Raw genomic sequence first — 177,697 nt, 5'->3', positions numbered from 1 at the left:
AAATACTCCTCAAAGTTCTGAAGGCTAACGAGCAGCCATAGCATTGCAATAAATATTGCCATTGAATTGACCTAGGTAGCAAGGAAGAGATTACCCTAGTGATTTCACATTCTTGATATGTATCGCTCGACTGACTTTGCCCTTAAGAAAGTGCAGATAAAAAGGAGATTATACTCAGCCTCCGTCAAAAAAACAGAGTTATCCACAGCTGATTGGAAAAAATTTTAGCCAAGTACAGCATTAACAAGCGAGTAAAAGTCTGATGAGGATAGCTTAAACTTGTGAACGAATGGAAGAATAACATCTATAAAAGTTGCTCATTAAAATGGGATTAGCCGCACATCTTGAGTAAAAGAGCTAAGTTAGCCTTTGGTTTCACCCAAGCAAAAACAGGTTTATAAACATGAATTTTTAGAGATAACTATATGTTTTTAAATTGTTTTAATGAATTAATAACAGAAATTCCATCCCTATATAATAAGAACAGATCATAAAAATATTATTCTTTTATGTTAATTACAGCGACAGCGGATTTCGGGGCTGGCTTCCAATCGAACAACTTAGGCCATTTTTTGAACCAGTGTTTCTCAGAGCAGGAAATTGAACTGTGGATGAATGCTGTGGACAAGAACAAGATATTTGGAGAATTTACTGCAAATAAAATGCCATTTAGAATTCATTCACTGTATTTATACTCGCAACCCCACTATTTATCAGCTAGAGGATAACAAGAAGTAAAACCGATAACTTATTGATTTACATGATATTACAAATGTAATCCACAGGCGCTGGCTTGCTAATAATAAACAACAAATTAATTTTTCAATTTTTTTATTATAATTATGGGCAGAAACATTGCCCGCTAAAACCATTGAAGCGTTTGACAGAGGGTGTAAAGTTTTCTATCATTGCCAACCTTAATTTTTAATTAACAACAGGTTCATCATGAAACGCACATTCCAACCTAGTAACTTGAAGCGCAAACGCGATCATGGTTTTCGTCAGCGTATGGCAACTCGCGGTGGCCGTTTGGTTTTAAAGCGACGTCGCGCTAAAGGCCGTAAACGTTTATCTGCCTAAGTGACGTGTTTTGACAAGACACGTCGATTGCTTAAAAAAAGTGATTATGAGTACGTGTTTGCTCAAGCTAAAAAAGTGGCTACCTCAGAGTTTATTTTCCTATATCGCGCAAATTCTCTGGGGTATGCCAGACTAGGGTTGGCATTGTCCAAGAAAGCCATAGCAAAGGCGCATGATCGCAATCGATTAAAGCGCTTATTGCGCGAAACATTCCGCATCAAACAATTACCTGCCATTGATGTGGTAGTCTTGGCAAGGCCAGGCGTAGCAAAGGTAGAAAATAAGACTATAATTGCCAAATTAGGTAAAACATGGGACAAATTAATCGATTCATCCGCAATTTGATTTGCTTGCCTATCGTTTTATACCAGTGGTTGCTACGACCCATTATGAAACCTTGTTGCCGATATTACCCCAGTTGTTCTCAGTATGCCCTTATGGCGATTAAGCATTTTGGCGTTTTGAAGGGAGGATGGTTAGCCTCTCGTCGCTTATTACGCTGTCATCCTTGGGCGGCTGGTGGTTATGATCCCGTTCTACCTAACGAAGAGAAGCCTTAATGGATATACGACGTGTCATTCTATATGCAGCGCTTGCGCTGGTTGTTTACTCCCTGTGGATGAATTGGCAGAAGGATTATCCGCCAATTGCACAGACATCATTAAGCAGTCAAAATGCCGTTGCGACTAAACATGGTACTTTGCTGCCGGCTGTTAACCCTAAAAATCAACAGTCCTCCCAACCGCAAAATCTGGTTGAGCAAGAAGATAATACTAAATCCCCATCACAAGCCATTCAGGTTAAAACGGATGTGCTTAATCTGGCAATCAACACAGCAGATGGCGATATTGTCGGTGCTCAGTTGTTGGATTATCCAGTTAGCGTGGAACAAAAAGATAAAGCCATTACCATTTTGCAGGATGAAGGCAATCAACGTTATGTAGCTAATAGCAGCTTATTTGTGCCCGAGGGAAATTCAGTCAAGAATCTTGATTTCAATTTCACGAGCCCACAGCAAAAATATGAGTTGGCTGAGGGGGCAAACGATCTGACTGTAACGCTCAATGGGCGCACAGCAGATGGGCTTGACGTCAAAAAAGAGTTTCATTTTACTCGCGGCAGCTATCTGATTCAGGTGAAGTATTTCATCAAAAATGAAAGTTCCCAGGAATGGACTGGTTACATGAATACCCAGCTTCTGCGAAGTTCACCGCAAGAAGACAAGTCCAGCATATTCCATGTTGGTTCTTATACAGGCGCCTCATACTCTCAGCCAGGCCAGCATCGCTACCAAAAAGTGCCATTTTCCAACATGGCCAAATCCAATTTGGATGTAAATGCCAAGGGAGGCTGGATAGCCATGCAACAACATTATTTTCTGACTGCCTGGGTGCCTAATTCAGACAGCGAAAATATGTTCTACACCAGAGCATTGAATAATGACTACACCATTGGTGCGGTAAGCCAACCGATTAAAGTAGCACCCGGTGAACAAAAAACGGTTGGCTCTAAATTATACGTAGGCCCTGAAATCACCAGTGATCTTAAAGCCATTGCTCCAGGTCTTGATCTAACGGTTGATTATGGATGGCTATGGTTTTTATCCTCATTGCTGTTTTCCATCATGAAAGCCATTTATTTAGTCGTTGGCAACTGGGGTTGGGCTATTGTTTTGGTTACGGTATTAATTAAATTGGCCTTTTACCGCCTGTCAGCCAGCAGTTACAAATCCATGGCTGGTATGCGCAAGCTCCAACCAAAGCTGCAGGCTTTACGTGAACGTTATGGCGATGACAAGGCTAAATTAAGCCAGGCCACAATGGAATTATATCGTCAGGAAAAAGTGAACCCTTTGGGTGGCTGTTTACCAATATTGATCCAAATTCCAGTTTTTATTGCTTTGTATTGGGTTTTACTGGAAAGCGTTGAGCTAAGGCAAGCGCCTTTTATTTTGTGGATAAAAGATTTGGCAGTTGCTGATCCCTATCATGTCTTGCCTATCATCATGGGAGCTACCATGTTGATTCAGCAAAAGCTGAACCCAGCACCACCTGATCCCATGCAAGCTAAACTGATGATGTTTTTGCCCATAGTCTTTACCGCCTTATTTTGGAATTTCCCAGCAGGTTTGGTGCTGTACTGGATTGTGAACAATACCTTGTCCATCTTGCAACAATGGTATATCACTCGCAAATACAGTGACGATAAACCAAATAAAACCCTGGTGACCGCAAAGTAATGTCTAGCGAAACAATTGCGGCGATTGCCACTCCTCCCGGCCGTGGGGGAGTAGGCATCGTGCGTCTCTCAGGTCCTTTGGCCTATAACATTGCCTTGCAACTCAATGCCCACAAAAATCTTACTCCACGCGTTGCTACATTTTGTACTTTTCAAAATCAGCAAAATGAGGTTATCGACCACGGTCTCGCCCTTTTCTTCAAAGCTCCGCATTCATTTACCGGCGAGGATGTGGTTGAGTTTCAAGTTCATGGTTCCCCAATGGTTTTGGATAATCTGCTGGCTGAGTGCTTGCTGTTAGGGGCACGTTTGGCGCGGCCTGGCGAATTTTCAGAACGCGCCTTTTTAAACGATAAAATGGATCTAACCCAGGCTGAAGCCATCGCTGATTTAATTCAAGCCAGTTCACAAACCGCTGCGCGTTTGGCTATTCGCTCTTTGCAGGGGGATTTCTCCAAAAAAATCCATGCATTGAATGAAGAAATTATCAATCTGAGACTGTTTGTGGAAGCAGCCATTGATTTTCCTGAGGAAGAAATTGATTTCTTAAGCGATGGAAAAGTTGCTTCACAGCTGGCAGCAATTCTTGAGCAGCTGCTGGCCATTCGCAGCAGCGCTTCGCAGGGGGCCATTTTGCGTGAAGGCTTGACCATTGTATTGGCGGGCCGGCCCAATGCTGGAAAATCGACCTTAATTAATGCACTGGCTGGACGAGATGTGGCGATAGTCACCGATGTTGCCGGAACAACACGTGATGTCATGCGTGAAAATATTTTGCTGGATGATATTCCTCTTCATGTAGTTGATACCGCTGGCTTGCGCGAGAGTGACGATGTCGTTGAGCGCGAAGGGATTAAAAGAGCTTGGCACGAAGTCAGCCGGGCAGACTGCGTCATCATGGTTATGGATTTAAATGATGCCAAAGCCTCTTTCGATTTAAATGAGGAAATTCGTAAAGCCTTGCCAGAGGGAGTAGCCATTATTCCCGTTTATAATAAAATCGATTCCCTGAATCAGCCCGCTAAAATGGAAGGCCAAGCCGTTTATTTATCCGCAAAATCAGGTGAAGGTCTTAAGCTTCTGAAAGAGAGGATAAAACAAGTGGTTGGTTATCAACCCAATGAGGGCCAGTTTTTAGCCCGTCGGCGACATTTGCAAGCCTTGGATACCGCCAAGGATCTGCTGCTGGCTGGCCAAAGGCAATTACAAGAACAACGAGCCGGGGAATTATTGGCTGAAGATTTAAGATTAGCCCATCAGGCTTTATGTGAAATTACGGGGGAATTCAGTTCTGATGACCTACTGGGAAGAATATTTTCAAGCTTTTGCATAGGCAAATGATTGATTAAATATTAGTCGGTACGCTTTTCACTGAATCACTAAAGTCATCAATCCAATCTTGCTCCGAATCCGTCTCCTTATGGTGTTCAACGGAAAGACCAGCAATAGGTGCAGCAGATGATTGTAATGAGCGGGTTTCCAATAAGCCATTCTGTGCAAAAATGGATTGCACATTGCTCCCTTTTGGTAGGTCATCCTTGTCAGATTCTTTGGGTTTTTGGTCATTGTTTGTAGTTTTAGAGGATTTAGAACCATCAGTAAAAACCCTCTTCAGTGCGTCGATGGGTGAGCTTAGAGCTTGAAATACTAAAGACGGTGCTTTAAATAATCCTTGAATTCCCAGAGAAAAAAGTAACAAACCGCTTCGGATGTATTGGGTGACTGCATGGGTTGGTGCCCAATTGATCAGAAGATTTTTAAAAAAGTTAGCACTTTCTGCAATAATGTTTAATAACAAGACGGGCGTGCGCCTTACGACATTGATAAGAGGGATGGCAATGAAGGCTAAACTAATAAAATACAGTATTTTCAAAGCCGTGCTTTCTTTGGGCCAACCGAAAAAATAGTTGGCAATTGTTAATGTTTTTCGCTCTTCAGGGCTGGTAAAAGGCATCATAGATTCAGCCCAGGCTTTGCTCATGAACTCTTTAAAACTGACGCGGACCTTTTCTTGATACTGTTTTTCCTTGTTTAAAATTCCTGCGATTTCATGCACAGGATTGGCTGTTCTGCTTAATATCGTGTCCCGGCTTACTTCTTCCCCTGCCGCAATGATTTTCCGGCAAGTCAGAATGTTGGCAACGTTGTGGTAGCCACAAGAAACGCCGTCAAAGTAGGATTGCGTACCTAAACTATGGTAATGAACCGTTGTGCTGGCATCGCCATCAAGAACAACATCATTGTTTGAAAAGGGGACAAGCGAGCGGAACAGTCCTGAAAAAGCAGCGCCCAACCAACTTCCTGAATTGGCAAAAAAACGTTCTGGATTGCTGCTTTTGGGATCAAAGACATCAATGGCTTTTTGGCCATTCTCGCTTCGGATGTAAGCGGTGGCTATATGTTGCTCAGTCGCTCCATGGCCAACGATTCCCATTAAAATTCGAGAGGGATGGCCACTGATTTGCTGGAAAAAATGTTCTAGATGTGGAAGTAGATAAGCAAAGTCTGCCGCAAAGATGGGAGTGAGAATAATAAATAAATTATGTTCTTGATCATAGTGATATTGAAAAGGGTTGAATAACACGTCTTGATGCACTGCGGCATTGAATTGTTCAACGCTCACCCGTTCAACAGCTGTTAAGCGCTGGGATAGCAAGTATTCTGTTTCAACATTGCTTAAGAGTGCATAGCCTGTCATTTCAACACCTCGGTTATTTCACAAGGAAATTATAACTTCTGCACATTAACTAAATATTACGCAATGTGTTTTGAAATAATTTTTTTTCATTGCTGTCCGTAATCGTCAGGATTTGGCAAACTGTTAAAAAAATAAAACAAAGGCTTGTTTGCCCTCTGGGAGAGTGGTAAGTTTGCATTTTTACCTTTCTGCACATTTTTTTGATGGACTAAAATCATGAGTCATTCTCGCTACCTCAATCAATATCAGGCTTTTCTCAGCGACAAAAATTCATTTTTTGTTGGGGTCAAAGCAGCCGATTCAAAAGATGACTATGTGTTGCAACGAGCAAGAGAACATGACTATGGTTTTATTGCCACTAACCGTTTACTAATTGAACAGGAATTTCGCCAATTATTCGCAGTGTTGCAGCAAAGAGCTGGAACAAGCGAGGAATTCTATTTCTATTGCGGCTACTGTTGCATAATGCTTAAGCACTGCTATGAAATTTATGGGCAGCCTGAAGAAGCTTTGCAATATGAGCAACTATTCAATACCCTAAAGGCTCTGCAAAAGGATAGGATGACGCCAGCCAAAATGGCTGTTCGGCAAAGCTATTTTGCTCACTTAAAAGAAAAAATAGCGGAAGGTATGGCCGATTTGATTGATTCGCCAAAAAAACTGTCAAAATTAAGGGCTAAATTAGGCGCGGCTAATCTCAACCGAATTTACTGGTTTTTCTGCAGAACAACCGTAAAAAATTCCTTGTTATTGGCACGTGATTTAAAATGGCTGGAGAAACTGGGCAATATACTGTCTAAAGAAATTGATATTGACAGCAGCATTGCCATTCTTGAAAAACCAAATAATATTTTGCGCTTTTTAAGCGTGGGATTTTTTGCGGTCCGCTTCATCATGAATGCCGCCATGCTCTTCAAACACACTTGTTGTCCCAACGAAAGTGAAGAGAAGTTGAGTATAGGAAAACGGTTTACTAATGAAATTTATAAACGCCATGCCACATTTTTAAATGATTTAGTTTGGGGAACCGTTAACTGCATAACCAATTACAATGAATTTTTTGGCATTTCTGCACCCGTGGCCGGATGGATTGTCGCTGGATTTTTATTGTTTGATTTGAGTCTCCTTCTTTGGCGCCACCATTTGGCTGAGAGAGAATACCTAACCAAACGTTCTCAATACATGAAGGAGTTGGCAGAACTCGCTGGCGCTGAGGGGGATGAACGTCATCGCATTTTAAATGAGCAAATAAAGCAGCTGGATTTAAACTGGCAGAAAGAGGGCAGCACATTATTGTTCGACGCAGCCGCTGCTTTCCTTCTCATGGCAGGTTTTTCAGTGTCCATGTTGCTGACCACGCCAGTCCTCATCCTCGGATGTTATGCCGTTTGCACCTTGGGTGCTGCCATGTATCTATCTGAAGGCGCTTATAAAGAGTACAAGGAAAAAAGCTTATTGCTGAAGCATGCAGAATTAAGCGGTGAAAATGAGGAAAAGGCCCTTGAGCAATACAATGCGGCCCGGAATGAATTTGCTTTTACCCTGGCAAAGAACGTCATTGTGCCCGCTTTGCTTATCGGCACGCTTGCAGTTTGCTGGCAGGCTGCTTTGGCACTGGCCACTGTTTATGTGGCTTGCGAACTATATCGTTCCTACAGTAAGCATCAGCAAACGCAGGCTGAGAGCACAAACCCAAGGCTAGGTTTTGCCTAATAAGGATGGCAGTAGGCTAATAGCCACTGAGCAGTCGAATTAGCAGCAATTTTTCTATGTTTTCCTTAGTTCTTAGGCTAGGATTAAGGATTAACTTCCCTGTTATCAGAAAAATGAATGCCAATTTTGACGCCTTAGTGATTGGCGGCGGACCAGCAGGAGCGACTACGGCTGCTCTTTTAGCGCATTCAGGCTGGTCCGTTGCCCTCATCGAAAAAAAAAGCTTCCCTCGTGTAAAGGTTTGCGGTGAATTTCTATCTGCCGCCACATACCCCTTACTGGCAGAACTTGGAATAGCGGAGTTGTTTTCAGAACAAGCAGGTCCCCCTGTTAAACGGGTCGGGTGGTTTGTTGCCAATCAAATGCTTACGGCAGACATGCCGGTGATGCATAATTCAATCAAATGGGGAAGGGCATTAGGACGTGAGCACTTAGACACAGCCCTCCTGAATGTTGCCAGAGAACGTGGGGTTGAAATTTGGCAGCCCTGGACTGCACTTAGTATCATCACAGAAAAGAATTACTTCATTTGCCAACTTGAGTCGAAAGAAAAAGAAAAGACGTTAGAGCTCACTGCGCCGGTGTTGATCATGGCTCAGGGATCTTGGGAGAAACCGGTCATTAAAAGAAATCCTATAGTGCATAAGCCTTCTGATCTCCTGGCGTTTAAAACCCATTTTAGCCACTCCAATTTGGACAGGGATTTAATGTCTTTAATTTCCTTTCCTGACGGCTATGGAGGGCTTGTTCATAGTAATGATGAGCGAATGACTTTATCTTGCTGCATTCGGCGTGAACGCCTGCAAAAGCTCCGATCGCACTATACTGGATTGTCAGCAGGAGATGCGGTACTTAGATACATTCGTGCAAATTGTCTAGGTGTTGATACCTCTCTTTCCTCGGCCGAGCAACAAGACCAGTGGCTTGCAGTGGGACCTATATCACCAGGGATAAGATCTTGCTATCAAAATGATATTTTTTACGTCGGCAATGTAGCTGCGGAGGCACATCCCATCATAGCGGAAGGCATTAGTATGGCCATGCAATCAGCTTGCTTATTGGCCAAATGCTTCATTAAGCATGGAAAAAAATTGGATAAGGAGCACTTGAACCGTGTGGGAATTGATTATCAAAAACAATGGCATCATCAATTTGTGGGAAGAATTCGCGCAGCCGCTCTTTTTGCCCACTTAACCATGCGTCCGCATTTATCCTCCTCGTTACTGCCCATCATCCGGCGTTTTCCAGGTATATTGAGTTTTAGTGCCGCATTAAGTGGAAAGGTTAAAGAGCTTAAGATTTAAAATCTGATGCTTCAATTTTTTCTCAAAATAATTTGCCAACGAAAAGGCCAGCACCATTTTATTTGGTATTGCTTAATATTGGCTTTTGCAAACAGCCTTTGCCATTCCTTGCGAGTAAAACCACGCTGAATCGAGATTAAACCATCGTGAGTGATTAAGCGATTGGCAAACAAAAAAGGACTTAACCAGGCATAGGAGTGGTAAGAGAGGACATGTCGCTGTACGTCATTGATTAGTACCAAGCGATTGGCATTCTCATAAGCGTTTTGCAAAAACTCGATCAGCTCCTCATCGCTCAAGTGATGACATACCAGTGTTGCAAGAATGGCGTCATAGCGGGATTGAATAAAAACTTCTGCAGCAGACTGCGATGCAAAAGACAAGTTTAAAGCGGCTCCTTCCTTTTTCCAACGGTCCAATTCCGCTTGCGCCAAAGTAATGGCATCAGGGTTAATATCTATACCGAGCATGCCTATTTGTGGAAATCGCTTTTGCAGATGAAGGAGAAACAAACCCCCGCCGCAGCCAATATCAATCAATGTGGACACTTCAGGAAATTGTTTTAAAACTTTCTTTGTGCTGCTAAGGAAGCCAAAAAGCCGGTTGATTTGAAAGAGCTTCTGTAAAGCATCTTGATACTCATCCTGAGTGTAAAAATCAGGACCAAGATCGAGAAGCTCTTTTTGCTGGGATCGGTTGGTAATCACAAGAATGATCTACTATTAAGTTAAGCCTCAGGATACATAGCCTTTATTGCCGCAATGTCTTTTTCACTTAAACGCTCTCTTTGGCCAATTTGCACTCCTTCGGCCAAGGGAATAATCGTTCTTTCACCATTTTTTGAAAAGGCATAAGGGCCATAATGCATGATTGATTGATAATCGTATTCACCAAAATCACTGCCATCTGTTAAATGCTGATCAAAATTATACTGATGATCTTCTTCAATATTCTCCCAGAGAATACGAATATAGTTGCTGCGATCGGCACGTGATTGTTCATGCCATAATCCCAAGGCGTGACCAATCTCATGGACTGTATTCATCGTATTGCAGCGAGGAGAGAGATTAATTTCTTGCTTTCCGCCCTGTTTGCCCACGTAAGAAGAGCAAGTTGTACCAGGTGCAGGAATGAATGAAATGTAATCGGAATATTGATGACGATTCTTACTGGTTAGTTCCACGAATCGGATGGCTGTTTTATCTTGCCAATGGGCAATTGCTTGTAAAATTGCCAATTTATTCATAAAAGGCAAATCCTCTGAAATTTCATAAGGCACAAGTGCATTTGTCCAGCGGCCTCCTCCCATATTCAAAGTAATAACTATCGCTGATCGGCGGGACAGCTCGGCTACCTTGGCAAGAATAATGTCGCCTTCACTCACCGCAAAGCCATTTTGTTCTTCATAAAGGACCGGGCGTTTACCCCAGACAGGATCGGCAATCAGGACTTGTTTTAAGGTTTGAGCAGAGCCGACTGTATGGAATAAACTCAGCAGGAAAAACGCAAAGAGTCGCTTTGGCATGATGAAGTCCGTTAGAAACGAATAAAAATATTCTATCTGAAGGGAATTCAAATTAAAAAGGCTAAGTGTATATTTTATCAAAAGAAATGATAAAGCTGTGCTCCCTAGTATTTGTCGAGTAATGTTTTGTATGATGAGAGATTAAGCCAGGAGGGCTATATGACTGAATTAGATGCACACCAAAAAGCCAGGGAACATTTCAGCAACTGGCAACAACAACTGAGAACCAATATCTTATTGGAAGACAGCTCTTTAATGCACAGCTATCGCTGCTATTTTGCAAGTGAGCCAGAGTTTCTTCAGGAACTTCAAAAATTTTCCATCCGTGTCGTTACCGAACTGGAACCTTTAGTGATGGAAAATAATCTGGATGCCAATCTGCCTAAACTGGATCAGTATGATGCCTTGGGACATCGGCAAGATAAAGTCATTCATCACCCCTCCTATCAAGCCGCCGGTGATGTGATTTACGGTTCTGGTCTTATGCATTATTTACTAAAGCCTGGGCAAATGCGCAAAACCTTGAGCCTGTTTCTTTTATCTTCACATGCCGGAGAAGCTGGCCATAATTGTCCCATTGCTTGTTCAGCAGGGATTATCCGTGTGCTAAATCATCATCAAAATAAGGCGGACTCGTCTTTGTACTTACAAAAGTTAAGCGAACCTTCTTTTAGAGAAAATTTTACCGGTGCGCAATTCCTAACTGAAATTCAGGGTGGCTCGGATGTGGGCACTAATGCAAGTTATGCTTATCAGGACGATGAGCAACAATGGCGGATTGTGGGTGAGAAATGGTTTTGTTCAAATGCCAATGCCGAACTCATTCTTATGACAGCTCGCTTCGACAAGCAAAAGGAAGGCACAAAAGGACTGGGCTTATTTCTGGTCCCTAGTCGTTTAGCAAATGGCGAGCAGAACCATTACCGCATCAGACGCTTGAAACAAAAGATTGGCACTCGCTCAATGGCAACCGGTGAAATTGATTTTGAAGGGGCTTACGCGTTTCCTATTGAGCCAATCCACGAAGGCATTCATCTGGTCATGGAGAATGTTTTGCATTTGTCGCGTATGTTTAATGCCTTTTCAGTGCTTGGCATGGCCAGAAGAGCTTATCAAATAGCTTATTATTACGCTATGAATCGGGTGGCCTTTAATCATTACATCATTGATTATCCTTTGGTAAAAGAAACTTTGGCTGAGATTAAAGCGGATAATTTGGCGATGCTGGCCAGTATCTTCCACATGGCTTATCTTCAGGATGATTTGGATAAGAAGCCAGCAAGTGAACAGGATAAAGAAAGGCAACTTCTAATGCGTACCCTGGCTAATTTAAATAAATATTTTACCGCCAAACACTCTGTGGAAAATATTCATCATTGCATTGATATTCTGGCCGGTAATGGCACCATTGAAAGTTTTTCCTCTTTACCGCGCTTACTTCGAGATTGCATCGTTTGTGAAAACTGGGAGGGGACGCATTTTACCTTATGGATGCAACTATTAAGAGACATCCACAAATTCCATGTGGATGAAATCATCATGCAACATCTTTGGCAATTACTGGAACAACAGCCTGAAAACTTTGAATACAAAAACATGCTAAAAGAAAAAATAGAGGCTTTGAGGGACGAACTCTCTGAGTTGAAGAAACTTTCTACTGAAGAGCAGAATTTAAACATAAAAGGGATTGTTGAACAGCTGGCCACGTTAAATTGTGCTTTGACCTTGGCTTTGGAGTTGAAGATCGACCAACCGCCTGCGGCCAAAAAAGCATCATTAAAATTGTTCCTGCAAAAGCATTTAGCTTGTAAGCACACTAAGGATAAGCACTATTTAATGCTTTTAAATGAGGTGTTGGGTTAAGTTTGTAGGTGAGGATGAACTCTAAACAGAGGCCTTTTCGGTGTTTAACTACAACTCACAATAGGAGGTTTCAACTCTTTGCCATTAGGACATGGGTTAAACCTTGAGGTCAACTCTACTTATACTAAGATGTTCTGTCACTATTTGACTAAAAAACGTGCTTTTTGGCCAAATAGAATGATTTAAATTCTTAGTTTACTTCTACTTATGGGGCAGACAAGTTGTGTAGTGAAATTGATTCTGAAGCCATAAGGCAAGCTTATGGTATCCACACGAGTGGCCTTGCCTCCTTTGATTAATAAATGAGAACGAAAATGAAATCCCGTATTAATTGAGTTCTTGATCCAAATCGCTTTTTAAAAACGCCGCCATTCAATTTTTTATGCCCTGAGGTTCCCTCAAATTTGGTAAGCGGCATTAACCACAGCATTGGCCATGCATTTCCTGAATAATGCATTTGAAAAGCTCAATTATTTGTCTTTCATGTCGCCATAGTCCCTGCTGAGAGTGTCTTTATGGATGAGCGATACACAAAGTGCTAAATGCTGGCCACAGGATACGAATTTTCTAAAAGATTTTAGTGTTGCTATTTATGGCATAAATTTTCAGGGCATGATTGCTTGATACGGGAGAACTAATTCAAATGCGACAATAATTTGAATTTAATTGAAAATTGCCATTGGGGAACATTGCAAGTTAAACTTGTATGTGCTTATTCTTACTAAAAGATAAATCATTATCTTTTGGAGTAATTGATTTGGGAGAGTAGTAGCAATACTACATGTTTATGGAAAGTAAGTAAGGAGAAACAAGTGAGTACTCCAAAGTTGCACCAAAGGTTAAAAGAGCTATTTCTGTTCTTAGGCTCTGCTGCAGTCATGCTATTTATGGGCGAAGCAGTGGCAGGCAGCTCCCCCAGCTTAGGAAATATGGCCAGTAGTGTTACCGGATCATTCACGAGCGTGGCCAAGTTAATAACCGCAGGTTCCTACCTCGCTGGCTTGGCGTTTGCTATTGGTGCCATTATGAAGTTTAAGCAGCATAAGGATAATCCTACCCAAGTGCCCATTGGTACGCCAATTGCCCTGGTTTTTATTGCCGCGGCCCTACTGTTTTTGCCAAGTATTCTCGGTGTGTCTGGCTCAACCATGTTTGGCGGCTCAGGCAGCGTTGCAGGACCCTCTGGTTCTACTCCCGGTGTAGCTGGCTAATAACTTTAATGAGTTCCGCGGTACTCCGCGGAATTCATCGCCTGTTTTTGACGATAAGCCAACACTCTCTTGTTCATAACAGCAAACCAAAAGCTCGGTATCAGAGCCAATAGCATCATGCCCAAATATCCAGAAGGCAGTTGTGGGCTTTCTTCGACATGCTCCAATATTTGGTAGGGGTTGGCTCCATGGATGTGATGATCAGAATGCCTTTGCAAATGAAACAGAAGCATATTGCTGAGCCAATGATTTGCATTCCAAGCGTGTTGTGCAGATACTCGCTCGTATTGGCCATTGGCTAATTTTTTTCGTTCAAGACCATAATGCTCAACGTAGTTCACAATCTCAAGAATCGTAAATGCAACAATGGCTTGCCCCAGGAAAAAAAACAAAGCCGACCAGCCGCCGTAAAGAAAAGAGAGTACAGCTAAAACAATGGGTGCGAAAATAATCCACCACAATTGATTGTGGTAACTGAGGAAAGAAATGTTCTTTTGCGCCAAGCGCCTTTTTTCCAAGTTGAACGAGGATTTCATAGAACCAAAAATGGTTCGTGGTAAAAAATGATAAACGCTTTCGCCAAAGCGGGCAGAAGAAGGGTCTTCAGGAGTAGCAACCCGGACGTGATGTCCCCGGACATGATCAATGTAAAATTGCCCATAGCAAACGGTAGAGAGTAAAATTTTACTCATTAATTGCTGTACAGAGTTATTTTTATGCATCAATTCATGAGCTAAATTGATCCCGCCACCCCCTGTAAGCATGCCTACTGAAATGGTAAAACCCAGCCATTCATACCAGCTTAAGTCGGTTTTACTGACCAAAATGACCCCAGCAACTAATAAGATCACTTGAACAGGGACAAACAAGAGGACAATGTTGCTGAAGTACTGGTCTTTTATCAGGTTTTTTTTCGTTTCTTCACTGGGATTTTCGGAGTCCTGCAGGAAATAGTCGATAGCAGGAACAATTAAAAATAAAAGACCGATGGTTAGAAAATTATAAAATCCTCCTGCCCAAAAACCAATGAAGGGTAAAGGGATGAGCGCATAGATAAGTAAAAAACTTAACTTCTTAGGCCAAGGCATAGGTAACCCCTTAAACTTATATAAATAATATAGTTTATTTTCCTTATGAACTTTAATCCTAAAATAAAGAGCGGTGAGGGGCAATGCTTAATGGAGTGGGCTTTATTTAAACTTTAATTCCTGCTCAAGGCGAAGAGCAAGCTTATAAACCTCGTTTTTATTCGCTTTGGTAATTTGAGAGGTTAATTTAACGGCTTGTTTTAAGGGTACTTCTTTAAGCAAAAGAGATAAAATTTCCTCCTCATGCTTTCGGTCATTGACGGAAGGTTTAGCCGGGAGAATCAAAACAAACTCCCCTTTGACATGGGCCTCGTCTTCATCGAGCCAAGAAATGATTTCTGCGCTGTTCCCATGAATAAAGCGCTCATAAGCTTTAGTCAGTTCTTTGGCCAGAACAAAACAGTAATCCGCCCCGAATGCTTCCGCAATATCCTTTAGGCAGTCTAATATGCGGTGAGTGGATTCATAGAGGACGACCGTGTGTTCAAGTTGTCTTAGTTCATTCAGTTTATCTTTACGAGCCTTCGATTTTGCTGGTAAAAAACCTGAAAAAATAAAACTGTCACAGGGAACTCCCGCGGCGCTTAATGCCGTGATTAAGGCACAAGGACCAGGGATGGGGATGACTTCGATGTTTTTTTCCCGAGCCAGGCGAACCAGGGTGAAACCAGGATCACTAATTAATGGTGTTCCAGCATCACTGATTAGAGCAAAGGATTTACCATTCTGTAAGGCATCAATGATTTGTTGGCTTTTTTCGGCCTCATTATGAGCATGCAAGGAAATTAACGGTTTTTGCAGACCAAGGCTGGTTAATAACTGCAAGGAATGGCGAGTGTCTTCAGCGAGAATGGAGTCGACTGCGCTTAGGGTATTTAAAGCACGAATGCTAATATCCTCGCGATTACCAATTGGCGTGGCAACAATATAAAGAGTACCGTAAGAGGTTGCTGAACTTTTTACCATAGTTTATTCTATTGCGTTGCCCGCATCTAGGACCTATCTTTCATGTTAGCAAAATCATTTTTAAAAATTTTGTCCTTGTGTATCTGCGTGATACTTCTTTCTCAATGCACCAAGATTGCTGAAAATCAAGCGCAAGCTCGACGCAGTAATCAGCAGGCGAGTACACCTTATACTATGCCAGCATCCGCCTATCTTGCATTGGCAAAAAATCAAAGCGGGGAAGCACAGCAAAACCTCATGCTCATGGCAGCAGGCCGCCAAATTTATGATGGTCAATGGCGCGAAGGTTTAGACAATTTGTCGCAAATGGGTGACGATTTGCCTTACGTTCAGGCTGCTGAAAAAGCAATTCTACTGGCAAAAATTGATGTAACACGCCAACAAGCACGAGCAGCCATAGCCAAGCTGTCTATGGTTCGAGACCTTAGCAGCTTACCTGATTTTTATCAAGTTCAATATCATGACATTCTGGCCAGTGCTTATGAATCCGTTGGTAATACGACCGAGTCAGTTCATGAGCGCATTAAGTTGGAACGGATCATCCCGAATGAAGAAGAGCGGCTTGCAAACAGCAAAGTGCTCTGGCTTACGCTAACCAAGCTCCCCATTGAAGAGCTTAACACTTTGGCCGTTGAAGCCAAAGACGGTTCCGATGTTCAGGGCTGGATGAAATTGGCCTTAATAGCCAGAGATCACCAAGGGAGCATGAGTTCCAATTTAGGGCAAGTTGAAGAATGGCGGCAGCAGTATCCTAATCATCCGGCCAATGTCATTTTGCCTCCGTCTCTTTCAGAAGTGAAGCCTTCTTTAACTCACCGGCCTCGGCAAATGGCACTACTCCTGCCTTTAACAGGCCCTCTGGCAGGTCCAGGCGAAGCCGTAAGGGATGGTTTCATGGCCGCTGCCAATGCTGAAGGGAATTCAACAGGAATTCGACTGTATGATACGGCCAAGGGAAATGTTACTGAACTTTATCAACAAGCTTTGGCAGAAGGCGCAGACTACATTGTCGGTCCTCTTAGCAAGCCTGATGTTGCAGCAATAGCGGATATGAATCATCCTGTTCCCACACTGTTGTTAAATGATATCGAAACCAATTTAAGCAGTAACGCCTACCGCTTTGGTCTTTCCCCGGTGAATGAAGCAAAACAAGTGGCCCTTAAAGCGGGTAAAAACGGTCATCGAAGGGCATTGGTGATTGCACCAGCTGGCGCATGGGGTGAGGAAATTGCTAATGGCTTTGGTGCACAATGGCAAACTATGGGGGGAGTCATTGTTGATAAATTAAGTTATGCAAATAATAGCGATCTTAATTTAGCCATCAAGTCTTTGCTAAAAGTCACCGACAGCCAAGAGCGAGAGAAAAAAATCAAACAATTGTTGGGTCATCGAGTTCAGGTTGCACAAACCCGCCGGCAGGATTTTGACATGATATTTCTATTGGCCTATCCCTCTAAAGCCAGGCAAATTATGCCTCTTCTTAAATATTACTACGCCGGTGACATACCCGTTTATGCGACCTCCTCTGTGTATAGCGGGAGTGTCAATGCGATGAAAGACAAGGATTTGGATGGCATTATTTTCTGCGACATGCCTTTTGTCTTTAAACATCAAATGGGCAGCAGAAATTGGCCTGAGCAGTTAAACAGCTACAATCGATTATACGCCCTGGGCATGGACAGTTTTGCTTTAGCGAATCAATTGAACCAATTACAGGTATTTCCGACAATGGGTATTCATGATAAAAGCGGCGTACTGTATCTCAATCAGGCGCAACAAGTAGCAAGAGTTCCTGCTTGGGCGCAGTTTAAGCAGGGTGTGGCTGTCCAAATGACGGAGAGCACCTAAACGATTCGACAGCCATTTGATCATGAAGTCACTTGTACAAGGAAAACATGTCAAGACAACTTGGGACTGCAGCGGAGCAGCGGGCAAAAAATTATCTTCTTGCCCAAGGTTTAAAATGGATTGGCAGCAATTACCGGTGTAGATGGGGTGAAATTGATTTGATCATGAGCGAGGGAAGCTGCCTAATATTTGTAGAGGTTCGAAGCCGCTCATCATTGTCTTTTGGCGGAGCGGCGGCCAGTATTGGCTGGGCAAAAAAGCAAAAATTACTCAAGGCCGCCTCACACTATTTGTTAGTTCACCCAAATCATAGTAAGCAACCAAGCCGTTTTGATGTGTTGAGCTTGGATGGAAGTGAAACCATTAACTGGATAAGAAATGCCTTCGGGCTCGATTTTTAATGCACTCTATTTTAACTGGGCTGGAATAGACATATGACACAAATGGAAGAAAGAGTCAGGCAGCTTTTTGGCGCGAGCATAGAAAGCCAAATTGCTGTAGCTGATGCTTTAACCACTCAAGTAGCCAAAGCGGGTCAGCGATTGGCTAATTGTTTATTGAACGATGGGAAAATACTGTTGTGTGGCAATGGTGGTTCGGCAGCCAATTGCCTCCATTTTTCAGCGGCAATGATGAGCCATTTTGAGGTGGAAAGGCCTTCTTTGCCTGCAATTGCTTTAACAAGTGACGTCTCTGCAATGACTTCGGTGGCCAATAACAGCCACTATGATCAGGTTTTTGCAAGGCAAATTCATGCTTTGGGCCAGGAAGAAGACGTCCTCATTGTTTTATCGACGTCGGGTAACGCCGACAACATTTTGCAAGCAGTTAATGCTGCGAATGACCGAGGAATGGACAGCATTGCCTTAACAGGTCGCGATGGCGGACTTTTAGCGAATCATCTCGGTCCAGAAGATATTGAACTAAGAGTCATTAATGATAATGCTGCACGCATTCGTGAAATTCATCTGTTTATTTTGCATTGTTTTTGCGATTTAATTGATCAATCTTTGTTTGGCCAAATGATGGGATAAATATGAAGTTGCGCACTATTGTTTATTTACTTATCAGTTCATTGCTTTGCAGTTGTGTTGCTGTTGTAGTGGCTGGGGCTGCTGCAGGACTGGTTGTTTATGATCGAAGAAGCATCACCACGTTAGAAAGCGATACCCGCATTTTTCATGTGATCCATAATCAACTGGTCAGCAACCCTGCTTTTGCTGATTCCAGGGTGATTGTAAGCAGTTTTAACCAGGTGGTTCTATTGGTGGGACAAGTTCCCAATATGGGCTTGCGCAGCATGGCGGAAAAAATTGCGCGAAATACGCCCAACGTGCGACGTGTGTATAATGAAATCACCGTTGCTTTCCCAATCCCTTTAAGCCAGAGAACCAAAGACACTTGGATTACCAGTCAGGTCCGCAGTTTAATGCTGACGAAAAAAGGACTTGAATCCGGCTCAATTCGCATTGTAACCGAAAATGCGGTGGTTTATTTAATGGGTATCGCAACGCATGAACAAGCCGACCTGGCAGTCAGTGTGGCAAGACAAGTTGATGGTGTGCAAAAGGTTGTAAAAGTGTTTCAATACATCGTTTGACCAGAATAGGGCAATATGAGAAAGCAAGGATGTGTAATTTTAGCCCTGAGTTTAGGCTGCAGTCTTCTTACATCTTGCCTCAGTAATGTTTGGACTGGGGCAATGTTGGTTTACGATCGCCACAATATTTATAAAAAAGTAAGTGATTACGAATTATCAGCCAATGTTCATCACCTGCTGTACGAAGGTACATTATTTAATCAGCGAAATGTGGCTATTGATGTGGCTGTTTTTAACGGTGATATATTGTTGGCAGGGCACCTACCCAATTTGCAGATGCGAGAGGAGGCCTTAAGACGCGTAAAAAGAGTTTCCGGTTATCGCCGTTTGTTTAATGAATTGGATATTAGTAATACACCTGGTAACGCCGTTCAGGACAGTTGGATTACCACGAAAATACGCAGTAGAATTTTTGCCGATTCGTCCATTGATCCCAATATTTTCAAAATTGTCACCGCCGATTGCATCGTTTATCTCATGGGAGATGTTCCTGTTGAACAAGCGAACCGCGTCATTGAAATTGCCAGAACAACCCAAGGAGTGCTCCGAGTGGTTACTTTGCTGCGATTGTATGTGCTGAAAACCACTTAAGACCGGATAGCCTTGAGGAAATGTGGTCTGAGAAAACTCAGACCACGCCGTGCTGCTCCCAACCAGGAAGTGGCTAACCTGGAGGATTACATTACTTTATCAATGGAAGCGACCTTTATCCAGTCGTTTACGCATTTTTCTTAATTTAAACGCGCGAATTAATCCCGTTGAGCTATTTAATTCCAGATCTTTCGTTTCATGATTCAATTGTGCCGGATGAGAACGGCAGTGTTTTCGGTAGGGGTGGTGATTTTTATTGTGCTTATGGTGAGAGTCATCGCCGTAACGGCTTAGCATTTTTTGCCGCATGCTCGCTGCGGTGCGTTGTTGCTTTTCAGACATGATAACTTCCTTCTGTTACAAACTGGAAAGATAGGGTAAAAACAAACACCCTATGTTAAAAATATATACAATCATTGGCCTGAATGGCAAATTATTGGCAAATGCCAAGCATGAATTACTTAGCAATATTTGTAAGAATTCCCAGGTATTGCACAATTGTGGTAAAATTCAAATGGATTGTGGACGGCTTGCCGCATCGTTAGAATGCGCAATCAATCTCAAAAATTAGTATTCCATCTAGAAGATAGAATTTTCACTCAGGTATAAAAATGAACTATGTAGTTGCTGCTTTTTACGAATTCACCCCTTTTCCTGACTATACCTCCATGAAGGAGCCGATATTAACTTTTATGAAGGAAAAAGGGATTAAGGGCACAATTATTCTTGCATCTGAAGGCATCAACGGCACAATTTGTGGCGAGCAAGAAAATTTAACTTGTTTCATCGAGCATCTTAAGCAATACCCTGGGCTTGAACAGTTAAGCTTTAAATTCAGCCAAAGCCCGTTCAATCCCTTTGATAAATCCAAAGTGAAACTACGCAAGGAAATCGTCACACTTGGCGTGGATAACGTCGACCCACATCAAATTTCCGGAACGCATGTGGAACCCGAGGAGTGGAATCAACTGATTTCAGATCCAGAAGTGCTGGTGATTGACACCCGAAATGATTATGAAGTTAAACTTGGCACATTCAAGGGTGCTATCAACCCCAAAACAGAAAACTTCAGAGATTTCCCTGACTACGTCGAAAAAAATCTGACCCAACATAAAAATAAAAAAATCGCCATGTTTTGCACGGGCGGTATACGTTGTGAAAAATCTACCGTGTATTTAAAAAATCTGGGCTTTGAAGAGGTTTATCAATTAAATGGTGGTATTTTGAACTATATTGAAAAAATGCCAAAAGAAAAATCTCTTTGGGAAGGGACCTGCTTTGTGTTTGATAATCGCGTCGCGGTTGATGATAACTTAAATGGCCTGGAAGTGGGCAGCATCGATCTTGAGTGGAAAAACAAGAACCGCAAAGCGAATACGGACCAAGACTTATAAATCTCAATAATGTTATTCTGAACACTCGAGCGCAGATTCCTCGCAACACGCTTGTGTTTTGAGGAATCCTGCGAAGACTTCTATCTGCACAGCCCGTTTACATTCTTCCCCGAGCTTGCTCGGAAGTGTTTTTTACCTCTCTGGATATAGACATGAGGCTGTTTTCAAAAATGGCAAAGCTTTTTTGCATATAATCCAAAGCCTTGTGTCCGTTTTCGACAAACACATTCATTTGTTTTTCAAACAGTTCTTCTGGTTTTCGAATTTGTTGCAAGTCTTCAGGTTTTAAATAGCTTAAATTTTGCAGGGTGCGTGCATTCAATTCCATCATATCCTGTAAAGGCTTTTGCACACGATGCATCATTGAAGACCAGTTTCCCATATAATCTTGTTGCATGATAATCTCCCTATTATGTTGCGCTGCACAATAGAAATTTAGAATACATTCTGCCTATTGTCAAGAAAGGGGCAGATTACCCCTGGCAAGGGATTAATCAGTTTGCGGATCATGGATGAGATTGCCATGCACAACTTGATGAATTTTATTTTCCAAGGAATTAATGAACTGCGTGACTTGCTGCCTTTGCTGTTCTTGCTGCCTTTGGCAAGTGATTAATTCATGGCTGACATGCAAAGCGGCTAACAATAGCGTTTGAAAATCATCCAGTGATTTGAATTTCTTTTTATTGTGCATGAGATGCTGATTTAACTTTTCAGCAGCCTGTTGAAGATTGTCCATCTCACTGTCGGGACATTTAATTTCATAAATTTTATTCATTAATTTAATTGAACATGATTTTGAGGTAGTCATTTCCTTAGCCTATACAGTGTGACAGTGCTTTATCAAATGGTAGCAATTTTGGCTTGCTCCGGCAAATCAGTTATGATTGATTATTTTCTGATAATGAGTTTATTATGCCTATCGAAAGCCAGGGTTTACATCTTCCAACCTATCAAACTTTTTTTGATGATTTGAGCGTTTTGACACTGCCTATTTCAATCAGTGAATTGCATGGCGTAATGTGCGGTTATCTTTGCGCAGGAGCCCCCGCCGAGGGCGAAGCTTACCTGCGGGCTTTAACCTTAAAGCACAACAAGGATGAGGCCACTCGCGCTGCGGCCTTGGCTATGTTTGACGTTTATGCCATCAGCCAACAACAGTTGGCTAATTTTGATTTTGAATTTCAGCTTTTGCTTCCTGATGAAGAGGAACCTTTAATCGCTCGCGCTCAAGCCTTTAGCGAATGGTGTGATGGCTTTATCCAGGGCATGACTTTAGCAGGGATTGGTTATGAGCAGCTGCAAGAAGAAGACTCTCAGGAGGCCTTGCAGCACATGCTTGAATTTGCCCAGCTGGATTATGAATCTTTGGAAGTCGATGAAGAAGATGAAAAAGCGCTCATGGAAGTGAGTGAATACGCTCGGATGGCTGTGTTACGTATCTATGGTGACATCCTGGGTGATGGCAATAAGGCCTCTACGAATACCACTCATTAATGGCACGCGCAGCAATAGGCAAGGGACAAAAATGATTACAAAAGAAGAGTATCAAGCCAGACGCAAGAAATTGGCCAAGCAACTTCATGCAAATGCAGTGGCCATTATTCCGGCCGCCAGTGAAGCCCTTCGAAGCGGGGATAGTCATTACCGTTTCCGCCAGGATAGTGATTTTTATTATCTCACCGGCTTCAATGAACCTGAGGCCATGCTGGTTATATTTTCCGGCCCTGAAGGTGAAAGTTATCTGTTTAACCGTCCTCATGATGCGGCTCAAGAGCAATGGACTGGAAGACGTTTGGGGCAAGAGGCAGCCTGTGAAGTACTGGGCGTTAACGCAGCCTTTTCCATTCACGAGCTGGAAACCCGATTAGGCGACTTATTGGCGGGTAAATCTGCGCTGTATTATGCCTTGGGGCGCTATCCCGCCTATGAGGATAAAATTTTAAATACTTTGCAGAGGGTTAAAGGGTTCATAAGGCGAGGAATTAAAGCCCCTGAGGCGGTTTATGACCTCGAACCGGTGTTGAGTGAAATGCGCTTATTCAAGAGCGAAGCTGAAATTGCTTTGATGCGCAAAGCGGCGGAAATTTCAGTGCTCGCCCATAAGCGCGCCATGCGTGCCTGCCGGGATGCACACAATGAATATCAGCTAGAAGCCGAATTGATTTATGAATTTAGCCGCGGGGGTTGCCGCAGCGTAGCTTATGACCCCATTGTTGCAAGTGGTGCCAACAGCTGCATACTTCATTACACTGAAAACAACCAAAACTTGCATTCAGGCGATTTGCTGTTGATCGACGCAGGCGGTGAGTACGCCAATTACGCAGCCGATATCACCCGGACATTCCCCATCAATGGCCGGTTCAATGCAGAGCAACGCGCCATTTACGAATTGGTTTTAAAAGCGCAGCGAGCCGGGATTGCTGCTGTAAAACCTGGTTTGCGCTGGAATGAAGTTCAACGAATCATTGTGAGAGTTTTAACAGAAGGATTGTGTGAGCTCGGTATTTTAAAAGGGGATATTGACCGCCTGATTTCCGGGGAAGCCTATAAACCCTTTTACATGCATAACTCAGGACATTGGTTAGGCCTTGATGTTCATGATGCCGGGCGTTACAAAATTGACGGTGAATGGCGCTCACTTGAGCCAGGAATGGTGCTTACGGTAGAGCCAGGTATATACATCACTGCCAATATGGCAGGGGTTGATGAGCGCTGGTGGAATATTGGTGTGCGGATTGAGGACGATATTTTAGTTTGCCAGGATGGTCATGAGAATTTAACAGCCGCATTGCCCGTTGATGTTGAAGAAATAGAGGCTTTAGTGCGTGGTTGAAAAAGAACTTGATATTTTAATTGTTGGTGGCGGGCTCACTGGGGCGGCCTTGCTGCTTGCTTTGGCAGGAAAAGGTTTTCGTGTTTTATTGATCGATAATAAACCGCTTAGCGAGAAAGCAGACATTAACTTCGACGCACGTAGTCTGGCTTTATCTCCGGCTAGTATCCGTATTTTAGAAAAGCTCAACATCTGGCCTTTGCTGGAAAATAAGGCAACGAGTATTCGCCAAATTCACGTTTCCGAGCAAAGGCAGTTTGCTGCCACACGTTTGCAAGCCAAGCCTGGAAAGGCATTAGGTTATGTAGTTGAAATGCCTTATATTAACCAAGCGCTTCAGCAACTTTTAAATAAAGATGATGTGTTAGCGCCTGCCCAATTAAGCCAATTAGACGAGGCAAGCGGAATTGCCCTGGTGACCACGCCTAATGGCCAGCAATTTAAAATTTCGGCGAAACTGGTGGTAGCAGCCGATGGCACTCATTCAGCTGTGCGCCAATTACTGAATTTGAAAACCAAAACCCATGATTACCATCAGCAAGCCATTGTTGCCAATATTGGCTTGGCTCGCACGCATGATCATGTAGCCTATGAGCGGTTTACTCCCTCAGGCCCCTTGGCAATGCTCCCGCTAACCGATAATAGAGCATCGCTGGTTTGGGCTTTGCCGCCTCAGCAGGCACAGCAGCTCATGATCGTTTCCGAAAAAGAATTTTTAAAAGCCTTGCAACAAGCCTTTGGCTATCGCTTAGGCCGTTTTTGTCGGGCCGGGGAGCGCATGCTCTTCCCTTTAAAACAAGTTCTCATGCCAACTGCCGTAAAATGGCCCTTTGTATTTGTTGGAAATGCCGTGCACACCTTGCATCCGGTAGCCGGGCAGGGATTTAACCTGGGCCTTCGCGACGTGGCCGCTTTGGCGCAATGCATTATGAATGACGGGTTAAATGAAGCCATGCTTGCTAATTACTCCTCGATGAGACGGCATGATCAACGAGCCATTGTAACATTAACCGATGGCCTCATTAAAATTTTCACCAGCCGCTTGCCTGGTATGGCGCTTGCCCGTAATGCGGGCTTAATGGCCATGGAGCATTTCACTGTTTTGAAAAAGCTGTTACGCCATTATACACAAGGTTTTGGGGGCATTACGCCCGATTTGGTCTGTGGGATTGATCTGGAGGATGGTCAATGAATCACCAGTTTGACGTCGTTGTAGTTGGAGGGGGCATCGTCGGTTTGACTGCGGCTTTGGCTATGGCCAAACGCGACTTCACAGTGGCTGTAATAGACGGTACTTCATTAATCATCGACAGCAACCGCTTTGACCCGCGCGTTTATGCAATTAATTTGGCTTCCCAGGAATTGTTTGAGCAGCTCAATGTTTGGCAACAAATAAAGCAAGAGCGGCTGTCGCCTTATCAGCGCATGCATGTCTGGGATGCCGGCAATCGTGCTCACATCGATTTTGATTCAAGAGAGGTCAAAGCCAGTGCATTGGGGCATATTCTTGAAGAAACTGTATTAAAAGAAGCCTTGTTAAAGGAAATTGCACATTGGCAAAAAGTTCATTTATTTGCTGACAGTAAAATAGAGTGCATTGAGCAGGCAAATGACCGCATCACCGTGTCTGCCGCCAATAGCAGTTGGGAAGCAAAGTTATTGATGATCGCCGATGGCGCCAATTCTCTCTGCCGGAAACTACTGAATGTAGGACTCACCTCTTGGTCTTACCATCAAGATGCCATTGTGGCTCTGGTAAAAACAGAAAAACCCCACCAAAAAACGGCTTATCAGGTATTCAATTCAGATGGGCCTCTCGCTTTTCTTCCCTTGGCGGATGAACACCTATGTTCCATCGTTTGGTCGACTACGCCAGCACATGCAAAAAAGCTTATGGCCCTTTCAGCAGAAGATTTCAATCATGAGCTGGAAAAGGCTTTTGCCAGTAAGCTGGGCAAGGTCGAAGTTCAAGGTGCCCGCTATGGTTTTCCATTGACCATGCGTCATGCCAAACAGTACAGCGGACAAAACTGGATACTCATGGGTGATGCTGCTCATACCATTCACCCATTGGCAGGCTTAGGTTTAAATGTTGGGCTTGCCGATGTGGATTGCTGGTTGCAAGCACTTGATGGTTCAAGCAACCGCATCAATCTTAAGTTGTTGGGTTTCTATCAGAGACAAAGACGATATGCCGTGTGGCAGATCATTGCCATGATGGAGGGCTTAAAAGCTGTCTTTTTAAATCCCTTAAGGGTAGTGAGCCGTTTACGGGCTTTCGGATTGTCGTTTTGTAATCGTTTGCCTCCGTTAAAAAAATTGTTCATTCAACAAGCTGCGGGCAAAAGCCTGGAGCTTTAATAACGCTCTGTTGGCCGCCTCGTAAGCTCGTAAGAAAGCTGTTTTGCCATTGAAACTCTTCTGTCGGCAGCAAATATATGGTTTAATTTTAAACATGAGTTTGCAACAAGTATTTTTAAGGTTGGTTCTCCTCCAATGAATTTGCCCCGCATGCGATGGCTTGCTGTCGTTTTTGGCATTGGCTTCGCTCTGAAACTGATAGCCGCCCCCGACAATGTTGATGGCAAAGATGCTGCCACTTATTCCTGGATGAATGCGCCGACGGAAGAAGCATCGCGTGTGTTGGCGGCGGAAGAGCGCTTGCAACAAGCTATTAATAACCCTGAGTATCTGATTAATAATTGGGTTGACTTGCCTACGGCACCGGATGCAAGCAATAAAAAACCTAAACGCCTTAGTTTGCGCGAAGCGATTCTTTTGGCGCTCCGCTACAATCCGAACATTCAAAATGCCGAACTGGATCGCATCATTCAACGATATCAAATACGTCTTGCCCATAATGAATTTGAGTTGCAATATGCCTTAGCCGGTTCGGCCGTGGCTCAAAGAACCCGATTCAGTGGCGTTGGCTCGACCAATAGCAGCAGCGCCTTGGCCACTCCTGAGCTGAATCTGAAAACTAAACTGGGTACACAACTCTCTTTAAACCTCGATAATAATGTTTCCAATTACAACAGTTTCACGCCAGTGCTTAATTTATCAATCACCCAACCTTTGCTGAGGGGATTTGGTAAAGAAGTGAATGAGGCCGGACTGCTAAATGCTTTGGACAATGAATGGCTGAACAAGCTCAATTTACAGCAATCAGTGAGTGATCAAATCACTCAGGTCATTATGGCATACCGAGCTTTAATTCTGAGCGGGAACAATTTGGAAAATCAAAGGTTGCAGCTTAAAGAAGCCCGCAGAACCTATGGGATTAATGAGAAGAAAATCAAGGCAGGGCAACTGGAACCAACGGCCAACATTCAACAATCCTACCAAATAGAATCTTTAAAGTTATTGGTTGAGCAGGCCGAGAACGATTTTCAAACGGCTGCACAGGATTTGCTGCAAACCATTGGCCTTGACCCCAAAATGCGTCTGTCGGTGCCCAGTGATGTGGCTTTGGAAAAAATAGTTATTCCTAACTTACAACAATCGATTGATTTGGCGTTAAACCACAATACCCAATTTTTGGCTCTCAAAATGCTCATCAGAGCGGATGAGCGAGCCTATAAGTTGGCTAAAAATCAGCAATTATGGCAGCTTGATGTGGGTGCTAATGTGCAAAGTGGTAATGTGACCGATGTGAACAGCGTTACCTCCAATGGTTTTCGCAATATTTACAATGGCCAGAATATAACTGAAGCCGCTCGTGTGTCATTAACGATTCCCATCCATGATTTAAATCGGCGAAGTCAATTAATCAATGCCAAGGTTAAACTGGAAAAGGACCGCTTAAATCTCATTGCGGCCAAGCGTGCATTGGAAACGAACATCACCAATATCATCAACAACATTAATAGCTTGGCAAAACGTTACCAATTAGCGCAAAAACAAGTAAAATTAGCCGCACAATCCTATGCTTTGGAAAAGAAACGATTGGAAGCGGGCATTGCAACCTCTTTGGATGTCAATAACACTCAAAATCAACTCATCCAGGCTCAAGCTGGTTTGATTAGTGCAAAAATTGCTTATCTGAATCAGTTATCCGCTTTACAACTGCTTTTGGGAACTACCCTGGAGTCCTGGCAAATTAAACTTAGGTATGGCAAATGAATCGAGTATTAAACGTTTTTATAATTGTTTTTCTGGCAAGCTGGCTTATTGCTTGTGGCAATCCGCAAAATCAGCAGAAAAAAGAGTTGCACACCTACGTCGTTAAGCCAGAACCGGTTCATAAAACCTTATTTTTCACAGGCACCATTGAACCTTTGCATGAAAGTGCAATTACTACCCCGGTGGAGGGAATCATTGAAACCATGCATCATCACTACGGACAATTTGTTAAAAAAGGTGAAGTTGTGGTGACTTTGAATTCGAATGAATTACAGAAACAATACAATGAAACCCTGACTGAATACCTTAAATCCAAGGATAATTACAGCATCGCCAAAGCAAAATTCGTCGGCACACAGGAACTTTGGGATTCTGGTCTAATGTCAAAAAACAACTACCTGAGTGAAAAATCAAGTTTAGATACAGCACGAATGACGCTTATGCAGGCTACCCGAAAATTAAGTGAAATGCTGGAAAGGATGGATGATGGTTCAACTAAAAACCTGTCCTCCTTAAGCATTGCCGAATTCGATAAGGTCAGACAGGCTTTAAGCAGCAATCATAACCGGATTCGCTTGAAAGCCCCCGCGGATGGTATTTTGCTTTACCCGCCTAAAACCAATGGTGATGACAAGTCTAATAAACTCAATGTGGGGACGCTGGTCAAATCCAATCAAGTTATTGCGCTGGTGGGTGACTTGAGCGGGGTAAGTGTAGAAATTGACGTTCCTGAAATTGATATCGATAAAATCCACTCAGGTATGCCTGCAACGATCACCGGTGTGGCTTTGGGCAAACAGACGTTGCAAGGTCAATTGGTTGCGGTTAATGTTCAGGCAAGCAATACCGGCAATGGTTCTTTGCCGTCTTTCAGTGCCGTAGTCGAAGTCAAAAACCTCACGCCTGAGCAGCGGGCATGGGTAAAAGTAGGCATGAGCGCAGCCATTGCGATTAATATTGATTCAAATAACCAGCTGCAAGTTCCCATCAGTGCGGTGAAGCAGGAAAAGGGCAGTAGCATGGTCAAAGTGCAGGCCAGTGATGGTTCTTTTTATTCCCGACCCGTGACCACAGGCGCTGCTCAGGCCAATAAAGTCATCATTGCTTCCGGTCTTAAGTCTGGAGATGTTGTGGCCTATGACTAAGGTCTTGATTGATTTAAACAGGATAAGTAAAACCTATTACCTTGAGGGTTTTAGTTCTAAAGTGTTGAAAGAGGTGTCACTAGAAGTCAAAGAGGGTGAATTGCTGGCCATTGTTGGTGCTTCAGGTTCAGGCAAATCCACATTGATGAATATAATTGGTTTGCTGGACAAGGCTGATGGTGGTGAATATCGGTTAAGAGGACAAAATGTGGCTGGCTTAAATGAAGATGATTTGGCCCAACTCCGCAACCACAGCATCGGCTTTGTCTTTCAACAATTTAATTTACTCCCAAGATTTAGCGCCGAGCAAAATGTAGCATTACCATTGACTTATCGTTCCGTTTCATCAGCTGAGATCAAAGAGCGGGTGCTTGATGCCTTAAATCAGGTGGGAATGGCTTCTTTTGCCCATCATCGGCCCACCCAATTGTCTGGTGGCCAGCAACAGCGCGTGGCCATTGCCAGAGCATTGGTGGCCGAACCGCAAGTCATTTTAGCGGATGAGCCAACGGGAGCCCTGGATTCGCGGACGGGCAGCGAAGTGATGAAACTGTTTCACAAGCTTCATGCCCAAGGGCGAAGCATCATCATGGTGACCCATGATGATCAAGTAGCCGCCCAGTGTAACCGGAGAATCACTCTTGCGGATGGTGAAATAGTTGCGGAGCATTATCAATGAATTGGCTTCGCTATCTTTCCCAGGCGATCATCAACTTGAGTGCTGCCAAATTGCGCTCTCTACTGGCCGTGTTGGGTATTCTTGTAGGAACGGCTGCGGTGGTGGCTTTAATCAGCTGTGGTGAGCTTGCCACCCAAAAAGCCTTGGAGCAGTTTAAAGCTTTGGGAACCGATTTGCTTGCGGTCTCTGTTTTTCAACAGGCACCCGGAAAATCAAGCAGCGGTGAAGATCAGCTTTCACTGGAGCTTTGGCGGCAAATTCCAGAACGGATTTCAACGGTAAAAAAAATTGCTCCCTATGGTACGTCTTATCAATCGATGAGTTTTCAAGGCAAAACCCTGCAAGGGGCAATTATTGGTGCAGATGAGTCTTTGGCAGACATCGTTCATATTGAATTGGCGCGCGGCCATTTTGTCTCTTTTCTACAATCGTTTGAGCACTATTGTGTGATTGGGGATGGCTTGGCCAGGCAACTGCAAGAGATCACTTTGGATGACCCAATTGGCAAGCAAATCCGTATTGGTCAGGCTTTATATAGCATTATTGGTGTGGCTAAGCCCTGGAAGGAAAATGGTTTTTTTAATGAAGACGTCAATCAAGCAGTAATCATCCCCATTGCTGGTTTGCCGCTGGTGGCTAAGGACAGCAAAATTGCCAATGCCGTTTTGAAGCTGCAAGAGGATGGCCCAATCGATGGCAGCATCGATCAGATAAAGCAAATCATCAATGCTCAAAATCCAAAATTAAATGTTTTTGCCCGCAGCGCAAAGCAAATCATATCCAGCATGGAAAGCCAAGGCCATATTTTTACCTTACTGCTGGCCGTGATCGGTGGCATTTCTCTGCTGGTGGGCGGTATCGGCGTGATGAACGTCATGCTGGTTTCAGTCAGTGAACGAAAAAAAGAAATTGGCATTCGCAAAGCCGTAGGCGCCAAAAATCGTGAAATTCAGGCTCTGTTCCTGATGGAGTCGATTATGCTGGCACTTTTGGGGGGTATTTTGGGGGTGATCCTGGGATTAATCTTCACCTGGATTGTGGCTTATTTTAGCCACTGGACGTTCAGCCTGTTGCTACTACCACCTCTGGCGGGATTTGCTGTTTCTGTGGCTACTGGTGTTTTCTTTGGTTTTTACCCGGCAAGGCGAGCTGCCAAACTGGAACCTGTGGTTTCACTAAGAAGTGAATAAAACCTGAATTATTTTGACGATGAAAAGTCAACTGAACTATAGTTAAACTCTATTTTTGCCGAAAGTAAGGGAGATTTACAATGGCGGTTCAACACTACGATGCGATCATTTTAGGGGGAGGCAAGGGAGGTAAAACACTGGCGATGGATCTGGCCAAAAGAGGCCAAAAAATAGCCATGGTTGAAGACAACCAAATTGGTGGAACTTGCATTAATGTGGCTTGCATTCCCACAAAAGCCCTCGTGCAATCCGCAAAAATTGCCCACTACTGCCGCCAAGCTTCAGACTATGGTTTGCAAGCCAGTCTGGATAAGGTGGATTTCAAAGCCGTACGCGCTCGTAAAGACAAGATAGTAAAAGGCATGCGGGAAGCCAATTTAAAGCAGTTCATCGACTCTGGGATGGATTTGATTCTTGGGCGGGCTCACTTTATTGAGCACAAAACCCTTGAAGTTGAATTGAGTAGCCCAAGAGAAGGGCTACAGCAACTGCACATCAGCGCTGAGAAAATTTTTATCAATACTGGCGCTTTGCCATTTATTCCCGCCATTCCAGGTATTGAGGAGGTCAATTACCTGTGCAATGACAGCCTAATGAATTTAGACCGCGTCCCAGAGCACTTGCTCATTATTGGCGGCGGCTACATTGGCCTTGAGTTTGCCCAAATATTTCGCCGATTTGGTGCAGAGGTAACGGTCATTGAAGCCGCTCCTCAGTTTCTTAGCCGCGAAGACAAGGATATTGCCGAAGAAGTGCTTGAGCTTTTGCAGAAGGAAGGCATAGGCTTTGCCATCAACAGCAGCATTAAACGCGTATACCAGAAAGGCCAAGGCATAGCCATTGAGGTAACCCAGCATGGGCAAACCAAAATCATAGAGGGCAGCCACGTATTAGTTGCGGTCGGACGTGTTCCCAATACCAGGGGATTGAACTTGGATAAAACTGACGTGGAGATGGATGAGCGTGGGTTTGTTAAAGTAAATGAATTTCTTGAAACAACGGCAGAAGGCATTTGGGCTATCGGAGATGTCAAAGCCGGACCACAATTTACACATTTGTCTTTGGATGATTATCGTTTGTTAAAACACAATTTAGACCATCCAAACCACAAACTCTCCTCAGAAGGCCGATTGGTACCCTATACTGTGTTCCTTGATCCGGAACTGGCGCGCATTGGTATAACTGAGGCTCAGGCGCGTGCCCAGGGTCGTCCGATAAAAGTTGCCAAAATTCCAGCGGCGGTGATTCCCCGGGCCAAAACTCAGGGGGAAACAGCCGGTTTGTTAAAAGCGGTGATTGATGCCAAAACGGATCAAATCCTTGGTGTGTCAATTCTTTGTGCCGAAGCCGGTGAAATTTTGGCTGTAATTCAATTGGCCATGGAGTTGGATATACCTTACCAAAAATTAAGGGATCTGATGTTCGCCCACCCAACTTTAGTTGAAGGGATAAATCAGTGGTTTGCCAATGTTTATGAAGTTGAACCACAATAATGGATTTCAAAGCCCCTTGCTTTCGGCAGGGGCAAACCAACTTTTACCTTTAAGCAGGCGTGCAACCATCATACTGCTCACGGCATCGCCGGTTACATTGAGCATGGTGGCCAATGGGTCAATTAAGATGCTTATCGTGGCCACAGCCAGTAAAACACTGGGCGGGAAACCGTAGACGCTGAGGATTAACAGTTCGCCAAGCATGCCTCCACTTGGAATGGCGCCCATTACGGTGCCGACCAGCAAAGAAATGAGCACAGCCGTCAATATGACCGAAACCCCACTAAAATCAAGATGAAACAAGCCAAACAAAAAAGCAATCTTAACGACAGCGCCAAGAACTGAACCGTCTTTATGAATCATGGCGCCCATGGGAATTACCGTTTCATAAACTTCAGGAGAAACCCGCATGCTGCGAGTAGCAGCCAAATTAGCGGGGATACTCGCAGCACTGCTGCATGTTGCAATGGACGTTGCCAGCGGAAGAAACACATTCCGCCAGAACAATTTAACCCCTTTTGCTTGCGCAGCCAAATAGGCATAGACAGTAAATGCTGCAACAAAATAAATGATAGCTGCTGCATAGTAGATTAGAAAAATTCGCAAATAACTTTCAATAAGTTTTGGCCCAATGTCGCTGAGCATCACTGCAAAATAGGCAAAAAAACCAATGGGGGCATACCACATGATGAGGGAAAAAAAACGCATGAAAATGGCTTCACCAGCCTGCAGGAAATTAGCAAAAGGCCGCCCTTTTTCACCTACCCCCAAAATGGAAAGCCCAAGCAGAATAGAAAAAATAATCAGAGGCAGGATATGTTCCGGTGACAGCAATTGGCTCAGATCAGAGACGGAAAAAATCCCAACAATTTGCTCACTTAAATGATTGGGTGCAAGATTAGCCGGTTTTGCAAGCAACACACTGACCTTCTGTGCAGGAGGAAAAAGTTCAACAACGACAAGCATGTAAAATGCGGCAATGATTCCGGTAAACAGAAATACCGACATCATATAAAATAGCATTTTTCCAAGTTTTGAAAGAGTCCCTGTCCTAACAATGGCCGAGGAGACGCTGAAAAAAATTAAAGGTACAATGGCCGTAAAAATTAAATTAATAAAAATATCGCCTAATGGTTTTAACCCTTTGGCTTGTTCACCAAAGAAATAACCCATACAGCCACCCAAAATAATCGCGGCCAATAAGAGACCCGGAAATACATAAGGCTTTAATTTTTGATATACGGAACTCACAGGCTAAATTTCCTCGTGATTGGTTGGCAAGCTCTGGAGGCTCGAACGCGGCTTGAGCAAAATTATCAACCAAATAAAATTGCGGCACCAGATTAACAAGAAATTTTTTTCATCAGTAATATCTTTGCCCGTAGTTACTTATTTTTTAATTCTTGCCATCGGAAACAGCAAGTTAAGTGGTCATTCACCATTCCGGCAGCTTGCATCAAGGCATAGCAAGTGGTGGGGCCGAGGAAGGAGAAACCATCTTTTTTCAACTGCTTGGCCATTTGGATGGATTCAGGGGTAATAGCAGGAACTTCCGATAAACTATGCCATTTGTTTTCAATGGTTTTACCTTCAGTAAATTGCCACAGGTAGTCCACGACATTTTCGCGTTCGGCAATCTTCAAAAAACACTGGGCATTATTCCGCAAGGATTGCAATTTTAAGCGATTGCGAATTATCCCTTCATGATTCAACCATTGTTTAAGATGTTCGTCCGTTAGCCTTGCCAGCTTTTCAGGGGAGAAATTAAAAAAAGCCTGGCGCATCGCTTCTCTTTTTTTCAAAACAGTAAACCAGTTAAGCCCGGCCTGCATGGCTTCAAGAATAATCATTTCAAACAATTTGCCTGGGTCGCGAAGCGGTACTCCCCATTCCTGATCGTGGTAGAGCACATAGAGAGGATCGCGGTTAGCCCACTGACAGCGTTGCATCATAACCTCATTGGAAATTGGGAGGGATCCCTCCCAAATGGTTAAGCTTTTTTAGTAAAATACTTATGAAGTTTGTAGGGTAGAGGCATGCGATCCGATTGCAGAGCCACAGCAAAATGTTCATTGTCCAGCTCGTATAAGCAAACCCAAAAATCTTCATCAGGTTCGGAAATTGGATTGCCGGATAGATAACGAAGGGCTTTATTTCCTACTTCCAAAGCATCTTCTGCAGATTGTCCTTCAAAGGGACCCACGGCAAAAACCCAATTGAGTTCAGTATTGTACTGATGGATTTCATAATCGATGTAAAGGTGATCAATCAATTGTTGAGCCTGGGAAACGCCCTGGGCTTTAATCGCACTTACGCTGGGGCACACAGGAGGTGCTTTAAATGCCGCAAAGGATGATCCTGCTAAAAGCAGGGCGCCAGTAAAAGCAATAAACTTGGCTTTAAACTTCATGTATATACTCCCTGTTAGAACGGTTTAAGTCTGGCAGCCTAGCAAGGCTCGGTAATTCTTGCAAGGATAATTTCAGGGTTATAAGTGAGCCTTAGAATGACAACCCTAGAGCGAATCAAAGGTCCATTTTCCGAGGATAAATACCACATTTCCTGCTCCTTTTGCTCCAGGTATATAGGTTCCTAGCAGACTTAAATGACCATAGTTAAATGACAACCAGGGGAGCAAACCTGGAAAGGGGATGCCATGAAAGATATCGGGACGCTGGGTGACTAAAACGGTGTAACCGGCACCTAAGCGCGTGTTTTGACCTAGGTGGGCAACCTTAAGGAAGGCATAGCCGACAGCTGGTTCAATATTCTTATGGGAATCTAGAAAAGCAATGGCAAAAACTCCATGCCAATCCCCATCCTCATCATAAAATCCCTTGCCTAAGCCTCCACCAAAAGCCAGTTCATTATAGCTGTCCAGTTTATGTTTGGGGTAGGTGTAGCGATTGTGCCAAGCATAGCCAGTCACATACAGTTCATTATTCCCCTCATTCCAAATCTGATGGGAACGACGGCAAATGCCTTGAAACCAGGAAGGCCATTTTGAACAGCTCTCTGAATATTGCCCAGCCCCTGCAGAATGCAGGCCAAGCAGGAAAATTAAATAAATAAAAAATGTTTTCATCAGTGATAGATTGCTGAAAAAAGCCTGGCATGTTTCATGCAGAAATAAGGCTTAATAGGTCTTTTTACTAACGATGATAAGGCTAGCACTTAGACTAATTCATCTATTTTGAGAGCATACTATCATGGACTTGTTTCGCAAAAAAGCCGTGGCTGAGATGCAAGCAATAAATCCTGATTTATTACAAGTTCTCTCTGCGCTGGACTTAATTTTTTTAGGTGTGGGAGCCATCATTGGAGCAGGGATTTTCGTCCTGACCGGTATTGTCGCTGCCACTCAGGCAGGTCCTGCCATCATCCTGTCTTACGTCATCGCAGGTTTTGCCTGCGCGTTCGCTGCCTTATCTTATGCCGAGTTGGCTGCTGCGGTAGGCGGTTGTGGTAGTGCTTATGGATACGCCTATGTTGGCTTTGGTGAAATCATTGCCTGGATTGTCGGATGGGATTTGCTTTTAGAATACTCTATTTCTGTTTCTGCAGTTTCAGTAGGCTGGAGTGGTTACTTTAATGATTTTTTAAAAGCCATTCATCTTGGTTTACCCAAAGATTTTATATTTGGCCCTGGAAACGGGGGTATATTCAATTTAGCGGCTTTTACGATCATTGTGCTGCTGGGGATTCTTTTAAGTTTAGGGGTTAAATTCAGTTCCCGCTTTAATAACCTCATGGTCATAATCAAACTTCTTGTCATTGTGTTATTTATCGTGGTCGCCATTACCGACGTTAAACCGGAAAATTGGTTTCCGTTTATGCCCTTTGGCTGGCAAGGCGTCGTGGAAGGCGCCTCACTCATCTTTTTTGCCTACATAGGCTTTGATGCGGTGTCGACAACCGCTGAAGAGGCCATTAATCCACAACGAGATTTACCCATTGGCATAATTGGTTCCCTGCTAATTTGCACGGTGTTATACATCATTGTTTCTGGCTTACTAACGGGCATTGCTCACTATTCAAGTTTGAATGTGGCTTCACCCATCAGCCATACGCTTCTCATGCTAGGACATCGCTTTGTTGCCGGTCTGATAGGAGTGGGTGCTGTTGCCGGCTTAACGACGGTGATGCTGGTGCTTTATTACGGTTTAACGCGTGTGTTTCTGGCCATGGCGCGAGACGGTTTGCTTCCTCCATTTTTTTTCGTAACCAACTCCTACACACGCACTCCCATCCGTATTATTGTACTGTGTGGCATTGTCATGTCTTTAACGGCAGGATTGGTCCCAATCGATGAGCTTGCGCAGTTGGTGAATGTGGGTACATTGTTTGCCTTCATCGTGGTTTGTCTAGGCGTACTGATCCTACGTTATACCCGCCCTGACATTGAACGTCCTTTTAAAACCCCCTTAATGCCTATCGTGCCTATCTTGGGCGTTTTAAGTTGCGCTTATTTATTGTTCAATTTACCGTGGGTGACAATGTTGCGCTTCGGGATTTGGATGGCTTTCGGTTTGATAATTTACTGGGTTTACAGTCGATATTACAGCCATCTTAATTTAAAAAAAGAAAGATAGGCCAGCTCATCAATTCAATAAGCCGGCTCAATCTCAAATCAATTTTCTATTGAGGGTTAGTTTTTCCAAGACTGCCCTTATTGTCTGGAACACTAGGTTTGTCCTCAGTTGCCCTGGCTAAAATCCCCCACTTGCTAAGGCTTTGGGCAAACTGAGTATATGGCTTCTGGGGAATGGGCCTAATTGGGAGCATTGTCCGGTCAGTTGGACTTGGGGTCACCGCTTCATCACTGCGTTGAATCAGGTGGTTCACAACCTCCCTCTGTTGGCCCGCATAATGGGGTGCTTGCTCTTTACTTGTTTTTTGCCCGGCAATGCTTTGGATTAAACCCGCGATTGCGATTTTTTGCTGCGCAATTTGCAATTCTGAAGCCTCTATTTTTGTATTCAGTTGCTCAATGCACTGCTTTAAGCGGACGATTTCATTCCTTTGCCCATCGATGTGATAGTCTGAAGCTTCCATTCTTGCTTGTTGTTCTGTGGCAATTTTCCACAAGGCTTGGATGTCTAATTTAAGCCGGACAATTTCGAGATTCACATCGGAACTCGGCAGGTTTGTATGTTGCATAGGGGGAGACTGGGTCGCGGCCTCGCCATACCATGTGCTCAAATCGGCTTCTGCAACTGGAGCATTATTGTTGTTCAGAAGATTATTTATATTGCCATAAGAGATTTTTGATGTTGCAGGGGACTGTTTTTCTGTACTCAGCCTGCTGTCATTGACCAAGGTTACAGAAGGGGTGCTCTCAATGGCAATCCGTTTTAGAGGGGTTACTGGGTTGTTGGTATTATTGACTGCATTAAGTTCGGATTCTCGGCGTTTGCTTCCTTGGTTTTTAATCAGGCAAACTTTTAAATTCTTGGTCAAATCCATATACTGCTCTAAGGGCAAAAGATCATTTTCTATGCCGAAGTCAGACAACATATTTTGCGCATTTTTTTGCGCGAAATTGTAGAATGCTTGTAAATCTACAATACGAAAGGAAATATAATTATTGTCTTGGGTATTGGCTTTCCTGATTAAACCCTGCCCTTCTAGTAAGCGAAGCCGCGCTTCAAAGCATTTTCTTTTATTTGCCCTGAACCGGTTTTCTTCGCAAGACGTTTTATCGGGGAAAATTTTGGTCTGCAAAACAATTTCCGGTAATATCTCCACACTGAAATTGAAAAAATCCTTTAAGGGAAGATAAATCTCTCCAAGAGTATCTTTTTGCAGCTTTTCCTTTGCCAGCATTTTGAAGGCAATATAAGCTATGACTGGCAGGAATTTGTAGGTGTTTTCAGTCGCTAATAAATTATTGATGACGTATGTTTTTCTTTCAGAAAGCATAAATGGAATTAAAAATGTTTAAACTCTTTGCATTCTATAATCCTCATCAATTTCCTTGAATGGGTAGTATTACCCAACTTTGTTTTAGTGAAGATGATTTTTTCTCAATAGCTTGGTCGGTGAAGTAAGAATGAGAGTTTTATACGGTGCACCAGCCTCTGTTTTTGTACGCAAAGTGGCAATTTTACTGGAAGAAAAAGGGGTTGGTTTTGTGGTTGACCCGGTTAATCCGATGCTTGAGACTTCTGCAGAGTTTAAAAGCATCAGCCCCCTTGGCAAAATTCCAGTATTTAGAGACGGTGATTTCACCGTGGCGGATTCTTCAGCCATTTGCAGCTATATCGAAGCGAAGTATCCTGCCCCCCCTTTTTATCCCAAAACAGCTGAGGAGTTGGCAAAAGCCCTTTGGTATGAAGAGTTTGCAGATACAGCCCTATTTCAAGCCATAGCACCTTGCTATTATCAAGCCGTTTTAGTGCCTCTCTACCGAAACCGGGTTCCGGACGAGCAATCCATTCAGCGGGCATTAATGCAGCAATTACCCCCAGTTGCGGATTATTTGGAAAGGCAGCTCATTGATAAGCGGCATCTTGTAGGCCATGAATTTAGTATTGCGGATGTGGCCGTGGTTTCAATTTTTTTGAACATGCATGCAGCCGGGTTCTCTTTGCCTGAAGGAAAATGGCCCTGCTTATCCAGCTACCTTAAGCTGCATTTCCAAAGACCAAGTGTCCTTTTTTGCACGCAGGACCTGCACAAAGAAGTACAAAGGGCTGAGGCTAGGAAAGCTCAGGGGTTTGAGGATTCCCAGCTTGCTTCACCAGCCCAATAGGATGTTCTGAAGTTCGCTACTGATTGGGGCAACCGGCTTGGTGGTAGAGCACTAAAGCATTATAAATGGCCGAATAATTCTCAAATGAATTGATGTTGGCTTTAATGTGATCGAACACGGCATTGGTGCGGACGCAATTTCCTGGTTCTGAAATGTTGGAGTGGTCACCGGTTTGTTTTTTGTAAGAGATAAATGATGTTCCACAATGCAAATGCGGTCGTTTAGCCCCGGCATTGCCCAGAAAATCTTCATTGCCGCAAAATGTTTTTTTAAAATTTAAATTGGCATGTAAGCCAGCAGAAGCCATTACAGGTAATGCCATCAACAAAGCAATAAGTTTAGGTTTCATATCAATCACTTAAGGGAATAAAGCTGCGGAAATTAGCACATAAAAATTTAATTTGAAACGGTTTAAAACGGATTTTTTACTAGAGAGTCAATAGAGCATCAATAGCTTGTTGGCTGTCGTTTTCATGCGCAATAAATGGGATTGCTACTGCAAAGCCAAGGTGTTCCGCTGCCTTTAGGAAGGATTCTGCATGCAGGATGGTTTTAATTGATTGCTCGATACGAGAAAGGGCTATCTCATCGGTATACTTTAAATTCCAGTTGTTATGTCTTAGCATTTGTTTAAGGCTTAAGTGCAAAGCATATTTTAAAATATACAGACTATCTGGTTTTTCCTGTCTCCAATAAGCTAAATCAAGCTGTTGCTTGTCCCGGTAAAGCTGCGTAAATTGGTAGTATTCTTCACTAAAATCGTCATCGAGGATGGCTGCCTCCCCAAGTGCGCACTCGCAACGGAAAAACACAAGGCTTTGCTTCTCCTGCGAAGCAGTAGCAAGGTGAAAGCAACCCTGGAAAATACTGGGACTGTCCCAAATTGCCACTAAGATTAATGTTTCAATGATTACTGGTTCTTCAGTTGCTGCAGTCATGATTTGGCTTAAAAAAACCTCGGTTCTTTGGATACGCCAAACTCCAAACCCAGATATTTTTTATCGTTTAGGCTTGAGCACAGCAGATCAAAAGAAGCTGAGTAATCATCACTCTTTGGAATGATGATGTGAGCCATTTTTCTACTGGCATTGATTTGCTCATTTAAGGGTTTAAGGATGGTTTCGTACAACTTAATTGTAGCCGTCGCATCATCGTCTTTTTTTCTTTTCATTAAATTGATAAGGCAAGTCTCAGGATCCGTTTCAAAGAAAATTTTGATTTTAAATTCATGGCCAGATAAGTGTTCAAGCCGGTCGTTAAGGAACAAGCGATGGCCGACCAGTAAAACCAAACCTTCTGCACGTGCAAGATCAGCAAGTATTTCCGCGTGGCTCTCAGGTGAATCTTGCTCATAAATCATGGTTACGGGAAGCGAAATTCGTTTCCGTAACTCAAGGGCAAACTGTTTTACATTTGATTCTAAGGGACCGCAAATGGCAACCACAAACATAAATAATCCTTAGCAAATTAAGTGCGCGGATTTTAATCAGGGAGTAGATGGGAAGTCAAAAGATTTGCAATTGCTATCAGGAGTGGAGGAATCGCAACTCTTGCAATCTCTGCCTCAAGAAGTTATTCGCTAAGTTGTTCTATTTGAAGTCAAATTGATTTATTCAAGGCTTTTCTGTAAGATATGCATTTTTCGTTACGCGTGACTTCTCCGACGGGCCGCCCTTACCCGATAACAACAATAACAACTCGGTTGTGTCAGCAATCACTACGAGGCTGTCATGAAAGCAAAAATGTTATTGTTAAGTCTGTGTTGTTATTTGCATTACAAGTATCTGAGAGCAACACGCCGCCAAGACAATGATACCATCCGTATTAATCTCCAAGAAATGACTCTGAATGCTGAAATCCCTGCGAGCCAAACCTTGCATTAAATTGCAGACAGCTGTGATTTGATCCATTTGCTCGGGCTTAGTTTCGGCCTTAGCTCACTGCCGTTTTTTGCTGACCTAGAGCTTAATTGCTTCAACCAATGTACAGGTCAGCACTGAAATGGAGAGTGTACTTCGTCTTCTAAATAACTGCAGGGGGTACCTCTTTGGGAAATTAGCTGGGGGATAGACTGCCTATAACAGTTTGTTGGGACCTAGTTAAAGGTTTTTCCATATGCAGGAAGCTTTGTTTAATCAGCATCGATTCTTCTGACAGAATTATTTAGAGAAGAGCATATATCACCGGTGTTTATATGCTCTAAAATAATTAGGCAGCAGTTTTTTGTACAATGGGTCTTGCAAAATGCGGATGAGTTGAATTAGAGGTGGGCGATAATGTATTGAGATTCATTTTTCCAATTAACCCGCGATGAATACCTTCAACCACTGCTTCGACCAGTGTACTGCAATTAAAAGTTTCTCGAATGTTCTTTAAGTATTTTTCCACTGTATAAGGACTGATTTTAAGCATTTGCGCGATTTGTTTTCCTGTATTTCCTTGAGCGGCGAGCCATAAGCATTCTCGTTCACGCATGGAAATTGAACTTTGATCAGAATATCCACGTTTGATGATTGCATGTCGAAAATGTTTGTTAGTTAATATGAAGGAATATTTGTATTTAGGATTACAAAATTCAATTAATTCTAAGAATGCATCAACAAATGAGGTGCAAAAATTTTCAAAAGAACGTACCGTCTTGTCATAAAAAGATTGGCTGTCTTCAGTAGGAACGCCTCGTATAGCACTAAAAACAAAAGTACATTCCGCACAACGCCTAACAAGGTTATAAACAGGGTAAATCTTATATTCTTCTGCAAGCATCGCTCTCAATCTAGGCGAAATGCACTCCCCTTTATTAGTTAACAGATAACCCTCGCCCGCATGCTCAATCATTTGAGGTGTGTAATTATAATCCTCTTTGTAGAGTTCATCCCGATAATAAGCTTGGGTCACAGGATAAACATTTGACAAAATAAAAGGAGTACCATCGTTAAAAATCACATACATTACAAAATGCTTAAGGCCTATGCTTGCAAGGGGTTTACAAACATCATCAATTTGTTTTTTGTAGGCGAGACTAAGAATGTAGGGTACGTCGTTCATGATAAATCCATTTCTCCTTTAAATAATTCTTTCTAAATTAATCCTATAGGAATCTAGCTCACGTTGAATTCGGTCTTAGATAATAGCCAGCATTCAACGAGGTTTATTTCAGCAGAATTATTAATTTCCATAAACAACTATAAATACAGCTTTTAAAAAAATAAAATAAAAAAATATAAATTTATGGATTTTTTATTAGGCAGAATGATTTAAGTAAAGAAGACATGCAAACTCGTCAAGAATTCGGCTTCTGGACATAATCCAGATGGATTATTGTGGACTACCCTATAACTTTCGAATACATTAAGCCTCTAACCTGAGGCATCTAATGGATGCCGGTGAGAAGAGGACGAGCTGCATCTCTTGATCTTAAATATTTTTTAAGACTACACAGCATCAGATTCGGACGACAGTATAAAGAGGGGTTAAATGAGAAAAGGAATTTTGAGTTGGTATAGAAAATATCTTGCGATTCCTCGATGTTCATTATTGCTGCTGCCTATTATTGTTGTAAGCTCCTTAATTACCGCTTCATGCATGTGCATAGCCTTATATTTAACCAAAGTTAAACATTTTTCTATTCTTGATATAGGTGAAACGGTCTCTATTTATTATACGGGTTGTTTTATAGGTTCGTTTATAGGAGGGGCTTTAACAACTAAATATTCATCAATTAATCTTTCATGCATTTCTAGTCTTTTATTAGGAATAATATTCATTAGCTTACTGACAGTTGATGATTTGTTAAACATAAAAATATGTATGCTTTTCGTAGGAATATTAGTTTATGTTTTAACGATAAGTAATCTGAAGAACTTTCTTAAACCTGCTAACGATAAAAATACAAAGCTAAAGCTAATAAGTGTCGAATTAATAGTATTTAACATAAGTTATTCTGTTAGCACTTCTGTTTTATTGGTTCTCTCTATTCATCAAATCAAGTTAGTTCTAATTGCAATGGGACTCTCACTGATTGCTATAGGAGGATTAACTTTTAAGATTTTAGCATCTAATTCTCTTTTCATTGTGAATAAACACCACGAAAAGAAGCCAATGTTCATTCTAGCCAATTACAAAATTCTGTTAATGACATTAGCTAATGTAGCTTTAATAGGATTAATCTTTTCAAGTATAAAAGTTATCTATACTCCAACGATTCAACAAAGATTCGGTGGGAGTGGAGTGGCCGTAATTATTGCATCAATAAATCCATGGCTTATATTCCTAATTCAACCAATAGTGATAGAAAAAGTTAAAAACATAAATAATACTTTAATGATGGGATTAGGAGGCTTGGGTGTTGGTGTGGGCTACTGCTTTTTTGGTTTCTCTGCTGTATTTTTAACTTCCGCAATGGGTTTAATCATAATGACAATAGGAGAGATTTTGTTTTCCCCACTATCAAAATCGTTAATTATTTCTCAATTTAATTCAAATAGTGATGGGTTGGCACTTGGCATTTGGAGGAGTGTTTTTATGGGCAGTGGTTTTGTTGGACCTGTTATGTCTGGTTATTTAGCCGAGCAATACGGAAATATGGTAGTTTGGAAGTTATGTGGTATTCTTGGATTAATTTGTTTCTTATTGTCTATTTCTATTCATAGAGGCGAAAGGTTAGCCCAAGCATTATCACCAAAAAACGCTTTTTAAGAGAATATGGAGAATGTATGCAGTTAATATCAATATTAGAAATGTTAGCTGAGAATAATCAAGTTAATAATGAGGTAATTCAAAGTTATCTAATTTCAAATAGTTTAAAAAATTCTGAACAGATTCGAAAAATATTAAATCAAGAGTTAGGTATGTCTACTCCCATGGAATATTTTGCATGTGAAACTCATGTAGCATTCTAGACTATTGAGATTCCTTTGAAACGATTAACAATAGCAGGGACAGGAATAAAATTCCTGGCTCACCTAACTACTGAGGTAAAGGGGATTATCAAGTCTAGCTCATGTGTGCTTTATCTTTTAAATGAACCGGCAATGAAGCACTGGGTTTTAAATAATTCTAAAATTTCCTTTTCACTGGATGAAATTTATTACTCTTGCGAAAAGAGAATAGATGCATATGAAAAAATTGTACAAGTTGTTCTCTCCTACGCTGGTAAATATAATGACTTAGTTTTGTTAATATATGGTCATCCCCTTGTATTCTCTTCAGTTGCAATGAAATTAATTGAGCAATGCTCAAACAGCGAAATGCAATTATCGGTACTGCCTGGAATATCTGCTTTGGATTGTTTACTTGCAGATCTGAGGATAGATCCCGCAGGAGCAGGGTTGCAATGTTATGATGCCACTCTTTTTATAAATAAAAATGTGGAATATTCCTCTAGTGCGCATTTGATACTATGGCAAATTGCCATAGTAAACGAAATTAAAATTATTAAGGGTGAAATTAATAAAGTTACTCAAAAAACTGGGCTAAGCTATTTAAAAAAAATTTTATTAAATAAATATTCAGCTAATCATCCATTAATCCTTTACGTAGCTGCATTATATGCTGGAGTTTCATCTGAGATCATTGAGCTTGAGCTTGATTCATTAGAAGAGATTGAGATCCCACGTTTAGCAACTTTATATATTCCACCCTTATGTAGTTGAGCACATCTTAATACATCCTCTTAAAAATTTGCCTTCGTGACAAAATCTTAGACTTAGTGTTTCCAGAGAGCTGTATAAGAATCTGTCATCAAAGGTTGGGAGTAAAGCGGAATTTAATATGAAATTGCTACCACATGGTACATTATGAAAATACTCAAATTTTACAAGTCTTGCCATCTCCTCGAGAGTTGTTCCGCTTAGCATATTATTAGGAAAATGCAGTGCATCAATAAAAGAAGGAAGTATATAGTCCAGAAACTTGAGTTCTGAATTTGCACTGGTTCTATCATTTCTTTTAATTAAAGAGCTTGGCATGGTTGGATGTTGGAGCGAATAATAAACAGGAGTTTTATCAATTTCATATTTAAATTTGTATGGGATCATGAATGTTGGATGGCTATCTAATTCGTAGTACTTAGTAAAAGCATTTTGTAATTCTCTTAAGGGCAATGATCGATGATCTGTGGCAGGTATGTACCCCGGCACTTCACCCAAACAAATTTTCATTAAATGAATAGCTGTATTGGTTATGTAGGAATTAGATGTAATCAAGTTGTTATTTTTTTGCGTTTGAGAAAAGAATAGTTCATAAAACGTGCTATTCGATTCAAATTGGTGTGAAATTCTATCGTGATCCATAATAAAAGATTTAAGTTCAATCCAGGCGAGATCCTGCGAAATTGAATTTATCCATTTTTCAGAAAAATAAAGTAAACAAACGCGCCAATCTGACTTAATTACTTCACTGTTAACGATAGTTTTAAAAACGTTAGAATGCTCCGACAGCTTTTTTGGTGCATTGATTTTTTGCTTAATTGAATTGCTTAATTTAACAATATTACTGTAGTTACTGATACTTGGAATCAAAAATGCAGTTTTTGAACCTGAAGAAGCTTTTAAAATACCATTGGGGGAGTAGTTGCGTGTAGATTTTCTATTAAGAAGAATAGATTTATTAAAAATAAAGCCCGGACTAGCAATATCATACGGGAAAATTTCATGATCAGTTTCAATGAAGTATTCAATCTCATTTTCTAAAATCATCCCCAGGGGGGAGGTATACTTACCATATCCTAAATCATTAACAATTTGCTTAGGTAAATTTGCATCCGTTAGCTTACAGAAACCTCCATCCATCATTGGAAGATAAGAACTTTGTGTATCACCTTTTAACATACCATAAGGTAAGTAGAGTAGATACAACGGGTAATCTTTGCCAGGAGAGAGTTTGTTAACCAATTTAGCAAATTCAGGACATGCAATTTCAACGCGTTTATGAATATCTTCCCAAAGAACTCTAACAACGCCATTTCTTAAATCAATTTCCGTATACATATAACATTGCTTATAGTGAGGATTTTTAAGTCGTAAATTTATTCTCTTGAATTGAAAAGAATTTTTTATTGTACAATTGCAACCTTGCTATGGAAACATTTATGATAACACATATGCCCACTCCCGCCCACAGCTAGTCTAACCCCCGAAATATACAGTTAAAACAATAAGCTGCGATTTAATTTTTCCATGCAGTATTAAACAAAATTGTTTTGGATAAACAGGCAAAGGTACTTGATATTGGTTGTGGTGGTGGCGAAATCACGCGGGAAATGGCTCTGAGGGTTAGCCATGGTCAGGTACTTGGGACGGATGTATCTCCGCAGATGGTCAATTTGCCTTCAATAAATTGGCCCATCAAAGCAATTTGGGGTTTTTGCAGATGGATGCAATGGATAATGGATTTAGTGATGAATTTGATGTGGTAACTTCCTTCAATTGCCTGCATGGGGTAGGCGACCAGCGAAAAGCCTTGCGCGGCATTTGTCAGTCGGCAAAGCGTGGCGCTCAAATTATTCTTCTTTTCCCATAAAAAATCAGAGTACCACCATGTGCTTGAGTCTTTATGTGCCCAAGAGAAATGGAGCGGTTATTTCATGGATTTTACGGAACCCAAGTTCGGAAAACTTTGGTCTTAAAATGGCCATTCACTCCTCAAACGATTCAAAATCATCTTCCAGAAGAGCGTCATAATCCCCTTTCTTTTCCTTCTTTTCCTCAATTTTTGTATCCAGATCCCGAAATAAAGCGTCCACGTCTTCAACGGGTTGATCTTCATTGCGTTCTTGCCGCTCTCTTTTTATTTTTTGCAAGGCATCTTTGGATAAAATAGTCATAACTCCCTCGTAATACCAAGCCCTTTCTAAAAAGGATAGCATGTAAGCAGGATTTATACTTTTATCCGGGCAGTATTCAAGCTAACATTGCTTTCTAATTGTCTTGATAGAAGATGGTATGCGCAAATCAAGTCTCTTTGAACAAGTTTTGGCTGAAATCGATGGCGCTCTACGCACTCTATTACCGCCAAATCCACGCATTAGTAAGCGGCTGACCCCTGGAAATGCGGTTGCTGACGTTAAACTTGGGGTTGATGAACAATCACATGTTGCCGGACTGATGCGGGTGAACCATGCTGGTGAAGTTTGTGCGCAAGCTTTATACCGCGGCCAAGCTTTGACGGCAAAACTGCCTGAGGTAAGGGAGCAAATGGCCAATGCGGCAGAGGAGGAGGTTGATCATTTGGCGTGGTGTGAGCAAAGGTTGCAAGAGCTTGGCAGTCAGCCCAGTGTGCTCAATCCATTGTGGTATATGGGCTCTTTGATGCTTGGTATTGCTGCCGGTGTTGCAGGGGATCGCTGGAGCCTTGGTTTTCTTGCGGAGACCGAATTGCAAGTATCCAAGCATTTGCAAAGCCATTTGGAGCGCTTACCGCCAAAAGACAATAAAACCAAAGTTGTTTTGGAGCATATGCATGAGGATGAAGCACATCATGCGGACATGGCCATTAAAGCAGGGGCTGCCGAGCTGCCTCCGTTCATTAAGCAGCTGATGCAGTGGGCGTCGAAAATCATGACTCGTACCAGTTATTACTTCTAAGATGATTACTTTATTACTAATCCTGGCTGGTTTGGCACTGGTTTTATTAAACGCCTTTTTCGTGGCCGCTGAATTTGGCATGGTGAAATTGCGACAAACGCGCGTTGCCATCATTGAGGAGCAATATCCATGGCGTGGAAGTATCCTTGCCAAGGTGCATCGAAATTTGGATGCTTATTTATCCGCTTGCCAATTGGGGATTACTTTAGCTTCACTGGGCTTGGGGTGGATTGGTGAGCCGGCCTTTACGCGCTTGCTTTCCCCGGGGTTTGCCTGGTTAGGCTTGGAAAACCCGGCTTTGAATGAATTCATTAGCTTTATTCTGGCTTTTTCCCTGCTTTCTTTTTTACATATTGTGGTCGGTGAGCTTATGCCAAAATCTTTGGCCATTCGTCAGAGTGAAGCGATTTCCCTGTGGACCGCTGCCCCTTTATATGCTTTCTACTGGCTTATGTATCCTGTCATTTGGCTTCTTAATAATTGTTCAAATTTTCTTTTAAGGCAGCTAGGCCTGGACGTCGTGCACGAAGGAGAGCAATTTCACTCCAGTGAAGAGATTAAAATGATTTTGCAATCCAGTGAGGTTCACGGCGAATTAAGCAAGCAGGAAAGTTCCATTTTGTCGCAGACCCTTGAATTAGGTGACTTGCAAGCCATGGATGTCATGCGCTCGGTTGAAGACATGGTCACACTGGAGACCCCCATTAGCAGCAGCCGATTAATAGAAATACTCAATGAATATCGCTATAGCCGCTACCCTGTTTATGATAGGGCAAAAAAACAAATTATCGGGATTTTGCATGTAAAGGATTTACAACCTTTGTTGCAAGAAGCAACAAGCAAAGCCGAGTTATCATTAAGAGAAATTACAAGGCCTGTGCCGAAAATTTCCTATCGCTTGCCCGCATTGACTTTGTTGCGCCAATTTCAAGCAGGGATGCCTCATTTTGCCTTGGTTTACGGCCGGCGTGGCGCCATAGTAGGTTTCTTGACTTTAGATAACTTATTGCATTTGGTTATTGGTGTTATCAAAGATGAATTTCATAACACCCAGGACGAATGGACTATCCATGAGGATGGCAGCATTACCGTAAAAGGAGATTGCCCTATTTATACGCTCGAAAGAGCCTTGCAGCGCGACTTGATACTGGAAGCGGAAGATGAGGAGCAAATGGCCACCATAGCAGGCCTAATTATTCACAAATTGGGGCGGGCGCCAAAAGAGGGCGAGACGATTACTTTCCCTGATTTTGTGGTTACTATAGAACAGGCGCAGGGCGCTAGAATAAATCAGGTAAGAGTCAGACCTGTTGTGAAAAAGGTGGAATAACTTTCAAGGAAACCAGTCGCACTTTGACTCATCGCAGCACTACTAAGGATAAAAATGGCGTCAAGTACTTTGTTTATCTTATCTGTAGTATTAATTGCCTTTCTCTTTGACTTCATAAATGGTTTTCATGACGCAGCCAATTCCATTGCAACCATCGTCACCACGGGGGTTTTGTCGCCTCGACAGGCGGTACTTTGGGCGGCATTCTTTAATTTTATCGCTTTTTTGATTTTTAACCTTACGGTTGCCAACACCATCGGCAGCGGTTTAATTGATGGCAGCATTGTTAATGTGCAATTGATTTTTTGCGCGCTTATTGGTGCTATTTTTTGGAATATCGTTACTTGGTACTATGGTTTGCCCTCAAGTTCTTCCCATGCCCTGATTGGCGGGTTAGCCGGTGCGGCGCTGGCGAAAGCCGGAATCGGTTCACTGCAATTCGCTGGTTTCATGAAAGTGCTCGCCGGCATCTTCTTCTCACCCGCTCTGGGCATAGTAATGGGGTTTTTATTTTCTTTCTTCTTTTCCTATCTTTCAACAAATTACAATGAGCAGAGGTTGAATAAACTATTTAGGGGATTCCAATTGGCTTCCTCTGCTTTTTTGAGCCTCACTCATGGCGGAAATGATGCGCAAAAAACCATGGGAATTATTGCGGTCCTTCTTTTTTCCTCGGGTTGGCTTGAGGGGCAGTTTTACATTCCATTCTGGATTGTTGTTTCCTGCCATTTTGTCATCAGCCTGGGAACTTTAACGGGGGGCTGGCGAATCGTTAACACCCTGGGTAACAAAATCACCCATTTGAACAGCATGCGCGGTTGCGCGGCAGAAACTGGGGCCGCAATTATAATTTTTATTGCGACGGAGGGTGGTATTCCAGTTTCCACAACGCATACCGTAACTGGATCAATTGCCGGCGTAGGATTAATCAACGGCCTTAAGGAAACTTACTGGCCCATTCTCAGACGCATTTTTTTATCCTGGTTACTGACTATTCCTGCAGCAGCTATGGTTTCAGCAGCCATCATGCTTGGCATTCAGTAGCTATAAGGGCAATTTCAGCACCCTGTCTTAATTTGCGCTATGCTAAATACATGCCATAGTCAGAGGTTTATGATCATGAAAAAACCAGTTGCGCAACGCGAAAAAAGCAAAAAGCTTTCAAAGCAGGATTTAAGCAAAGCCTCTGGCGGTAATAGAAATTCCCCCCCACCGCCAAGGAATAGGGTTCCTATTGAGTTGGATGATCGTTTTCCCAAGATGAAAGAGTAGTGAAAGGGTTACAGGCACACATTAGCATTTAAGCAGAAGTGGAATCGCTTTGTTTAATAATGCTTAATTTCTGCGTTTTCTGCGTTTTAAGTTGTCCGTTACTAAATGTTTTTTCAGCGAAAACTATTTCTTCTTGGCTAAACAATAGGATGCTTGATGCATTAGTACCATAGGCAAATGTGGGTAAGTCAAGAAAAATGGAGCTTAAGCCTATTTCCAACTCATGGTTCCCGGGATTGTTTAATTGATCATTGGGCGCCTGCATGCGGTCTGAAAGGATGGGAAACAACAGTGAAATAAGTCCTTCTGCCTCAGTTTGTTTAAGGAGCAAAGGATTGATTGTTTCATACAATTCCTTTGCACGATTTACTTTAAACCAATTGCTATTGAGGAAGTGATTGCTAAGGCCATAAACACCCGAGGTTAATTTGAGCAGCTGCTGGTTGAAGTTATTGTAGTAGTAAATTTCATTTAAATTGCCGGCGATTAAATTAAAGCGATTGTATTGCTTGGCCACAGGTTTAAGTTGTTCAAAAAACTGTCTTGGCGAATCAGTTTTGCTGAGTAAAAAGTCTTTGACAAGCCAACCGCGAGATCGTTTTGAACTTTGCTGTTCCCCAGGCATGCGGAAATTGGTGACCAGTCCAAAATGGGCTTGCCTGTTCACCCCCAGCCAAGTTCCATTCTGCAGCAAATCCCGGCCAGAGAAAACATCAGGATCTTCTGACCAGAAATCGGCTGCTGAACTTGCCCGATGATAAAATTCATCCCGATTCGATAAGATTATCAGTGGAAATAAGGGATGTTGCTCTATAGCAATCAGTGCTAAACACATAAATTTTTAACTCTCATACCCAGAATAGGGGCGAATTTATTTCCTTACATTGCTAGCATAGTTCATCATCAACAATTAGGTATGGCGACCTGGGACGCTGAGACTTTATGAAGCAGTTTGTAACGCTGTTTACCGGCGAAGATGGCAATTCATATTTCAAAGATGAGACTTTAGATATTGAATCCGAGCAACCATTGGGTTCCTATTCTCAAAAAATTGCCACCAAGGCCATGATGTTTCGCCAGTTTAAGCCGGGCGCTCATTTCGATTGGCATAATGCACCACAACCGCAATACATTATTTATCTTGAAGGCGAAGTCGAAGTGCAGGCCAGCGGAGGTGAAGTTCGGATCTTCAGGGCGGGGGATGTGTTGTTTGCCAAAGATTTAACAGGCAAGGGGCACATAACTAAAACACTTACTGAGGGTTCATCAATAATTGTGACTACAAGGGACTAACAGGCAGTCTGATTGAAACTCAAGCCTGGAAACAGAAGCTATAATTAGACGTATTGGAAAAAAACCAGAAAAATTATGGCGCTTGGGCAATTAAATAATAAGCAATTAGGAATAATTTCTTCGCTGATTTCTTTATTGTTTTTAATTGCGATAGTTGTCATGTGGTTAATCATTAAATACCATCAATACCCAACATTCCCCAATAGAGTCGATTCCCTGGAGCAGCTTGGCCAAAAAATCAATGAATACAATCAGCTTTTTTCCGGGCATAAGCAAAAACCCACCTACATACCCACAGGCCTATTCATTCAATCAATGGAGTTTGATAATGCCAATACTGTTTTGGTCAGTGGTTACGTTTGGCAAAAATATCCCAACAACCTGCTGCCCCCTGAAGAGGGGGTTGTTTTTCCAGAGTCAAAGGTAAGAATATGGTGGGCTAGCGCCTATCAACTTAGATTCGATGATTATCAAGTTCGCGGCTGGCAATTTGGGGGAGTCCCAATATTTCAGGATTTTGATTATTCAAATTATCCTTTTGATATTCAAGTCATTTGGCTGCGCCTATGGTCTCGCGAATTTTACAAGAACATCATCCTTGTTCCTGATTTGAATGCCTATCAATCAACCAAGCAAAAGCTCCTGGGGCTTGAAAAGAATATTGTCGAAGTCGGGCTTAAATTTGAAGAAAGCTTTTTCAGTATGGAAAAGCTGAATATGGACAGTAATTTTGGCATTAAGAATTATCGCTATACGGAAAACTATCCCGAACTGTATTACAACATCATCGTTAGCCGCTATTTCATTGATGCCTTTATTCATTATTTATTGCCGGTCATAGTGATATGGAGCATTTTATTTTCCCTGGTAATGATGACGAGAACCAAAGCTGAGGAACGCCAAAAACTGGGCTTATCAACCATTGGGATTATATCGGCCTTGGGTGCGGCCTTTTTTTCAATATTAGTGATAAATGCCAACTTAAGAAGCCAATTTCCAGGCCAGCCGATACTCTATATTGAATTGTTCTACGCAGTGACTTACCTGGTTATTAGTCTGATAGCAATCAATGCGTTTATAGTAACCGGCCAAGATAAAATACCAGCCTGTTTGAAATGGCGGGATAATCTACTTCCCAAGCTGCTATTTTGGCCAGTTATTTTAGGCTCTTTAGCGCTATTAACGTTCTTTAGATTTTTTATGTGAAAGCAAACGCCCAAATATGGGCTTGTTGAAAACATCCTTCTTACTAAGCCCTGCCTCATGAATTTCGCCCGCAGCAAGCCAATCATCCAGGCTATGCTTGCTCAAGAGACTGAAAAAAATATAACAATTCAGGATTGGTTTGATGAGTAACTACACCACTCCATGCTTATATTGGCTTTCAAGGCGTTCATCCGCCTTTAGTTTTGCAGCAGAAACGATGTTAAAGAAGGTAAGGCATTGATTTTGATGGGCCCAGACCAGCTCTTTCATTTCCTTAGTGGTTAAATAAACTTTAGATTCCCTGTTTATTAATTGCCTTAAATCATCCCGATATTTCTCAATTGCACACTTCAAATCATTATTATGAAAAATGATTTGCAGTTCTAATCGTTTCGCCTTGCATTCATTGATTAAATTAATGAGACCGATCACAAAAGCCTCCCGATAAGCTTTACTAGTGTGGGCAAGGTCAGCTAAATGGGAAAGATTAAGGACTCCTAGATTAGAAGGCAAAAAATGGGCAATATTTGCAAGCTCATCGCTGCTCATCACGCAACCTTCTAAAGAAAGTACGGACAATTGCTTACTCTGGCTTAAGCTATTCTTCATCTTAGTAAAAAGCTCGGGCTTGGTGCCTGCCCATCTAAAATGAGTGAGGGTTTGGTTTTTTTCCAGCATCGAATTCAAATGATGCTCCGCTGCCTTTGAAATTTCGGAGAAGCCGACCAGCTCTAAGGCCTGCACAGAATTATTGGCGATTACTGATTCAAAGCCTTCGGCCTCATCCAAAGGATTACCAGCCATGACCTTGAAAATGCAGCTTAACCATTGCAAATCAGCGGGGTACAGTAGCCCAGAAAGGAATTCAAAACTTAATTGTGAAATGCTTTTGTTCTTCTGGAGGGCTTGAGCTAAGGGTAAAAAATTTAATTCCTCCTTAAAGGCCAGCCTAAGTTTTGCAATTGCGCATTGCGGTTCAGTTAACAGTTCGGCTATTAGTGCAACATGTTCATCTTCAAACCATCCAGCAACCTCCAATCCAATGATATTAGGATTTCCCTCGATTGTCCTCAGAATATCATTGAGAAAAATAGGCTCCACATTCCAGATTAGAATGGATGTTTTATATTTACGCCCACTCACTATCTTTTGCAATGATGCAAGGTAAATAGCCTTATCTTCTGGCTTATCAGGGAATGGGGTAATAATTACAGTAGCCGGGGCGGGGTCGAGCATGAAGCTTTGTGCATCAGCCTCGAAAGAGCGCCGATAATTAATAGCATTAATCAAATAATAATCCATAGAAGCCTCCTTTAATAAAAGGTGCATTATAAGTCGTTATTAATACATATTTTCATTCCACAGTTGCCTACACCCAATGGTCAAGAATTGCAGAACTGGCTTCAGTTACTTAATTCCACATGGTCACCCATAATTAATGATGATAGGATTTAATTGGCCATAACTTAGGAGCTGTCTTTTTATTGAGGTGGCTTGAACAACTAATCAGATTGTATCAGCTACCCTGGGAGCAACGACCCTTATGTAGCAAGAAGCAATTTTGATTTAATTGCCAAAAATCTATCTGCTAGAAAAATTATAATTTCTAATGGAGGCATTTAAACTCATTCCCTCAGTTACTAAGGCAATTAAAATCCTTGCTAAGAATAGATCATGACCAACTTATGTAGTTTTCTTGGCATCCTTGGTTGGGGCATTTCATGATGTTTAATGAAAATATTTTTGATTTTAACTAAATCACTAAAAGCGCCTGTTTAGCAGAGTAACCAATGTCAGCCTCCTCAATGTTGCTAACCACATCGCCTACGTTAAGCTTAAATAAGGCATGAATATTGGCTGCCTGTTTAGTGGCGCTAGCCTCATGGGGTTTAATTTCAACCGAGAAAGGCGCGTGATTTGTGTCGCATCCTCCATTTAAACATCCTTCACAGGCCAAACCTGCTGATGACCCAGTGGCTTTTCTCCAAAACATTAATTGATAACTGCTAAAGCCATCATCCTTCCCAAGGCTAGCTATGTCTAATTTCTGGGGGGATTTTTTGATGGTCACATTCAATTCCTCAATATCCATATGCTCTTTTGCTAAGTAATTGCCGAGGCTCTGCTCTTTGCCATTTTTCAGCCTGCCCACCAAGCTAAGTGCTTCTACATGACTTTGGCCGGCGGCCAGGCGAGAAATGCCATGCACCAAAGCGATGAGGGGTGAAAATGCAATGGTGGTAACCACACTAATAGCTACGCGCGCAATGAAAAGTGGAATATTAATTAAAGCAACAGGTAGCAATAACACAGTGGCCAGAAAGTTCCTATGAGCATTTTCAAAACACCATAGCATTAAAAACAATAAACCTGCCGCTGCATATAAAGTCAGATAATCGAAGATTCCTGAATGAGGTTTTCGCGACAGAATGGGTGCCTTTCCTGCGAACGCATTGTAGGTATCCCAAAGTTTTTGCAGAAAAGATGTGCGCAGAGTCCGGGCATGAGGAAAGGTTCTGCTTTCAAATAATTCTGTTAAGGGAAAATGCGGATCATAAGCCATAGTCAAAAATTAGGGGGCAGGAAAAACGCAATTTTATATGATTTATAATTGAACAGCAATGTGGATTTTGTAAGTGTGAGAGCAAACGCCATGCTAATTTGGTGCTTTGTACTAAGTGGATTGCTAATCTTGGACGCTGCTTCTGGAAGCAACTTCCGGGACAGGGCTCACCCTATGGCCTTATAGTTCCATTTCTCTTTTTAATGTGATTCTCTTTTAGCACGTTCGCTCAAAAAGAGTTTAGCCTATGGTCTCGTGATTCCTAACAAGGTTTGGTAAATGGCTGTCAAGACGACAAGGGCTGATGCACCAATTAAGTGCTTTTAAAAGAAGCAGCTTATTTTAATTTGTATTCGCGAAAACGACCATATTCTTTATATCCTAACTGTCGATAGAGCGGATAGCCTTCGCTAGATGCCTGTAAAACAGCGATGTGGTAGCCGAGATCTTTTGCTCGTTTTAAGCGATATTCCTGCATCGCTCTACCATAACCTTTCCGGCGTGCGAAAGGGGCCGTTGATAACCAATGTAATCCAGCAACTTGAGCAAAATAGCAGGATAAACCCCGCACTACAGGCTTTCCATCCACATAGCCCACATAATATTCAATTGGATCATCGTCCGTTAGAATCGAGGCTATCCATGAAAAATAGGTTTTGAAAGCCGCCTCATCGTTAGCAAGGACTCGTGCAAAATCGCGTAAGGTCTTTTCTTCTGTTGCGCGAACAATAGTTAGTTCCGGCATTGAAAGCAGGTCACCATCCCATGCATCTAAATCAAAATACATGGCGCAATTATTTTCTGTATTCTCATAACCTTTGTTTTCTAAGTGGCTTGATAGATCATCAGGCTTATCATTAGGACTAATCCACCAGGAAAATGGGCTATTTTTTTGATGGAAGTAATCCGTTACTTCTGAAATCTTTTCATCTGCATTGGCTGATGAAAAATCAGCATCCAGTGCATAATTAAAGGTGTCGTCTGCTAACGTTGAATTCACTAAAGTAAAACCTGGCACTCTGAGCAGTTCAACCTGACTTAAATATTGAGCAAAATGGGTCATATGGACATTTAAGTTGGCTTCCATTGCTTTTACCAGCTTTTCATGGGTCCAGTCTTTAGCCCTAGCGCCGGTGTTTTGTGGTAAGTAATCTCTTTTTCTCCCCTCCCATAACTTTGCTTTGGCATCAATCTCTTGAACCAATTTGTCTTTTCCGGAAACATAAGAATAGATATCCTCCGCAAACTGGGAAGCTAACTGAATTTTAAGCTGTGCATAGCTATGAGCCACATGAGGATGTTGGCTGACGTAATCTCTGAAGTTTACATGGCGCTGAATTTGAGGACTGCCTCTTTCATGTAAATGCAGATGAAAACGAATTACTGAGCCCTGTCGCTTTGTAAAAAAGCTCACGTGAGGAATAATTTGCCGCCGAAGGTGATCATAATTCAAGCGGGTCAGTTGTTCTGATATAAAATGAATATCATCTGCGTTTTCAAGCACCAGCAGTATATCAATGACCGGCTTTGCCGGCATGTTATGAATACTGGTACTGCCGATGTGGTATATTTCCTTAAGGCATTCACCCAAAGCTTTTTGAATTCGATTGGCTTCATCTTTAAATAGATGAGGCCACTGTTTGTCATATGGAACAACTTCCACCTTGTCTCGACTGGCGACCTTTCCTGCGCTTTGACTCATGACCATTTTCCCATGCATGTATAGCTGCTAGCTTATAATTTGATTGCCCGAGTTGCTATCATTGCTGGCAGAAATTTTTCAAGTAGGGTGTGGTGATGGGTGCTCATCTTCATAAAACCCGGATAACAGAAATCCCGCTTCTAATTGCCCGCTGATTTGGCTGGATAGACTGTGACCAAAAACAAGGGCTTCTTATGTTCTATTTTGTCATTAAGTGTCTCTTGAGAAAGATCTTTAATATCCGCATAGGGTAGAGATACTGGGGTCTTAATAAACCTTGTGCTTCCCATTCTTTTTATCAAAAACAAAAAGCACAGGAGTATAAAAACTGGCCAACAATACTCCTTTGCTCCGTAACACCCTGTAGCATTCTTACCAGACTGGTTTAACATTGGATGCGTATAAATTGGATATTGGTGTGAACAATGCATTCAAAAGAAGAATCGCTAATCCCTTTTAGTTCACACATATCGCCCTGAATGGTTTTCAGTGATAAATCATTTCGTTTTACGACGTAGAGATCTTATTCTAATTGTTTTTCAGAACAATCAAAAACGGTGACATTGGCGCCTGCTGCGGCCAATATGGGTGCCTGTTGCCCGCCAGCAGAGGCTAAACACAATATGTCTTTACCTCGGATATTTTTTGGAAGCCAGCTTTCGGGAATCGGTTTTTTGGTAATATGAACATCCTATTTTCCTTTTTTTGCAGCTTCAATTAGCTCTGAAGAAACAGGTTTAGACCAATCATGTTGTAATAAAGCTTGCTGATCCCAAGCTGCTTCGTTATGGGAAAGGATGTTAATTAGCTTGAGTTTGGTTTTGCATCTGACATGTAGCCTGCGTCAAAGGCGCTTAGAGAGGGGGAATGAAGAAACTGGATTTGGCTCCCCGGACAGGACTCGAACCTGTGACCTAATGATTAACAGTCAAATAATATTCAATTTCAAACTATATCAATTAATTTCATTTTATATCATAATTTATTGATATTTATTTATTTTTAACAAATATCTATTTCAAATATTTACATTGAATATCATCCCAGCACATAATTAAGTGTACCCCGAGGTGTACCCTATTCGACCTGATGATATGAGATTTTGATGAAAAATTTTACAGATACTTATATTAGAAATTTAAAGGCTAAAGAAAAGCGTTATGAAGAATTTGAAGGTGGTGGATTTGGTATCCGAATCACACCAAACAACGTCAAAACATGGATCTATCGTTACAAAATCAATGGTGTGACTACAAAGTTTACCTTAGGGCATTACCCTGCGATGAGTTTGTCGAATGCCAAAAGACGATTCCTTGAATTGTCACAAATGCGCAGAGAAGGAGTTGATCCTAAAACGGTGATACAAGCTCAAGAAGAACAGGACAATAATACAGTCGATAAATTGGCGCTGAACTGGTATACAAATTACATCGAAAAACATGTAAAGCGTCCTTTGGTAATCAAACGCCAAATTGATAATGATATCATTCCCTTGTTAGGCAAGAAAAAACTGGATGACGTGCAAACCAAAGATATTAGCGAAGCATTGGATACCATCGTCAAGCGAGGCGCAAGAATACTTGCCAATCGCACCTTAAGTTCCATTAAGCAAATGTTTAACTATGCAGTTAGCCGAGGGTATACGCAGTTCAATCCTGCTAGTAATATTCGTTCACGAGATATTGGCGGCATTGAAAAACCTAAAGAGCGGGTACTAACGCTTGAAGAAATCAAAGCTTTGTGGCTGTTTTTAGACAGTAATGTATCGCATATGTCTAGGCAAACTCGCATAGCAATTAAGCTCTTACTCCTCACTGGTGTGAGAACAGTTGAGTTGCGTCTTGCCAGTTGGCATGAAATTGATTTTGAGGCCTCTTTATGGACGATCCCCGCTTCGCACTCTAAAGGCAGCATCATTCACAAAGTCCACTTGAGCCAGTTGGCTAAATCACTCTTTTTGCAACTCAAGCCCTTAAGCCATTCCGATTACATACTCACTGGTGTTGATGGATTTCATCCGATAACGGAGAATGCTCTTCCAAGAGCGATAAAACGTATTCAAGAAAAGCTTGGCATACCAGATTGGACTGCCCACGACTTACGTCGTACTTTTGCTACCCAGCTTGGAGAAACCCTGCAAATTGATCCTGTGGTGATAGAAAAATGCCTTGGGCATAAAATGCCACGGATTATGGCGACTTATAACCGCAATGAAATGTTACCTCAGAGACAAGAGGCTCTTGATCGTTGGTCGGCATGTATTAATAATTTAATAACGAATAACATTGTATATTTAAACATAAAAAACATATAGTTGATGATTTTATTTACATGCGATATTTGGTAAATAAAAAAACACATCCATTGAAATGGAATTATGATGAATAAATTAATAAACATATATTGTGATGAAAGTTGCCATTTAGAGTCTTCAGTACTAACTACTGAAAATCGATATATGGTATTGGGGGCAATAGCGTGCCCAGATGAGGTTAAAAAAGAAATATTTCATAAAATTAAAGTCATTAAAAGTGAAAATAGCCTTAAAGAATACTCAGAAATAAAATGGACTAAAGTTACTCGTAATAAAATCACAGCGTATGAAGCATTAATAAATTACTTTTTTAGCTGTGAAAAGCTTTCATTTAGAGCAGTTATTATTGATAAAAATCAACTCCAGCATAATCGATTTAACCATACTCACGATCAATTTTATTACAAAATGTATTGGCAGATGCTTGAGTGGTTCATTGATCCTGAAAACTCTTATCATATTTATCTTGACATTAAAGATACCCATGGTTATTTAAAAGTCGAAAAATTGCATGAGGTTCTTTGTAATTCTCACCATGATTTTAATAAAAAAGTGGTTGCAAGAATACAAGAAGTGCGTTCACATGAAAATGTATTAATTCAGTTAGCTGATTTATTAATTGGCTCTATATCATACGCTAATCGATATCCTGAGGGTGGGCAAAGCTATGCAAAACAACAGATTGTAGATCTGGTAAAAGCCCATACAGGTCTATCTTTGATTCGTAGTACTTCTCTTGGTGCGCGTAAGTTTAATTTATTTAATTGGGAGGGGCGTTTGTGAGTCTGTACCCATTGCCTGATTTAATATTGTTTGAGAGTTTTGGTGGCAATTGGGATAGCTATCAAAATACCCTATACCAACTGTTTTTAAATAATATTGATCGTAAATTATCCTTTCTTGGCTTACCAATTCGATGTCGTTATTTTGAACCAATTTCAAATATGCATAGAAGTTTTTGGCATCTAGTTACTTCTGGCCCTCTTGATGATGAAGAAAGAATTATAGATTTCCGACGTTGTGAGAGGATTAATTGGATTCCACATCTAATTCAACGTAGCAATTGTTCTGAAATTTTATGCTGGGAGAACAAAAGAGGCTCAAATACAAACACTGTACTTTGGCTTCCTCCAGAACGATATATGATTGTACTTTCCAATCGCAAAGATTACTATTTGCTAACTACTGCTTATGTGCATGATGAAAGAAAAGGCAAAACGAATCAGAAAGAATCTGGCTTACATAGAGACCCCAGAAAAAGCTGAGGCCGCCTAGGCGACCTCGAATGCTCCTTCTACACTAAAGGTAGATGAGTTATCATAATTATAGCAGATTATACACTCTACATGTCAAATAATTTAGGAATGTCATGGATCTTAATGAATTGAAAAGCAAAGCGCTACAAAATCAAGAAGTTTTAGACGCTTATGAAGAACTCGAGTCCGAATTTGACGCCATTGATACTGCTTTAAAGCAAGAAAGCATGCCACTAAAGAAAAATGATAATGGATATAAAACGAATGCCATAGATTAATCTTATCAAGCGAAAATATATTCTTATTATCATTTGATATCATTCACTATCAACCTTATAAAACCTGTTGACACTATAAAATACCCACTTAAAATGAAAATGCCGCTTGGTTTTTAAGGATAATTTTTTGAATTTTTTATTCGCCAATGCTCATGAATTAGCAGCATTACTGGAGCTCCCCTACATACAAAGAGTAGTTTACCTGATGGGAATCCGCCCATACATGGACAGGCAAAGTTGTATCGTAGGCATCAAGCGCAGGATCAGTTATCAATCGTTGCGTGAAACGCTTTATGTCGGACCGATTGCAGGTGTTAAAACGGGCAGTCCAAGCCTCCAGCAAATGAAACGGGCTGTTAAATCATTAGAGCGTGCCGGACTTATTGAGATTCAGTCTACTGAAAGGCACTTGATATTGAAGTGTATTTATGCTGAATTGGATAACCCTGCTCCAAAGAAGGCCGTACCGAAGCCGAACCATAATCCCGACACAAACCCGACACAGGGAAATGTTGTAGAAATAGGGAAATCATGTGCATTAAGACAAAAACCCGACATAGCCAATAACCCTGAGGCCGACCCACCTCAGAAGTCAGAAGATAATAATTATATATATGTGTGTAGCAAATTTGAAAAATTTTGGAAAAGTTATCCACATCCCGTTGATAGGGAAGCAGCTTTTTATCAATTTAAAGAGCTTAATCCTAATGATAAGTTATTTGAAAAAATTATGACGGGACTATATGAGCAAATTGAAAGTTATAATCTTCAGGTAATGATAGGTGAATGGGTGCCGAAATGGAAATATCCATCTAACTGGCTAGCCAAAAAATGTTGGCAAACAGATCCGTACGTGTTTGAGCAATCATTACCAATTGTACATGACTTGGAAAATCAACAGATAGGCATTCAAGAGGACAGCAATCTAGATCATACTTAATTTCAGAGATGAGGGAAGCTCGATAAGTAATGCTTTGCACTTTGAGAAAGAATAATAACTTTTCTATCGTCTATTGTTTTCTGCGTCACTGCAATTTTCCAGCAGTGACGCAGAAAAATCACTTTAATATCCCCTAGTAAAATCAAGGTATTTCGCTATTTTGTCCGATCCCGCCTATCGGGATTGGACATATTGCGTTAATCGGGAGTAAGTATATGACTGGGTAGAAGTATCTGGTTTACTTGCGAAGGGTAAAAAGATTACATAAACTTTAAAATTGATAAATAACTCTAACAAAATATACTTTGACTAAAGATTATTTTAAAAAAATAAAAGAATATTACAGGAAGTTAACTCTCTTTTATTCTAATCAAGGTAAAAATGAGCGTGAGCGAATCAGTGTTGAGGTGTTTCTCAGCCTTCTAGGTATAAATTATTCAAAGGTAGATGTGATTTCAATTGAGGAACAAAATAATCCTGTTGATGTTCAATATAAAGAGTGTAGGTTCCAAATTAAAGAAATCCCGGATGATGTCAAAAGACATAGAGATATAAAACAAACTTATGAGGCATTAGAAAAAGCTGACAAAGACAAAATTGACTGGCCGATATCTGTTTATGATAAGTCTCCTTATCAAACGGCATGGAAAAGAGTTACAAATAAACTAGAACAAATAGAAAAAAGTTACTCTAATGAAGTAAAAAATGGGTTGGACCTGCTATTTTATATTACCAATACATCAACTGAATTATTCAATATTAACGATTTTTCCAGAGTTAGAGAATTAGAAAAGTATGGATTTCGGTCAGTATCAGCAGTGATTTGTGATAGGCAAGCAGTTATCTTATTTGTGACAGATCATTCACCTCCTGAGTTAAAAACTCACTTTGGAAAACTATATTTTTCTTCGTAAACTCTGCGTCACTGCAATTTAATGTGCAGTGACGCAGGAAAATCACCCTGATTAGGCTCAATAAAATCAAGGTATCTAGAGATTTTGTCCTGACGCCTGTCTGGCGCCAGGACAAAATTTTTATCTTTAACTGATTGTTTAGCACCTATCTATTTGCTATTTTTGAAATGAAGCATAACTGATGAGCCGCACAGGCGAAACGTCATTGACGTCTTATGCAAAGCCACTTTAACCCTTAACTTGTGGCTGGACGTTTAGTAGGGTAAGTAAAGGTAATAATTTTTAATAATTGTTTGATCAATTTAAAAAATATAGGAGGTAACTAATTAAAAAATAGCTGTAAACACGCGAGACCGTTTGCCTTATAACGGTTGATTTGCCCCCTATTTCGAGCAATATGGCATTGCCGGGTTTCAACTTTGAGTGAACCGCTCGACCAACACTAAACTCAGAACAGGGCAAATACGACTTTAAGACTGCATAATTTAAAATAATTGGTATATGGATAAATTTTAAAAGGAAGCCCTTAATGAGCGTTAATGCAAAACAATGGCTAATTCCACTCATTGTATTCATTATCTGTTTTATTGTGGTGATTTTATCTATAAACCAAATTATCAAATTGGCGCAACCTCATACAGGCTTAAGTACTAAAATACAAAGTACTAAATTCGATGAAGAAATTACAAATCTTATTAATAACCCTACAGTTTTAAATTACCAAATCCTTGAGAATAATCTACCCTCAAGTTTTCAGGGTGAATCGAACATAAAGGCACAATTTAATCTATTGCCCCAAATAAAAAACCTGCCCCCCATTGATCAAGATACAATTATTAGAGTTAAATTAGTTGAGTGGAAGGTTAAGCAACTTCAAGCTCAATTTAACACATTCGTAGTTCGTAATAATGAGCCGATTTTTTTCAAAACTTTCTTCTGGATATGGGGGTTTTTAATTTGGATAGGTTCTATTATTGGAGGAAAAATGTTAAATTTTCTTACTGACAAATATATTATTAATAGGTATTGGGGATAATTATTCAAATGCTAATATCTATTTCCTATAAGTGTTTTCTCAGTAACTATACTGCCCCTGCTAATTATAAAGCTTATGATCCGGATCAAACCAAACAATGAAGAAGATGTTGTCTATAAAGAAACCATGAACTCGGCCATGTTCATTCGCGCTAATTTCAAACTGATACGGTAGAATTTGTTGTAGTTGTTGATTTAATTGTGAAAACCCTCTAGGTTCGGTTGTATCGCTCCAGTTAATTTGATGAGCACGTAAAGATTTGGAGCGATTGTTAATAATTTCTTTTTGTGTCATTAAGCAAATACCTTTTAATCTTTCAAGCATCTTCTCAAAATATTTACTTTTTTTTCCATTTATGGAAAATTTTTGGTTATTTATATCAAGATATTTAAAAGAAAAATGAACTGAACTATCAGAAATCGATTCTTTTAATCCCTCTCTTATGGAGCCACTATTTTTTGATGGTTTGCTGTCATAAATTCTTTTGCTCATTTTCAGCTACTTTTTCTAGAAAATATTCTTTCATATCAATTTGACTTATTTCTGCACTTGAAGCCTCATCTATTGGCAAATTCCCTCGAGCTTTTTTCCATGGAGTGGTTTGATGGGTTAAATGCTCTAATTCAAAAGCACTATAGCTACCATAAACATCAATAACTTCATCTAAATGAGAGCGAATCTTTGGAGATAAATTGGGGAAGGATGGTTTTTCATCAATCAATCCATAGCCATATTGTTTAAATGAGTGATAAGCTGCTGGAATTACGGGGCCATGAACCCACGCTTCAATTTTGTCATCAAATAAGGGTTTATTATATAAAGCAAGATACCAACCTTGGGCGTAATACAATAGCTTTTGTAATTTTAAATTTGTTAGAGGCTCTCCATGCTCCTGAAAATATGAAATAATATAGTCAGCGATTTTTCTATATGAGGAAATCGACTCTTTATTCATTTGTCACCCGTTTCTATAAAGCAGGATAATTGGCTTTATTAATTATAGCAGAACCGATAATTCAGGGGGCAACTATAAAAACGTATAAAAAGGTGTACCCCAAAGTGTACCCGAGAATTTTTATAAGATATTTGAATTTCGCCAAAACCCAGACTGGATTTGGCTCCCCGGACAGGACTCGAACCTGTGACCTAATGATTAACAGTCATCCGCTCTACCGACTGAGCTACCGGGGAATGAGGGGGCATCTTAAATCTATTTTACTTAAGGATCAAGTGTAAAATTAAAATTTTTATTATTTTAGACCTTGAGAAGACCACTACAAGGCTTAATCGTCATTAAATATTCTAACGTCATTGAAAAACAGGCCAAATTTTCAATTGCTGCCTCTTCACAAGCTTTGTCAAAAGGCGGCTCAAACGAATGGCTATGAAGCCATTCGCCCATCAGTCATTTACGATTACTTACAAAAACGTTCCAAACGATCCATGGCATCCCGCAGAATGTCCATACTGGTGGCAAAAGACAGACGTATGCAACCTTCATTACCAAAAGCTGAGCCAGGGACCAATGCTAAACCAACTTCATTGAGCAGTTGATCGGCAAATTCGATGTCGTTTTTAAAGCCCCGTCTTGCAATGATTTCAGTCACGCTTGGGAAACTGTAAAATGTCCCATCCGCGGGAATCACTTCAACGCCAGGAATGTTGTGTAAGCGCTCGACAATGAAATCATGGCGTTGTTGAAAAGCAGCGACCATTTCCTGGACCGTTTCATCTCCACCGTTTAAAGCGGCCACAGAGGCTTTCTGGGCAATTGAACAGGGATTGGAAGTCGATTGCGACTGGATAGTCGTCATTGCACTTATGAGCGGGGCTGGTCCTGCCGCATAACCAATGCGCCAGCCGGTCATTGCATAGGCTTTGGAAACACCATTTAAAACGATGGTTCTTGAATAAAGGGCTGGGCAGGCGTTTAACACGTTGGCGAATGGTTGTGTCCATAGAATGTGTTCATACATATCATCGGTGGCAACAAACACATGGGGGTGCTTCAGCAGTACATCGGTCAAGGCTTTTAATTCATCCAGAGAATAGGCGACGCCAGATGGATTGGAAGGGCTATTTAAAAACAACAGCTTGGTTTTAGGCGTAATGGCCTTCTCCAACTGCTCGGGGCTAATTTTATAACGTTCAGCAGGAGTGGTTGGGATAATAACAGGTGTTGCCCCAGCCAATAAGGCAATATCTGGGTAAGAGACCCAATAGGGACCGGGGATAATGACCTCATCGCCTTCGTCTAATAACGCTTGGCAAAGATTGTAAACGCTTTGCTTGCCGCCAACAGAGACTAATATTTGATTGGCTTGATATTCAAGGCCATTGTCACGTTTGAATTTATTAATGATGGCTTGTTTCAGTTCAGGGATGCCATCTACGGCGGTGTATTTTGTAAAACCAGCCTCAATGGCTGCAATGGCTGCATTCTTAATGTGCTGGGGAGTATCAAAATCAGGCTCGCCGGTACCTAAGTTAATAATGTCCATGCCTTCAGCGCGCATACGCGAGGCTTTTGCTGCGACTGAAAGGGTGGGGGAGGGTTTTACAGCTTGCAGGCGTTTAGCCAATGCGATATCCATCATGTAACTCCTGTGATATATTTCTGAGCAATTTTAAGGAAATTGTCATAAAATTCCATTGATCAGTTATAGTTTATGATATGAAAAACGTATTTAAAATTTATTCCAGCTACCAACCCGCAGGTGATCAGCCAACTGCAATTGCTTCGCTAATTGACGGACTTAAGTCCGGGCTGGCTCGGCAAATACTGCTTGGTGTTACAGGCTCAGGAAAAACCTTTACGATTGCCCACGTCATTCAGGAAATGAAAAAACCAACCCTTATCATGGCGCCCAATAAAACGTTGGCCGCACAATTGTATGGGGAGTTTAAAACGTTTTTTCCTGATAACGCTGTGGAGTATTTCGTCTCTTATTACGATTATTATCAGCCAGAAGCTTATGTGCCAGCATCGGATACCTTTATCGAAAAGGACGCCTCCATCAATGAACATATCGAACAAATGCGCTTGTCAGCCACCAAAGCCTTAATCGAACGCAGGGACGCCATCATTGTGGCGACTGTTTCAGCAATTTATGGCCTGGGTGATCCTGATTCATACCTGCGTATGTTATTACATCTCTCCCGAGGAGAACAATCCGATCAGCGTAAAATTCTAAGACGACTTGCTGAAATGCAGTACATCCGTAGCCAACAATCTTTAGAACGAGGGCAATTTCGCGTCCATGGAGATGTGATTGACGTATTTCCTGCAGACTCCGAAAAAGAAGCCATTCGCATTGAGTTATTCGATGACGAAATAGAAAACCTCTCCCGTTTTGACCCCTTAACTGGAGAAGTGTTACAGCGCCTGCCCCGGGTAACGATTTTTCCAAAAACCCACTACGTCACACCCAGGGAAAGAATTTTGCAAACCGTGGATTTGGTCAAGGAAGAATTAAAAGAAAGGCTTGAGGAATTCAATGGGCAGGATAAATTGCTTGAAGCGCAGCGTCTGCAGCAGCGAACCGGTTTTGACATCGAAATGATGCTTGAATTGGGTTATTGCTCTGGCATCGAAAATTATTCACGTTATTTGTCGGGCCGCAAGCAGGGGGAGCCGCCGCCAACCTTATTTGACTATTTGCCTCCAGATGCCTTGTTGGTCATTGATGAATCCCACGTAACCGTCCCCCAAATTGGTGGCATGTATCGAGGAGACAGGGCGCGTAAAGAAACTTTGGTGGAATATGGTTTCAGATTGCCCTCAGCTTTGGACAATCGGCCCCTTCGCTTCGAAGAGTTTGATGCACGCTCACCCCAAACCATTTATGTTTCGGCAACGCCTGGACCTTATGAGAAAGAACACGCGGATAACATTGCCGAACAGTTGGTACGCCCAACGGGTTTGGTCGACCCACAGGTTATTGTCCGACCGGTTAAAAACCAGGTGGATGATTTATTGTCCGAAATAAGGCAAGTGACGCAACAGGGGGAGCGGGTTTTAGTTACCACTCTGACCAAACGAATGGCTGAAGATTTAACCGACTACCTTCATGAGCATGCTGTGAAAGTTCGCTATTTGCATGCAGACATTGATACTGTTGAGCGCGTGGAAATCATTAGGGACTTAAGATTGGGTGAATTTGATGTGCTGGTCGGCATTAACTTGTTGCGGGAAGGCCTTGATATGCCAGAGGTAGCCTTAGTGGCCATACTTGATGCGGATAAAGAAGGCTTCCTTCGTTCTGATCGCTCCCTGATTCAGACCATTGGCCGCGCCGCCCGCAATGTGAATGGCCGTGCGATTCTTTATGCCGACTACATTACTGGCTCCATGCAACGTGCTTTGGATGAAACAGAGCGTCGACGCAATAAACAAATCGAGTTTAATCAACAGCATGGCATTATACCTAAAGGGATCCGGAAATCAGTGGAAGACATCATGGAAGCCGCTTACAGCAGCAAAAGAAAATCTCAGGTTGCAGAAAAACAGCCCCTATACTCTGCTCTTCCTCCAGAACAACTGGCCAAAGAAATTAAAAATCTGGAAAAACAAATGCATATCCATGCGAAAAACATGGAATTTGAACTCGCGGCCAAAGTGCGGGATCAGTTGCTGGCTCTAAAAGAACAGTTAAAAACCAGCTAGTTTTTTTTTAAAAACATTTGCACTTCTTAAATTCAATGTTAAGTTAAAGACACTTGGTCGATTCTAAAGCTTTTGTAGCAAAAGTTGCTCTAGCGGGTTAAGAATTTCAGGGAGTGGAAATGAAGATCAAAGAACTTAAAAAAATACTTGAGGACTTGAGTGAGTCCATCAAAAATTATGAGTCAGAGTTTAATGAAGATTTATTACTGCTGCTGACTGATTTTGATCCGGATGACGAGGTGCCTTCTCTTTTGTCAAAAAAAATATTCGTCGAACTGGATGGATTTTGGGCTTCTGTACGGTTGAATGCGGGAGCGCCGCCTCGTTATCGGGCTGAAGTTTTGGATATTTGGTTAAATTTTCAGCAGAACTTGGTGGCTGGTGGTTTTAAAGAAGCCGCCAATCCGCAACAATACCATGAGCTAGCGGCACAATTTACCAAGGGCTTCCAGCTGGACTTGGACCACTTCCTCAAATTAATCATTAATTGCTGCCGTATGCTTGGCTATGCCGACCCAGATGAGTTGGCCAGTTATCCCTTGGGGAAATTAGCTGCCCACATCAGCGAGAGGAGGCATCTGGGGCATGAGTTTGAAAAACTTAAAAGCATCGTGACGATTTTGGCCATGCTATATAAGCTGGTTGATAATTATTGCACAGCTGAGCAAATTGAATTATTACCAAAATTATTGCGTGTGCGCTTAGGGACTACGGATGAAGAAATACGCTCAGAACAGGCCCTTTTTTTCTGTCTAACAGAAAGAAAATTGCACTGCCTCAATTTTTTCTCCCGCCATCAGGATTTTCTTTCTTTACGAGAAATCCGTTTAAACCATGAGTTGCAAGCTTTAAAAGCCTATATGCCTAATAATGAGGCCGCTTTGCGCGCGCAAGTGAAAAAACCCAATTGGACCAAAGTGTTTCTTTCTGGGATGAAACAATACAAATCCGGTGAAATTGGTTTGCGCGGGTGGGCTGAGGAGTTGGAAGAGTATTTTTTAAATTGGCATGATAAAACCTATCTGGCTTCCTTTGAGTTCGCCCAAGCTGTAAAGAAAGAGGTCAGTACTAAGCAAGTAGATGCTGAATTCACCCATGCTATTCTCTATATATTTTGTTTATTGCGTTATAACGCGGCCAGACGAAAAGAGGGGGCAGGCGGTTTCTTCTCATTTTCAGAAGAAACAAAATGCAATACGGCATTGAAGAAGATCGCCAATTTAGTCGGCGAAGCCCCAGAGCTTGGTTGGAAACACATGATGGCTTTGAAACAAGGGCGGTTGAAAGAGCTGTCTTCGGAATTTGAGGGTGCAAAAAACTGCTTGATAAGCTAGTGAGAAAGAGGAGCCCGACAGTCTAGATTTTGAACCCTGAGGTTCAAGTGGGTGGCAGATGAGTCGGTTCAGGCTTCCCACTTAAAGTGGGCTTGCTCAACGCCGGCTACAGGACGCCTCCCTGATTGCGAGTATTGGTTCAAAAAATCACTCGCTGTCGGGTTAGGTCTATTATAACAGTCTGACGTAAGAGATCACTATTTTTTCTCTCTGTTTACATTTTTTTTTCAATCTTCTGCGAATTTCATGAATTCTTAGTCTATAGTTATTGGACTATCGATGTGTGGGAATCTAGAGATTAGGCGGGAGCTCAAAAAATTCGCAAGTGATATAGAAAACGAGAGCCGACAAAAAGAGCCTGATAAAGGACGCAACAATCATTTTTCACGCTACGGCGTTGCTTATCCAGATTGATTACTTTATAATCCGCGCGTTGAAAGATGGGTGAAACTTGTGAAAGATAAGCGTGGAGTTAGAGGTGCTAGGCATCTGCTGCTAGCTCAGTTGGCTATTTGCCTGGCGGTAGCCTTCTGCTTATTGCTATTTTTTGGCAAAAAAGAAGCTATATCAGCGTTTTTAGGGGGAGTAGTGTTTATCATACCCTCGGCGCTGTTTGCGGGAACACTTTTTCGCTACCAGGGTGCAAGGGCGGCACGCAAAATAGTAAAAAGCTTCTATGTAGGGGAAGCTTTAAAACTGTTGTCGACCATAGCATTATTTACACTGGTATTTATGTCATTCAAAATAGCCCCGCTCGCGTTTTTTTTCACCTACATTGTGGTGCTAATGACGCATTGGTTCGCACCATTGTTTTTTGCTAACAAACAGAATAGGCCCGAAAGTGACTGAAATGGTATCAAGCACAGAATACATCAAACATCACCTGACTTACCTCTCATACAACCTGAAAACGATGAGTTTCGGGTCTGGTGGGTTTTGGACAATTAACCTGGATACTGTATTTTTTTCAGTTGTTCTGGGTATTTTAATACTTGGCTTTCTTTATTTCGGCGCAAGAAGAGTAACCACCGGAATTCCAGGGAAATTGCAAAATTTTGCGGAAATCATGCTGGAGTTTGCCGACAATCAGGTGAAAGATTGCTTCCATGGCAAAAACAAGTTGATTGGCCCTTTAGCCCTGACTATTTTTGTTTGGGTGTTTTTAATGAATTTCATGGATATTGTACCTGTGGACGTTCTGCCTTTGGCCGCTTCCTCAGTCGGTGTTCATTATCTGAAAGTGGTGCCCACCAATGATTTAAACCTGACTTTTGGTTTATCCCTGTCCGTGTTTATGTTAATCCTGTTCTACAGCATTAAAATTAAAGGTGTGAAGGGCTTTGTAAAAGAATTAACCTTACAGCCGTTTAATCACCCTGGCTTTATTCCTTTTAACTTATTGCTGGAATTGGTGGGTCTGTTGGCCAAGCCGATTTCTCTCGCACTTCGTCTATTTGGAAATTTATACGCTGGCGAATTGATTTTTATTCTGATAGCCTTGCTAACCTTAAACGCTACATTCACTTCCGTAGCTGGAACAGCTACTTTGGGGATTGCGCAATTTTTATTGGCGCTGGCTTGGTCTATTTTCCATATTTTGGTAATCACGTTGCAAGCGTTTATTTTTATGGTTCTGACGATTGTTTACCTTAGTCTGGCCCATGAAGAACACTAAAACTTTACTTTTTTAATTTAAACTTTGTCCATTAAGGGGATTTATATGCAAGCTGCAAGTTTAATAGCACAAGTTCAAGGTATGACTGTTATCGCAGTCGCATTGCTGATTGGCTTAGGTGCTTTGGGAACTGCGATTGGGTTTGGTTTATTAGGCGGAAAATTCCTTGAAGGTTCTGCTCGTCAGCCTGAAATGGTTCCAATGCTTCAAGTAAAAATGTTCATTGTTGCTGGTCTTCTTGACGCGGTAACCATGATTGGTGTGGGTATTGCTCTGTTCTTTACATTCGCTAACCCCTTCCTCAGCAGCTTGGGTTCTTGATAACAGCTAATGGGGCGTCGTAGGCGCCCTCAAAATGTTACAGGAGAGATTACCTTGGATATAAATTTAACTTTGGTCGTGCAAATGCTTGTGTTTGCAGCATTTGTTTGGTTCACCATGAAATTTGTTTGGCCACCTTTGGCTAAAGCAATGGAAGAGCGTCAAGGCAAAATTGCCGATGGTTTGGCGGCTGCTGAACGCGGGCGAAAAGAGTTGGAATTGGCTCAACACCGCGTTAAAGATGAGTTGAAGCATGCCAAAGCGCAAGCTTCGGAAATCATTGAAAAAGCCAATCGTCGCGCTGTTCAGCTTATCGAGGAAGCTAAAGAAGAAGCTAAACGAGAAGCTCAAAAGCAAGCCAAAATTGCTCAAGAACAATTGCAGCAAGAGTTCAATCGTGCACGAGATGATTTGCGTAAAGAAGTCGCGCAGTTGGCAGTGGCTGGAGCGCAAAAAATTCTTATGCGGGAAATTGATGAAAAGGCAAACAGCGCTCTGCTGGATAATCTAATTAAAGAGATTTGATATGCCAGATATTACTACCATCGCCAGACCCTACGCCAAGGCCGTTTTTGAACATGCTCTGGACGTAAACCAATTGAGTCAATGGTCTGAAGTACTAAACATATTGGCTATGTCTGTAATGAATAGCGAAGTAAAGCAATTCATTAGCAATCCGGCAACTACCCAAGAAGAGCAAGCCGATTTACTAATGGCGCCTTTTGCCAAATGGCAAGAACAGGAAAAACAAAGCATCCGCAATTTGGTTTCCTTATTGGCTAGCAATAAGAGACTCCTGGCTTTACCTGAAATTAAGGCGTTGTTTGAAGAATTACGTGCTGAGCAGGAAAAGACTCTTGTGGTAAAAGTTCGTAGTTTTTCGAAGTTGTCTCCATCGCAAGAGGAAAAACTGAAAGAGTCATTGCGTCAACGCCTGAGGCGTGAGGTAACACTTCAAGTGAGTGTAGATGACTCATTGTTGGGTGGAGCGGTTATACAGGCTGGCGATTTGGTAATTGATGGTTCGGTCCGTGGAAAAATAACTAAACTGCGCACCGAATTAGCCGCATAATAGAGAGGATAGATTTCATGTCACAAATAGCGTTAAACCCATCTGAAATCAGTGAATTACTCAGACAAAAAATTGAACAGTTTCATGTGGTCTCTGAGGCCAGAAACGAAGGGACTATCGTCAGTTTAAAAGATGGTATTGTCCGGCTACATGGTCTGGCAGACGTCATGCAAGGCGAAATGATTGAATTCCCCGGCGGCGTTTATGGTTTGGCACTTAACCTTGAGCGTGATTCAGTAGGTGCGGTAATTCTTGGTGACTACTCAAATCTTTCTGAGGGTCAAAAAGGAAAATGCACAGGCCGAATCCTGCAGGTTCCTGTAGGTGAAAAATTATTAGGCCGCGTGGTAGACGCATTGGGTAACCCCCTGGACGGCAAAGGGCCCATTGACGCAGCCAAAATGTCTCCTATTGAGAAAGTGGCTCCTGGGGTTATTGCTCGTCAATCCGTTGATCAACCTGTACAAACTGGCTTGAAAGCCGTTGATGCCATGATTCCAGTGGGCCGCGGTCAGCGTGAATTAATCATTGGCGACCGCCAAACTGGTAAATCCGCCATTGCCATTGATGCCATCATCAATCAAAAAGGCACTGGTATTAAATGTATTTATGTTGCCATCGGACAAAAAGCCTCTTCCGTGGCTTCAATAGTTCGCAAATTGGAAGAACACGGTGCCATGGAGCATACCATTGTCGTGGTTGCTGGAGCTTCTGATTCTGCAGCCCTGCAATTCATCGCCCCTTACTCAGGTTGTGCCATGGGTGAATACTTCATGGAACGCGGTGAAGATGCATTGATCGTTTACGATGATTTAACCAAGCAAGCTTGGGCTTATCGTCAAATTTCCCTGCTGCTGCGTCGTCCACCAGGCCGTGAAGCTTATCCTGGGGATATTTTCTATTTGCATTCTCGTTTGCTCGAGCGTGCAGCTCGTATCAATGCTGCGGAAGTTGAAAAGTTAACTAATGGTGAAGTCAAAGGTAAAACAGGCTCATTAACCGCCTTGCCAATTATCGAGACTCAAGCGGGTGACGTATCGGCATTCGTTCCCACCAACGTTATCTCGATCACAGACGGACAGATTTTCCTGGATGTCGATTTATTCAACTCTGGCGTGCGTCCAGCCATTAACTCAGGATTGTCTGTTTCCCGGGTAGGTGGTGCTGCGCAAACGAAGATTATGAAAAAATTAGGTGGTGGTACGCGTCTGGCTTTAGCACAATATCGTGAACTTGAGGCATTTTCTCAATTTGCCTCAGATTTGGATGATGCTACGCGCAAACAATTAGAGCGCGGCCAGCGTATTACCGAACTGATGAAGCAGAAACAATATTCTCCATTGTCGGTAGCTGACATGGCAGTATCCTTATTTGTCGTGGAAAAAGGCTATTTGGATGATATTCCTGTTTCTGAGGTGGGTGCGTTCGAAGCAGCATTGCATAGCTACATGGCTGCCTCACATGCCTCTCTTCTGCAAAAAATCAATGAGACTGGCGCTTATGACAATGACATCGAAGCCCAATTAAAGTCCATTGTTGAAGAATTTAAACGCACTGGTAGTTGGTAATGAGAAGGCTGCTTGCAAAGCAGCCTGATTTTGATCGCGCAGCATAAAGCTGATGGTGCTGCGAGCTGTTAATAAAGGCGAAGCAAGATATGGCTGGAGCGAAAGAGATCCGTTCAAAAATTGCGAGTATTAAAAACACGCAAAAAATTACTCGAGCAATGGAAATGGTTGCAGCAAGTAAGATGCGCAAAACGCAAGACAGAATGCGTGCATCGAAACCCTATGCAAGCAAAATATATAATGTGGTCAAGCACATCGCTCGAGCGACGTCTGAGTACCGTCATCCCTTCATGACCCAGCGTGATGTTAAACGGGTAGGGATGATTGTCGTCACCACTGACCGTGGATTATGCGGCGGTTTAAATGCCAACTTATTGCGCGAGTCGGTACGTGTTATGCGCCAGTGGCATCATGAAGGCAAAGAAGTTGACCTTTGCGTGATTGGCCGAAAAGGCCAAGCCTTTTTCCGCCGTGTGGGTGGTCGCGTGCTCGCAGCGAAAGACCATATTGGTGATAAACCCGGCATTAAAGACTTAATTGGTGTCGTGAAAGTCATGCTGGATGCTTTTTACAACGGTGAAATTGATGCCTTGCACATTGTGTATAACGAATTTGTTAATACCATGACGCAAAAGCCCACCATGAAGCAATTATTGCCGTTGCCCGTAGCTGAGGAAGACAGCAAGGAACTTGGCCATCATTGGGATTATATATATGAGCCTGATGCTAAGGAATTGCTGGATGGTTTGTTGGAGCGCTACATTGAGCTGCAAACCTATCAAGGCGTTGTTGAAAACATTGCCTGCGAACAAGCTGCAAAAATGATTGCAATGAAAAGTGCCACCGATAATGCTGGTGAGTTGATTAAAGAATTTCAATTGGCTTATAACAAAGCCCGGCAAGCTGCTATTACGCAAGAATTAGCTGAGATTGTCGGCGGTGCAGAAGCCTTATAAGAGGGTATAAGATGAGTCTAAGTCTAGGAACAGTGGTTGAAGTAATTGGTGCGGTTGTAGACGTTCAGTTTCCCCGCGAGAATGTTCCCAAAGTAAACGATGCGCTTAAGCTCGTTGAGGGAGATTTGACTTTTGAAGTCCAGCAACAGTTAGGTGACGGCGTTGTCCGTACCATCGCCATGGGTACCACCGATGGTTTAAAGCGTGGTGTTAAAGCCCAAAATACCGGGAAACCAATTGAAGTTCCCGTTGGCAAGGTAACACTGGGACGCATCATGGACGTTTTGGGACGTCCTGTTGATGAAGCCGGCCCAATTGAAGCCGATGAATATTGGGCTATTCACCGCCAGGCGCCAAGCTATGAAGAACAAGCGGGTAGCCAGGAATTATTAGAAACCGGTATCAAAGTAATTGATTTGCTCTGCCCATTTGCCAAGGGTGGTAAGGTCGGCCTGTTTGGTGGCGCCGGGGTAGGTAAAACCGTTAACATGATGGAGTTAATCCGAAACATCGCTATTGAGCACAGCGGTTACTCTGTATTTGCCGGGGTTGGTGAGCGTACCCGTGAAGGTAATGACTTCTATCATGAGATGAAAGACTCTAACGTTCTGGATAAAGTGTCCCTGGTTTACGGACAAATGAACGAGCCACCTGGAAACCGTCTGCGCGTTGCACTGACCGGATTGACCATGGCAGAGAAATTCCGTGATGAAGGCCGTGATGTGTTGCTGTTTATTGATAACATTTACCGTTATACCTTGGCAGGGGTTGAAGTATCCGCATTGCTGGGTCGTATGCCTTCTGCAGTAGGTTATCAGCCCACCCTAGCGGAAGAGATGGGTATGTTGCAGGAGCGAATCACCTCAACCAAGACAGGCTCTATTACCTCAATCCAAGCGGTTTATGTGCCTGCAGATGATTTGACAGACCCATCGCCAGCAACAACGTTTGCTCACTTGGATGCAACGGTTGTATTGTCCCGTCAAATTGCGGAACTGGGTATTTATCCTGCTGTGGATCCTCTGGATTCAACTTCCCGGCAATTGGATCCATTAGTGGTTGGCCAGGAACATTACGATACCGCACGTCGAGTTCAACAAACGCTGCAACGCTACAAGGAACTGAAAGACATCATTGCCATTCTCGGTATGGATGAATTGTCTGAGGAAGATAAGCGCGTTGTATCTCGAGCTCGTAAAATTCAACGCTTTTTATCGCAGCCATTTTTCGTTGCTGAAGTGTTCACTGGTTCACCTGGTAAATACGTTTCATTGAAAGACACCATCAAAGGATTCCAGGGAATTCTGGCTGGTGAGTACGATGATTTACCTGAGCAGGCGTTTTACATGGTTGGTAGCATCGAGGAAGCTGTTGCTAAAGCTAAAACTCTATGAGGCAATCTAACATGGCTATAACAACGCACTTGGATATCGTCAGTGCAGAGGATGAAATATTCTCTGGCGTGGTTGAGATGGTGGTTGCAACTGGAGAACTCGGGGAAGTTGGTATTGTCCCTGGACATGCTCCCTTGCTCACCATCTTAAAACCTGGAGAAATCCGCATTACCCTTCCAGGGGGCACTCAGGAAATTTATTACGTTTCCGGTGGTATGCTCGAAGTACAGCCATATTATGTGACTGTTTTAGCTGATGCCGTTGAACGGGCTGAAAACATTGACGAAGCAGCGGCTCTTGAAGCAAAAGCAAGAGCCGAAGAAGCAATGGCTGATAAAAATGCTGACATTGATTATTCCAAAGCGGCTGCAGAATTAGCACGCGCAGTGGCTCAAATTCGCGCAGTACAAAAACTTCGTAAGCAACTGAAGTAATTTCTTTAAATTCATTCTCCTCCAAAACCATTCCACAGGTTGAAATGGTTTTGGAAATCGCAATTTAGCATCAGCTCATGGCAATTGTGGATTGCATGAATATTATTGCTTCTGAGAGAATCTGAACTGATTTGGCCAGCACAAATTTGAGCTTATCCATCTGCGAAAGCAAGCCTCAAAGGTTGTTTTTTTGCTTTTTAACAAAGGCTTAACTAAAATATTCACTGTTATATACACAAAGTTATCCACAGGATCAAGATTTGTGAACCCATAAAAATTAATAAATTATCCTTTAAAAACAGTCAGTTATGTTTTTTAAACTATCCACACATTCAGCTAAATTTAAAGTTATTCACATTCTGTTTAAATTAGCTGCAAAGCTTTTGTAGAATTATTTATTGAAATTCACTAGGATAAAGACCGTCAATTCCAGAATGACCAACACTATGAACGACATCATTGAGCGGAAACCAATTACCGAGTTTACAGAAAAAGCCTATCTCGACTACTCCATGTATGTCATTTTAGATAGAGCCCTACCTCATATTGCCGACGGCCTTAAGCCCGTTCAGCGACGTATTGTCTATGCGATGTCAGAGCTGGGGCTTAAAGCAACAGCCAAGTATAAAAAATCGGCAAGAACCGTTGGGGATGTCTTAGGTAAATTCCATCCGCATGGCGATTCGGCCTGCTATGAAGCGATGGTGCTTATGGCGCAACCTTTTTCCTATCGCTATCCTTTTGTTGATGGCCAAGGCAACTGGGGTTCGCCTGATGATCCCAAATCATTTGCGGCCATGCGCTATACTGAAGCCCGTCTCTCCCCTTACGCTGATTTGCTGCTTTCAGAATTACAGCAGGGCACGGTAGATTGGGTTGATAACTTTGATGGCACCTTGCAGGAGCCAGCCTTACTGCCTGCAAGATTACCCAATGTTTTGTTAAATGGGGCTACCGGAATTGCCGTTGGCATGGCATCGGACATTCTTCCTCATAATTTAAGCGAGGTAGCTGACGCTTGCATTCACCTATTAGATAATCCTGAAGCCAGACTGGATGAAATTTGCACTTTTGTAAAAGGACCCGATTTCCCCACTGAGGCTGAAATCATCACCCCACAAGCAGCCATTCGTAGCCTGTATGAGAGCGGCAATGGCTCAATTAAAATGCGGGCTGTATATCGGCAAGAAAAGCATGATGTGGTCATTACTGCCCTACCCTATCAGGTTTCAGGTGCCAAAATCCTTGAACAAATTGCTGCACAAATGCAGCAAAAAAAATTACCCATGGTGGAAGATTTACGCGATGAATCGGATCATGAGCATCCTACGCGCCTGGTGATAGTGCCCAAATCCAATCGCATTGATGTTGAAGGCTTAATGTCACATCTTTTTGCCACGACCGATTTGGAAAAAAGCTATCGTGTAAATTTCAATATGATTGGTCTGGATGGCAAACCCAGGGTGAAAGGTTTGCTCACGATTCTTAATGAATGGCTAAGCTATCGTTTGGCTACAGTTAAAAAACGACTACAGCACCGATTGGAAAAAGTCCTTGATCGCATCCATGTTCTTGAGGGTTTAATTACCGCCTATTTGAATATTGATGAAGTCATTGCCATCATTCGCGAGCATGACAACCCGAAAGAAGGCCTTATCGCACGTTTTAATTTAAGTGAGCGTCAGGCCGAAGCCATTCTTGAAATGAAGCTGCGGCATTTGGCAAAGCTTGAAGAAATTAAGTTACAGGCTGAACTGGCTGAGCTTGCCGAGGAGCGCGACAACTTGCAAGCCATTTTAGCAAGCGAAAAACGATTGAAATTGCTGGTTAAACAGGAAATTACTGCAGATAAAAAACAATTTGGCGATGCGCGCCGTTCGCCATTGGTACAGCGTCAAGAATCCCAAGCGTTAAAAGAAGAAGACATTTTACCCAACGAACCGATAACTGTTATTTTGTCTCAGAAAGGATGGGTGCGGGCAGCGAAGGGCTATGATATAGATGGCCGGGAACTAAGTTATAAGGCGGGTGATGAGTTCAAAGCACAAAGCAATGCAAGAACCAACCAGCTGATTCTATTTCTTGATAGTGAAGGAAAGGTTTACACGCTCCCAGGACACAGTTTGCCTTCTGCTCGCGGGCAGGGTGAGCCGTTAACCGGAAAGCTAAACCCAGCTGAAGGCATGCTGTTTGAGGCTTTAAGCGGAGGGGAAGCCGAGCAGTGGCTGCTTTTGGCCAGTGACGCAGGCTATGGTTTTGTAACCCAAATGAAAGACTTATATGTAAAAAACCGTAATGGAAAAACTTGCCTGAAATTACCGGAAAACAGCAGAGTTTTGCCTCCGAGATTAATTGCATCAAAAGAAGAGCAATACATTGCATGTGTCAGCAACATCGGCCGGCTTTTAATTTTCCCAGTTAACGAATTACCTGTCTTAAGTCGTGGGAAAGGCAACAAATTAATAAATATTCCTGCCAGCAAGTCCCAAGCGCGCGAGGAATTTATTGTTGATCTGCAGACATTATTTTTAAAAGATGCCTTGACCGTTCATGCAGGCAAACGTCATTACACCTTAAAGGCAGGGGACTTGGAACATTACATTGGGGAAAGAGGGCGACGCGGTAACTGCCTGCCACGCGGCCTGCAAAATGTGACCTCTTTGGAAGTTTGTATTCAGAGTGAAAAGTAGTGGCTTAATCCATCGCTAAGAGCTCATTACGATTGCATCAACTTTTGAGCTCAATAGCTGTTATAATCCCGCGTTTTCAAAGCCAATTTAACATTCAAATGCAACAACAAGGCACAGATTCTAAACCAACTTACATGAACTTCACTGCTATCTTGCTCGTGTTGGCATTGGTTTTCTTTGAATGGCTTGATTTTAGCCTTTACCTTTATTTGGCAAAATCAACCTTTGCTAAGGAATTTTTTCCAGCATCCAGTTACAGTCTCATGCTGTCCTTTGCTCTCTTTGCAGCGGCCTATTTGGTACGTCCTATTGGTGGATGGATTTTTGGCGGCAAGGCCGATCGGAGTGGGCGGCGTGCACCCATGATTTATTCAGCCATCTTGATGGGTTTAGCCACTCTTGGCATATGCCTCTTACCAACCTATAACCAAGTAGGATTATGGGCAACTTGGGGGTTATTATTGTTACGTATGGCGCAGGCCCTGGCTTTGGGCGGTGAGATAAATACTTCTGCTATGTTTCTCGTGGAACATCATGCTAATCAGCCTTTGTTAGCTGGAAGTTTTACGGCTGCAAGTGCGGCCTTAGGTATGTTCACAGGTGGTATGCTGGCCACGGTTTTGCAAGTGAGCCATGCACAGGGATGTTGGCGGTGGATTTTTGCATCCGTGGCTTTATTGTCATTAGGACTTTGTGTACTGCGAAAAAAGTTATTTGAATCACCTGAATTTGAAAGCAACAGGTTGCGGGTCGGGTTTACATGGTCTAAGAATTGGCGAGGAATCATCAATATTGCAGTACTGGGCACTTACGTGAGTGTTATGGTTTACATATGCAATGTCTTTTGGGTTTCATTTGCCATTGATGCAGGGATATGGGGAGCCGTGCAATGCAGTTGGATTGGCTCATTGGCCCAGTTGGCTTCTGCTTTCGCTGCCATTCCAATTGCCTATTATTCTCGTCCATCACAAGCCAGTCGATTATTGCAAACCAGTATGTTAATCCTTATGATGGCCGCTCCTTTACTATTCTATTTTACCATTCAACAGCAAAAAGCAGCCGTGTTGCTGTGTTTAGCGGGCTATGTGTTCTCCAATGGCTTTCTTTGCGCCGCCTTGTATTACTATCTGTATCTGCAGTTGCCAACGAGTTGCCGTTGCCGCGGGGTGTCAACGAGTTGGGCTTTGGCCGCGAGCTTGGGTGCTATAAGTTTGCCTATTGCTGAGCAAGCCAAGATAGTCGGTTTATTGTGGCTGCCGGGTTTGATAGTCAGTGCCACTGCTTTTATGGCTTTTGTTTTAATTGCTATGCCCCGCTCAACTCCAGCCCTGGATACACAGCTGGGCATAAACTAATTGGGTTGAAGGGCGATGAGCCGTAACATTAGCCATTGCGAGGATGCTTCGCCTGATTTTAGTGGAGAGTTTCATCACGGCATTTATTTTAAACTACACTTAAAAGGTCTTTCTTGTTTAAGGGTATTAAAATGAAACGTGGGGTAAAACGTCCTGGTAAAGACCAAAGCATTTCCAAGTCTAACCTGAAAAAGGTTTCCGGTGGCCAAAAACGCAAGGTAGAAGTCATCAAGGAACCTATTGTCTTTACACCTGTGCCGCCTGGTGGGAATGAGCCAACAAAACCTTTTGAGGTGAATAGACTGGATTTTAAAGACAAGAAATAATTGTATTTAATGATTGGTTTGCCATGGAAGGTATTTATTGGTACCGGTTTTGGCTTGGGCAGATAATATTCTTCTTGAAAATTATATACACAATTTACTTGTGTAAAATTCGGCAAATTGTTCATTGAAGTTACAAGATTATTTTTGTCGATGCATTATTGTCTATTAAAATACTATTGAACTGATAAACGTTTTCTGATTAATATGAAGTCTCAATGATGGAAAAATAAGGAATGAGCCATGCCACTGCCAGTGAAGGCGATACGATATGGCCAATTAAAACCGAAAACTGCGGGACTTGCGGTACCGACTTCGGGACATGAGGTCATAAAGGTAGAGTTTGAAGATACTGACGGACAGATTAAAACAGGATTTTACAAGGAATTAGTCCCGGAGGGAAAAGGGGATGGCAGCTACCCTGAAATCCTTGCCAAATACGTCGTTGCTGCAAGCGTTTTATTCAGATTAGCCTTGGGTGATCGTGCGGCTGAGGATCGCCTGGTTTTTGATTCAGAAGGTCGAATAAAGGGCACCTTGTCTGTTGCTGCAGAAAACTATAAACCCCTTCATTGTTCCGGGCAATCTCTCCCCGCTGATCCTCAGGAACGAGAATTAGTCTGCCCTTCGGTGGAAACCTTACTCAAGTATAATGTAGCTGAACTGTTTGCCAGCATTTGGGGGCGAATGTTTTGTGATGACCGACATCCTGGCAATTTCAGCCTAAACGTTCTCATCGATTGGGATATGACGTTGTACCAATATACTTCATTCATGAAAGGCAAACGAGTCGTTGATGGGCTTATCAAAGAGCTGCCACAAAAATCAATGAAACTGATGTCCAAGCAATTGAATGATTTCCCCATTGTTGAGGGCAGAACTCATTATCCGACCAATGCAATTCCTGAAAATGGCAATATTCTTAAGCGATTTCAGTCCTATGCCGAGTTTCAAAAATTGGCCGCAAATCCCGCCATCCAGACTGAAAACGGCAGCATCTGCTTTCAGGAGCAGCTATTTTCAGCGTTATTGAAAGAATTAATCACGTTTGATCCGGAGATGCTAAGAGAACGATTAAAAGAATACATCGGAGAAGAATTAACTTTAGATTATACCTCTCTTCCCCAGGAAAAAAGCGAAGGCTTAGCGCAAGCTTATCCACATTTGTTTAATAAGGATACCGATAAAAAGCCTTTTCTTGATCACATCATGGATGTGTTCCAACTTGAATACAATGAATTCTATAAAACGGTCGTTCTTTACCCTGGCTGCCCCAAGAACAAAAGTGGGGTTGCAGTCCCGGGTTTTAATCGATTTTTAAGGAATAAGCCTTCAGCCTTCACCAAAGCTATCGAATGGGCTTTAGCCATGAATGCGCGAATGGAAAAAGCCTGGGCTGATTTTTGTAAGTACAAACAGGAAGAGGAGCCTTTATTGGCTGCCCTGGATGTTTATGCTATTCCTCCTGAAGGGCGTTACAATCTTAAAAAAATGCAACAACGCTATCATCAAGTATGGCGGGATTCGCATACACCAACGATCAGGGCCATTATTGCTGACGGGCACAATCTTATTCATGAACTGGCCTGCAGCTTAGGCTCACAGTCCATCAACCTAAATACTAATCAAGAAGTGGATAACGATGGACTTGGTCTGTTGTCTGAGTCATTTCAATTGCTTGGTGAGCCTGAGCTGTTGACTGAATCCTCTGATATTGATAGCAACAGCTCGGAAGGTTTAAAACAGGGCCTTAAAGCTTTGGAGGAACTTTTCTTTAGTTTTCAAAATAATACCAAGCAGTATTTTCTGGTAAAAAGAGATGAATTAAGTCCTGAAAACAATCAGGCTTATTGTGATGCAATATCCGATTTGATACGTGAGGCGCAAAACAAAATCCTGCCTTATTTTATTGGCACAGGATGGGCGAGAAAGTTTGGTTACTGCATTAAAAACATGGAAAAATTTTATCAAGGCTTACATTTTCAGCGTCATTTAATTTCCACAGACGCCCCTCTCAGTGAAGGAGCTGCTCATGATTATTCGGCTTTACTGACGCGCCTGCATACGGATGAAGAAGTGGTGAATTCCTGTTTAAAAACATTGTTTTCCTGGGTCAACACCATCCCTCGAGAAACCTTTAATAACATGATCTTAGGCATTATCCAGGAATATCAGCCGCCTTTTTATGCCCTATGGGCTCAACGATACCGCGGCCCAGTTGTTGAAGCTTATCTAAAAAGCAGCAAGCAAGATTGTGCCAACCGCCTGGCATGGATTTTAAGTGATGGCGGAACAGAGATAACGTCCTTAAATACCCACATTATGAAAGCCTTGATTCCTATCATGCTTGATGCGACACAAGCACAGCTTGAAATCGATTTACTCAGTGTCAGGAATGCTGTGGAGCATGATGCCTTTAACGGAAAGTATTATGCAGAACGGGCACAAACTTTTGTTAAAAAGGATAAGGCGTTTGAAATCACGGTTTCCGAAAAGCGAATCGATTCATTTTGTGAATTATTATTTTCCTGGGCGGCTAAGCAGCCATCTCCGCACATACGTCAAATTGTTAAGGACGCGCTGAAAGCTTATACGCCATCCTCACTCAACTTTTTTAGTGGTAAAAATCGCCAGTCGGAAATTGAAGCTTACCTTAAGGAAGTTCCTCGTCCGGATAATGCCAAATTGCTTGCTTTAATTTTCAAGAAAGGCAAACATCAGGCGAGTTCTTTAAATGTTATTTTATTGGATTTATTGATTAAAAAGATGAAAGACAGTCTGAGCTCTACAAAGGTAAGAGAAGAATTAGGAATTTCCAATACTCATATATTGAGCGACATTCTACCCAAGCATTATTCGCAATACAGTGAGCACTTACAGCGCTATGCCAGCCATTTAAAATACGATGAATCTTCCGAGCATAGCGCAGTCATTCATTGATTGAGCACTCGTAGTTCAACCACCTTGCATTGAACTACAAGTGTTCTTTAAGCCTTCATCTCGAAAATGTGCTCTTCCTGAAGTTCTTGTCTGAAGTTTATTAGATTTTCATATAATTCCTGTAATTTGGCATTTGGGAAACGCCCTTGTTTCCTCTCGTTCATCAAAGCACTGTAATCCTCTAGCAAGGCGTCTAATACCTCAATGGCATAGGGATCATTGGATTCATTAACCTGATTTTGTAACACACTGATGAGATCGGCTGTTTTTACCTGCAACGCCTTAAACCCAGATTTATCCCCTTTGTGAATGAGCTTCTGTGGACTGGGGGCATACAGTCCTTTCAAAGCCAGGAAAGCTACAGGCAGTAAAATAATCAAACCAATTAGCAGATGTGCCGAAACATTGTTGAATGAATTTGAAGCAGGGCTTTGCTCACTTGAGTGCTCCGGCAATATAGGGCATCCCGATTCATGTGAGCACAACATTTGCGCCTCAGGGGCTGAATAGGTGGATGACCAAAATTGAAAAGAGGGTGTAAGCCGGTTGGCTGTAGAGGTTTGCTCTTTGTTCACCATTCGGTAATCGCCCCTGGAAGTGCGAATGACTTCGCTGTTGTTTTTCTTCTCGCACTCTCTTTTTTCGTCTGGCGCAGCCAGTTTTCTAAACTCAGGTTTTTTAGGCAGAGGCAGCCCTTTTAATTGATGCTGCCGCTTCATCCAGGCATGCATTGAGTCAATTAATTGTTCGACCAGATTTCGGGTTGAACTCATCAATTGAAGTTGTTTACTTTCAGCCGCTTGCTGCTCAAGATGAGTGATTACTTGCTTAATTTGCTTAAATAATTTTTTGCTGGCTAGTAGTAAATTGCTTTGCGTGACATCAAAACGCGCTAAATTATCCTGATTGTTAATAAAAGAATCAATTTTGTGTTGACGTTGAGTCATTAATTTTTCCCACCAGGATAAATTTTGTTTATCTTGTATAAATTGTTGGTAAAGAATGGCGTTCATTTCGATAACGTGCATGATATTTTGATGTGAACGTTGAATGAATTGTTCAATGTTTAGCAGCAAGGCTTGCATCTGCTCTCGAAATTGCACGATTGTAAATACTTCCCCAGCTTTATCAAAAAGCTGTAACAGTTGGTCAACAATTCCTTCAAATCGCAATATTTCCTGGAGGTCAACGAGGCTGTCACTGTAAGCTTGTTGAACGTCTTCAGGCAAATTGCTGACAAATTTGAAATCCCTGCAGTCGCTTAATGTTTTTGGCGAAAGCTCAAGCTCAATAACCTGCGAAGATTTCGCGGGGTTTTCCGCCCTTTCACTGAGCTCATCGACATTGCGTTGAGCACAATTCTTTGCTGCTAAAGTAGGAAACTCCACTTGTGAAGCCATGTTTTGAGGCTGTGAAGCAAAATGCTCCCAATAAGGATGGGGATTTACTTCTTGCTCGCTCAGAGCAAAATGAAGAATGGTATGTCTTAATTCGCCAATGCGGTTGAGTTCTTGCTGAATTTGATGGATTTGCGTTTTTAGTTGGCGAGATTGAATGTGATTTTCGATGCTTGCTTGGTGATTCTCCATACTTTGCCGACAGTCTGTTAAGAAAAGACGATCACTGCCTTTCACCGGTGAGGTATGAATTTCTACAGCCCGTAGATAATTTTGCAGGAATTGCAGCTGCTGCTTAACGTAATCGGCATTTTCACTCATGCTCAAGCGCCGAAGGATTTGGGTGACATCGAGCAGGACGTAATTCATGGGTTGATTAAGATGCTGAGCCTCAAGATTCGCATTGCGAAGCAGTAAATAGTCTCCAATCACCCGCGTCATTGTTCCAAGCTCTGGCCATTGTAGACGATTACTGTCTATTAAGTTAATGTGAAAATCATCCCTGGATAATGCATGACGGGGGCGAAATTCCGCATTAAGTACCCAGGAGTGCTCATTGACATTGATAAAGGCAGCCTCATCACTGGCAAACCAGCTGTTATCGGTTTGCAGCAAATCCGCATCCAGGCCTGAGTTCGCTCTTAAGTTTAGGATCTTTATTCTGAACTGCAATTCATCCGTGGTATAACAAGATTCATCATGGAAGAAGCCAAAGACATAGCCAAAACGAGACTGTGCAGGCATTGAACGATAATTAACGCGATGATAGTCACTGCGCATAAAACCTCCCTGTCATAGAAGACTTAAAGGAACAGCCATCCTGGCTGTCATTAACGGCAATTTTGAAAAAATTGCAGCCAAAACAAAAAACGGTTTTAGGCAAGCTATTTTTAATCTGCCATATAATGAGCTTTCTTTACAACGTCTGTGTTAATCAAAAGCTATAAGTGAGTTCCCAAACGGACTGTTCCTCTTCATTCTTTTTATCGAGAGGAAAAATTTCGAAACTCTTATATTGTTCCTCAAAACTTGGAATGGGCAGGCTTTGATTATGGATTTGTTTTAATTGCCAAGCCAATCCCTTGAAGTGTTCATGGATGTCGCGATATTCCTGGTGAAGCTCAAGCAAATATTTTTTAATGGCCTCTTTTTGTGCTTGTGAAAAATGACCTTCTTCGTAATTTTTTTTGATCACTTCCCTAATCTGCATAAAATAACCATCGGCTATGGCCATACTATTTTGCAATGAAGCTCTTAACAGAGGGTGATCAACATTGGGCTTTTCGTTGATTAAATAGTTAAAGAGCTTATTGACAAAAGGGTGTATGGTTTGCTGTCTTTTTTGATTTAATTCTTTAATAAAATTCTGAAATTGCAGTTCATTCATTAATTTCTCTTAAGTCAGTATTATCGAGTGGTCGGCATTTTAGCACGACAGCAAAAAATAACCATTCTGATTTTAAAAAAATCATGATGGCGATTATAATTTCATGAGTTGTTCAATTTTGTTCCTATTCTTGCAAGTGAATATGACAACCTGCAGGTTTCAGGCTATGATTTTGCGAACTAAATAATTCTGCTAAAGATATGTTTAATGATCATTTAAAAACTTTGCCGCAATACTTCCTTCCCAAGCAAGCTTTAACCCGTTTGGCGGGGTTGCTTGCCAATGTGCGTGCGCCAGCCGTAAAAAACTTGTTGATTCGCCGTTTTGTCCAGCAATATCAAGTCAATATGAATGAGGCCTGTGAACAAAATATTGAAAATTACCCTTGTTTCAATGATTTTTTTATTCGCATGCTTAAACCAGGAACTAGGCCAATCGCTGATGCTGAGATTGTTTCCCCTGTGGATGGAATTGTGAGCGAGCTAGGTTCCATTAAGAAAGGTCAAATTCTGCAAGCCAAAGGCCGCTATTACACGGTAGAACAGTTATTAGCTTGCAATAACAGCCTCAGTGAGCAATTCATCAACGGTCGCTTTGCAACCTTGTACTTGTCCCCCAAAGACTATCATCGAGTCCACATGCCCATGGATGCCGTGTTAAAGGAAATGGTTTATGTCCCCGGGAAGCTATTTTCTGTCCAACCCACAACTGCTCGCGTTATTCCTCACTTGTTTGCCCGCAATGAGCGATTAGTGTCTTTGTTCGACACCAAGGCTGGGTTAATGGCCATGGTTTTGGTGGGTGCAACCATTGTGGGTGCAATAGGGACACGCTGGCAAGGTGAGCTTAAGCGCTCCAGGCGCAAGCAATATTTCAATTATACGGGACCTGAACAAATCAATACCCAGGTTCACCAAGGTGAGGAAATGGGTTATTTCAAATTAGGTTCGACGGTGGTGCTGTTGTTTGCCGATGGTGAACGAGTGCATTGGTTAAATCATTTGATGCCCGGATTAGGCATTCGCTATGGCCAGGCCTTTGGTCGAATCACAACAAAAGAAGGATAGTGATGAAAAGGATTTTGACTTGTGTTTTATTGAGCAGTGCAATGATTAGCCAGGCAAAGTCCATCCTATGCAAACCAGCAGGAGTTGAGCAATTAATTAACATTGAAGTGCCACAAAAAATGGGAGATTTGCCCGATATCGATTTTCCCTATGAGACTAACACGATTATTTTCAGTTTCAGAGACAACAATCTACTGCTGGTGGCTATGGATGCCGAGGATAAGTCCAGACCTAGGCTTTTTATTTCTGCCCAAGCTCAAAAAAATCACTCCAATTATCAAGGGCAATTCATGGCGGATTTCGGCGGGAACCAGATTCAACTGGAGAACGGTGCTGTTCTTTGCCAATTAAAATGATCCGAAACCTTTAAAAAAAGATCCGCTTTTAAAACAAATTGTCTGTTTAATGGTCTAGAATGAAAAGGCATAAGGCTAAGGAAATAAGCCTCTAAGCCAAGGAGGGAGTATGACCATTAATTTCACAGAAATTTTAAACGAAAAGGGCTGTCCGCTCGAGAAGCAAAAGTTTACCTGGAAGGAATTGGCCGGCAAGCCAATCAGCAAACTGGATGACGATGCATTTACACGAGTGCGAATCATTTTAATGAATGGCTTAGAATTGGATGCTCTAAGGACAAAACATTTTTTAGCTCGATTCGACAAAGCCTTACAATTGCCACTGGCGCAAATCCGACGGGTTGAGCAGCATCAAGCCACGTTAATTAACTGGCTGTTGTCCGCGGATCATTCTCCTCTTGAAACAACCATTGCTTATGAGCAAGTAGCCATTGAAGTCACTGCTGCAGTGGCTCAGAGTGAACCGGATCCGTACCAGGCGCAAACCTATCGTTTTGGCTTACTGGAGGATTTCGATCATCTGTACCGCTACTCTGCCATGTTAGACAGGTTGGAAGGGAAGGACGCCAACAATATTCTTCAAGGTTATACCGACATTGTCCCTGGGAGGCCTACTACTGATCACCATCGTGCCCCAAAGGATGATCTGCGGGATTCCTATAAAAAAAATGAAGCCGATTTAATTACTAAAATTCACGCGGTGATGATAACTGGGGCTGAGTATCAGACGCATGATTACTATATGAATATTGGTCCCAGCTTCGCTGATCCCATTGCGAGACAGCTGTATGCTGAAATTGCTTCGGTTGAAGAGCAACACGTGACGCAATACGGTTCTTTGATGGATCCTGAAGAAAGTTTGATGGAGAAATGGTTATTGCATGAAGCCACAGAAATTTATAATTACATGAGCTGTGTTGAGCAAGAATCTAATCCTCGAATCAAAGCAATCTGGGAACGTTTTCTAGATTATGAATTGGGCCATTTGCAAATGGCTTGTGAATTGTTTAAACAACTTGAAAAACGGGATCCAGCCGAAATCATACAAGGCACGGTCCCTAAAATGGTTGAGTTTAAGAGCCAAAGAGAATTCGTGCGCAAGGTATTAAGGAATGAAGTGGATCTTAGAGCCAACGGTGCGGATTACATTCCCAGGAATGAAGAAAGCTCAGCGACTTTGAAATATCGCGAGCAACTCAATTCCGAAGGTGTACCTGCTGAAATTGTCTCCGCCGGTTATCAATGGACACCTGGAACTGAGCTCAACCAACAACGGATTTAAGGGGGCATACTATGGCTACTAATTCAAAATTAGGGAAAAATTATACAGGAGGCGATACTGCCCCTGAAAACATCAAATTGATGTTGGACGCTTGCAAGAAATTTCCACCCGACATTGCCGGTGATGAACATAAGCTTGAAAATGCAAGAATCAAATTAAACCGCGAAGCCAATCCCATTGGCTCCGTCCCTTTACCCATGTCGGTTAAAGGAATGGTAAAGGCTTCCTTCAATAAGTTGATTGGAAATCACCCGGAGCTATTTTTGGATAAATTAGGGGAGAGGCTGGCTTTTGAGCGTTCAGGAGTCAGATTGTATGAAGCAGCCATAGCCAAAATGCTCGCTTTGAATGAATCAAGGCGAATGTTGCAGCAATTGGAGCACATTCGCCGAGAAGAAGCGGAGCATATGGAAATTCTGGTTTTGGCTATTAAAAAGCTGGGTGCCGATCCAACCGCAATGACTCCAGGGGCAGACGTCACCGGAGTTTTAGGAATGGGATTAATCCAGGTTCTGACTGATCCAAGAACGGATGCTCCGCAGGCATTGACGGCTCTGCTTAATGCCGAGTTGATCGATAATGCCGCATGGGAGCTACTCATCGAGTTGGCCATGGGCAATGGCCAGGATGAAATGGTGGAGCAATTTGAGAAAGCCCTCGCCCAAGAGGAAGAGCACTTGTCCATCATTAAAGTGCTGTTGAAAGATTACCTGGACATCAAAGAAGATTTGCACGCCCAAAAGGCCAGCGTTAAGGAAGATTGCTATCACGTTATGCCCAGTCCAAGCGGGGGTTGGGATGTAAAGCGTGAAAACGCTACTCGGGTTAGCCGACATTTTAGCAACAAAAAAGATGCGGTTTCCTTAGGGCGTGAAATGAGCAAAAAGGCAGGGGTAAAACTGCAAATTCATCAACAAGAAATCAGGCACTAACCTCTGAATCAACTTGCTCATGTCAAAAGACTGGGCAAGTTGTTCTATTCTTTGCGTGATGGCAAACAATATAGACTAAGATAGCTCAGCAACTGAAAACCACCCTGAACCATGTGATTTTCTTCAAGATCAAATTTCATCACCAATTGATCCGCCAAAAAGAAAGCAAGCCAGAACATTAGAGACAGAATAAACGCCAGATCGGCACGTCTCATCCAAACGTTTGCGGAGCGATTTAGTGCGAGACAGGCCCAGATAAAGGCTATCGTGGACAAAAGCGACCAGAGGATAATCCCGGTAAATAACACACTCGGTATCCATTGGGGTAAAGGATACATGGCTAAAGATTGCAGCAGAAATGGGAAATTATTGTCGACTGCCCAGCTTGCTCGAAGTAAGCCAAGGTGTGCAAGCCCCCCGACGACATCAGTCCATAAGGCGATAAGCCACCACAGAGCCCAAAAGACAATCAGTATTTTTTTAAAATATTCTTTATGGTTCAGCATAACAAGCTCCTGCATTAGGCAAACTGCTTTAGAATTGGGAGCAAATGAAAAAGTTCGTCGAATTAACGAAGCAAATACAAAGAATGGTACCGAGAAGAGGACTCGAACCTCCACGGGGTTGCCCCCACTAGCACCTGAAGCTAGCGTGTCTACCAATTCCACCACCTCGGCATGGTTGGCTAAAAATACTCAAGAATAGCCAGACTGTCAATGTTTTATTAAAAAAATTGATTTGGCGGAGTATTGCTGGGCAATAAAAAAAAAAAAAATTATGGATATAGTATAGAGGAGGGCAATAAGACCTCTAGGAATTTTTGTAAAAAAAGCCCAGAATCTTAAAATGGCTCCGTTTACTGTTTCCTTATGACCTTTCTTGATATCTTACAAAAGGCAGTTGATTATTGCTTTGCCTTAATGCCTCGCAAAAGACCTGATTTATCCAAGGCGAATCTGATTGCGCATCGTGGGGTACATGACAACAAACAAGTCATGGAAAATACGGAGGAAGCATTTGAGCTGGCTTTGAAAGCAGGTTGCTGGGGCATTGAGTTGGATGTCCAGGAAACAGCTGATCATGTTTTGGTGGTTAATCATGATCCAACGTTGAAACGATTATGGGGCAAAGAGCTTGTTATTTCAAAGCTGAGTTTTGAGGAAATTCGAAATCTCGTACCCAACATAATGAGTCTTGCTGAAGTAGTAAATAAATACGGCAAGCGAATGCATTTGTTTATTGAACTTAAGGCTCCGTTTCATGCCGAAGAAGAGTTAGCCAGGATAGTATCGTCTTTAAGCCCTTGCAAGGATTATCATCTGCTCAGTCTCGATGAAAGCATTTTTGCGACACTCAACACATTTCCCAAGCAGGCATTGCTGCTGGTGGCGGGTCCTTACAATGTTAAGAAATTTTGCGAGCTGAGCTTGCAAAAGCAATATGGCGGCGTGCTTGGTCATTATCTGCTGCTCAATAAGAATAGAATTCGACATCTTCAGACGGATGAAAAACAAATGATTGGAGTGGGTTTTATTGATTCGCGCTTTGGCTTGTACCGAGAGTTGAATCGGGGAGTCTATTGGTTGTTTAGCAACAACATACCTTGTTTGCTCCGCGCCTTAAAACAATACAAAAATTCAACTTCATAAATTTAGGGCTTGAAGACCTAAACATTTCCTGTTAATCCTAAACATCTTAATTACAGTGTTCAGGGATGAAAACATGAAATGGCTTCGAAATACTCTAGGTCCGCTTTTTCTTATTCTCGTTTGCCCACCATTTGCCATTCTTATGTGGTATACCAACAGTCATTTACAGGGTTCTTTGCAGCAGCTTGGCCTTTTTCTTAAGCAAGAAGGTATATTCCGAGGAATTTATGAGATATGGCAGCCGCTGTTTTTTGGCTCACCTACCGCATGGACTATCATTGCAGTATTTATTTTCTTTGAGTTTTTGCTCGCCAAGTATTTAAGAGGTAAACCATTTAAAGGGCCTATCACTCCCAAGGGAAATGTCCCTTTATATAAGGCGAATGGGGTTGCGGCTTTTTTGCTGACGGTTTTTAGTTTTTGTTTTTGCAGTTTTTATTTAAACCTCTTTCCTGCAACCATTATATATGATGAATTTGGAGCCATTATCGGGGCTTTAAATTGCCTCAGTTTGCTCCTTTGCTTAGCCTTCTATTTTAAGGGGAAATTTTGGCCCTCTTCCACGGATTCAGGGACCACAGGGAACTTCATTTTTGATTATTATTGGGGCACTGAACTTTACCCCACCTTTGCTGGCATCAATCTTAAAATGTTTATCAATTGTCGACTGGGCATGATGAGTTGGGGACTCATATTGTTGTCTTATGCTGCAAAACAAGAAATGCTTTTTGGTTTAAGTAATGCGATGTTGGTGGCGGTGGCTTTGCAGTTCATTTACATAGGCAAATTTTTTCTTTGGGAAACCGGTTACCTCGCTTCACTTGACATCATGCACGATCGAGCAGGCTTTTACATCTGCTGGGGTTGTTTAGTATGGGTCCCTTGTATTTATACTTCACCAAGCATGTATCTGGTTTTGCACCCCCATCACTTAAGCCCGTTTTGGGCGGTGGCAATTTTTACGGCGGGAGCTTCGGCCATCCTGATTAATTACCTGGCTGATAGGCAAAGGCAACGGATCCGTGCAACGGCTGGGCAGTGCAAAATTTGGGGTAAAACGCCTCGCTTGACCTTGGCAACTTACTACACAGAAACAGGAGAGCAGAAGCAAAATTTACTGCTAAGTTCCGGATGGTGGGGAATTTCCAGGCATTTTCATTATTTGCCCGAAATTGCCGCGGCATTTTTCTGGTCTGTGCCCGCGTTGTTCAATCATTTTGCGCCTTATTTTTACGTTTGTTTTTTAACCGTTTTGCTTTTGGATAGGGCGTTTCGCGATGATGAGCGTTGCTTAAAAAAATATGGTGGGTATTGGAAAATGTATTGTGAACAGGTTCCTTATAAAATTATTCCCTATGTGTTGTAAGTTGAAAAATTTCCGCGGCATGGCCGCGGAAATGAATTGAGGCAAATTGTAGTCCTAGCCAGGATAGATCATCTTCTTCGGATTCACGTATTCTTTAAATTGTGCTTCAGTCAAAAAGCCTAATTTAACGGCGGCTTCCATTAAAGAACTGTTATCATGGAATGCCGTTTTTGCAATTTTAGCGGCTTTGTCATAACCAATGTGTTGATTTAAAGCAGTGACAAGCATTAAAGAATTGTCTACATAATAGGCAATTTTGTCGCGATTGGCTTCTAATCCTTCTACGCAAAAGACTTGGAATGAATGGCAACTGTCTGCTAACAAATTTAAAGAATGAAGCACATTAAAAATGATCATCGGTTTAAATACATTCAATTCAAAATTTCCCTGACTTGCGGCCACAGCTACGGCAGTGTCGTTGCCAATGACCTGGGCACATACCATGGTCATGGCTTCGCATTGCGTCGGATTGACCTTACCAGGCATAATGGAGGAGCCTGGTTCATTCTCTGGCAGGTGCAATTCACCAAGGCCGCAACGGGGGCCTGAACCTAACCAGCGCACATCATTGGCGATTTTCATTAAAGCACAAGCCAAAGCCTTAAGGCTGCTGTGAGCCATTACCATAGCTTCATGTGAGGCAAGGGCTGCAAATTTGTTGGGTGCTGAAATAAAAGGCAAGTTGGTCAGCTTGGCAATGTGTTTGGCTGCGGCTTCTGCAAATTTAGGATGCGTATTCAATCCGGTACCGACGGCGGTGCCTCCAAGGGCTAGCTCATACAACTCGGGCAGCATGCGTTCTATGCGATGAATGCAAGCATCCAATTGCGCCACATAGCCGGAAAATTCCTGCCCTAAAGTCAAGGGGACGGCATCTTGCAAATGAGTGCGACCTATTTTGACGATGTCTTTGAATTCGTCCATTTTGGCAGCCAGGGCATCGCGCAAGTTGCGCACAGCCGGTAAGAGTTTTTCATGAAATGCAAGAGCTGCCGCAATGTGCATGGCGGTTGGAAACGTGTCATTAGAGGATTGCGACATGTTCACGTGATCATTCGGATGAATGGGGGTTTTACTGGCAAGTTTGCCGCCCGCTATTTCAATCGCGCGATTTGAAATCACTTCATTGCTGTTCATATTGGACTGGGTGCCGCTTCCTGTTTGCCACACGTGTAAGGGGAAGTGTTCATCCAGTTTGCCTGCCGCTACCTCTTCGGCCGCTTTTATAATCAAATCGGCTTTGTCCTGTGGCAACTTACCCAATTCCAGATTGGTGAGTGCGGCGGCTTTTTTCAAAATACCAAAGGCATGAGTCACTTCCCGAGGCATAATGTCATGACCAATATTAAAATGATGCAATGAGCGTTCGGTTTGTGCACCCCAATACTTATCTGCAGCGACAGCAATCTCTCCCATGCTATCGGTTTCAATGCGTGTATCCGCCATCTTTTATCCTCTTTGTGAAAAGCTCAAAGTTTAGCATAGGCAATGTTGATAATTAACTTTAAAAACAGATGGCGTATACTTCATCACATGATTGGTAAGCCTGTTGAGGAAGTGGTGAGAGAAGTTCGTATATATCAGCCCGGGAACTATGGCAGCGGTCAAACTCTGGAATTATCATCGGCTCAAGGACAACATGTTTCTGTCGTCTTGCGCATGCAAGCCGGAGAAAAAATAACCCTGTTCTCAGGGGATAATCGTGAATGGGAAGCCGTCATCGTTTCTGCACATAAGAAAAAGGTGGAAGTTTCCATCATTAATGAAAAACGATTGAGTCGAGAATCACCCAAGCGCATTCACCTTGTGCAAGCAATTTCCAAGGGAGAGCGCATGGAGTTTGTCATGCAAAAGGCCGTAGAGCTAGGTGTGGCCTCCATTACGCCCGTATTATCCGAGCGCTCTGTTGTGCGCCTTGATGAGGAGCGGATGGAGAAAAAATGGTCGCAATGGCAAGCGATTGCGATTGCCGCTTGTGAACAGTCAGGGCGCAACCAAATTCCCCAAATTGAAAAAATCCGCCATTTGAAAGAGGTTTTGCAAGCCCAATGGGATGCTTGCAAGCTGGTGTTGCATCCAGGTACAGAGAAAACCTGGCGGGATTATCGCTTTAGCGAAGCCAATATTGTATTGTTGGTTGGCCCCGAGGGTGGGTTTAGCGAGCAAGAAATAAATCTCATTCTGGCTTATAATTTCCATAGCCTGGCTTTAGGTCCGCGTATTTTACGAACGGAAACCGCAGCCATTGCCGCATTAACTGTGTTGCAAGCAGTTTGCGGTGATTTATAATCTCTGTCAGACTGAAATCAAATTTCATAACCAAAAGGTGATTCATGAGCGCAAATATTAAAACAATAACGGATGCCAGCTTTGAACAAGACGTGTTAAATTCTGCCAAACCCGTATTAGTGGATTTCTGGGCCGAATGGTGTGGCCCCTGCCGTGCCTTGGCTCCCATTTTTGAAGAAGTGGCTGCCTCTCACAGTCAAGACATCGTCTTTGCAAAAATTAACATCGATGAGAACCCCCAGACTCCTTCCAAATATGGCGTAATGAGCATCCCGACCCTGATTCTTTTTAAAAATGGCCAGGTTGAAGCCATAAAAATGGGACTACTCAATAAATCTCAACTGAGTGCATTTGTCGAAAGCAACCTTTAAACTTTGTATATTCTTAGGCATTTCATTGTGCTGAGAATAAAAAAATAGTAGTGGATCTCCTTGAGAGACTATGTTAAGCTGGTCTCTCAAGTGTGGCCGTTCCTCAGGCTGCCACTCTCTTTACTCAATTCACAACTGTATTCTTATCCTAATTAACTCTTGCGGTTGTGCTAAAATGAGTATTGATACTGGCGAACTTAGGGAATTGCCTCTAGGCAGCAGCTTCCCAGCTGTCCTTCCAATAAATTATCTCGGAAAAATCCATTTCGTTTAACCAACACATCAAGTGAGAAGTATGAATCTTAGTGAACTTAAGCAATTACCCATTGCCGATCTAGTCAATATCGCACAGGAAATGGGGGCTGAAAATACGTCCCGCATGCGCAAGCAAGAAGTTCTTTTTGCCATTTTAAAAGCGCACTCCCACAAAGGTGAAGATATTCTTGGCGGTGGTGTTTTGGAGGTATTATCCGACGGCTTTGGTTTTTTGCGTTCTGAGGACGGTTCTTACCAGGCAGGCCCTGACGACATTTATGTATCCCCCAGTCAAATTCGACGTTTTGGCTTGCGCACAGGTGATACCATAACCGGCAAGATTCGGCCTCCTAAAGACAACGAGCGCTACTTTGCCTTGTTGAAAGTTGATCAAATCAATTACGATTCCCCGGAAAGCGCCAAGCGCAAAATTTTATTTGAAAACCTGACTCCCTTGTTTGCTACAGAACGCCTTGTTATGGAACAAGGCAATGGCAGTACTGAAGACTTGACCGCCCGAGTGGTTGATTTATGCGCTCCTTTCGGCCGTGGCCAACGTGGTCTTATCGTTTCCCCACCCAAGGCAGGTAAGACATTAATGCTGCAAAACATTGCTCATTCCATTGAGAAAAATTACCCCGAATGTTATCTCATCGTCCTGCTGATTGATGAACGGCCTGAAGAAGTAACCGAAATGCAGCGTTCAGTGAAGGGTGAGGTAGTAGCCAGTACTTTTGATGAGCCTGCGCAACGCCATGTGCAAGTGGCTGAAATGGTCATTGAAAAGGCAAAACGTCTGGTAGAACACAAGCGTGATGTTGTGGTTCTGCTTGATTCCATTACTCGTTTGGCTCGCGCCTACAACACGGTTGTGCCATCCTCAGGCAAAGTGTTAACTGGGGGTGTTGATGCCAACGCTTTACAAAGACCCAAGCGCCTTTATGGTGCCGCTCGTAACATCGAAGAGGGTGGAAGCCTAACCATTATTGCTACGGCTTTGGTTGATACCGGTTCTAAAATGGACGAAGTGATTTATGAAGAGTTTAAGGGTACCGGTAATATGGAGATTCACTTAAGCCGAAACATTGCTGAACGACGGGTCTTCCCAGCGATTAACATCAATCGCTCTGGTACCCGCCGTGAAGATCTCTTGTTAAGCCCTGAAGAACTCCACCGCACCTGGATTCTGCGTAAAATTCTGCAATCCATGGATGAATGCGATGCGATTGAGTTCTTGCTGGAGCGCATGAAGAATCATAAAACCAATGCCGAATTTTTTGAGGCCATGAAACGTCAAGAGTAGTATTAAGTATCCTCTCTGGAGCTGAGTGCTAATCTTGCTTTCTGAAGTTTGGCACTCGCTTGAAATAGGCTTTAAGGCTGAAAAGCATGCACAATGGATGGTCATTCAAGCAGCATCCTTCGTGTTCTTCCTTCTGGTACAAACATTCCAAAATTCTTAAGGCTGGAATACAGCCCTGATGCATTTGCGTTCATCCCTCAAACCTCCTGATGTAAAAAAACAGCATGGCTGTGTTGCAGTGAGCGGTGGTAGTCGGCTAAACGCTATGCGATAATCAGCAGAATTTATCTGAGTAGCACCCTTATGAAATACGCCGATCTTCGTGATTTTATTGCCCAATTGGAGAGCCGCGGTTTACTAAAGCGCATTTCCTATCCTGTTTCTCCTCAACTTGAAATGACTGCCGTGAGCGATAAGGTATTGCGTTCAGGGGGGCCTGCACTTCTTTTTAGCCATCCGAAGGGCAGTAATATTCCTGTATTAAGCAATTTATTCGGTACTGTGGAACGGGTTGCATTGGGCATGGGTGAGGAGGACATCAGTGCCTTAAGGGAAGTGGGTAAATTATTGGCAGCACTCAAAGAACCCGAACCGCCAAAGGGTTTTAAAGACGCGTTCACTAAGTTGCCATTGCTGAAACAAGCCTTAAATATGGCACCGAAATACGTCAGCAATGCGCCTTGTCAACAATACGTCTGGGAAGGGGACGAAGTGGATCTTAATCTCTTGCCCATTCAAACCTGTTGGCCTGAAGATGCAGCGCCGCTCATCACCTGGGGGCTGGTGACTACCAAAGGGCCTCATCAAGAGCGCGAAAATATAGGCATTTATCGCCAACAAGTGATTGGCAAAAACCAACTCATTATGCGCTGGTTGTCGCACCGGGGGGGTGCTCTCGATTATCAGGCCTGGCAGGAAGTTTATCCAAATGAGCGCTTCCCGGTTGTGGTCACTTTGGGAGCCGATCCGGCTACTTTACTGGCTGCAGTGACGCCAATTCCTGACAGTTTGTCTGAATACGCCTTTGCTGGATTGCTGCGGGGGCAGCGCACACAACTCGTTTCCTGCATCGGTAATCGTTTGCATGTGCCGGCCAGTGCTGAAATTATTCTCGAAGGCTATATTGAACCGGGTGCTTTGGCGAATGAAGGCCCTTATGGCGATCACACGGGCTATTACAATGAGGTGCAAAAATTCCCCATTTTTACGGTAGAACGCCTTACTCATCGGGAAAAACCAATCTATCACAGCACTTATACAGGACGTCCACCTGATGAGCCAGCGATTTTGGGCTTGGCTTTAAATGAACTGTTTATACCTCTATTGCAAAAGCAATTCCCGGAAATCGTCGATTTTTATTTGCCTCCTGAAGGTTGCTCGTATCGTTTGGCAGTGGTGACGATCAAAAAGCAATACCCAGGGCACGCCAAACGCATCATGATGGCAGTTTGGTCTTTCCTAAGGCAATTTATGTACACAAAATTTGTCATCGTCTGCGACGATGATGTGGATGCGCGCAATTGGCAGGACGTCATTTGGGCGATGACCACTCGCGTTGATCCGCTGCGGGACACGGTGATGGTAGACAATACACCCATTGATTATCTAGATTTTGCCTCCCCCATATCAGGACTTGGTTCTAAGATGGGGCTTGATGCGACCAACAAATGGCCAGGGGAAACTCAGCGGGAGTGGGGGAAACCCATTGTGATGGCTAAGGAAGTCATTGAAAGAGTGGAAGCTTTTTGGCCGGAGCTGGGGTTAGGGGAATGACAAAATTGATTACGGCTGACGTGGAGCAAATCAATCCTTTAACGGACAGCATTTTGCAAGTTTACTTAAGACCATCTAAATACATTGAATATGAAGCAGGACAATATTTGCAAGTCATTACTCCAGATGGGGAATTGAGTTATTCCATTGCGAATGCTCCTTTAGGTTCGCACCAATATGAGTTGCATATTCGCCACAGTCAAGAGAACAGCAGCAATCAAAAACTTCTTAATGAAATCAAAAGTAAAGGGAAGGTTCAAATCCATCTGCCACTGGGAAATTGCTATTTAAATCGATTGGAAGCTGACAAGCCCATTTTGTTTATTGCAGGCGGAACCGGTTTTGCACCCATTAAAGCCATGATTGAACAATTGTTGGCAACAGGAGATAAGCGTTCTTTTGAATTATTTTGGGGTGCACGTTCACAAAGTGATTTGTATCTTGACGATAAGGTGCGGCAATGGCAGGCTCACGTGGCGCGCTTTCACTATTTTTCTTCTTTGTCCCAAAGCAGCAGGGAGACATTGGCTTCAGTTATTCTGGACCATCATGCTAAAGATTTGAAAGAGTGGCAAGTGGTGATTGCAGGCCCATTTGATATGGTTTTTGCCATTCGTGATGTTTTGCTGCTCTATGGGGTCAAAAAAGAGCAGTTATTTTCAGATGCATTTGATTTTGAAGAGAAGGAAAGCAATTAATGGAAACATTGTATCAAATTTTAGGCATTCTTGGTGCAGCTTTGATTATTTGGGTCTTGTATCGAGCCATTAAGGGACGGCCTGATCAGTTCAGCCGTGAAAAACTCGCTAAAAGTTTTTCAACCCTGGGAATTTTGGCTCTCATTTTAATTGCTTTTGTTGCTTTCCTGGTATTTCTCCTTAGACAAACCTAAGGGATAAACCATCCAACAAGATTAATGCTGGATTCTATTACTGTGATATTTTCCATGGCTCTCATGGAGATAAGTTTCAAGATTGGGGTTATTAATTTTAAGCGAGCTGGGATCGGGCTTAAGGAAACATTCTTCCACATAAGTGATCTGACTGCTCTCATCCACTAAAAGCCTATACCAGGGATTGCGCGTGGCAAATTCGCGTTTCATGGCTTGCGGATTATAACGCCCTGAAGCTTGAAAATAAGGATCAGCATCAATGATAACCGCACGATAGCCATGTTGTTTATGAATGACTCGCTCACCGACGTTAAATTTTGCCGATTTATTCATCATTCTCTCCCCGTTTTAGTCATTTCTTGCCTTTTGCTTCTAATATCGGTTAGCCTCGCTAGATCTTGAATTGCATGACACTGGAATGAAACGAAATTGGTTAAACGATAAAACTCATGGCCTAACAATTTTATTGATCTTCAGTTATAGCTTCATGCATCTGAAGTTAACAGGCCAGTACACGGCCGCGACTTTGGATAAACTCGTCCAGTTCAACGCTCCTTTGCCCTATGGGCAGAGATTGCTTGTTCCGGCAATTGCCCATTTTTTTTCTTTATTCCTGCCTTTGGAAACTTACCAGATCTTTTTTTTATTGGAATTGTTAATTAACAGTGCATTGTTTCTGGTTTTGGTTAAATTATTGATGGAAGAATTTAAGCCCAAGCAAGCACAGCTGTTAAGTTGGCTCTTCATTTTGCTACTGCCTTTGATAACGGTGGTCAATTACCGTTTCAATATGAATGGGGGAGCAGCCTTTTTTTACCCCTATGACAGCGCTTCTCTGCTATTCCTGACTGCGGGATTCTGGCTTTGCCTGCGTTCTCAATGGCTTTATTATGTCATTTTGCTCATGGTTGCCACTCTGAACCGCGAAACCAGTCTGTTACTCGTTCTGATGATTCCAGCCTTGCATTGGCAAAATCTTAGGGCGGTAATAAAACCCATGTTTGCAGCTGCTCTGGCTTACCTATTGGTGCGCCTATGCGTATATCTTTTAGTTCATCACCAAGCCGGTGAATTCTTTGAGCTCTACTTTCGCTATCCCTATTACACGCATTATGAAGTGAATTTAATTTGGCTTTGGCAAGAGGAACATATCTTTTTATTCCTGTTTTGTTTTGCGGGTTTACCCCTATTTTGGTTTATCTTCTTCGATTTTATTCCTCTGCAATACCGTCCTTTACGCTATCCCATGCTTTTTTATTTTCTATGCTTATTATTTTTTGGTCAGCTAATGGAGTCCCGTCTTTATATGGAAATTGCGGCCTTATTGTATTTGCCAGTATGTGTAGCAATCAAGAACTGGCTCCAGGAGCAAAAGCCTCTTCCCGCGCCTAAAGCAGGATTGTTGAGTTCCATTAATGATTATGCCGTTCTTGTGATTCTCGCGGCCGCACTGCTTTTAGGAAAAATACTTAATCCGTTGATTGTTTATTGGGGTAGTTTTTATCATTGATTTTTGGTTGTACACAGCCTGCGAGCACGATGCCCAATTCATACAACAGGCAAAGTGGAACTGCCAATATGATTTGCGAGAACACATCAGGCGGGGTTAGCAGCATGCCAATGACAAAGGCTGCCACGATGACGTAAGGACGAATTGTTTTTAATAGAGTTATATCAATCCATTCTAACTGGACCAGGGTCAGGCAGAGTAAAGGCACCTGAAAACATAAACCAAACAGCAGCAGCATCCGCGTAATAAAATCCAGGGCATTGGCCATGTCAGGCAATAACTTCACGCCTGAAGGGACTGCCTTGGCAAAAAAATGAAACATAAAAGGCAGGACAATGTAGAAACCAAATAATAATCCTAACAAGAATAAAGCAAAGCTCATGATCATTGCCGCCCGCAAATGCTGCCTTTCCTGCCGATATAATCCTGGGGCAATAAATTGCCAAATTTGTAAGAGTGCAAAGGGGGCTGTGCACAGCATGGCGGCATTGGCGGCTAATTTGATTGGTGTGAAAACGGGTGAGGTTATCTGTGTGGCGATTAGTGATTCATTTGCGCTTAAAGCATTTAGCAGGGGTTTAATCAGGGCGGAAAATAGGTCATTTGCAAAAAAGAAAAACACTAAAAAAAATAGAGCGAAGAACATTATTACATGCAGAGCTCTTCGTCTTAGTTCCAGTAAATAATCAAGCATTTTTTTTAGAATTCTCCAAGCCATATGAAGATTAAAAGTAGCATGATTTAATTCAAAATGAACAGTTTTTTCTATCTCATATAAGAGACAGAAGGCCAGTTTCGCCTGATCGTTATTGCTGTGAATAAAGCAGTCGTTTAAAACAAAATAAATAATCAATTGTAAAAATTTTTGATATAATTTGTCTTTGATTTTGAGGTAAGATAAGTGAAACATAATCCACGCAAGCGCTTTGGCCAGAACTTTCTACAAGATCGCCAAATTATTAACCAAATTTTAAGCGCAGCGAACTTAAAACCAGAGGATAAGGTTGTCGAAATTGGCCCGGGTTTGGGTGCATTAACCAAGCCCTTGCTAAGACAATTGAACCACCTTAACGCGATTGAAATTGATCAGGATTTACTTGAGCATTTAAGGCAGTTGCCAGAGGCAGAAGAGAAGCTAACGCTGTTGTCCGCTGATGCGCTAACCGTGGATTACAGCCAATGGGGCAAGCATCTGCGGATCCTTGGTAATTTGCCTTATAACATTTCAACGCCTTTGCTGCTTCACTTAGTCAATTACGCGCCATTTATAGATGACATGCATTTCATGTTGCAAAAGGAAGTCGTCCTTCGTATTGCCGCAGAACCAGGCACAAAAGCCTATGGCCGTTTAACGATTATGCTGCAATATTTTTGTGATGTGACTTATTTATTTGATGTTCCACCTGAAGCCTTTTATCCAAAGCCTAAGGTTGATTCCGCGATTGTTCGTTTAAAGCCTTATCGGCAATCGCCTTTTCCTGCAGTTAATGTAGCCAGACTTGAACATTTGGTGGCGCAGGCTTTTTCAATGAGACGAAAGACCGTGGCGAACAATCTGAAACCATTTTTAAATGCTGCGCAGCTAAATGATTTAGGCATTGATGCCAGTCTGCGACCTGAGCAGCTTTCAATTGCAGAATATGTTCGATTGGCGAAATTTATGGACAATTAGTGTAAAATATATAGTAATCTAAATTTTGGAGATTGATTTTGTTTCATCGTTATGGAAAGAAAACCAAGTCACTAAAGGCTAAGTCTTTAAGCGATTTAATACGCATTATTCAGGCTCCAGTCATAATGGCAGAAGAAAAGCGCAAAGCTTTACTAATGCAAATTAGAGATGCGAGCACCCTGGAGGAGCCGCGATTCGACAGTCTCTGCTTGAGTTTAATCCATAACTTTGTTAATCACTGCCAAAACCTTCCAGAAACAGCCAACAGTTATTACTCGCAACCGGGCGGCTTGTTGGATCATGCTTTAAACAGGACGGAAGCCGCGCTTTCCTTGTTTAAGCAATACGTCATTAAAGAGGGTATTCAGGAATTATCAGAAGAGCAAAAATTATGGCAATATGCTCTTTTTTCGGCTGCCATGTTGCAAGGGATCGGTAAATTACAAATCGATTTTAGCATCACCCTTTATGACAATAATGGCCAATTCCTTAAACAATGGAACCCATTACTCGAAAATTTGGCTGCAATGGGCAGTCACTACAGCTATGAATTTTTAAAAGAATCGGACGAGGACCTTCGACGCCGGCTTAATTTGTTGCTAGCCCGCATGCTTATGCCCATCAGCGGTTTCAGCTGGATTGCTTCCAATCCGCAAGTATTGGCCGTATGGCTGGCTTTGCTTAATGAAGATTTGCAAGGGGCAGGCACATTAGGTGCGATTCTAATCCGTGCGAATGCCATTGCCCTACAGCGTTATTTTAATCAGTTTTTAGTGAGGCATTATGGTTCGCGTGGTGGCCGTTATGCACGAGTCAGTACGTTTGCTGGTGGAACGCCAGAATCCATCAATGAGATTGAGCAACAAATAGGTATTGAATTCATTCAATGGCTAAGCAAATCACTCGATGCTGGTCGCATCATGGTCAATAAAGCTCCTTTGTTTATGGTGCCCGGAGGAATGTTGATGTCTGCTGATATGTTTAAGCTGTTCGTAAGAGAGCATCCGGAATTTAAAAACTGGCAAGCGGTTCAAAATGCCTTTTTGTCTTTGGGTTTGCACCGTGTAAGCCCCGATGGCAATATCCAGTCTCGCTTTGAACAAGCGAATAACCAGCAAATGCACACAGGAGTGGTTTTCTCCGAATACGCTGTAGCCTTACCCAATGAGGTGCAGGTATATAATTTAAATACTGGTAAAAGCAACAGTATGTCAGCCACTGAATTGATTCACCAGTCGCAATTTAATCACCATTTCACCCGCCAGCAAGTGAATTATGCTAGCAATCCACTGCTGCATTTGAATGCAGCAGGTCAATGGCAACAACCCGCTAACACGGCATCTTTGCAGGTTAGGCTACAGCCGGGAGTGACCAACGGTGCCTGATTATGCAATTGGTGATGTGCAGGGATGTTATGAACCTTTGCAACGCTTGCTAGAGCACATTGATTTTGACGAGAAGCGAGATAGGTTATGGTTCGTGGGCGATTTGGTAAATCGAGGCCCACAATCTCTTGAAGTATTGCGTTTTGTAAAACAATTACCGCTTAAACCTCATATTACTTTGGGCAATCACGACCTCCACTTATTAAATAGGTTGTTTGGCAATCATCCACATGTCAATTCTGATGACAGCCTGCATGCGATTTTGGTCGCCGAAGATCGCGAAGAGTTAGGCCATTGGTTGCGCCAACAATCTATTTTACACCATGACCAAGACTTGAATGTAGTTATGTGCCATGCTGGTATTCCACCCGTTTGGGATTTGGCTGAAGCCAAAGAACATGCAGTAGAACTGGAATCGGCATTAAGAGGAGAACATTACCAAAATTTTTTTAGTCATATGTATGGCAATAAGCCGGCTTGTTGGTCTGAAGATTTAAGTGGTTTAACGAGATTGCGTGTCATTACCAATTATTTTACACGCATGCGGTTTTGTGACAACAATGGTTGTTTACTTCTGGGATATAAAGGTACCCTTGCCGATTCCCCTTCTGATCATATTCCCTGGTATGCTGTCCCTTCGCGCAAAGCCATTGCCGTTGATATTGTATTTGGACACTGGGCTGCTTTAGAAGGAAAGACCCCCGGGACTGGCATTTTTGCCATCGATACCGGCTGTTTGTGGGGAGGACATTTAACTGCCTTAAGATTGCAAGACCGACAGCGTTTGGCGGTAGAAGGGCTAAAAAAATAAACTAACCCTGATTTTTGAGCATTTCAAACCAATACTAATCCCGTGCTATGCTGAATGATATTGCTGTTACGAATTTTTGGATCAAATTCAAAGGCATTCTTGGATTATGAAGAAATTGCTGCTTTTGGCGCTAAGCACTTTGCTGTTTCTTGCAGCCTGGATTGGTTTTGGTTTTTGGCCAAGGAAGGCCATTGAAGTAGTCCATCCAATCATCGGAACGGCCGTCCAAGCTGCCTATGCCACAGGGACAGTAGAACCCACCGTAATGATGCCCATTTCCTCACAAGTCACTGCCCGTCTAATTCAGCTGAATGTCGACGAAGGAAGTGATGTAAAAAAAGGGCAAGTCCTTGCCCAATTGGAAGACATTGATCTACAAGAAACCTTAAATGAGCAAAAAGAGCGGGAAGAATTGGCAAAAAAGCGTTTTGAACGCAATGCTGAGCTCATTAAAAAAGGAATGGTTTCCAAAGATGAGTATGATCGCACGGTTTCAGAATGGAAAGCTGCCATTGCTCAAGTCAAAGCCACTGAGGCCAAAATAAGCTATCTCAAGCTGATTGCCCCTGCTGACGGTAAAATCATTCGCCGCGACGGTGAAATTGGCCAATTAATTCCCGCGAATCAGGCTGTATTTTGGTTATCTTGCTGCGCCCCTTTAAGAATCTCCACCGAAGTGGATGAAGAAGACATTGCCGATGTCCGCGTAGGCCAAAAAGTATTAATTCAAGCCGATGCTTTCCCAAACAAAATGTTCTACGGTCAAGTACAAAGCATTACTCCGAAAGGGGATCCCATAGCGCGCAGTTATCGAGTGCGAATTAGGCTTTCGCAGCAAACCCCTTTACTGATTGGTATGACTGCGGAAACGAATATCATTTTTCATGAGAAGACGAATGCTTTGTTATTGCCATTAAGCACTCTGGTGAAGAATGAAGTTTGGAAGGTTGAACATGGCCGCCTTAGAAAGGCTTCAGTCGTAGTCGGCACGAAGGGCTTGCAAAAAATAGAGATTATAAAAGGAGCCAGCACAAAGGATTTGGTTGTTTTGCATCCGAGTGCAGATTTGAAAGAAGGAATGCGTGTACGTCCGGTGCTGCTTGACCAGGAAAAGGAATGAAACTGTTTATCCTGATCGCCATTAAACATTTACTTGCCAGAAAACGCCAAAGTCTGGTTTCTTTAATGGGTATTGTGTTAGGGGTGGCATTCTTTCTCAGTATTTCTTCGCTGATGCAAGGTTCAGAAAAAGATTTTATTAAACGTTTAATTGATAATTCGCCGCACATCACCATTGTTGATGAATATCGCAATCCTCGCCGCCAACCTGTTGAAAAAATTTACAAGCATGGCGTCATTGAATTAAGACGTGTTAAGCCTTTGACGGAGACCAGAGGGGTCCGTGGTTATGAGCAAATCATTAAATACCTGCAAAATATACCGGGCTTGATTGTTTCCCCCGTGCTTGTGGGGGAGGGTCTCGTCAGTTATGCCGGAAAAGATGTGGCCATCACGTTAAATGGTATGGTCCCTGAGGAAATTAAAAAAGTTTCAACCATTGAAAATTATATGCTAACAGGGACGGTTGATAATTTAATTGTGAATCGGGATGGAATAATCATTGGTAACGAACTGGCGCATAAATTATCTCTAAACATGGGGGATAATATCAACGTTACAGCTCCGACAGCGCAAGTAAAAACGTTTAAAATCCTTGGGATTTTCCGCACAGGCCGCTCTGATTTTGATAACAGCCAGACTTTTGTGGACATCAAACGCACACAAGCTTTGCTTAATCGGGCCAATCGTGCCAATAACATCATGATTAAATTGGCTAATCCTTATCAGGCTTACACCCTTGCTGCTGAAATTGAAAAACAAGTGGGTTACAAGAGCGTTTCATGGCAGGAGAAGTCGGAAGATTTATTGAATACTTTAGTGATCCGCAACATCATCATGTACAGTGTAGTCAGTGCTGTTTTAATTGTTGCGGCATTTGGAATTTATAATGTAATTTCCACAGTCGTTATGGAAAAACACCGGGATATTGCCATTTTAAAATCGATAGGCTTTCACAAGAAAGACATTTTGCTAATTTTTATCATCCAGGGTTTTATATTAGGCTTAATTGGTTGTTTGCTTGGATTGCCCTTGGGCAGTCTATTGATGTATAGCCTAATGCAAGTCAGCTTTAAGCCACCTGGTAGTTCCGAAATCATTCACATGCCACTGGATTGGAGTTACGTGCAATTTCTTATTGCAGGCGGCTTTGCTTTGACGGCAGCAATGGTTGCAGCATTTTTGCCTGCAAGAAAAGCTGCATCGGTGCAGCCTGTGGATATTTTGCGAGGTGGGATGTAATGGACACGGTGATTAGGGTTGAGCATCTTAGTCGGTCGTTAAGTGGGGAAATTGAAATTACTCTTGTTGATGACATTAGTCTGGAAATTCAGCAGGGAGAATTTCTGGTGATCTCAGGGCCATCAGGATCAGGAAAGTCTTCTTTACTTTATCTATTGGGATTATTAGATAGGCCAAGCAGCGGTAAGATTTGGCTAAATGGGCAGGACATCACCCGTTGCCCAGAAGATGAACTTGCAACCATTAGACTCAGTCAATTGGGATATGTATTTCAATTCCATTTTCTTTTACCGGAATTCACCGCTTTGGAAAACGTCATGTTGCCTATGCAGCGTTTAGGAAAACTACCCGCGCAAGAGATAACAGCGCGTGCACAACAATTACTAAGCAATTTAGGTTTAGCCTCTCATTATAATAAATTTCCCAAGCAACTTTCCGGGGGGCAAAGTCAACGAGTTGCCATTGCTCGCGCATTGGCCAATGAGCCTTTACTGATTCTGGCCGATGAACCGACCGGAAATTTAGATACAACTTCGAGCGCAAATGTGGAAATGATTCTACGCAACTTGGCTCACGAGGAAAATCGTGCGATCGCGGTAGTCACCCATGATCCCTCTTTTGCAAAAATGGCGGATCGAGCAATTCATATCGTAGATGGCAAAATTCAGAACTCTTGATTAATAGCTTTTAAATTTCTAGATAAACCACAAACCAAAAGCAAACAAAACATAGAACAGCCCAAATCCCATTAAGCGTCCTGGTGATAATGCCTGTTTACGGAGCAACAGAAAAAGTCCTAAAATCGACAGCATGGTAATGGCTGCGCCCCATATTGAGGCTTTGCTGAGCAGCCAGGGTGTAAAAAGAATTCCAAATGCACTGGGGACCGTTGCTTGAATCATCATAGCTCCGCTGATATTGGCAAGCGCCAAAATATGTTTTCCCTGGCGAACCCAAATGATGGCATTCATCGTTTCTGGCAGTTCAGTAGCAACAGGACTGATTAGTAAGGCCATCGTTTGTGGTGAAAATCCAAATTCTGTGCCCAGTATTTCCAAATAATGAACGAAAACCTGCGAACTTGCGAATACCAAGGCTAAAGCCAAGCTCGTTTGCAACAATGCCCATTTTGCAGGAGGATTGCTCTCATGCGGTCGAAATTTCAAGGGTTCCAAATAATCAGGGTGCTCAGAATCATCTTTTTCATTCATTTCATGAAATACATAAATGACGTATGCCAAAAGAAACAGGAGCCCAAGCCAGGGTTTATAAACAAAAGCCACTAAACCCAATGCAATTTTAAAAATAAAAATACTAAGAAACCAACGCTGATCTTGCTTAAGGCTTTGTTCAGTACGTCCTGAAAGAAACTTTATATTCTCGTTTCTCTGCTTCAAAATAAAAGAGAGTCCCACTACGCCATAGGCAATTGTTGACAAGACCAGAGGACCGCCAATTGCTGCGCCAATTCCGATTTCTTTTCGCGCTGGATTATTGCCAAACACCACCGCTACGAAGGTAACAATACTTTCAGGCAATGCTGTGCCGAATGCGGCCAAGATGGTTCCTGTGGCATTTTTAGTAATATTGAATTGATGGCCAATCCATTCAACGCCGTTGACGAAATATTCACAAGAGAAATAAATGACTATCGCTGCTACGAGTAAAATGAAAAAAGCCATATCCATCATGCCTTGATTTTTCGCCGGGTTTTCTATGATAAACGGTGAGGCAATAATCTTATACGGTTGTCTATGGAAAAATTGCTTAAGGACTCATAGAATGTCATCGCGGATTTTAAAAGGATGAAAACATGCTGCTTCACCCTATCATTGAGACTGAACGCTTAATTCTTAGGCCGCCACAAGCCGGTGATGAGGTTTTTCTTAACCAAGCCATTAAGGAATCGCTTCCGGAATTGTCCCGCTGGATGCCCTGGGCCCGGGATCCGAGTATTGAAACCACCCGTAATTTCATCCATAAAAATTTGCAACACTGGGGCACAGATGAAATGAAGGAGATGGCCTTCATCACTGTACTAAAGCAGGAAAATCTTATCATTGGAGCCTGTGGTTATAATGACGAGAGCGACCCATTTGTGCCCTACTTTGAAATCGGCTACTGGATTCATAGCCATTTTACTGGCAAAGGCCTGGCGACGGAGTTAGCCCTTGCACTTAGCCATTATGCTTTTGATGTATTTAAAGCGGTTCGAGTGCAAATTTGCTGTCAGCCTGATAACGTTAAATCCCGTCGTGTTATTGAAAAATGCGGCTACCAATTTGAAGCCAAATTACGGAATCAGTGTCTTGATTTGTTGAGCGGCAAACCCACGGATCGCTTGGTTTTTGCCTGTTTCAGTCCTGAGCAACTCCCTAAAATCTTTATAAAATACACGCACACAGATTAAATGTTCTCCGCCTTGGCGAACCTCAATGGTCAGTCCAGCCCAGTAACTGCTCAATAAAAATCATATTTATTTAAAATAGCACTTTAGTGGTTTTATTTTAACCCGTAATGAATAATTTTGGTCCACATGATATACTCTCGACGCCACACTGGGTGGCTATTATTCTGGAGAATTAACTATGAAGTTAGCGAGAGTCGCCATTCTATCCATGATGGTTAGCGGAAGCTTAACCGCTCAAGACGTTAAGATCGCTGGTACAGTGACTAAGTCTGCTAAGTTGCCAGTTCCCCCTGCAGTAACTGGAGATCAACGGGTCGCAAGGATGGCCAGTAATGAAGTGATAAACATTAAATTCTTAAATATTCAATTATCTGAACGTGCGAAGCAAAATTTTGTAAAGCGCGCGCAAACCGTGCTGAATCGTTTGCAGCAACCTTCATTAAGTCAACAAACGACTTCAGAAAACGGCAACTCCAGAGTCAGCTTGGGCATGAATGATGTCCCAGTGTTAGATCAGGGGGCCCATGGTACTTGTGTAACATTTGCAAACACGGCTGCTGTTGATGCTGCGCTGAATAAAGGCGATTACATCAGCCAGCTATGTCAATTGGAACTGGGTAATTATCTTGAGAAAAACGCCTATTCTACCAGTGGATGGGATGGCTCATTCGGACGCATCGTGCTGAATCAAATGGACGTTTATGGCGTCATCAGTAAAGAGCTGCAAAAATCCCAGGGCTGTGGTGGTCTCACCGAATACCCGGTGCATGATGGAAGTATTCCAGAAGGCTTCATGAATCCTGAGGAATATCACCAAAACAGCGAAAATCTTGCTGATAGGATAGCTTGGACGCCTGTTCTTGATGTTGTTCAAGCATTTTCAGATCGTGTCGATACTGAGAAAACCCTTAATGACGTAAAATTATCGCTGCGGGCAGGCGATCGCGTCACTTTTGGTGTTTTGCTGCTCGATTTTGATTTGGGCTTTTTGGGAGCTGTTGGCAGCCACAAGACTACTTATGACACTTGGGTACTAACACCAGAGATAGCCAGAGATGTCTATTTAGGTGGAAATTTTGGTGGGCACGAAATGGTGATCACAGGCTATGATGACAATGCCATTGCCGTTGATGAGCAGGGACGTAAACATCGCGGTTTATTAACCTTGCGTAATTCATGGGGTGATAATGTGGGTGATCATGGCGATTTCTACATGTCTTATGATTATTTTAAATTGCTGGTCATTGAAGCCCAACGCATACGCTCTTCCGATGTTGCCGAAGGCTAGGATGTACAATTATCCAAAAAATCATTAAGTTAAGTATGAAGCAATTCTTGTGCAAGGATTGTGCTGGGATTGCTTCACAATGCTCTTTGTTAAAATCTTAAAATTCTTTACAGTGTAGCTAATATTCATTTAAGTTTTAAAAACTATAATTTTTTTTTTATTCGAATTTGGCTAAAGGTAATCAAAATTATTAGATTTTATTCTTTGCAATTTTTGCAGACTGAAAATAAAATAGTCAGCTATTTTCAAGGATACGAGAATAAAAATTTGTGGTCCACGAGTCATGTCGTTAGCATCATGGGTTGGTTAACGGCACTAGTCCTTCCTGCTTTTCTTTTCTTTCTTCTAAAAGAAACGACCATGAATTGGGCATGCACCAATTTTGTTGTTATTTTCTCTGCGGCGTTGAACATGTGGATTTTTCGTTTGGTTCCGGAGTATGTCCCAGCCGTGTTCATGATTTTAGCCACCATCATTTTAGGCTTGGCTCATCAAAATGTGTTATTGTCAGGATTTGGTTCAGACAGCTTTTTTTTGGCACTTGGTGTATTTGGCATTGGTGCCGTTTTGGTTAAATCACGCCTGTTCTACCGCTTGTCATTGCTTATTCTAAATCATTTGCCCAAAAATAAATTTCTTCTGCAACTGGTTTTATTTGGCATTGGTCTTTTGTTAACACCCGTGATGACAGCTCAAAGCGCTCGCGTTTCGCTCATTGCCCCCTTGCTTGAAGACATGCGCAAAACAGCCGGTCTTAAAAGTAAAAGTATGGCGGCTAATAGCTTGGCTTGTGCTGCTTTTAATGGTTGTATTTTGCTTTCGGTCATGTTTTTAACGGGAAAATCCAGCAATTTTGTGCTCTTTGGTATGCTGCCTGAGCAAACTCAATGGCAATACGGTTGGCTGAACTGGCTTTTCGTGGCCTCAGTGCCCGGATTCATTCTCATTGCTCTTTTCCTGCTGTTAAACAGCTTGCAGTTTCGCAATGAGGACGAGTTGCTGATTAATCGACTGGCCATTGGACGTGAGCTTCGTCTTTTGGGGAAACTCAACAATTATGAGTGGGCAGCCATTCTTAGTATCACGGGCTTAATCTTGGGCCTGGCTTTTTCATCCTGGCATCAAATACCCAGTGCCTGGATTAGCTTTGCCATTTTTTTTATTTTACTGACTTTAGGCATATTGAATAAGGATGATTTCAAAAATGGTATTAATTGGCCTTTTCTTTTTTACTTAGGTGCCATTATTGGCATCATGCGCTGTGTACAAGAAATTGGCATTGATGCCTGGATTGTTGATTATTTATTCTGGTTAAGTCAAATCGCCAATCAGAACCAGGTGTTGTTTCTTATTCTTGTCTATGTGCTTAGCTGGTTAGGTGGTTTGCTGTTTGGAACGATGGCTGCCCCCGCTTTGATGTTTACATTGTTAATGCCTGTCGCCCAGCAAGCCGTATTAAACAGCTGGCTCATTGCTTTTGTAATTCTTATGGCAACTGAAGCCTGGATTTTTCCTTATCAATCCAGCTACTTTCTTTGCTTTGAAGAATGGGCCAAAGAAACCCAAGCCTATGATTTACGCAAAACAGTAACTCTAAATGCCTGGTTTTCTGTGTTACGCCTGCTGGCGATTTTATTAAGCATACCGTTTTGGCGAGCGGTTGGTGTGCTATGAGTAAAAAGTACATCACCACATTCTGTTCGACTTTGTTTTTATTGACGGTTTTTTTCTTTCTGGCTTATCAGCATCAGCATAAGCCCCGAATTTTTATTCTGCACAGTTATAGTGCCAGCATGCCCTGGGTGCAAAGCTTAAATGAAGGGGTGCGTAAGGTATTTGGCGATAAAACTTACATCAGTCTGCGCTATTTTTACATGGATACCCGGCATCACCATGACCCGGATTATCTCGAGAGAGTGCGAAAGTCATTAAACTTGGCCATTAAAGCTTGGAAACCGGATATTTTAATTGCCTTTGATAATGATGCGCAAAACATGGCCGTTGAAGAATTTGCCGCATGTCGCAATCTTAAAATTATTTTGGCTGGCATCAGCGACAGTAAACGCTGGCTGGAATATGAAAACACCCCTAATGTGACTGGCATCACCGAGCAAATACCGGTTAAGGCGATTCGTGAGATTTTGTCCCTATTGTTTCGCAAACAAAAAAGAATCTATTATTTGTCGGATGATTCTGAAGCTGCACGCATGTTGGATAAAGATATAAGCAGCCAAAATTGGGGAAGCTATGAACTGGTTGCTCATAAGCGGGTAAAAACCTTTGCTGAGTGGCAACAAGCGGTTTACGAGGCTGAAGATAAAGCCGACATCCTATTAATTTCAATTTACCATGCCATCACTGATGTCAATAAACGAATTAAAGCCAAAGATTTAGTGAAATGGATGAATGAGCACAGTAAAATTCCCGTGGTGGGTATTTATGAGTCTTTTATCATTGATGGCGGGATTCTAGCTGTTGCCATTTCCAGCCTGGAACAAGGCTATACGGCTGCCTGGCTGGCATTAAATATCATTGAAAAAAAATTATCCATTCAGGATGTGCCTTTATTGCATGGCAAAACATTTTCCGTGTTTATGGATAAACAATTATTGCTTCGCCACTTTCCGCAAGTCCACATTCCAGTCATCATTGACGCTTTTTCCAAATCCCATTGGAGCCTCGAAGGACTTTCAACTCCCGAGATTGATCTCTCCAGTATTGAAAAACTGAAATTAAAAAAGGCTTAAATTTTGCTATAGACAAAATTTTAACACAAAATACCAAAAAAGCTCTGTCTGCTTAATTTTGACTTAATAAATACACGTTAAACTATTTTCAGTATCAATAAATGTTTAAGGTGTTGTTATGCCCTTCCAATTCTTTCGTCCTGTAATCAAAAAAATTGATGCGGCTTTACAGACCATGACCAAAGCCAGTAATCCCGTGGTGGGCGTGCATATACACAAGGTGAAATTTCCCAAGGTATTATGGCGAATTGACGGCCGATGCGCACAGGAAACTTCGAAGGTTGGATTTGAGGCCCTTTGCAGCAAAGAAGAGGTGGAAAGCATCACGCTTGACCGATTAAACAACTACCAGTCTTTCAATCTACAACGATTTGGAATTGGTGCTTGTGAGAGTTTGAAGGACTTAAATAAGGGATATGTCGAAGGCAATCCCGGGCTGGCAAGTAAGCGCAGTATTTATGGTTTTTACAGCAAGGCCTTTCATCTAAGCCAATTGCGACTGGTTGCCAATACGGAAGGAAATGAGCGTGACTATGAGAATGAATTTATCGTGGTTGACGCCGTGAACCCTAAGAATTTTATTTTTTCAACAGGCCCTAAATATCGCGATAAATTGCTAAACGGTTTGTTAGTGCCCAATGAAATGGCACTATTCAATTCTTCTTTGCCAAAAACCTTGCGTTTGGAAGACATTCAAAGCGTGCAGACTTTACTGCCATGGTTGGTTAAAAATAATGCTGAGGAAGCGGCAATTCGCATGACCAAAACAGTCTACGGCCATCTTTCACAAGAAGCATTAAAAATGCACTTTAAGGACAATAATTATGTGGGGGCCTTAATACAGGATTTACTTTCTGCCTCCTCCAATTATATAGAGCAGTTGGAGACGGAGTTTAGCGAAGAAGTGCCAGCCAGCAGCGGCCTATCTAAGTAATCCATTAAACCCCAATTAGTATTCGGGGGTTTGTTCTATGGGGTGAACTTTGGGCCGCCCGCGTTTTCTTTGGATTTTAGCTGAGTTTCCAGAGTATCGACATCAACGGCAATCATAATATGGTTTTCAGGATCCAAAATAGCTGGATTCATAAAATACACTTGGTCGAAGCGCAAACTCGTATTATTGCCAATAGCCGATTCAACGCTGGCATAATTCCACTCATTACCGGGCAAAGAATTACTATCCGAACAATTGACTGCACAGCTATGGTATTGTGTCTGTTCTTTTTCAGAAAATTCTAAAACATCACGGGCGGAGCGAAAAACCTCAGTTCCCCCGTAAGCTCGCTCAATAAAAAGCTGATCAAAAAATTCTTCAAAGTTGGATGAAAAGATAGGAAATTCAACTTTGGCGATATGCGGAAATTGCCCTGTCATTAATAAACACTGAAAAGCTCTCAGATAATAAGGGTAAAGGTGATGGCTGATATCATATTCACCATTCACCTTCGCAAAATAACCCATTCCTGCTGCAGTGGCTTTAAGTAGGGCGGGCTTACCTGACTTTGCTGCGGCATGGTCAACCGCAGCAAGCAATAAACCGACATCCTCAAGTATGGATTTCTGGTAAGCTTTGCTTAAAAAAATGACTGCATGGCTTTTAAAAAAGGAAGAATAGAATTTTCCTGACTCACTGCGGGCTAATAAAGGGAAGCCCACGCGAATACGCGACATATCCAGGTTCAGATCATAATCTCCAAGGCTCTTTTTTGCTTCTTCAAACTCATTTGGCAAATCTTTGTACAAATGAGAGAAGGCACTGTCTTTAATCGCTAGCATTTTATTGCAAGGGTCTAGAAAGAACATTGAGGTATGAAGATAACTGTTTTCAAACTGATGTCCTACCAACGAAAAAATATCAACTTGCATCGGTTTTTTCAGCCGGATTTTTGGATTACTTTGGGGATAGCCGCCAAAAGCCGCTACCCAACTGTGGGAAGCAATAATTTTCTTGGTTGCCTTTAACCGTTCCAAAGGGGAAAGTCCTTGAGCGCTGCCTGAAGCGAGCTTGGCAAAAAAATTCTTGCTGCCTTTGGGAAAAGTGGTCCAATCCTGAAATAAACCAAAATCATCGCCATCGACGGAAACAAGAGCTGTTTTTGCCGTTAAGCGAGGCAGTAAATACGGTTCTTTGTCGAAATACCTCGCATTGCTAAAGATGCGTGTGCTCTTCTGACTTTTTTCTAATAAATCTTGCTCAAATAACTGGCTCAACCCCAGGTTTTTTAACTTTTCCTCATAGCGTATACGTGTTTTTGAAGAAGATGGTAAATAACTTCTGGGAGAAAAAATTCCAAAGGTTCGGCGCATGAGAAATTCCTTTTGACATCTTTGGTAAATTATACAGCAAAATGGTCTTTTAAAAAACTAGATGTTGCTTGGCTAATCCTCTGATTTATCTTATTCTGTGAACGCCGAAAAAAATTAGCATTGCATTCCTGTCAAAGGTCAATGATCGACTTCGTTCTACGCAATCTTCTGATCAAGTTTACATGGAATAAGGTTCAGTGACGCTAAAATTAATCAGCATTTCTTTGCCCTGCCTTGATGTTTTGCATGAGGAATTTATTGGAAAGGAAAAGGTACAAACCACTCCGGAATTTGGCGCATTATTGATTTCGATAAAACCGCCATGAGCTTGAATGATATTTCGGCACATGGCCAAGCCGACTCCCATTCCATACTCTTTGGTGCTGTAAAAAGGTGTGAACAGGTGATCCAGGGCAATTTGAGGAAGGCCTGGACCATTATCTTGAATGCTCACCAAAATATGGTCTTCAAGACGTTTTATACTGATGCATAGCATCGGATTTTTAATGGATGCCACAATCATCGCCTCAAAGGCATTATTAAGAAGATTAATAAAAACCTGCTTAATTTGATAACGATCGATGTACACTTCGGGTAAATGACTCTCCACTGAGTACTGAATGGATATGGGGATGTCAAAGGAGAATTTTACTATTTTTATCGCATTTTCCAGCATCAACAGCAGGTTGACCTGCTCACAATGAAGTTCTCCTGTAGTAATAAAGCTCTTGATCCGATGGATATTCTCCACCACTCGATGAGATTGTTTCAAGGCAAGCTGCAAAGCCGCCAATAACTGTTCCTCATTGAGGGATTTTTGCTGCAAGCGAATTAGGCTACCCGCCAGGTAATTATTTAACGCAGTTAGTGGTTGGCCAATTTCATGCGTCAAAGTAGCAGCAACCTCGGCGAATTCATAGCAACGAGACAGACGAGCCAAGGTGGTTTGCTGCCTTCTAATCAACTCCTGGATTTGTTTATGCTCACTGATGATATTCCAGGCGCCAATTATTTTAATGGGCTTGTCGTTGGCATCGTATATTAAACAGCCGCGGACTTGAATCCATTCGTTGAAGTTATTGCCCAGTTGGATGCGAAATTCAAGTTGAAAATTTCTTTCTAAGCCGCGAAGTTCTTTCAGAAAGCGCTTGCGATCTTTGGGATGTATGAGTTTGATTAACTGGCTGAAGTTTTGAATGTTGATCTGCTCAGCAAGTTCCGGGGAAATCCGAAAATAAACGGAATTTAAGGTATTGCTTTTAAGATCCCATTGCCAAATATTGAGCTGACAAGTTTGCAATAAATGCTCTAGTTCATTCAAAGGAAAATCAATAAAAGACGAACCTAAGATGCTGGATTCGGATAAGCGTTTGCTTTTATCTGCCATAACACTTAGTGTACCTCTAAATGGAGCGGGTGAATTAACATGGAAAAGCGCAACTAAGGATAGCCCAGCACTCAGAATATGTTAATTAACGGATTATAATGACAAATTTTCCTGATTCTGTCACGGCTTAAGTGCAAATACATTCCTGTATTTTTCTATTCTGAAAAGCTAAACACTATACTTAATAAAAGACCAGAGAGAACATTCATGTACGACGAAATGGACGCAATCAAGGAAGATTTTCATAACGTTTTACAAAGAAACGGCTATTCTCCCAATCAGTTTGAAATCAATATAAAGCGGGGGAGTGAATATAATCCTTATCAGATTGTTACGATTCAAATCATAATCACGGTCTCAAAAAACGCTATCGAGAAGCAATATCACTTGTATCCAGGCTGGCATAGCAGCAGTAATTGGCCTGCGGATTTTGAATCCGATTTACAGCAAGGGGTATTTGATGCTTCCTAGCCATACCATCGCATCAAGGTTTTTGCTTTCCCATTACATTTTAGGTGTTGATAAAAATTGGCAAAAATATTGCTACCTTGTAGTCGAAGTGATTTAACATAAAAATGTTATGTTTTGTACTATAGTTTGTACTGAGCAGTAAATAACAAGGATAACAAGTGAGGGAATAATTATGAAAAAAATACTATTTGCCGCTGTTGCAGTCACTACTCTTTCTTTAGGCCTCACCAACTGCAGTACTGTTGGACGCACGGTTAATGCCACTGGTAATGTAGTGGGCCATACCGTGAATACAACTGGCCATGTGGTTGGCAAAACCGTCAGCACAACTGGTCATGTGGTTGGCAAAACCGTTAGCACCACTGGTAATGCAGTAGGTAGAGCGGTCCGCTCTTAAGAGTGAATGAGAATCATTGTAGAATAAAAACAATCAATGTGCTTTCTCCACTCAACAACCTCCAAGCCCTCAATGAGGGCTTTTTTCTATTTAATAAATAGGAAAAATCCCATAATTTGCGGTCCTTGGTTAAATTTGATACAATTCTTCTTTTTCCAAGGAGGATGAGTTGTGAAGTGGCTTCGATTCTTTATCAAACCAAGCAGTCGTGATAATCTGCGGATTGGGCGCATGAGTGCTGAAACACCTTTTCAGGAAATAAAAACCCAATTGCAGCAGGAAAGGCAAAAACTAGGCGATGAATTATTAATCGAACAGTTGGTTGAAGAGGGCAAAATCTTAAAAAAACTTGAAAAAAAGCGGCAAAATTATTCTGAGCTTGTTAAAACAGCCACAAACAACATCGTGACGCGACAAATGAGCCATGAGAATGCCGGAGGATTTTTTTGGCAGCTCCAACGGCAAAAATTAGATGCAGTTTTGACTCAAGAACAGATGAGTGTGCTTGAAGAGGAAAGAGACTGGTTGCAAGCACGTCAAAAAATTGCAGAAGAATTGAATTTAAAGTCTGAAAATTGGTTTGATTTGAACAAGTGGCATTCCTAGTTCAAATTGTTACATAATTGTTACTTTGAAGATCAAGCAAATTCTTCCTTGCTGTAGGCAATTCTGGCTGCTATTGGTTGCTTTTCCTTTGCAGCTTGCGCCTCAATTTTTCGGTAACGCTTCAGGCCACCTTCGCGATTAGCAATTTGGATATTCAAGCCTGGACGGGCATTCAATTCCAACATTAAAGGCCCATGATCTCTATCCAAAACAATGTCAACCCCAAGATAACCAAGACCGGTCAATTCATAGCAACTTGCGGCGATTTCTAAAATTTTGTCCCAGTAGGGAACCGTTATGTCTACGATGGGTGCTAAGGTATCCGGATGATAATCAATGGCATCATTATGAAAAACCCCGCCTAAGGTTTTGCCTGTGGCCAAGTTAATGCCCACTCCAATAGCACCCTGATGAAGGTTGGCTTTACCACCGGAGAGACGGGTTGGCAAGCGAGCCATGGCCATAGCGGGATAGCCCAAAAGAGTAATGATGCGAATGTCGGGAATGCCTTCATAACTGACTTCTTTAAACACTGGATCGACAACCACGCGGTGTTCAATGATGGCGTAATCATTATGCCCACCGAGAGAATAAGCGCCCGTTAATAAGCTTGACAGATGATAGCTGAGTTCCTGGGTGCTGAATAATTTTCCATTAATTTGGCGGTAGCGTCCAAACACGCGATCAGTAATCACAATAATGCCATCGCCGCCGGCACCATGGGCGGGCTTAATAACAAAGTCTTTGTAGGGCGAGAGGATGGCGTCAAGATTTCTAATTTGATGTTCACTGTCGATTATTTCATATAGCTTTGGAACAGCAATTCCAGCCTGGACTGCCAGTTTTTTGGTTTGTAACTTATCATCCACCAAAGGATACAGTTTTCTAGGGTTATATCGCAGGACATAATCACTGTTGCGCTGATTAATGCTTAAAACACCTCGCTTACGCAAACGACGATATAACTGCAACATTATACTTGCTCTCCACCTAGAGCCTTGAACCTGAATAATTCAGAAAGTCGATAGCCACGATATTGGCCAAACCATAAAATTAAGGCCAACAGCAGTAAAAGCAATTCAGGAAAAGCAAACACCAAATATTGTATCGGCTGATAACTCATCACTTGATAGGCAATCACGGCGGCCAGTAAACTGCCTATGCCGGACTTGATGGCATCCGAAGCTCCGCGCTCATCCCAGGTGATGCACATCCGTTCAATGGTCATTGTCAATATAACCATGGGGAACAGGGCAACAGATAAGCCGGACTCCAATCCCAGATTTTGGCTGATGATGCTGATGAAAATCATCAGCAAAATCACAATGGTAAGAATGGCTGCCAAACGCGGTACCAGAAGAAGCCGCAACTGATCTAAATAAAACCGTGCAAGCAGTCCTAAAGAAACGATGAGAATAAACAGAGAGATTCCCCATATAACATGGGTTTCACGAAATGCAAGAGCAATTAGCACTGGCATAAAGGTGCCAAATGTCCTTAAGCCCACGAAGTTACGAAGCAGCAGTATGATAAAGGCGCCAATGGGCACTGTCAGTAAAATTTTATAAGTTTCCTGCACATTTATCGGAAGTTGCAATAAAGAAAAGCGCAGCAATTGTGATTCAGTTTGCACGCCTCTGGTTTTAGCAATGGACAGGGCATTAATCGGAGTCGGAGAAACCGTTAAATTAAACGCCGGTTTTTTACCGCCAACGACATCAAACACTGGGTCAAAGCCGTATTGCCAAACCAGAAAATCCTTAGGTAAGCCGGTACTGCCGGTTCTGGGGTTAATAAAAGCCCAGTCTTTTCCATTGTAAACCGCCATCAATAATTTTAAATCGCTTTTACTCTGTTGCTTTAAATACAGCCCCTTTACCGGCATGGCGTATATCTTGGCCTGATTTAATACGGTGATGGCGGCTTTCATAACGGTTTCGTCATTAAAATCTGTGCCCACCAGAAGTTTTGCATTGCCATCTTGCTTATTCAATTCGCGAATAGTCCCTTGGGCGAAGGTCTGAATGTCAGCTGAGGATTGGCGAACTTGATTGGTGATTGCATCAACTGCGGCTTTTTCATGTTCGCCCAACAGAGGCGCTTTTACCGGGGGTGGTTTGACCAAAGACGAATCATTGTTATCCGTTTCACGAAAAATAGCGCGATAATAAAGAGATTGCACCCCGCTGCTTCGTCGCAAAGACCAGATGGTGACTCGATTGTAACCACTTAGGTTGGTGGTTACGCCGTAATTATGAGAAACAAAATATTCATCTAGAATGGCAAAATAGGGTGGCATGTAGGGGATGCTAAAGCTGGCTTTTACAGGAGTATTTCTTTGCGCTGTAAATCGAAGGTTGGCTTCTACCATCCAGCTGTTTACCGTTTCTGTATCCGTTAAAGGCACATCCAGAACAGAATAGCGATAAAAGAAGACTCCCAAGCCGACAATGGCCAAGGTTAGGATTAAACCATACACATGATGTCTGTTTGATTTCATTTTATTTCAACTTTAGGGGTTTTGATCATAAATGCATGTTGCGGATCAACCAGACCATCAAAGGCGATGATGGCATCTCGACCAAGGAGGAGGGGGTAGTTAAAACGCTTGCGGTTGGTTAAATTCACCGGAATAGTGCGTGTTTTATCACCAATTTTAACGTCAATCAGAACAACAGGACGTTTAATGGGTTCCGCATGGTGCTGCAAGGACGGATGTTCACCCGCCCGAACTTTAATTTTTACCTTGCCGACGTACTCGCAGGTAAATTCTTCCTCGCCATTTTTCCCGGGTACTTTAAATTGCAAATAGGGTTTGCCGTTTTTTTCAACCTCATGAATATCAACGGCGCTTAAAGAGGCTGATTTGGCGCCAGTATCCAATTTCGCTGATAAAACCATGCCTTTATCAACCAAGGTCGCCTTTTCGACGTAGCCATAAATTATTTTTTGATCTGCCGCCATAGTGCATCCTGAAAGCAATGATAAAACAATAATAAGAAAGCCAGGCAAACTCATTAAAACCCTTTATATTTATAAAAATCTCTATGCTAGCAGATTTGGCTGCTTACGCCCAGAGTCGTGCAGGAATTGATTGGAAATCCTGGGGGTAAAAATCGCAAAATGAAGAAATAATAGACAATATTTTTGCGGGTAAGCACAGGGAATGGTCTCGATTCTTGTTTGAAAATTGAGCGCAGGCGATATGGGTTTACTTAGCCCACCTAAAGATTGGTAAATTTAAATTTTAATTTCAATAACTTAGGTAAAAATCGAGCTGATGCATCCTAAAAAAAACGTCGATTTTTTTTTACGATGTGATAATATTGCTGATGGGCTGTTAATTTTTGTTTCATTTTCGTTCAAGATGAAAAAATGATTGCCATTTAGCCCCTGATTCTGTACAATTCGTCCCATCTTAGCCGTCTGCCTTAAATTGTAATGACGACCACCAGCGTCTCCAATACTGCTAAAGAAAATCCCCTCCTTGCCCAATTAGGCCAGCAAAGCGTCGACTTTGCGACACAGTTAAATAAGCTGCGCTACATTTATGCTTTGTATGGATTGCTTGATGGCTTAAGCATCTCTTACAGCATGTTCAAACAGGCTTTTGACCTGTGGCTAAAAAATTCAAGCTCTTCCGCCGATGTCATGCATGAATGGCTGCTTACCCCAGAAGGGATTGCCATTGCCATCTCCATCACCACCACCACCATGCTGTTTTCGTTGTTTGCCAACTATTGGACAGATGATAATAAAAATGATTTCAAGAGCTTTGTGGCGCAGGCATGGCCTTACTTGCGCGACACCTCCAAAGGTTTAAAAAATGCCTACAAAGGCTTTCGAAGCACCATTCAGGTTGCTGACCTTTTGGGTTATGGCAACCTTAATCATTTAATCATTCCTGTGGGGCTTGCCCTGGGCATTCTTTCGGCCATTAATCGCATTTGGTACCGTTATCACAAAGAGATTCGCAAAAAGATGATGGATACCCATAAGGGGTTGCTGAAATCTCTCCGGGAAAATAAGGGAGAGCTAACCTGGGAGGCCATTGCCGCTTACCGTTCCCAAATTCAAAGCCAATCCCTGGGGATTAGAAGGGCCATGATGCTTTCGGCTGCTTATGGCGGCATTGTTGATGGCTTATATCTATACATTGGCGTATTAACCTTGTGCTCCCTGTCCCCGCCCATGCTCACCGCCTTGACGGTTTTCTGTGCGATTTATTTTGCAACCTGCATCATTTCTCGTGTTTATGAGGAATACAATTATCAATGTACTCTCACCATAAGCCAGGCGAAAATTGAACTGGTTCTGCGCGGCAAAGAATTGGAACTCCAATTTTTAGAATTGAGTAAACTGGCTGAAGAGATAGCGACATTAAACAGCACTGATCCCTTAAAGCTAAAGCGGCAATTGGAACTGGCCGGCAATCTCGATTTCTTGCGCAGCAGATTCGAAGAGCAATGGCAGTATTTAAGGGGGATATCAACGCTTTCATACACCTCCGCGTTCCTGGCGGGAATGAAAAATGGGCTTGCGGCCTATGGTGCTTTGGCCAGCGCGATGTTTGCCGTTGCCACCATTTTAACGCTGGCATCAACCGCGTTCCCGCCTGTTTTGCTGATTGTTAGCGTTAGTTTGGGGCTAGCCCTGCTCATTGGTTTTATCGTCGAGTCTTTAATTAATGCCCACCGCTACAAGCAAAAAATAACTGAGGATGAGATTAATAAACCGCACGATGCGGAATTAAATAAGCTGCTGCAGGATATAAAAAGCAAGAAAGCAAGGGCGGAAGAGCTCAGCATAGAGACAGTTAGGACGTCCATTCCAGATGATATTAAGGGGACGCCCCAGTTTGCATTCACCGACTTTTGGGAAATTGTCCGTTCAGTTTGGTCTGGTGCAGGGAAAGGTAGTAAAGCGGTTTCTTTCATGATGAATGGTTTACAAGAGCGCGATGAGCATACTGGCCATTACCACGATGCCCCCATCATGCTGGGTTTTACCATTGCCAGTGTGCTCATTCATTCGGTGATATTGGGAGGTCGAGCTTGGGCGCGCGGATTTGGTCGCGATCGCCCAGGGGAAGAGGGCCAAGCAGCAGGCCTGTCAACGGCTCCAGACACAGTCGCTGCGGCAGTGGGCGGTAGGCCGTCAGGCCCCGGGGATTCTACTCAGTCAGGAAAGCCAACAACCTCGTTTTCAGGGGAATCAGACGCTACTATTAGGCACTCGTCTGATTCCCAAGACTCTGCTCAGTCTGCCCTTCATCATTTAACGCCTGATTCTCCGAATTCCTTTCAATCCTCCACCTCTTCATCAATGCACAACTCTGATATTCATGGTGAGTCTATAGAACTCAACCAATCTAGTGAGTCCAGCAACGAACCTTCCATTCGAACAAGTGCCCGTATATTTTCATCAGGAATTACCAGTCTATTTTTTGGAAAAACGGCTCCAAAGAAGACTCGTTCTCAGGACGATTTAAAATCAGCCGCAAAGCTAGTCCCACCTCAAATTCGTTCTCAAAGCGCTGAAAATCTGCAAACGCTCAACCAGGCTCCATCCTTTTTTTGAGCCAATATCGTAATTTAATTTATTTCTTGTAAAGCTCCGGATTTAAGCTTGGGTCATTATACATTTTAAATTGCTGATAAATACGAAAAGTACGCGTTTTCAGGTTGATTTCAGCCAGAAAATAATCCAGACACTCACGCAACTGTTTTTGTTGTTCCAGAATGGTTTGCCATTTTCGAAGGCAATTTTGGCGATGCTGCTCTGTCACATCCTCTCTTTGGGTTTGCAAATGCATATGGTAGGCTTTAAGAGCCAGAATGGATAAGCGATCGATCATCATTCCAGGGGTTTCAGAATGCACTGGACAGTCAGCTGGATTAGCGGGGTTTAAATGCCTGTAAAGCCATTCGTCCATGGCTTCCATGCAATTGTTTCGTTGTTGATTGCAGTAGTCGATTTCACGCTTGGCATGATAGACAAACTCAAAACCCATGTCATCCCGCCTTGCCCGGTCTTCTGCATGCCAGAGACGATAATTAAAAGCGTGATTTTGTTCCACTATGGCTAAAAAATTAGCCTCACTCAGTTGAACTTCTTGAGCTTGCTTCCAGCGGACAATGCAGTCTTCGTGCAGTAGAGCCAGTGTATTTACATCAATAAATTGGGTCATAGCAATTTGGGTGGCAAAAAAAAGAGTTTATCTTACCATGTCTTGCAGCATTTGTGTTTTTTTCAAAAACTAGAACAAGGATTGCTGAATGGGTTTGTTTTCTTTCTCCTGTGAAAAGAAATGGACGCCTAATCCCAAAAGCCGAATCGGATTTTGCTGTTCTTTCATTAATTTCATAAACAGCTCAAGGAATATAGCTAATTCAGGTTTATAGCTCTTTATTTCAGCGCTTACCAATTTAAAATTGTGAAATTTGAGTTTGACGTATTGGTTTTTAATAGCCATATTGGCCGCTGATTTTTCAAGTCGCTGTACTAACTCAGCGTGAAGTTCAGTAAGAATTGCCCTTGCCTCATCCAGGTTGGTGATGTCTTTGGACAATGTAGTTTCAACACTGAGTGATTTTCGCTCCCTATTGGGTTCTACAGGGCGATTGTCAATTCCTCGACACTGGTAATACAAATGCTCGCCCAGTTTGCCAAAATGGCCTACCAACTCATGGAAACTGATCTTTTGTAAATCAGCTGCTGTCTTTAGATTCATTTGCTTTAATTTCCGCGCGGTGACCTTGCCGACACCGAACAATTGCTCAACCTCAAGTTGGCTAACAAAAGTCAACACTTCTTCTGGCCGGATTACGAATAAACCATTCGGTTTTTGCCAGCCGGATGCAATTTTGGCCAGGAATTTATTCGGAGCGACTCCGGCTGAGGCAGTCAACTGCTCCGCCTGCCAAATTTTTTGACGAATGGCTTGAGCAATCCAGGTGGCACTGCCTTGATGCAATGTGCTAGCCGTCACATCAAGAAAGGCTTCATCCAGTGATAAGGGTTCCACCAACTCAGTGAATTCTTTAAAGATGCCCTGAATCACCTGCGAGGTTTGGCGATATTTCGCCATGTTCACGGGTAATAACACGAGCTCGGGGCATTTGCGCATCGCCAGGGCAGTTGGCATGGCAGAGTGAATGCCGTAATTTCTGGCAATATAATTGCAGGTGCAAAGGACGCCTCGTTCTGAAGCCAAGCCGCCAATTGCAACAGGTTTATTGGCGAGCGAAGGATCATCCCGTATTTCAATGGCCGCATAAAAACAGTCCATATCCACGTGGATAATTTTTCTTTTTGCACTCTCAGCTGAAATGGGTGACATATTCAAAAAGATGGTTAGATGGAGTAATTTCGCATTTGCCTATAATCAAATCAAATGCATCATGCAAATCATCTATACTATTATAACTTAGTCTAAAGATTGGAGCAGGGCATGAGTGAGCATGAATCCAAAAAACAACCCCTATCAAAAAATGATTTGGGGAACGTTTCGGGTGGAAGGAAAAAAAAATTACCGCTTACACCCAGGGAGCCAAAGCGACCGAGGGATGATGAGGGAGGAATAGGTCCGCTTCGTCCTGCTAATTAGATGAAGGCATCAGATAGCATGGCTAAGCCATGCTATCGAGTAACACCTCTTAGGCGTGCCAACCTAAGCTGATGTATGGCCCACGGAAGCCGAAGCTCGTGGTTTCAAGTCCGACCATTTTCTGAGCCGGAAGAATTTCGCCTCTTATTACATCCATAGCATTAATGTATTCGTTAACCTGATAACCTGCCTCGAGGGTTAGTCTTGAAGCATTGGCAAACACATAGTTGTAATCCAAGCCAATTTTACCAGTAATGCTGTTCACAATGCGATCGCGTTTTGGAGAGGTGAAGCTTGAATCCACACCTGACAAGGTCACGTGAGAATTAGAATTGACCTGGCCCACGATTAAACCATAATCAAAATAGCCAACCAGTCCTACTCCCCAGCGTAAATCATAACGGCCATCCAAGCTGAATAAGGGGCCTGCACCGTCGTATTCACTCGTTACGCTTCCAGGCGCGATAAAGGTTAGTTTATGATCCAGGCTGATGTAGCGTACCCCAACAGAGGGATGAATGCTGTAGCTGCCACTCATATCACGGTACATGCGCCCAACTTTAACATCCACTTGATCCAGCTCGTATTTCAGATGGGCATCACTAACGAAAGTGGAGCCGGGAGGAAGAGGGAAGAGCACGTTCGGGAAAAAATAACTGCCAAAGGAAATAGGAGAGTCGCTGGTGTCGTTGATAGCATGGGTATCATTTTCCAGACGCAAATAACTTGCTTCAATGTTATTGGCCGACATAGGGAAATCATAACCTACTCTCACAGCCCCTTCCCACTCGTGCTCAGGATCAAAAGGTTTGCTTACTGAGCGGACTCCTCCTGGAGCAGCATATTGCCAACTGTCTGTAACCATTCCTAAACCAGTCTCACTGGGTTTTACATACAAAGCTGTACCGGCAATGTAAAAACCGCCTGGATTATCAAATGCACAAAGAGCTGAGGTACAAACCGGCTCTTCCCCCATGGTTCCGGCTGAAACCACGCCTGAGAGAGTAAGGCTTGCAAGCATTGCAGGAAAAAATTTTTTCATCTATCACTCCATGATATTAAGGCAACATTGTTTGAGTTCCCAAAAAAAATAAAGAATTTTCTTAAGCTTGGCAAGTAGAATTGCATGTTTCATGAAAACAAATTGCTATCATTCCAGTGCAGCGGGGATTTATTAGAGAAAAATTTACTCTTGCTATGTAAAAATGACTGCTTAAGAATATAGTAGGATCTTTTGCAGGTTAATAACTGAGTTGTTAATTTAAGACTTGGTGTATAAAAATAATTGGGGGAGTTCCATGAAACTTATTTCTTATCTGCTGTTATTGTTATATGCTGCCTGGGTCAGTGCTGATAGTGCAATGCCTGCATCATGTAAACCAGTAGCGGTTACTGGAGAATCAGTGACACTTTCCGCCAAAACGCCACTATTGGTACTTATCCATAATTTGTCAAAAAGTGATTTTTGGATTACACATCCTGTTTCCGAACCAAGCGCAAGTGCAGGTTGGAGCAGCCGACTTCAGGCCGGGCACTGGTCGGCTCTTGCTTTAGACAAGGAATCTTTTGAAATAAGCTGTATTGAATCCAAACCTGGACATGAGCAGCAAGTACCCTGTGCTGGAGCGATCTCAGTATGCACCTGGACGCCGGAAAACATGCCCGCTCAAAGCTCTGGTACTTTCTGGGCTGCCGAAGACATGACCTTGCCAGCCTTAACTGAACACTTGGGGCAGAGAGGCTTTGCATTACCCGGTGCAGGCCAATAAGTGTTAGACTGAACAATAAGATTAAACTAATGTGGTGAATGTGAATAAAAAAACGAAGGATCCTTTTTATCAAAGGGAAAAAGAAAAATACGAAACGCCAATAGCAAGCCGAGAATTAATCTTGCAGGTATTGGAGGAATACAATCGCCCGATGTCGCGCAATCAATTAGTTGGCAAGTTGGAAATTAAAGACAGTGCGCAGCAAGAGGCATTGGGTTACCGCTTAAAGGCCATGCTCCGGGATGGTCAAATCATGCAAGATCGTCGCGGTCGATTTTGTCTTTTAGAACGAATTAACTTGCAACGGGGTACAGTGCAAGGCCATCCAGATGGTTTTGGTTTCTTCATCCCAGAGGCAGGGGGCGAAGATATGGTTCTCTCTGCCAAGGAAATGCAAACCGTCATGCATGGCGATTTGGTCATGGCCTATCAAACTGGGCTTGATCGTCGCGGAAGGCCGGAAGGTAAAATCCATGAAGTACTTGAGCATGCAAATCAAACCGTCGTAGGCCGATTTTTTACTGAACAAGGCGTTGGTTTTGTAATCCCCGACAATAAGCGTTTAACTCAGGACATTTCAGTGCCGCTTGAGTTTGCCAATAATGCCAAAAACGGGCAAATGGTGTTGACCGAGATTGTTGCCTTTCCAAGCAAACGGAACCAGGCTATTGGGAAGATCATTCACATCCTTGGCGACCACATGGCTCCGGGCATGGAAATCGAAGTGGCTATTTTTGCGCATGGCATTCCTGCGCAATGGCCAGAAGAAGTATTGAGTGAGGTGGCAAAAATACCTCAGCACGTTTCTGAAGAGGAACTGAAAAACCGCACTGATCTGAGACATCTGCCTTTTGTGACCATTGATGGTGAGGACGCTAAAGATTTCGATGATGCAGTCTATTGCTATGCAAAACCGAAGGGTGGTTATCAACTCTATGTGGCAATAGCTGACGTGAGTCATTATGTGGAAATGGATTCAGCTCTGGATAAAGAGGCAGCCAAACGTGGCAATTCCGTTTATTTTCCAGGTCAAGTGGTGCCTATGCTGCCAGAAGCATTATCAAATGGTATTTGCTCTTTAAATCCAAAAGTGGACAGGCTTTGTATGGTCGCTGAAATGGCCATTTCAGAGGAAGGTAAAATCACCCGTTCCCGTTTTTATCGTGCTGTTTTTCATTCCCATGCGAGGCTTACCTATAACCAAGTGGGTAAATGGCTTGCGGAAGAACAGATCGATAAAGAATATGAAGCCTTGTCTCCGGCGATGCAATCGCTTTTTGATTTATTCAAGGTATTGCTAAAAGCGAGAAAAGAGCGAGGGGCTATCGATTTTGAAACTACAGAAACTTATATTGAATTCGATGAAAATCGTAAGATTAAACAAGTTTTGCCAGTTGTGCGCAATGATGCACACCGCTTAATTGAAGAATGCATGTTAGCGGCCAATGTCGCAACAGCCCGTTTTCTTGAACGCTCAAAAATACCAATTTTATATCGGGTGCATTCCTTACCCGATGAAGATAAAATTAACGCTCTTCGTCTCTTTCTGGGGGAGCTTGGTTTAAGACTTGGTGGTGGAAAGAAGCCTCATCCGAAAGATTTTCAAAAAACAATGGCTGAAATTGGCGATAGGCCTGAGAGGCATTTGATTGAAACGGTTATGCTAAGATCCTTAAAGCAGGCACAATACATCGAAAAAAATGATGGGCATTTTGGCTTGGCCTATCCTGCCTATACCCATTTTACCTCGCCCATTCGTAGATATCCTGATCTTCTAATTCATCGGGCCATTGGACATTTGGTTGATAATCAGGACATTTCAGATTTTCCCTATAACCATGAAGAAATGAATCGATTGGGTAAACATTGTTCAGTAACTGAAAGACGTGCTGATGAAGCGACTCGAGAAGTGGTGGCTTGGCTGAAGTGCGAATACATGCAAGACAAAATCGGGCAGGTGTTTGAGGGAACCATTTCGGCAGTAACAGGCTTTGGTATTTTTGTTGAACTGAATGATATTTACGTGGAAGGTCTAGTGCACATTACTTCCTTGCGTAATGATTATTATGCTTTTGACGCCGTTAAACATCGTTTGGTAGGAGAGCGAACCGGCCAAGTTTACCGGCTTGGAGATAAAGTGTCCGTGCTTGTTGCCAGAGTCGATTTGGACGAGCGAAAGATTGATTTTGAACCCGCAGAAAAATGGGATAGTTAATGACTGAGCAGTATGTATACGGTTTGCATGCCGTGCAAGCTTTACTTGGCAGTGCACACCGGACTGCCAAAAAGATATATGTTAATCAAGAGCGTGTTGATCAAAGGCTTGAACGAATATTAAATTTGGCAAAGCAAAGAAATATAGCTGTTGAAAAACTCAGTCAGCAAAAAATGAATCAACGCTTTGCAGAGTTTTCTCATCAGGGGGTCGTGGCCTTAGCCGAGCCAGCCGTGAATTATGGTGAGGCTGATTTGCCTTTATTGCTGCAAAAAGCAAAAAAGCCTTGCCTTATTTTAATCCTGGATGGTGTCACCGATCCGCATAATTTGGGGGCTTGTCTAAGGACGGCTGATGCTACAGCGGTTGATTTTGTAATCATCCCCAAAGACAGGAGTGTTGGCATTACGCCTGTGGTCAGCAAAGTAGCCTGCGGTGCAGCGGAATCTATTCCATTGGTTCGCGTAACCAATTTGGTCCGCGCCATGGAGATTATCAAGCAGGAAGGGGTTTGGATATATGGGGCGGCCGGAGAAGCAACACAGAACTTGTATCAAATTGATTGTAAAGGTTCACTGGCTTTGGTCATGGGGGCAGAAGGAGAAGGTTTACGCCGGTTGACCAGAGAGCACTGCGATGGTTTATTTGCCTTACCCATGTTAGGCACCGTGGAAAGCCTGAATGTTTCAGTAGCAACTGGGATTTGCCTGTATGAAGTGCTAAGGCAACGTGCCTAGCACTTTATCATGTGGCTAGTAGATTAGCTAACCTTTGTTAGGCATTTTCTCTGAGCATGCAAATAATCGGGATTTGCTCCGTTAACTGGATTTCAGCTCGCTTCACATAACCATTTTTTTCATAAAGCAGCTGATTTTCAGGTTTGGCCGTTTCAAGATAACAGGGAAAGCCAGTTTCCTGCGCCAGTTTAAAGGTGTGATTCATGAGTGCCGTGCCAAATCCTTGTCCCTGTTTTTCTGGTCTGGTTGCCAGACACCAACAATACCAAAAAGGCTCTTTGCCCATGAGCCTATGGCGTTCTTTTTCGATGAGCTTGTCAAATGTCATCAATCGTTTGAAAGCGTCTTTACCCATCAGTTTGGGTAAGGCAAAAAAACCAGAACGAAATCCCTTCCACAAAGAGAACTTTTTGTCCGACGGCAATTTTCTTAAAGCCACTGCTTCCATCCCAGTAGTGCAAAACGCTTTACCATAGAGCATGCAATAGCGGGTAGTGGCTTCAAACATAGCGGGTGCTCTTTCTTGGTACTGATCCCCAAAAATCCAATTCATGACAGGGTCTTGGGCAAATGCCTGAGTCAAAATGTCGGCAGCTGCTTTAATATCAGCCGGCTGTATATCACGAATGGAAATGTTTGAATTAATCATTATTGTCCAACAAATTCGTTAATGGTTTTACTCAGCCGTGAAACCAAATCTTCGATCTCTGCTTCACTGATGATTAAAGGAGGCAACAGTCTAATTACCGTGTCGGCAGTTACGTTAAACAAAAGTCCATGCTTAAGACCGATTTGACGAGCATCGTTGGCTGGTCTGTCCAATTCAATACCGAGCATGTAGCCTTTGCCTCGAATGGCGCGCACATGCGGGTGTTCGCCGAGTTCAAGCATTAGTTTTTCTTTAAGGATCAGGCTGTTTCGACTGACCACCTCACATAAATTGTCTCGTTCAATTACATCTAAAACGGTCAAACCTACAGCGCATGCAAAAGGACTGCCACCAAAAGTCGAGCCATGATTGCCAGGTTTGAACAAATCACAGGCTTTATCAGCCATCAGACAAACGCTAATGGGTATACCGTTTCCCAAACCTTTAGCGGTAGTAATAATGTCGGGTTGCACGGCTGTGTGCATGTAAGAAAAATATTTACCTGTGCGGCCATTTCCTGTTTGAATCTCATCGAGAATTAACAACCAGTTATGCTTTTTGCACAATTCAGAAACAGCCCGTAAATAAGAATCATCGGCGGCATAAATTCCACCCTCACCTTGAATAGGCTCCAACATGATGGCCACAACATCATCACGATTTTCAGCAATAGTATGGATGGCCTCAATATCATTAAACGGTGCACGTATAAAACCAGGAACAAAAGGCTCAAAGCCTGCCTGTACTTTTCGACTTCCTGATGCAGTGAGGGTAGCCATGGTCCGGCCATGGAACGCCCTTTCCATTACGATGATGGAAGGTGTATCAATGCCTTTTTTATGGCCGTAGAGTCGAGTTAATTTAATAGCTGCCTCGTTGGCCTCTGCACCGGAATTGGCAAAAAAAGCTTGTTTGGTTCCCGTCATCTCCGTTAATCGTTGGGCGAGTAATTCCTGTTCTTTAATCCGATAGGCATTGGATGTATGCAACAATTTGGCTGCTTGTTGTTGAATTGTATTCGTTACATCAGGATGAGCATGGCCTAACCCGCAAACCGCAATGCCACTGAGAGCATCAAGATATGCCTTCCCCTCAGTGTCGTACAACCAAATGCCTTGACCGTGCGTGAAACCAATTGGCAGGGGGTTATAGCTGGTGATTAGTGCCATGAAAACTCCTTGTGTTGTATGCGTCCAATTTGGCAAACATGGACGCAGCGAATATTAGCGAAGATTGTTGTTTACAAATTCCCAATTGACTAGGGACCAAAATGCCTTGATGTATTCTGGACGAGCATTTCGATAATCAATGTAGTAAGCATGCTCCCAGACATCACAAGTTAAAAGCGCATGCATGTCATCTTTCATGGGGGTACCAGCATTGCTTGTGCTAATGATTTTAAGGGAACCATCTTTATCTTGCGCCAACCAAGCCCAACCTGAACCAAAAGTTGTTGCGGCTACAGTAGAGAATTCTTCTTTGAATTGTTCAAAAGAACCAAAATGTTTGGCAATGGCATCGCCAATCTTGCCTGTTGGGTTTCCGCCACCATTAGGGCTTAAACAATGCCAGTAAAAAGTATGGTTCCAGGTTTGAGCTGCATTATTAAAAATACCGCCGGAAGATTTTTTGATAATGTCTTCAAGGCTCATAGTCTCAAATTCTGTGCCGGCAATGAGTTTATTGAGATTAGTTACATAAGCACTATGGTGTTTTCCGTAATGATATTCCAGGGTTTCTTTTGAAATATGAGGTGCTAAAGCATCCATATCATAAGGCAAAGGGGGCAAAGTAAAAGCCATTTTAAACTCCTCCAGATTATGTGAATGCTAAGTTTAGCAGGACGGTGAACATATTCAATCTACTATTAAGTTAATTGAATTTTTAAAAACACTAGGGGTTATGGGGGATAGCACTTGCGGGGATTCAGTGATTTTTATGATTGTTGCTTAACCAAATTTCAATGTACGTTGGGGGATACTCTCAGAGGAAGGAATAATTGGTCATTCGCTAAAACGCCCAACAAGCAATCTCTTAGTATGTACGAAAATATAAATATTGAATTTATTTTTAAGTGCATTGACAATCAGCTCAATATTATAAAGGTCTTAAAAATTGCAGATGGATTTATTCTATTAAACAATTCAGGATGTTTGCCATGTATTGGCACTTCAGTCTGCTCCAGAATTCTTAATTGTGCAAAAATTTATAAAACACTTAGAAGATATATACACTGAGGAATTTGCTGAACCGATTATTAAAATGACAAAGATGACTATTCTTTTTGAAGGATTTTATCAAGCCCTTCCGGAAAATAGCCGAATAAAAAGCGAATTTTTAGTTGTAAGGATACAGCGATGGCAACAACACTATGGTGTACCCTCTGTAACTTTTTTGCTTTCTTACAAGTTGCAAATTGAGGACATTAGCTCCAAATTTCAGGAGTTAAATTCAAGTCCAATAGACCTGAGATTACAAAAAAATTCGTATTCAACAGCCGATGAAAATAATAATGTAATTATTAATCCCAATTGTGTGTCTGAAATTACAGTACCAGAACAAAAGGAGGAAACAGGAAAGTTTCTTAAAACTTATAATCCCTTTGGTGGGTTTACAACAGCACCATGCGATCCCTATTCGGCAAATTTTATTAAATATGCTGAGCTGGTAGCTGAAGAGGGTGGTCGAGTTTTAGAGATAGGTGCTGCCTTTGGGGTTGCCTCTTTACAAGCATTGGCACGTGGGGCGGAGGTTTTCTGTAATGATATTAGTCCGGAATCTTGGGGGCATTCACCAACGTTTACTGAAAAAGACATCCAATTTTAATTTATCTTCTACTGGGGATGTTAATAGATTAATACTTGTTCCAGGATCTTTTCCACATGAATTGCGCGGTTTGCCAAAGGGATATTTCGATGCCATCCTGCTGTGTCGAGTGCTCCATTTCTTTTCAGGGAACCATTGATTTATATTTAAATTTACTTAGATCCTTTTTAAAGCCCAATGGCAAATTATTCATTGTTTGTGAAACTCCATATCTAAAGAATTAGCAAAAATTTTTACCGGCATTTGAAAAAGGATAATGGAGAAAGTGGAATGGTCTGGAGAAATTGAAGATCCTTCAATGTACACAAAAGAGGTGCTCGACAAATCGCTCCAAAAAACAAACTTTTTCGTAGAACATTCTTCATACATTAATAGGAAAGGACAGTTTCCTGATGATCTAATTTTGGATGGTCGAGAAAGTGTCGGGGCAATAGCAATTAAAACTGAGAAATAGAAGGAACAGTGTTGCAAAAGATTTTTAATAAATACCAGGCAAAGGATCTTTACATTGGCAATATTCTTAGAATTGCTGCTTGGGTTATGAGAGTTGTTCAACCATTGACATTAACCGATTCGCTGATTCTAGAAAAATAATCTTACAATCCTAATATCTCTGGTTGTCTGTCTTTTGAGGATACTAAATCCTGCAAACACCGATTCTACTCCTAGGCCAGTTGCGAATTGATCTCATTTTCGCCATAATTAAAGCTGGTTTTTCATAATTTATAACTTTGAATTTTATAGGTGACCCAGTGGATACAATTGAAAAAATTAAGCAACAAATTGCTGAAAACGCAATCCTGTTATATATGAAGGGTACTCCTAAAATGCCACAGTGTGGTTTTTCAGCACGGGCGGTACAATGCATTGATGCCTGCGGTGTGAATTTCGCTTATGTAGACGTTCTGGCTAATCCGGATATTCGTCAAACATTACCTCAGTATGCGGATTGGCCCACTTTTCCGCAATTGTATGTAAAAGGTGAACTAATAGGTGGCTCAGACATTATTGCTGAACTTTATGAGCAAGGTGAATTAGAATCCATATTGCGCGAAGCAGTTGCCCTTTAATCTTATAATCGTTGGCACATTTAATGTGCTTAATCAAGGAGAAATAGATGAGTGTTTTAGTCGGACGTAAAGCCCCTGATTTTACAGTTCCTGCCGTATTGGCTAATGGGGAAATAACAGATAAATTCAATTTGCATGACTCTCTGAAAGGTAAATATGGCTTGGTGTTTTTCTACCCACTGGATTTTACTTTCGTTTGCCCCTCAGAATTGATTGCTCTGAATCATCGCATTGATGAGTTTAGACGTCGCGGAGTAGAGGTGATTACTGTTTCCATCGACTCTCATTTCACTCACAATGCTTATCGTAATACTCCAGTCAAAGAAGGTGGTATCGGTCACGTCAACTACACTATGGCTTCTGATATGACCCATACTATTTGCCAATCTTATGGGGTTGAGCACCCAGTTGCTGGCGTCGCCTTCCGTGGTGCCTTCATCATTGATAAAAATGGCGTGGTCCGTTCTCAAATCGTCAATGATTTACCAATTGGTAGAAACATCGATGAATTGTTGCGAATTATTGATGCGGTACAACATTTTGAAGAACATGGCGAAGTCTGTCCTGCCGGTTGGCAAAAAGGAAAGGCAGGAATGAAAGCTTCTACTAAAGGCGTTGCGGAATACCTTTCTACTCATTCTGACGATTTATAATCTTCATCCTGCAAGTTGCGCCAGGCATTCAGCATGGCGCAAAATAATTCAGCGGTTTTCTCCGCGTCATAAATGGCTGAATGGGCTTCTTTGGCATTGAAAGGAATACCCGCTGCTTTGGCTGCTTTTGACAGAACGGTCTGTCCATACATCAATCCAGCTAAAGTTGCTGTATCAAAGCAAGTAAACGAGTGGAATGGAAATTTAAGCCCGGAGCGCTTGGTTGCTTCCTTCAGAAATAATAAATCAAACCAGGCATTATGGCCGACGAGCACGGCTTTTAGGCAGCTTTTTTCTTTGAGAGCCTTATTGATAGGTTGATATAAATTCCTTAGAGCTTGCCTTTCTTCCAGTGCGAATCTAAGCGGTTGAAAGGGATCAACTTGGATAAACTCCAGAGATTTCTCATCCAATTCAGAGCCTTCGAATGGTAAGACATGTTCAAAATATCTGGATTGTGGAAAAAAGCAACCTTGCGAATCGATATCAACCAGCACAACACATACTTCGAGCAATGCGTTTTTAAAAGGATTCACTCCAGCCGTTTCAATATCCACGACTACAGGCAGAAAGCCACGAAAGCGGTGTTTAAGTTCATGAGCAACAAGGCTCTTACCGAGGTTCATAAAACACTCCATGCCAAAGTATCACCGGCTGCAATAGGAACAACTTGCTCGTTGCCAAATGGGAGCATGGCGGGTACTAATTGGGGTTGTTTTTTTAAGGTCACTTGTTCTTTATTAATGGCTAATTGATAAAATACAGCACCAAAATGGCTTAGAAAAGACTCAAGTCTAGGGAGCTTTTCACAGTACTCGAACACTTGCGCGTATAAAGCTAGGGCATAAGGTGCTGAGAAAATTCCGGCACAGCCGCAAGAAGATTCTTTGTTTTTGACAGCGTGTGGAGCGCTGTCTGTCCCAGCAAAAAATTTTGGATTGCCACTGATGGCTGCCTCTTGCAGAGCCTTTTGATCGCTTTCCCGTTTCAAAATGGGTAAGCAATATAAATGAGGTTTAATGCCGCCGGCTAGCATCTGATTACGATTATACAATAAATGATGCGGGGTAATGGTAGCAGCAACGTGCTCACTTGAATCGCAAATAAAATCAACCGCTGCTTTGCTGGAAATGTGTTCTAAAACGATGCGAAGCCTCGGAAAGTCATGAATAAGAGCAGTCAGTTCCTGTTGTATAAAGCGGCTCTCTCGATGAAAAATGTCTCCTTGAGTCACCTCTCCATGAATTTGCAGTACCAGATTCTGAGATTGCATCACCTCAAATTGGGGATAAAGGGCTCTTAACGATTGTACTCCTTCATCCGAATTGGTGGTTGCCCCGGCGGGATAGAGTTTCGCACCTAGAATAAAAGTATGGTTTTTAGCTAATTCCAATTCTTCTGCTGACACCAAGTCATTTAGATAAAGGCTTAAGTAGGGGGTAAATCCATGGTTTTCGGTTAGGGCATCTAGGATTCGTTTGCGGTAATCGAGCAAGGAATTAACCGTCGTCAGTGCTGGTTTGAGGTTAGGCATAACGAGGGCACGAGCAAAATGTTGGGCTGTGGCTGGCACAGTATGTTCTAAAAATAAGCCATCTCGCAGATGTAGATGCCAATCATCCGGTTTGGTAATAGTGATCTCTTGCACAATAAAGATTCCCTGATATTTGCCGATATTTGAAGCATAACATGAATTGCTAGGCAGGATGAGCAAAAAATGCCATGTATGCAATCGTTGACCAAAGCTTTTATAAAAACTACAGCAGTATATATTTTGGTTATTCACTGCACATTTGCCTTGCCTGTAGATTATGAGAATCCCATTGGAACAGAAAACTGGAAGGCAAGCGGCAATAGACTTCGTTGTGGTTTGTCTTTAACCGTTCCTAATTTTGGTACGGCCTACTTCGAGCAGTATGCCAAAAAAGACCCCCATTTTATTGTGGCAAATTGGCAAGCCGTCGAGAAGAGATTACAAACAGCTGTTTATGCCGCTCCACCCAGTTGGAAACCTGGTGGTCCAAGTTATTTCATTTCAAAAACGGTTCTAACGCCTGGAAAGTTTGGACTCTATCTCAAGCGCGATGCGACGCTTAAGATGTTGACCTATTTATCTCAGGGATTTCAAGCCAGCTTTGAATATCTTTCTGATCAAGGTTTCCAGACTCGCGTGTCGCTTTCTCCGATCCGTTTTCAAAAAGCTTACGCTAAATATCAACGCTGCCTCGCTAATTTACTACCTTTTGATTACGGTGACGTAAAGATGAGCATTCTTTATTTTGACAGCGACAGCTATGAATTAAGCGATGAGGCCAAAGAACAGTTAAAAAAGGTCGCTGAATATTGCCGTGCTGACCCAACAGTTAAACGGATAAGAATTGCTGGATATACGGATGATACTGGACGTAAATCCTATAACAATGCCATTTCGGAACTAAGAGCCAAAGCAATTGCCAGCTTTCTGGCTAGCCATGGTTTAAGCGAAGAGCGGTTGTCAGTGACCTGGTATGGCATTAAAGATCCGGTCGCCCCAAACGATTCCGATGAAGGAAGAAAAATGAATCGCCGTGCGATAGTAAAAATTATCAAAACAAGTGATTGAAATCATATAAAAAAAGATTGCCCTCTCTGCCTTTTATCTGATACATTCAAAGGAAATTTAGCCAAGGCTATTGATTCGAAGATCTATTGCCGAAACATGATTAGTTTAAGGCAATCTAGTCTTTGAACAAAAGCTTACTACTTCCAAATGCAACTTGCTCTAGCCGTTGCTGATAAATTAGCTGGTTTGACTACAAAAGAATCATTGCTGTTCAATAGGCCAACTAAATTATCGAATTTATAGAGAATTTTTATGGAAATGGTGTTGACTTTGGCAAAGTAGCGCTTGATAATCTGACCATGTACGTTCTCGGATAGAGCGATGATTGCGTACTATAGTCAACACCAATGTTTTGGTTTGACGGCTAAACGGGAAATTAATAATAAAAAAGTGGAGATGAAGCATGTTAAATTTGAAAAAAACAGCGGTAGCTGTTCTTGCTTTAGGTAGCAGTGCAGTATTTGCTGGAACCATGGGTCCTGTTTGTACCCCTGGTAACGTTACCGTTCCCTGCGAAGCAACCGCTTGGGATTTCGGTGTTTACGCTCTGTATTTGAAACCATCTTATGATGTTGATTTTGAATATCCTTTCTTCACAAACCCATTCGGAGTAACCACTCGTTACGTTGATATGGATCCTGATTGGGGATGGGGCTTCAAACTGGAAGGTTCTTACCACTTCAGCACTGGTAACGATTTGAACCTGAACTGGTACCACTGGAAGAAAGATACTGACAGTACTTTCAGCGGTGTAGGTTTCGGTAGCGTTCCTTTAGTTATCGGTACAGCTGGTCTGTTTGGCGCTGCTCAATTTGAGCCTGAGTGGGATGCTGTTAACTTTGAATTTGGTCAACACGTTGACTTCGGTGAGTTCAAAGACATTCGTTTCCATGCCGGTCTGCAATATGCCCGCATCGAACACGATTTCATCACCTCTGGTTACTCTGGAATCGTAAGCCCATTGACTGCATTTTCTGCTCGCGCTCATAGCGAATTCAATGGCGTTGGTCCAAGAATTGGTGTTGACTACCAATACAACTTTGGTAATGGCTTTGCAATCTATGGAAACGGTGCTACTGCTCTGTTAGTTGGCGATTCCAAGTTTGATACTGCTGCTGCCTTTGGTGGTTTCTTGGTTGGTGCTTCTTCTGGTTCTAAGACTACAATCGTTCCTGAGTTGGAAGCTAAACTCGGTGCTAAGTACACCTACGCTATGGCACAAGGTGACCTGACTCTGGATGCTGGTTGGATGTTCGTTGACTACATCAATGCTAACCACTTCATCGGTACTTCAGCTATTGGTGCTCGCGAATCTAACTTCGCTCTCCAAGGTCCTTACGCTGGTCTGAAATGGGTTGGTAATGTTTAATTAACAAACCTGTTATTCTTACTAAGCCCATCCTCGTTGATGGGCTTTTTTTTGATAGATGGAGTGATCAATGCTGAAAAAAACAACCCTCGCCATCCTTGCACTAGGAAGCAGTGCGGTATTTGCGGGAACAATGGGTCCTGTTTGCACACCTGATAATGTCACTGTCCCTTGTGAGATGAGACAGTGGGATATTGGTATCCAGGCACTTTATCTAAAGCCAGTCTTTAGCACCCATAGAGGATATGAAACCACTGCCAGTCTCGGTTTTAGAGAGCTTGAAGAGGAATGGGATTGGGGATATCGCCTAGAAGGTTCTTACCACTTTAATACTGGTAATGATATAACCATGTCCTGGACTCATTTTTCTAATGAACCAAGTAGCTCAGGCTATGCAGGAGCGACTCCTTTCCTTCCTGTACTTGTACCCTTTACAGTCACACAAGATGATCGATTTGATCAAGTTAATTTGACGATGGGGCAACATGTGGATATGGGCCTATTTAAAGATGCTCATTTCTATGCAGGATTGCAATACGCCCGTATTCGAATCGATACACAATACAATTACCTGACGACCATTCCTTTTGTAGCGCCGGATGGCTTTGTACAAAATAGAAACACCGATTTCAATGGTGTAGGTCCTGTAGTTGGGGTCGATTATGCTTATAATCTGGCTTATGGTTTTAGTATAACTGCAGATGCTGAAGCTAGTCTTTTATATGGCACAAGCCGCCTAAACAATAATTTAGTTTTAGCGCCGAGCGGCTTGGTACCTCTCAGCCAATATGCCAGCAAGAAATCGGTTGTCCCTGGTTTAGAGGGTAAACTTGGTCTGAAATACAGCCAGGAATTTGCACAAGGTGTGTTGAATATTGAAGGAGGCTATCAAGCCCTGGATTATTTAGATGCCTTACAGGTAACTGATATTGTGTGCGGCTGCTTAAAAAATTCAGATTTCGGTCTTTTTGGTCCCTACTTCGGAGTTAAATGGGTAGGTAATGTTTAGACTGTCCTTGCTTTAAAGCCCTGCAAAGGGCTTTTTTTTTGTCTTAGAAATTGCAATAGCAGTTTAAAACTGCATGGTAAATCTCAAACCTGCCTGACTAAGAAATATGTTGAGCAAAGGCTGGCCACTTCACTTCATGCAAGATATAATTCACTCCGCTAAATCATCAGGAAGCTAAAAAAACAGTCAGGAGTGCCGCGCGTGAAACAGAAAGTACTTATCATGGCCATTGCCGCTATTTCAAGCCCATTATTTGCTGCAAACAGCGCTGAATTGCAAAATCAAATTCGCCAGTTGCAGGAACAAACCAAGGCGCTGCAATCGCAATTAAATCACTTGCAAAAGCAATTGGTTGCAGAAGAAATCAAAAAGCCAAAGAAACAGAAAAGCAAGGCAAATCCCAAGAAGAAGCCGTCTCGTGAGGTGAAATCCGTGGGCAAACCTCTTCAAAGGCCCAAAAATAAGCCTACTGAACATGGGAAAGTAACAGGTCGCTTTCACAATTCGCCAGTACTTGTCCATACAGTCGATGGCGATCCTGAGTCCAGCAGCTTTTTCCCTACAGCATTGATAGCTGATCATCAGGTAGTTACCTACATAGCTGGAACACCCGTTGTAACCTCGCCCTATACAGGAGATAGACCCGCTTTCGATGGTTCGGATTACATTGTAAATATTTCCAGTATCAACCGTGATATTCGTTTGATGGAACAGCGTCGTCGTGTTTACGATGCCTATGAACGAATAGGTTACCCAATTCCCAACATTCCCATTATCGCGATAAGCGGTAAGACCGAGCCTGTTGGTGATATAACTCGCTCATATCAGCGTAACACCACTGCGGACTGGACTTTAGGTTCGAGTGAGCTTGATGTAGCGGCGATGATGAACGATAAAGTTGAAGCCTTTATGTCCATCGCCTACGATGAAACTCCTCCTTCAGTCGGCGGTCCTCGTACAGAAAATTCAGCCTTCTACCTGAATCAGGGCTTTGTTAATATTGGTGATTTGGATTCTTCTCCTATCTATTTCACCGCAGGACAGTTATTCGTCCCTTTCGGTCGATTTTCAAGTTCAATGGTCAGCTCCCCTCTACCTTTAAGATTGGCTCGCACAAAATCAAGACCTTTTATTCTCGGATATAAATCGCAAACAGAACCAGGCCCGTATGCGGCTGTTTATGGTTTCCGCGCAGATACCACTTATGGGCATTCAGGAATAGGAGGGGCTAATTTTGGCTATACCCTTAAGTCCGATAATATCCGGGGTGAAATTGGTGCAAGCTATATAAGTTCAATCACCGACTCAGCGGGTATGCAAGATAATGGCTCTGCACCCTTTACCACATTTGGTGGATTTGGCTCAATAACCAATGGCAATGAGAACGTTCATCGAATACCAGCTTTGGGTGTGCATGCGAACATGAACATTGACCGCTACAATTTGACCGCTGAGTGGGTAGGAGTTACTCAAGCATTTCGTGCCCAGGATTTAAGCTATAATGGCCATGGCGCGAAACCACAAGCCGCCCAGCTGGAAGCGGGAGTAACCTTTATGGCCTTTTCCAAACCTGCTTCTTTTGCCTTGGGTTACCAATGGTCTAAAGATACCCTGGCTTTGCGTTTGCCTGAGCATCGCATTAGTGGCGTTTTTAATATTTCACTATGGAAAGATACGGTTGAAAGTCTCGAGTATCGACATGACATTGATTTTGGCGCCTATGAATTTGCAAATGGTGCCCATGCCCCAGGTCTGGTCAACCAAAATACCTTGGGTACCGGCCGTTCCTCTGACTCCCTGATTGCTCAAATTGGCGTTTATTTCTAAGTCACTGCTCATGTTTAATTGCTAAACATGAGCACAATTTGCAGTTCACCGGCAGTCTGGCAAAAAAAATACTGCTATGCTTAACCACATGAACAATCATCTGGATGTTTATGAAAATGGTTCCAAGCCATACTGTTGCCAAGGATTGTTGCAATCACTGCATGTTGTCCGGAAAAAGCCTCAGGATTTTAGGCTACATTGGCCTTCTATGTGTTCTGCTGAATGGTATAAATGCTTCTCCCTCTTGGGCGGGTAAGGCGATTGAATTATACATTCAGGGCGCTATTGGTCCTGCAACTGCAGATTACATCTCAAGAAACATTTCAAAGGCTCAAGATGCCAATCTCATCCTCATCATTATGGACACCCCGGGTGGCTTAGATAAATCCATGCGGATGATTGTAGAGAGCATACTGGCGTCAAAAATCCCAATCGTCACTTATGTTGCCCCTAATGGTGCAAGGGCTGCGAGCGCTGGCACTTATATTTTATACGCAAGCACGGTTGCTGCAATGGCGCCAGGTACTCATCTTGGGGCAGCAAGTCCTGTTAATTTGACCGATGTCATGAATAAAGACGGGAAAAATGGCCAAAGCAAATCAACTATGGAAAACAAATCCTTAAATGATGCAATAGCTTATATCCGCGCCTTGGCTCAATTGCGCAACCGTAATTCGACATTTGCTGAAAAGGCAGTGCGATCCGCATCAACGCTCACAGCCAGCGAGGCTTTAAATACCGGAGTCATCAATTTAATTGCCAAGGATAAAAACGACTTATTACGGCAACTGAATGGAATCACTGTTTCACAAAATGGTCAAACGGTGCGACTAGATACCCAGGACATGAACATTGAATTCCTAAAACCCGATTGGCGGATGGCATTTTTGCAAGTTATTACAGAACCTACTGTAGCATATCTGCTGTTGCTTCTGGGAATTTACGGTATCTTCTTTGAATTACTAAATCCAGGTTTCATGCTGCCGGGGGTCATTGGCGGCATTTCCATTTTACTTGCTCTTTATGCCTTGCAATTGCTTCCCATCAATTACGCCGGTTTGGGTCTCGTTCTCTTGGGCATGATATTCATCATCGCTGAAGCGTTTGCACCCAGCTTTGGCGCCTTGGGGGTAGGGGGTACTATTGCTTTTATTGTGGGCTCGATTTTGCTCATCGATATTGATGACAACAGCTATCAAATTGCACGCACGGCGATTTGGGCTATGGCGTCAGCAAATCTTCTTATTATATTCGTTCTATCAGCCATGACCATAAAGGCAAGACGGGGAAAGCCACAACATGGTTTAAGTATTTTACTGGGTGCTGAGGGGCGAAGTTTAGGGAAGATAAATTTACAAGGCCAGGCGGTAATCCGCGGTGAAATTTGGACGGTGCATGCGGCAAAACCAATACCAGCAGATAAGCGGATTAAAGTCGTTGCAGCAAAAGGTTTGCAACTGGAGGTGCAGGAAATTGATAATGGAAATGGATAATAACTTTGGCTAAGGGAGAAAGCTATGTTCTCTTTCATGGGGTTTTTTATTATTGTTATTGCAATATTTATTATGTCCAGCTTACGTGTTTTAAGGGAGTATGAGCGGGGCGTCATTTTCTTGTTGGGCAGATTTTGGCGGGTAAAAGGGCCTGGCTTGGTGATTCTCATTCCTGTGTTGCAACAAATGGTTCGAGTTGATTTACGCACCATTGTCATGGATGTGCCAAGTCAAGATGTGATCTCTCGTGACAATGTATCCGTCCGAGTGAATGCCGTTCTTTATTTCCGTGTTGTTGAACCTCAACACGCCATTATTCAGGTGGAAAATTATTTTGAAGCGACCAGCCAACTGGCTCAGACTACATTGCGTTCAGTGCTTGGGCAACATGAATTGGATGAAATGTTGGCAGAGAGGGAAAAATTAAACAGTGATATTCAAAAAATCCTCGATGCGCAAACGGACAATTGGGGCATAAAAGTGTCCAATGTCGAAATTAAACATGTGGATTTGGATGAAAGCATGATTCGGGCAATAGCTAAACAAGCCGAGGCAGAACGCGACAGGCGAGCTAAAATCATTCTGGCTGAAGGAGAATTGCAGGCCTCCCAAAAATTACTGGAGGCAGCGCAAGTGTTGGCGCAACAACCACAATCCATGCAGCTGCGTTATTTACAAACATTATCGACTCTGACGACCAATAATGCTTCAACCATTATTTTCCCAATGCCTATGGAGTTCGGCGAATTGCTCCGCAATTTAAGCAGTAAGTGATAAACTTACTGCTTTTACATGGATGTATTCAAAGAAGGCTAGGGCTGAAGAGTGCAACATACTAAGAAGCGCATATGCAATAAAGCAATGATGCCCTTAGCTGGGAATAAAAATGGGTAAATATAGGCGTGCTGGTATCGAGGGTTATGGATCTGAATATGAGGATGAAAATAATAACCTTTATAAACCGGATAAGCAGCTAGGCAAAGGGGCTTTTTGCAAAGCCAGACTGTTGGTAACTAGCAAAAATGAAGAAAGCAAAGTGGTGCTATCACCTCTCACCTTAGGTGCGAATGCCGAGGAAGCTACGGTTAAGCGCGATTTTTTTCAAACCCTCTATCCCGACAGGGCATCTGAGTTGTTTCAGTTTAATAACAGTTACCGTCTTATCTTACCATTGCTTCCTGGAACCGAATATTTCCACATCGAAGCTGGTAATTATTTGGGACAAATTAAACTGTTTTTATCCGCCATTGAGGCCCTGCAATACTGCCATACGAAAGAATATATTTTTTTGGATTTAAAGGTGGACAATATTCTTTATGATAAACAAACTGGCAAAAGTTATTTAATCGATGGAGGCTCAGCGGTTAAAAAGGGGGGCTATTTACCTACCCGTTTTCGGTTCCCAACTATTGAGGCCGTAGAAAAGGCAAGGCTAAACCACTCTCATTACGCGCCGGAATGCTTCTCGCTGAATAAAGTTCAGGCGGATTACAGTATGGATGTGTATTCCTTGGGCGATTTAATGAAAACCATGTTTCATCTTGACGAAAAGAGTAAGAATACGGAGCGCCTGCATGTTTTAATTGAGCAGTGTCAAAGCAAAATTCCTGATGACAGACCGACCCTAGATGAGTTGGCAAACGAACTTAAACTCATTTACCAGCATCATAACGCTGAAATGACGAGAAAAAGAATCTCTCTGGCGAGAAAAAATATTCTTGCTGTCGTTGAGACAATAAAAGATTTAAAAGTGAGTTTTGCGCATCTTACCACGATGGATGAAATCAATCTTCGAAAAGAAGAATTGAAACATACACTGCATGAGCTAACATCACTCAATCCCTTATTACAGACTAGCTGCAAGCAGCTAGAAATTAACAGTTCGCCTATCATCGAGCAGGCGATGAGAGACAAGAATCAGGAAATAAAGGACGGCTGTGAGTTGCAAAACCAGTTGGTGAAAATTCTAATCGACAGCAGATTTGAAAGCCATTTGGCCATTTTTGCTGAAAAATTGCGGGTTATGCACGAAAAACAGCGAACGAATGACAGCTACTGCCAGGCAGCAACCAAGATTAAGTGTCTTTATGAGCATTTGCTTGCGGCCAAATTCAGTCTATTAAGGGCTGATAAGCCACTAAATCAGTTAAAGGCTGAATTTAAAGAAACCTGTCTGTCTGCCGTAGATGAAGTGAAGGTTAGCTTGGAAGCCCATCGAGAATGGCAAGGCATCCTAAGAAAATTTTTTATTGATTTAATTGCCGCTTTATCAGGGAATATCAATCGTTGGCGAATGTTTAGCAAAACGGATTCTGCTAAAAAACTTGCTGATTTGCAGGTTTCCATACAATTGTTGTAGCGAATACGTTGTTGCATTACTTCCCTTATTAGTGGATTTATAATAAAGTTTATGCATTTTTTTGCGAAGGCAGCAAGTCATGTCAATTAAATCAGATCGCTGGATTGAGAAAATGGCTCTTGAGCATGGAATGATTTCTCCTTTTGAAAGTAGCCAAGTTCGAGAAACCGGAAACGGCCGAATCATTTCCTATGGAGTGTCGAGTTACGGCTATGATGTTCGATGCGCTAATGAATTCAAAATTTTTACCAATATTAACTCGGCTATTGTGGATCCAAAGGCTTTCGACGCGAGCAGTTTTGTCGATGTGCAATCGGATGTTTGCATTATCCCGCCCAATTCCTTTGCTCTGGCAAGAACGGTGGAGTATTTTCGCATACCTAGAAACATCCTAACCATTTGCCTTGGAAAATCAACCTATGCTCGTTGTGGGATTATTGTCAATGTCACTCCCTTGGAACCTGAATGGGAAGGTCATGTCACTTTGGAGTTTTCAAATACAACTCCACTTCCTGCTAAAATTTATGCTCATGAAGGCGTTGCACAAATGCTATTTCTCGAGTCGGATGAAGTGTGTGCAGTGTCCTACCGCGATCGGGGTGGAAAATATCAGGGGCAGACGGGCGTGACTTTACCTCGTACTTAAAAGTTAGGTTTGGGTGGTTTAAGATTGTTATTTATTCACTGCCTCCTCAGCATCTAATCTAATGGATTGTGATGAATGTTGAGGTGTATTCGATTCAATCATAGGACCGCGACAACCCGGCTGGGCGAAATTTTTTTAATGGTTACTGCCTGCAATCCCAATTGAGGAGCGCTTAAATTCGGCTTCTCAACACATCGTCGGAGAAGTATGGATGAAATGCTTTAGAGGCAGCCTATTCTTCATCCATTTTTTTCAATTTAACCGTTTTTTTGGACGCATCAACTCGTTCCCTAAGCTCTTTCCCTGGTTTGAAATGAGGACTGTATTTTTCCTGCGTCGTCACTTTTTCACCCGTTTTGGGATTATGGGCATTGCGAGGGGGGCGGTGGTGCAATGAAAAACTGCCGAAACCCCTAATTTCAATGCGCTGGCCACTAATGAGCGCATCACTCATCAGCTCAAGAATTCGATTTATGCTGTCTGTGACTTGCTTCTCAGGCAGATGTGTCATTTTGGCAGCAAGGTTTGCAATGAGTTGCGATTTTATCATACTCACCTCGGTTAGCCGCGTTGTAGAACGTCATCACCAGGACACATCAGGTGTTGACTCTCGTGCACTTAATTTTAGTATAGACTCGAAAAGAATTTATTCAATTTTATCAAATAACTGTATCAAGAATTTTATATCTTTTGCAATACTATTTGTTTAAATATCCTACTAGTTAAGCCGCTTGCCGCTTCTGAATGAATGCTTTAACCACTCCCCAGCTCATTTCTACCCTGGTTTCGCGAACGGTTTGAAACAAATTGGACTGCAGTGATTTACTGGTTGAAATTACTAAAGCGCCTGGCTTTATTTGTTCGAGATGTTTGCTGATTGCAAGCCAGGTATCTGAAAAAAAGGTGGTGGCATTAATAAACACCAGAGACGCATCTTCAATGGGTGTTTCCAACAGGTTGCCAAGCTTAAACTCAATGTGTTTTGCCAAATCCTGATAGCTGCCTAATTGACTTAAGCGCTGCTGTTGTTGTTTGGCGCAATCATGGAGCTGGGGAAAAATTTCAATCCCGCAGCTTTTTTTGACATTAAACACTAAAGCGCAAGCGATCACGGCCCTACCCGTTCCACTGCCTAGATCATAAAAGATTGTGGAAGAGCTTGGTTGACATAAAGACAAGAGCGCAATAAACGGTTCAAATTTAATTTCGCCATAGGTGTACTCGAGGGAGTCTGGGATTTCTTTTCTTGCTGCTTTGGAAAGGGCAAAGCCATCAATATTGCTATAAAGGCTTAGGTAGGTCTTGAAATGTTTGTCGAGGTTTAATTTTCGATGCCAAAGTTTAATGGGTCTTTCGCGAATCAATCTCGAGAGTGCAAAAATAAACAAGGCTGCGAAGATCATGAGGCTAACTAGCATATTAAACTCTGGGTTTTTGGTTATTTAAAATTTTATCTTTTTCTTCCTGAGTAAGGATAGGCCAAGCCTTGATTAATACTTTACCTGCCTCGCGTTCATTTTTTACGTGTTCATGTATTTCCCATGGAAGTTCATTACTGACGTAAAAACCAATAGCAAAAGCCGTAATTAAGGTCGTAATAATGGCTAAAGTTGCAGCACGCCATTGAAAATTTCCAAGAAGCCCCTGGCTTTTCCGTACGGCATTATTGGCTACTCGCTCAATTTGTTCACAACTTTCACTGGTAATTCGACGAAATTGCTGCACATCATACTGTGAAAAATGTTCGTCCATGCGCTCAATGGCGCGAATCGCGTACTGTTCAATTTGAGCCAACCCTTTTTCCAGAAGTCTGTTGAACTCTTGTTGATGGTAGTCGAACTGTTCCAGAAAATTCTGGCTTAGTTTCTCTAAGTTTTCGGCACGCTCTTCACCTTGCTGCAATAATTTTTCAGCAGCCAAACGAAAACGGGCCAGCCCTGCCTGTGTGAGTACTTCTTGTAATGCGTCCAGTTCATTATGCAAGGATTGTAATTGCTGTTGGGCTTTTGTTTGCTGGATTTGAGCCTGCTGTTCAATGTCATGTCGCCACTCAAGCATCTTGGTTTCGGCCAATTCAAAATAAGCAATAAATTCCCCTGTATGCCTTAGCAATTCTTTCAATTTGCTAATGTCCTGATCTTGCAGATGTTGCATCCCATCTCCTCGGAAATGTTTGTGAAACTCATATGAATATTTGCATTCACCAGTAATCTCAAATAAAAATACTGTTGTATCCCATGAGTTTTCAAAACATGATAAAGCAAATATTACTGACAAGTTGTCTTATTCTTGTGGCGTTAACATGCCTTTTTTATATGTTTCAGCGCCACTTGATGTATTTGCCAGCAAAAGAAGTGCCAAATCCCAGTGCATTCCATGCGCAAGACATGCAGGTGGTGAATATAGAGACCAGTGATGGCCTCATTCTTCACTCTTGGTACAAAAAAGCGATCCCGCCGAATCCCACGCTGCTGTATTTACACGGCAATGCAGGACATATCGGCTATCGCATGCCACTTGTGCGTCAATTTCTCTCGGCAGGTTTCGGGGTGTTGTTGCTGGAGTATAGAGGCTATGGTGGGAATCCTGGACGACCGAGCGAGCAAGGATTATATCAAGACGGGATGGCTGCGATGAGCTATCTGGAAAAACATGGGGTTTCAAGCCAGCACATTGTGGTTTATGGCGAATCATTGGGCACAGCTGTGGCAACTTATTTAGCGGCTAAGTATCCCGTCTGCGCCATGGTTCTTCAATCACCCTTTACTTCCATGAGTGCTCTTGCTCGCTACCATTACCCTTGGGCACTTATTCCCCCTTGGGATAAGTTTGATTCCTTAAGCCGTATAAATTTGAGCAGAGCGCCGCTTCTAATTTTACATGGTGAACAAGACAGCATTACCCCCTACGCAGGGGCCCTTTTGCTATTCCAGCATGCCCATCAACCCAAGCAATTTTCGTCCTTACCAGCCAAGGGGCATAATGATTTATGGGATTTTGATTTTGCATCCAAGGTGATGACTTTCATGCGAGCTTCTTGTTTTTAAAAATTTTTTATTTAACTGTTTCCATTATGATAGGCAAGGCTACATTCCAATTGATTAAGCTTCACTTTCGGCTGTTCTGAACATAAGTTCTTCATAGCGTGCAAGATAAAGTTTAATATTTCCTTAATCTAAGTTGATTAAAATGGAAGTATGAATGAAGATTGGAGATACCATACCTACTGCAACTACTGGTTTTTTCAGGGTACCACGGGAATTTCCCAGCAGCCCCAAAAAAGAGGCAGAAGCTGCTTTTGTTGATGTGGGTGGGAATGGGGATTGTGGACCTAGGGCAATAGCCGCAGCATTTATTAGCAAAGCCTTGGCTGAAAACAAGAACAGCCCAGAACTGCAAGCGCTGTTGCAAAGACATTTCATGTATTATCCGCAGCATAAAGCAACCATCCGTTTAGCCACGCCGATGGATAGCTTACGTTTTATTATTCGCCATTTTTCCATGGGTGAATTAGTCGATAAACTGGCCGATACCATTAGACAAGTGGCCGTTGCCGAAATGAATGCCCATCCAGAACGTTATCGAGGGGCTTTCATAGACGATGAAGGAATGCCTGTTTCTCCCGCGGCTATGAGACTCTCTACAACCTGGATTGATGAAACGTTTATTGCAGCAGCTGCAGAGGCAATTAAAAATCCTATTACCGTGCAAGTGGTAGCCAAAGAGAGGGAGCTGCCCCTTAGTTTGCCGTATCAGGCAACAGGCAGCCAAGCAAAACCCCTGGTTATCCAATTGCAAAATAAACACTACATCCCTCGAGTACAGGAGCCGGCGCGGTTTCAACACATTCGGGCAAGTTATCCGGCAGAACGTCGTCATGTCGAAGAAAATGATCCGTCCATGGATGAAATACTTCAACGCATTGCTGAGGATGAGCGCCGTATTTTAACTGAATTTGAAAGTACCAAAAGACGATTAATGGCTGCCGTAGATGCTGGTGAAATTGACAAAAAGCAGCTCCTGGATATCTACATTAGTGGTTTAACTCAGAGCGATTATTTTAGAGGTTATGTGGGAGTTGAACACGGGACTGAGGATTTCTTCCGTTCTTTAAAACAGAAAGCCCATCAAGGGGAAATCATTCGCATGCCCACGGGCAATCAGGAAAAAGAAGTGACTACGCAACTTGTTCATGCTATTGCTCGTGCAATCAGCATTGGTCAGCTACAGCCTGCGGTGGTATTTGATAAAATTGAGCAAGTACAAAACAGAGCTCAACACCTAAGCCCTGGCTTTTAACAAAGTAGGTCAAAGACCTACTTTGAACGATGTATCTAAGATTACAAGAAGCCTTGTTCCTGCATCCACTCATCGCTGGCGTATTTGGACATGTAATTGCGGATGGAGTCTGGCAAAATAACTAAACATTTTTGCCCGGCTGACAACGATTTAGCCGCTTGCATTGCTCCGCACATCGCAGCCCCTGAAGATCCGCCAACCAATAATCCTTCCTCCCGAATAAGCCGTCTCGCCATATGAAATGAATCTTTATCATTGGTTTTAATGTACTGATCGATAAGATTATTGTCCAATACGTCTGGAAAAAAGTCATAACCAATGCCTTCAACGTGATAGGGCTTCACTTCGTCTCCGCCACCTAGAATGGAGCCAATGGGGTCAACTCCTATAATGCGGATGGAGGGATTGTATTCCTTTAGCCGTTTTGCTATTCCTGTAATGGTGCCTCCCGTACCGACGCCTGCTACTACCATGTCTAAATCTTTAGCAAATTCATCAATAATTTCTTGTGCCGTACCACGGTAATGTGCGTTCGGATTATCGGGATTAGCATATTGATCGAGGATATGAGAGTTGGGTATTTCGCGCTGTAAATCCTTTGCCAGGGAAATATGACTGTCCGGGTCATTCCAGGCGGCCTCGGTGCGGGTACGATAAATGGTGGCGCCCAAACGCTCAAGGACCGCTTGCTTTTCATGACTCATTTTATTGGGCATGGTAATCACAACCTTGTAACCCAATACTGCTCCGGCTAGGGCAATGCCAATCCCGGTATTGCCTGAGGTAGGTTCAATCAATGTATCGCCGGGTTTGATTCGTCCATCGCGTTCGGCGTTTTTTACCATTTCATAACCGATGCGATCTTTTACTGAACCACCTGGATTGAGAAATTCACATTTTACATAAAGCTCACAAGCCAGTTCCTTAGCAATACGGTTAATTTTAACCACTGGCGTATGGCCAATGGTTTCCAGAATATTTGAATAAATCATTAAGGATCCTTATTGATTACAATACCAAACAGTATACGCAAAATCGGGTGTGGCGTTAATGACTCTCTCAGTATTTCTGATCACACTAAGGGGCATGCCACTAGGGAAATATTCCTCAGTGGCAGAACTCATTTTACAAACAATACCAGTCCAGTTAGAATCTAAGTTAGTGTTTAATTTAATATTTCAGGGATGGGTTTATGAAGAAGAATATAGCTATTGCTTTGGCTTTGGGATCATCATTCAGTGTTGCGCTACTTTCCGGCTGTCAGGGAATTGAGGGTCTCTTTACAGACTCTGGCAGCAATCGAACCAGCTCAAACTACAGTTATGGTGATACTCATCACAGCACAACAATTTATCAGAGCGGCACGCCAGGTCATGCGAGAACTATGGCACCTAAAGCAAATGCTGCTACTTCATCGGCACAAAGTCATTCAAGCACGACGTCTGCTTCTGCTAGCACCACCTCAAACCCAACACCTGCACAACCTGTAAAGAAAACAGGCGCTGCTGTTCCTACTGAAGCCCCATCTGTTCCAAGTTTGGCTCCAACAGTCGGACAATAGAACCAATCGAAGGAAGCCAGTCTCAGTTTGAGATTGGCTAATTTTTGCCAGGGCTTTGTTATGCTTAAAGAGACTGATTTGATTTGTTATCAAGAAAATCGATTTAATCATCATAGCAAGCTCAATTTTTTTCTTAAAAAGCACAGTACTAAAGAAGGTACCTGGGGTACTCTTAAGATACTTAAAGGTGACATAGAATTGGTCTTCTTAAACGGCAATGAGGAAGAATTGTGGCGCCACCGCTTGAGTGCAAAGCATTCATTAACCATTCCTCCTGCTTGTTGGCATAAAATCATGCCACTATCGGCTGAATTTGAATTTACCCTCTCCTTTTCCTGCAAACCTCAGCGTTTTTTTAGCAAAAAATATGGATTGGGTGAGGTGCATAAAGACCTGTTCTACGTTTGGCAAACCTATTTGAGTGAATTGAAGAAGTTAAATATTCTGGATGTAGGCTGCGGTTCTGGTAGAAATTTGTTGTACTTTGCTTTGTTAGGGCACTCGCTAACAGGGTTGGATGCTAATGAGTCGGCTTTGAACACGATTCAGCAAATTGCCAACCATGAGAATTTTGCGGAAGTGCAGACCAAACGGGTCGATTTAAATGAGCCTTTAAATTTGCCTGACGAGGCATTTAATCTGGTTTTTTCTACCGTCAGCATACAATTTCTACAACCTGAACGTATTCCATCATTATTGCTCGAGTTGCAAAAGGCCACTGCAGAGCAAGGTTTTCATGTTTTGGTTTTCCCCATCCGCTCAGAAACTTTTTCCTTACCTCCTTCCTTCACCTTTCTTCCCGAAAAAGAAGCGCTTTATCACTACTACCAAGACCAGGGCTGGTCAATTCTTGAGTATAAAGAAAGCGTTGGTCAACTCCATAAAAAGGATGAATTGGGCAAACCCATTCAAGGCTTATTTGGTTTGTTAGTGGCGCAAAAAATTTATAGATGAGTCATACATCTATGTTTCGCCGATATTTAGTCTGGTTTATGCTTTAAAAAATTAAACTAATGCATGGGCTTTGACAGCTATGCTGTTCTAATGTCCCAAGAAGTGAGAACATTGGTCACCTAGGGCCCATTCCCTCGGGTCGTAGCCAAATTACCAGGAAATAACATGACGAGATTAAAAGAAGCCGTTGCCAAGGCAGCCTTGAGTTTTATTGATGATGGAATGATTGTAGGTATCGGTACAGGTTCAACAGTAAATTGCTTCATTGACCAGCTTGCTACCATTAAAAATCGCATTGATGCCTGCGTGGCCAGCTCAAAAGCAACGGAGGCACGGTTAAAATCACTCGGTATTCCGGTGATTGATTTAAATGCCGCTGACGACGTTCCTGTCTACATTGACGGGGCCGATGAAGTTACCGATCAAGGTCATATGATAAAAGGAGGTGGCGGTGCACTCACTCGTGAAAAGATTATCGCCAGTGTGGCTCGTCATTTTGTATGCATTGTGGATGAGTCAAAACTTGTTCACCGCCTCGGTTCTTTCCCAGTTGCGGTGGAAGTGCTGCCTCTTGCCCGCAGTTTTGTTGCCCGCGAATTGGTTAAATTGGGTGGAGATCCTGAGTATCGTGAAGGCTTCACTAGCGATAATGGCAATATCATCCTGGATGTTTATAATCTTGAGATCAGTCGCGCCAAACAATTAGAAGAAGCCATAAAACTTATCCCGGGCGTGGTCGAAAATGGCTTATTTATCAGGCGCCTGGCCAATACCATACTGGTGGCCACTCCCGAAGAAATTAAAACAATTCATGTGAATTCTTAAGCTTTTCTTAAGGTTTCCTCGTTATACTCCCTTTGACAGAAGAAGGGAGTTTCCATGCGTGTATTAATTGTTGAGGATAATGCATTTAATGCTTTTTGCTTAACCAGATTGTTAACGATTAGCAATAAGCAAATACAACCGATTGTGGTGGAAAATAGCATACAAGCTCTGAGTTACTTAGAGGAAAATGATGCTTCTTTTGTTATAATGGATGGCGATTTGGGAGCGAGCGACGGCATTTATTGCAATGGTCCTGCGCTAGTCGAAATGATTTGGCAACAACATCCGTCAATTGCTATTGTTGTCTGGTCTGATTCTGAATCGATGCGTCATGCTTTTGAAGACGTATTTAGAAAATACAATAAACCGTTAAATGATTACACTTGCTGGACTAAAGTGGTAAGCCAGGAACGTATCCGTCAATCGTTAACTTATTTAACCGGTGAAAGCTCCAACAGCTTCTTCCTTGAAAATCAGCTGAAATCCCCAGAGCATCGCTTGCCTGCTGCATGAATTGAATTCGCTTAAAAAGACCCAATATTTAGTTGTGGCTTTAACTTGGCACTGACGAGGTTTCACGTTAGGATCATAATTTTTGCATAGGTATCACAATGGAGCAATTGGAGATTATTGCTAAAGAAAAAGTCCAAGAGCGCATTGCTCAAATAAGCGCTTATCTGAATAGCAGAATTTTGGGGCAGCAAGATTTAGTATCAAGACTATTAATTGCGCTGCTCGCCGACGGTCATTTACTGGTTGAAGGTGCTCCTGGTTTAGCGAAAACACGAGCAGTGAAGGAATTGTCTTCGGTGGTGGAGGGAGATTTTCATCGAATTCAATTTACTCCTGATTTATTACCGGGCGATTTAACTGGAACGGATGTGTACCGACCCGAAAATGGTACCTTCGTTTTTCAGCCAGGCCCAATTTTTCACCATCTTATTTTGGCGGATGAAATCAATAGGGCACCAGCCAAAGTTCAATCGGCATTACTGGAAGCCATGGCGGAACGTCAGGTTACGATTGGCGGCACCACTTATCCTCTGCCCGAATTGTTTCTAGTCATGGCCACACAAAATCCCATCGAACAAGAGGGAACTTATCCGCTGCCAGAAGCGCAACTCGATCGCTTTCTCATGTATGTAAAAATTAATTATCCTGAGGCGGGGGTTGAACACAACATTCTTTCCCTGGCCCGCACAGAAGCTAGAGGGAATTTGAATTTAAACAATGGCTTACCAGACATTTCTCCTTTGTCTCAAGCATCACTATTTGAAGCAAGACGCCAGGTGTTGCAGGTTCATAGCAGCGAAGCTTTGGATAATTATCTTGTGCAGCTTGTAGTCGCAACCCGAAATCCTGGGGTTTACAGCGAGGAATTGGAGCGTTGGTTAAGATTCGGCGCAAGCCCACGAGCAACCATTGCTCTTGATCGTTGCGCTAAAGCTCACGCCTGGTTAGCAGGACGGGATTATGTTACTCCTGAAGATATCCACGTGATTGCTCATGATGTCCTTCGACATCGTATTTTGTTGAGTTTTGAGGCTGAGGCTGAAGGAGTAAGCAGCGATGATTTTATTGATTCATTATTGCGTTTGATTGCTGTCCCTTAAGGGGTAAGGTATGACCGAAGGGTTAGTGGCTACTGTTGAGGAATTAATCGCTTTCAAGCGCTATGCGCAAAAAGCGAATTATAGGCCTGAGTCCAGAGTGAATCACTTTGGCAATCATAATTCCAAATTGCGCGGGCGCGGGATGGATTTCGCCGAGGTGCGAAATTATCAGGCGGGTGATGAAATACGGCATATGGAGTGGCGGGTCACAGCCCGCACCGGAAGGCCGCATGTGAAATTGTATGAGGAAGAGCGTGAGCGGCCGGTAGTCATTCTATGCGATTTTAATCCTTCCATGTTTTTTGGCACTCGCAAAGCTTTTAAATCGGTCATAGCAGCCCGTCTTGCGGCGATGATAGCCTGGACAGTGATTAAAAACGGAGATCGAGTCGGCGGTCTATTATACTCGTCCAAATCGCATGATGAATTTACACCCCACAGTCGTAATTTGGCGGTACTGCCCTTTTTAGCGGCCCTAAGTCGCTACACTGCTCTCAACGTGGCTAATGATGGCCAGGGCCGGGTTCTTAGTGATGCTTTGTTGCGGCTTAGACGGGTAACCAGGCCAGGCAGCATCCTGGTAATTGCCAGTGACTTTTATCAGCTGGATGCAGAGTCGGAGCCTCATTTAAGCCGCCTAAGGGCGCATAATGACATTTTAATTTATCACATTTGCGATCCTCTAGAGTTAACTCCGCCAAAACCGCAGCAGTACCCCATTACCAATGGCAAACAGGAAATGATTCTGGATACAACCCGTAACGACGTGATCACAACTTATCAAAATTATTGTCAACAACGAATTGAGGACTTGCAAAATCTTTGTAAACGTTTGCAAATTCCCTATATCCAGCTTACGGCTGAAACCAATATTCCTAAATTAATCAGATTAACTTTTCCACGGGGAACAAATGGCTGAAGCGCAATTATTAAAGAAATTGCACGATATCCATTTGCCTGAGCAAGTCGGTTGGTGGCCTCTTGCCCCAGGATGGTATGTTCTCATCATCTTGTTCCTAATTCTTCTTGGATATGGCTTGTATGGCTGGCAAAAACGGCGTAGGAATTCACGTCCCAAACGAGAGGCTTTGAGTCTTTTGGAAAATTATCGTTTGCACTATCTGCAAAATAAAAACAGTCAGCTCACGTCTATGAAAATTTCAGAATTACTGCGCCGGGTAGCCTTGGTTTATTATCCCAGGGAGGAAGTGGCTGGCTTGCGAGGGCAAAGCTGGATTGATTTTCTAAATTCGAGCAGCAAACACTTGGACTTCAATCCAGTAAGCCATCTACTCTTGGAATTGCCCTATCAACCGAACAAAGACATTGAGCTTGAGCCCCTTTTTCAGTTAGCAAGAGCTTGGATTAGGCAGCGAGGTGTACCATGTTTGAATTAGCCTTTCCATGGGCTCTTTGCGCCCTGCCACTTCCGTTTTTGTGGCTGTTTTTGCCGAGAGCTCAAATTAGTCTTACTGCTGCAGTTAAAATTCCATTTTTTAATGCCCTGGCTCATCGCATGGATGAAAAAAAATATGGTTTCTTAGAACAAAAGATAAATGTTTTATTGATTTTGCTATGGGTTTTGTTGCTTTTGGCTGCTGCAGGCCCGCGTTGGATTGGTGAACCCCAGCCAGTTGAAAGAGAAGGGCGAAACATCATGCTGGCTTTGGATTTATCAGGAAGCATGGAATTGCCAGACATGCTGCTAAATGGTGAACCGGTGAGCCGCTTGACGATTGTAAAACAAACGGCTGAGGAATTCGTTAAACAACGCGTGGGCGATCGAATTGGATTAATTCTATTTGGAACTCGCGCCTATTTGCAAACTCCCCTAACCTACGACAGGCAATCGGTTTTGGTTCGATTGGATGATGCTTCCGTTGGATTAGCAGGGCAAACGACTTCAATCGGGGACGCTCTAGGGCTTGCGGTTAAACGTTTGCAAGATGTTCCGGCAAAGGGCCGGATTATTATTTTGTTGACTGATGGGGCAAATAATTCAGGCGTTTTACCTCCTTTAAAAGCCGCTGAATTGGCCAAGAATGATCATATTAAGGTATATACCATTGGTCTAGGGTCCGAATCCGATCCAAGGGCTTTAAACAATATTTTTTTTAACGTGAATGCCTCCGCCGATTTGGATGAGAAAACTTTGCAGGAAATCGCCAAATTAACAAACGGGCAGTATTTTCGCGCGACGGACAGCCAATCATTGAATGAGATTTATCAAACCATCAACCAACTTGAAACGGTGCAGCACGAGGAAGCAAGCATTCGCCCGCAAATCGATTATTATCCTTGGCCACTCGCTTTGGGATTTTTGTGTTTTTGTTTTTGGCTGTGGGCAAGAGCCGGTTATTTTTCTTCTCAACGAAAATTAAACCCGCAAAAGGTGACTGAATCATGACGGAATTCCATTTGTTACGTCCTTGGTGGCTTTTGGCTTTCCTGCCGGTGTTTTGTTTGATTTGGATGTTGTGGCGCAAACCTTCGCAAATTGAAGCTTGGGCCGCCATATGTGATCATCATTTATTAAATAAACTATTGCAATCTAGAGGAAAGAACAAGAAATTAGGGACTCTTATGCTCTTGTTATTGTGTGCTTCCTTTATGATCATTGCCCTGTCCGGGCCGAGCTGGTCACGTTTGCCAGTACCTGTTTATAAACAAATACAACCGCGGGTCTTGGTCTTGGACATGTCGGATTCCATGTTGGCTAAAGATTTGGCCCCGGATCGATTAACGCGTGCCAAATTCAAGCTACACGATATTCTAAATAACAATCATCCTGGGCAGTTTGCCTTGCTGGTTTATACTGGCGAACCCTTCATTGTAGCGCCTTTGACAGATGATGCGAAAACCATTGACTCTCTAATTTCAACGCTTACCCCAGACATTATGCCTGTGGAAGGCAATCGCCTGGACTTGGCTCTTGAGCAAGCCAGTCAATTAATAAGCCAAGCTGGATTTAATCATGGACAAATTCTTGTTTTGACTGCTGAAAGCCCAAACGACGAATCATTAGCACTTGCGAAGAAGTTAGCGCAAAAACAAATTTACACTTCGGTAATGCCCATCCGAGCCAGCGATGATGCCGAACCGCTGTTCCAAACTTTAGCGACAGCGGGTGCTGGCAAGCTCATTAATTTCAATGATGATAAACAACTGGCAAAATGGTTGTCTTTAACCAAAAGTAACAATGACTATCATCGCAGCCAGCAAGATAATGTATCGCTCTGGCGTGATGAAGGGCGGTGGTTTATCTTGCCGGCTTTGCTGTTTTTATTCCCGCTGTTTCGCCGCGGATGGTTACAGAGGTTATCCGCATGAAAGCAATGGCTTTGTTTATTTTAGTGACTCTGTCATTTCCTTCCCACTCGTTTAGCTGGAAGAATCTTTGGCAAACCAAAGATCAGCAAGGACAGGTCTTAATGGCAGAAGGAAAATTTAAGGAAGCGCAAAAAACATTCCAGCAGCAAGCCTGGAAAGCAGCCGCTGCTTACCGAGCAGGAAATTACAAGGAGGCCGCAGAATATTACTCTGCCATGCAAAATGCCGAAGGCTTTTACAATGAAGGCAATGCTCTAGCCATGTCAAAGCAGTATGAACAGGCCATAAAGGCTTATGATAAGGCTCTGGCCCTTAACCCAGAGCATAGGGACGCCGAATATAACCGCAAACTCATTCAAGATTTATTAAGTCAAAACCAGCAAGACCAGAACCAGCAAGACCAAAACCAGCAAGGCCAAAACCAGCAAGGCCAAAACCAGCAAGGCCAAAACCAACAAGGCCAAAACCAACAAGGCCAAAACCAACAAGGCCAAAACCAGCAAGGCCAAAACCAGCAAGGCCAAAACCAGCAAGGCCAAAACCAGCAAGGCCAAAACCAACAAGGCCAAAACCAACAAGGCCAAAACCAGCAAGGCCAGAACCAGCAAGGCCAAAACCAACAAGGCCAAAACCAGCAAGGCCAGAACCAGCAAGGCCAGAACCAGCAAGGCCAGAACCAGCAAGGCCAAAACCAGAAAAATACAAAGCAAAACCAAGAAGAAAAACAAGTAAATCAACATGGGCAAGCTGCTGGTGTTTCGGCTGAATCTGCTGATGAAGTACAGCAACAACAATCGAAAGAACAATGGCTAAAATTAATTCCGGATGATCCAGGCGGGTTATTGCGAGAGAAATTTTTAAGAGATCATATGCGTAGGCAACGTGGATGGTATCAATGAAACAAATAATTATAAGTATGGTTTTACTGTGGGTGTCCCATTTGGCTATGGCTACTGTGTCCATGGACGTAGAGACTAAAAAAATTCAGGAAGGAGAAAGTTTTAAGATAACTCTAACATTGGACGGAGATGAAGCCGATAGCGTGCCCGATTTAACTCCCCTGCAAGAGGATTTTAACATTGACGGGACAGAAAGAAGCATGAATTACACCGTCATTAATGGTCAGGCGCATTCATTAAGTCAATGGATAATTCTAGTTACGCCTAAGAAGACGGGTGTAGTCGAAATCCCTGCACTGCAGGTAGGCTCTGAGAAAACTCAACCTGCCACAATAGAGGTGTCGCAGGAAAGCACTGGAAAAAATAAAGGTGACATTGATAACCAGCAGGATATTAGACTGATTACTGAAATTAATGAGCCAAATCCCTATGTGAACCAGCAAGCCATCCTAACAGTAAAATTATTGACCAGCCGTCGCTTAATTGATGTGGATTATCAACCTCCGAAATTGCAAGATGGTATTTTGATTCCCATAGGTTCTGGAAACCAGTATCAAACCATGATCAATGGGACACTGTATGCGGTGGAAGAACAAAAATACGCTTTTTTTTCACAGAAAAGTGGTGCGGTACAAATTCAGCCCCCCCTGTTCCGAGCACTTGTCTATAATGATGTAGCACCTAAGCGAGTGACTGCACGGGCAAAACCAATTACTGTGCAAGTCAAGGCAATCCCTTCCCAATATACAGGAACAAATTGGTTGCCGGCTAAAGGTGTAACGTTAAGTGAACAATTTGACAACAATTCTTCTACGGTAGATCAGGGAGGAACTCTGGTCCGGACTGTGCAGCTTCAGGCGGTTGGTATTCCGGCACAGCTGTTGCCAAGCCTTGATTTTGCCAGTAATGCGCATTCCTTCAGTGTCTATCCTGATAAGGCTAGCCAAAGAAACAGTTTAAGCCAGGGAAATTTAGTCGGCCACAGCATCATAAAAGTAAATTATTTATTTAACAAGTCCGGAACCATTACTATTCCTGAGTTAAAATTACATTGGTTTAATACCACTACAGCGAAGGAGGAAACGGCAATTTTACCCGCCCATATTATTGACGTCCGCCCGGCTCCTGGCCATTCGCAAGCGGCAACCATAGCCCCACAAAACAAAGCACCCAAGACTGTATCTTCGTCAGACGCGAAGACATCTGCACCTTCTCAAAATACCCCTAAAAGGACGGCATTGAACGGGCAGTGGTCTGATTTAGGGTGGTGGGTTGCAGCTTTATTTGCTTTGGCATGGATTGTTACCCTCCTGTTATTGTTTCGCAAAAAACCGGATAGGCAACAGCTAACAGCAGGTTCAAAAGAGTATGTCCATTACCTTCAGGAAGCTTGTGCTCAGAATAATCCTCATGCAGCACGTGATGCTTTGATTCAATGGGCACGACATGAATGGCCGAAAGCTAATATCTTAAATTTGACGCAGGTGGCCAACTTGCTGCACCAGGAAGAATTTCTTAAGGAAATACATCATTTAACTCAAGTGTTGTATGGTGAATCGCAGCGTTGGCAGGGAGCGGCGCTATGGCAAGCCTTTCTTTCCCATAAAAAAATTAAACATTCTGATAAAGAAAATTCGAGCTCTTTACCCGGCATGCATAAATTATAAAAGAAGAGTTAAATTAATGGCCATTAGTCTGCATGGCAGCTGATGGTAAGTTAAGGCTAATTGCAGCAAGGGCAAATGGATGACTTCCTGGATGGCGAAATAAATTTGTGCAAAGCCGCTTTGTTTTTATTTTAAGCTAAAACAAAGTCCATAGGCCGGCATGCATGAACATGCTGAGCCCCCACCACAACTTATCGCAATTGAGAATTATTCCCGCAATTCTCGCTATTTATTGCAGTCTGGGTTATAATGAAACTACTTGGTTTTTGTTCCCTGGCTGGAAGCAGTGTTCTTCGTGAAATTCCCTCTTTTTGCAGTGTTCAGTAGCGAATCAGCGCACAATGGTAATCCATTATTGGTTTTCAACCCGGGTAATGATATCAAGTGTTTGTTTAATTTTATTTTGGAAAAAAGAAATGTCTGCGAAAGAAACAGGCCACGTTAAGTGGTTTAATGATGATAAAGGTTATGGCTTCATTAGTCGTGATAATGGTGAAGATGATGTGTTTGTGCATTTTCGCTCAATTAATAGCACTGCTAGTCGCAAGACCTTAAAAGAAGGCCAACGCGTTGAATTTATGGTAACGAAAGGGCCAAAAGGATTGCAAGCTGAAGATGTAACTGCTGTTTAAATCTCTGCTGTTTCTCTTTCTTCCCTATTGAGATCACGGATTGTGATCTCAAAGAGGGATAAATCTCTTTATCTTAAAAGATTCATTAAATTTTCAACTTTCTCATAGTTTCTATTGAGATCAAACCATCAGAAATTTTTGGCCTATACTATTTAAGCTGAAACTATGCTTTTAGTCCCTGCATAGGTGATTACCATAATTATTGATGTTAGAAGCAGACAGGAAAATGCATGAAGGAAAATACATTTCATTTTAATGATCTTATGCTCAATTATATAGAGGGGCCGAGGAATGGACCTCCTATTTTGCTATTGCATGGTGCCACCAAACGTTGGCAATCGTTTATGCCCATTATTGAAGAGCTCTCACAGTATTTGCATGTTTATGCAATGGATTTTCGCGGGCATGGAAAATCCAAGCACACTCCCGGCGCTTATCGTTTACAAGATTATTTAACTGATTGCTATTCTTTTATAAAGGAGTGCATACAAGAGCCTGCTATTGTTCTGGGCCATTCCCTAGGCGGAATGATTGCCATCATGCTGGCAGCCCATCATCCACAATGGCTACAATCACTGGTTGTTATTGACTCCCCGGTAACCATTACCTCATTGCGCAATTTGGCCGTCTCGCAAGCTGAATTGGCCAATCGATTAATCCAGTGGTTGCGGATTAGTAAATTGTTCAATTTGCCTGGTTTAAACAATCATTTTATACCAGAAAGCCTTAGTCAATGTGACCCAGATATGCTGGCGGCAATCATCAATGAGTTTGAAACAACATTCCACAGTTATGAAGTGGAAGATTTGTTCCCAAAAATAAAATGTCCAACCTTGTTGATTCGAGGAAATTCCGAGCGTGGAAGTTTAATTCGGGATGAAGACCTAACCAAGGTTTTACAATGGTTACCAGGTTGTAACCATATTAAAATCCCTCATGTCGGCCATTCTCCAATCCGGGAAGACAGGAGGGCAGTTTTAAGTGTGCTCGAAAGCTTTTTAAAACAATCATCCATTTAAGCCATTAGACAATACCCTTTCAGGATGGTTATCGCTATAATCTTGGCATCTTATATTGCTGGGATGCACGATGATAAGATTGTTTGCTTGGCTCTGGCTTGCTTTCCCTCTTGTTTGTTTCTCCTCCATTGAAGTCAATGGCAAATATGAGGCTCAAAAAATTTGTCCCCTCTATGTTTCTAAAAATAAAAGAACAAACCCGGATGGCGCCGTAATTCAATTAAGGGAAAATTACGAGATAAGAGAGGTCAATCGCTCCAATAATCCAGATTGGTTACGTCTCATAGTTCCTAATCTCACACCATCACTAAGATGGGTTCATGCTGATTGTGGGATTTTTTATTTCGAAGCGCACGGCAAAAACAGTTGCGAACAATTACCCAATCTAGCGGATTCCTACATTTTAGCGCTAAGTTGGCATCCAGGATTTTGCCAATCCTATGGTTATGAGGCTGGTAAGGCCGAATGCAAGCATTTAAAGGCAAACGCCTATTCTGCCCATCATCTGATTTTGCATGGCCTTTGGCCTAACCAGCAAATTTGTGGAGAACATTATGGCTACTGTGCTGTAAATCCACGTAAAAACCACTGCGATTATCCTCCTCTTGCCTTTAGCGCCAAAGTCGATGAACGTCTGAGGCAATTTATGCCAAGCTATGCAGCAGGCACATGCCTGGAACGCCATGAATGGTATAAGCATGGCAGTTGTCAAATTTTGACAAATGATGCCTACTTCAGCTTGGCCATGCGTTTAAATGATGAGTTTAACCACTCCGCTTTAGGAGAATTCATCAGTGTTCATGCTGGGGATAAAGTCAAACGCGAACAATTAAGAAAATTGGTGGTGCAATCTTTCGGGCAAACTGCTGCTCAGCGAGTGTATTTTGGCTGTAAGGATGGTTTACTGGTTGATGTATGGTTGCAGTTGCCGGCTCTTATTCCACAACAGGAATCACTATTTGACCTGATGCAAAAATCCGCTGATTTCAAATACAATGAGTCCTGTCCACGGGATATTCGAATTTCTGATTTTAATGCAGATGCTTGGTAATAATGAAGGTAAACAAGTTGTTGCAAGAGTGATGGACAGTCATCCAATTGCTACAATCATCTTGCGCATTATACTAACTTCCTCTAATGTAAGGACATTAAGAATAGGGGAAATCCTGGCTATGTGGATGCGGTTTTTTTTATGTTTATTTGTTGTTCTCATGAGTGCAAGTTGCAGCCATAAAGTGCTAGTGATTCCAGCAAGTAGTCAAAAGGCATTGCACAATCGTCCCATGCCGGCTTTCAATCAGGTTATGGTTGAAGGAAACATCAATGTTAAACTGAGAACGGGTTTTCGCCATCCCCGCTTGCTCTTACGTGGTGATCCCCTCGACTTGCTCCAGGTGCAAACCAGTGTTGTCAATAATACCCTCCATGTCTCAGTGGGCAATGGTTATCCGAAATCCGGCCCAATTAGCGTTGAAATCCAAGCCCGCTATTTAAATTCGTTTACCTATCATGGTTCCGGAGTTGTTACTGGTAAAAATTTACATTCAAGCCTTCTGGATGTTTCAATTGATAATCCGGGCCAAACGATTCTTGGTGGTCAAATTGTATTGCGCAAGCTGGAGGTGAAAGGGGGGGGCTACACACAAGTGAGTGGAGTTTCCAGTCAATACTTACAGCTGTCTATCATCAATAGCAAAGTACAATTGGCAGGTAGGATGAACATAAGTCGCCTCGAATTGGATGAAAAGGCCTGGGTTGCCATGTATTGGGTTAAAAGCCATGCCTTAGTAGTCAGAGGGAAAGGGCAATCGTTTATGCAGTTGGCAGGCATTGTGGATAAACTGGATGTCGAATTATGCGATCGCTCGCGTTTTAACGGACGCTATTTGCGAGCCAATCGCGCTTTTGTGAAAACCCATGATCACTCTGTGGCAGACATTTCAGCGGTCAATCACCAGCACACATTAGCCACGGATGCCAGTGACATTTATTTCTATAATGTCCCAACGATCAAGACGGATTTCATGGCTTATAATGGTTCTGTTTTGGACATGCGTGATTGGAGCCCCTGGGACAGAAGTGTTTACACTCGTTACAATAAGCCTTAAGACGGGGAATAACTGTCACAGCCTAGCTGGTCAGCAATGAATGGCTTTCTTTGTTCAAAGACTCAGACTCAAGCCGTTGATTTTCTTTCATGCACGCAATAATGCTTTCTGTGTCACCGTCTAGAGGAATGACGTGAGCTGAATTCTTAAGCCAGTGAATTTTAGCATTGTCTACATCTTTGAAGCGCTCTGCAACTCGTTGGGAATCGACCACTTTATCATGGCAGCCTAAAAATACATCCGTGGGGCATGTTGGCGCCGAAAAGGAAAAAGTGTTTATGAGATTTATGATTTCCAGCACCGAGCTAAGCGGTAATTTGCGATAAGCAATTTCCCAATGCTCATCTGTGAATAAGTCGCCTGCAGCGCCCCGGACCTCTTTAAAACCCAAACGGCTGAGAATTTTTGCCAATTTTATGGCCTTTTGTGCTGATAGATGCAAATCCAGAGCGGGTGCCAGCAAATACAAATGATGTAAATTAAAATGCGACGCCAAGTGACAAGCGAGTAGACCCCCTAAAGACAAACCAAGCACATCCACTTCTTTAAATTCGGACAGCAGAAGTTTGCAGGCTTCTTCCGCGGTATTTAACCAGGAAATTGCCTTTGTATTTGCAAAGGCTTCGACACTGTCTGCATGTCCTGGAAGTACCGGACCAACAATGGCATCATAAAAGGAAAAAGAAGGCACCATGGCACGAAATACTGCTGGAGTGGAGGTAAAGCCATGCAAAAGGAGCAAAGCCCGCTCATTATTGCCATTTCGACGATCTATCGCTGCCAATAGCGGGAGATCTTCTTTGCTTAAAGCAAAGAGATGAATACCACGCCGCATACCTCGTAAATCATCTATGTTCATGCCAATCCCTCTTGTTTGCAAAATTATTGTAAATAAATAATCCAAATGATTCTTTAACAAATTCGATTTGTTATTATTTAAATACAAAAATGATCATCAATAATAATAGTTGGGTTTTAGCACAATTTACATCATCGGTAGAGGGTAGTTGTGCTATCTTTATAAAATAAGATTAAGTTTAGGGGAATGCTATGGGTACCTCACCGGACGATCTCACATCGTTCATGTCTGATCTCGATGAGAGAGAGCCAGTCGATGACAGTTCAGCCAATGATGGACCTGATTCTAAAGCAAAAAAAAACGACGGTCCTAAGCCAAAGCCTCAAAACAATAAAAAAGATGAGGAAAAGAAAGATTCGTCTGCTGATCCTCAGCAAAAAATGCTCGATGACTTAAAGAAAATGGTTTCAGAGCTGAATAATGCCATTTATGGAAAATTATACGATAAAATTGATGAAGGTTTGGATAAGGTTAAGCAGGGTATAAAAGGGGCTTTCTCAAAAGGGAAAACCGACGAACCCGATAACCCCAAAGAAGATCCCGATCAAACTCAGAAACAAACCAGTGATCCAACTCAGGGCGAAGACGAGCAACAACACAAGAAAAAAGACAAAAAAGGGCCTCAGAAACAACAATCTCAAGGTGAAGAAGAAGATGCTATTGAGATGGAAGAAATGCAACAGGAGCAACAAGAAGAGCCTGATGAACCTAATGAAGAGGAATCTTCTGAACTTGAGGTCGAGGAAGAACAGGAAGAAACTTTAGAGTCGGATGAAGAAGAGGAACTGGGGCAGGATTTAACTGAAGAAGGTCCCTCCATGGAAGAACCTGCCATGGAAGAGGAATCATCCATGTCCAATTCGCCAAGTCCAACATCAGATGCGCCTGAGCCCATGCAAATGTCTGCATCCAGTGACACAATGACTGGTCCTGACATGAGTGATACGTCATCCTTAGATATGGGTCAAGGTTCTGGTTCACCCGATGTAAGTCAAGTTGCTGAAGTGGTGGAAGAGAATCCCGAACTTGTGGCAGCTCTCTAAACGAAAAAGCAAAGGCTTTGTCTCAATTTCTGTAAGCAGCGAGGGAGTGCTGCTTATTTACTTGATTAAGCATCCAGCGCCCCCTCCTTCCACTCGTTTAATTTTCCAGCAATTTATGAGGTAAACTCTCAAGTCTTCCTGCTTGGGTCACGACAACATAATTCAGTTTACGTTGCAATTCGCTAATGGTATCCGCTCCTGCATAAGTTAAGCCTGAACGCAATCCGCCTACGATATCAGCGATGATGGCATCTTGATTATTGCGATAGGCAACCTCTGCAGATACGCCTTCTGCTGTTTTCCATTCATGCATTTGACCTAAGAAATCTTCTTGGGCTTCGCGTGATGCCATTCCCCGGTAGCGTTTTACTTGACGGCCGTCTTCTTTGGTAAATACTTCTCCAGGAGTAGGTTCCGTGCCAGCTAACATCCCGCCTATCATGACAAAATCAGCGCCGAAAGCTAAAGCCTTCACAATATCCCCGGAAGTACGTATACCACCATCGGCGACAATGGAGCGATCCGTACGCGCACAATCCTGAATACAGGTTAGCATGGGAATGCCAAAACCCGTTTTAATGCGGGTACTGCAGACTGAGCCACCGCCGATCCCTGCTTTAATGATGTCAGCGCCGCAAGAAGCTAAGTAATCTGCTCCAGCGTAAGTGGCTACATTGCCTGCCATGATGCAGCGGCTGCCCAACAGCTGGCGTAGGCTCTTTAAAGTCTTACCGACGTATTTGGCATGAGCATGGGCTACGTCAACGCAAAAATAATCAGCTCCGGCATCCCGAAGAGCCTCGGCGCGTTGCAGCTCCGCATCCGTACAACCCACTGAGACAAACACAGGAGCTTGGCACTTTTTAAATTCATTAATATTGTCTTCAATGCTTAGGAAACGATGTAAGGCCCCCATAGCGCCTTTGCTGTGCATGAAATTGGCCATTTTGCTTTCAGTGATGGTGTCCATATTGGAACTAATCACCGGCAATTGCAGAGTCAGCTTGCTTAAACGATCGGTCATGCTGATGTCAACAACTCGTCGTGATTCGTGATGATTGTAAGCTGGAACCAACAATACATCATCAAAAGTGATGGCCTGGTTGTTCATGATAATCCTCTTTGGCTAGGCAAAAGCGTGTACTATAAATGTTCAGCAGCATAATAAGCAAGTCTTGATCGTTCACCCCGAGTTAAGGTCATATGGGCACTATGCTGCCAATGCTTGAATCGATCGACTGCAAAAGTTAAACCAGAGGTTGTTTCTGTCAGATAAGGTGTGTCAATTTGCTTGATGTCACCTAGACATACAATTTTACTGCCCGGTCCAGCACGGGTAACCAGAGTCTTGATTTGCTTTGAAGTCAGGTTTTGTGCTTCGTCAATAATGATGAAGCGATTTAAAAACGTTCGACCGCGCATGAAATTTAACGAGCGGATTTTAATTTTGTTTTGCAATAAATCCTGAGTAGCGCCCCGGCCAAAACTACCGCCTTCCTGGGAACTATGCAAAACTTCTAAATTATCCATTAAAGCGCCCATCCAGGGAGTCATTTTTTCTTCCTCTGTTCCTGGCAAGAAGCCGATGTCTTCGCCGACCGGGATGGTGACCCGGGTCATAATAATTTCATTATAACGACTTTGATCCAAAACTTGTGTTAAACCTGCCGCTATGGTTAGGAGAGTTTTTCCAGTTCCTGCCGAACCTTGTAAAGTGACAAAATCGATTTCCGGATCCAGCAACAAATTCAAAGCGAAATTTTGTTCGCGGTTGCGTGCGATGATGCCCCAGACTGAGTGTTTGGCTTGGGTGTAATCGCGAGCCAATTGCACCACGGCACCACTCTCGCTGACTTCCTTCACAATGGCTTGAAACTGGTTATCCTGTGTACTGATGCAATCATTGCAATTCCATTGGGCGGTGAGAGGGCCACTGATGCGATAAAAGGTATTACCATTATCTTGCCAGGCTTCCATATTTTTCGCATGACTATCCCAAAAATCATTGTCTAAAATATGTAAGCCGCTATGCAATAAATCGACGTCATCCAAGACTTTATCGTTGTAATAATCCTCAGCAGGAATACCAAGGATGCCTGCTTTAATACGCAAATTGATGTCTTTGGAAATAATAATAACTTGTCGGCCAGGGTATTTCTTCTGCAACCCTAAGGCAGTTGCTAACAAAGTATTGTCTGCTTTATGTCCTGGAAGGGAGGTAGGACGCAATTGTTCAAATTCATCCGTCTGGAAAAACAAACGTCCACTGCTTTTAAGTTTTTCTGTTTTGAAAAACTGCGCGATTGGCAGCCCTGCAACCACTTCCTGGTGCGTTGCGCCACTCATTAGCTCAACCAACATGCGGTTCGTTTGCCGAACGTTACGCGCCACCTCGGAAAGCCCGGTTTTATGACTATCCAATTCTTCCAACACCACCATTGGCAAATAGATGTCATGTTCTTCAAAGCGATAAATAGCTGTGGGATCATGCATCATGATATTGGTATCAAGCACGAACAGTTTAGTTTCTTTGTTTCCTTTCTCCATTGATTTACCCCAAGCTAAAATGTATTCATTGTGCTGAGGGGCATAAGCGCAGTCAAGATTTATCTTGTAGTAAATCAATTATATAGCGATCTTCATATAAATTTTGCTAAAGCAAACCATTAGGATTCCTGAAGTTGCCTTAAGGCCTGCAACAACTCTTGCGCATGGTTTTTGACCGAAACTTTACGCCACTCCTGCCGCAAGATTCCTTTGGGATCAATTAGAAAGGTGCTGCGTTCAATGCCTCGTACTTGTTTGCCATACATGGATTTCATCTTAATCACATCAAATTGTTGACATAAGGCTTCTTCTTTATCGCTAATGAGTTCAAAAGGAAGTTGTTGTTTGGCTTTAAAATTTTCATGAGATTTAAGACTGTCCCTCGAAATGCCAAAAATGTTGGCATTCAGCTGGGTGAATTTAGGATAAAGGTCCCGTAAATCCGCTGCCTCCTGAGTGCATCCCGGGGTTGAATCCTTCGGATAAAAGTAAAGAATTAACCATTTTCCCTGAAAGTCCTCCAGGCGTCCTTCAATCCCACTGGTCGCTACAAATGATTGGCTGGTAATTGGATCTCCGATTTGCATAAACTCTCTCCTTTGTTAAAACGCAGACACTCTTCAATTCATTTCACCAATAGCTTTTATTAAGTGTATAATCAATCTTTTTTATAGTTCTAGTCCCTTTAGGTGTCCTATGGCTAGCCATAAGCAAAGCGCCACGATTGTTGTCAATAAAAAGGCGCATTTTGAATATTTTATAGAAAATGAGTACGAAGCGGGTTTGGCTCTTGAAGGTTGGGAGGTTAAAAGTTTGCGCGCCGGAAAGATTAACCTTTCTGATGCCCATGTCATTATTAAGAATGGCGAAGCTTTTTTGCTGGGAGCTCAAATTCAGCCTTTACCGACGGCTGCTGCACACCTTTATCCAGATCCCAGCCGCACTCGTAAATTGCTTCTGAACCGCAAGGAGCTTAATCAACTGATTGGCAGCGTTGAGCGTCAAGGTTATACCTTAATCCCTCTCTCACTGTATTGGAAAAGCAATCTGGTGAAGATGAAACTTGCCCTGGCCAAGGGAAAGAAAAGCCATGACAAGCGAGAAACGATTAAAGACAGGGACTGGCAACGTGATAAAGCACGCTTGCTCAAAAAACACAAGTAAGCAAGCTGCTATTGCTTACTTAATCTTCATTCTCAGATTGTTTAGGTACTTTCATCCCCTTTTCACGGGCTTTGGATAAACCAATAGCAATGGCTTGCTCTCGACTTTGTACTTTATGTTTGTCACCGGGGCCACTGTGTGCAGTTCCCTTTTTATAGCGGTGCATTTCCTTCTCAACTTCTTTCTGGACACCTTTGCTGTATTTCCTTGTCATACCTCCTCCTGCAAAATGCATTGCAATGTCTTCTTTCTAAGTATAACAAAAGCTCACAAATGACTAATTTTGGGCAAAATGTTGAAATAAGATGATATAAATCGCATTTTGGGTTATCCTTGGACATCATCGAGGAGTTTGGCAAAATGAAAAAAAAATTTGAATGGTTGCAATCTGAAAAATGGCAAGAACCAACCCCGGAACAAATTGCTGCGGCGCATAAAAGCGGCTTAAGTTCAATACCTACTGGCGCTGAAATACCCTGGGACATTTTAAATCATCCTCATTACAAAGAAGTTGATTCAGTTGAGGCTGAAAAATTGGTCCAAGAAAAGCCTGAGCTCCATGGTGTACTATTAAGAAAGGCTTCTGTAGTTGGCCAAACAGCAGTTACTGTGCTTACTCCACAAATGAAAGTAGTAAAATATCTTTTAGCCAATCAGGAATTGAATCTAAGAGCCAGTGCTTGCAACTATTACAAAATCAATCTTGCTGACACCGTAGTCGAGCTTACTCAGGCCTACCACTTGCAATCGCAAGGAAAATACGCCGATTTTATTTTTGCTGGTATCGATGAGACAATCCAGCAGATAAAAAATAAAATTCAAAAGGATAATGAAGAGCGTGCTGCTGCTTATTTTCTAGTTAACGATTCTCCTGATTTTGAGAATGAATGGAAGCCAGAAATTTAAGCCTAAACTCAGCCAATGAAATGTGTAGCTGAATTCTCTGCATGCAAAAAAACTCTAACTTTGTTTGGCTAATCTATACTTAAAGTTATTAAAAATTTTTAAGTCAATGGTGGGCAACAAATGTCGTCAGTTAAATCCTTAAAAACATTAGATTCTTTAATATTTCTAACCAAATTAACCCGACAAACCAAGAGTTCTCCATCATTCACCACGGTTGATTTCCAAGGGTGTTCGGCGAATTATTTTGCAAACAATCGGAAAAAGAAAAAAGGTTTAATGGTGGTGTTTCATGGGGCAAATCAACAAGGAAATGCTGACCAAAGATATTATGGATTTGTGAATGGTTTAACGGCAATTGGCTATGATTGTTTGTTGCTTCAACTGCAAGCGCAAATAGAGCTTCGCCCCCCTCGCCAAGAAGATTATGATGCTGTGACTAATTACCTCAATCATTTTGCCGAAACAATCAACAATTATAAAAATATCTCGTATATTGGACCCTCTACTTCTTGTTTATACATGAGCAAAGTAGCGGCGAATCCAGGGCTTAAAAGAAAGGTTGATTCATTGTGTTTTATCAGTCCATATTTTGACCCAGGTACTCATTTTAGGGAATTGCTTGAGACACCAAGAAGCTTCTATGCGCAATTGGTCATGCTCAAAATGATGCTATTTAGTGAATTTGAGCAACAGCCGAGCAAACATTTTGGCGAAGAGCTTTTGCTGTTTAATCGAGCAATTGATTACTGCCTTAAAAACAAATTTGAAGCCAGTGACTCTCATCACATACTCAATTTTATTGCAAAAGAATCACCCAAAAGTAAAAGGTTACTAAAATTCATTCAAAACCTAGGAAAAACAGGATTTATTGATGAAGAATTGCAGTCCTCTTTTAATGACATCGTGAATAAATCAAAGTATGACGATTGCTTGTCTAAAATCCAATCCAAAATAACCCTAATTCACGCTTATACTGACCCCATTTTTTCACCTGAAAACAGCTGCCTTTTGGCTGAAGAATTGACCCACCGGCGAATTGATAATCATTTGGCAATTACTAAAATGATTGCTCATGCGGATCTGGTGACAAAAAATATTGTGAAAGAATCCATAGGAATTGTTAAGGCTCTGAATCACTTTTTCTCAGCCCCATTGGCAATTAATGCAAATTTTCTAGCAAATGAAAATAAATATACTAGACTTTAGAAATCAAGTTCGACTGTCTATGACGAATTACTTGGAATTGAGTAATTTTGATGGTGAGAATAATTAATCCTTTTCTGGGAGAAAAGGTTGGTTAGCAAATGGAATGTGTAATCTTACAATGTGGATATGCATTTCAATTTCAGCTCAGCAGTCAAGTCAAAATACTTTCAAGAAATCAAGAAATGGTATGAATTTTTGTTCATGCAAATTGAACAAAAACATACAGAGAGGCAGCCCTTTTTATTAGTTTGCCGACTTTCTTGCTATCCAATATTTAAAACACCCTGCCCACGAATCAAATCTTTCGAGAAAAATCTAATCATGAATTCTCAAAGCAGTACAAATAAGGAGAATGCAGTATGAGTGCTGATCTTTTACAAGAAGCCTATGAATTTCACCAAAGTAATCTTGAGCAAAATTTAGCACTGCATCCGATTTACCAAACTTTAAACGACGTGGTCGATTACCAAAGCCTGCTTCAACCGGAAAAAATCGTGTATCGGTTTTTAGTTGATGAGGACCGAGCCGAGTCATTGACTGCACGAGAATTGCAAAGACAGGTTAAAAAGCTGGCCCATTATCTAAGTAAGTACGTCGTGAAGGGTGATAGAATTATTGTTGCTGCCAAACCTGGATTGGAATTTATAATCAGTTTCTATGCCTGTTTACGGGTTGGGGCAATTGCCGTTCCCATATTCCCTCCCGCAAATGCCATGATGGCGACCAGATTTCTTCATGTTTTTAACAATGCCAAGCCTAAACTCATTCTGGCTGATCCTCAAACGGCACGTCTCATGAAAAAAGGCTTGGTAGCTAATCGTTTCCTACATCACCGCATACAACATTATCTGGGTATTTCTGAAGCCTTGTCTGCTGTATTCCAAGCCATTAAAAAAAGCAAAACACCCATTGTTTCTACCGAAGTGCGCTCTGAATATTCAGGAGAACATTTTCCCTGTCCGTTAGTTAAGCCTGAAGATATTGCTTTCCTGCAGTACACTTCCGGCTCCACAGGGCATCCTCGAGGAGTTATGCTGAGCCATGCCAATTTATTAAGCAACTTGGCAATTATTCACCAAGCGGTCAATTTCACCAGCGAAAGCCATACGTTTTCCTGGTTACCACCCTATCACGATATGGGGTTAATTGGCTGCATTCTAGAGCCTCTTTATGCCGGAACGGTTGCAACGCTTATGTCTCCGGTGGATTTCATTAGCAAACCCTCACGTTGGGTTAAACATTTATCCGATTATCAATGCACCATAAGTGGCGCACCTAACTTTGCCTTTGAACTTTGTGCGCGTAAAACACCGGAAAGTTTGATTAGAAAATTAGACTTAAGTTCCATTCGAGCCATTGCCAACGGAGCTGAGCCCATTTCTTTCAAAGCCATGCAGTTTTTCTATGACAGTTTCAAGGTTGCGGGCTTAAAGCGGGGAGTTATTTTACCCTGCTATGGTCTGGCTGAGTCCACCCTGATGGTTTCGGCCAAGCCTTTTTCCAAAGAAGAAAATATTATCACGGTTGATACCCACCGGCTTAAAGACAACATTGTCGAGCGCATTAGCAACCAGGAAGGCGGACTGCAATTGGTAAGCTCTGGAGTGCCGCAAATGCTGGTGCGAGTGATTAATCCCAAAACGCACGCACTTTGCAAAGAGGATGAAGTCGGAGAAATATGGGTAGCAGGCCGCTCAGTTGCTACAGGTTATTATAATCAACATGAAGAAAGCACCAGCATTTTTAAAGCGCAAGTTCCTGAGCAAGAGAACAGGCATTATCTTCGAACGGGTGATTTGGGTTTTTTGC

At 42.5% G+C, this 177,697-nt stretch carries 179 protein-coding genes, 2 tRNA genes and 1 other RNA gene (1 of these 182 cut by a window edge); 124 read left to right on the top strand and 58 right to left on the bottom strand.

Translation table 11 applies throughout. From position 1 onward, the window contains the following. Nucleotides 1–945 precede the first annotated feature (945 nt). Genes rpmH through mnmE form a run of 5 tightly spaced genes read left to right on the top strand, consistent with a single transcriptional unit; the run spans nt 946 to nt 4,659 of the window. Nucleotides 946–1,080: a 50S ribosomal protein L34 gene (gene rpmH / locus EL203_RS14245; RefSeq protein WP_019215662.1), complete on the top strand. Its 135-nt coding sequence runs from the start codon at nt 946–948 to the stop codon at nt 1,078–1,080. Beyond that, nucleotides 1,081–1,425, top strand: a complete 345-nt coding sequence (gene rnpA / locus EL203_RS14240) for a ribonuclease P protein component (RefSeq protein ID WP_058471593.1) — start codon at nt 1,081–1,083, stop codon at nt 1,423–1,425. After that, on the top strand, nt 1,392–1,640 hold the full coding sequence (gene yidD / locus EL203_RS14235) for a membrane protein insertion efficiency factor YidD (protein ID WP_082647182.1): 249 nt from the start codon (nt 1,392–1,394) through the stop codon (nt 1,638–1,640). Before rnpA ends, yidD begins: the two co-directional genes overlap by 34 nt. Then, on the top strand, nt 1,640–3,319 hold the full coding sequence (gene yidC / locus EL203_RS14230) for a membrane protein insertase YidC (protein WP_058471594.1): 1,680 nt from the start codon (nt 1,640–1,642) through the stop codon (nt 3,317–3,319). The genes yidD and yidC overlap by 1 nt, the downstream gene beginning before the upstream one ends. Beyond that, on the top strand, nt 3,319–4,659 hold the full coding sequence (mnmE, locus tag EL203_RS14225; RefSeq protein WP_058471595.1) for a tRNA uridine-5-carboxymethylaminomethyl(34) synthesis GTPase MnmE: 1,341 nt from the start codon (nt 3,319–3,321) through the stop codon (nt 4,657–4,659). The genes yidC and mnmE overlap by 1 nt, the downstream gene beginning before the upstream one ends. 4 nt (nt 4,660–4,663) lie before the next feature. Here mnmE and EL203_RS14220 read toward each other — a convergent pair whose 3' ends face one another. Further along, nucleotides 4,664–6,016 carry a hypothetical protein gene (locus EL203_RS14220; RefSeq protein ID WP_058471596.1) on the bottom strand — a complete coding sequence of 451 codons (1,353 nt, stop codon included), beginning with the start codon at nt 6,014–6,016 and terminating at the stop codon, nt 4,664–4,666. A gap of 216 nt (nt 6,017–6,232) precedes the next feature. On the opposite strand from EL203_RS14220, the gene EL203_RS14215 reads away from it, so the two are divergent. Beyond that, nucleotides 6,233–7,729, top strand: coding sequence for a hypothetical protein (locus tag EL203_RS14215; RefSeq protein WP_058471597.1), 1,497 nt, complete (start codon nt 6,233–6,235; stop codon nt 7,727–7,729). 113 nt (nt 7,730–7,842) lie between these two features. Continuing rightward, nucleotides 7,843–9,033: an NAD(P)/FAD-dependent oxidoreductase gene (locus EL203_RS14210; RefSeq protein ID WP_058471598.1), complete on the top strand. Its 1,191-nt coding sequence runs from the start codon at nt 7,843–7,845 to the stop codon at nt 9,031–9,033. Nucleotides 9,034–9,044: 11 nt separating this feature from the next. Here the strand turns inward: EL203_RS14210 and EL203_RS14205 are convergent, their stop codons facing one another. Beyond that, nucleotides 9,045–9,740, bottom strand: coding sequence for a methyltransferase (locus EL203_RS14205; RefSeq protein WP_058471599.1), 696 nt, complete (start codon nt 9,738–9,740; stop codon nt 9,045–9,047). Nucleotides 9,741–9,760: 20 nt separating this feature from the next. Further along, nucleotides 9,761–10,558 (bottom strand): Dot/Icm T4SS effector Zinc-dependent metalloprotease LegP, encoded by a 798-nt coding sequence (gene legP, locus EL203_RS14200; RefSeq protein ID WP_058471600.1) that lies wholly within the window; start codon nt 10,556–10,558, stop codon nt 9,761–9,763. A 159-nt stretch (nt 10,559–10,717) separates the two neighbouring features. On the opposite strand from legP, the gene EL203_RS14195 reads away from it, so the two are divergent. After that, the gene (locus EL203_RS14195) at nt 10,718–12,421 is read left to right on the top strand and encodes an acyl-CoA dehydrogenase family protein (protein ID WP_058471601.1); all 1,704 of its coding nucleotides are present in this window, start codon (nt 10,718–10,720) and stop codon (nt 12,419–12,421) included. Between the two features lie 878 nt (nt 12,422–13,299). Then, entirely contained in the window at nt 13,300–13,632 is a 333-nt protein-coding gene (locus EL203_RS14190; protein WP_232004105.1) for a type IV secretion protein IcmD, read from the top strand. Nucleotides 13,633–13,637: 5 nt separating this feature from the next. On the opposite strand, the gene EL203_RS14185 is transcribed toward EL203_RS14190, so the two are convergent. Beyond that, nucleotides 13,638–14,720, bottom strand: coding sequence for an alkane 1-monooxygenase (locus tag EL203_RS14185; protein ID WP_058471602.1), 1,083 nt, complete (start codon nt 14,718–14,720; stop codon nt 13,638–13,640). Between the two features lie 102 nt (nt 14,721–14,822). Then, nucleotides 14,823–15,686 (bottom strand): 16S rRNA (cytidine(1402)-2'-O)-methyltransferase, encoded by an 864-nt coding sequence (gene rsmI / locus EL203_RS14180; protein WP_058471603.1) that lies wholly within the window; start codon nt 15,684–15,686, stop codon nt 14,823–14,825. Nucleotides 15,687–15,728: 42 nt separating this feature from the next. Here rsmI and EL203_RS14175 point away from each other — a divergent pair, with 42 nt between their 5' ends. Genes EL203_RS14175 through EL203_RS14155 form a run of 5 tightly spaced genes read left to right on the top strand, consistent with a single transcriptional unit; the run spans nt 15,729 to nt 19,725 of the window. Beyond that, nucleotides 15,729–17,534 carry a penicillin-binding protein activator gene (locus EL203_RS14175; protein ID WP_058471604.1) on the top strand — a complete coding sequence of 602 codons (1,806 nt, stop codon included), beginning with the start codon at nt 15,729–15,731 and terminating at the stop codon, nt 17,532–17,534. A 47-nt stretch (nt 17,535–17,581) separates the two neighbouring features. Beyond that, nucleotides 17,582–17,935, top strand: a complete 354-nt coding sequence (locus EL203_RS14170) for a YraN family protein (RefSeq protein WP_058471605.1) — start codon at nt 17,582–17,584, stop codon at nt 17,933–17,935. Between the two features lie 33 nt (nt 17,936–17,968). Further along, nucleotides 17,969–18,568, top strand: coding sequence for a D-sedoheptulose-7-phosphate isomerase (locus tag EL203_RS14165; protein ID WP_082647184.1), 600 nt, complete (start codon nt 17,969–17,971; stop codon nt 18,566–18,568). Nucleotides 18,569–18,570: 2 nt separating this feature from the next. Continuing rightward, a complete protein-coding gene (locus EL203_RS14160) occupies nt 18,571–19,134 on the top strand; it encodes a BON domain-containing protein (RefSeq protein WP_122224951.1) in 564 nt (187 codons plus the stop codon). 15 nt (nt 19,135–19,149) lie between these two features. Continuing rightward, nucleotides 19,150–19,725, top strand: coding sequence for a BON domain-containing protein (locus tag EL203_RS14155; RefSeq protein WP_058471607.1), 576 nt, complete (start codon nt 19,150–19,152; stop codon nt 19,723–19,725). Nucleotides 19,726–19,824: 99 nt separating this feature from the next. Here EL203_RS14155 and EL203_RS14150 read toward each other — a convergent pair whose 3' ends face one another. Continuing rightward, a complete protein-coding gene (locus tag EL203_RS14150) occupies nt 19,825–20,067 on the bottom strand; it encodes a hypothetical protein (RefSeq protein ID WP_058471608.1) in 243 nt (80 codons plus the stop codon). A gap of 269 nt (nt 20,068–20,336) precedes the next feature. Here EL203_RS14150 and trhO point away from each other — a divergent pair, with 269 nt between their 5' ends. Next, on the top strand, nt 20,337–21,119 hold the full coding sequence (gene trhO / locus EL203_RS14145) for an oxygen-dependent tRNA uridine(34) hydroxylase TrhO (RefSeq protein ID WP_058471609.1): 783 nt from the start codon (nt 20,337–20,339) through the stop codon (nt 21,117–21,119). A gap of 97 nt (nt 21,120–21,216) precedes the next feature. Here the strand turns inward: trhO and EL203_RS14140 are convergent, their stop codons facing one another. Continuing rightward, a complete protein-coding gene (locus EL203_RS14140) occupies nt 21,217–21,516 on the bottom strand; it encodes a hypothetical protein (RefSeq protein WP_058471610.1) in 300 nt (99 codons plus the stop codon). Between the two features lie 93 nt (nt 21,517–21,609). Continuing rightward, nucleotides 21,610–21,930, bottom strand: a complete 321-nt coding sequence (locus EL203_RS14135; RefSeq protein WP_058471611.1) for a cell division protein ZapA — start codon at nt 21,928–21,930, stop codon at nt 21,610–21,612. Between the two features lie 104 nt (nt 21,931–22,034). Here EL203_RS14135 and EL203_RS14130 point away from each other — a divergent pair, with 104 nt between their 5' ends. The 9 genes from EL203_RS14130 (at nt 22,035) to EL203_RS14090 (ending at nt 32,584) form a co-directional block, all read left to right on the top strand. After that, entirely contained in the window at nt 22,035–22,616 is a 582-nt protein-coding gene (locus EL203_RS14130; protein ID WP_058471612.1) for a UPF0149 family protein, read from the top strand. Nucleotides 22,617–22,647: 31 nt separating this feature from the next. Beyond that, nucleotides 22,648–23,955, top strand: a complete 1,308-nt coding sequence (gene pepP / locus EL203_RS14125; protein ID WP_058471613.1) for a Xaa-Pro aminopeptidase — start codon at nt 22,648–22,650, stop codon at nt 23,953–23,955. Next, nucleotides 23,948–25,147 (top strand): 2-octaprenyl-6-methoxyphenyl hydroxylase, encoded by a 1,200-nt coding sequence (ubiH, locus tag EL203_RS14120; RefSeq protein WP_058471614.1) that lies wholly within the window; start codon nt 23,948–23,950, stop codon nt 25,145–25,147. Before pepP ends, ubiH begins: the two co-directional genes overlap by 8 nt. Then, a complete protein-coding gene (locus tag EL203_RS14115; RefSeq protein ID WP_058471615.1) occupies nt 25,144–26,316 on the top strand; it encodes an FAD-dependent monooxygenase in 1,173 nt (390 codons plus the stop codon). Before ubiH ends, EL203_RS14115 begins: the two co-directional genes overlap by 4 nt. A gap of 249 nt (nt 26,317–26,565) precedes the next feature. After that, nucleotides 26,566–28,077 carry a TolC family protein gene (locus EL203_RS14110; RefSeq protein WP_232004104.1) on the top strand — a complete coding sequence of 504 codons (1,512 nt, stop codon included), beginning with the start codon at nt 26,566–26,568 and terminating at the stop codon, nt 28,075–28,077. Further along, nucleotides 28,074–29,222, top strand: coding sequence for an efflux RND transporter periplasmic adaptor subunit (locus EL203_RS14105; protein ID WP_058471616.1), 1,149 nt, complete (start codon nt 28,074–28,076; stop codon nt 29,220–29,222). Before EL203_RS14110 ends, EL203_RS14105 begins: the two co-directional genes overlap by 4 nt. Then, nucleotides 29,215–29,901 carry an ABC transporter ATP-binding protein gene (locus tag EL203_RS14100; protein WP_183145237.1) on the top strand — a complete coding sequence of 229 codons (687 nt, stop codon included), beginning with the start codon at nt 29,215–29,217 and terminating at the stop codon, nt 29,899–29,901. Before EL203_RS14105 ends, EL203_RS14100 begins: the two co-directional genes overlap by 8 nt. Continuing rightward, nucleotides 29,898–31,091 carry an ABC transporter permease gene (locus EL203_RS14095; RefSeq protein WP_058471617.1) on the top strand — a complete coding sequence of 398 codons (1,194 nt, stop codon included), beginning with the start codon at nt 29,898–29,900 and terminating at the stop codon, nt 31,089–31,091. The genes EL203_RS14100 and EL203_RS14095 overlap by 4 nt, the downstream gene beginning before the upstream one ends. 80 nt (nt 31,092–31,171) lie before the next feature. Continuing rightward, nucleotides 31,172–32,584, top strand: coding sequence for a mercuric reductase (locus EL203_RS14090; protein ID WP_058471618.1), 1,413 nt, complete (start codon nt 31,172–31,174; stop codon nt 32,582–32,584). Between the two features lie 6 nt (nt 32,585–32,590). Here the strand turns inward: EL203_RS14090 and EL203_RS14085 are convergent, their stop codons facing one another. The 4 genes from EL203_RS14085 to pagP all read right to left on the bottom strand — a co-directional run bounded on the left by EL203_RS14085 (nt 32,591) and on the right by pagP (nt 35,669). Beyond that, complete coding sequence (locus EL203_RS14085) at nt 32,591–33,835, bottom strand: dicarboxylate/amino acid:cation symporter (RefSeq protein ID WP_058471619.1); 1,245 nt, start codon at nt 33,833–33,835, stop codon at nt 32,591–32,593. Nucleotides 33,836–33,969: 134 nt separating this feature from the next. Next, nucleotides 33,970–34,536, bottom strand: coding sequence for a DNA-3-methyladenine glycosylase I (locus tag EL203_RS14080; protein WP_058471620.1), 567 nt, complete (start codon nt 34,534–34,536; stop codon nt 33,970–33,972). Nucleotides 34,537–34,574: 38 nt separating this feature from the next. Then, complete coding sequence (locus EL203_RS14075) at nt 34,575–34,994, bottom strand: DUF4949 domain-containing protein (protein WP_058471621.1); 420 nt, start codon at nt 34,992–34,994, stop codon at nt 34,575–34,577. Between the two features lie 105 nt (nt 34,995–35,099). Continuing rightward, a complete protein-coding gene (gene pagP, locus EL203_RS14070) occupies nt 35,100–35,669 on the bottom strand; it encodes a lipid IV(A) palmitoyltransferase PagP (RefSeq protein ID WP_058471622.1) in 570 nt (189 codons plus the stop codon). Between the two features lie 124 nt (nt 35,670–35,793). On the opposite strand from pagP, the gene EL203_RS14065 reads away from it, so the two are divergent. Next, entirely contained in the window at nt 35,794–37,176 is a 1,383-nt protein-coding gene (locus EL203_RS14065) for an amino acid permease (RefSeq protein ID WP_058471623.1), read from the top strand. Between the two features lie 46 nt (nt 37,177–37,222). On the opposite strand, the gene EL203_RS14060 is transcribed toward EL203_RS14065, so the two are convergent. Beyond that, nucleotides 37,223–38,506, bottom strand: coding sequence for a hypothetical protein (locus tag EL203_RS14060; RefSeq protein ID WP_058471624.1), 1,284 nt, complete (start codon nt 38,504–38,506; stop codon nt 37,223–37,225). A 130-nt stretch (nt 38,507–38,636) separates the two neighbouring features. Here EL203_RS14060 and EL203_RS14055 point away from each other — a divergent pair, with 130 nt between their 5' ends. Next, nucleotides 38,637–39,338 (top strand): glutathione S-transferase family protein, encoded by a 702-nt coding sequence (locus EL203_RS14055; RefSeq protein ID WP_058471625.1) that lies wholly within the window; start codon nt 38,637–38,639, stop codon nt 39,336–39,338. Nucleotides 39,339–39,354: 16 nt separating this feature from the next. Here the strand turns inward: EL203_RS14055 and EL203_RS14050 are convergent, their stop codons facing one another. From EL203_RS14050 to EL203_RS14035, 4 genes are all read right to left on the bottom strand, one after another. Beyond that, nucleotides 39,355–39,687, bottom strand: a complete 333-nt coding sequence (locus EL203_RS14050) for a hypothetical protein (protein WP_058471626.1) — start codon at nt 39,685–39,687, stop codon at nt 39,355–39,357. A gap of 79 nt (nt 39,688–39,766) precedes the next feature. After that, nucleotides 39,767–40,276 (bottom strand): hypothetical protein, encoded by a 510-nt coding sequence (locus EL203_RS14045; protein WP_058471627.1) that lies wholly within the window; start codon nt 40,274–40,276, stop codon nt 39,767–39,769. Nucleotides 40,277–40,284: 8 nt separating this feature from the next. Then, nucleotides 40,285–40,788 carry a nucleoside/nucleotide kinase family protein gene (locus tag EL203_RS14040; protein ID WP_058471628.1) on the bottom strand — a complete coding sequence of 168 codons (504 nt, stop codon included), beginning with the start codon at nt 40,786–40,788 and terminating at the stop codon, nt 40,285–40,287. A gap of 758 nt (nt 40,789–41,546) precedes the next feature. Continuing rightward, complete coding sequence (locus tag EL203_RS14035; RefSeq protein ID WP_058471629.1) at nt 41,547–42,383, bottom strand: response regulator transcription factor; 837 nt, start codon at nt 42,381–42,383, stop codon at nt 41,547–41,549. A gap of 429 nt (nt 42,384–42,812) precedes the next feature. Here EL203_RS14035 and EL203_RS14030 point away from each other — a divergent pair, with 429 nt between their 5' ends. Genes EL203_RS14030 through EL203_RS14020 form a run of 3 tightly spaced genes read left to right on the top strand, consistent with a single transcriptional unit; the run spans nt 42,813 to nt 44,989 of the window. Then, nucleotides 42,813–44,033 carry an MFS transporter gene (locus EL203_RS14030; RefSeq protein ID WP_058471630.1) on the top strand — a complete coding sequence of 407 codons (1,221 nt, stop codon included), beginning with the start codon at nt 42,813–42,815 and terminating at the stop codon, nt 44,031–44,033. A gap of 17 nt (nt 44,034–44,050) precedes the next feature. Further along, nucleotides 44,051–44,236, top strand: coding sequence for a hypothetical protein (locus tag EL203_RS14025; protein ID WP_058471631.1), 186 nt, complete (start codon nt 44,051–44,053; stop codon nt 44,234–44,236). Between the two features lie 15 nt (nt 44,237–44,251). Further along, nucleotides 44,252–44,989, top strand: a complete 738-nt coding sequence (locus EL203_RS14020) for an SAM-dependent methyltransferase (protein ID WP_064108359.1) — start codon at nt 44,252–44,254, stop codon at nt 44,987–44,989. Here EL203_RS14020 and EL203_RS14485 read toward each other — a convergent pair. Then, nucleotides 44,978–46,324 (bottom strand): hypothetical protein, encoded by a 1,347-nt coding sequence (locus tag EL203_RS14485; protein WP_058471633.1) that lies wholly within the window; start codon nt 46,322–46,324, stop codon nt 44,978–44,980. The genes EL203_RS14020 and EL203_RS14485 overlap by 12 nt on opposite strands. Before the next feature lie 272 nt (nt 46,325–46,596). On the opposite strand from EL203_RS14485, the gene EL203_RS14790 reads away from it, so the two are divergent. Both EL203_RS14790 and EL203_RS14710 read left to right on the top strand, forming a co-directional pair. Next, a complete protein-coding gene (locus EL203_RS14790; protein ID WP_408610129.1) occupies nt 46,597–46,752 on the top strand; it encodes a hypothetical protein in 156 nt (51 codons plus the stop codon). Next, on the top strand, nt 46,716–46,856 hold the full coding sequence (locus EL203_RS14710) for a methyltransferase domain-containing protein (protein WP_162262750.1): 141 nt from the start codon (nt 46,716–46,718) through the stop codon (nt 46,854–46,856). Before EL203_RS14790 ends, EL203_RS14710 begins: the two co-directional genes overlap by 37 nt. 115 nt (nt 46,857–46,971) lie before the next feature. On the opposite strand, the gene EL203_RS14000 is transcribed toward EL203_RS14710, so the two are convergent. Beyond that, on the bottom strand, nt 46,972–47,160 hold the full coding sequence (locus EL203_RS14000; protein ID WP_058471635.1) for a hypothetical protein: 189 nt from the start codon (nt 47,158–47,160) through the stop codon (nt 46,972–46,974). Nucleotides 47,161–47,278: 118 nt separating this feature from the next. Between EL203_RS14000 and coq7 the strand changes: the two genes are divergently transcribed. From coq7 to EL203_RS14480, 4 genes are all read left to right on the top strand, one after another. Further along, nucleotides 47,279–47,920: a 2-polyprenyl-3-methyl-6-methoxy-1,4-benzoquinone monooxygenase gene (coq7, locus tag EL203_RS13995; protein WP_058471636.1), complete on the top strand. Its 642-nt coding sequence runs from the start codon at nt 47,279–47,281 to the stop codon at nt 47,918–47,920. Between the two features lies 1 nt (nt 47,921). After that, nucleotides 47,922–49,250, top strand: coding sequence for a hemolysin family protein (locus tag EL203_RS13990; protein ID WP_058471637.1), 1,329 nt, complete (start codon nt 47,922–47,924; stop codon nt 49,248–49,250). A gap of 54 nt (nt 49,251–49,304) precedes the next feature. Further along, nucleotides 49,305–50,294, top strand: a complete 990-nt coding sequence (locus tag EL203_RS13985; RefSeq protein WP_058471638.1) for an inorganic phosphate transporter — start codon at nt 49,305–49,307, stop codon at nt 50,292–50,294. 75 nt (nt 50,295–50,369) lie between these two features. Next, a complete protein-coding gene (locus tag EL203_RS14480) occupies nt 50,370–50,522 on the top strand; it encodes a hypothetical protein (protein WP_156413830.1) in 153 nt (50 codons plus the stop codon). A 28-nt stretch (nt 50,523–50,550) separates the two neighbouring features. Here EL203_RS14480 and EL203_RS13980 read toward each other — a convergent pair whose 3' ends face one another. Next, the gene (locus EL203_RS13980) at nt 50,551–51,357 is read right to left on the bottom strand and encodes an NRDE family protein (protein ID WP_058471639.1); all 807 of its coding nucleotides are present in this window, start codon (nt 51,355–51,357) and stop codon (nt 50,551–50,553) included. A gap of 107 nt (nt 51,358–51,464) precedes the next feature. On the opposite strand from EL203_RS13980, the gene EL203_RS13975 reads away from it, so the two are divergent. Together EL203_RS13975 and EL203_RS13970 are read left to right on the top strand one after the other, a co-directional pair. Further along, the gene (locus tag EL203_RS13975) at nt 51,465–51,815 is read left to right on the top strand and encodes a cupin domain-containing protein (RefSeq protein ID WP_058471640.1); all 351 of its coding nucleotides are present in this window, start codon (nt 51,465–51,467) and stop codon (nt 51,813–51,815) included. A 75-nt stretch (nt 51,816–51,890) separates the two neighbouring features. Continuing rightward, nucleotides 51,891–53,021, top strand: coding sequence for a hypothetical protein (locus tag EL203_RS13970; protein WP_058471641.1), 1,131 nt, complete (start codon nt 51,891–51,893; stop codon nt 53,019–53,021). 150 nt (nt 53,022–53,171) lie between these two features. Here the strand turns inward: EL203_RS13970 and EL203_RS13965 are convergent, their stop codons facing one another. The 3 genes from EL203_RS13965 to EL203_RS13955 all read right to left on the bottom strand — a co-directional run bounded on the left by EL203_RS13965 (nt 53,172) and on the right by EL203_RS13955 (nt 57,286). Beyond that, the gene (locus EL203_RS13965; RefSeq protein WP_058471642.1) at nt 53,172–54,323 is read right to left on the bottom strand and encodes a hypothetical protein; all 1,152 of its coding nucleotides are present in this window, start codon (nt 54,321–54,323) and stop codon (nt 53,172–53,174) included. Nucleotides 54,324–54,774: 451 nt separating this feature from the next. Continuing rightward, nucleotides 54,775–55,584 carry a hypothetical protein gene (locus EL203_RS13960; RefSeq protein ID WP_058471643.1) on the bottom strand — a complete coding sequence of 270 codons (810 nt, stop codon included), beginning with the start codon at nt 55,582–55,584 and terminating at the stop codon, nt 54,775–54,777. A gap of 337 nt (nt 55,585–55,921) precedes the next feature. Further along, entirely contained in the window at nt 55,922–57,286 is a 1,365-nt protein-coding gene (locus EL203_RS13955; protein ID WP_162262751.1) for a bifunctional GrpB family protein/GNAT family N-acetyltransferase, read from the bottom strand. 1,105 nt (nt 57,287–58,391) lie between these two features. Between EL203_RS13955 and EL203_RS13945 the strand changes: the two genes are divergently transcribed. The 7 genes from EL203_RS13945 to EL203_RS13920 all read left to right on the top strand — a co-directional run bounded on the left by EL203_RS13945 (nt 58,392) and on the right by EL203_RS13920 (nt 64,024). Then, on the top strand, nt 58,392–59,600 hold the full coding sequence (locus EL203_RS13945) for a tyrosine-type recombinase/integrase (protein ID WP_058471645.1): 1,209 nt from the start codon (nt 58,392–58,394) through the stop codon (nt 59,598–59,600). Nucleotides 59,601–59,666: 66 nt separating this feature from the next. Further along, on the top strand, nt 59,667–60,383 hold the full coding sequence (locus EL203_RS13940; RefSeq protein ID WP_058471646.1) for a DUF3800 domain-containing protein: 717 nt from the start codon (nt 59,667–59,669) through the stop codon (nt 60,381–60,383). 11 nt (nt 60,384–60,394) lie between these two features. After that, nucleotides 60,395–60,865, top strand: coding sequence for an oxidoreductase (locus EL203_RS13935; RefSeq protein WP_126320132.1), 471 nt, complete (start codon nt 60,395–60,397; stop codon nt 60,863–60,865). A gap of 104 nt (nt 60,866–60,969) precedes the next feature. After that, nucleotides 60,970–61,134, top strand: a complete 165-nt coding sequence (locus tag EL203_RS14475) for a hypothetical protein (RefSeq protein ID WP_154219850.1) — start codon at nt 60,970–60,972, stop codon at nt 61,132–61,134. A gap of 127 nt (nt 61,135–61,261) precedes the next feature. Beyond that, the gene (locus EL203_RS13930; RefSeq protein ID WP_122224948.1) at nt 61,262–62,074 is read left to right on the top strand and encodes a hypothetical protein; all 813 of its coding nucleotides are present in this window, start codon (nt 61,262–61,264) and stop codon (nt 62,072–62,074) included. A gap of 305 nt (nt 62,075–62,379) precedes the next feature. Next, complete coding sequence (locus tag EL203_RS13925; protein ID WP_058471649.1) at nt 62,380–62,988, top strand: DUF1780 domain-containing protein; 609 nt, start codon at nt 62,380–62,382, stop codon at nt 62,986–62,988. 529 nt (nt 62,989–63,517) lie between these two features. Then, complete coding sequence (locus tag EL203_RS13920) at nt 63,518–64,024, top strand: hypothetical protein (protein ID WP_058471650.1); 507 nt, start codon at nt 63,518–63,520, stop codon at nt 64,022–64,024. 60 nt (nt 64,025–64,084) lie between these two features. Here the strand turns inward: EL203_RS13920 and EL203_RS13915 are convergent, their stop codons facing one another. From EL203_RS13915 to EL203_RS13900, 4 genes are all read right to left on the bottom strand, one after another. Then, entirely contained in the window at nt 64,085–64,516 is a 432-nt protein-coding gene (locus tag EL203_RS13915) for a hypothetical protein (RefSeq protein WP_064108362.1), read from the bottom strand. Further along, nucleotides 64,497–64,979, bottom strand: a complete 483-nt coding sequence (locus EL203_RS13910; RefSeq protein WP_064108363.1) for a Panacea domain-containing protein — start codon at nt 64,977–64,979, stop codon at nt 64,497–64,499. The genes EL203_RS13915 and EL203_RS13910 overlap by 20 nt, the downstream gene beginning before the upstream one ends. Nucleotides 64,980–65,139: 160 nt before the next feature. Further along, nucleotides 65,140–65,215, bottom strand: a tRNA-Asn gene (locus tag EL203_RS13905). A gap of 224 nt (nt 65,216–65,439) precedes the next feature. Further along, nucleotides 65,440–66,618, bottom strand: coding sequence for a pyridoxal phosphate-dependent aminotransferase (locus EL203_RS13900; protein WP_058471651.1), 1,179 nt, complete (start codon nt 66,616–66,618; stop codon nt 65,440–65,442). Nucleotides 66,619–66,698: 80 nt separating this feature from the next. Between EL203_RS13900 and uvrB the strand changes: the two genes are divergently transcribed. Both uvrB and EL203_RS13890 read left to right on the top strand, forming a co-directional pair. Continuing rightward, nucleotides 66,699–68,690: an excinuclease ABC subunit UvrB gene (uvrB, locus tag EL203_RS13895; protein ID WP_058471652.1), complete on the top strand. Its 1,992-nt coding sequence runs from the start codon at nt 66,699–66,701 to the stop codon at nt 68,688–68,690. 119 nt (nt 68,691–68,809) lie between these two features. Beyond that, a complete protein-coding gene (locus tag EL203_RS13890; RefSeq protein WP_058471653.1) occupies nt 68,810–70,024 on the top strand; it encodes a hypothetical protein in 1,215 nt (404 codons plus the stop codon). A 7-nt stretch (nt 70,025–70,031) separates the two neighbouring features. Here EL203_RS13890 and ssrS read toward each other — a convergent pair. Then, nucleotides 70,032–70,191: non-coding RNA, 6S RNA (gene ssrS / locus EL203_RS13885), on the bottom strand. 286 nt (nt 70,192–70,477) lie between these two features. Between ssrS and EL203_RS13880 the strand changes: the two genes are divergently transcribed. The 13 genes from EL203_RS13880 (at nt 70,478) to EL203_RS13820 (ending at nt 84,752) form a co-directional block, all read left to right on the top strand. Further along, on the top strand, nt 70,478–70,873 hold the full coding sequence (locus EL203_RS13880; protein ID WP_058472245.1) for an ATP synthase subunit I: 396 nt from the start codon (nt 70,478–70,480) through the stop codon (nt 70,871–70,873). A 1-nt stretch (nt 70,874) separates the two neighbouring features. Beyond that, on the top strand, nt 70,875–71,699 hold the full coding sequence (gene atpB, locus EL203_RS13875) for a F0F1 ATP synthase subunit A (RefSeq protein WP_082647189.1): 825 nt from the start codon (nt 70,875–70,877) through the stop codon (nt 71,697–71,699). A 45-nt stretch (nt 71,700–71,744) separates the two neighbouring features. Next, the gene (gene atpE / locus EL203_RS13870; RefSeq protein ID WP_019215645.1) at nt 71,745–72,020 is read left to right on the top strand and encodes a F0F1 ATP synthase subunit C; all 276 of its coding nucleotides are present in this window, start codon (nt 71,745–71,747) and stop codon (nt 72,018–72,020) included. Nucleotides 72,021–72,074: 54 nt separating this feature from the next. Continuing rightward, entirely contained in the window at nt 72,075–72,545 is a 471-nt protein-coding gene (locus tag EL203_RS13865; RefSeq protein ID WP_058472247.1) for a F0F1 ATP synthase subunit B, read from the top strand. A gap of 1 nt (nt 72,546) precedes the next feature. Further along, nucleotides 72,547–73,092 (top strand): F0F1 ATP synthase subunit delta, encoded by a 546-nt coding sequence (locus EL203_RS13860; RefSeq protein WP_058471654.1) that lies wholly within the window; start codon nt 72,547–72,549, stop codon nt 73,090–73,092. A gap of 17 nt (nt 73,093–73,109) precedes the next feature. After that, nucleotides 73,110–74,660 (top strand): F0F1 ATP synthase subunit alpha, encoded by a 1,551-nt coding sequence (gene atpA / locus EL203_RS13855; protein ID WP_058471655.1) that lies wholly within the window; start codon nt 73,110–73,112, stop codon nt 74,658–74,660. A gap of 89 nt (nt 74,661–74,749) precedes the next feature. Next, on the top strand, nt 74,750–75,616 hold the full coding sequence (atpG, locus tag EL203_RS13850) for a F0F1 ATP synthase subunit gamma (protein WP_058471656.1): 867 nt from the start codon (nt 74,750–74,752) through the stop codon (nt 75,614–75,616). An 11-nt stretch (nt 75,617–75,627) separates the two neighbouring features. After that, nucleotides 75,628–77,010, top strand: coding sequence for a F0F1 ATP synthase subunit beta (gene atpD, locus EL203_RS13845; protein WP_058471657.1), 1,383 nt, complete (start codon nt 75,628–75,630; stop codon nt 77,008–77,010). 11 nt (nt 77,011–77,021) lie between these two features. Continuing rightward, nucleotides 77,022–77,444 carry a F0F1 ATP synthase subunit epsilon gene (locus EL203_RS13840; RefSeq protein WP_058472248.1) on the top strand — a complete coding sequence of 141 codons (423 nt, stop codon included), beginning with the start codon at nt 77,022–77,024 and terminating at the stop codon, nt 77,442–77,444. Nucleotides 77,445–77,890: 446 nt separating this feature from the next. After that, the gene (parC, locus tag EL203_RS13835; RefSeq protein ID WP_082647190.1) at nt 77,891–80,134 is read left to right on the top strand and encodes a DNA topoisomerase IV subunit A; all 2,244 of its coding nucleotides are present in this window, start codon (nt 77,891–77,893) and stop codon (nt 80,132–80,134) included. A 44-nt stretch (nt 80,135–80,178) separates the two neighbouring features. Further along, the gene (locus EL203_RS13830) at nt 80,179–81,489 is read left to right on the top strand and encodes an MFS transporter (RefSeq protein WP_058471659.1); all 1,311 of its coding nucleotides are present in this window, start codon (nt 80,179–80,181) and stop codon (nt 81,487–81,489) included. A 131-nt stretch (nt 81,490–81,620) separates the two neighbouring features. Next, a complete protein-coding gene (locus tag EL203_RS13825; RefSeq protein ID WP_058471660.1) occupies nt 81,621–81,815 on the top strand; it encodes a hypothetical protein in 195 nt (64 codons plus the stop codon). A 240-nt stretch (nt 81,816–82,055) separates the two neighbouring features. Then, a complete protein-coding gene (locus EL203_RS13820; protein ID WP_058471661.1) occupies nt 82,056–84,752 on the top strand; it encodes a hypothetical protein in 2,697 nt (898 codons plus the stop codon). Nucleotides 84,753–84,799: 47 nt separating this feature from the next. Here EL203_RS13820 and EL203_RS13815 read toward each other — a convergent pair whose 3' ends face one another. Together EL203_RS13815 and EL203_RS13810 are read right to left on the bottom strand one after the other, a co-directional pair. Further along, nucleotides 84,800–86,929 (bottom strand): hypothetical protein, encoded by a 2,130-nt coding sequence (locus EL203_RS13815; protein WP_058471662.1) that lies wholly within the window; start codon nt 86,927–86,929, stop codon nt 84,800–84,802. 154 nt (nt 86,930–87,083) lie between these two features. Continuing rightward, a complete protein-coding gene (locus EL203_RS13810; RefSeq protein ID WP_058471663.1) occupies nt 87,084–87,536 on the bottom strand; it encodes a hypothetical protein in 453 nt (150 codons plus the stop codon). Between the two features lie 200 nt (nt 87,537–87,736). Here EL203_RS13810 and asd point away from each other — a divergent pair, with 200 nt between their 5' ends. From asd to EL203_RS13790, 4 genes are all read left to right on the top strand, one after another. Then, on the top strand, nt 87,737–88,603 hold the full coding sequence (gene asd, locus EL203_RS13805) for an archaetidylserine decarboxylase (protein ID WP_058471664.1): 867 nt from the start codon (nt 87,737–87,739) through the stop codon (nt 88,601–88,603). A 2-nt stretch (nt 88,604–88,605) separates the two neighbouring features. Beyond that, the gene (locus EL203_RS13800; RefSeq protein ID WP_058471665.1) at nt 88,606–88,959 is read left to right on the top strand and encodes a hypothetical protein; all 354 of its coding nucleotides are present in this window, start codon (nt 88,606–88,608) and stop codon (nt 88,957–88,959) included. Nucleotides 88,960–89,068: 109 nt separating this feature from the next. Continuing rightward, nucleotides 89,069–90,241, top strand: coding sequence for a hypothetical protein (locus tag EL203_RS13795; protein WP_058471666.1), 1,173 nt, complete (start codon nt 89,069–89,071; stop codon nt 90,239–90,241). 11 nt (nt 90,242–90,252) lie between these two features. After that, nucleotides 90,253–91,173 (top strand): DUF2188 domain-containing protein, encoded by a 921-nt coding sequence (locus EL203_RS13790; protein WP_064108365.1) that lies wholly within the window; start codon nt 90,253–90,255, stop codon nt 91,171–91,173. A 44-nt stretch (nt 91,174–91,217) separates the two neighbouring features. Here the strand turns inward: EL203_RS13790 and EL203_RS13785 are convergent, their stop codons facing one another. Continuing rightward, nucleotides 91,218–91,679 (bottom strand): hypothetical protein, encoded by a 462-nt coding sequence (locus tag EL203_RS13785; protein ID WP_126320131.1) that lies wholly within the window; start codon nt 91,677–91,679, stop codon nt 91,218–91,220. Nucleotides 91,680–91,763: 84 nt separating this feature from the next. After that, nucleotides 91,764–91,850 (bottom strand) — tRNA-Leu (locus EL203_RS13780). Nucleotides 91,851–92,042: 192 nt separating this feature from the next. On the opposite strand from EL203_RS13780, the gene EL203_RS13775 reads away from it, so the two are divergent. After that, nucleotides 92,043–92,822 (top strand): glycerophosphodiester phosphodiesterase, encoded by a 780-nt coding sequence (locus EL203_RS13775; protein ID WP_058471668.1) that lies wholly within the window; start codon nt 92,043–92,045, stop codon nt 92,820–92,822. A 73-nt stretch (nt 92,823–92,895) separates the two neighbouring features. Beyond that, nucleotides 92,896–94,188, top strand: a complete 1,293-nt coding sequence (locus tag EL203_RS13770) for a phosphatidylethanolamine N-methyltransferase family domain-containing protein (protein ID WP_058471669.1) — start codon at nt 92,896–92,898, stop codon at nt 94,186–94,188. A 54-nt stretch (nt 94,189–94,242) separates the two neighbouring features. On the opposite strand, the gene fumC is transcribed toward EL203_RS13770, so the two are convergent. Next, complete coding sequence (gene fumC, locus EL203_RS13765) at nt 94,243–95,634, bottom strand: class II fumarate hydratase (protein WP_058471670.1); 1,392 nt, start codon at nt 95,632–95,634, stop codon at nt 94,243–94,245. A gap of 114 nt (nt 95,635–95,748) precedes the next feature. On the opposite strand from fumC, the gene EL203_RS13760 reads away from it, so the two are divergent. From EL203_RS13760 to EL203_RS13735, 6 genes are all read left to right on the top strand, one after another. Beyond that, nucleotides 95,749–96,477 carry a 16S rRNA (uracil(1498)-N(3))-methyltransferase gene (locus EL203_RS13760; RefSeq protein ID WP_058472249.1) on the top strand — a complete coding sequence of 243 codons (729 nt, stop codon included), beginning with the start codon at nt 95,749–95,751 and terminating at the stop codon, nt 96,475–96,477. 44 nt (nt 96,478–96,521) lie between these two features. Continuing rightward, on the top strand, nt 96,522–96,848 hold the full coding sequence (gene trxA, locus EL203_RS13755) for a thioredoxin (RefSeq protein ID WP_058471671.1): 327 nt from the start codon (nt 96,522–96,524) through the stop codon (nt 96,846–96,848). Nucleotides 96,849–97,143: 295 nt separating this feature from the next. Further along, the gene (gene rho / locus EL203_RS13750) at nt 97,144–98,406 is read left to right on the top strand and encodes a transcription termination factor Rho (RefSeq protein ID WP_058471672.1); all 1,263 of its coding nucleotides are present in this window, start codon (nt 97,144–97,146) and stop codon (nt 98,404–98,406) included. A gap of 303 nt (nt 98,407–98,709) precedes the next feature. Further along, nucleotides 98,710–100,179, top strand: coding sequence for a 4-hydroxy-3-polyprenylbenzoate decarboxylase (gene ubiD / locus EL203_RS13745; RefSeq protein WP_058471673.1), 1,470 nt, complete (start codon nt 98,710–98,712; stop codon nt 100,177–100,179). Beyond that, nucleotides 100,176–100,877, top strand: a complete 702-nt coding sequence (locus EL203_RS13740) for an NAD(P)H-flavin reductase (RefSeq protein WP_058471674.1) — start codon at nt 100,176–100,178, stop codon at nt 100,875–100,877. The genes ubiD and EL203_RS13740 overlap by 4 nt, the downstream gene beginning before the upstream one ends. Beyond that, nucleotides 100,877–101,071, top strand: a complete 195-nt coding sequence (locus EL203_RS13735; protein ID WP_058471675.1) for a hypothetical protein — start codon at nt 100,877–100,879, stop codon at nt 101,069–101,071. Before EL203_RS13740 ends, EL203_RS13735 begins: the two co-directional genes overlap by 1 nt. A 21-nt stretch (nt 101,072–101,092) precedes the next feature. Here EL203_RS13735 and hspQ read toward each other — a convergent pair whose 3' ends face one another. Next, nucleotides 101,093–101,404, bottom strand: coding sequence for a heat shock protein HspQ (gene hspQ / locus EL203_RS13730; protein ID WP_058471676.1), 312 nt, complete (start codon nt 101,402–101,404; stop codon nt 101,093–101,095). Between the two features lie 85 nt (nt 101,405–101,489). On the opposite strand from hspQ, the gene EL203_RS13725 reads away from it, so the two are divergent. After that, complete coding sequence (locus EL203_RS13725) at nt 101,490–102,581, top strand: hypothetical protein (protein WP_058471677.1); 1,092 nt, start codon at nt 101,490–101,492, stop codon at nt 102,579–102,581. Here EL203_RS13725 and tatC read toward each other — a convergent pair. Continuing rightward, nucleotides 102,541–103,275, bottom strand: a complete 735-nt coding sequence (tatC, locus tag EL203_RS13720; protein WP_058472250.1) for a twin-arginine translocase subunit TatC — start codon at nt 103,273–103,275, stop codon at nt 102,541–102,543. The genes EL203_RS13725 and tatC overlap by 41 nt on opposite strands. 207 nt (nt 103,276–103,482) lie before the next feature. On the opposite strand from tatC, the gene rsmA reads away from it, so the two are divergent. From rsmA to EL203_RS13690, 6 genes are all read left to right on the top strand, one after another. Then, nucleotides 103,483–104,253: a 16S rRNA (adenine(1518)-N(6)/adenine(1519)-N(6))-dimethyltransferase RsmA gene (gene rsmA, locus EL203_RS13715; protein ID WP_058471678.1), complete on the top strand. Its 771-nt coding sequence runs from the start codon at nt 103,483–103,485 to the stop codon at nt 104,251–104,253. Between the two features lie 38 nt (nt 104,254–104,291). Next, nucleotides 104,292–105,638, top strand: coding sequence for a conjugal transfer nickase/helicase domain-containing protein (locus tag EL203_RS13710; protein ID WP_058471679.1), 1,347 nt, complete (start codon nt 104,292–104,294; stop codon nt 105,636–105,638). Further along, a complete protein-coding gene (locus EL203_RS13705; RefSeq protein WP_058471680.1) occupies nt 105,631–106,449 on the top strand; it encodes a symmetrical bis(5'-nucleosyl)-tetraphosphatase in 819 nt (272 codons plus the stop codon). The genes EL203_RS13710 and EL203_RS13705 overlap by 8 nt, the downstream gene beginning before the upstream one ends. A 106-nt stretch (nt 106,450–106,555) precedes the next feature. Beyond that, a complete protein-coding gene (locus tag EL203_RS13700) occupies nt 106,556–107,569 on the top strand; it encodes an efflux RND transporter periplasmic adaptor subunit (protein WP_058471681.1) in 1,014 nt (337 codons plus the stop codon). Then, nucleotides 107,566–108,810 carry an FtsX-like permease family protein gene (locus EL203_RS13695; RefSeq protein ID WP_058471682.1) on the top strand — a complete coding sequence of 415 codons (1,245 nt, stop codon included), beginning with the start codon at nt 107,566–107,568 and terminating at the stop codon, nt 108,808–108,810. The genes EL203_RS13700 and EL203_RS13695 overlap by 4 nt, the downstream gene beginning before the upstream one ends. Continuing rightward, a complete protein-coding gene (locus tag EL203_RS13690; protein ID WP_058471683.1) occupies nt 108,810–109,487 on the top strand; it encodes an ABC transporter ATP-binding protein in 678 nt (225 codons plus the stop codon). Before EL203_RS13695 ends, EL203_RS13690 begins: the two co-directional genes overlap by 1 nt. An 18-nt stretch (nt 109,488–109,505) precedes the next feature. Here the strand turns inward: EL203_RS13690 and EL203_RS13685 are convergent, their stop codons facing one another. Continuing rightward, nucleotides 109,506–110,492 (bottom strand): sodium:calcium antiporter, encoded by a 987-nt coding sequence (locus EL203_RS13685; RefSeq protein ID WP_232003966.1) that lies wholly within the window; start codon nt 110,490–110,492, stop codon nt 109,506–109,508. Nucleotides 110,493–110,623: 131 nt separating this feature from the next. Here EL203_RS13685 and EL203_RS13680 point away from each other — a divergent pair, with 131 nt between their 5' ends. The 5 genes from EL203_RS13680 (at nt 110,624) to EL203_RS13660 (ending at nt 116,189) form a co-directional block, all read left to right on the top strand. Next, entirely contained in the window at nt 110,624–111,220 is a 597-nt protein-coding gene (locus EL203_RS13680; RefSeq protein WP_058471685.1) for a GNAT family N-acetyltransferase, read from the top strand. Between the two features lie 178 nt (nt 111,221–111,398). Beyond that, a complete protein-coding gene (locus EL203_RS13675; RefSeq protein ID WP_058471686.1) occupies nt 111,399–112,508 on the top strand; it encodes a C1 family peptidase in 1,110 nt (369 codons plus the stop codon). A gap of 267 nt (nt 112,509–112,775) precedes the next feature. Continuing rightward, a complete protein-coding gene (locus EL203_RS13670; protein ID WP_126320130.1) occupies nt 112,776–114,182 on the top strand; it encodes an SLC13 family permease in 1,407 nt (468 codons plus the stop codon). After that, entirely contained in the window at nt 114,179–115,255 is a 1,077-nt protein-coding gene (locus EL203_RS13665; protein ID WP_058471688.1) for an ABC transporter substrate-binding protein, read from the top strand. The genes EL203_RS13670 and EL203_RS13665 overlap by 4 nt, the downstream gene beginning before the upstream one ends. Nucleotides 115,256–115,373: 118 nt before the next feature. Next, on the top strand, nt 115,374–116,189 hold the full coding sequence (locus EL203_RS13660; RefSeq protein WP_058471689.1) for a hypothetical protein: 816 nt from the start codon (nt 115,374–115,376) through the stop codon (nt 116,187–116,189). Nucleotides 116,190–116,224: 35 nt separating this feature from the next. Here the strand turns inward: EL203_RS13660 and EL203_RS13655 are convergent, their stop codons facing one another. Further along, the gene (locus tag EL203_RS13655) at nt 116,225–117,562 is read right to left on the bottom strand and encodes a hypothetical protein (RefSeq protein WP_058471690.1); all 1,338 of its coding nucleotides are present in this window, start codon (nt 117,560–117,562) and stop codon (nt 116,225–116,227) included. Between the two features lie 178 nt (nt 117,563–117,740). Continuing rightward, entirely contained in the window at nt 117,741–118,949 is a 1,209-nt protein-coding gene (locus tag EL203_RS13650; protein WP_058471691.1) for a sensor histidine kinase, read from the bottom strand. Nucleotides 118,950–119,156: 207 nt separating this feature from the next. On the opposite strand from EL203_RS13650, the gene EL203_RS13645 reads away from it, so the two are divergent. The 3 genes from EL203_RS13645 to EL203_RS13635 all read left to right on the top strand — a co-directional run bounded on the left by EL203_RS13645 (nt 119,157) and on the right by EL203_RS13635 (nt 120,423). Then, on the top strand, nt 119,157–119,420 hold the full coding sequence (locus tag EL203_RS13645) for a hypothetical protein (RefSeq protein WP_058471692.1): 264 nt from the start codon (nt 119,157–119,159) through the stop codon (nt 119,418–119,420). Between the two features lie 172 nt (nt 119,421–119,592). Beyond that, nucleotides 119,593–119,817: a hypothetical protein gene (locus tag EL203_RS13640; RefSeq protein ID WP_058471693.1), complete on the top strand. Its 225-nt coding sequence runs from the start codon at nt 119,593–119,595 to the stop codon at nt 119,815–119,817. Nucleotides 119,818–119,988: 171 nt separating this feature from the next. Beyond that, nucleotides 119,989–120,423 (top strand): hypothetical protein, encoded by a 435-nt coding sequence (locus EL203_RS13635; protein ID WP_058471694.1) that lies wholly within the window; start codon nt 119,989–119,991, stop codon nt 120,421–120,423. Between the two features lie 32 nt (nt 120,424–120,455). On the opposite strand, the gene EL203_RS13630 is transcribed toward EL203_RS13635, so the two are convergent. Genes EL203_RS13630 through EL203_RS13620 form a run of 3 tightly spaced genes read right to left on the bottom strand, consistent with a single transcriptional unit; the run spans nt 120,456 to nt 123,387 of the window. After that, complete coding sequence (locus tag EL203_RS13630) at nt 120,456–121,397, bottom strand: alpha-L-glutamate ligase-like protein (protein WP_058471695.1); 942 nt, start codon at nt 121,395–121,397, stop codon at nt 120,456–120,458. Further along, nucleotides 121,397–122,923, bottom strand: a complete 1,527-nt coding sequence (locus tag EL203_RS13625) for an inactive transglutaminase family protein (protein WP_058471696.1) — start codon at nt 122,921–122,923, stop codon at nt 121,397–121,399. Before EL203_RS13625 ends, EL203_RS13630 begins: the two co-directional genes overlap by 1 nt. Continuing rightward, nucleotides 122,920–123,387 carry an ATP-dependent zinc protease family protein gene (locus EL203_RS13620; RefSeq protein ID WP_082647218.1) on the bottom strand — a complete coding sequence of 156 codons (468 nt, stop codon included), beginning with the start codon at nt 123,385–123,387 and terminating at the stop codon, nt 122,920–122,922. Before EL203_RS13620 ends, EL203_RS13625 begins: the two co-directional genes overlap by 4 nt. Before the next feature lie 477 nt (nt 123,388–123,864). Here EL203_RS13620 and EL203_RS13615 point away from each other — a divergent pair, with 477 nt between their 5' ends. Continuing rightward, nucleotides 123,865–126,003 (top strand): hypothetical protein, encoded by a 2,139-nt coding sequence (locus tag EL203_RS13615; RefSeq protein WP_058471698.1) that lies wholly within the window; start codon nt 123,865–123,867, stop codon nt 126,001–126,003. A gap of 19 nt (nt 126,004–126,022) precedes the next feature. On the opposite strand, the gene EL203_RS13610 is transcribed toward EL203_RS13615, so the two are convergent. Both EL203_RS13610 and dinB read right to left on the bottom strand, forming a co-directional pair. Beyond that, nucleotides 126,023–126,613 carry a DUF4254 domain-containing protein gene (locus tag EL203_RS13610; protein ID WP_058471699.1) on the bottom strand — a complete coding sequence of 197 codons (591 nt, stop codon included), beginning with the start codon at nt 126,611–126,613 and terminating at the stop codon, nt 126,023–126,025. A 69-nt stretch (nt 126,614–126,682) separates the two neighbouring features. After that, a complete protein-coding gene (gene dinB, locus EL203_RS13605; protein ID WP_058471700.1) occupies nt 126,683–127,765 on the bottom strand; it encodes a DNA polymerase IV in 1,083 nt (360 codons plus the stop codon). 121 nt (nt 127,766–127,886) lie between these two features. On the opposite strand from dinB, the gene EL203_RS14705 reads away from it, so the two are divergent. Beyond that, on the top strand, nt 127,887–128,009 hold the full coding sequence (locus EL203_RS14705) for a hypothetical protein (RefSeq protein WP_259637607.1): 123 nt from the start codon (nt 127,887–127,889) through the stop codon (nt 128,007–128,009). A gap of 72 nt (nt 128,010–128,081) precedes the next feature. Here the strand turns inward: EL203_RS14705 and EL203_RS13600 are convergent, their stop codons facing one another. Then, a complete protein-coding gene (locus tag EL203_RS13600) occupies nt 128,082–129,074 on the bottom strand; it encodes an Lpg1974 family pore-forming outer membrane protein (RefSeq protein WP_058471701.1) in 993 nt (330 codons plus the stop codon). A gap of 256 nt (nt 129,075–129,330) precedes the next feature. Between EL203_RS13600 and EL203_RS13595 the strand changes: the two genes are divergently transcribed. Genes EL203_RS13595 through rlmB form a run of 3 tightly spaced genes read left to right on the top strand, consistent with a single transcriptional unit; the run spans nt 129,331 to nt 132,753 of the window. Next, nucleotides 129,331–129,801 (top strand): hypothetical protein, encoded by a 471-nt coding sequence (locus EL203_RS13595; protein ID WP_058471702.1) that lies wholly within the window; start codon nt 129,331–129,333, stop codon nt 129,799–129,801. 40 nt (nt 129,802–129,841) lie between these two features. After that, on the top strand, nt 129,842–132,016 hold the full coding sequence (rnr, locus tag EL203_RS13590) for a ribonuclease R (RefSeq protein ID WP_058471703.1): 2,175 nt from the start codon (nt 129,842–129,844) through the stop codon (nt 132,014–132,016). Then, nucleotides 132,016–132,753 carry a 23S rRNA (guanosine(2251)-2'-O)-methyltransferase RlmB gene (gene rlmB / locus EL203_RS13585; RefSeq protein ID WP_058471704.1) on the top strand — a complete coding sequence of 246 codons (738 nt, stop codon included), beginning with the start codon at nt 132,016–132,018 and terminating at the stop codon, nt 132,751–132,753. The genes rnr and rlmB overlap by 1 nt, the downstream gene beginning before the upstream one ends. Before the next feature lie 37 nt (nt 132,754–132,790). Here the strand turns inward: rlmB and EL203_RS13580 are convergent, their stop codons facing one another. From EL203_RS13580 to EL203_RS13570, 3 genes are read right to left on the bottom strand one after another with little or no spacing between them, the layout of a single operon-like run. Continuing rightward, a complete protein-coding gene (locus EL203_RS13580; RefSeq protein ID WP_058471705.1) occupies nt 132,791–133,402 on the bottom strand; it encodes a GNAT family N-acetyltransferase in 612 nt (203 codons plus the stop codon). Beyond that, nucleotides 133,402–134,571, bottom strand: coding sequence for an aspartate aminotransferase family protein (locus EL203_RS13575; protein ID WP_058471706.1), 1,170 nt, complete (start codon nt 134,569–134,571; stop codon nt 133,402–133,404). The genes EL203_RS13580 and EL203_RS13575 overlap by 1 nt, the downstream gene beginning before the upstream one ends. 54 nt (nt 134,572–134,625) lie before the next feature. Continuing rightward, complete coding sequence (locus tag EL203_RS13570) at nt 134,626–135,204, bottom strand: superoxide dismutase (RefSeq protein WP_058471707.1); 579 nt, start codon at nt 135,202–135,204, stop codon at nt 134,626–134,628. A 361-nt stretch (nt 135,205–135,565) separates the two neighbouring features. Between EL203_RS13570 and EL203_RS13565 the strand changes: the two genes are divergently transcribed. The 3 genes from EL203_RS13565 (at nt 135,566) to EL203_RS13555 (ending at nt 137,951) form a co-directional block, all read left to right on the top strand. Next, entirely contained in the window at nt 135,566–136,228 is a 663-nt protein-coding gene (locus EL203_RS13565; RefSeq protein ID WP_058471708.1) for a methyltransferase domain-containing protein, read from the top strand. A 752-nt stretch (nt 136,229–136,980) separates the two neighbouring features. Then, nucleotides 136,981–137,298: a Grx4 family monothiol glutaredoxin gene (grxD, locus tag EL203_RS13560; RefSeq protein WP_058471710.1), complete on the top strand. Its 318-nt coding sequence runs from the start codon at nt 136,981–136,983 to the stop codon at nt 137,296–137,298. Between the two features lie 47 nt (nt 137,299–137,345). After that, entirely contained in the window at nt 137,346–137,951 is a 606-nt protein-coding gene (locus EL203_RS13555) for a peroxiredoxin (protein ID WP_058471711.1), read from the top strand. Here EL203_RS13555 and rnt read toward each other — a convergent pair. Together rnt and pyrC are read right to left on the bottom strand one after the other, a co-directional pair. Next, nucleotides 137,933–138,577: a ribonuclease T gene (gene rnt / locus EL203_RS13550; protein WP_058471712.1), complete on the bottom strand. Its 645-nt coding sequence runs from the start codon at nt 138,575–138,577 to the stop codon at nt 137,933–137,935. The two genes, EL203_RS13555 and rnt, sit on opposite strands and share 19 nt — an antisense overlap. Beyond that, nucleotides 138,574–139,599 (bottom strand): dihydroorotase, encoded by a 1,026-nt coding sequence (gene pyrC, locus EL203_RS13545; RefSeq protein ID WP_122224946.1) that lies wholly within the window; start codon nt 139,597–139,599, stop codon nt 138,574–138,576. The genes rnt and pyrC overlap by 4 nt, the downstream gene beginning before the upstream one ends. Nucleotides 139,600–139,668: 69 nt before the next feature. Here pyrC and EL203_RS13540 point away from each other — a divergent pair, with 69 nt between their 5' ends. The 8 genes from EL203_RS13540 to dcd all read left to right on the top strand — a co-directional run bounded on the left by EL203_RS13540 (nt 139,669) and on the right by dcd (nt 149,256). Beyond that, nucleotides 139,669–140,553 carry a flagellar protein MotY gene (locus EL203_RS13540; protein ID WP_058471713.1) on the top strand — a complete coding sequence of 295 codons (885 nt, stop codon included), beginning with the start codon at nt 139,669–139,671 and terminating at the stop codon, nt 140,551–140,553. Between the two features lie 403 nt (nt 140,554–140,956). Further along, complete coding sequence (locus EL203_RS13535) at nt 140,957–141,922, top strand: Lpg1974 family pore-forming outer membrane protein (protein WP_058471714.1); 966 nt, start codon at nt 140,957–140,959, stop codon at nt 141,920–141,922. A 70-nt stretch (nt 141,923–141,992) separates the two neighbouring features. Beyond that, entirely contained in the window at nt 141,993–142,931 is a 939-nt protein-coding gene (locus EL203_RS13530) for an Lpg1974 family pore-forming outer membrane protein (RefSeq protein ID WP_058471715.1), read from the top strand. 201 nt (nt 142,932–143,132) lie between these two features. Continuing rightward, nucleotides 143,133–144,758: an LbtU family siderophore porin gene (locus EL203_RS13525; RefSeq protein ID WP_058471716.1), complete on the top strand. Its 1,626-nt coding sequence runs from the start codon at nt 143,133–143,135 to the stop codon at nt 144,756–144,758. Nucleotides 144,759–144,868: 110 nt separating this feature from the next. After that, a complete protein-coding gene (locus EL203_RS13520; protein WP_232003965.1) occupies nt 144,869–146,251 on the top strand; it encodes an NfeD family protein in 1,383 nt (460 codons plus the stop codon). 36 nt (nt 146,252–146,287) lie between these two features. Next, nucleotides 146,288–147,025: a slipin family protein gene (locus EL203_RS13515; RefSeq protein ID WP_122224960.1), complete on the top strand. Its 738-nt coding sequence runs from the start codon at nt 146,288–146,290 to the stop codon at nt 147,023–147,025. A 112-nt stretch (nt 147,026–147,137) separates the two neighbouring features. Next, nucleotides 147,138–148,610 carry a protein kinase domain-containing protein gene (locus tag EL203_RS13510; RefSeq protein WP_058471718.1) on the top strand — a complete coding sequence of 491 codons (1,473 nt, stop codon included), beginning with the start codon at nt 147,138–147,140 and terminating at the stop codon, nt 148,608–148,610. A gap of 79 nt (nt 148,611–148,689) precedes the next feature. Further along, a complete protein-coding gene (gene dcd / locus EL203_RS13505; RefSeq protein WP_058471719.1) occupies nt 148,690–149,256 on the top strand; it encodes a dCTP deaminase in 567 nt (188 codons plus the stop codon). Nucleotides 149,257–149,488: 232 nt separating this feature from the next. On the opposite strand, the gene EL203_RS13500 is transcribed toward dcd, so the two are convergent. From EL203_RS13500 to EL203_RS13490, 3 genes are all read right to left on the bottom strand, one after another. Further along, the gene (locus tag EL203_RS13500; protein ID WP_058471720.1) at nt 149,489–149,806 is read right to left on the bottom strand and encodes an integration host factor subunit beta; all 318 of its coding nucleotides are present in this window, start codon (nt 149,804–149,806) and stop codon (nt 149,489–149,491) included. Nucleotides 149,807–149,978: 172 nt separating this feature from the next. Further along, on the bottom strand, nt 149,979–150,674 hold the full coding sequence (locus tag EL203_RS13495) for a methyltransferase domain-containing protein (RefSeq protein ID WP_058471721.1): 696 nt from the start codon (nt 150,672–150,674) through the stop codon (nt 149,979–149,981). Nucleotide 150,675: 1 nt separating this feature from the next. Continuing rightward, nucleotides 150,676–151,410, bottom strand: coding sequence for a hypothetical protein (locus tag EL203_RS13490; RefSeq protein ID WP_058471722.1), 735 nt, complete (start codon nt 151,408–151,410; stop codon nt 150,676–150,678). Nucleotides 151,411–151,571: 161 nt separating this feature from the next. On the opposite strand from EL203_RS13490, the gene EL203_RS13485 reads away from it, so the two are divergent. Both EL203_RS13485 and EL203_RS13480 read left to right on the top strand, forming a co-directional pair. After that, entirely contained in the window at nt 151,572–152,303 is a 732-nt protein-coding gene (locus EL203_RS13485) for an alpha/beta hydrolase (RefSeq protein WP_375232621.1), read from the top strand. Between the two features lie 154 nt (nt 152,304–152,457). Then, nucleotides 152,458–153,555 (top strand): OTU domain-containing protein, encoded by a 1,098-nt coding sequence (locus EL203_RS13480; RefSeq protein WP_064108367.1) that lies wholly within the window; start codon nt 152,458–152,460, stop codon nt 153,553–153,555. A gap of 41 nt (nt 153,556–153,596) precedes the next feature. Here the strand turns inward: EL203_RS13480 and EL203_RS13475 are convergent, their stop codons facing one another. After that, nucleotides 153,597–154,547, bottom strand: coding sequence for a pyridoxal-phosphate dependent enzyme (locus EL203_RS13475; RefSeq protein ID WP_058471725.1), 951 nt, complete (start codon nt 154,545–154,547; stop codon nt 153,597–153,599). Nucleotides 154,548–154,747: 200 nt separating this feature from the next. Here EL203_RS13475 and EL203_RS13470 point away from each other — a divergent pair, with 200 nt between their 5' ends. The 15 genes from EL203_RS13470 (at nt 154,748) to EL203_RS13400 (ending at nt 168,163) form a co-directional block, all read left to right on the top strand. Beyond that, nucleotides 154,748–155,116: a hypothetical protein gene (locus EL203_RS13470; RefSeq protein ID WP_058471726.1), complete on the top strand. Its 369-nt coding sequence runs from the start codon at nt 154,748–154,750 to the stop codon at nt 155,114–155,116. 60 nt (nt 155,117–155,176) lie between these two features. Continuing rightward, entirely contained in the window at nt 155,177–156,070 is an 894-nt protein-coding gene (gene tehB / locus EL203_RS13465; RefSeq protein ID WP_058471727.1) for an SAM-dependent methyltransferase TehB, read from the top strand. 165 nt (nt 156,071–156,235) lie between these two features. Further along, a complete protein-coding gene (gene rpiA, locus EL203_RS13460) occupies nt 156,236–156,895 on the top strand; it encodes a ribose-5-phosphate isomerase RpiA (RefSeq protein ID WP_058471728.1) in 660 nt (219 codons plus the stop codon). 54 nt (nt 156,896–156,949) lie between these two features. Then, nucleotides 156,950–157,408 carry a response regulator gene (locus tag EL203_RS13455; protein ID WP_058471729.1) on the top strand — a complete coding sequence of 153 codons (459 nt, stop codon included), beginning with the start codon at nt 156,950–156,952 and terminating at the stop codon, nt 157,406–157,408. 98 nt (nt 157,409–157,506) lie between these two features. Beyond that, nucleotides 157,507–158,508 (top strand): AAA family ATPase, encoded by a 1,002-nt coding sequence (locus EL203_RS13450; RefSeq protein ID WP_058471730.1) that lies wholly within the window; start codon nt 157,507–157,509, stop codon nt 158,506–158,508. A 10-nt stretch (nt 158,509–158,518) separates the two neighbouring features. Continuing rightward, nucleotides 158,519–159,427, top strand: coding sequence for a DUF58 domain-containing protein (locus EL203_RS13445; RefSeq protein ID WP_058471731.1), 909 nt, complete (start codon nt 158,519–158,521; stop codon nt 159,425–159,427). Continuing rightward, entirely contained in the window at nt 159,420–159,905 is a 486-nt protein-coding gene (locus tag EL203_RS13440) for a DUF4381 domain-containing protein (RefSeq protein WP_058471732.1), read from the top strand. The genes EL203_RS13445 and EL203_RS13440 overlap by 8 nt, the downstream gene beginning before the upstream one ends. Next, nucleotides 159,893–160,915 (top strand): vWA domain-containing protein, encoded by a 1,023-nt coding sequence (locus EL203_RS13435; RefSeq protein ID WP_058471733.1) that lies wholly within the window; start codon nt 159,893–159,895, stop codon nt 160,913–160,915. Before EL203_RS13440 ends, EL203_RS13435 begins: the two co-directional genes overlap by 13 nt. Then, complete coding sequence (locus EL203_RS13430; protein ID WP_058471734.1) at nt 160,909–161,838, top strand: vWA domain-containing protein; 930 nt, start codon at nt 160,909–160,911, stop codon at nt 161,836–161,838. Before EL203_RS13435 ends, EL203_RS13430 begins: the two co-directional genes overlap by 7 nt. Further along, a complete protein-coding gene (locus tag EL203_RS13425) occupies nt 161,835–162,737 on the top strand; it encodes a tetratricopeptide repeat protein (RefSeq protein ID WP_058471735.1) in 903 nt (300 codons plus the stop codon). The genes EL203_RS13430 and EL203_RS13425 overlap by 4 nt, the downstream gene beginning before the upstream one ends. Further along, complete coding sequence (locus EL203_RS13420) at nt 162,734–164,404, top strand: BatD family protein (RefSeq protein WP_058471736.1); 1,671 nt, start codon at nt 162,734–162,736, stop codon at nt 164,402–164,404. Before EL203_RS13425 ends, EL203_RS13420 begins: the two co-directional genes overlap by 4 nt. A 416-nt stretch (nt 164,405–164,820) precedes the next feature. Further along, a complete protein-coding gene (locus tag EL203_RS13415; protein ID WP_058472253.1) occupies nt 164,821–165,036 on the top strand; it encodes a cold-shock protein in 216 nt (71 codons plus the stop codon). A 230-nt stretch (nt 165,037–165,266) separates the two neighbouring features. Continuing rightward, on the top strand, nt 165,267–166,055 hold the full coding sequence (locus EL203_RS13410) for an alpha/beta fold hydrolase (protein WP_058471737.1): 789 nt from the start codon (nt 165,267–165,269) through the stop codon (nt 166,053–166,055). A gap of 70 nt (nt 166,056–166,125) precedes the next feature. After that, a complete protein-coding gene (locus EL203_RS13405) occupies nt 166,126–167,106 on the top strand; it encodes a ribonuclease T2 family protein (protein WP_058471738.1) in 981 nt (326 codons plus the stop codon). Next, nucleotides 167,096–168,163: a GIN domain-containing protein gene (locus EL203_RS13400; RefSeq protein WP_232003964.1), complete on the top strand. Its 1,068-nt coding sequence runs from the start codon at nt 167,096–167,098 to the stop codon at nt 168,161–168,163. Before EL203_RS13405 ends, EL203_RS13400 begins: the two co-directional genes overlap by 11 nt. 22 nt (nt 168,164–168,185) lie before the next feature. On the opposite strand, the gene EL203_RS13395 is transcribed toward EL203_RS13400, so the two are convergent. Beyond that, a complete protein-coding gene (locus tag EL203_RS13395; protein ID WP_058472255.1) occupies nt 168,186–169,022 on the bottom strand; it encodes an alpha/beta hydrolase in 837 nt (278 codons plus the stop codon). Between the two features lie 191 nt (nt 169,023–169,213). Between EL203_RS13395 and EL203_RS13390 the strand changes: the two genes are divergently transcribed. After that, nucleotides 169,214–170,065: a hypothetical protein gene (locus EL203_RS13390; RefSeq protein WP_122224944.1), complete on the top strand. Its 852-nt coding sequence runs from the start codon at nt 169,214–169,216 to the stop codon at nt 170,063–170,065. A 97-nt stretch (nt 170,066–170,162) separates the two neighbouring features. Here the strand turns inward: EL203_RS13390 and EL203_RS13385 are convergent, their stop codons facing one another. The 3 genes from EL203_RS13385 to EL203_RS13375 form a co-directional block, all read right to left on the bottom strand. Next, nucleotides 170,163–171,176: a guanosine monophosphate reductase gene (locus tag EL203_RS13385; RefSeq protein ID WP_058471740.1), complete on the bottom strand. Its 1,014-nt coding sequence runs from the start codon at nt 171,174–171,176 to the stop codon at nt 170,163–170,165. 32 nt (nt 171,177–171,208) lie between these two features. Continuing rightward, nucleotides 171,209–172,612 carry a PhoH family protein gene (locus EL203_RS13380; protein ID WP_058471741.1) on the bottom strand — a complete coding sequence of 468 codons (1,404 nt, stop codon included), beginning with the start codon at nt 172,610–172,612 and terminating at the stop codon, nt 171,209–171,211. Between the two features lie 119 nt (nt 172,613–172,731). Continuing rightward, on the bottom strand, nt 172,732–173,199 hold the full coding sequence (locus EL203_RS13375) for a peroxiredoxin (protein ID WP_058471742.1): 468 nt from the start codon (nt 173,197–173,199) through the stop codon (nt 172,732–172,734). A gap of 109 nt (nt 173,200–173,308) precedes the next feature. Here EL203_RS13375 and smpB point away from each other — a divergent pair, with 109 nt between their 5' ends. Further along, on the top strand, nt 173,309–173,776 hold the full coding sequence (smpB, locus tag EL203_RS13370) for an SsrA-binding protein SmpB (RefSeq protein WP_058471743.1): 468 nt from the start codon (nt 173,309–173,311) through the stop codon (nt 173,774–173,776). Between the two features lie 19 nt (nt 173,777–173,795). Here the strand turns inward: smpB and EL203_RS13365 are convergent, their stop codons facing one another. Further along, on the bottom strand, nt 173,796–173,990 hold the full coding sequence (locus EL203_RS13365; RefSeq protein WP_058471744.1) for a DUF6496 domain-containing protein: 195 nt from the start codon (nt 173,988–173,990) through the stop codon (nt 173,796–173,798). Nucleotides 173,991–174,136: 146 nt separating this feature from the next. On the opposite strand from EL203_RS13365, the gene EL203_RS13360 reads away from it, so the two are divergent. From EL203_RS13360 to EL203_RS13350, 3 genes are all read left to right on the top strand, one after another. Further along, a complete protein-coding gene (locus EL203_RS13360) occupies nt 174,137–174,682 on the top strand; it encodes a hypothetical protein (RefSeq protein WP_058471745.1) in 546 nt (181 codons plus the stop codon). Between the two features lie 120 nt (nt 174,683–174,802). Further along, a complete protein-coding gene (locus tag EL203_RS13355) occupies nt 174,803–175,888 on the top strand; it encodes a hypothetical protein (RefSeq protein WP_058471746.1) in 1,086 nt (361 codons plus the stop codon). 359 nt (nt 175,889–176,247) lie between these two features. Then, nucleotides 176,248–177,697 carry the beginning of a non-ribosomal peptide synthetase gene (locus EL203_RS13350; protein WP_058471748.1) on the top strand. 5,123 nt of this gene lie beyond the right edge of the window, so only the first 1,450 of its 6,573 coding nucleotides appear in the window; it begins with the start codon at nt 176,248–176,250; its stop codon lies beyond the right edge, outside the window.

This window comes from Legionella jordanis (genome assembly GCF_900637635.1).
Classification (GTDB): Bacteria; Pseudomonadota; Gammaproteobacteria; order Legionellales; family Legionellaceae; genus Tatlockia; species Tatlockia jordanis.
Note: the sequence above shows the minus strand (reverse complement) of the source record. Positions and strands in the feature narration are given on the sequence as shown.

Coding starts and splice junctions, on each gene's coding strand:
- atpD (WP_058471657.1), top strand. CDS start 75,628: ATGAGTCTAAGTCTAGGAACAGTGGTTGAAGTAATTGGTGCGGTTGTA.
- EL203_RS13940 (WP_058471646.1), top strand. CDS start 59,667: ATGAATAAATTAATAAACATATATTGTGATGAAAGTTGCCATTTAGAG.
- EL203_RS13960 (WP_058471643.1), bottom strand. CDS start 55,584: ATGGCTTATGATCCGCATTTTCCCTTAACAGAATTATTTGAAAGCAGA.
- EL203_RS13395 (WP_058472255.1), bottom strand. CDS start 169,022: ATGAACATAGATGATTTACGAGGTATGCGGCGTGGTATTCATCTCTTT.
- atpE (WP_019215645.1), top strand. CDS start 71,745: ATGCAAGCTGCAAGTTTAATAGCACAAGTTCAAGGTATGACTGTTATC.
- EL203_RS14175 (WP_058471604.1), top strand. CDS start 15,729: ATGTTAGCAAAATCATTTTTAAAAATTTTGTCCTTGTGTATCTGCGTG.
- EL203_RS13600 (WP_058471701.1), bottom strand. CDS start 129,074: ATGAAAAAATTTTTTCCTGCAATGCTTGCAAGCCTTACTCTCTCAGGC.
- EL203_RS14130 (WP_058471612.1), top strand. CDS start 22,035: ATGCCTATCGAAAGCCAGGGTTTACATCTTCCAACCTATCAAACTTTT.
- uvrB (WP_058471652.1), top strand. CDS start 66,699: ATGAAAAACGTATTTAAAATTTATTCCAGCTACCAACCCGCAGGTGAT.
- EL203_RS14105 (WP_058471616.1), top strand. CDS start 28,074: ATGAATCGAGTATTAAACGTTTTTATAATTGTTTTTCTGGCAAGCTGG.
- EL203_RS14045 (WP_058471627.1), bottom strand. CDS start 40,276: ATGACTGCAGCAACTGAAGAACCAGTAATCATTGAAACATTAATCTTA.
- EL203_RS14790 (WP_408610129.1), top strand. CDS start 46,597: ATGGCTCTGAGGGTTAGCCATGGTCAGGTACTTGGGACGGATGTATCT.
- EL203_RS14705 (WP_259637607.1), top strand. CDS start 127,887: ATGAATCCAAAAAACAACCCCTATCAAAAAATGATTTGGGGAACGTTT.
- fumC (WP_058471670.1), bottom strand. CDS start 95,634: ATGGCGGATACACGCATTGAAACCGATAGCATGGGAGAGATTGCTGTC.
- EL203_RS13890 (WP_058471653.1), top strand. CDS start 68,810: ATGAAGATCAAAGAACTTAAAAAAATACTTGAGGACTTGAGTGAGTCC.
- ubiD (WP_058471673.1), top strand. CDS start 98,710: ATGAAATACGCCGATCTTCGTGATTTTATTGCCCAATTGGAGAGCCGC.
- EL203_RS13415 (WP_058472253.1), top strand. CDS start 164,821: ATGTCTGCGAAAGAAACAGGCCACGTTAAGTGGTTTAATGATGATAAA.
- EL203_RS13595 (WP_058471702.1), top strand. CDS start 129,331: ATGAAACTTATTTCTTATCTGCTGTTATTGTTATATGCTGCCTGGGTC.
- EL203_RS13420 (WP_058471736.1), top strand. CDS start 162,734: ATGAAACAAATAATTATAAGTATGGTTTTACTGTGGGTGTCCCATTTG.
- yidD (WP_082647182.1), top strand. CDS start 1,392: ATGGGACAAATTAATCGATTCATCCGCAATTTGATTTGCTTGCCTATC.
- EL203_RS13615 (WP_058471698.1), top strand. CDS start 123,865: ATGACGACCACCAGCGTCTCCAATACTGCTAAAGAAAATCCCCTCCTT.
- EL203_RS13910 (WP_064108363.1), bottom strand. CDS start 64,979: ATGAATAAAGAGTCGATTTCCTCATATAGAAAAATCGCTGACTATATT.
- rpiA (WP_058471728.1), top strand. CDS start 156,236: ATGACGAGATTAAAAGAAGCCGTTGCCAAGGCAGCCTTGAGTTTTATT.
- parC (WP_082647190.1), top strand. CDS start 77,891: ATGAACGACATCATTGAGCGGAAACCAATTACCGAGTTTACAGAAAAA.
- EL203_RS13410 (WP_058471737.1), top strand. CDS start 165,267: ATGAAGGAAAATACATTTCATTTTAATGATCTTATGCTCAATTATATA.
- EL203_RS13700 (WP_058471681.1), top strand. CDS start 106,556: ATGAAGAAATTGCTGCTTTTGGCGCTAAGCACTTTGCTGTTTCTTGCA.
- EL203_RS13695 (WP_058471682.1), top strand. CDS start 107,566: ATGAAACTGTTTATCCTGATCGCCATTAAACATTTACTTGCCAGAAAA.
- atpG (WP_058471656.1), top strand. CDS start 74,750: ATGGCTGGAGCGAAAGAGATCCGTTCAAAAATTGCGAGTATTAAAAAC.
- dcd (WP_058471719.1), top strand. CDS start 148,690: ATGTCAATTAAATCAGATCGCTGGATTGAGAAAATGGCTCTTGAGCAT.
- EL203_RS14710 (WP_162262750.1), top strand. CDS start 46,716: ATGGATAATGGATTTAGTGATGAATTTGATGTGGTAACTTCCTTCAAT.
- EL203_RS13675 (WP_058471686.1), top strand. CDS start 111,399: ATGAAGTTAGCGAGAGTCGCCATTCTATCCATGATGGTTAGCGGAAGC.
- EL203_RS13440 (WP_058471732.1), top strand. CDS start 159,420: ATGGCTGAAGCGCAATTATTAAAGAAATTGCACGATATCCATTTGCCT.
- EL203_RS13435 (WP_058471733.1), top strand. CDS start 159,893: ATGTTTGAATTAGCCTTTCCATGGGCTCTTTGCGCCCTGCCACTTCCG.
- EL203_RS13985 (WP_058471638.1), top strand. CDS start 49,305: ATGGCGTCAAGTACTTTGTTTATCTTATCTGTAGTATTAATTGCCTTT.
- tehB (WP_058471727.1), top strand. CDS start 155,177: ATGCTTAAAGAGACTGATTTGATTTGTTATCAAGAAAATCGATTTAAT.
- EL203_RS14095 (WP_058471617.1), top strand. CDS start 29,898: ATGAATTGGCTTCGCTATCTTTCCCAGGCGATCATCAACTTGAGTGCT.
- EL203_RS13570 (WP_058471707.1), bottom strand. CDS start 135,204: ATGGCTTTTACTTTGCCCCCTTTGCCTTATGATATGGATGCTTTAGCA.
- EL203_RS13725 (WP_058471677.1), top strand. CDS start 101,490: ATGAAACGAAATTGGTTAAACGATAAAACTCATGGCCTAACAATTTTA.
- EL203_RS13640 (WP_058471693.1), top strand. CDS start 119,593: ATGAAAAAAATACTATTTGCCGCTGTTGCAGTCACTACTCTTTCTTTA.
- EL203_RS13975 (WP_058471640.1), top strand. CDS start 51,465: ATGAAGCAGTTTGTAACGCTGTTTACCGGCGAAGATGGCAATTCATAT.
- EL203_RS13500 (WP_058471720.1), bottom strand. CDS start 149,806: ATGATAAAATCGCAACTCATTGCAAACCTTGCTGCCAAAATGACACAT.
- EL203_RS13530 (WP_058471715.1), top strand. CDS start 141,993: ATGCTGAAAAAAACAACCCTCGCCATCCTTGCACTAGGAAGCAGTGCG.
- yidC (WP_058471594.1), top strand. CDS start 1,640: ATGGATATACGACGTGTCATTCTATATGCAGCGCTTGCGCTGGTTGTT.
- EL203_RS13540 (WP_058471713.1), top strand. CDS start 139,669: ATGCCATGTATGCAATCGTTGACCAAAGCTTTTATAAAAACTACAGCA.
- EL203_RS13620 (WP_082647218.1), bottom strand. CDS start 123,387: ATGGCGGCAGATCAAAAAATAATTTATGGCTACGTCGAAAAGGCGACC.
- EL203_RS13825 (WP_058471660.1), top strand. CDS start 81,621: ATGAAACGTGGGGTAAAACGTCCTGGTAAAGACCAAAGCATTTCCAAG.
- EL203_RS14210 (WP_058471598.1), top strand. CDS start 7,843: ATGAATGCCAATTTTGACGCCTTAGTGATTGGCGGCGGACCAGCAGGA.
- trxA (WP_058471671.1), top strand. CDS start 96,522: ATGAGCGCAAATATTAAAACAATAACGGATGCCAGCTTTGAACAAGAC.
- EL203_RS13820 (WP_058471661.1), top strand. CDS start 82,056: ATGCCACTGCCAGTGAAGGCGATACGATATGGCCAATTAAAACCGAAA.
- EL203_RS14060 (WP_058471624.1), bottom strand. CDS start 38,506: ATGCTTTCTGAAAGAAAAACATACGTCATCAATAATTTATTAGCGACT.
- coq7 (WP_058471636.1), top strand. CDS start 47,279: ATGCGCAAATCAAGTCTCTTTGAACAAGTTTTGGCTGAAATCGATGGC.
- EL203_RS14040 (WP_058471628.1), bottom strand. CDS start 40,788: ATGTTTGTGGTTGCCATTTGCGGTCCCTTAGAATCAAATGTAAAACAG.
- EL203_RS13660 (WP_058471689.1), top strand. CDS start 115,374: ATGCCCTTCCAATTCTTTCGTCCTGTAATCAAAAAAATTGATGCGGCT.
- EL203_RS13555 (WP_058471711.1), top strand. CDS start 137,346: ATGAGTGTTTTAGTCGGACGTAAAGCCCCTGATTTTACAGTTCCTGCC.
- EL203_RS13900 (WP_058471651.1), bottom strand. CDS start 66,618: ATGGATATCGCATTGGCTAAACGCCTGCAAGCTGTAAAACCCTCCCCC.
- EL203_RS13535 (WP_058471714.1), top strand. CDS start 140,957: ATGTTAAATTTGAAAAAAACAGCGGTAGCTGTTCTTGCTTTAGGTAGC.
- EL203_RS13520 (WP_232003965.1), top strand. CDS start 144,869: ATGAAAATGGTTCCAAGCCATACTGTTGCCAAGGATTGTTGCAATCAC.
- rpmH (WP_019215662.1), top strand. CDS start 946: ATGAAACGCACATTCCAACCTAGTAACTTGAAGCGCAAACGCGATCAT.
- pagP (WP_058471622.1), bottom strand. CDS start 35,669: ATGAAAACATTTTTTATTTATTTAATTTTCCTGCTTGGCCTGCATTCT.
- EL203_RS13480 (WP_064108367.1), top strand. CDS start 152,458: ATGAAGATTGGAGATACCATACCTACTGCAACTACTGGTTTTTTCAGG.
- EL203_RS13860 (WP_058471654.1), top strand. CDS start 72,547: ATGCCAGATATTACTACCATCGCCAGACCCTACGCCAAGGCCGTTTTT.
- EL203_RS14150 (WP_058471608.1), bottom strand. CDS start 20,067: ATGTCTGAAAAGCAACAACGCACCGCAGCGAGCATGCGGCAAAAAATG.
- EL203_RS14100 (WP_183145237.1), top strand. CDS start 29,215: ATGACTAAGGTCTTGATTGATTTAAACAGGATAAGTAAAACCTATTAC.
- EL203_RS13775 (WP_058471668.1), top strand. CDS start 92,043: ATGACCTTTCTTGATATCTTACAAAAGGCAGTTGATTATTGCTTTGCC.
- EL203_RS13785 (WP_126320131.1), bottom strand. CDS start 91,679: ATGCTGAACCATAAAGAATATTTTAAAAAAATACTGATTGTCTTTTGG.
- EL203_RS13445 (WP_058471731.1), top strand. CDS start 158,519: ATGACCGAAGGGTTAGTGGCTACTGTTGAGGAATTAATCGCTTTCAAG.
- EL203_RS13365 (WP_058471744.1), bottom strand. CDS start 173,990: ATGACAAGGAAATACAGCAAAGGTGTCCAGAAAGAAGTTGAGAAGGAA.
- EL203_RS13390 (WP_122224944.1), top strand. CDS start 169,214: ATGGGTACCTCACCGGACGATCTCACATCGTTCATGTCTGATCTCGAT.
- dinB (WP_058471700.1), bottom strand. CDS start 127,765: ATGTCACCCATTTCAGCTGAGAGTGCAAAAAGAAAAATTATCCACGTG.
- EL203_RS13665 (WP_058471688.1), top strand. CDS start 114,179: ATGAGTAAAAAGTACATCACCACATTCTGTTCGACTTTGTTTTTATTG.
- EL203_RS14215 (WP_058471597.1), top strand. CDS start 6,233: ATGAGTCATTCTCGCTACCTCAATCAATATCAGGCTTTTCTCAGCGAC.
- EL203_RS14160 (WP_122224951.1), top strand. CDS start 18,571: ATGAAGTTGCGCACTATTGTTTATTTACTTATCAGTTCATTGCTTTGC.
- trhO (WP_058471609.1), top strand. CDS start 20,337: ATGAACTATGTAGTTGCTGCTTTTTACGAATTCACCCCTTTTCCTGAC.
- EL203_RS13990 (WP_058471637.1), top strand. CDS start 47,922: ATGATTACTTTATTACTAATCCTGGCTGGTTTGGCACTGGTTTTATTA.
- EL203_RS13970 (WP_058471641.1), top strand. CDS start 51,891: ATGGCGCTTGGGCAATTAAATAATAAGCAATTAGGAATAATTTCTTCG.
- mnmE (WP_058471595.1), top strand. CDS start 3,319: ATGTCTAGCGAAACAATTGCGGCGATTGCCACTCCTCCCGGCCGTGGG.
- EL203_RS13735 (WP_058471675.1), top strand. CDS start 100,877: ATGGAAACATTGTATCAAATTTTAGGCATTCTTGGTGCAGCTTTGATT.
- EL203_RS14080 (WP_058471620.1), bottom strand. CDS start 34,536: ATGATGCAACGCTGTCAGTGGGCTAACCGCGATCCTCTCTATGTGCTC.
- rsmI (WP_058471603.1), bottom strand. CDS start 15,686: ATGGTAAAAAGTTCAGCAACCTCTTACGGTACTCTTTATATTGTTGCC.
- EL203_RS13510 (WP_058471718.1), top strand. CDS start 147,138: ATGGGTAAATATAGGCGTGCTGGTATCGAGGGTTATGGATCTGAATAT.
- rnt (WP_058471712.1), bottom strand. CDS start 138,577: ATGAACCTCGGTAAGAGCCTTGTTGCTCATGAACTTAAACACCGCTTT.
- EL203_RS13795 (WP_058471666.1), top strand. CDS start 89,069: ATGACCATTAATTTCACAGAAATTTTAAACGAAAAGGGCTGTCCGCTC.
- EL203_RS14480 (WP_156413830.1), top strand. CDS start 50,370: ATGAAAAAACCAGTTGCGCAACGCGAAAAAAGCAAAAAGCTTTCAAAG.
- EL203_RS14115 (WP_058471615.1), top strand. CDS start 25,144: ATGAATCACCAGTTTGACGTCGTTGTAGTTGGAGGGGGCATCGTCGGT.
- atpA (WP_058471655.1), top strand. CDS start 73,110: ATGTCACAAATAGCGTTAAACCCATCTGAAATCAGTGAATTACTCAGA.
- EL203_RS14165 (WP_082647184.1), top strand. CDS start 17,969: ATGACACAAATGGAAGAAAGAGTCAGGCAGCTTTTTGGCGCGAGCATA.
- EL203_RS13385 (WP_058471740.1), bottom strand. CDS start 171,176: ATGAACAACCAGGCCATCACTTTTGATGATGTATTGTTGGTTCCAGCT.
- EL203_RS13450 (WP_058471730.1), top strand. CDS start 157,507: ATGGAGCAATTGGAGATTATTGCTAAAGAAAAAGTCCAAGAGCGCATT.
- EL203_RS14185 (WP_058471602.1), bottom strand. CDS start 14,720: ATGCCTTGGCCTAAGAAGTTAAGTTTTTTACTTATCTATGCGCTCATC.
- EL203_RS13455 (WP_058471729.1), top strand. CDS start 156,950: ATGCGTGTATTAATTGTTGAGGATAATGCATTTAATGCTTTTTGCTTA.
- EL203_RS13380 (WP_058471741.1), bottom strand. CDS start 172,612: ATGGAGAAAGGAAACAAAGAAACTAAACTGTTCGTGCTTGATACCAAT.
- EL203_RS13655 (WP_058471690.1), bottom strand. CDS start 117,562: ATGCGCCGAACCTTTGGAATTTTTTCTCCCAGAAGTTATTTACCATCT.
- EL203_RS13610 (WP_058471699.1), bottom strand. CDS start 126,613: ATGACCCAATTTATTGATGTAAATACACTGGCTCTACTGCACGAAGAC.
- EL203_RS13790 (WP_064108365.1), top strand. CDS start 90,253: ATGGCTACTAATTCAAAATTAGGGAAAAATTATACAGGAGGCGATACT.
- atpB (WP_082647189.1), top strand. CDS start 70,875: ATGGTATCAAGCACAGAATACATCAAACATCACCTGACTTACCTCTCA.
- EL203_RS13680 (WP_058471685.1), top strand. CDS start 110,624: ATGCTGCTTCACCCTATCATTGAGACTGAACGCTTAATTCTTAGGCCG.
- EL203_RS13375 (WP_058471742.1), bottom strand. CDS start 173,199: ATGCAAATCGGAGATCCAATTACCAGCCAATCATTTGTAGCGACCAGT.
- EL203_RS13840 (WP_058472248.1), top strand. CDS start 77,022: ATGGCTATAACAACGCACTTGGATATCGTCAGTGCAGAGGATGAAATA.
- EL203_RS14055 (WP_058471625.1), top strand. CDS start 38,637: ATGAGAGTTTTATACGGTGCACCAGCCTCTGTTTTTGTACGCAAAGTG.
- EL203_RS13470 (WP_058471726.1), top strand. CDS start 154,748: ATGAAGAAGAATATAGCTATTGCTTTGGCTTTGGGATCATCATTCAGT.
- EL203_RS13685 (WP_232003966.1), bottom strand. CDS start 110,492: ATGGCTTTTTTCATTTTACTCGTAGCAGCGATAGTCATTTATTTCTCT.
- EL203_RS14475 (WP_154219850.1), top strand. CDS start 60,970: ATGGATCTTAATGAATTGAAAAGCAAAGCGCTACAAAATCAAGAAGTT.
- EL203_RS14195 (WP_058471601.1), top strand. CDS start 10,718: ATGACTGAATTAGATGCACACCAAAAAGCCAGGGAACATTTCAGCAAC.
- EL203_RS13915 (WP_064108362.1), bottom strand. CDS start 64,516: ATGAGCAAAAGAATTTATGACAGCAAACCATCAAAAAATAGTGGCTCC.
- EL203_RS13740 (WP_058471674.1), top strand. CDS start 100,176: ATGACAAAATTGATTACGGCTGACGTGGAGCAAATCAATCCTTTAACG.
- EL203_RS13490 (WP_058471722.1), bottom strand. CDS start 151,410: ATGCAACATCTGCAAGATCAGGACATTAGCAAATTGAAAGAATTGCTA.
- EL203_RS14190 (WP_232004105.1), top strand. CDS start 13,300: ATGCTATTTATGGGCGAAGCAGTGGCAGGCAGCTCCCCCAGCTTAGGA.
- EL203_RS14220 (WP_058471596.1), bottom strand. CDS start 6,016: ATGACAGGCTATGCACTCTTAAGCAATGTTGAAACAGAATACTTGCTA.
- EL203_RS14135 (WP_058471611.1), bottom strand. CDS start 21,930: ATGACTACCTCAAAATCATGTTCAATTAAATTAATGAATAAAATTTAT.
- legP (WP_058471600.1), bottom strand. CDS start 10,558: ATGCCAAAGCGACTCTTTGCGTTTTTCCTGCTGAGTTTATTCCATACA.
- EL203_RS14035 (WP_058471629.1), bottom strand. CDS start 42,383: ATGAACGACGTACCCTACATTCTTAGTCTCGCCTACAAAAAACAAATT.
- EL203_RS13355 (WP_058471746.1), top strand. CDS start 174,803: ATGTCGTCAGTTAAATCCTTAAAAACATTAGATTCTTTAATATTTCTA.
- hspQ (WP_058471676.1), bottom strand. CDS start 101,404: ATGAATAAATCGGCAAAATTTAACGTCGGTGAGCGAGTCATTCATAAA.
- EL203_RS13360 (WP_058471745.1), top strand. CDS start 174,137: ATGAAAAAAAAATTTGAATGGTTGCAATCTGAAAAATGGCAAGAACCA.
- EL203_RS13965 (WP_058471642.1), bottom strand. CDS start 54,323: ATGGATTATTATTTGATTAATGCTATTAATTATCGGCGCTCTTTCGAG.
- EL203_RS13800 (WP_058471665.1), top strand. CDS start 88,606: ATGAAAAGGATTTTGACTTGTGTTTTATTGAGCAGTGCAATGATTAGC.
- EL203_RS14140 (WP_058471610.1), bottom strand. CDS start 21,516: ATGCAACAAGATTATATGGGAAACTGGTCTTCAATGATGCATCGTGTG.
- EL203_RS14000 (WP_058471635.1), bottom strand. CDS start 47,160: ATGACTATTTTATCCAAAGATGCCTTGCAAAAAATAAAAAGAGAGCGG.
- EL203_RS14110 (WP_232004104.1), top strand. CDS start 26,566: ATGAATGCGCCGACGGAAGAAGCATCGCGTGTGTTGGCGGCGGAAGAG.
- EL203_RS13625 (WP_058471696.1), bottom strand. CDS start 122,923: ATGAAATCAAACAGACATCATGTGTATGGTTTAATCCTAACCTTGGCC.
- asd (WP_058471664.1), top strand. CDS start 87,737: ATGTTTAATGATCATTTAAAAACTTTGCCGCAATACTTCCTTCCCAAG.
- EL203_RS13475 (WP_058471725.1), bottom strand. CDS start 154,547: ATGATTTATTCAAATATTCTGGAAACCATTGGCCATACGCCAGTGGTT.
- EL203_RS13650 (WP_058471691.1), bottom strand. CDS start 118,949: ATGGCAGATAAAAGCAAACGCTTATCCGAATCCAGCATCTTAGGTTCG.
- EL203_RS13580 (WP_058471705.1), bottom strand. CDS start 133,402: ATGATTAATTCAAACATTTCCATTCGTGATATACAGCCGGCTGATATT.
- EL203_RS14065 (WP_058471623.1), top strand. CDS start 35,794: ATGGACTTGTTTCGCAAAAAAGCCGTGGCTGAGATGCAAGCAATAAAT.
- EL203_RS13690 (WP_058471683.1), top strand. CDS start 108,810: ATGGACACGGTGATTAGGGTTGAGCATCTTAGTCGGTCGTTAAGTGGG.
- EL203_RS13920 (WP_058471650.1), top strand. CDS start 63,518: ATGAGCGTTAATGCAAAACAATGGCTAATTCCACTCATTGTATTCATT.
- EL203_RS13810 (WP_058471663.1), bottom strand. CDS start 87,536: ATGAATGAACTGCAATTTCAGAATTTTATTAAAGAATTAAATCAAAAA.
- smpB (WP_058471743.1), top strand. CDS start 173,309: ATGGCTAGCCATAAGCAAAGCGCCACGATTGTTGTCAATAAAAAGGCG.
- rlmB (WP_058471704.1), top strand. CDS start 132,016: ATGACTGAGCAGTATGTATACGGTTTGCATGCCGTGCAAGCTTTACTT.
- EL203_RS14030 (WP_058471630.1), top strand. CDS start 42,813: ATGAGAAAAGGAATTTTGAGTTGGTATAGAAAATATCTTGCGATTCCT.
- EL203_RS14050 (WP_058471626.1), bottom strand. CDS start 39,687: ATGAAACCTAAACTTATTGCTTTGTTGATGGCATTACCTGTAATGGCT.
- tatC (WP_058472250.1), bottom strand. CDS start 103,275: ATGCTTGATTATTTACTGGAACTAAGACGAAGAGCTCTGCATGTAATA.
- EL203_RS13815 (WP_058471662.1), bottom strand. CDS start 86,929: ATGCGCAGTGACTATCATCGCGTTAATTATCGTTCAATGCCTGCACAG.
- EL203_RS13400 (WP_232003964.1), top strand. CDS start 167,096: ATGCTTGGTAATAATGAAGGTAAACAAGTTGTTGCAAGAGTGATGGAC.
- EL203_RS14170 (WP_058471605.1), top strand. CDS start 17,582: ATGTCAAGACAACTTGGGACTGCAGCGGAGCAGCGGGCAAAAAATTAT.
- EL203_RS13495 (WP_058471721.1), bottom strand. CDS start 150,674: ATGCTAGTTAGCCTCATGATCTTCGCAGCCTTGTTTATTTTTGCACTC.
- EL203_RS13645 (WP_058471692.1), top strand. CDS start 119,157: ATGTACGACGAAATGGACGCAATCAAGGAAGATTTTCATAACGTTTTA.
- EL203_RS13425 (WP_058471735.1), top strand. CDS start 161,835: ATGAAAGCAATGGCTTTGTTTATTTTAGTGACTCTGTCATTTCCTTCC.
- EL203_RS13405 (WP_058471738.1), top strand. CDS start 166,126: ATGATAAGATTGTTTGCTTGGCTCTGGCTTGCTTTCCCTCTTGTTTGT.
- EL203_RS13770 (WP_058471669.1), top strand. CDS start 92,896: ATGAAATGGCTTCGAAATACTCTAGGTCCGCTTTTTCTTATTCTCGTT.
- EL203_RS13955 (WP_162262751.1), bottom strand. CDS start 57,286: ATGAGTCAAAGCGCAGGAAAGGTCGCCAGTCGAGACAAGGTGGAAGTT.
- EL203_RS13945 (WP_058471645.1), top strand. CDS start 58,392: ATGAAAAATTTTACAGATACTTATATTAGAAATTTAAAGGCTAAAGAA.
- EL203_RS13575 (WP_058471706.1), bottom strand. CDS start 134,571: ATGGCACTAATCACCAGCTATAACCCCCTGCCAATTGGTTTCACGCAC.
- EL203_RS13980 (WP_058471639.1), bottom strand. CDS start 51,357: ATGTGTTTAGCACTGATTGCTATAGAGCAACATCCCTTATTTCCACTG.
- EL203_RS14075 (WP_058471621.1), bottom strand. CDS start 34,994: ATGAAGTTTAAAGCCAAGTTTATTGCTTTTACTGGCGCCCTGCTTTTA.
- rho (WP_058471672.1), top strand. CDS start 97,144: ATGAATCTTAGTGAACTTAAGCAATTACCCATTGCCGATCTAGTCAAT.
- EL203_RS13515 (WP_122224960.1), top strand. CDS start 146,288: ATGGGGTTTTTTATTATTGTTATTGCAATATTTATTATGTCCAGCTTA.
- EL203_RS13630 (WP_058471695.1), bottom strand. CDS start 121,397: ATGTTGCAGTTATATCGTCGTTTGCGTAAGCGAGGTGTTTTAAGCATT.
- EL203_RS14025 (WP_058471631.1), top strand. CDS start 44,051: ATGCAGTTAATATCAATATTAGAAATGTTAGCTGAGAATAATCAAGTT.
- EL203_RS14485 (WP_058471633.1), bottom strand. CDS start 46,324: ATGTATACGGAAATTGATTTAAGAAATGGCGTTGTTAGAGTTCTTTGG.
- EL203_RS13485 (WP_375232621.1), top strand. CDS start 151,572: ATGTTTCAGCGCCACTTGATGTATTTGCCAGCAAAAGAAGTGCCAAAT.
- EL203_RS14155 (WP_058471607.1), top strand. CDS start 19,150: ATGAGAAAGCAAGGATGTGTAATTTTAGCCCTGAGTTTAGGCTGCAGT.
- EL203_RS14090 (WP_058471618.1), top strand. CDS start 31,172: ATGGCGGTTCAACACTACGATGCGATCATTTTAGGGGGAGGCAAGGGA.
- pepP (WP_058471613.1), top strand. CDS start 22,648: ATGATTACAAAAGAAGAGTATCAAGCCAGACGCAAGAAATTGGCCAAG.